Consider the following 174,515-nt stretch of genomic DNA (forward strand, 5'->3'; position numbering starts at 1 on the left):
AGTTTCTGGCTTCACTATTTCACTCTGCCACTCCACGGTCTTCAGGCCTGAGCACACTCAACATTGGCAATATGCACGAATCTACTTGGTTCATCATGGACATTCTCATGTTCATCGGAGGTGGCTCAGGTGGTACAGGTGGCGGGATTAAAGTCACTACCTTCGCAATTCTTTTCCTTGCAATTCTTTCCGAAGCACGCGGCGATCGCGATGTTGAGGTCTTTGGTAAACGTGTTCCTGTAAGTATTTTGCGCCTTGCGATTTCGGTAACGTTCGTCGGTGCTGCTCTTGTGGGTTTCTCTACTTTGGCAATTCTCCAAATCACCGATCTTCCGCTATCAGAGGTGCTTTTTGAAACAATTTCCGCCTTCGCCACAACCGGACTGAGTACGGGAATCACATCTGGTCTTCCTCCCACTGCCCAATGTATCTTGATTGCTCTAATGTATTTTGGCCGCGTTGGCACAATGACGACGGCCGCCGCGCTAGCACTCCGCGATCGCCAGCGAGTAATACGTATGCCTGAGGAACACCCAATGGTTGGTTAAACACGTTGACTATTAACAGGTCATCTGGTTTTCAGTATAGAAATAGCGAAATTGCCTGTGGCGTTATAGTCGGCAACGAAATCCGGCAGGAGGCCCTCGATATGCTTGATAATAATTAGGAATGGAGGCTGTTATGGCTCGTGAAAAACGCTCTGAAGCTGTACTTGTGATTGGTTTAGGTAGATTTGGAGCTTCGATTGCAACGACGTTAACTACCCTGGGGCGTGAAGTCCTTGCCGTTGAATCCGATCCGGCAGTTGCACAACAGTGGGCATCTCATTTTCGTGTAATTGAGGCAGATGCAACCTCCATTGATGCGCTTGAACAGCTCGGTGTCCACGATTTCCCCTTTGCTGTAGTTGCGGTTGGATCGTCAATTGAAGCTTCCGTTTTGATTGCTACCAACTTGGTGGATCTTGGCCTGAAACAAGTTTGGGCAAAAGCTACATCACACGCCCATGGAACGATTCTTTCTCGAATCGGAACACATCACGTCATTTACCCTGAGCATGATGCTGGGGAACGCGTCGCCCACATGGTATCGGGAAAGATGCTTGACTATATCGAAATCGAAGATGATTTCGCAGTAGTAAAGATGTTTGCACCAAGGGACTTACTAAATCGGAGTATCAATATCTCAGATTTGCAGGAAAAATTTGGAATCACGCTAATAGGTATAAAGGAGCCTTCTCGACCGTTCCGCTATGCCACAGGTACTGCAACTTTTAGCGAAGGAGATATTCTTATCGTCTCTGGAGCATCGGATGCGGTTGAGAGCTTCGTAAACCGCATTTAGGAAGAATTTAAAGGACGCTCAATGGCTACTAAATCTAAATCTTTAGGATTCCGCTGTACCGAATGTGGTTGGACCACCGCTAAATGGGTGGGAAGATGCGGCGAATGCCAAGCCTGGGGGACTGTCGTTGAGGCATCCTCATCTGGCGGAACCTCCTTGAGCCAAGTTCCTGTACTCGTTCCTCATTCACCTGCTCAGCCAATTACGGACGTATCTTCTCAAGCCTCAATTAAAACTCCGACTGGCGTTTCCGAGCTTGATCGAGTCCTCGGTGGAGGAATCGTTCCCGGAGTCGTAGTACTTCTCGCAGGTGAACCAGGAGTCGGTAAATCTACCTTACTTCTTGATGTTGCAGCAAAAGCTGCTCAAGAAGCCCAGGTAAATTCACGATCTTCTGTTTTATATGTAACTGGTGAAGAGTCAGCTGCCCAAGTACGAGCACGCGCAGAAAGAATCGGAGCACTTCAGCAAAACCTTTTACTCACCGCTGAAGCAGATCTTTCGCGAATTCTCGGTCACATTGAGTCAAGCAAACCATCTCTTCTTATTGTTGATTCGGTTCAAACAGTTATTGATCCCACGGTCGACGGCGCTGCCGGCGGTGTGGCCCAAGTTCGTGCTGTTACGGCGGGACTTGTGAATATTGCAAAATCAACGAATTTACCGGTTATCGTGGTTGGCCATGTAACAAAAGATGGCTCCATCGCTGGTCCACGAGTATTGGAACACCTCGTAGACGTCGTTTGCCAGTTCGAAGGTGACCGCCACTCACGCTTGCGAATGGTTCGCGCAGTTAAAAACCGCTATGGTCCAACAGACGAAGTGGGTTGTTTTGAATTAATCGATTCCGGAATCCGCGGATTAGCAGATCCTTCCGGTCTTTTCCTATCCGCCCGTAATCTCACTGTACCTGGCACCTGTGTAACAGTAACTCTTGAAGGCCGACGCCCTATGCCCGTTGAAGTACAAGCACTATCTGTAACAGCCGCTGGTCCGCCACGCCGAACTACGGCCGGTGTAGATAGTTCACGAGTGTCAATGATGCTGGCAGTAATTCAATCGCGGCTAGGAGTTGCCTTTGAACGAAATGACATCTTCGTATCCACAGTGGGTGGAGCGCGAGCACAAGAACCTTCAGCTGATTTAGCGATCGCACTATCCCTAATCTCCACGGCAACCAATATGCCTCTTGCCCCTGGAGTCGCCGCCTTTGGAGAAGTGTCCTTAACAGGTGAGTTGCGCCCAATCGTCGGAGTCCAACAACGTTTGAATGAAGCTGCTCGGTTAGGCTTCAAAATCGCGATTGTTCCGCCACTCAATGATGAAATAAAAATCCCCGCCGGGATGGATATTCGCCCAGTTTCCGATGTAGTTGCAGCTGCAAATTCAGTTTTGCCACTTAATGCCATCAGCTAGTAACGGTCCTAGGCAATTGATAAAGTATCTGTTTACCTGAAATTACGGAGCAGTCACATCGCTAGGAGCATCGCTCTTGTATATGTTGGGATCTGCTTTATCTACAGCCGAACCATTCCCATCTACGTCAGACTTAACTGAAGGGTCGGGTGCTGGTTGGACAGTCTTTTCGTTCGGGTGAGGAGCAGTCTGTTGCTCAGCAACCTTTGCATTCTTTCCACTGGGATCCAGAGCAAACCCAAGCTTATTTCCAAATGGGCTATCCCCGATCATGAATTGAGCCTGGTAGGAACCAGTTTTCGCCGGATATTGCTTTACGCAGTTAGCTCCATAAACGTTGCCATCCCAGGTAATGATATGTGAGCTTTCTAGATTTTTATCGAGCAAAAGTACTTTGCTAGCTTCTCCCACACCACAGGCTCGCGAATCCCAAACCTGCTGGTCACCACTCCAGATCTTAATTCCTGCCTGCTTCTTTCCCACATCCACAAAACATGGCCGATCCCCGCGGTCATTCTTCACCTTAATCGTGAAATTTACTGGTTGTCCCGTCCGACCGCCCTCTCGCTCCATCGAAATTTGCAACATTTCCGATGTGCACTTAACAGGGTCGAAATTAGCTTCCGGAGATGGAGCACTGTTACTTTCATCCATCTTCATCAGTGCCTTTGTAAGCACCGAGTAAATTCCAAAGAAAAGCACAAGCGCTACTAGCACCACAACCCCGGTAACAATAAATTTCTTTTGCAAAACAAAAGCTTGAAATCCTCCACGCTTTGTTCTACCTCGTTGCTCCCTGATTGAGCGTGGAAGAGCACCGTGAGATTCAGTCGTATTAGCAACGGAACCTTGCCCACGTTTCAAACTCGTGACCCGAGTCGTCGATGTGCCGGCACCACGGAAATTCTTTGCGGACGCACCCTCGTTACGTGCATTGGCACTCGCGCGTCCAGTGCGAATAGCATCCGCCTGCTTTTCTTTTGATGCCGTTAAGCGAGTTCGAGAACGAGCAGGATCCATTCCCCTCATATTCTTCGGAACTGCTGCTCCACGCGGCGAATCTGCGTTTTGCCGAAGAGAACTTAAACCTTTAACTCGACCAGAAGTTTTTACATTCCTAGTTGGACGCTGAGCCTTTCCAGCTTTCGTACCAGCACCTTCACGTCCAGAGCTTCTTTGAGTATGTTGCGATGAGTCTTGACGACCACCGTGCAAAGTCTTTTTTCCACGTGGTGTGCCTTCACGTCCGGGCTCAACTGCACTACGCAAACGATTAGGCATCAAGCCATTATTGCGCGAGGATTTTCCCGACCGTCGTCTATCATCATGTACCACGTATTAAAGGTAACGTGAAACGGAGCTGAGATGCCATATTCCACGCCGATAAGCACGTTTCAACTCTCCACCCGACCCATGTTTCTGGCAAACTTAAATCAATGAAAAGAAACTATTCCCTCTCACTAGATTTCAGCGATTGGCGATATCTCAATGGCTACCTCTTTAGAAAACCAAGAGCTGAAACCCGAGCTCTTTCACAATGCAATCATCACTTGGTATGAGTTAAGCGCACGTGACTTGCCTTGGCGGCACCCCCAGTCATCTGCCTGGTCGATATTGGTCTGCGAAGTGATGAGCCAGCAAACACCGGTAAATCGAGTTCTACCCGCGTGGGAGCGCTGGATGGAGCGTTGGCCTACTCCCGATAGCCTCGCCCAAGCGTCACCGGCCGAAGTACTGATTGCATGGGACCGCCTAGGTTACCCGCGGCGAGCTCTACGTCTCCAAGAATGCGCAAAAGCTGTCGTTGCCAAATACCACGGCGAACTTCCACGTACACGAGAAGAGCTTTTGACCTTGCCGGGCGTCGGTGAATACACAGCAGACGCAGTCCTTGCCTTTGCCTTCCATCTCCACTCAGTTGTTCTCGATACGAATATCCGTCGCGTCCTTGCCCGGTGGAATGGGCAGGCATTACCGGCCGTTCATCAAACCAAAGCGGAGCGGAGCCACGCGGCGAAATTTGTTCCCAAGGTTCCTGACCGTGCGTGGCTTTGGAATGCCTCAATCATGGAATTTGGTGCTTTGATATGTACTGCACGGGATCCTAAATGCGAACAATGCCCAGTCCAGCAGTCCTGCACATGGTTCCAAACCGGAAAACCCAAAGACTCTTTTGCTCATATGCGAAAGACGCAAAAATTTATTGGTACCCAGCGAGAAGCACGTGGCAAAATCATGGCTCAGTTACGTCTACACCAATCGCTTACCGAATTAGAGTTGCTAGAGTTAAGCACACTTTCGAAGGAGCGCTTCACAGCTGCAGTTGATTCACTGTGCCAAGACGGACTTATTCGCAAAAACAATGACCGCTATTCGCTTTAGCAATACGTCGGTCAGCATTTGCTAGAATTGCCAACGATGACCCCTCTACAACACAAATACCTTGGTGCCGCAATTTTCTTGGCTTTTACCGCACTCGCCATGCTTCTTGTCTCATACGCAATCATATCGATGACCTCCGACGACGCCGTAGCATCAAGCACAATTGCCCTCACCTACCTACCCGTTATCATTGCAGCAATCTTCCTTTTGGTTGGAAGCGCACAGAATTTCATTTCAGCGATAAAAGGTCCAATGGAAGGTTCAAGGCAACGAAACAGAATCATCGCCGTCAGTGCGATGTGTATCGTTATCGCCGCTCTAATTTCAGGAATTGGCTTGCGCAATTTCTTCTTGACCTTTGTTTTCACGCTCATTGCGCTCGAAACACCATTTGCGCTCTACTTTTCGAGTCGGTTCGCTTCAGCACGCTGACTACGTAGTAGTTACGCTGGTTTCCCGCTGTTCACGTTTTCTACCTCGTTGCACCGTGCCGAGTTATCGGAGTTTTTCTTAGACGCAGACGCGTTTTAACGGAGACCACGCACGGATTCATTTTGCTTACTAAGTTCTTGCAATCTTGCAGCGGAATCCTCATCGATAACCAAATCGGTGATAACACCTGCCCTGAGCGCGGCAAGTAGTGGCACTACTTTTTCAACACCAGACACAATACAAATTCGGCGTGGAATCTGGCGCAAGGCATCCGGCGTCGGTCCTGATGCCCGTTGGTTGAGCTCAAGGTCTTCCCACGAGCCGTCAGCACGTAGGAGAACAGTGCAAACGTCTCCAACAACGCCTTCTGCGGCGAGTCCACTCAGCTCTTCAGGTGTGAGATAACCACCCGAATAAACTTGGGACGGAACGGCTCCCACCATTGCTCCAATTCCAAAGATCGCGATATCTGCTTGAGATTGGAGTTTACGAACTGAAGCGATGGAACGTTCCTGCCAGAGTAGGCTACGCGTTTCGGGATAATCAAAGAAGGCTGGAACTGGGAAGTGAGTGACGGCGGCACCATAAGCTTGGCCGAACGCCTCCATGATTTCTCCTGCATAAGGGATTCCGGTGCTGATCTGATTAGCAGCGCCGTTGAGTTGAACCACTACGGAACCCGATGCAGGCTTTGGAATCAGATGATCCATCACTGCAGAGAGCGTATTTCCCCAGGCCACGCCTACCACATTATTAGGCTGAACGGTTTCCGAAATGAGGATTCCTGCCATTGTAGCCACAGCAGTGAGTCGACGGGCATCATTTGCACCAAAAGGTACCGGAACAACGTGGGTGCGAACTCCGAAACGTTGGGAAATTCTTGACCCCAAAGTGTCCACCAATTCCTGAGGTGGGTGGAGTGAAATCTGGACATAGCCAAGTTCGCGAGCTGTTTTGACAAGCCTCGATACGGTCGATCGCGACACTCCTAGCCGGCGCGCAATCGACTCCATGGTTTCTCCCTGAACAAAGTGCATCACCGCAGCTTCATACGCGAGATTAAAACGCTCATCCATGACTGTCCTACCTGTCAAAGTCATTGTACTGAACTAAATTACCATACTTGAACATTCGACCATCACTTCTGGGCGTTCGTGCACATCTGCCCAAGATCATTTCAGATTCCCATTATGTTCGATGTATAGGAACAAAAACGCTTACTCTATATAACTAGAACTTCTCGAAATCGAGAAGCGTAATTATCAACCAACTTCAGAGTGGAAGACGGTTATGCAAAAAATCGAAACAGATGTAGTTGTTATTGGTGGCGGAGCTACCGGTGCTGGAACAGTTCGAGACCTCGCCATGCGTGGGTTCCGAGCTGTTCTAGTTGAGCGCGCTGATCTCGCACAAGGGACCACTGGCCGCTTCCACGGTTTGCTCCACTCGGGCGGTCGTTACGTTGTGTCCGATCCTGGTTCAGCAACCGAGTGTGCGGAAGAAAATGCGATTATTCGCCGTATTCATTCCGACGCCGTTGAAGAAACTGGCGGACTTTTCGTCGTCACCCCTATGGATACCGAAGAACACGCTGATAAGTTCCTTCAAGCCGCCCGAGACACTCGAGTTCCCGCTGCGGAAATCTCGATTGCCGAGGCACTTCGCCGTGAACCTCGACTCAACCCGGGAATTAAACGCGCGTTCGAAGTTGAAGATGGCGCGGTGGACGGTTGGCGTATGACTTGGGGCGCAGCAGAATCAGCTAAGGCACACGGTGCAACGATTCTCAGCTACCACCGCGTTACCAAAATTGTGGTGGAAGACGGCGCTGTTCAAGCTGTACTTTGCCGTGCGGAGAAGACCGGTGAAGACGTACGCATCGACTGCCGCTTTGTGATTAACGCTGGCGGTCCTTGGGCAGGTCAGATCGCGGAAATGGCAGGAGCTCCTGAAGTTGACGTAGTTCCTGGTCGTGGCATCATGGTGGCGATGAACCATCGCCTCGTCAACTCGGTTGTTAACCGATGCATCTACCCTGCCGACGGCGATATCATCGTTCCTGCGCATACCGTCTGTATCATTGGCACAACTGACGAAGCAGCCAAGGATCCTGACTTCCTTGAAATCAAGGACTCCGAAGTCCAACACATGCTTGACTCAGGTGAAGCCTTGATTCCTGGATTCCGTAAAGCGCGAGCCGTGCATGTCTGGGCTGGTGCTCGCCCACTGGTTAAGGATCGTCGCGTTAGCGCGTCCGATACTCGCCACATGTCGCGCGGAATGTCGATTATCGATCACGAATCGCGTGATGGAATCTCCGGCATGTTAACCATCGCCGGTGGAAAGCTCACCACTTACCGTTTGATGGCTAAGAATGTTGTAGACGCAATGTGTGAGCAGCTCGGTGATCCTCGTGAGTGCACAACTGATCAAGAAGCAGTTCCAAGCGCAAAGGGCCACCCAACCCACCGGGTCACAGACCGCCTCAAGGAACGTGAAGCAGATCGTTTGGACGATCAAATCGTTTGTGAATGTGAGCTAGTTACTCGATCTATGATCGAGAAGGAGCTCGAGAAGCAGCCAGATGCTAACCTTGACGACATTCGCCGTCAGTTACGCGTAGGCATGGGACCATGCCAAGGCGGATTCTGCTCTTTGCGCGCGGCAGGGATTATGCACGACTTTGCTCGCAAGAACGTTGAGTCCTCTCCTGTTTTCCAAGGTAAGACTCCTGCAGAGCTAGCTGATCGCACTTCAACGATGCTTCGACTCTTCGTTGGAAACCGCGCTCAAGGCATCCGAAACCTCCTTTATGGTCAGCAGCTTCGCGAAGCCACCTTGGATAAGTGGATTCTTTCGGGTGCACTCGATATTGATCACCTACCTGCACCGCTTGAGGATTCGCGCCGAGCAACCGGAGATCTTGCGCTTCTCCACGGTAGACACGACGGTGTTCGCCCTACTCACCTTGAGCCCGAACTTGCAGCCGTCAGCACTTCCTCGACCACTGTGAAGGAGTCATGAAATGAGCCGAATTCTAATTATTGGCGCAGGTCTTGCGGGACTATCCAGCGCATTGATGCTTCATGAACAAGGGCACACTGTAACTATCGTGAGCCGTGGAATCGGAGGATTGCTCCTTTCCAACGGAACAATCGACATCCTTGGTTGGGAAGAAGGCACAAAAAACACTTCGCCGGTACACAACCTACCGTCTTCGCTGAGTGCATTCATCGCAAACAACCCGAACCACCCGTATGCGAGTATCGGCACTCAAAATGTTTTCGACGGCGTCAAGTGGCTCGTCAACAATGTTGAGCTCTTCAAGTGTACTGATAAGGACCCCGAGTTCTTGAACACAAATGTTTTGATGCCGACGGCGGTTGGCGCAGTTCGCCCAACCGCTGCGGTTCCGCTCTCAATGAAGTCTTCGGTTCTCGAAGATGGCAAGAAGTACCTGGTGGTTGGTCTCAACCGCCTCAAGGACTTCCCAGTCCAGCTCATTGCAGACAACCTTTCACGCTCACCGTTCGTTGATATTTCCGCTCGTGCGATCTCCATTGATCTCCCCATACGTGGAGGAAAAGAACACGATGCGACCGGTACCACCCATGCTCGGTCCTTCGACGAAGGTTTAAATTCGCACGAGCGCTCCGCCTTAATTGAAGCCATTAAACGTGAACTCAAAGACGACGAATGTGTACTTATCCCAGCTATTTTAGGACTCGATCCTCACACCTTTGTTGAGATGGAAGCAGAAATCAGAACCTCAGTTGGGGAAATTCCGCTTCCACCTCCTTCAGTACCGGGCCGACGCATCAACGATATCTTGACAGTCGCATGCCGGGAAGCGCGAATCGATATCCAGCTCAACGCTGTCGCTACCGGTTTCATCTCCGACGGCAATAAAGTCACTGCTGTTAAGGTTCAGCGTGCTGGCCGAGTCTCCGAGGTAAAGGCAGACTTCATTGTTGATGCCGCGGGTGGATACGAATCAGGAAATCTAGCACGTGATTCCTACGGTGTAATCAAGGAATCGATATTCGATCTCCCAATTTTCACCCCCGAAGTTTCGGACAAGGATTTCCACGCTGAAGCTATCTACCGAACCGGTGTTCGCGTCAACGAAACTATGAATCCTGTCGATAGCGAAGGTAACGTGCTTTTTTCCAACCTTTACTGTTTGGGTGACTGCATCGGAGGAGCTCTTCCCTGGGAAGAGAAATCCGGTGAAGGAATCACGCTCGGCTCCGCTTGGGCGGCAACACAGGCAATCAAGACGGGAAATGAGGAACTCTAATGGGTAAGAACCCGATGGAAAATGCCAAGATCTCACTAGCTCGCGTTTCACTTGATTCGTGTGTTAAATGTACGATTTGTGAAACCCAGTGTCCAGTTGCGAAAGCAACTCCGCTCTTCTCCGGTCCAAAGTTTGTTGGTCCGCAAGCAGAGCGCTACCGCAATGGCGCTTCGGTAGACCATTCCTTGGATTACTGTTCAGGCTGTGGTATCTGTACAACCGTCTGTCCACAAGGCGTGAAGATTGCAGAAATGAACGGCCAGGCCCGTGCGGTAATGAAGGCAGATCATATGCCTCTACGCGATCGCCTCATCACTCAAACCGAGCTCGAAGGTCGCCTTATGACTCCGTTCGCTCCTATCGCCAACGTGGCTTTGGCGAATAAGCCAATCCGCAAGGTTGTGGAAAAGGTTGTAGGCGTACACCACGAAGCCCCAGTTCCTAAAGCGAAGTCCCGTACCTTTATGGGATGGTTCCGCAAGCACGAAAAGACTCGCCGTGGTCCGTTCCCTAAGGGGCCAATCGTCTTCTTCCATGGTTGCGCAGGTGGCTACTTTGAAGTAGCAACCTCAATCGCCACGGTCGAAGTTCTTGAGCACCTCGGCTACGAAGTTATCGTTCCAAAGCAGGGTTGCTGCGGTCTAGCCCAGCAATCTAACGGACTTTTCGACGAAGCCGCCAAGGCAGTACGTAAACTCTGTGGTCAACTACGTAGCGCAGGTAAGGAACTAACAATTGTTTCGTCGTCGGGATCCTGTGCGGGTATGTTACGTCACGAGGCACATGAAATCATGGGTATCGACGATCCTGAGCTCATCGACGTCGGCTCACGCATGGTTGAAACCTCCGAATTCATTCTGGAACTTATCGACAACGGTGAATTCCCAGTCGAGGAACTTGGACGCCGCAATGTAACTATCCCTTATCACCAGCCATGCCAGGTGAAGTCACAGGGCATTGGAAAGCCAGCGATCCGGATGATGGAAACGATTCCGGGAGTTAAGGTTATCGAATCCGGCGAGCAGTGCTGCGGTATCGCAGGAACCTACGGCTTGAAGAAGGAAAAGTACGAGGTTGCACAGAAGGTTGGAAAGCCTCTGTTCGATATGGTGAAGCGCACTAACCCTGACCTGGCAGCTTGTGAAACCGAAACTTGCCGTTGGCAGATCCGTAAAGGCTCAGGTGCTGAGGTTATTCACCCAATTCAGCTAGTTCATCACGCGCTTGGATTAGCAGGCACGAGTGAGCTACACGGTATGCCGTGGGAAGAATTGAGCTAAGCTAGAACGCATGTCTATCCCGCTTTCCGATGAAGGTCTTTTTGATTTACCGGACGGCTATCAACGCCGTCCAAATGCACGAGTTATTTTGATAACCGGACCATCGGGAAGCGGGAAGACGCGTTTTGTATCAAGGACCGGTCTGCCCGTCGTCTCCCTTGATGATTTCTATTACGACGGCGATCACCCAGGTCTCCCCCATCGCCACGGTATGGTGGACTGGGACAGCATCAAGACGTGGAACAAACCTGGTGCAATTAATGCGCTAGTGGAGTTATGTACCACCGGCTCTACCACGATTCCGATTTACGATATTCCACTCAATAAACGCATCTCTGACCGCGTTCTTGATATGGATGGTCGACGAATCGTTCTAGCTGAAGGAATCTTCGCAGCCGATATTATCGATGACCTGAAAAAAGAAGGAATTCTTGCTGAGGCGCTGTGTATTAGCCGCCCCCGCGTCCAGACTTTCTGGTTCCGGCTTATGCGAGATTTAGATGAAGCTCGCAAGCCGCTTCCAAACCTTCTTCGACGCGGATTCGCTCATTTCCGCCGTGAACCTAAGATGTACATTGAACTTGAGCAAAAGGGGGCACGGAGAGTTTCTTATTTAGAGGCTCATGAAGTGCTTACACAGATCCTTGCGAAGCAGCGTTGGTAGTCGATAAATTTCGACGTTTCCCACGGTAAAATTGCACGAACGCCCTTAATGTAGATTCCAAAATGCACGTTCGTGCACAAGCCTCCCACAAGTGTCCACGTAACGTAATTTGTGTCATAGTTTTACTAGCCTGAAATTAATGCAATGAAGCACAGTTACTAAGAATTTAGTCATCAATTTCAGAGCACCCTATCCATCCATTAACTTCATAGAGTTATTTATTCGGAAAGCACAGGTCCAAGAATGCCTCTTGCACAAGTCTTTTTATCTGAATTTATCGGCACAACATTCCTTCTTCTCCTTGGCGCGGGCGTAGTAGCAACCAACCTTCTCAAACACTCTAAAGGTCAGGGTGGCGGTTGGCTCCTCATCAACTTTGGATGGGGTTTCGCAGTATTCGTCGGCGTCTACATGGCATACAAGACTGGTGGACACCTTAACCCAGCAGTAACACTCGGCGTTATTGCATCTGGCGCAACAGAGTTCATGCCAGGTATTCCAATCACCGCAGCAACCACGCTCACCTACATAGCAGCACAGTTCCTAGGCGCATTTGTTGGTGCCGTTCTTGCTTGGGCTACCTTCAAACAACACTACGACGCGCACGAAGACCAGGCAGAAATCCTCGGTACGTTCGCAACCGGCCCAGCAATTCGCAACGCATTCTGGAACACCCTCACAGAAATTATCGGAACCTTTGTTCTCGTTTCATGGGTACTCGTATCCGCTGGCACCAAGTCTGGACTTGGACCACTTGGAGTTGCAATCGTCATCGTTGCGATCGGTGCATCGCTCGGTGGACCAACTGGATACGCTATTAACCCTGCTCGTGATCTTGGTCCACGTATCGCACACGCTGTCCTGCCAATCAAGGGCAAGGGCGGCTCGGACTGGGGCTACGCTTGGGTTCCAGTTGTAGGTCCAATCATCGGTGGCGTTCTTGCCGGCCTAATCTTCGGCTCTGGAGCAATGAACATCTTCCAAATGTGATTTTCACGAACCGGAATTTAAACAAATTCCATAACTTCTGAAAGGAAAAACAAAAATGACCGAGAAGAAGTATATTCTTTCCATCGATCAGGGAACCACCTCATCCCGTGCGATTCTCTTTAACCACTCCGGAGAAATCGTTTCCGTTGGTCAGCTCGAGCACGAGCAGATCTTCCCGAAGGCGGGTTGGGTAGAACATGACCCAATCGAAATCCGTGACAACGTTCGTGAAGTCATCGGCCAAGCACTTTCGAAAGCGGACGTAAACCGCCACGAAATCGCAGCTGTGGGCGTTACCAACCAGCGTGAAACCGCTGTAGTTTGGGACAAGAACACCGGCGAACCAGTTTACAACGCAATCGTTTGGCAAGATACCCGTACCGACAAGCTCGTCCGTGAGCTTGCTGGTGACGAAGGAGCAGACAGGTACAAGGACGTTTGTGGACTCCCACTTGCAACCTACTTCTCCGGTCCAAAGATCAAGTGGATTTTGGACAACGTAGAAGGAGCACGCGAGAAGGCTGAAGCTGGAGATCTCATTTTCGGTAATACCGACACCTGGGTAATTTGGAACCTCACCGGTGGTCCAGACGGCGGCGCACACGTTACCGACGTAACCAACGCTTCACGTACCATGCTCATGGACGTTCGCAAGCTCGAGTGGGACGCAGATATCTGCGCAGATATGGGCATCCCAATGTCTATGCTTCCAGAAATCAAGTCCTCCTCCGAAATCTACGGATATGGATCAAAGAACTCGCTTATCATTGACACCCCAATTTCTGGTGACCTTGGTGATCAGCAGGCAGCAACGTTTGGCCAGGCATGTTTCGAAAAGGGAATGGCTAAGAACACCTACGGTACCGGTTGCTTTATGCTCATCAACACCGGAAACGAAGCTGTTAGCTCCGAAAACGGTCTTCTTACCACCGTTTGCTACAAGATCGGCGATCAAGAAGCCGTCTATGCACTCGAAGGTTCGATTGCTGTCACCGGTTCACTCGTCCAGTGGATCCGCGACCAGCTTGGTCTGATCTCCTCCGCCCCAGAGATTGAAACCCTTGCGTCTTCGGTTGAAGATAACGGCGGTGTTTATGTTGTCCCGGCGTTCTCCGGTCTGTTCGCTCCTTACTGGAAGGACGATGCTCGTGGCGCAATCGTTGGACTTACTCGTTACAATAACCGTGGGCACATTGCACGTGCAGTTCTTGAGGCAACCGCTTTCCAGACTGCCGAAGTTCTCGAGGCTATGAATGCCGATTCCGGTGTAGATCTTGCTGAGCTTCGTGTTGACGGTGGAATGACTGCTAACTCTGCACTCATGCAGTTCCAGGCAGATATCTTAGGCGTTCCAGTTGTGAAGCCAAAGGTTGCTGAGACCACCGCACTCGGTGCAGCTTACGCAGCTGGTATCGCAGTCGGCTTCTGGGAAGGCGAGCAGGACGTCATCAACAACTGGCAAGAAGATCAGCGTTGGGAGCCAAAGATGGAAACCGACGAACGAGATCGTCAGATGCGCCTCTGGAAGAAGGCTGTTACACGCACCTTCGACTGGGTTGACGAAGACGTTCTATAACTGCGTCGTGCTGAGTTAACCATAACCGGTTAATTCAGCATCACAAACAGCAAAGTTGGGTGGGGTTGCAAGATTTAATCTTGCAACCCCACCCAACTAGTTGTGAGAACCCTGAGGTGTTCGTATTCGTTCCCCTAAGGTCCCCTTTCAGCTTTAGGAGTTGGTTGGTTTAACGAACGGGAATGCAATAGTTTCCCGAATACCAAGGCCAGTAAGTACCATCAGCAAACGATCGATGCCCATTCCCATACCACCAGACGGCGGGAAGCCTTGCTCCATCGCCTCAATGAAGTCCTCATCAAGTTGCATTGCCTCTGGATCGCCATTTGCAGCCTCGAGTGATTGCTGGGTGAGGCGTTCACGCTGAACAACCGGATCGGCTAACTCTGAGTAAGCGGTAGCCGTTTCCATTCCGCGGATATAGAGATCCCACTTCTCAGTGAGACCGGGCTTAGTGCGGTGGTAACGAGTAAGTGGAGAAGTATCTTCTGGGAAGTCACGAACGAAAGTCGGCTTGTAGAGGTAATTTCCTACCAGTTCTTCCCAGATATATTCAACGATCTTGCCGTTGACGGCGTATTCCTTAACCTTAATATCGTGTTCTTCTGCGATTTCAAGAAGACGCTTGCGCGACGTCTCTACAGTGATTTCTTCGCCGAGCTTTTCGGAAAGCGAGTCATAGAGACAAATCTCGTCCCAGTCGCCGCTAAGATCATATTCGGTACCATCGACAAGCGTAACAACCAAGGTTCCAAACACGTCGCGCGCGGCATTCTGGATAATATCCTTGGTTAGCTGCGCCATAGTGTCATAAGTGCCGTATGCTTCGTAGGCTTCCATAGCCGTGAACTCGGGCGAATGCGATGAATCTGCACCTTCGTTACGGAAGTTCTTTCCGATTTCGTAGATGCGATCTACACCGCCAACCACCGCTTTCTTGAGGTAAAGCTCAGTTGCAATACGAAGGTAAAGATCCTGATCGTAAGCGTTGATATGGGTTATGAATGGGCGTGCAGCAGCGCCTCCGTGAAGCGCTTGCAGAGTCGGTGTTTCGATTTCAATGTACTCACGCTCTTCAAAGGTTTTTCGAATCGAACGCATAACACCCGCGCGAATACGAATCATATCGCGAGCACCCTGGCGAGTAATAAGGTCCAAGTGGCGCTTGCGTACACGAGTTTCCTCATTAAGAGTCATCTCCTCGCCGTCGACATTGGTAAAAGTTTTTGGTAGTGGACGAATTGACTTCGATGCCATAGCCCATGAGTGAGCGAATACCGAGAGTTCTCCACGCTTCGAGGTTCCAACATGACCGTGCACAAAGATATGATCACCAAGATCAACGTCAGCCTTGAGTTGATCAAGTGCTTCTTTGCCTACGTTAGCGAGCGAGAAAATAACTTGGAGGCGTTCGCCGTCGCCAGCTTGGAGCGAAAGGAAAGCGATCTTTCCTGATGGACGCATCAGCATCACGCGTCCCACAATACCGACTTCGTCTTCGAGCTCATCGCCAGGTTCAACATCGGCATAGCTTTCGCGCACCTTGTGGATGGTCGAGGTAATCGGAAGCTCCGCTGGATAAGGATCGCGTCCTTCAGTCATGAGTCGCTCACGCTTCTCCTTGCGGACCTTAATCTGCTCCGGAGTATCGTCTGCAACTGGAACTGGGTTTTGATTCATAGTACTCACCTTAAAAGGTTACAAAATAACGGATAAAGTTTATAGGTATTTTGGCTATTTTCTAGGCTCGCATCACGCGAGTGGGAATATTTAGCGAATTCTTTTGATTGGGATTGGCGGCTATCTAAGGAAATCTAGGACTTAGAGTGAAGAAATTTCGTACTTTAGAACGGTATTCCCGAGGAATGTAATCCATGATCACCGCCCGGTACCTGACCAGGTTGATCGGATAACTCAAGGATTGAATTCTTTTCATCAACGAACACAACTCGAGGATGGGAGCTGCGTGCCTGCTCATCGGGCATCGCCGAATAGCACATGATAATGACCACGTCCCCAGGAGAAACATGGTGTGCTGCAGCCCCGTTGAGGACTATTTCGCCTGCACCAGGTATGCCCGGGATAGTGTAGGTACTGAGCCGCGCTCCATTATTGACGTTCACAACGTCAACCCGCTCTCCCGGCAAAATATCAGCAGCTTCAAGCAACAGTGAATCTACAGTAATGGAGCCGACGTAATTTAAGTCAGCACCAGTCACTGTAGCTCGATGGATTTTTCCCGTGATCATTGTGCGCATCCGCTCAGCCAATGGAAACCTCCATATTGTCAATCAATCGAGTTTGACCAACCCACGCCGCAACCACGAGCAATCCAATACCCTTGAAATCTGGTTGAAGTGGCATAAAGGTCTGTGGGTCTACCAAAGTCAAGTAATCAAGTTTAAGTTTGGGATTTTCCGAAATATCCGCAACGGCAGCTCGAATAATCTCAGGAATCGTCCCATGTTCGTAACCCGCCTCTACTCCATCCTTAAGCGCCTGTGAAAGTGCGAGGGCGTTAGTTCGTTCGATTTCACTCAAGTAAGAGTTGCGCGAGCTGAGAGCTAAACCGGCGGTATCACGCTGGATCGGAACTGAATGGATTTCGACTGGCATATCAAGGTCCGCAACCATCGTGCGGATAAGCGCCAACTGCTGGGCATCTTTCTGCCCAAAGAATGCATAATCGGGGCGAACGAGGTTCAGTACCTTATTAACCACCTGAAGCACACCAGCGAAGTGCCCCGGACGAGTTTTCCCTTCGAGCATCGTCGCAACCGGACCTGGATCGATTCGGACGAGGGGCTCACGCGGGTATATCTCCGCATCCGAAGGTGCAAAGACAGCATCCACTCCCGCTTCCTCTAACAACGCAAGATCAGCATCAAGAGTACGCGGGTAGGCATCGAAGTCCTCATTTGGACCGAATTGAAGAGGATTTACGTAAATCGAGACGATCACCGTATCCGCAGCTTTACGAGCTTCGCGAACTAAAGCCAGATGTCCCTGATGCAACGCACCCATAGTCATCACAAGGCCACGCGATCCCTTTGATTGATTCACATAGGATACTAGTTCAGATTTTTTTTGAAAGACGTGCACACTATTATCCTAATCCGCCATACGCATGGGGCTATAACTGGTTTGCGCGAATCTGGTCACGCATTTGTTTAGCCGTCGCCTCCAAAATAGTACGACGCCGTAGCGCACGTTCCACGGTCGCTTCAGCTATTCCACGGTAGACGGGCGGAAGATCGTCAAGGTTAGTATTGCCCTGCGCTGCCTTATCCACCGAATCGAGGTGTGAAGAAAGAGTCGTTAAATCCCCACGGACAATTGGCCCCGTCAAGAGCGCATCGCCTGAACTTAAGGCCCCTTCTACTGAAGCTTGGACAAGTGCGCGAAGATAGTCACCAGGTTCATCAAAACCAATGCTCTCCAGCAATGCCATTGCCTGAGCAATGACGGTTACAACATGGTTCGCACCGTGGCTGAGCGCCGCATGGTACGCTGGTCTATCTTCTTCAGCAACAATCACCGATTGACCACCCATCTCAGCAACTAAGGCGTGGCCGATTGCTTGGAAAGGTGCCACAGTAGTTACCGCAAATGGGCATCCTTGCAACCTGGCAACATCGAGCGATGTTCCGGTAAACGTCATTGCAGGATGAATCGCAAGACCCAGAACACCTGCATCGATGGCAGGGTGGAGTACCTCAACGCCATATCTACCTGCGGTGTGAACTAGGATTTGACCAGGTTTCCATGCGTTAAGCTTTGCCAACCCCGAAACCAGCCCGGCGAGCTCATCGTCAGGTAGAGCTAATAAAACCATTTCGGATCGATCAACAATAGTTTGGACGTCAAGAGCAGGCACTCCAGGAAGCATTGTTTCGAGTCTGTCAATCGAAGCTTCTGAGGTCGCATATGCGCCAATAATGGAGTGTCCCTGAGATCTCAAAGCACTACCTAAAGCACTTCCAACTTTCCCGGCGGAAATTACACCGATACCCATTCGGCCCGTATTATTCATCGGCAATCTTCCCCTAGCTTCGTTTCCGATCGGAGTCTAAGCCTTACTCAGACCCATTCGATTCTTCCATGACTGCAAGGACTCGGAAACTCCTTCGCTCCTCGCATCGCGAGCTAGTTCAGTCTCCACCACAAGTAGCTTTTCGATGAAGTCACGATCGAAATTCTTAGCTTCTGTACCAACCGAGCCAAGAACAGTATGAACATTCAGCGTAGCTAAATTCTTCTTGCGTTGAATCGGACCAACCTTTGCCATCGTCGACTGGGTGTGGTCTTGCATGATGAAGGAAACTTTACGGGCAAAGCGACCAGAGCGAATGATAACCATCTTCTTCGAGGCATATACACCCCTACCTCTCAAGGTAAATGGGTCGAGCAAACGAGCACTCTTCGGTGCGCCGGTGAAAAATCGACCCGAGTCCAAACCATCAAGGGCTTCCCCTAGTAACGCATGATCGTCATCGGAGCCTAGATCCGGGGCAAGCGTCCAAAGGATACGAAGTACTTCTTCTCGAGTACCTGCAAGAATAAACGTCTTCGAAATGTTTTGAACATCTTTGATCTCCTGGTCGGCGGTAGTTAATACCACTTTCCACCAATCAAAGCGACGCCACAGCAACGGCTGCGAAATCCCAATCGCATGAACACGAGTTGGGGGCACAGTTCGGGTAATGACCTTCGTCAATCCAGCACGACGTCGTAACCCATTTTCAGAAAGGTAAATCTTCGTACCGTAGTCATCAATTAATGATTTAATCACATTCCAGCCGGCCGCAAAGATCGGGAGAACTACCGCAAAGAATGAAATATCCCCGCTTGCGATAAGACCGATCACCGGCATCAGCGTAAAGAAGGCCACCAAAATCACTTGGGTATCGAAAAAATTGGCGACGATCAGTTGTTTCGTGCCGAGCTTGTACACAAGAGCATCGTTTTCGTTGTCATCCGCGTCGAAAATCGGGATGTCATTTTGGTGCGAGTTTGTTGCCATCTCGTTTGACGACGGCACACCCCATACGTCTGTCTGCACAGGAGTTCTAGAGTTAAAAGCATCAGATTCTTTTAGCTCAGAATTATCTTCTACACCCACGGAGTCAGCATGAAGTACCGGAACGAAAGATTGACCCGATCGGACTCGATCAAGTGCCTGCAAAATCTCCTTACGAAGACGCGAACAATCGGCTAAGCGCAAGAGCCCAAGTTCAATATGATCGGCATGCGCGCCCGCAGCGTCAACCTTTACTGAACCAAATCCGAAGATTCGCCCGAATAGACGCTGTTCAATTTCAACACTTTGAATCCGATTCCATGGGATTTGGGAGTGCTTCTTTACAAATACACCCTGCCGATGATGGATACCGTTCGGCGCGAGCGCAAAGGAAGTCTTTTTCCACATCACTGCACTAGCGCCAATCACTAGCACGCTGATTAGAAGCAAGCCACCCAGCACGATCAGCAACAAATACAACGAGGCATATTCACGCGCTCCGTCTATTACAGTATTGATGTCTCTATTTTCTAGACCCTGAGACACAATTGAGAAGATACCCACGAAAATCACGATCCAGAATGAACCGAGTGAGGCAATCGGAGTAACTTTATGGAATTTGCGCCAGAGTTCTGGGGCTACCGCCTCTGATCCAAGCTCTGGCTTCTTACTTTTACGCGTCATTGTGCCTTCGGCTTTATTTTCTACTTCGCTTGGCTCGTCAAAACTATTCATGGATCGAGACTCACAGTCCTTCCATCCGAGCATTACCAAGAGCTGTAAGCACAGTGCGTAGGCGTTCTGCTTCAGTGCGCGAAATCCCTGGAATTGATCCTGCCGACTCTGCCGAAGCAGTAATAAGTGAAACCTTAGCTAGACCATAGCGATTAAGGAACGGTCCAGCTTCAACATTTACCTGTTGCATACGACCATAGGGAATAACGGTTAGCTTATGGAACATGATTCCGCGGCGAATAAGAAGTTCGTCTTCGCATTGAAGGTAACCAATCGCCTTCGCACGGCGCTTGGCAAAGACAAAGGTTATTCCACTAATAATTAACAGCACCGCAAAGAGGATCCACCATATTGCCCCAGGGAAGCCATCACGTCCAAAAATAATCGCCACGATTAGCGGAGGTAGAACTAAGAAAGCCGAAATTAAAAGTGCATTCAGCCTTAGAACCTTAAAATACTGTGGGTCTACGGGAGTGAAATCAAGATCCGAGCCCAGAAGTTTCTTCATCGATGTACCTCTTAATAGTGTTAGTGCAGTTAGTCGTGCGTGATCCTGAACTATTCTTCCACAATAAAAGATCTTGAACCAGCTAAATGTTCTGCTAAATCATGGTGAAATATCCTGCTGAGCGACCTGCTAAATCCCTACACCTGTAGCGCCACCACCAGTGGGCGCGTCGCCGTCGTCGTCAACCATGCACCAGCGTTCAGCGAGAAGTGAAACGGTTACGAGCACAAGCCAAGCCAGTCCCGCGATGGAAAAATTGCGCACTTGTTCGCTTGAAAACGCCGTTGATGCAAGATGAGCATAGGCTCCAGCGATACCGAAGCTCGCACCAGCAAGGATCGCCGCGGCACGCGAACCTGCCTGGGTAAGGATCCAGATTCGGGCAGCTGCCAAGGGTGGAATTACTTTCTTACCCTTTTTATGTGAACGCACTCTCCAGCCCTGCGAGAAAACAAAGAGCGCAAATAACACCGGCAGACCAACTCCCCACAACGGCAAGACCAAGGGCGTTCGTCCGTCTCGTAGCCAAATTTCACTTCCAAAGAAGGAAAATGCCAGCGTAACTAGCCCAAGCGTCGCTACCAGTAGGAACGACGTCGGGCGGAGCGTACCTTCAGAATTGTGGGGTTCGTTCATGGTCAAGTCCTCACGCAATAAAACCTTCGTTTTCCAAAAGGTAGACCTCTTGGTCGCGAACACCCGCGAGCAGTTCGGTAATTTTTTGACCGTTTAGCTCACCATCTGGATCGATGCTTGACCACGGTTCCAAAACAAAACGCCGTTGCGATGCTCGCGGATGCGGAACAACAAGTTCAGGATCCGTACTACAAACACCTTCAATCTCTAGAATATCTAGGTCTAGCGTACGTGCTCCCCAATGCTCGTGACGTTCACGGCCATGCTTCCATTCAATTTTTTGCAACGAATGCAGAACGTCCAATGGAGCTTGTGCACTGTATCCAACGACGACGGCGTTGACGTAGTCGGGCTGAGAACTCTGGTTTTCGGCGAGAATCGGCGTCGTTCCAAACAGCTTCGACGCTGATCGGATCTCAAAGACTTCACTAAGTTCTTCAAGTGCAGAAACAACGTGAGCACGAGGATGCTCAAGGTTGGAACCCAACCCAATAACGTACTTTCGCCATGCTGGATCCAGAATTTCTGAATTGCGATGCGCCGTCACACTTACGTCTTTAAAGCTATGCTCGATCGGAGCCTGGGGCTTGTAAACCGTAACGGAAACTTCGCGTGCGCCAAACTCCAACACGTCGCAGGCAATACGATCTGCCAAAGTTTCTATCAAATCAACGTGCTCACCGCAGACACGCTCAACCACCCGATCTGCAATATCGGCATAGGAGATTGTGTCCGCAATATCGTCGGTTTGCACAGCTTGTTCCGTAACAACTGAGAAAGTGATGTCCACAGAAAATTTTTGTGGTTTTTGATGCTCAAAGTCTAGGACGCCGTGGGCGCCTAGGGCACTTAGACCACTGAGTTTGATCGTATCAACTCGCATTTTCACAATTCCCATCTTCGGTTGCAGAGTAGAAGGCTTGATGGCCTGAAGAGCGAATGATTACCACGCGCCGAGGCTTGATAGCTTTCGATGTACGCCAATTGCTTGGGCACTAGCAGCAACGTTGTGGACGCGAACTACCCACACTCCCGTTTCGCTCAGTAGCCCGGAAATCGTTGCCGTCGCGATGTCACGTTCGAGTGGAGTCGAATCAGGGACGACGGCGGAGAGGAAACGCTTTCTCGACTGCCCAATCAGAATAGGATGACCAAGTTCCAAGAACATGCCAATATCAGCAAGAATTTCCCAGTCTTGTTCGCCAAGTTTTGCGAATCCGAGGCCAGGATCGAGGATTATACGATCACTCGAAATACCTGCTTCAATGGCTGCGTCCCTGCTTTCCACCAGTTCATCGACCACAACTACAGCTACAGGACCTTCATAAACTGCAAGGCTATTCATGGTTTGGCTATTTCCACGCGCGTGTTGAAGGATGTACGAGCAATCCAGATCAGCCACGGTTGCAAACATATTTTTATCACCTGCGCCACCCGTCACATCGTTAACGATATGTGCTCCGGCAGCAACGGCTTTGGCAGCGGTTTGGGCATGATAGGTATCAACCGAAACCGTTGTTTCTTGGGAAAGAACCTCCACAACTTTACAGATACGCTCCCATTCAGTTTCCCAGGTTAAGTGTTCAGCACCTGGGCGAGTTGATTCTCCACCAATATCAAGAATGGTAGCGCCTTGGGTGATAAGTTCTCGCCCGTGTGCAATTGCCGCGTCGACTGAATCCCACTTGCCGCCGTCGGAAAATGAATCGGGTGTCACATTCACAATTCCCATAATTTCCACGGGCACATCACTCCTTGACGTTATTTTGCCATGATAAGGCTCATTGCTTCTGCACGTGTAGTACCATCACGCAAACAGCCACGAACAGCAGAGGTCACCGTTCGCGATCCAGGTTTGCGCACCCCACGCATAGACATACACATGTGTTCTGCTTCAACCACCACCATCACACCGCGCGCATGGAGTCGTTCCATCAGTGCGTCTGCAACATTGGTGGTAATTCGCTCTTGAACTTGGGGACGTCGCGAAAACCCTTCAACCAAGCGAGCTAATTTTGAAAGTCCGGTAACTTTACCATCACTACCTGGGATATAGCCTACGTGAGCTACGCCGTGGAAGGGTAAGAGGTGGTGTTCGCAAACCGAATACATCGGAATATCTCGCACCAAAATCAATTCTTGGTGATCGATATCGAAGGTCGTTTCGAGCACATCACTCGGATCGCCTTCTAACCCAGCAAAGATCTCTCGATATGCCCGCGCCATTCGGTCCGGCGTATCGCGCAAGCCATCGCGAGTTGGGTCTTCACCCACGGCAACTAGCAGATCGTAAATTGCCTTACGAACACCCTCTTCGTTATAAGGCACGTCAGATCTCCTCTACGGAAGCCGACGGAGCGCCATCTTCTATAGGTGGATCGCCGGGTCCTACTTCCAGCCCTGCCGGATGCGAATGCTTACCGCGCAATTGTTCCTTAGGCAACGGGATCGGAGGCACATCTGAAACTGGACGGCTCGCAGAGGACAACCACTGTTCACGAGCAGGAGCTTTAGAAATATCCTTGAAGATCTCTTTTAATTCATTTTCCAGAATTGTTTCTTTCTCAAGGAGCCGCTCAGCCAAAGCATCAAGCACGTGACGGTTCTCGGTAAGGACTTGCCAAGCTTCTTGATTGGCAGTGTCAATGAGCTTCTGAACCTCATCATCAACAACACGAGCGAGATCTTCTGAGTATTCACGTGAGTTTCCTCCACCCATCCGCGTCATCGGATCGGAATCATCAGAAACAAGACGAACCGCGCCCACTCTGGAAGACATACCGTATTCAGTCACCATCTTTCGAGCAATGTTCGTGGCTTTTTGAATATCGTTCGCGGCCCCGGTCGATGGATCGTGGAACACAAGTTCTTCAGCAATACGTCCACCCATTGCGTAAACGAGCTGATCAAGAAGCTCATTTCGGGAGGTGGAGTATTTATCTTCCGTGGGCATCACCATGGTGTATCCAAGTGCTCGTCCGCGCGGTAAGATCGTCACCTTAGTAACTGGATCCGTATGGTTCAACGCCGCGGCAGCAACCGCGTGTCCACCTTCGTGATAAGCCGTCATCCGTTTTTCTTCAGCATTCATGACTCGCGTTCGCCGCTGTGGTCCAGCGATAACGCGATCGATTGCTTCGTCGACGTCGTCTTCAGAAATGACTTCGTGCTCACAACGAGCCGCCAACAAAGCCGCTTCATTCAAGAGATTCGCAAGGTCTGCACCAGAGAAGCCCGGGGTACGTCTAGCAACAGCTTCGAGTTCAACATCATCAGCAAAAGGCTTACCTTCGGCGTGAACTTCGAGAATACGGCGTCTTCCTGGAAGATCCGGAGCGTCAACGGAAATCTGTCGATCGAATCGACCAGGGCGTAAGAGTGCCGCATCGAGAACATCTGGACGGTTCGTTGCAGCGATAACGATCACGTTGGTGTCAGCTTCGAAGCCATCCATTTCGACTAAAAGCTGATTCAGGGTTTGCTCACGTTCATCGTTTCCGCCACCAATACCTGAGCCACGGTTACGTCCAACAGCATCGATTTCATCGACAAAGATAATTGCCGGAGCGGTTTTCTTCGCCTTATTGAAGAGGTCACGGACACGCGAGGCACCAACTCCCACGAACATCTCCACGAATTCTGAGGCAGAAATATGGAAAAACGGCACACCTGCTTCTCCGGCCACTGCCTTGGCTAGGAGTGTCTTTCCAGTTCCGGGAGGTCCATAAAGCAACACGCCCTTCGGGATCTTGGCGCCCATCTTGTAGAACTTTTCTGGGGTATCGATAAACTCCTTGATTTCACGAAGCTCTTCAACGGCTTCGTCAACGCCGGCCACATCGGCAAAGGTGACGTCAGGACGATCGGAATCCAAGCCGTCTTTCTTCACCTTGCCAAACGCCGTCATACCTGATTGCATCTTAGGCAACAGCCACATGAATGCACCAATGATCAGCAACATCGGAAGCATAAGGGTAAGCATTGAACCCAGGAATGACTGCTGCGGAACATAGGAGTTGTAGCCGTTTTTAGGCTTTGCATCGTGAACGAGCTTAGCAATCTCTTCAGCTTCAGCGCTGACGTACTGGAACTGCACCTTCTTAGTCGGACTGAGTTCGTCTCCATCCGTGTCCGTCGGTGTGAAGCTCTTCTTAAGCCACACCTGGACCTGCTGGACACCTTCGGTCATTTGAACAAGTTCAACATCTTGCTTCTGAAGAACTTCCTTTCCTTCGGAAGTCTTGATTGATGTAAAACCACCCGGATCCAGATACCAGATCACGGCAATGGTCGCTAAAACAACGAAAGCGATGATTGAGAAAATGCGACGCCGCAACGGAATTTTACTATCGCCGTCGCCTTGGGAGCCGGGGCGACGCGGCATCGGTTTATGCGAAGACCTACGCGATCCGTGCAAGTTGCGTCCGCGCCGATTGAAATCATCAAGTTGTTTACCGCGCTTAGAGCGACGTCGGTTATTGTTCGAGTCCTCACCGCTCGAATCGCTCTCCATCACAGTATTCTCGTGACCCTTACCAGAAAGTGGGTTCAAAGTCATTTAGCCTCCATAAACATGTGGAGCAAGAGTTCCAACAAATGGCAGATGTCGGTATTTCTCCGCGTAATCTAGCCCATACCCCACCACGAATTCATTTGGAATATCAAAACCTACGTAGTCAACACCAACGTGTACCTTCGCCGCATCTGGTTTTCGGAACATCGTTGCAATACGGATTGACTTCGTACCGCGCGACTCCAAGTTGGACTTCAGCCAAGACAAAGTCAAACCCGAATCGAGAATGTCTTCAACGATAAGTACATTACGCCCCTGCAGGTCTTCGTTAAGATCTTTGATGATTCGAACAACGCCAGACGATTTCGTGCCCGCACCATAAGAAGAAACTGCCATCCAGTCCATTGCTGCTTGAATATGGATCTTGCGTGAAAGGTCAGCCATAACCATAATGGCTCCCTTCAATACGCCGACCAAAAGGAGATCCTTCCCTTCATAATCACGGGAAATCTCGTCACCGAGCTCAACAAGGCGCTGGTTAATCTCTTCTTCTGTGAAGAGCACCTTCTCGATATCGTTTCCGGTGTCCTGAAGTTCCATTTAATCCTCCGTTTGCGAAGCGACATCTGGAATAAATACGAGCTGATTATTGCTTCGCCACGCCTTCATTCCCGGTAAGTCAATGCCACTATTATTATCTCGGCCGACAATCAGCTTATCAAGAGCATCAAGGTGCCAGTAAACGAGATCAGCACCCGATCCTCCACAAGCTGAATAAGCGATCCTCAAAACTCGCGTACGCACCGCCCGATGCTCATTTTTCAGGTGCTCACAAGGTAAAACTAATCCCGTATTCGTTTCACGATTGTGAGAATTATCTTGCTTCACCAGCCGTTCAAAAACTGAAACCGCAATCGAAGTTAAGGCATCGTCGTCGTCACGGAGCATCCGTCCGGTGCGCACCAAAGCACCGACGACGTCGCGCCCAAAAGCCTGCTCAAGTGCGGGAATTACGTTATGCCTCAGTGCCGAGCGACGAAGCGGGCTGCCGTCCGCTGCTGTCCACGGTCCGTCGAGCGCGTTGGATGGATCATCAACAAAGTCGATTCCGAGCTCGCTGCAAACCGTTCGCAATGCATTAGCCTTCATCTGGATGACCGGACGAATAAAAGGAACATCCGTGGTCGTAGGTAAAAATCCACTTTCTGGCATTCCAGACATCGAACGCGCGCCTGCACCCCTGCTCAAGCCAAGCAACACTGTTTCGGCTTGGTCGTCGGCATTATGTCCAAGGAGTACAGGAGCAGGAGCATCGGCCCCAATTTCACGTGCAAACGCGGCAATTGCACGGTACCTGGCTTCGCGAGCGTCACCTTCAGGACCGCTACCAGTGCCAATATCAATTTTCTGCGAATGAGCATCAATACCCATCGCTTTGAGATTTTCTACGACTGCTTGGGCCTCGCAGGAAGATTCTTCTCTGATCCCGTGATCGATTGTGATCGAATAGACCGGATTACCAAGAGCATTCTTTTTATTCTGAGCCTCGTGAATCACCGATGCGGCCAATGCCATTGAATCGGCTCCACCAGATACAGCAAGAACCACCGCAGTACCAGTCGGAAGCTGGGATAGTGCACGGCAAACTGCATGGCGTGCTGCGGAAACGAAACGATGAGGTCCGGACATTGCGACGATCTACTTTCCAAGCTCAGCGATTGCATCATCAATCGCCGGTTTTGCATAGACGCCAGGTACTCGCACTGCGTTGTCAACGATCACGGCGAAGCTTACTGGTCGACCGCCCGACGTATAGGTATATCCAGCTAATGAAGAAACCGTGCTAAGCGAACCGGTCTTGGCTCGGACTTTGCCGAGGACCGTTGTAGCACCAAAGCGATCGTGTAACGTGCCATCCAATCCGGCAACAGGTAGACCCGGTCCGATTCCATGAAGTACACAATCCGTGCAGGTCCAGGCATGGTTAAGGATATTAACCAAAACTCGAGGGGGAATTCGATTTTGCTCTGATAGCCCACTCGAGTCCATCAGTGTGACACCTGCGATTGAAATACCTTGTTTCTCAAGACTCTTACGAACGGCCCGTGCGGCCCCCTCAAAGTTTGGGCTTTCGCCAGATTTAATCGCGACTAGGTGACCTAAAGTTTCTGCCAGTGAATTGTCTGATTCAAGCAACATCCGCGAAACGATGTCTCGCACCGGAGCCGACTGAACTGACGCTACATCTTCGGCACCGTCGTCGGTTTTGTGGTTAGTTACGCTTTTGACGGAAATTCCGTGAGAGTTGAGAGCCTGCGCGAATGCCTGACCTATGTTTCCAACGGGATTGAGAGTAACTTTATTATTTGCGTCAAGATTTCGATTTACGGCGAGCGGTACTACTTCCATCACGTAGCGACGCAAGGATTGATCCCAAGACGAATGGTAGGTTGGTCCACTGAACAAACTGGTATCCAGCACTAGGGAGACCGCAGAAATATTCTTAGCTTGGAGAACTTTCGCCGTTTTTTTAGCTAAATCATCTAGTCCCGCATACCCAACCTCGGAATTTGGGTTTCCCACGCCTGCACCGAGCATAATGTCTCCTCCACCAACTAAGAAGAGCTGGTCACCCTTAACTTTGGTGGTTGTTGGGAGTGTGGTTTCGGGGCCAAGTTCAGTGAGCGCTGCTGCCGCAGTAAGCAGCTTCGTAGTAGATGCCGGAGTACTGGCACGATCGCCGTAGTAATCTCCCAAGATTTTCCCACTGGCAGGATCTGCCACGATAGCCGATACGTTACCTCCGATGCGCGGATCAGATTGAAGTTTGGCGAAGATTTCAGTGATGCGCGCCTGATCAGGAAGATCCCCGCTTTGCTTCGCCTCGGGAGCATCAATTGGCTTTTGTTCTACGGCGGCAACCTTCGGGAAGGGAGCCGCTTCATCAGCGAGTGGTTTGTTTGTGAACACTCCCGGCACTAGATCCCACGCATCTGCAAACGCATAGAGGCATAGACATGCAACAAGGCCAGAAATCACAATACGTTTTTTACTCACATGCAAATTTTCCCACAAATCGAAGTCAAATCAGTTCTTACGTGCACATATAACGTGGCTAATTAACCACAATTCATCCCTCTAGCACAGTAAACTTGGAGAAAATCAAAGTGCTAAATGGGTAACATCGCACCTCGCGAGCGCGTATTTGAGAAGAATCGCAGTTAGAATCGTTGCAGCACTATTTGGCGTCGAAGGAGAGACTCATGGAATTCGATGTAACCATCGAGATCCCCAAGGGCAATCGAAATAAGTACGAGCTAGACCACAAAACTGGTCGCATTCGCTTGGATCGCATGTTGTTCACATCAACACGTTACCCAGACGACTACGGCTTCATTGACGGAACTCTAGGTGAAGACGGCGATCCACTGGACGCACTCGTCATCTTGGAAGAAGCAACTTTCCCAGGTTGTGTTATCCGGTGCCGTGCACTAGGCATGTTCCGTATGTCTGACGAAGCCGGTGGCGACGATAAAGTCTTGTGTGTGCCTGCGGGCGATCAGCGCGCTTCATGGCGTACCGAAATTGAAGACGTATCTGAGTTCCATCGTTTGGAAATTCAGCACTTCTTCGAGGTCTACAAGGATCTTGAACCAGGAAAGTCGGTTGACGGTGCACACTGGGTTGGGCGCGAAGAAGCAGAAGCTGAAATCGAACGTTCATTCAAGCGAGCAGAAGAAACTGGCTACTACGATCAGCACTGATTTCTTCTAAAGCTATGGGTGGGGTTTCATGAAACCCCACCCATTTATTTACCTACGCATGAATAAGTTTGTGGTGTGTTTTTGTAAATTACTGGATATATATCCGGAAGTTTACAAAAACACACCACAAAAAGGATGAGCACCGAAGCGGTGCTCATCCTCAAAACTTAGCGAACGCGTAGGTAAATAGGATTACCCCAGATCGGAGCTTCCGAAGTACCACGAGCCGGGTTATGAGCAGCGATGTGCTTGCCGTGACCCGTGTAGATTCCTACGTGTCCTGGCCACCACATAATGTCACCGGGCTGAGCTTGAGACGCAGGAACTTGACGTCCACCAAACTGGCTGAAGATCTTAGCTGACGAATGTGGAATCGACACGCCAAAGAAACGGAAGACGAATCCAACGAAGCCTGAGCAATCCCAACCTGCTGGTGTTGATCCACCCCATATGTACGGAGTTCCAGAGAACTGACGTGCATAGTTCACCAGAGCCATGCCTGAGGAACCAGCTGGCGGTGGTGGAGGTGTTGGACGCTGTTGAGCTGCTGCCGCAGCAGCTGCAGCGGCAGCTTCTTCCGCACGCTTCTGCGCCGCAGCCGCAGCAGCACGTTCACGAGCTGCTTGGTTAGCAGCTTCCTGTTCCGCCTTTTCGGCAGCGGCACGTTCAGCAGCAATACGCTGTGCCTCGGCCCGCTGACGAGCTTCCTTCTCAGCTTGAGCAACCGCTGCTGCCGCAGCCGCAGCCACATCAGCTTCTTGCTTCTTCTGTGCAGCATACGCAGCCGCATCTTGGGCGGCCTTCTCCTTCAGAGCCTTGATGTCGCCGGAAGCCTGGGAAGCTTCTTGGGCAGCTTGAGTTGCAGAAGCAGATGCAGATTGTGCTGCTGCCGCCTGTGCCTGCGCGTCGGTCTTAGCCTGAACAAGTGCGGCGGATGCTTGATCCGCAGACTTCTTTCCAGCCTTGCGATTAGCTTCGGCAATAACTAGGTTCGCTGCCGCCTGTGCCTTAGCAACTCGAGCATTTTCTAGCTGTTCGAGGCGCTGCCGTTCCAACTCAACGGTAGTACCACGTTGGGACGCCAACTCAACAACAAGTTCACCTCGGCGCGCAGTCGCTTGGGCAAGCTGATCAGATGCTGCTTTAGCAGCTTGGTCAGCTTTGCTGGCCGCAGTTTCTGCTTCCTTAGCAGCTTCACTCTGATCCTTAGCAATCGAATCAGCCTTCTTCTGCATCGTGGTAGCAATCTCTTCAAGCGCCTTATAGTGACGGACGTTGTTGTCCGCACTTGCTGCTAGCGAGTCGAACGCCTTGCTTCGCGATGTTGCAGACTCCATGTCATCTGCACCAAAAAGATAGTGAGCGTTCGTAAGTTGGCCTGCAGAATCTTGGTACATTGCCTGAGCAACGCTACCGAGCGCTTGACGGGCTTTGTCTAGATCTGCTTTAGCCCCATTAGCTTTATCTTGAGCAATAACAGCTTGGTCAATTGCCTGAAGTAACGCCGACTCTGCTTCGATTTGGGCTGCCTTTTGTTGAGCCGCCTTCATTTCGAGCTCGTTGCTCTGAGCCGAGAGCTTTGTAAGCTCTAGCTCAATGCCGGCAATGGACGACGCAGTTTTGTCCTGCTGCCCGTGCGCTGCTTCAATATCGGAATCATCTACCGGATCGGCGTATGATACCGGTGCCATCGTGGCTGTTAGGCCAACGACGCTAGCCGTTACCAGCACGCGCTGAATTCCTCGTTTCACCGATGTTTCCTCCAGGTTCCCTAAAGTTTTTAAATCTTTGACGATTTGCCGTGACTCAGCGTGTCGCCTTGACTTTACAAATTTTGTCACTCGCACTTCTGAGGGTATACCAAAACGTTCAAAAATGAAACATTAGAAACATATTTCACTAAAACAGCACAAGCCACAGCATTTATCAACTGTCACATACTTTACTAAACGATCACAAATAACACCATTCACATTTGTAACATCTCAAGGTCAACGCAGACGGCCTTGGACTCAGCTATGCTCACTTTGCCCTCATTGTTACAGGACCATCTTCGATATTTCTGGCAGAATTAAACCATGGCGGAATCAATTCGGTGGAAGCTCGACATCCTGGGCGAAGGCTTTAAATCTGCACTCATAGACTTAACTCCCCTGCACGGAACTCCTCAGCGCTGTGCGATCACAAAATATATTCCTGAGCTTGACCCCCAGCCCTGCTCGATTTGCAAACCCACTGAAGAAATCTCCCATTTCACGGCCACCCACCGCCAAAAAGAATTTATTCTCATCACGGTCCACGGTTGGAACGACTACTTCTACCACCAGGAATTTGCTCGTTTCATCGGAGCTATTGGTGGTTATCTTTACGCATTAGACCTGCGCCGTTACGGTCGCGCACATAAAGATGACGAGCCCTGGGGCTACACTGATTCCCTTTCAATTTACGACGCCGAAATTCAAGCCGCGTTGGAAATCGCTCGTTCCGAGCACCCACACCTTCCTGTTTTTGTTTACGGTCATTCCACAGGAGGGCTAACCGTCAGCCTTTGGGCGAGTTGCCACCAGCAGAATTTTGACGGCATCATTTTAAACTCGCCATGGTTATTTACAGATTTATCAGGCTTTAAAATGACCCTTGTAAAAGGACTGATAAATATTTTGGCAAAGATACGCCCATTAACGGTTCTCCCAACCAAAGACGACGGCTTTTACCAGCGGATTCTAGGCGGAAACCATCAGCAGCCAATCCCGGGAACAAACCAGCAAATCTCCAGCGCCGACGACGACGTTTTTTCACCACCGGCTGGAAAGCAGACCCTCGTTACCGCCACTACCCTACTTTCCCAGTTCGAGCGGGGTGGTTGAAAGCAATTATGAAAAGTCAAAAGCGCGTTGCTCAAGGATTATCAATTAAGAAGCCGATCCTTGCCCTCACGTCGGCAAGGCATATGACGGCTGCGACGTGGTCGGACGAAATGCTCGAAGTCGATACCGTCCTCGATATTGAAAATACCTGGCCGTTGATCGAAAACTTAGGCAGTGATGTAACACTGGTTAAAATTGACAAAGCTGTACACGACGTCGTCTTTTCACGGAAGAGCGCACGCGAAGAAGCCTACCGTGTTATCGCTGCTTGGATCGACGAACATCTTTCTCGTTAAGCAGTAGTTCAGCAAGGTGAACACCATCGGCCGCGCCCAGTTGCTTCGCCTGAGTTCGACACGAGAATCCATCGGCTAGGAAGACCGCGTCTGGATCAGCATTTCTTAGCGCCGGTAGTAACGAGTTTTCAGCAACCTGTACTGAAACCTCGTAATGCCCCTTTTCCATACCAAAGTTCCCCGCTAGACCACAGCATCCACTCAACACCGTTACTTGTGCACCGCAGGTACGTAGAAGTTGTTCATCAGTATTCCACCCCATCACCGAATAATGGTGGCAGTGTGGTTGTGCCACCACAGTGAGGCCAGAAAGATCAGGAAGGAGATTTTGATCCTCTACCCCGAACTGTGGATGGCTAAGTAGCTCAGCTAGCGTAAAAGTCATTGTGGCTAGAACTTCGACCCGTTTATCCTCCGGCAGCAGATCGCGCGCGTCATCGCGAAGAACGGCGGTGCAGGACGGCTCAACTCCGACGATTGGGATCCCGCTCGCTGCGAAGGGAGCCAGTACTTCAAGCAGTGCACTGAGCTTCTTCTTTGCGACGTCAAGCTGGCCGGTTGTAATCCAGGTCAAGCCACAGCAAGCGTCATGCGGTGGAATTAAAACCGTGTAACCGAGCCGCTGCAATAGCTTGACCATCGCCTGCGCTCCGCGAGTATCGAGCGTCTCAGAGAAAGAATCTGCCCAAAGCATGATGTACTTTTCACCGTGCTTGTTTGCTTCGTTCAGGCTGGGGTGTCGCTCTAACCCCGCAAGGAAAGGAGGAACGACGGTTCCTTCACCAATATCTTTCACACCAGACTTTTCGAGCATTTTCGAAAGTCGCGTGGAAGCAAAGCCAGGCATGTCACGGCGCGAATCGATTCCTGCTACGGAGAACGCTAAATTCTTCAAAAACGGAACTTTAAGAAGACCATTTGCCACCGTAGCCATCCCAGGAACCGCGGTAACGATCCTCGCTAGTACCGGTAGATTCCCTAAGAAATAATGGGTGCGTGGGCGGATCTTTCCACGATATTTTCTAAAGAAAGTCTCCGATCGATAGCGAGCCATATCCACACCGGTAGGGCAATCCGATGAGCATGCTTTACATGCCAAGCAAAGGTCAAGTGCCTCAGACACCGCCGAATCCGCAAAACCTTTAATCAATGAACCGTTGGTTACCTCTTGCAATACTCTCATTCGACCACGAGTAACATCCTTTTCATCGCGGGTCGCTAGATATGAGGGGCACATAAAGAATCCAGCTGCACTACGATCTGCGCGGCAGTTTCCTACACCGGTACAACGATGCAGTGCATTCGTAAGGCTTCCACCGTCGTCGTGAAAGTGAAATCCTCCAGCAAAGTCGATTTCGTGCGCGGAAGGGCGGCGCAGATCGGCATCGAAAGGCACAGGTTCAACTAAAACACCCGGGTTAAGGGTATTTCTGGGATCAAAAATATCTTTTACCTGCCCAAAGAGTTCCAAAGTAGCGTCGTCATACATATGATTAAGCAGATCAGATCGGGCTCGTCCATCACCATGCTCGCCAGAAAGTGAGCCTCCGTAGCGCGCAACCAAGTCAGCAGCTTGGCACATAAAATCGTGAAATACCTGCTCACCGGTAGTATCTTGAAATGGAAAATCGATACGAACGTGCACGCAACCATCACCAAAATGACCATACATCAATCCAGAGAGTTGGAAATCGTTCATAAGATTTTGAAATTCTCGCAGATACTCGCCTAGGTGCTCAGGCGGAACCGCTGAATCTTCCCACCCCGGCCAGGCTTGGGTATCATGTGGAGTTCTTCCTCCAAGGCCAGCACCGTCTGCACGGATTCTCCACAGTTCGGTCGCTTTAGGACCCGCAGGAAGGATCACCACTGCGTCGGTTCCCGCGTCATCTGCCAATGCCTGAGCTCGCGCAGGTACATCAGTAGCATCTTCACCTTCTTGAGCTCCCACTTCTATGAACAGCCAACCACCACCCGGGGGAAGTTCTGGAACTGATCCTTTCGCACGTCGCACTACGTTAACAAGCTCGGCATCGATCCCTTCAATCGCAAGCGGCTTGTGCCGAAGGATAACAGGAACGTGATCTGCCGCCGTCGGCATATCTGGATACCCAAGGACTACCAACATTGGCGCCTCAGCAATTGGAACTAGTCGCAACCTGGCACGTAATACGGTAACAAGGGTGCCTTCACTTCCGACGATCATTCGAGCAAGGTTCTCACCATTTTCAGGAAGCAGATGTTCAAGTGAGTATCCTGATACTTGGCGTGAAAAGGTACCGAAAGTCGTGCGAACCTTTGCTAGGTTTTGTCCAATCAATGCTTGAAGACTCGGGTAAGTTTCTGCCAAAGGTTGTGCGGTGGAAAAGATATGCCCTTGACCATCCACACACTCAAGTTCGACGACGTTATCCGCAGTTCTTCCCCACGCCACCGCGTGTGGACCACACGCATTGTTCCCAATCATTCCGCCGAAGGTAGCACGGTTTTGAGTTGAGGGATCGGGTCCGAAACGCAGTCCGAAACGCGCAGCTTCCTTTTGAAGCTCGCTCATTACGACTCCCGGTTCAACCAAGGCGGTGCGCGTTTCAGGATCGATCTCAAGAATGCGGTTCATGTAGCGCGAAAAATCGATAATGGCACCGGTACCGATCGAGTTACCAGCTACTGAAGTACCTCCACCGCGGGAGGTGATGGGCACTCGATATTTGCGGCAGATCCGCAAAATAGACAAAACGTCCTCCCGCATTTGTGGGAATACTACGAATGCGGGAGGAACGCGGTAATTTGAAGCGTCCGTGGCATATTGTGCTTGGGTAAGAGTAGAAGAATCAACCGTTCCCGAAATCAATTCAGAAATTTCTTCTATTGCCTGCTCAACTAACTTTGGATCAAGTTGCTGTTGCATGCTTTGTTGTGGATACTCCCTGGCTTGCATTTGGCATCCCATCCCTCTTTATAGTTCAATTATCATTCCCAAACACAGGCACAATTGAGCTTTCTGCTTTGACACACAACTATTGTGCCGTCATTTCAATGAGCGCAAGGGGCGCAACCATATAGTGGTCTAACCACAAGTTCACACAAACAAGCAATCGAGATTAAGCGGCATCAAGCCCACGGATCAACCAAGATTCGGATGGGATCACCTTCTTTAGTCTTGACGATATCGATTCCTCGCTCAATTTCACGTAGCGGTACAATTCCTGAAACGGAACGCGATAAATCCAAGCGGCCGGCGTGGAGAAGCTCAGCTAAAAGATAGATATCTACCGCGCGGTAGCCCAGATGCCCGAGTGCTTGGTTACGTTTCAACCCAAACTGCAAGATAGAACCGCCGTCAATTTCTTGTCCAGAAAGTCCAACCAAAACAGCGCGACCTTCAAAGTCCAAAGATGTAATTGCCTGTTTAAATGTGGCTTGGATACCAACCGCATCAAACGCAACATCAATCATACGCCCGCCGGTAGCATCCTTGATTTTTTCCAAAAGGTCAGGGTCATCTGAGTGGAATGCATAGTCGGCACCCAGATCGAGCGCTCGTTCAATGATGGAGTCCTTGACGTCAATTCCAATTACAGGGTATGCACCTGCGAGCTTTGCTAGCTGCACAATGTGGGTACCTACGCCACCAAGTCCCCATACGGCAACAGCATTACCCAACGAAACCTTACCTGTGCGTTTCACAGCCCCAAATGGAGTTGCCACTGCATCGGCAAGGATGGCGGCATGCTCCATGGAAACATTGTCTGGAACACGAGTCATACCTGCCGCATTGACTACGGCATACTGCGCCCAAGCACCGTCATAGGCAAATGCCATAAGTTGAAGATGCTGGCAATCCGCAAAGTTTCCACGACGGCACTGGCGGCACTTAAAACATGGACGCCCCGAAGTTGGAATAACGCGGTCTCCAATGTCCCAACCTACAACACCGGCTCCAAGCTCAACTATTTCACCAGAGCATTCGTGGCCTTGCGTTATAACAGGAAGCTGAGCAGGAAAATTTCCATCAAGCAGAGAAAGATCAGAATGGCAAATGCCGCAGAAAGCCACCTTGATCAACACTTGACCATGACCAGGCTGCGGGATCGGGATTTCCTCCACTTTCATCGTCATCGTATCTGTATACAGACGCTGCGCAAGCATCGTGCCTTCCATTATTCCTCCCAATAATAGCTCCATTGCTACCTAGAGGGCTCTTGCATCGAATACACAAAAGTCCTATAACAAATGTTAGCACCGTCACGATTTTTACAGGGATTGAATTACATTTTGCAAAACACTAATCAAGATGTTTTGGAAGTTTCAAAGGACACCCAGCGCAGGCGATCTGTGCTTCCATCGATAGCGGACTGTTCGACGTTCCGCATGCTCCAAGCCCCGAAGAACACAGGGAAGCAGCCGATTTCGCCAACCCGATTCTTTCCCAATGATCGAGCATTACCTTGACGAATACCTCCGACGTTCCCGTCATACTCGCTACCTGGTTAACCGTTTTCCCTTCGTTGAGCAGGTCAAGAACGCGGTCAGTTACGCTCAAGCCATCCGAAGAATCGGATCGATCGCTAGTTTTTCGTTGCCGAGGGAAACGAAATATGTTCATCCACAGTCCAGTTATCCGATGAAAAGTTTCCCGATTTGGAATACTCCAACTGCCAGCAGCCAAGCCACGACGAGCTGGACTACAACCGCAATTACAGTCAGCTTCCCTCCGATTAGCCGAACCTGTTCACCTACTGTTGCCATGCAAGGCGTGTAGGTCAAAACGAATACTAGGAAAGCGAGCGCACCGAGGGAAGCCAATCCAGGACCAGCACTTTCGGCAAAAGTATCTCCTAAAAGTTTGGGTAGTACACCAAGGTCATCACCATTATCTTCAGCGTCACCCGCGGCTTCAGCATCCATGTTGTAGGAGATGACGATGGACGAAACCACCGTTTCCTTAGCAACGAAGCCAGTCATAAGGGCACCGGTCATGTGCCAGTCTCCAAACCCGGCTGGCTCAAATACTGGCTCAAGACCACGCGCAACGAGCCCGTAGGCCGATTCAGACATCGGCAATTCTGGATCAGCAAAGGAATGCTCGCTCGAGGATGTAGGGATAGCACCGAGGAGCCACACCACCATACCCATAGCAACGATGATTTTTCCCGCACCCTTTACGAAAGTCCAGGTACGCTGGGCAGATATCTTTGCGAGCACGACGACGCGCGGAAGCTGGAAGGACGGCAAGATCAGCATGAGAGGTGCTTGCGTTTGTTCACGGCTGAAGAAAAACTTCAAGACCCACGCCGCAAGAACCACCATGACCACGGAAAGAACATACATTCCGAAAACGACGGTTCCAGTGTTGTTTGGGAAGAAGATTTTTGCGATCATCAGGTAGATCGTTAGGCGCGCAGAACATGAGGTGTAAGGCGTGATGATCGCTGTGATGAGTCGATGGCGAGCTGAAGGAAGCGCACGTGCCGCGGCAAGAGACGGAAGGTTACAGCCGAAACCCATAATAAGAGGAAGGACTACGCGACCATCTAGCCCGATCTTCCGCATGAGACGATCCGCTAGGAAGGCAGCTCTTGCCATGTAACCGGAATCTTCAAGGACGGAAATCGCCACAAAGATTACGAACATGAGCGGCACGAAGGAAGCAACTACACCGAGCCCGGTAACCAAGCCCGTGACCAGGATCGATTCAACCCACGTTCCGGTGAGTCCAAGGTGACCCAAAACCCAAGTTAAACCATTAGCGACGGAGATTGCACCGTCGTCGGTATTGGTGAACCATCCGTCAAAGAGATCTTGAATAGGCGAAACCCATTCCCCTGCCAAGTGGAAGAGTAACCACATCAAGCCGAAGAAAATGATCGAACCTGCAAAAGGATTAAGAAGGATGCGATCAGCTTTATCCGACGGGGAAAGTTTAGTTGGATCTTCGCTACGCTTGAGAACCGCCGCTTCAACTTTATCTACCCACGCGAAAAGCGTTTTTGCCCGATCTAGTTGAGCTTGGGACTCAGAGGCGCTAAGCACTGAGCGCTGATCGGCGTTGAGGTTGAGTGACGAAGCCACTTGATGACCGCACCCACAGGCGGAATTAGCCTCTTTTACGTGAGCGGAAAGTGCTCCCACTTGAGCACAATCCTCACCTGGCGCGAGATCGTTTGAGCAGCCACAAAGTGTTTGACCTAGCAGGTCACGTTCATCCACAGCCGGCTTTTCACAGCACGACGACGAACATCCACAGCTGTTTTCACGCCTTTCAGCCGCAGATGCAGAATATCCCGGCGCGTCCGGATCAGGTGCTAGACCACGCACAAACGTGGGTGTAGCTAGCGCATTGCGCACAAATTCATCGAGCACTGGATATTGCTTCGGTTTACGCGCATCAAAAATCATCACCGGGATGCCAAGCTCTTTCGACAGCGCTGAGGGGTCGATGCCGACGCCGTTACGCTGAGCCACGTCCGCAAGCGAAATCAACGCCGCGATTGGGTATCCCGTTTGCGCCAGCTGACCAAGTAGATAGAGGGAACGTGTAAGTGAACTTCCGTCCAAAATTGCAAGGATCAAATCTGTATGATGACCGAGTTTTGGATCAGTAAGTGTTCCCGGTCGAGCCGCAATCGTTTCCTCAACGACTTCCTCATCAGGGCTGGTGGGAATTAGCGAATAGGTTCCCGGTAAATCAAGGACCCGCACGTCCAGCGTGCGCCAAATGCCAGACATAACTTCAACAGTCGTTCCAGGGGCATTGACCATCGCCTGATGTGCGCCAGTAACTCCATTAAATAGGGTTGACTTTCCAACATTGGTGTTTCCCACCAGCAAAACCGTCTTTTGGGCTTGCTTTGGTTCACCTGTTTTTTCCGCGTTTGCCGCATCGCCCTGGAGGGTATTGAAAGTCTGTGCTTTAAGATTAATCTGCGAACCCATTACTTCACTTCCCACTGATTCCCAGAAATGCTATCTTTCTGGTCCGCCTTATTACTTTGATCCACAATCTGAGCTTCGATCTTCTTCGCCCACTTATGGTCTACCGCGATTCGCGAGCCCGCAATATTCACAATCAACCCACCAAATGCCGCTTTTTGTATAATGACGGCTTCAGCGCCAACTCGTATGCCAATCTCTTGCATACGTAGTACATTTTGGCGTGGCAAAGGAACGCTCGTTAAACGAACGGGTACCCGCACCGGGCAATCCTTGAGAATCATGTGGGAAGGTCTTTCTCAATCGTTGAGGTATGAAGTTATTCAATTACTTTGCAGACTCTGTCGCCCAGAATCAGTTCATTTAATTTCACAATCACGCAAAGCCACAAAGTCATATTTAGGCTACCCTTACCAAATATAATTAGGAAAGCCGAAAGTCCCTTAATTTGGCCGAGATAAACAACGCCCTAGAGTTGACCAGCAAAAATGTGGGTAAATTGGAGTCAATCCAATCTGCCCACATTTTGCTTCTAGGAAGATAAACGCTCAACAACTCAGAGCGTTTGCTACGCGTTTTACAACAACGAACTCAGGCTTCGTCGTCTTTCTTCAAGGACTCACCAAGCTTCGCGGCCGCACCCTTTACGTAGTCTGCAGCTCCCTCTGCCTTCTCAGAAACCTTATTTACGGCTTCTTTGAGCTTGCTAGCATCTTTCTGCGCACGACCCTCACCTTCGAGTCTCTCATCGCCGGTTGCATTACCTACAAATTCCTTTGCAGCACCACCGAATTCATCTGCTTTATTCTTTGCAGTTTCGTCAAAACCCATGATAATTCCCCCTTATGGAAGTTGGCTTATAAAGTCTGCCGATCACAAAGCCTAAAATTGACCTTGCATCTACTTGACTTCGGTTGATAGCTAGTCTGCCTTGGATAATGCCGCTCGGCTAGGCTTTTACACCGATAGCCCAATATTCAGCTTCGAGTGAAGCAAGCTCGAAAAAACAAGAGTCGGTAAATCGAGAGTGTGGGAGGGGTAACCTCATTGGTTGCCCCTCCCACACTCTCGATGGTTGGGTACCCCTTATTCAGCTAGGGCACCCAACCGCTTATCAGCGCACGATGATCATAATGCGAAAGCTTGCTTCATTTCAGGCTGTGGTTGCGCGCTGTGCACCACGCTCGATTGCTGCCGGAGACTCATTAGAGATTGCCGCACGACCAGCTTCAAGACGAGCAACTGGCACGCGGAATGGCGAACAAGAAACGTAGTCCAAACCGATCTCGTGGAAGAAGTGGATCGAGACTGGATCACCTCCATGCTCACCACAAACACCGAGGTGAAGATCTGGGTTAGCTGCACGTCCACGCTTTGCACCCATCTTCACCACGGAACCAACTCCACGCCAATCAATTGACTCGAACGGCGAATCTCCGAATACACCATAATCGAAGTACTCATTGAAGAACGCTGCTTCGACGTCATCACGCGAGAAGCCCCACGTGGTCTGGGTAAGATCGTTCGTTCCGAACGAGAAGAAGTCTGACTCCACCGCAATACGGCCAGCAGTAACAGCTGCACGCGGAAGCTCAATCATATTACCGATTGGTAGATCCAGCTCCACACCAAATTCTTCGGAAACTTCCTTGATGATCTCAAGTGCCATATCGCGCACAATCTGCATTTCGCGAACCGAGCCGATGAGTGGCACCATGATCTCCGGACGTGGATCCTTACCCTGCTTCTTCAGCTCAGCACACGCTTCAGCAATTGCGCGAACCTGCAACTTAATCAAGCCAGGAAGCTTGAGGCCGAGGCGAACGCCACGCAATCCAAGCATTGGGTTCTGCTCATGGTTTGCCTTCACTGCAGCAAGCAGCTTCTTCTCAGCTTCAGTAACCTCTTCGCCCTTTGCTTCCTTAACCGCAAGCTCAACAGAGAGCTCAGTGAGGTCAGGCAAGAACTCGTGCAAAGGAGGATCGATCAGGCGAACAGTAACCGAAAGTCCGTCCATCGCATCAAAGATTCCGATGAAGTCACCCTTCTGAAGTGGCATAAGCGCGTCAAACGCAGCTTGCTGCTCCGCATCCGTCTCAGCAAGGATCACTGCTTCAATCAGCTTGCGGCGATCACCAAGGAACATATGCTCGGTACGGCACAAACCAATACCCTCTGCTCCGAATTCACGTGCGCGTTGTGCGTCTTCTGGGGTGTCGGCATTAGCGCGAACCACCAAGTGACGCTTCTCGTCTGCGCGGGAAAGAATATGATCAACCGCAGTAACAAGTTCCTTGGTGTCTTCATCCGGGGAAGCTGCAAGTCCAGCTTCTAGGCCCTTGGAGATGTAGGTCATTACTGGTGAATCAGTTACAGGAACTTCACCTTCAAAGATTTCACCGGAGGTTCCGTCAATAGCGATAACGTCGCCAGCCTTGTAGGTAGCATCTTGCGACTTCACATATACAGTACCTGCAGCTTCATCAACCAAGAGGTCTTCTGCACCAACAACACAACAACGGCCCATGCCACGAGCAACAACAGCCGCGTGTGAGGTCTTTCCGCCACGAGCTGTCAAAACGCCCGAAGCAACAACCATTCCTTGCAAGTCATCTGGGTTGGTTTCGCGACGAACTAAGATGACGGAGGCGCCTGCTTGGGTACGAGCTACAGCCTGTTCGTTGTTAAGAACAATCTCACCAACTGCTGCACCTGGCGATGCTGGCATACCCTTGGAAATAACCTTCTTTTCAGCAGCCTTGTCGAACTGTGGGAAAAGAAGCGAGGTGAGCTGATCACCGGTAACGCGAGTAACCGCTTCATCGTGTGTAATCAAACGCTCGTTAACGAGCTGCTCAGCGATGCGGAACGCAGCCGAAGCAGTACGCTTTCCAACACGAGTCTGAAGCATCCAAAGCTTTCCTCCCTGAATGGTGAACTCGATATCGCACATATCACGGTAGTGGGTTTCGAGCTTCGTCATGATTGCACGAAGTTCGTCATAGGAGGTCTTATCGATCTTTTCAAGATCGGCAAGCGAAAGGGTGTTACGAATACCCGCAACAACGTCTTCGCCTTGTGCATTCTCAAGGTAGTCGCCGTAAACACCGGAGTGACCGGTTGAAGGGTCACGGGTAAAGCAGACGCCGGTACCAGAGCCTTCGCCCATATTTCCAAACACCATAGTCTGTACGTTAACAGCGGTACCTAAATCGTTTGGAATGTGCTCACGACGGCGGTAGATGCGAGCACGATCAGTGTTCCATGAACGGAATACCGCTTCAACAGCCATATCAAGCTGGAAACGAGGATCTTGTGGGAAATCCTTACCGGTTTCCTTCTTGACGATCTCCTTGTATTCAACAACGAGTCCCTTGAGATCTTCGGTGGTCATGTCAAGATCACCCTTGTATCCCTTGTGCTCTTGCAAACCATGAAGAGCATCAGAGAAAAGATCGCCTTCGATATCCATAACCGTTTTACCGAACATCTGAATGAGGCGACGGTATGAATCCCATGCAAAACGCTCATTTCCTGATTTTTCAGCCAAGCCCTGCACTGACTCATCGTTCAAGCCAATGTTCAGAACAGTTTCCATCATGCCTGGCATAGAGAATTTTGCACCCGAACGAACCGACATCAATAGTGGATCGGATGAATCTCCAAGCTTCTTACCCATCGTCTGCTCAACGCTACGAATAGCAGCAGTTACCTCAACATCCAGAGTTTCTGGAACATTTCCCTGACTTAGGTATGCACGGCAAGCTTCAGTGGTGATGGTAAATCCGGGAGGAACTGGAAGACCAAGGTTGGTCATTTCTGCAAGGTTCGCACCCTTACCACCGAGAAGATCCTTCTGATCCTTATCTCCCTCGGTGAAGTTATATACATACTTCGTCATTGATTTCCCTCCGTTGGGATGGTTATACGTAGCAGCGGATCGTCAACCGCTTTTCTTCATCGCCGAATAATTCGGTCCGCGGTATATATTACCTCACCACATATTTCAGAGGGTAACTGAGTTAACATTTAACGCTGGCACAATTGTGCGGGTTCATGCAAAAATGTGATGACACAACTTTCAACTAGTCTTCGTAGTTAGCGCATCCCCTTGCTTCGCTAGCCACGGTCTATATAAAACCAACGGTAATTAAGATACCTAACTCGCCACCACGAAAGAGGACGGTTCATGACACTCCTTTTAGCCGTCCTTTACGCTGCTTTTATCTCCCTTGGACTTCCCGATGCCGCGATCGGTGCCGCGTGGCCATTCATTGCTCCGAACCTCGGAGCAGACCCAGCGGGCGCGGGTATCATCACCATGATTGTTTGCATTGGTACCATCAGCTCCTCGTTCGCTTCGGTGCATTTACTTGAGAAATTAAGCACCGTCAAGGTTTCCATCATTTCGGTTGCACTTACCGCAATAACACTCTTGGGATATGCGTTTTCGCCGTCGTTCCTGTGGCTATGCATCCTTGCTCTCCCACTCGGACTCGGTGCTGGTGCGATAGATGCAGCCATCAACGCTTTCGTCTCGATCAACTACTCAACTCGTCACAACAACTGGCTTCATGCCTGCTGGGGCGTCGGAGCCTCGTTCGGTCCGTTGATCGTTGGATGGTGGCTCGAATCACGAGGCGAATGGCGTCCTGCTTATATTACTCTTGCCACCTTGCAGTTCTTACTTCTGGTTCTGCTTGTATTTTCGCGTAGCTTATGGACGCAAGCCCCGTCCTCTTCTCACCTCAGCGATAGCGACGACGCCGACGCACCTCGCCTTCCTTGGCACAAGCTCCCGCACATCTGGCCGATTTTGCTTGGATTTTTCCTCTACTGTGCAATAGAACTGAGTGCAGGATTATGGGGTGCTACCTTCTTGGTAGACCATCACAGCATCTCTCCTGGTCTTGCAGCGATGGGAGCCTCCGGGTTCTACCTTGGAATTACTGGTGGTCGCTTCATCGCTGGGATTGCCGCCGAAAGAATGACGAATATCCAGCTTCTCCGAACCGGTTCGGCAATTATGCTTCTTGGAGGGGCGACGACACTCATTTCACCGAGCGCACTCATAGCGGTTACGGGCTTTGTTCTTATCGGCTTCGGTTGCGCTCCAATTTATCCCGTAATCCTGAAGGAGACACCGCGCAGATTGGGCGTTGCCAACACCCAACGCGCTATGGGTCTCCAGATGGGCTTCGCTTACACCGGTCAGTTGTTGATGCCACCAATCGTTGGGCTCTTAATGACGCGGATCGATTCCGTTGTAATGCCTGTATTCGCGCTCACCAGCACAGTGATCATGATAGCGTGCCACGAGCTCGTTGAAATCAAGGTTTCTGAGCGCACTACCGAACAGGGGTGAATACTCCCACGTCCAACGGTTAAGCTATCCCCCAAGCTCTTAGAAGTGCGGCAGTAAGCGCACCTAGAATAACAACCACAAGGAAAGGTGCTCGTAACCACAGTGCCACCCCTGCCACAATTAAAGCCGCAAGGCGCGCATCGATATGAATAGCTTGACCTATAGACAACGCATTTGAGGCAATGAGTGCCACAAGCAAACCGATGGTAACCGCGCCCGCCGCGCGTTCAATTACTGGAGTCGCAAGTACATCGTGGGGAATGAGATAGCCCAATAATTTAGTTGCGAATGCCAGAGTACAAGCCAAAAGAATCCATGCCCACATCAGAACTTCGCTCTTTTCCTTAAAATCCCCCAAAGGGCTGCGAAAGCCGCGGTGACCAAGATCGGAGTTCCTGGAGGTAATACCGGAATCACAGTCGCTGTGAGTAGTCCACACGCAACAGCTAAGGCAACTGATTCTGCTGATCGAAGTCTTGACCAGAGCAATCCGAGGAAAGCTGCGACTGCTGCACCGTCTAATCCTAGGGTTTGTGGATCCCCAAGTCGTTCACCGAGCACTGCCCCGAGCAGAGTAAATAGATTCCAGCAGATGAAAACACCCCAACCTGTGTACCAGAAACCCATTTGTTTTGCCTCGGGATCGACTTGCGATGCGCTTACTGCCGTTGATTCATCGATCGTTAGGTGAGCTGCCAAAAACCGTTGTGAACCGAATGGATTGAGCATGACATTATTTTGCATTCCGTATACAGCATTGCGCACACCTAGGAGAGTAGATGCACCTACAGCAGTACTACCTGCACCACCGGTACCAATCACTCCGATGAAGGCAAACTGTGAACCACCGGTAAACATGAGCAGGGAAAGGGCAACCGTCTGCAACACAGACAATCCAGAGGCAACCGAAAGCGCACCAAAAGAAATACCGTATAAACCGGTTGCTAAAGAAACCGAGGCTGCAATCTTCTTCACAGGATGGGTTAAGAAGGATACTACCTTGCTAAGTCGACCTGACCAGCCAGCACGATGCTTATTCGTGTTCATAGCAGTCCTATTTTGTTCCCAGTACTTCGGCTCGCGCATCCACAAATGCCGCAATGGCCGCATCAAGGTCTTCGCGGCTGAGCTTCGCGTTGAGCTGTGTTCTGATACGCGCCTTGCCGGCTGGTACCACAGGATAGGAGAAGGCGCGCACATATACACCCCGCGCCAATACGGCGTCGGCCATCTTTGCCGCAATAACTGCATCACCAAGCATCACCGGAACAATCGGATGAGTGGACTCAGGGATTTCGAATCCTTCTTCAACCATGCGCTTACGGAAATACTCGGTATTTTCCTTCAACCGCACCAGCAACTCAGAGGACTCTTTAAGAACTTCGATTACCTTTTGGGTTGCACCCACGATAGCGGGTGCAAGGGAGTTAGAAAAGAGGTATGGGCGCGATTTCTGGCGCAAAGTTTCAACGATTTCAGGCCGTGCACAGGTATAGCCACCAGATGCGCCGCCAAGTGCCTTTCCAAGCGTTCCCGTAAGGATATCAATCCGCTCACTGACACCGAAGTATTCTGGGGTTCCGGCACCTGTGTCTCCCATGAAGCCAACGGCATGGGAATCATCGACCATCACTAAAGCGCCGTATTTATCTGCAAGATCGCAAATTTCTGGGAGTGGAGCTAGATAACCGTCCATGGAGAAAACACCATCGGTAGCGATCACAGTAAAGCGAGCCTTCGCCGTCGCCTCTTGAAGCTGAGCTTCGAGGTCAATCATGTCGCGATTCTTGTATCGATAGCGTGCAGCCTTAGATAAACGCACACCGTCGATAATCGAAGCATGGTTTAGCTCATCGGAAATAATCGCATCCTCGGCACTAAATAGGGTTTCAAATAGTCCACCGTTTGCATCGAAGCACGAGGAATAAAGGATCGTATCCCATTCGCCGTCAGCAGCTTCGGGATGAAGGAAGCTAGTTAGGGAACGTTCTAGATCAGTGTGCTGAGTCTGAGTTCCACAAATGAAGCGAACTGAGCTCATTCCAAAACCCCACGAATCCATCGCAGATTTAGCAGCTTCGATGAGCTCAGGAGAATCAGCTAGACCAAGATAATTATTTGCACAAAGATTGAGCACCTCACGACCGTCCTCAACACCGATATGGGTTGACTGAGCTGTGGTAAGGGCTTCTTCCCCCTTATAAAGACCCTGCGAACGCAGATCGTCAAGTTGCTCGCGCAAGAAATCGCGCATCTTCGGATAGGTTTCCTTGCTCATTGTACATCCTCCCAGTTCATAACAACTTTTCCTGATCTTCCATTGGCTGCGATCGCGAAGGCTTCTTCGTATTCGGTGAACGGAACACGATCGGTGATGACGCCCGAGATATCGAGTCCAGAGCTCACAAGTGCCGATGCCGCGTACCACGTTTCAAAGATACGCCGTCCGGTTACTCCTTGAATCGTGAGCATATTGAAAATAACAGTAGTTAGGTCAAGTGAAACTTCAGAAATTGGGGTACCCAGCAATGCCATACGGCCACCGTGAACCATATGGTCAATCATGGCGCGAATAGCAATGGGCGATCCGGACATCTCAAGACCTACATCGAAACCTTCTTTTAGCCCCAACGCGGAGAACAGCGATTTGAGCTCGGTATTGCCAACATTCACAGTGTTCTTGATGCCAAGCCGGTGTGCTAAGGCAAGACGTTCATCAGAAAGGTCGGAAAGAACAACATTTCGAGCACCTTGGAACTGTGCTACAAGCGCTGCCATGATTCCGATTGGACCCGCTCCAGAAACCAAAACGTCCTCTGCTAGGCAAGGGAATTGAAGTGCAGTGTGAACAGCGTTTCCGAAGGGATCAAAGATTGCCGCAACATCGAGATCAATCGATTCAGGGTGCACCCAGACGTTCCCTGCCGGGAAAACGAAATATTCGCACATTGCGCCATCAACGGTATAGCCAATTCCTTTGGTATTAGCACAAACTTCACGTCGCCCAGCCAAGCAAGCACGGCAACGACCACATACGTAGTGCCCCTCACCTGAAACAATTTGCCCGATTTCAAGTCCGGTAACGAGCTCACCTACTTCAACGATTCGCCCGCAGAACTCATGACCGATTATTCGGGGTGTCTGCACTGCTTTTTGCGCCCATGGATCCCATCGTTGGATATGAACATCGGTACCACAAATTCCTGTGCGTAGCACTTTGACTTTTACATCGTTCGGACCGACTTCTGGTTCAGGGATATCGATCAGTTCAAGACCGACTTGCGGTTTGGTTTTCACCAAAGCTTTCATGTGATTCTCCGTTGTTCTTACTCAGATTCAAGCAGTTCTTTAGCCAAATCCACGATCCGGGCACGAAGCTCGTCCCTAATCAGATTCATCCGTTCTTCACCTTCGATACCTCGTAACGACGGCTCGTCTGTGTCCCACCGTTGAATCAGGGATTTTTGCCCAGGAACACCCTCAACCTGAGCCTCCTTGCCGATAATAACGACGGCGTCAGCGTTACGTAACACCTCAACATCGATTGCTTTAGGATACTCACCTTCAAACGTTGCTCCCAGCTCACCCACGCTGGTTTCGGACTCTGAATTCAAAGTCTTACCCGGGGTTGTCCCTGCTGAATAAACGGTGATGGAATCACCGTAGAAATGCCGCATGAGTGCAGCAGCCATCTGGCTCTTGCCGGCATTCTTTACGCAAATAAATAGCACCGAAGGTTTGTCCACGAGCGTCTCCTTGATCTGCTCAGCACAAAAGCATTACGTATGTTTCCTTGTCGAGTGTCATCTTAGTCGATCGACTCAAAAGATAATCATCCATCTGGCAGATTGTTAATTGCGTTGCCTCGGCTAGCGCCGCCGTGGCATCTCACCCCAGAGAAATACGCGAAACGCGGTAAACTAGAGATAGATTTCTAAGGCAACGCCAAAAGGACCGCTGTGGCTACAACTCTCACTCCAGAATTCATCGTTCCCGAATTGGAACTACGTGATTTAGCCCGGAAAATGGGGCGGCTCGAGGCGATGGCATTCGACGTCGACGGAACTCTAGCTAACGCACAATCCTATGTTTCAGATAGAACTATTGCGGCAATCCGCGCACTAAGCGAACGAGGTGTAGAACCAATCATCGTTACTGGGCGACTGTGGGACGCGGCGGCGGAAATCATGCGCCGAGCCGGCCACGAAGGCATTGCCATTGGTTCTAACGGTGCTATTATCGGGCATTCTGATACCGGTGAGATCTTTTATTCACAACCTTTAGATCCAGATGAATCTAAGAAAATTACTGAGATCGGTAGGAAATACCACCTCATCACTACTTTGTTTTCCGAAGACTCTATCTACGTTGAACAACTTGATATGAATAGTGATTTCCTTCAAGGAGCACACAAGGATCTGCCGATTAAGGTGCAGAAATTTGAAACTGTTGACCCAACACACATCTACAAAATGATGTTCGGTCACGTGGATGCGAATTATCTAGATCAGATCTCTCCAGAGTTATCAGAGATCTGCCCTAATGCTCAACGTTCAATCGACAACTTCTTTGACATTGCGTCTCTTGGAGAAGGCAAAGACAAGGCCATGAAGATCGTTTCTGAAAAGACGGGAATCAATCTGGAGCGGGTTGCGGGATTTGGCGACGGCGGAAACGACGTTGACTGGCTGAAACTCGTTGGCTGGCCGATAGCTATGGGAAACGCACGATCCGAAGTGAAGGACATAGCTAGGGCAACGATTGGTCATCACAGTGACGATGCTGTTGCCGCTTTCCTCGAAATTTACGTTGAGGAACTCGATCAAAATTTCGAAGCCTGAAACGAATACTCTTTACGGTTAAGGGGCGCTACCTTCGAGGTAGCGCCCCTTAACTCTGTTCTTATTCCTCAGTCAATAACATCTGCGTTCTGCTGAGCGACTTGCTCACTTGTTTGTTTAGATTCGCCGTCGCCCTCTGGAACCAGAGTGGTTGGTTGCGCGAGCCCGTCAATTTGTTCGCCACCGGCTCCACGCTTAACACCTTCTGGAAGCTGAAAGTCCGAATCATATCCGGCAAAAGTGAAAGTAACCGGATCAGCTTCCTTGTCCACGTCAACCACAATAGTTTGACCAGCGGAGAATTCCCCGAATAGAAGCTTCTCAGATAGAACATCTTCGATATCGCGCTGGATCGCGCGACGCAACGGGCGAGCACCGAGAACTGGATCATAACCACGATCAGCAAGGAGCTGTTTAGCATCCTGTGAGAGCGCGAGCGACATACCTTGGTCGTTCAAGCGCAGATCAAGCTTTCGAACCATCAGATCCACAATCTGAAGAATCTCTGGGCGCTCTAGCTGTGGGAATACAATAATATCGTCCACACGGTTAAGGAATTCCGGACGGAAGTGGTTCTTCAGTTCTTCGTTTACGCGAAGCTTCATACGCTCGTAAGAAGTAGCTACGTCCCCATCAAGCTGGAATCCAGTAGCCACACCCTTAGCGATATCCTTAGCACCAAGGTTGGTGGTCATGATGATGATCGTGTTCTTAAAGTCAACAACTCGACCCTGCGAATCCGTTAAGCGTCCTTCTTCAAGAATTTGGAGTAATGAGTTGAAAAGGTCCTGGTGGGCTTTTTCAATTTCGTCAAACAAAACTACTGAGAACGGCTTACGGCGAACCTTCTCCGTGAGCTGACCACCTTCGTCGTAACCAACGTATCCCGGAGGAGCTCCGAACAGACGCGAAACCGTGTGCTTCTCTTGATATTCAGACATATCGAGGGTAACAAGCGCTTCTTCATCTCCGAACAGGAACTCCGCCAGAGCTTTTGCAAGTTCTGTCTTTCCAACGCCAGTTGGACCAGCAAAGATAAAAGATCCACCTGGACGGTTTGGATCTTTTAGACCCGCACGGGAGCGGCGGATCGCTTGAGAAATCGATTTCACGGCATCATGCTGACCAATAACACGCTTGTGGAGCTCGTCTTCCATGCGTAGGAGCTTGGCAGACTCCGCCTCGGTGAGCTTGAATACCGGAATTCCGGTAGACATAGAGAGTACTTCTGCAATGAGGTCTTCATCTACAACGGAGACGACGTCAAGGTCACCATCCTTCCACGCTTGCTCGCGCTCAGAACGCTGTGTAGACAGCTGTTGTTCTTTATCACGCAAGGCAGCAGCCTTTTCGAAGTCTTGACCATCAATAGCAGCTTCTTTATCAGCACGCACTAAAGCGATTTGCTCATCGAGCTCACGAAGTTCCGGAGGAGCAGTCATCTTTTGGATTGCTAAACGAGCACCGGCTTCGTCAATAAGGTCAATTGCCTTATCCGGCAAGAATCGATCGTTGATGTAGCGATCTGCCATCGTTGCGGCAGCTTCAAGAGCTTCATCTGTAATCGTCACGCGATGGTAAGCCTCGTAGCGGTCACGCAAACCTTCCAAGATCGCAATGGTCTCCTTAACAGAAGGTTGCTCAACCTGAATGGGCTGGAAGCGACGCTCAAGTGCGGCGTCTTTCTCAATGTACTTGCGGTATTCGTCCAGCGTAGTTGCACCGATAACCTGTAGTTCCCCACGGGCCATCATCGGCTTCAACAGTGAAGCAGCGTCAAGAGCACCTTCAGCTGCACCGGCTCCAACGAGGGTGTGAATCTCATCAATGAAAAGAATAATGTCACCACGCGTGTTGATTTCCTTGAGGATCTTCTTCATGCGATCTTCGAAGTCACCACGGTAACGGGAACCTGCCACAAGGGAACCCATATCAAGAGAGTAAAGCTGCTTTTCTTTCAACGTTTCTGGAACATCGCCTGCGGAAATCGCTTGGGCTAGGCCTTCAACCACTGCAGTCTTTCCTACACCTGGCTCACCGATCAGAACAGGATTGTTCTTGGTACGACGTGAAAGGACCTGCATTACACGCTGGGTCTCGTTGTGACGTCCAATTACAGGATCAAGCTTGTTTTCGCGCGCGGACTGCGTAAGGTTACGGCCATACTGGTCCAGAATCGTGGAGCCACTCTTGCCACCGTCACGTTGCGAACCAGCACCGACGCCGACCGCCTCCTTACCCTGATAGCCAGACAGAAGCTGCGTAACCTGGTTACGAACCTTAGGAAGATCTGCACCAAGCTTCACAAGAACCTGGGCAGCTACGCCTTCTTGCTCACGGCATAAACCAAGCAAAAGATGTTCGGTGCCGATATAGGAGTGCCCGAGTTGCAGACCTTCACGCATCGCGTACTCAAGTACCTTCTTAGCACGAGGAGTGAAAGGAATGTGACCCGAAGGTTCCTCTTGACCTTCACCGATAATATCTACGACCTGCTCGTGAACAGCATCAAAAGAAACATCGAGAGCCTCGAGAGCCTTAGCTGCTACGCCTTCGCCCTCTTTAATGAGACCGAGCAAAATATGCTCGGTTCCCAAATAATTATGTTTCAGGTTACGTGCTTCTACCTGAGCCAAAACAATCACTCGGCGAGCTCGGTCTGTAAACCGTTCGAACAATGTGCTCTCCTTGGTTATTAGGAAATTGGAAAGATAATAAGTTGTGACGCGAATACACAATAAAGTGGATCATTGCCAACACAACTTTGACTAACTAACACTTTATTGCGCGTCTACAAGCATTCAAAACCATTTCGCCACTGGCGTGACTTGACAAAACTGGTGAGGATCGTGGATTAACCGGAAATATATCCGGATGGTTCACAATCCTCACCAGTTTTCGAACAATTTCGAAAGCGCGTATTTACACCTCAGCAATTATCGTAAACGGCCCATCATTGACCAGTGATACATCCATCATCGCACCAAACTCGCCCGTTTCCACAGTGAGACCGTAGGCACGAACAGCTGCAACGACGTCGTCAAACAACGGCTCAGCAACTGTGCCGGGCGCGGCTTTGGACCACGAAGGCTTCCGACCTTTCCGCACGTCAGCATATAGCGTGAACTGGGAAACTATAAGAACCGGCGCCCCGCTTTCCTCAGCAGAAATGCGGTCATTCGGTTCATCCGAGCCACCGGGCGAACGCAGCAGTTTCAACTGGGCAATCTTGCGCGCGATCTTCTCAACCTGCTCTGGACCATCATCGTGAGTCACTCCAAGTAGAACACAAAGACCTGCTCCAATAGCTCCAACTTCACACGCTTCACCTGTCGATTCGTCAACTACCTCGACGCTAGCTCGCTTTACTCGTTGAATAACGGCTCGCATTACCGTGCTCCTTTGCGCAAATCAGCGCCAGGTCGTTCCGAAGGTGAAACCGACGACTTACCTTCGGGTGCCACGATCGGTTCTTGGTTCGCTACAAACCCACCTACCGTGAGCTGCTCTTCAATACTGACAGAACGCTTTATCAGTGCCAAACCAACCGGACCGTCTTCACAGTCACGTGCCACCGAAGTCAAAACACCAACCTTGCGCTCCCCTCGGAAAACATCACTTCCAGGTGTTGGGAGATCCCCCTCTGGCCCCTCTAAATACAGATAGGTGAAACGACGTGGCGGCCGGCCAAGGTTAACCAGTTTTGCCACCGTCTCTTGACCACGGTAGCAACCCTTATCCAAGTGAACTGCGGTTCTGATCCAGTCCAGTTCGTGCGGTAGTGGCATATCCGCAGCGTCAAGGCTCGGACGCGGGCGCCAATCAGCTATTCGAGCCGCCTCCCACGCAATAAGACCCGCCGTTCCATAACCATTCTTCAATAGATCAGCAACGACGCAGGAGCTATCGTCGCTATCAAAGGCAAGTAATGTACGGTGTGAGTTTCGAGCCGGGTGTTCGTCATCAGAAATTCCGTAGTCCGCACCTCCGTCAACGGTCCGCGGCCACGGGTCCTCCCACGTGGTCATTGCTCGGGCTACTGCGCCTTCATCCAATTCTCCGAGTGGTGCCATGAACCCAAGAACGATAGCTGGGACACGAGTGATTTCAACGCGCATCATGAATTTCATGGACTCTAGAAAGTCAATAAGTGGTTGCGACTTTCCCTGGTCTGTAAACATCCAAATTTTGGTACCGTCGTCTGTCACCGCCGCAGCATGTTCAATATGTCCATGGGGATCAAGAATCAACATCTCGCGCGACTCACCATCCGCCACATTGTTAAACGGGCACGTAGAGAGGTTATGGAGCCAGTTCTTGCGGTCAGCACCAGAAACTGTAACTACCTCTATTAGCGATAGATCAGTAAATGATTTTCCACGCTTCAGTGCGTCTTCCTCCGCGAAAGGATTGCCAAAATGCGCCGGTACCCCAGCGTCGTCGTCCATCACTGGATTAGGAAGCAAGGAGTACATCAGTTCTCCTCGGACTGTGCGCCGGCTGGACCGGTTTGTGCATCCACCGAATCATCGAATTGGCGAGAGAGCTTACCGGCAAGGTAATTACGCATTTCAAAGCCAAAAGCTTCCATGTCGTAGGCATAAAAGAGGTCCGATGATACGTTTCCAGCGATAATCTTAGCGCCATTAAGCTCTGCACCCGATTCTGATCGCGCGATAGCATCGGTAATGAGCTGAAGGCGTGGGCCATTTACAAGGCCAAACCAAACTTGGCTGGTTCCGGCAGGTGAGGCAAGCATCGCTTCAACTTCTGAAGCGCCGTCTTCACGCTTGGTAACGTTCGGATTAACTCGCAAATAGCCACTGGAGGTGGACCATTGAATATCCTTGGTCAGGCGATTGTAGGTTTCTTGTCCACTGGCCTCTTTATCTACGACTTCTGGAGACTCTTTAGCCAACCAAATGGTGGAATTAAAACGAAGGTAGGGACCGCCGTCGTTGTTATCAATTCGTAGTTCATGGATATAGGCCGACGCCGGAACGTTGTCGTATTCCATTACGCCGCCGCCGTACCAAGAATCGACGAGCCAACCTAAGGGATAGTTTTCAGGAGCTAAATTTTCAGGGAGTCTCATTACCATAGAGACAAGGCTAGTCGAGAATTAGCCCGACCGCTAAGGCGACCATGCCCAAGGCTGAAATCGGCACAAAGATTCGCGCAATATTAGGTAAAATTTTACCCGCTCGGAAGATGTCCGTGACGGCACGCCTCGTGAGCTGGAATGAGGTTGGAACTGCAAAACCTACAAGCACGCCGCTCCACCAAGGAAGAGCGAGAATAAGAGCTGCGGCAATTCCCGCCACAATACCATTCAACAGGGAAACGAACTCCAAGCTTCGCGTCGGGAAGGCATGGATAACAGAGACGACGGCAATGATCAGCGTCATCATAACCGTCACTTTAATGCCATCGGTGAGATACGAGGTATGGATCCACAGCGAAAGTGCCGTCAGGAGCGTAATGCCGAGGTAGGTTCCTGCAATTTGCTCAAGGCGACGAAACGCATTTGCCGGCCTGAGCATTTCAGCGATGAATACGACGACGATCCCGAAGGCAGCTACGAGAGCTGTAAGTACCATTGATCCCCAGATACCCGCGGCTACTAGCAGAAGAAATACGATCCCAAGCGCCGAATGCGCAGTTGAACGGTTAGGAAGGTTGAGGAGCGTTGTCCAGCCAATTATGAGGAGTGAGCCAAAAAGAATTACCACTACGACCATGCCCCACGGCGCGGTAATTGCGCCGATGGCCAACAATGCTGCCGAAAGTATACTTGCTAGAGATCGAATGTAGGAAAAACTGAGTCCAGCAAATTCACCATCGTCAAGATTGTACGAAGCTTCGTCGCGCGGCTCATTGTTGTGGTCAGTCACAGTGAAATTGTGCCACGGAATTACAGAGAGTAGCAATTACCTAGGAAAATTGCCCAGACTCATTAGTAATCTATCCCACAACTCACCCATAATTGAAGTATTTTCGACCGCACGTTTGTGCATTCGTATTCGGATTGACCGGAATACGTGCGGGTTTTCTATCTGGACGGAGTACCTCTTCTGGGTTACAGTTATGGCAAGACACCGGATCGCGAAAGCCCCGGGCTCCAATAATTTGCCGCTACGAGCGGCCTTCGCGCCGACAGGCGCTCTCGGGTTCGGTGTCCTTAACTTTCGGGTGGGAACGGTCCGTTCCCACCCGATTTTCTTGGGAAGAACGTCCCGCCCAGCTCGGTAGTACAGGCAATTTTCGTTACAGCATCACGTGATTATGCACGAGCGGTAAACCCTTAGTGCAAAGTTGTTTTATTCTTAGTTTGTCAATCGTTCACCTTTTGTTTAGGGGAAACTGTGGGACTTCGTAAGTTCTCGGGCGGCCCAACCGTCACTCAACTCATCGCTGACCAGTCCGAACACCTTGTTAGGGCCGCAAATGTACTCGCACAAGTAGCTTCTGCAGAGCCAGAAGCACGTGCAGAGCTAAATAAAACGCTCCATGATATTGAAAATGACGCTGATGAAGCTTGCCATCGAGTTTTACAAAAAGTTAACTCTAGCTTCGTTCTTCCGTACGATCGTGAAGACCTATTCAGTCTTACGTCTCTGATCGATGATTGCGTTGACCTCATTGACGAATCAGGCGACAACATGGTGCTGTACAAGGTTGCTTCACTTCCAACTGAAGCCCATAAGCTTGTTGACATCATTAATGACTGCGCTCGAATCACATTCGATGCACTGTCAAAGGTTGATTCCATCGACGAGCATATGCGCGCGTACTGGGTAGAAATCAACCAGCTCGAGAATCATGGTGACACCGTCTACCGTGGCCTGATCTCTGAAATCTTCTCCTCATCGGAGAATCCAATGGAAGTACTCAAGATGAAGTTTGTGCTTGACAAGCTTGAATCAGCAATCGATCGCTTTGAAACTCTTGCTGCCGTAGTCGAGACAATCGCCATCAAGGAGTCCTAATCGTGGATATCACCTTATTTTTGGTGTCCCTTATCGTTGTCATTGCACTTGTTTTTGATTTCACCAACGGTTTTCACGATGCGGCAAACGCAATTGCCACCTCGGTGGCAACTCGAGCACTGTCTCCACGCGCAGCGCTCGGAATGGCCGCGATCATGAATTTTATCGGCGCCTTATTGGGAACCGGTGTTGCAGAAACAATCGGTTCAGGCATTGTCAGTCCTCCGAAAGACAACGCTGGACTCGTCGTCGTACTTGCTGGCTTGCTCGGAGCTATCGCGTGGAACTTGATCACCTGGTGGTTCGGCCTTCCGTCGTCGTCGTCGCACGCACTTATCGGCGGACTTACCGGCGCAGGACTCGTTGCATCTGTAACCGTGTACTGGGGTGTTATTGGTTCAAAGGTAATCATTCCAATGTTCCTATCCCCCATCGTCGGCTTTGGATTGGCATACGTGCTAATGAAGCTGACGATTGCATTGCTGCAAAAAGCTACCTATCGCAAGACAATGCGTAACTTCCGCCATGCACAAACGGCATCGGCAGCAGCTATGGCACTTGGTCATGGTCTCCAAGACGCACAGAAGACCATGGGCGTTATCGTTCTTGCTCTGGTTGCGGGAGGATACTGGCACGATACCTCGATCCCGACGTCAATCAAGTTGGCTGCAGCTACCGCGATTTCACTCGGTACCTACACCGGTGGTTGGCGCATCATGAAGACGCTGGGTTCCAAGATCATCGATCTTGACCCTGCTCATGGATTCGTCGCCGAAGGTGTTGCAGCGAGCGTACTCTACACAACTGCATTCTTGTGGCATGCGCCAATCTCCACCACCCACACAATCACTTCCGCGATTATGGGTGTTGGCGCTACTAAGCGTCGTTCAGCTGTGCGTTGGGGTGTTGCTGGAAACATCGTGGGAGCATGGTTCTTAACAATGCCAGCGGCTGCTCTCTTTGCAGCGATCTTCTACTCCATATTCCAAGTATTCATCTAAAGCTCGTTGGTTCCTCTTCCTTGAGCCGATTTTGACCGTTGCCAACTAGGAGCTCGACTGTTAACAACACCGTAATAAACTAAAGCTGAGGGGGATGTTAGTTGCCAATTATCCGGCAACTAACATCCCCCTCAGCTTTAAGCTCACTGGCTCAAAATCACCCAAATCGACCAGAAACGTAATCTTCAGTTTCCTTCTTTGACGGATTTGAGAACATCTTTTCGGTGTCGTCGTATTCAACGAGATGGCCGGGTTTTCCGGTTCCTTCGATATTAAAGAATCCAGTCTTGTTGGAAACGCGTGCCGCCTGCTGCATATTGTGGGTAACGATTACGATCGTATAGTCTTTCTGCAACTCCTGCATAAGATCTTCGATCGCAAGAGTAGAAATTGGATCAAGGGCCGAACAAGGTTCATCCATCAGAAGAACATTTGGCTTTACTGCAATTGCGCGGGCAATACACAAACGCTGCTGCTGTCCACCTGAAAGCGATGAGCCTGGACGATCAAGACGGTCCTTAACTTCGTCCCAAAGATTAGCCCCACGCAAGGACTCCTCGACCACCTGCTCCGCATCTGACTTGGAAATCTTACGGTTATTAAGCTTCAACCCGGCTAGAACGTTATCCGCAATAGACATAGTTGGGAACGGGTTGGGACGCTGGAAAACCATACCAACATGCTCGCGAACCCGAACCGGATCCACGCCTTCGGCGTAGATGTCTTCACCGTCAATAATCACTGAGCCTTTGGAATATGCTCCTGGGATGACTTCGTGCATGCGGTTAAGTGAACGCAGGAACGTTGACTTTCCACAACCCGATGGGCCGATAAGCGCGGTAATGGAACGTGGCTCAATGCCCACATTAACATTCTCCACGGCAAGAAAATCGCCATAGTAGATATTAAGGTTTGAGACCTGAATTCCTTCTTGCACGTATATATCCTTTCTGCGCGGCACAAGCCGCATTTGTTATGCGGTTGGAGCCTCTCATTCACCCTTTGGAGCGAACTGCTTTGCGATCCAACGGGCAGCAAGATTGAGAAGTAGAACGATCAAAATAAGGAGTAGTGCACCCGCCCAAGCCGTAACTTGGTGTCCCTTGGTGTATTCGTTGTACACGTACACGGGGAGGGTGAGCATCTGTCCTTGGAACATATTCATATTGTAAACATCTGTGGTACCTGCAGTGATCAAAAGCGGAGCTGATTCCCCAATAACACGAGCTACTGCGATAACAATGCCAGAAACGATTCCGGATAGTGACGTGCGAAGAACAATCTTCACAATAGTCCCCGCCTTTGACACACCTAGTGCATAAGAAGCTTCGCGCAGATCTTTAGATACTAGGCGCAACATTTCTTCAGTATTTCGAACCACGATCGGCGTCATCAGCACGACGAGCGCAACAGAACCCATGAAGCCCGATTTAAACTGGGTATCACCAAACAGCTGGAGATTGATCATCGGGATCATGGCAGCAGCGAACAAGCCGGCAACAATCGACGGAATTCCCGTCATAACATCCACCAAGAATGTAATAACCTTTGCAAATGGACCACGGCCATATTCAACAAGGTAAACCGCGGTGAGGACACCGAGTGGGATGGAGATAAGAGCGGTGACGCCAGTGATTAGTAGAGTTCCAACGATGGCATGCCCTGCGCCGACGATCGTGCTTGGATCGGAAGAACCGAAAGTGGTTGCGGTGAAATATCCACCTTCAGTCAAGCGTGCCCAACCATTAACAATAACGGTGTAGAGCAAGGATACAAGTGGAATAACCGCCATAACGAAAGCACCGATAATGACGTTGGTCGCAAAGCGATCGTTGCCGTAGCGCCGTCCCTCAACTACGTAGCCTGCGATACCGGCGATAATGAGAAAGACGAGCGCTGCAATTATGCCAGCACCAACGTAGTCTGGCTCCTTTTGCCCAAAGACGAAGAAAGTTGCGGCGAATCCAATGGCAACTGCACCGGCAGCAAAATTAAACCAAGTTGGAAGGTAGCGCTGTTTGCGAGCCATTTCTGAACGCGTACGTGCGTTTGAATTATTCGATTGCGGCGATACAGGCGCAGGCGATGGAGAAGAAACTGTGGTACTCATGCATTTGCTCCAGAGAATTCTGCGTAACGGCTAACGATCGCACGCGCAATGAAGTTCACTACGAAAGTGATAACGAAAAGAATGAAACCTAGCGCGATTAGGAAGTCTGATTCTAGGCCTGAAGCTTCAGGGAATCGCAATGCGATCTGGGAGGCGATCGTCGAGTGCTGCCCCGGTGAAAGAATCTTGAAATTCACCATGAGACCCGGCGATAGCACCATAAGCAAAGCCATCGTCTCACCGAGCGCACGTCCCAAGCCTAGCATCGAAGCAGAAACGATTCCCGAGCGTCCGTGAGGAAGCACAACCATCTTGATCATTTCAAAACGAGTGGCTCCCAAAGCAAGAGAGGCTTCTTCTTGGAGGCGTGGAGTTTGCAAGAATACTTCACGGCAGAGCGAGGTAATAATCGGCAAGATCATCACAGCTAGGATGACTCCACCCATGAGGATATTACGAGCTGGCGGGGTAAACGCAAGCACATCGGGATGTAGTGGCCACCAGTCATAATTCTGTGCCATGGTGCTGAAACCGGGAAGTCCGCCATGCCATATTTCTTTGCCGTCAACCATCTCTTTTGAACCGGAAATAAATTCAAGGACAGGCGTGAAAGTTTGTGAAATCCAATGAAAAATTTGACGCATAAGCGGCTCAAGTGCCCACATACCCCAGATTCCGAAGACGACGGATGGGATAGCTGCAAGTAGGTCAATAATGTAGCCGAACAGAGATGCCATTCTTCGAGGCGCATAGTGCGAGATAAATAGAGCAATACAAACCGCGAACGGAACCGCGATGATTAGTGCGATAAATGAAGCAAGTAAAGTTCCAAATAGTGCCGCACCGGCAAAATGCCAAAAACTTTCGCCTCTTGCAAAGCCAACCTCTGAGGCAATCGTTTCAGTCGATGCGAAAAGCGCATTCTTCGATGAGAGTAGCAAGAAGATAGCAACTGCAGCCAAAAGCAACAGAATTAATGCGCCAGCGCCGGAAGAAAACCACCGGAATACCTGGTCAGCTCGGCTACCCTTAGCGACTGGTGACCAAATCGCATGAGGTTTTTGCTCGTCGTATTTTTTCTGTTCCAAATTCACATCTGCGCGTTTCTGTGTGCCTGTAGCGTCTATTCGCAATGACGTCCCCGATCCTTTTTAAGATCCTCTTCGCGTCTACAAGATATTCATTATCTTGCAGACACGATTCTGTGGACCAACCTGATCAAGGTTGGTCCACAGAATCTTTAAATCAGCCCTTGATCTGGTTGATCGCTGCTTCTACCTTAGTACGAAGCTGATCGGAGATCGGAGCGTTTCCGCCCTTAGACTTCGAAGCTGCCTCTTGGCCTTCCTTCGAAGCAATGTAGGAGAAGTAGGACTTAACGTTTGTTGCGTCCTTGGCATCCTTGTAGGTGGTACAACCGATGAGGTAGGAAACCATCACGATTGGGTAAGCACCCTTAACTGAACCGTCGCGCTTAAGGTCAACAGTGAGACGACGCTCGCTCGCATCCTTGGTAGATGCAGATCCGTCAACGATCTTTGCAGCAGCTTCTGGCGAGTACTTCAAGAACTCACCGGAAACTTCAACAGCGGCTGCACCAAGTTCGCCGATCTGAGAAGCATCAGCGTAGGTGATTGCGCCAGGCGTGGATTTTACAAGGTTAACAACACCCGAGGTCTTTTCAGCGGACTGGGTTCCCGTACGTGGCCATACACCAGATGGCTTATAGGTCCATGCACCATTCGATGCTGCGGCCAAGTAGTGCTGGAAGTTCTCGGTGGTTCCCGAATCGTCTGCACGGTTCACTGGAATGATGTCAAGTTCAGGAAGCTTTGCGTCCTTGTTGAGATCTGCAATAGCTGCATCGTTCCATTTGGTGATCTTGCCGTCGAAGATCTTCGCAATTACTTCTGCAGAAAGGTTAAGTGACTTAATTCCATCAAGATTGAAAGCAACCGCGATTGGAGAAATGTATAGAGGGAGCTCGAGTGGCTCTTGACCCTGGCAACGTTCGGTAGCTTTGGTGATTTCTTCTGGTTTTAACATTGAATCCGAACCAGCGAATGCAACCTTGCCAGCGATAAACTGATCACGACCAGTTCCAGAACCAGTTGGATCATAGTTAACGACAACGCCCGAGTCCTTTGTGAAATTATCGCGCCAAGCCTGCTGTGCGTTTACCTGTGAAGATGCTCCTGAACCATTGAGGGTTCCGGTGGATTTGCTTGTAGACGATGACTTCGCATCGTCTGAATTCTTCGTATCAGCTGATGAGCATGCTGCAAGTCCAAGAGTAAGAACTGACAGAGAGGCAATTGCTGCGTATCCACGTTTGATATTCACTATTTGTTCCTTCGTGTACGGGAGCGGAGGGAAACCCCCTCAACCACCTCAACTGTAAAGAAGGAAAATTAACTAAAATCCGCATTTGGGTTAACGTTTGGTAAACGTTTTAGTTCACGTGTTTACCTCATTGACTCAATCAAAATTACTCATTCAAAATCACTGGTTACAAGCTCTACCGCCACAATCTTCGCCTCACCTACGGCAGAGTGTGCGATATGAGCCACAAAGATTTCACCAGGTTTTAACCATGGATCTTCTTTTGGAAATAGATTAATGTCACGTTTAGATGTGTATTTTTCAAGCGCCGAAAACACCACAGGAAGAGTTGGGCGATGTAAGCAAACAACTCTTGTATGCTTCATTCGTTTGAGTACCTTCGTAATCTCTCGCGAAAACGCCTCGGGGTCAGCCAGATATCCTCGCTCAGTCAACTCCAATTGATTCTTGATACCAACGCCGATACCTTCGGCATAACCTTTGACCGTATCCTTGCACCGTTTCCACGGCGAGGTCTGCACCCGCGTCACTCCGTAGGAAGACAGCTCAACTTTGAGTTGCTCCGCCCTTTTCTTTCCCGACGCCGAAAGCGCCCGAGTATATTCAGGTCCCTCTCCGTGTTTCCATCGTTCCCTCTTTACTGCCTTCGCATGACGAAGCAAGAGCAGAGGAGTAGTGTCAAGAGTGTCGGCTTTAAACAACTTATGGGTCTTTACTAAAAGTGAACGGTCGTCGTCGGAACTCAACAAACGTAGTCCCTGTGCGTAACTAATCCAGCGTCTTTCGTCAATCTCAGTGAGCTCGGCAATCTTGGCACGTGGGCGAACCTGTAATGGTCTAAAATTATCGGAAACTACCTGAGCGCTCCAAAAATGTACCGCCTTAGATTTAACCCCACCGACGATGTAGCGTTGCCAGCCAAGCGGGCGTCCGATGACGACGTGCACCCCACCTTCTTCATAAAGCTCACGCAAACAACAGGCGCGTAACGTCTCCCCCGGTTTCACCTTTCCTTTCGGAAAGGACCAGTCTTTCCAGTGGGGTCGATGCACAATGAGTACTTGAAACTCTCCGCGGTGTACTCGCCAAACCACAGCGCCAGCGGCATAGATATCCACGCGATCAGAGTGATTTTCAGTCACTTAGCGCCTCGACAATCCACGATGCAAACATTCGTAGACACACTTATCAACCATCACTTTTCAGCTACGCGCGAGCGCGCACGCTGCATTAACAGATCCTGCACGTTGGTCAATCGATTTCCAGCGTCGTCATGGGTGACATGGAACCAACCTTCTGGTCCAAGATGCCAAGACTGTGTTTGGTCCGAACACGCGATCTTCACCAAATCGATCAAATAGTCTTTCATCTCTTGATCGGTAATGCTGATCAACGCTTCGATCCGTCGATCCAAATTGCGGTGCATCAGGTCAGCCGAACCGATGAATACCTCGGGATCGTCGTCATTGCAGAAGGCGTAAATTCGCGAGTGCTCGAGGAAGCGACCTAAGATCGACCGAACCTTAATATTTTCGGACAGACCCACAATCCCAGCCCGCAAACAACAAATACCGCGAACCTGGACCTCAATCTCCACACCCGCTTGCGAGGCTCGGTATAGAGCGTCAATGACTTTCTCGTCAACCAGTGAGTTACTCTTAAATCGAATCCATGCAGATTTACCTTGGCGTTTATTCTCGATCTCGCGTTCGATACGCTCAATCAATCCGTCTCGGATTCCAAGCGGTGCCACGAGGAGTCGATGGAACTTAGCCTTTGGCGAATAACCAGAAAGCTGGTTAAAGAGCCTAGTCAAATCCTGCCCTACGTTCCGATCGCAGGTAAATAAACCGATGTCTTCATATCCACGTGCGGTTTTCGGGTTGTAGTTTCCCGTTCCCACATGGCAGTAGCGACGCAGACCATCTTCTTCCTGTCGAACTACAAGACATAACTTGCAGTGCGTCTTCAAACCGACGATACCGTAGACAACGTGCACCCCGGCTTCTTCAAGCTTACGTGCCCAATCGATGTTGTTCTGTTCATCGAATCGAGCTTTGATTTCGACGACGGCAAGCACCTGTTTTCCCGCGTATGCAGCTTTAATTAACGCATCAACGATAGGTGAATCTCCAGAAGTGCGGTAAAGCGTTTGCTTGATCGCCAACACTTTCGGGTCTTCGGCAGCTTGACGGATAAAGTGCTGAACCGAAGTCGAAAAAGAATCGTAAGGATGCTGAACCAAGATATCGCTACGTCGAATCGCCTCGAATACATCTGCAGCGCGTGAGCTCTCTACCGCGGCAAAGCCACGAGCCGTAACCGGCACAAATTTCTTATATTTCAGCTGTGGCCGATCGAGGTCATGGATAGCATCTAATCCGGTGAGGTCAAGCGGAGCAGGTAAATGGAAAACATCTTCTTCACGGATACCCATTTCACGCATAAGCATTGCCAACACGTGATGGGACATATCTTCGGCAACTTCGAGCCTAACCACCGGTCCAAACCTGCGACGTAAGAGCTCTTTCTCCAAAGCTTTCAGAAGGTTTTCAGCATCGTCCTCTTCCACTTCGAGGTCTTCGTTACGGGTAATACGGAACGTCGAGTACTCAACAACTTCCATCCCCGGAAAAAGCGTGCTCAAATGGGCACCGATAACTTCTTCGAGGGGAATATAGAAAGTTCGACCATCAGAGTTAAGAGGCACGTCTTCGGGACGGTACGGGATGCCGTCGGAATCCACCGCGATAAAACGTGGAAGCAACGGTGGCACCTTGACTCGCGCAAAGAGCTCTTTGCCGGTGTGAGGGTTGCGCACAATCACAGCTAGATTCAGCGAAAGTCCAGAGATATACGGGAATGGGTGGGCAGGGTCAACCGCTAACGGTGTTAGTACAGGGAAGATCTCTTTGCGGTAGAACTTACGGAGCCGCTCCTGTTCTGGCTCCCCAATATCTTTCCAATGAAGAATATCGATACCTTCTTGGGCGAGCTTCGGTTGGATATCGTCTGCAAAGACCTTGGCATGTCGTTTCATCAGGTCTTGGGCGCGCTTATTGATTCCGTCGAGGACTTCGCGCGGACTCAAACCAGAGGCTTTAGTGACTGCCATACCCGTAGCGATTCGCCGCTTCAGACCTGCAACTCGAACCATATAGAATTCATCGAGGTTCGAAGCAAAGATAGATAAAAACCATGCTCGTTCGAGGATATGAAGATCTTGATCTTCTGCCTGTTCAAGGACTCGTTCATTAAAAGAAAGCCAAGACAGTTCTCGGTCTGCAAAACGCCCTTCGGGAAGTGATAATTTTTCGACGTCACGGTCACTCCGCACGGCCTGTGCCCATACTTCGCGCACCATTCCGTTAAGGGTCCCGTCAGGGACGGGAGATCCGAGTCGGTCAAGGGTATCTGGGGTTCCTGGAACGTCGTCATTGTGATGGGGGAAAGACTCTTCGTTCATACTTCGATCATTCCAGATTTATCCTTAAAATTGCACTGGAAAATGAAAATACTTTAGAGCTGATAACAAGTGTGCACCTCAGTGACGTTAAATCCAGTTTTTTCATACGAATGAACAGCGGGGAAATTTGATCGGTCAACGTAGAGCCTAACCAGATTAAAACCGCATTCATGTACTTTAGCCTTCATCCAGTTCAATGCGACTTTCGCAATCCCGCGACCTTGAAAATCGGGATGGACGCCGAGTACATAGAGTTCAACGTCCGCCAGCGATTCGGGCTTAAGCCAAATAAATCCGACTTTCTGTTGATTATCCGTTCGTACAATAAAATTGAGAAGGTTTGGATCGAACCAGGGCTGGGAAAAACGCTCGCGGAAATCGTCATGGGTAAGTATTCCCTGTTCAGGGTGAGAAGCGAAAGCCTGCGAGTTAAGAGTTACTAAAGCATCAACATCGTCGCTGTTAGATACATCCAAAGGAACGAAATCCAGTGAGATAACCTCTCCTTTCGGTGGTACCGACCCGTTCTTTTGGACAAAACCAAGTTCATGCTCCATGACTAGCAGTTCTCGAGCCGGCTTGAGCGAAAATCTGCCTGCTAGTGACTGGGCTCCTAAAAGAGTCCCGTGTGCCCAAACATATCCCAACCAGTCACTCGGCTTACGAGTAATAACTTCATCAAGAAGGCTAGAACCGATGCCTTGACGTCGATATTCCGGGTCGACGCCGAGGTCACAGGTTCCATTTCCAAGGTTCAGTATCGTAGCGCCAAGAAGCATCGATTGAGAATCCTCAGCAAGAATGAACAGGCTACGATCAGACTTGTTGAGGTTAAGGAGAGTTTGCTCGTCGAAGGCATTGAATCCATCGTAGTTGGCGATTTTCTGTGCGAGTAAGCGAACGTCGTCTACCTGCATCGTCGTTAATGACGGCGTAACGCGAACACGCCAGTCATTTTGGCTGACTCGCGTCGTCACGTCATCACTCAAGGTTACCCTTAAGCAGGAGCTCTCCGGCCCGAACGAACTCACGGGAAGTACGAGTCATCGCAGTATCACGCCTAGTGACGACTGTTGCAAGTGGATGAGCATCGTCGTCAATCCACTCGGGATCAACACTAGCGAGGAAATTAGTTAGGCGAGCGGAGTTCCGAAGAACGTCTTCGAAGTCGCCACGGAAGTCGCCACGGAAAACCATATTCCATTGTTCTAGAAGATCTTCCAGCGAAGGAACTAATTCAAAATTAGTCTTGAGCTCGTCGTTCTCACTTTCTTCAGCGAAGAGCCGAGCTGCAGCAAGACGTTCACGCACCACGTCTGGGAAACGGCGAATCCACTCACGCAGCAGATATCCACGCCAAAGGATGCCCGGGAGGGAGTCTTGAGGGGAATTCGCCCACGCTTCGGCGATTACGTCAACTCCTTCGGAAACGATCAGCGTTTTAACTCGGACGATAACGTCTGGGTCTGCCATAACATGACCACTTAAAGGGACAATCGCTTGGGCTGACGTGTGAGCAAGCTCAGAATTTGCAGCAGTGTCCGCATTACCTTCAATTAGTTCAACCTGCTCTGGCTTGAGCTGAGCAGGACGTCGTGGTTTGTAGGTAGACATTGGATCCTCCTTTGCTTTCCCCTATTCTCCCCTAAATTTAAAGCTTATGTAGGGTATTCGAGCAAATTTCACCACGAGCACGATTTACAGTGACTTAGAACAACTTTTCACGCTCTCCATTTCCTAAATTTAAAAATCACGGATAGAATTGTTTATCGTTCCACGGAATGTTTACGTTCTACGGAAGTGCGGGCCTCTAGCTCAATGGTAGAGCTCCGGACTTTTAATCCGTAGGTTGCGGGTTCGAGTCCCGCGGGGCCTACCGCACGAAGCTCCCCCACCAACATGGTGGGGGAGCTTCCTTTTTACTCAGTATCACGAATGTGCGTTATGACTCGATAGTTGAGCACATCATTTCACTTATTTGACCAAGCCATTTCACGTAGTTTTGCAATTGAAAGCTGATCTACAGGCAAAGGATCACACGTACTTTGACCACCAGCAAAAACTACAACACTGTCTGAAACTTCTAAGATTTCTTCCTCTTCAGAGGAAACTACAATCAGTGAGATTCCTTCTTGAGCCATCGTACGTAACAGAGCATGTATCTCCGCTTTCACTCCGATATCAACGCCTTTGGTAGGCTCATCAAGAAGCAAAATTTTCGGGTTTTGTGCCAATGTACGAGCAATCAATACTTTTTGTTGATTTCCGCCCGAAAGCTCCTCAATTGGACCAGAAACATCACCTTTGACGCGAAGTTTCTTCACAAAATCCGACGTCATTCCTTTGAGTCTCCCTGACTGAAGAAATCCCTTCCGGGAAAAATTCTTTAGCACAGGCAAAGCAACATTTTGTGGGCTGGACATCCGCGGAACGATGCCGTCGATCTTACGTTCCTCGGTGAGATAGGCAAAGCCATGTTTCATTGCATCGGTAGGATTCTTCGGACGATATTCCTTACCAAAAACACGAAGCTCACCTTCTTCTAGCGGCTCAACTCCAATTAAGGTTCGTAAAAATTCAGTTCTTCCTGCACCTACAAGCCCATAGAGGCCAACGACTTCTCCAACGTGTGTTGTTAAATGAACACCATTTAGGTTTGGGCCACGTAAACATTTTACTTCAAGTGCCACTTCAGCATCGGTAAAGTCTTTGGCAACACGAGTGGCTTGTTCTTGGATCGCTACTTCGGCAGCATCATTGCCCACGATGGCTCGAACAACATCTTCGTGGTTAATTCCTTTGGCATCAGCATCCAAAATGACTTTGCCGTCCACAAGTGCCACGATTCGATCAGCAACGTCATATAATTCGTCAAGTTTATGATCGACAAGCAAAATGCCAACGTTCTTTTTTTGAACCAATCGTTTGATATACGTTAAGAGGTGACCAATTTGTTCACCTTCAAGCGAAGTAGTTGGCTCATCCAAAAGCAAATAACGCGTATTCTTCGACGTAGCAATCGCTATCTCGAGCAATTGGCGTGTTGCCACCGAATAGGTTTCAAGCTTTTTCTCTAAATCAAGATCCAAACCAAATTCATCAAGAAGCGCCTGCGCCTGCTCCGCCATGTCAGCTTTACGCAGACCACGAGCACCAATAAGTTCATGCCCAAGCCACATATTTTCAAGAACAGTTAAGTTTGGAAGCAAAGATAGTTCCTGATAAACCGTTGCTACTCCGTGGGCGAGCGCTTCGGAAGGATTAGAGAAGTTCACCGCTTCGCCGTCAAGATAGAGCTCACCACCGTCGTACCTATGTGCCCCCGCTAGTGTTTTCAGTAGTGTTGACTTGCCTGCACCGTTGTGTCCAACAAGTCCAACAACCTCTCCTGGTCGCAACGCGAAAGAGATGCCCGAGAGCGCCGGAACTCCCGCAAAATGCTTCGTAATGTTCACAGCCCGGAATCCGGCATCTGCACCGGGCATCTCCGTCGTCGTCATACTAATCAGCCAACCTCACCTGGGGCAGGAGTTTGTCCCTTTGTAAATTGTTTAAGTGGACGAAGAATCTGCTTCTCTACGTTCTCTCCACCGATGTAGCTCTTGACCTGGTCAACTACACGTTTGCCATAGTCTTCAGGCTCCTGAGCAACACAGCTCAAATACGTGTTATCTAGGGCAAGCTCAGGTGCACAGAAACCGTAAACTTTCACATCACGTCCTGATGCCTTTACTGCTTCAAGTGCTCCTTGGGTAGCTGGACCAGTCGATGCAAAAATCACATTCATATTTGGATTGCCTTGCAGCATGTCCGAAGTGACCTTGAGCGAGGTATCGAGTTGCACCTTCCCATCGACTGTTGCATCAAACTTAGCTTTGCTATTTGCTCCTACAGCCTTCTTGAATGCGTCATCACGCTCAACCACAATCGTCTGATCAGGTGCGGTGACGAATCCAATATGGAGCTCAGCATCTTTACCAAGATCCTTCAGTACCTGTTCGCCCATTACCACACCGCCACCAGCATTATCAGCGCCGAGGTATTGCACAACTGAAGCACCTTGGCTCTTCATACCCGCCTCAGAAACACCAACGTTAACGTTAAACACTGGGATACCTGCTTCATTTGCAGCGTGAACGATTGCTGCCGAAGGCTCTGAATTCACGGGGTTCAATGCGATTGCACAAGGCTTGTCTTGAATAAGTGCCTGCGCCTGAGCAAGCTGATTTGCGTCGTCGTCGTTCGCAATTGAAACTTTAACCTTAAACCCTTGCTTCTCGCCCTGGGATTCAAAACCTTTTTGCATCGCCACATAGTAAGGATTGGTCAAGTTGGGGAGCAAGACTCCAAGCAATGGATTATTACCCTTGCAGCTTTCTGGGATCGTGGTTCCACTGCCCTTGTCTTTTGTATCTTTAGATGCGCCGGTATCAACAGCACCACAGGCGCTAAGCCCGAGTGCCAATGCCGCGGCTGCGGCTAAGACGGTAACTCTGCGTTTCATGAGTGTTTCCCTTTCATCGTTGAAGGAGGACGGAGTTGTCTTTATATATTTGGATTTTTATTTATTTGGTTCTTGCGATTGAACCAAAGATTGTTTGGTTACTGAGGGTTCTGGTTTCTTCACATTCTTAAATAATGAGGTCAAAGAGATATTTTGACGGTTGGTATCAATAAGGACACCAAGCAAAATAATGACGCCGATGACGAGCGGCTGCCAATATGCATTGACACCGATAACGTTCATTCCATTCGAGACTTCGGCAATGAGAATGGCACCGAAGAATGCGCCGAGGATAGTTCCTACTCCACCAAAGAGCGAGACTCCACCAACGACGGCAGAGGCAATAGAGTAGAACTGTTCGGTACCAGAACCAGCGGTTGGGTATCCAACCATGAGCCTTGAGGCAGTGATAATTCCGCCGATTGCAGCACAAACACCCGAAACCGTATAAACCAAAAGGGTAGTTTTTCGGACATTAACGCCGGCTAAACGTGCCGTTTCTTTGTTTCCCCCGACGGCGTAGATATGTATACCCGTGGCGGTTCGTTTCAAGAACAATGCGCAGAGGATGGAAGCGATAAGAACAATAATGACTGGAATCGGAATACCAAAAATAGAACCTCGACCAAAAATCGCGAACATCTGATCAGTGATCGGTACGGACCCTCCGTTTGTGAGGATTTTTGGAATTGATGCTGAAATACCAAAAGTTGCAAATGTAACGATAAATGGTGGCATCTTTCCCCAATGAACCATCGCTCCATTAAAGAGTCCCACAATTACACCAACACCGATTGCAACTAACGCGGCACTCCACCAAGGCATTCCTGATTGCATCACTAATGCAGCTATTACACCAGTGAGTGCAATATTTGACCCACTGAAAGGTCAATTCCACCAGTGAGCAAAACAAACGATTGCCCCAGTGCAAGAATTAGCACCACTGTACCGTTTAAGAGAAGAACCATAAGGTTATCTACTGTGCGGAATGCAGGAGCCGTGAGGGAAAGTACGAGTCCCACAACGATCACAACCGCAATGATTCCAACCTCTTGAGGTATTTGCCGTTTTTTCATGATTGATCCTTTGTACTTACTTTTCCCTCAGTTGACGGGAAGAAACTAGATGTGAAATGTCGTGATATCTCTGCTCGATGAAGTTCTGATGAGCTCCGATAAATTCAGAAGACAGTCTCGGCGTCCATTTTGGGGGAGTTTCGCCTCCTTGGAGAGCCCATGCTGCTTGAAGTGCTGCGCCGTCAGCAACATATTCACCACGCTCCGGCACATATACGGGTAGTCCAAGAATTGTTGGAGCAATTCGACGTACCGCTTCAGACCTTGCCCCACCTCCAATCAACATGACACTCGAAATATCAACACCGAGCCTACGAACCGCATGAATCCCCTCACTAACCCCACATAGCATCCCTTCTACGGCAGCACGTGCAACGTTTGCGGGACTGAGATTATTGTTCTGGATTCCGTGTAAAGCTCCAGTTGCATCTGGAAGATTTGGAGTTCGTTCCCCCTCAAGATAAGGGATACAGACCAGCCCCTCTGCACCTGGAGGAGCGCTTAGTGCAAGTTTAGAAAACTTTTCATGATCGACACCAAGAAGGTTCGCAAAGGTATCAAGAACTCGCGATGCGTTGAGCGTTGCCACGAGTGGAAGAAAATTTCCCGTCGCATCAGCAAAACCTGCAACGTACCCAGTCTCGTCTGCAATCGGTTGCGAAGACACAAGAGAAACGACACCAGACGTTCCAATTGACAAAACTACTTGTCCAGGATTTAACGACAACCCCAATGCCGCACCAGCGTTGTCGCCACATCCAGCACCGAGAACAATGTTGTGCCCGTTTATTCTTGTTTCACCAGCAATTTCATTCGATGCCACAATTTTCGGAAGGATAATTTCCTTCCCAGAATTGTTCATCGCCTGTTTGACTAAATCCATGTCGTAACGATTAGTTTCCGAATTAAAGTAACCTGTACCTGAGGCATCTGAGCGATCAGAAGTAAGTTCGTCAATCCGATCGGTTCCATTCAATTTCCAGGTAAGCCAATCGTGAGGCAAGCATACGGCAGCAGTCTTCTTTAGGTTTTCGGGTTCTTTACGTGCCATCCATCGAATCTTCGTAACAGTAAATGAAGCCACGGGAACTAACCCTGTACGCTCAGCCCATACCTTTTTTCCTACGTTTTCCTCACCATCCCCCATTTCATTAATGAGATCTTCAGCGTCGGGTGCTGAACGGGTATCATTCCATAGGATTGAGTTTCGAACTACTTTTCCAAATTCATCTAGAGGTACCATGCCATGTTGTTGACCTGCTATCGATAACGCCTTAACGTCTTTAAGTCCACCGGCTTGTTTAATGGCCTCGTGTAAAGCTCTTTCCCAGACCGCCGGATTAACTTCAGTTCCCGTTGCATGATGAGCTACTCCAGACCGCGCCAAAGCACCCGAGTCAGCATCATGAATCATCACTTTGCATGACTGCGTGGAAGAATCTATTCCGGCGACCAGACTTCGCATTACAACCTCCATTAGTTGCGCTGTGCAACAAATATACTAAAGCTAGATCACATTTTCAATCGCTTATCCAATAAAAGTCACTACAAAATCTTGCTAAGTGCAGAAATAACAAAAAATTTCACGCAAAATTCGAATGAATAAAGTGCATTCTGCAATTAAAATAGGGTGCATTAAACTCAATGTGGAGGAAAAATGGGAGATTCGAAACAATCAAGCACTCAGAGTCGTTCAAGCGGCTCACGCTTAGAAGCCGTGCGTAACCACAACCTCGCTCTCATTGCCCGCTCAGTGGTGACCTCACCGCAACCGTTGTCACGAGCAGATCTAGCTGCCCTCACAGGGTTAAACCGTTCCACAGTCACTCGTTTAGTCGACTCACTTATTAATTTTGGAATAGTCACTGAGTTGGCAACCGAAAAGTCTCCAGGCAGTGGCCGCCCTTCTATCCCACTTGTTCCTGCTCCTCATACACATGTTTCGATTGGTGCCGAGATTTCAGATACTGCAATCAGAACCAGAGTTCTTGATTTAGCCGGCAATGTGCTCGCGGAGCATTTCCAAGAACTAAATTCCAGCACAGAACCTGCCGAAGTTCTCAGCTTTCTACGTACAAGCGTTCAACGCCACGAGAAACAGATCGCCCAAAGTCAAATGCATATTGTTGGACTAGCTTGCGCAATTCCAGGATTGATCATCCAAGCAAGTGGACTCTTACATTCGGCACCAATCTTAGGGTGGAAGAACGTCGATATCGCAAATCATTTAAGTCCAGACGATTCAGAATCACCATATCCGATTATTTTTGAAAATTCGATCAAGTTAGCTGCGTTTAATGAGCTTATTGAAACGAAAAAGATCGGAGCTCCGCTCAACGATTTCTTATTCATTTCCGGCTCATCAGGAATAGGTTCTGCTATCGTCCGACATGGCGCAATTGAATCAGGTAGCCATGGCTGGGCAGGCGAAATTGGCCATATTCCAGTTTCGGAGTCCAAAGAACTATGCTCATGTGGTCAAACCGGTTGTTTAGAGACTCAGATAGGTCGAGCTTCCCTATTAGAAAAAGCCGGCTTCGATAGAACCGCACCTATCGGGAATCTGTTCGCTGCTCTCTACCGTCACGATCGTGATGCGCTCAAAGCCGTCGATGAGACAGGTAAAATTCTTGGACAAACAGTTGCGGGATGTCTAAACTTGCTTGATTTACCTGCTATCCGCTTAGGAGGAATATTCGCAGAGATATTTACCTATATGGAAAAGCCAATTCAAGCCGAGCTAAAGGATCGAGTTCTTTTCTACGACCGGGCTCCCGTTACTATCTCTGCCTCAACGCTTGGCGAACAATCATCAACTGACGGCGCCGCTTGGACGATGATTCTCAGATTCTTAGACTCTCCCGAAACATGGACGGTTCCGTCGGATTATTCACTTGAGTACTACGATGTCAATTCCACACCGGAGATCGTAATCGAGGACTAAACTCGCTTCGCACAAAATCCTATTGCTTTCGCTCACAGTGGCGGTTCAGCGTTGAAAGCTCTAAACCCTTTCATTTCCGGGACGTGTAGCTAGTGCCACTGCAATCGAAATGAACACCAGGCCCAACACTTCGCCCACAGTCGGAATTTGACGCAAGATAGCCATCCCTACAAGGAGCGATGTGGCTGGATAAAGCGAGGTGAGCAAAGCATAAGTAGCCGTTGGTATTCGTCCCATTACCTTCAGCTCCAACGCATAGGGGATAACCGTGGAGAAAACAGCAACTCCAAGCATAAAAAGCAGCAAACGCCAATCCATTACAACCGGTTTAAAGTTCGGGATTGCCAACGGAAGAAAGACGACGGTCCCTGTTACGCATCCGATCGCGAGCGCATTTGAGCCGGCACCATTCCAGGCTACGCGTTTTCCTAAAATAATGTAGAGCGCCCAGAAAATTCCCGCTAAAAGAGCAAATATTACACCGAGCTTCACATCACGATCGGCAATATCAACCCCGATCCACGAGATCAGGAAGACGCCGGTGAGAGCGAAAACCACACCTACGCGCACTCTCCATCCGCGTCCCGTCACAGCGGAAAGAATCACGGGACCTAAAAATTCCAGCGCCACTGCGGTACCTAACGGGATGCGACTAATCGCCATGTAGAACACAACGTTCATACTGGTCAAGGCCAAACCGAAGAGAATTGGTACCCATAGTTGTTTCAGTACTACGCGCGGCCGCTTCCAAATCATCAGGATTACGCCAGCAAATGCGAATCTTCCCCACGCAACAGCTCCCGCAGATACCTGTTCAAAGAGCGATACCGCAAATGACGCTCCGAGGTATTGAATAACTGCCGCCGTCATAAGAGTAAGAGGCGCCCCTAGCGGACTAGACGCAATTATCGAAGGTTGTTTTACCATTGTTACAGCGAAATATCCACGATCAAGGCACGGTGATCCGAAATTGAAAACTCTTTGGTTGAGGTATCGATTACGTTTAGATCATTGCCAAGCAGAAAATCGATCTGTTTTTCCGGAGATCGGCGCGGATAAGTTAATTCGCTTGCCAACGAACGCAACGAAAAATCACTCTCCCCTTCATCGGCAAGGACTTCTTCAACCTCATCTGCTCCAAGGTTGAAATCTCCACCTAATACATATCGTGAATCACCTAAATTGTTTCGTTCACTCAAAACATCAAAACCTCGCATCGCAACCGAAAGTTGATTGCGGGCAGCAGCATTATTAGTCGACAGGTGGGTATTTCCAAACACAAGGCTTGGTTTACCTGGTATATCGAGGACGGCATAGGCACACGCCCGAGGCTCAGTTACATGCAGATACCAACCTTGAACACCTCGTGAAGAGTTGGAAGACTTGCGGAAAAACTCTGTTTTCTCAGGTAAAGCAAGTTTGAGGCAACCAGACATTGGGAATCGTGAAAGAATTGCCATTCCATAGGCCCCTCGACCACGCCACGGCAGATAGGACGACGCCGGGGCACCGAAAACATTTCGTTCCACGGGAATGAAATATCGGTCCATGTCTAGCAAATCCGCTAGCAAATCTGCCTGCGGGATAAGAGTAGAACGCATCCGTACGTCGTCTACCTCTTGCAGCAAAACTACATCCGCGTCGAGCTGCGCTAATTCAGCAGCAAAGATTTCAAGACCATCACGACTCGGCATCCCTGCAAGAAAACCCTGGATTAATCCACTACCACGAGCGCCGTTAGACGAAGCATTAGCATCAAGGTTAACTTCGCCTTCTGCCGGCTTGCCAAATTGCATATTAAACGTGCAGATACGCAGAAAATCACGGCTATCTTCTTGTTGTGACGTATCCATGAATAATCCTCCCTATCCGAAACGTAGATATTTCAGTCCTGATCAGGCACAAATGTGAGCGCAACCGAGTTCATGCAGTAGCGATTTCCGGTTGGTGTTTGTGGAGCATCTGGGAACACGTGACCCAAATGCGACTCGCATTGGGCGCAGCGAACCTCGGTACGTTCGTAGCCAAGCAAAGTATCCGTACGGTAAATAACCGCGTTTTTCTCATCTGGATCGAAGAACGATGGCCACCCACAGTGGGAATCGAACTTAGTCTTAGACGAAAATAGCTCGGCACCACAAGCTTTACATAGGTACTTGCCTGAGCGCTTCTCGTTAAGCAACTTGCCTGTACCTGGCCGCTCGGTTCCCGCTTGACGCAACACCAAGTACTCCTGGGGATTAAGGATCTTCTTCCATTCTTCCTCAGACTTCACAATGCTAGGTCGCTCTGCCATCTCACACCCCATTTTCGTTTATTAGCCCGGTAAGGAAACTTCGCAGTGATTTGTGTTTTGTATTTTATGCTCTACGCTTGGCGAAAATCCTATTCACCACCGGCATCTCCACTATCAGCGGATTCTGCAACATGCGAGTCAGAATTACTCTCCATCGATTTTTTGGCATGGTTCGACTTCTTTTCTTCGCCCGTTACTTTTTGCGAAGTCTCCATTCCCTCAGGTTCCTTCTTCTCAGAATCCTCGGCATCAACTTCTTTGGCTGCATCTTCTTCAATCTTTCGGTTACGCTCAGCGAATGCATCATCACCAGGTCCGGAAAAATTCTTCTTCCGAATCTCCGCACTTGGAGAGCCACTAAACAAAGATGCTTCGTGACCAGAGCGAACATCGGTGCTAGTTAACTCATTAGTCGAGGTGAGCTCGTCATCATGGTTCTCAGCTTCCACGACGGCGGTCGTTTTGCGTGGATCTTCCATATCCTCAGTAATTGGCTTCATCACAATAGTCTCAGCCGGCGAAGACTCAGGCAGGGGCGGAACCTCGTTCCACCGCTTGATATCTTCAACTGACATAACCGTAGTCTTCTGTTCATCTTGAACACTAGCAGGTACCCGCGAACTTTCCGGCCATGCCTCAGGAAAATACTGCGCAGGCTCTTCACGCTCAAGTCGGTCCTCTACCTGGTCATTCGTTTTCACCGCAGCTTCGATGATGTTCACCGGGTCGTTAAGGTAGCGACGCTGACGCGGAATCGCTTGAGGAGCTTCCGTCTGAATCCAGTAAATCATTTGTTCACGTAAGTAGTTCTTGAGGTCGACCAAGGTTGCGGAATCCTTTGCCGAAATCACCGCACGCATCTGAAGAGTTCCGGCAGAGGCATTGCTGATCTGCAGCACTCCCGTTTCACCATCCCACAGGTCAGTGTTACGCAACAGGAACTCAAGTTGCTTTCGTGCCGCAGTGAGCGGAAGCGCCCAGTCAACGTCCCACGTAACGTCACCCAGCATCTCAGGTGCGCGACGCGTCCAGTTTTCGAACGATTCCGTCGTCATCAACGACGACGGAACAATAATTCTTCTTCCATCCCAAACGGCGAGCACAACATAAGTCAAAGTGATTTCTTCAACCGTGGTGTAGTTGTTCTTATAGAAGACGATATCTCCCACGCGAATAGAATCCGAGAATGCAAGCTGAAGACCAGCGAATACATTCCCAAGAGTGGTCTGTGCAGCAAGACCGGCAACAACGGAAACTAGACCAGCTGAGGCAAAGAGCGATGCACCCGCGGTTCGTGCCGACGGGAATGTGAGGAGTACACCTCCAATTCCAAGAATCCAAATGACGACGACGATAACCCGGTTAAGAATCTGCGTTTGAGTTTGAACACGTTTTGCGCGACGTTCAGATGACTCTCGCATTTTGTTATGGATGACTCCCATTGTGCCGTTGACGATACCAACAGCAAGCCATGTTCCCGCGATAATGACGAGCACTAAGAAAAAGTGGTCAACATTTTGGAGCCAGGCTGGTGCAGTTGCCGTATTTACGCGCGCATCGGAGAAGGTGAAACCGATCCACGCTCCCACCAGCATCAATTCGACTACTGCTGGACGTGAAATAGCACTCATGAAGGGCTGGAGTTGATTTCGTTTACGAACAATCATTCGGCCAACGGCTATCAGGAAGAGCCCTATAACAAAGCCGCCGACCAACCCGAGCGCTACTCCAAGTATTACTTGCAAGACGTCAAACGTTGCTTCAACCGTCTCTGACGTCGTTCCATCATCACCTGTTGCCATCCATAGATTCATAGTAATAAGGCTAGGCTAGTACTCTGAAAAACGCTCGTTTCTCTTATGTTTCCTTGCCATTAGCCAAACGTGACCAAGGACACGTACCCTGCAATTTTGCATTTACACCCATTTACCCCTTAAGCTAATACCTGTTCCACCAACGAGGAACCGACAGAAAGAACGAAAGTTCTTCCGCCCCTATCGTCTAGTGGCCTAGGACACTGGCCTTTCACGCCGGCAACACGGGTTCGAATCCCGTTGGGGGTACTGCTTCTTGAAGAGATTTAAGAAGTTGACACAAAAGTGTCGCCATGCAAATGGCCCTGTAGCGCAGTTGGTTAGCGCGCCGCCCTGTCACGGCGGAGGTCGCGGGTTCAAGTCCCGTCAGGGTCGCTGAGGAACCCCGGGAAACCGGGTGTTTTTCTATCTGGCTCTGTAGCTCAGTTGGTAGAGCGTTCGACTGAAAATCGAAAGGTCACCGGATCGACGCCGGTCGGAGCCACAAGTCAAAAGCCCTGTTTTACAGGGCTTTTCTTGCACCTTGGCAGAGCTTTAGATTGCTCTCACCTTCGTTCCTTTATGACTATCGCATCTAACGCAATGTAAACTTCAAGTTATGCGCCAATCGCCCCGACACAATCCCCGCCACGCTTCAGGCGACGCACCTCTATTTCCACGTCGTCGCCCTCGTGTGTTAAAGAATCAGCAACATCTAGCAAACCTTGGAGCAAATTCGGCAACTACACGGCAACAAACCCAAGGTGATCCACAGGCGAAAACTAGCGGTCCGTCGTCGGGATTCGTACCACCTACCTCAGCATCCGATCAGGAATCCTTCGAACAAAATCTCAATACCGCAACGAAAGATGCAGGGCAATCTTCGCCAAGCGTGGCACGTTCGTCGTTCATTATGTTCTTAGGAACATTCACGTCGCGTATTCTTGGCTTGGTCCGCTCCCCTATTTTGCTTGGTGCAGTTTTGGGGCTAACGTCTCCGGTGGCGAACTCTTTTGACATCGCCAATCGGCTACCAACCCTGATCTACATGATCATCGCGGGTGGTTTGGTTAACGCAGTGCTCGTACCAGCGATCGTGCGCGCCTCACAGAATACGGACGACGACGGCGAAGCCTTTATCAATAAGCTCCTGACCATAACGATTGTGGTGCTTGGAATTATCACAGCGGTTCTAACAGTTTGTTCACCGTTGATCGTCAAGGCTTTCGCAGCAACACTTGACCCCCAGTGGTATCACCTTACCGTCATCTTCGCCTACTGGTGCATGCCTCAGATTTTTTTCTATGGGCTCTACACCGTGCTTGGTCAGATCCTCAACGCAAAAGAGAACTTCGGGCCGTTCATGTGGGCGCCAGCGTTAAATAACGTAGTGGCGATCGCCGGACTCCTCATTATTTTAGGAATTTACGGCGGTGCCAACCCTGCATCTCCAGATACCGCCCAAAGCTGGATGGGAATGAACGGGATGCTTCTAGGCGGATTCTCAACGCTAGGAATTGCTGCTCAAGCCTTAATTTTGGTTCTCCCCCTTCGAAAAATCGGAATACGATTCCGTTTCGATTTTGCATGGCGAAATTCTGGGCTCGGCAACGCTGGAAAAGCCTCCGGCTGGATGCTGGCACTTATGGTGCTTTCGATTCTCCCAACCGCACTTCTTTCCAATGTTGCCGCGAATGCCACTCAGCGTGCCCTGGATAATGGCGAAGGTGTGGTTGGTGTTGCAGGAAACTCTGTTTACACCGCCGCCTACACTCTATATTCACTGCCAACTTCACTGATCACGGTATCTATTGCAACCGCAATCTTTACTCAGCTCGCCAAGTCCGCGGCCAAGAAGGACTACCGCTCTGTGCAAGCGGATACCTCGTTAACGCTTCGCACCGTATCCACCTTTAACTTCCTGGCGATTTCAGGGATCTTGGTTCTCGCTGTTCCAGCATCGCGACTCCTGGGCTTCTTCGTTTCAGCGGCTGAAGTTCGCGCTCTTGCTCCGGTGCTCATGGTGATGTCACTCGGGTTGCTCGGGGTGGGTTTCCAAACTGTTCTCAATCGCGTCTACTTCGCCTTCGAAAACACTCGTGCGGTATTTCTTATCAACGTACCGATCAACCTCTTTTTAGCCATCGGATACGTAGCCGCCGGCTTTTTACCACCTCACTACGTTGTGGTTGGTATCGCTGGCATCATGGCGTTTACGAATACTGCGGCAGGCTGTATCATGTACCTTCACCTGCGCCACACGCTCGGCGGACTAGACGAAAAGAACGTGCTGGCAACCCACGCGAAGCTAGTTGCGATTTCGATCGCAACCGTCGCCGTCGGCGAAGGAATGATCTTCATCTTCGGCGGGTCCGCACGTCTTGCTAGTAGTCAGATTCTTTCATTCATCGCGATTACGGTGGTTGGAATCGCCATGGTTGGAGTATTCTTCGGACTCATGTTCGCCCTAAAAATGGGTGAAACCGCTCCGATCCGCAAGAGCGCTCAAAAAGCAATCTCGAAATTCAAGCGTTAAAGCCACCTAACCGGATCCTCATTGCACGGGCACGAGCCCAAACAACATCGGATTATGAATCAGATTGCAGCAAGTGCCGATTCGTAGTCAGGTTCCGCAGTGATTTCGGGTACCAACTCCGTGTAGATCACTTTACCTTCGGGAGAAATGACAACGACGGCGCGCGCCAGTAACCCATGAAGTGGCCCATCCGCTTGAAGTACCCCATATGTATCAGGGAATTCTGAGCGGAAAGCCGATGCAGTAACCACGTTTTCCAACCCATCAGCAGCACAGAAACGCTCCATTGCGAATGGAAGATCCATCGACACACACAATACAGACGTGTTGGACAACTTTGCAGCACGTTCATTGAATTCACGGACCGATTTAGCACAAACGCCAGTATCAACGGATGGGAAGATGTTAAGCACGATGGTGCGACCCAAGTAGTCCTCAAGCTTCACATCCCCCAGATCCGCTCCAGTGAGAACAAATCCGGGAGCTTGAGCACCGACTTCTGGTAGGTTTCCGCTAGTTTTAACTTCGTTTCCTTGAAAATGTGTAGTAGCCATACTGCGATTGTAGTTACTCACCAACACGTAGCCGACCGTTCGGGTGGTTATTTTCCATCAGCTTAATAGAAACAAAATTTCAGCATTGTTTAGCTTTATTGCGTACAATAATTTCAACTGCGCCGGTTGTAGTTACTTTTCTATAACTACGCTGCGATAAGTAAACGCTGGTCGTATAGCGGCCGTGAAGGAGACTAATTGTGAGCACTACCAATCACTTGCATGAAGAGCACAAGGTAGATCCAAGCCCCATGCCTAAATCCGCAATGAAGAATGGCGCACCAACGATTGGTGAGCTTGTTGCCAAAATTACGGCACAGTTCTCCGCTTTGATTCGCGACGAAATCAAGTACGCCGCCGCACAGGCCAAAACGAAAGCAACCAAACTTGGCACGGCAGGCGCGCTCTTTGCCGTTGCCGGAATCTTGGCACTTTACATGCTAGGCATATTGCTCCTTGCTGCTGGCTTTGGGCTGGCAAATGTGGTTAGCACTTGGCTAGCTTTCCTGATCGTCGCCGGCGGACTCCTAGTCATTATCTTGATTCTTGCGTTGGTTGCAATGTCAAAGATAAAGTCCTCCAAGCAAAATATCGTTGACCCCAAGGCCGGCATTAATAAAGATGTCGACGCCGTTAAGAAGGGAATGAACAAGTGACTCAGAGTACGCACCCAATGAATCCACACGTCGTAGCTGAGGCACGTCTTGCAGCTAGCGTTAAGAAAGCTGCAGATTACGATGCTCCTGAAGGTAAAGACGAGCGTACAGTTGAGCAGATCGAATCCGATCTTCAGCGGGTTCGTCTTGAGCTTATAGCAACGGTAGATGAACTAGCCGCTCGTCTAGATCCGACAAATCTCCGTGAAGAGGCTAAGACCAAAGCTCAGGAAACATTCAAGAACACCTCGGTTCAGGCTCGTAACTTTCTAGACGCCCTCTCGAACGGTGATCCAAAAGCACTGAAGATTTTCGGTGGTCTTGTTGGTGCCTTGATTGCGCTGGTTATCCTCAAGATCGTTAAGCGTTAATATCTTTCATAAGTGTGGGTGTGGGGTCGAAAACCTTAATCGGTTTTCGACCCCACACCCACACTTATGACACTTTGCGCAAGCTAGTGATTGCCGGTATAGAGAGTATTCAGCCTTCTACGTCGTGCGTATTAGCATTAAGGATTCGTTCAATATCTTCCCGGCGGAATCTACGATGACCGCCTAAAGTACGAATTGAGGGAATCTTTCCTGAATTCGCCCAACGTGCAACGGTTTTTGGATCCACGCGAAAGAGCAATGCTACTTCAGCTGGAGTCATCAGTTCACCGTTAATGGTTTCCTCGGCCATTTATCCTCCTAAAAGCATACTTTCTATTCCAGTATGGTTAGTAAAGAAAGCACACACAAACAAGTTCCACACTTTGTACCTCTCAACACTTGTTGAGAATCTACTTTTGCATCCCTTGATACTTTGGGTATCCCTAAATTCGAATACTGCTTCAATTTCTAGCACATATTCTTAATACTAAAATTATTGTAATTTATAGGTGGTATTTTCCACAAATCGCTATTATTGGAAACACAACAACAGAATTTTATGGATCACATGGAGTTCCATCCCGTTTCAGGGTATCGTATGTTCACGTAGAATAATTTGCAAGCAGTTGGGTGCGTTTCCACGCATCCTCATTCGATGATTGAGGGGGGTCGACCCTATGGGGCGCGGCCGTCAAAGAGCCAAACAGCGAAAAGTCGCACGTAACCTGAAGTATTTCAGTCCTGAAACGGATTACGCTGCTCTCGAGCGCGAATTAACATCCTATGGCAGTGAGCCTAAGGCTGAGTACGACGACGATTATGAAGACGACTACGACGCGTATGCGGAGTACGCCGCTAAATATGACATTCCGGAAGATGACGAATCTGAAGATTGGGAATCACCTGAACGTCATTGACAGCAATACATCGTCAAGCGAATTTATGTGGGTTGTGACAGTCATTATTGGCTGTCACAACCCACATTCACATCTGCTAAGTAAGGGGTTCAGCTCCAGATACGGTCCGAAAATAGCTCTTTCCTTTAACCAAGTCCACTTGGTCAAGCACTACTGAAATTTTCTCCCCTAACGGTAGATTCTCACCATAAACAGTCGCTTCCAAGGCTGGCTCACCCAACATAATTTTGCCCCGTTGCAGACTTTCTTCCTCTGCGCTCTGCGTAACCTTTCCCTTTTGGCCCTTTTGCTCGTATTTATCCTTGAGCTCAATAACCGTCGCGGTAAATTCCTCACCCTCACGACCTTGCAAAATCAGTCCCTCAACGGCGCCTAAAGCACGCTTTTCTAGGGTATTGACTCGTCGATTAGATTCATTCATGATCAGCGGGAGTTGTGGCAACATTTCTGTTACCCACTCAGGAATGGGGTCTCCCTCGCACAAGCACCGGCACACCTCAAGTCCATAGCGGTCAGCTAAGCGCCGAAGAGGAGCCGTAACATGTGCGTATTCGGCCGCAATTGCTCCATGAACACGCCTATCAGGCTCACCCTTAGTATCTTCCCGCTCAGGCAAGGAAAGATAGCCTGCACCACGAAATAGACCTGCAGCTTGATCGAGAAAAACAAGGGCTGCACCATCACGAGGGTCAAGCGTATGGAGAAATTCCGGATATGACGTCCGTTGACCCCAATGCAACCCCAAGGCGTTCGCTACGCGACGTAAGCGTTCGACGTCGGCATCGTGCGCAGGAGGAAGGATCCTGAGCAGCCCTACGTTACCTTTCGTCATCATCGCGGCAGCAGCCATTCCTGTTAGCAAAGAAATTTGGGCGTTCCAGTTCTCTACGGCAGTGAGCTCGCGAAAAACGAGTTTGAAGCCCTCATCTGTGGACTCAATACGTTGCTCAGGAAGGTCTAAGGAAATTCCACCTCTTTCGATCTCTGCCCGCATCCGTAATTCACCAATTGTTTTGAGGAGATATACAAGGGAGTGCGGAGCTTCAGGCGGAAGCTTATCGGATCCATCGACTATTGCCTGCACCTGAGTATACGAAAGTTGGGCGCGGGATCGAACTCTGCCAAGCCTAATTTGACTGCGAAGAAGCTGCCCAGATCGGTCTAGTTCATGAGTCCAAACATACGCTGGGCGATCGACAGCAGGTAATAACGACGCCGCGTCTTCTGAGATTTCGCGAGGATGGAGTGGAATCGTCCCATCCGGAAGATATACAGACTGGCCACGCTCACGCAGTTCTTTATCGAGCGCACCGTTTGGCTTGACGAAAAGATGGAGAGCGGCAATTGCATAATAAACCGTGAATCCATCAGTAGTTTCTTCTAAGAAGACCGCTTGGTCAAGGTCACGCGACCCTTCCGGGTCAAGCGTCACGAATGGGATATCGGTATAATCACGCAAAGTGCGTATATCGATGTGGGTCGCTTCAGAGGCTTCTGCGAGCGCTTGGGGCGAGAATTCAATGGGAATGCCTAAATTAGCTTTCAATACTGAAATTGCATCAGACACTGCCAACCGAGTAGCTTCGTTAGCTCTTAAGGCAATCTTAGGCACATTTAAACACTACCGGTTTTATAGCCCCAGCACATTCGGAAGCGGAAAGTAACTACTAAGGTCCGCACGCGAGCCTGAAGAGCTGACGTTCCCTCCCCCGGTTTCCCCTGTTAGAACAAGGTTCAGCCAGGTTTTTCCATCAAGTTCGACGACGTTCGGAGGCGTTCCACGTTTATGGCTCGGTCCTTCAATCGCTTGGATTGCACCGATCCAAGGGACTCGGATTTCAACGCTCCTACCTGGATAACGATCAGCAAATTCTTCCAGAGTGTAGCGCACGGCATCATTAATAGTTGCTACCTCAAATGCTTCACCCGAGCCAAAGCTCTCTACATATGCACACAGGGCTGCCTGCCCTTTCGCTATGTCTATTTTGCGTTTCATCATTATCATTCTATCTAGCTGACTTTCCGGTGCAAACAAGGTAGGGCTCGACTTAGTCGAGCCCTCCCCATATCTGGCTTCTTAGCAGCTAGTAAACTACAAAGCCAGCTTTGTGATTAGTACTAGTTCTTGCGGCGGCGACTTACCACACCGGTCAAAGCTAGACCGCCAAGCACCAAAGCTACCGACCATCCGATGAGAGCTTCGCTCTGTGAACCCGTCTTAGCAAGGCCTGGAGTGGTTGCTACGCCAGGAGCCGTTACAGTTGTAGGCACTTCACCCACCTGAACTCGGACAATGCGGAAGGTACGATCAGGAGTTTGCGCAACTGCATAGTGGATACCGGTAGCAATATCCATCGGCAGTGTGTATGAAACCGAAAGGGTACCATCCATTGCAACCGTATTAGTTGCGATTAGCTTTGCAGCTGAATAGAAGTACACATCAGCTTTTGCCTGTGCTGGCAATCCCTTGAATGTAAGGTTAATCGTCTGTCCAGGAAGAGCTGCGATTGTATCAATCTTCAATCCGGTCGCATCAAGATGCGCCTTCACTGCTGCATCATCAGCAAAAATCGGACCAGATACAACCGGTGGAGCAGGCGTAGCAGCCTTGATCACGATCGGCTTCGTAACTTCAGAAAGAGTTCCATCTGGAAGCTTTGCCGAAACCTTTAACGTGTAGTTTCCGGCTGGTGTGCTTGCTGGAACATCAATCAAAGCTTCGCCCTTACCGGTTTCGTCTTGTTTCGCGGTAATTTTGTTGTCCAAGGTTACCTTTTGGGTTCCAACACCTTCGATCGACACTAGGGCTTCTGTCGCCTTTGGCTCAGTAGCAGTCATTGAAAGAGAAGAAACCGTGATTTTTGCGTGCTTACCAGCAACTATCTGCGCAGGAAGGGTAATTCCAAAGGAGCGCTGCGAGTAATCAACCTTGTAATCACCCTTTTTGGCATTGTAGTCCTTTAAAAAGGCATTGAAGGCATCGTTATCCTTCATTCCGGTGTCGACAAAACCGGTACCTTCTTTAAGAACCGCGAATCCGTCCCCACCCTCAAGCAAGAAGGTGTTTGAAGCTAAGGTGTACTTCTTGGTAGCATCCTTCGCAACCGGAGCGCCGTCGACGTAAAGTTCAGTAACCTTGGAGCCTACCGGCGCCACTGGATCGTAAACATACTTGACGTTGGAAGACAAACCAAGGCGAAGCGTTGGGTGCGAAGCCTTAGGATCCGTCCTCCACTGTTGCTCGAGCAGAGTATAGAGCTGAGCGCCGGTTAGATCCTTCGTTCCAAAAACGTTACCAAATGGCTGTACCGTGTACGACTCACCCTTGGTGATCTCGCCAGCAGCAAGGTCCGCGCGAACACCACCTGGATTCATAATTCCTAGCTGAGCTGGCTTCCCGAAATTCTTCGAGTACTGGTAGAAAGCTTCAGCGAGCAAGTTTCCAGCCGAAGATTCGGTACCGCGATTTCCACCAATACCAATATCTTCAGGCTTGGTAGGGTCAGCACTTGGAGCAGCACCACGGAAGGCATCGTTAGCCAGATTGCCTACCTTCTCAGCACCAAGAACGTCTGATTTTGCCTTAGCTGCTTCGTAGAGGCTCTTAATATCGGCGCTCTCACCGTCAGCAACGTTGATCGGCGCCAAGGAGCAACTCGCAGTAACCGTCCTATGATCTGCGCTAACAATGATCTGGCCCTTTGCAAAATCGCCACCGGCATTCACTGTTTGGCAGGTTGGTGCGTTCGATGCCGTCTTACCGGTTTGCGAAATATGCGAATGTCCAGCGAAAGCAATATCGACCTGCGAGCCAAGTTGGTTAGCTGCAGCAATATCCTTGTGGATAAGCGCGACGACGACGTCCGCTTCACCGTTTGTGGTGTCACCGTCTTTAAGCTGGGCAGCAACTGCGTTCGTGGCTGCTACCGGATCAGAAAACGTTAGACCTTGAATTGCGCTTGCCGAAACCAAAGTTGGCATTTCATCAGTCACGGTGCCAACATAGGCAACCTTGACACCGCTGATTTCCTCAATGTAGTACGGCTCTAAGTCCTTAGCACCTTGGAGATTTGCCGAAAGAATTGGGATTCCCAATGCGGGCTTAATTCTAGTAACAAGGTCTTGGTAGCCTTTGTCGAATTCGTGGTTTCCTGCCGCCGTCACTGAAAGCTGCATTGCTTTAAGAATGTTGAGCGTAGGAGTGTCGTTATCGATCGACGAAACGTATGCCGAACCACCTACTGAATCGCCAACCGAGACGAATCGAGTATTTGGGTTTGCAGTGCGCATAGCGTCAATCTGATAATCGAGTGCAGCAGCCTTATCGATCTGACCATGGAAGTCAGAGATCACTGCTAGATCAATTGTTATATCACCAGTTGCCGCGTAAGAAATCCCGGTGGAAAGTCCGAGCATTCCGAGAGTTAGCGCGGAAACCGCCCCCATCGCCTTCGTAGCGAAGGAGGTATGTTGCGTTGATTTCACATTGTTCCCCTTTGAAATACGTAATCACGTGCAGTTTTATAATACGTGATCAGTATCTACAGTGTGGGGAAAATCAAAAAAAGTTCAACGAACGTTAATGCTATCGAAAGTTTCCGAGCAGTCCGCCGTCGACGCATGCGTAGATATAGTCCTTGATTTCATCGCGACTCATCTGCGCAACCAAACGATCAGCCTCATCGAGTTCGAATCCTGGATAATCCTGTGGACGATCCAAAATACGCTTGGAGAAGAGCCAAGATTCAGCTACAGCACGAATTACCGAGACGAGCGCTACCGAACCAATATGGCTCCGCACGAGCTTCTGCATCCGATCACCCTCTTCACCAGCACCGAAGTTGATCTTTCCAGCCCCCTCAGGAACGTTTGCTCCTAGGCGAGACCCGTGAACATGATCGAGTTGATCGTCAACCGCGGTGCCAACCGCAGTCGCTAAAAATACTTCATCGAAGTTCAGTAGCTTTGAGGTACCAGGTTCGCCCTCTAAATCACCAATACGCACAAAAATGTAAAGATCAAGATCACGTATCATGAAGTCAAGGTAGACGTCGATTGCGGACTTAATCATCATTTCCGGTGAGGATTCCTCAACCATTGCTGCTTTAATCTGCTCGACCAAGTCTCCAACGATGTATGCACCTACGGTGTACTGAAGGCTCACCTTGTCCGGGAAATAGCGGTACAGGATAGATTTGGAAGTCTTCGCATACTCAGCAATCTGATCCATTGATACCTGATAGCCGTATTTACGCACTACATCACAAGTAATCTCCACAAATTTCCGCGTCCGCTCTTCACGATGGCGAACCCACCGTAGCGCGCGACCATCTTGCTTCTCAGCAGCCTGTCGAATATTTGTAGACATCCGTCTCCCCGTTGAGTGATGTTGCAGGTCAAAATGACCTTGTCTGATATTTTATAATCACAAGTGATCTATTTAAACATAGCACTGAAATGCAGGTAATAAGAAAAATCTGTGCGTGATCTTTGTCTGTTATTTTAATCCATTTGTACCGGTGAGCGTCGTAACAACCTTGAGATACGCATCGCGAGTCCGCTGGACAATCTCACGTGGCAACTGTGGAGGCAATTCGAAGGACAACGGCGTCCACTCAGTTTCTTGGGATATCACCCAGTCACGCACCAATTGCTTATCAAAAGACGGCTGTGGCTTTCCTGGTTCGTATTGGGTTTCATACCAAAACCGCGAAGAATCGGGGGTAAGTAGTTCATCCCCTAAGACAACGTCGTCTTCCCCGTTATCAAACGGCAACCCAAACTCAAGTTTAGTGTCAGCTAGAATTAAGCCTTTCTCGTGGGAAACCTTTTTCGCCTCGGCATAGATTGCCAAAGAGCGCTCACGCATCACTTCAGCATAGTTCTTTCCAACGATTTCGATAACATCAGCGAAACTGATATTTTCATCGTGACTTCCGCGGCTTGCCTTAGTTGAGGGGACGAAGATTGGTTCGACGAGTTCTTCAGACTCTGAAATACCAGCGGGAAGTTTCTGCCCTGCTACTGCTCCCGTTTCAAGGTACTCTGCCCAGCTAGCGCCAGCCAAGAATCCTTTAACGGTGCACTCAACCGGAAACATTTTCAACCTGTGTGCAATTACAGCGCGTCCCTGTACCTCAGCAGGAACCGCACACTCCACCAAATGATTGGGTACTACATGCGCGAGCTCCTTAAACCACCATTGGGAAAGGTATGTCAAAAACTTTCCTTTATCGGGGATAATCGAGGGCAAAACAAAGTCAAAGGCGCTAATGCGATCAGAAGAAACCATCATGATGGTTTCCATTCCAAACATTGAATCAGCACCAGTTGGCACGAAAAGGTCTCGCACTTTACCACTATAGGTGTGCGACCATCCTGGGATAAACGGAATTCCCATCGATGAATTTTCCATTCCTGCCTCCTCTACATTGAAGCTGCTAGTGCAAGCGTACTGATATTGAGCAAGAAGCGATAGAGCAAATCAGGGTTCGTTGCTCTAAAGCTGATAGAAAGGTGGGCTGGAGTTGTCACTCCAGCCCACCTAAAAGCTACCGAACTAGTTCAGCTCACTTAGCATCTTCGATGCGAGCACGAAGCTTATCGAGCTCTGCTGAGATTGCTTCAGGAAGCTTATCTCCGAACTGCTCGAAGTACTTCGCTGAATCCTCTGCTTCTGTTGCCCAAGCTTCAGGATCGGTGGCGTAGAGCTTTGCCCAATCCTGAGCGGAGAGGTCAAGACCCTCAACGTTGAAGTCTTCGAACTTCGGGTAACGTCCGGTCATGCCTTCAATAGCATCTACTTCGCCGGCGCAACGACGAACTACCCAATCAAGAACGCGAGCGTTGTCGCCATATCCTGGCCACATGAACTTGCCATTCTCATCCTTGCGGAACCAGTTAACCTGGAAGATCTTCGGGAACTTGTCGCCGAGCTTCTCGCCCATCTCGAGCCAGTGACCCCAGTAATCAGCCATGTTGTAGCCACAGAATGGGAGCATTGCGAATGGATCGTGACGGAGGGAGCCAACTGAACCTTCTGCTGCAGCAGTCTGCTCCGATGCAACGGTTGCACCAACAAATACACCGTGGGTCTGGTCGAAGGACTCAGCAACGAGTGGAACGTTGGTTGCACGACGTCCGCCGAAAAGGATTGCGTCGATTGGAACACCAGACGGTGCTTCCCAATCTGGGCAAACAATCGGGCACTGAGCTGCTGGAGCAGTGAAACGTGAGTTAGGATGTGCCGCCTTCTTGCCAGCTTCTGTATCAGCCTTCGAGAAGTCATTACCTTGCCAGTCAATGAGGTGTTCTGGCTGTTCGGCGTCGATACCTTCCCACCAAACGTCACCGTCGTCGGTCAATGCAACGTTAGTGAAAATAACGTTTTCCTTCATGGACTCCATTGCCATTGGGTTGGTGTCATAAGAGGTACCCGGTGCAACACCGAAGAAGCCTGCTTCTGGGTTAATTGCGTAAAGACGTCCATCTGGGCCTGGACGCATCCAAGCGATATCGTCTCCAACCGTCTCGACCTTGTAGCCATCGATGGTTGGTTGGAGCATGGCGAGGTTCGTCTTGCCACAAGCTGATGGGAATGCTGCAGTTACGTGGTACTGCTTGTTCGTCTTCTCATCGGTTAGGCGAAGGATAAGCATGTGCTCAGCCATCCAGCCGTCACGGCGAGCCATCGTCGAAGCAATACGTAGAGCGAAGCACTTCTTTCCGAGAAGAGCGTTCCCGCCGTAACCAGAACCGAAGGACCAGATTTCGTTGGTCTCCGGGAAATGGGTGATGTATTTTTCATCGTTGCATGGCCATGCAACATCAGTTTCGCCTTCAGCAAGTGGTTTACCAACTGAGTGTACTGCTGGAACCCAAGCGCCGCCTTCACCAATAAGTTTCAGTGCTTCTGCACCCATACGAGTCATGATGCGCATGTTTACAACAACATATGGGGAGTCTGTGAGCTCAACACCGAGCTGTGAAATAGGACCGCCGAGTGGACCCATTGAGAATGGAACAACGTACATCGTGCGACCAGCCATTGCACCACGGAATACACCGTTTTCGCCGATGAGGGTTTCCTTCATTTCTTTAGGATCTGCCCAGTTGTTGGTTGGACCGGCATCTTCTTCCTTTTCGGAACAGATGTAGGTGCGCGACTCAACACGAGCAACGTCAGATGGAAGGGAACGAGCCAAGAAAGAGTTCGGACGCTTCTCAGGGTTCAGACGGGTAAACATTCCGCTGTTAACCATAAGCGTTGTGAGACGATCCCATTCTTCTTGGGAACCATCGGCCCATTCGATCTTCGCTGGCTGGGTGAGGTTTGCAACCTTAGCAACCCATTCAATGAGATCAGCTGGAGCGATGGAAGGTGCACCTTCGCGTACTTCGTCAACTGTGTAGGTCTTGTCTGTCATCGCATTTCCTCCTAGAGATTCGGCGATGTTGTACTGGATTACTTCCAATAACCATTATTCACTGAAGTACCGCCGTTTTGGTGGGACTATCGGCTCGCGATTACCGCTGGCAAAAAGCCAAACACCTGCACGGATACTTCCCTTATATTCTCGGGGGTTTACAGCAAATTCTCCACTTGTGAGTGGAACAAACCCAGCTTGGGTCACTACGCCGGCAAGGTAAACAGTCCCATTTTAGTATTCGACTTCTTTTGTATTTAAAACAAGTTCGGATACATGTTTGGTACGGTTTTTTATTCAGATATAATTGATTTTGAAATTAAAATACGGAGATCAATCCAAGGGAGAAAATCCATGTCTCGCTCCGCACAAAAATCACGCAGATTTAAAATAGCTGCACTGCTATTACCCGCCACGCTTTTCCTCGCAGCATGCGAATCCACTAACTCTATGGTGGTTGAAGAATCGGGGAAAATTAACTTTACAGCTCACTTCAAGGATGATTCTGGAATGGCCACTGGATCTGGAATCAAGTGCGAGGACATCAAGAAAGAGATGGAACTATCCAAATTTGAATCCGCAATGGTTCAAGTTCAAGATTCCTCATCGGGCAATACACTTGAATGCTCATTCAACGTTTCCGCTCCAGGAAGTGATATCTTAACCGAAACCGAAAACACTTTCATTGTAAAATTAGGAGACACTCAGGATCCCGCCTTCAACTCCGAAGATCTTGAAACGTTCAAACAGCTTGGTGTTAATTTCGCTCTCAATATTCAGATGCCTGGTGACATCGTTCGCGCAGACGGTGCCACAATCAACGGAAATACCGCTTCTTACACAGATCCTTCCGTCCTTGGAAGCCAAATCACGGTCGAAGGAATGAAGCGCGCCGGTGCCAAGGTTGGAGATACCGCCAATGCAGAGGAAAAGGCGTCTGATTCAAAGTCTGAAAGCGCTGACACTGAACCCGCAAAAGACACCGATACCGAAGTGTCTGACAACGAATCAAATCCCGTACCATGGATCCTTGGCGGCTTGATCCTGCTCGGCCTTATCGGGGTGGGAGTATTCTTCCTAACCCGCAAGAAACCTAACAACAACCCTGCTCAGGGATATGGAATGAATGGACAAGCACCATTCGGACAGGCACCTTACGGTCAGCAGCCATACGATCAAAATGCAAATGGGCAAGCCCCTTACATGCAGCAGCCATATTATCAAGCAACGCAACAGCCATATTCGAGCAACCCATCAATGCCATCGCAGAATAACTCACGATTCTCTTACGCGGAAGCACCTGCACCAACTCAGCCGATGTCGGTACCGCCTGTACAGCCTCCATACACAGGCAAACAACCACAAACTCAAACCTATCAAACCTATTCATCAGCACCTCAATCCTTCCCACAAGGAGGAGCAGGTCTTGAAAATGCACCTCAGGATCACAACGACGGGTCGCAAAATCCTGGACCGCAGACTTCAGAATCACACGATCTTGATGAGGGTTCGCAAAATCCAGGTCCACAACAGTGACTAATTTGAAGTAACGCTCGCTTTTGGGTGGGGTGGCACCGTCTTCGCCACCCCACCCAAAACCCGAGTGAGGATTGAAGAAGGGCTGGTGGGCGAACATCTTTCCAGATGTTCGCCCACCAGCCCTTCAATTAAGCACTTCGCTATTCCCACCCATAGATCAGTCGAGAAGTGGCACTCGCACAATCGTCTGATCACGGTCCGGACCAACACCGATTGAAGAAATTCGACAACCAGAAAGCTCTTCTAGCTTCTTCACATAGTCTTGCGCAGCCGCTGGAAGCTCTTCAAACGTCTGGCACTGCGAAATATCTTCGGTCCAACCTGGGAAGTACTCATAAATTGGCTTAGCGTGATGCATAGCCGTCTGAGAATCCGGCAGATCTTCAACCCGCACACCATCTACCTCGTATGCAACACAAACCGGAATCTGCTCGATACCGGTAAGTACATCAAGCTTCGTTAAAACGATATCGGTCAGCGAGTTAACTTGGCTGGCGTAACGTGCCACGACAGCGTCATACCAGCCACAACGGCGAGGGCGACCCGTCGTCGTACCATATTCACCACCAACTTCACGCAAACGCTCTCCCCACTCATCGTGGAGTTCGGTTGGGAACGGGCCTTCACCAACACGGGTGATGTAGGCTTTCGCAACACCTACAACGCGGTCGATTCGACGTGGTCCAACACCCGAACCGGTACAAGCACCAGCAGCAGTACACGACGAAGACGTAACGAATGGATAGGTACCATGATCGATGTCAAGCATAACTGCCTGGCCACCCTCAAAAACGAGTGTTTCACCGCGGTCAAGTGCGTGGTTCAGCTCAGCAGTAACGTTCATAAGCATTGGCTTCACACGATCCGCGTAAGATAGCAACTCGTCGGTTACAGCATCAACGTCAAAACCTTCTTCGCCGTAAACCTTCTCAAGTAAACCATTCTTCTGGTCAAGGGCACCTTCAACCTTCTGACGAAGAATCGACGGATCATAGAGATCCTGGATGCGCAAACCGATTCGATTCATTTTATCTGCATAGGTTGGTCCAATACCACGACCAGTGGTTCCCAACTTACGCTTTCCAAGCATGCGCTCATTCATCGCATCCATGGTTTTGTTATACGAAGGAATGATGTGAGCATTATTCGAAATACGAAGCTTGGAGGTATCGATTCCACGCGCATTGAGCTCTTCGATCTCAGAGAACAGCACTTCAAGGTCAACCACAACACCGTTACCAATGACAGGGGTACAACCCGCCGTTAGGATACCTGCCGGCAACAGGTGCAATGCGAACTTTTCCCCATTAACGACGACGGTATGACCCGCATTATTGCCACCGTTGTACTTAACAACATAGTCGACTTGGGTACCAAGCTGATCCGAAGCCTTACCTTTACCTTCGTCGCCCCATTGAGCACCCACAATAATTACTGCTGGCATCTGCCTTCACGTCCTTCACGTTCACTGATTAGCAATAAGCTTAGTCGTAAAACGCTACTTGGGCGGATTTCTTCCACAGCACGCTTTACTAAGTAATGCTACCGATCCAAAAAATGAAAAGAAATATTCTTTCACAATGTGAGAGGTTGAATATCAAATTACGAAATTCCAGCTGCGGTTAAATAGGTGAGAACAGCTCTAACGCGCCGATTTTCCTCTCCTGGATGCAATCCAAGTTTGAGAAATACATTGGCAACATGCTTCGATACCGCCGCATGAGAAAGGAAAAGATAGTCTGCAATTTGCGAATTTGACATCCCCTGTGCCATCAACTCAAGCACCTCACGCTCCCTCGCAGTAAGAGCATCAAGTGCACTCCCTTTTCCTCGAATTAGTCCAGCCGCAACCTCCGGATCGATAACAATACCTCCAGCTGCAATGATTCCAAGCGAACGCATAAAGTCCGCAACGTCCGAGATTCGATCCTTAAGCAAATATCCAAGTCCACCAGTCTTATAGGAAACTTTTGAGCGGATATGGTCACCACCCATCGGTGTCATCTCCCCAAAACCTCCAAATCCAGATACTGCTTGACCTTCTGGCGCGAACAGAGCGCTCGCGTACGACGGTGCAACATACTGGGAAAGCACCAGTACCGACAGCTCAGGAAGTTCTTCACGAAGGTCGACGGTGGCGCGCAAACCATCATCGGTTAAGGTCGGTGGCATTCTCACATCGGTGATGAGAACGTCTATGCCAGAACTCTGAGGATCCATTAGTAGCTCACGAACTCGCTCCAACATTTCCGGAGCAGTAGTAGCAGTTCCCACAACTTCATGCCCACTGCGGTCTAAAATTCCTGCAAGCCCTTCACGGATCAAGGCAGCATCGTCAGCAAGGAAAATTTTCATTCGACGAACCCCATCTCAGACGTGTTGATTCCAGATTCTCCACGAAACAAAAGTAATGGTAATGAAGCAGAAACCGTCGTTGGACCTTCACTCGGGGAGGATACTTCGAGGGTTCCGCCAAAAGCAGCGAGGCGTTCACGCAAACCTGCTAGCCCGCCGCCTTCAACAATTTTTGCCCCACCCCGACCTGTGTCTACCACCGAGATACGGAGCGAATCACTCACGGTAAGTAACACACTTGCCTCGGCTTCAGGTTCATGCTTAGCCACATTTGTGAGGGCTTCCGTCACCAAAAAATAGGCTGCCGCAATTACGCCTTCTGGTAGCCTTGGGAGAGGATGCGGCACAACCACATTGACTGGAACTGGAGTTCGTTCCGCTACGTCACGAACCGCTGCCTCTAGGCCGCGATCGCTAAGAATTTTTGGATGAATACCATTCACAGTCGCACGCAGAGCTTTCAAACCCAATTGCGAGGAATTTTTTGCACGCTCCAAAATACCAGGCAGATCAGCCAACTCAGGTGGGAGATTCGTAGTGCTATCGAGGACTAGTTGAGCTTCACCGATCGCCATTCCAGACGCCACGATATATTGCTGCGCTCCATCGTGCAGATCACGTTCAATTCGTCGGCGTTCGATCTCGAAAGCATCAACAATTTCACGCCGCGAACGTGACAATTCTTCAATCTGCGAAGCCAGAGCATGAGCATTTACACGCCTCTTTTTTCGCCACTTCATGGCAACCTCCTCTCTCCTCAGAAAAGGCTACCAGCCCCAATCAGCTAGAAGGTAGAGCTAGCTCTACCGTAAAGTCGGGATTGAGCACCATTTCCTTGGCACGTCACGGTAGGTTTAATTACTGATATGAGCACAAACGCAATACATACACAAGCAAATATCTATCAATCAAAAACCGCGCCAGCCCTACTCGAAACAAATGCCGTCGTTAAGGCATACGGAGACGTCCATGCACTCGCCGGTATCGACGTAACAATCAATTCCGGTGAAATCGTTGCCATCATGGGCCCATCCGGATCGGGTAAATCAACTCTTCTCCACGTCCTTTCGGGAATCCTTTTACCCGATTCAGGATCGGTTCGGCTCGGTGGCGATGAGCTCACGTCATTGTCCGACGCCGACCGCTCACGTTTACGACGTACGCATTTCGGTTTCGTTTTCCAAGATGGTCAACTCGTTCCCGAACTCACTGCACGCGAAAACGTTGCACTTCCCCTCCTTCTCAATGGAGCTTCCCGAAATAAGGCAATTGCTCAGGCAGAAGAATGGCTGACTCGAATGGGTGTAGGAGACCAGGCCAAAAAGCGCCCCGGTCAAATGTCCGGCGGTCAAGCACAACGAGTTGCTATTGCCCGTGCACTAGTTCACGAACCTGACGTGGTTTTTGCCGACGAACCAACCGGCGCACTTGACCAAGCTACCGGGCATGAAACCATGCAGGTATTGACCAGCACCTGCGCCAAACGCGGCATGACGCTCGTCGTCATCACCCACGATGTTAAGGTAGCTGGTTGGTGCCGTCGGCTCATCGAAATTCGGGATGGATTGATCCACACAGATCGCTCCATCAGTACTCCTGAAAACCGCTGAGGAGAGCTTCATGAACACCTTAAGCATCGCTCTTTCGCTCTCCCGAGCACGCCTCAAGTCCTCAAAAAACGCCGGCTTCCTTGATGCCATGATGCTACTCGCCTTCACGGTTTCATCGTGGCTAACTATCACAACCTTTGCCGGCGTATGGATGTTCATCCAGCGTCAAGACACCGTAGGAGTTGATCTGTCCCTAATCTACGACGTCGACCCTGAAGTTTTCGAAGGTATAGGAGCCATCTACGTTGGTCTTTCAGTACTTGCGCTTTCTCTCCTTATCTTCCCCCTTCTATCGCTCGGAATCGCCGCCACTCAACTCGGGGCCAACGGACGCTCTCACAGACTCGCATCAATTCGTTTAATTGGTATGACGGCAGGGCAGGTCACCTTAATGACGATTTTTGAAACTCTTGTTTTATCCACTATCGGATATTTCCTTGGCGTCATTCTTTACTTCATCTCTATCCCCTTCTGGCAAAAACTTAGCTTTCAAAGTCTTCGGGTACTACCCACCGAAATGATGCTTCCATGGTGGGGATTTGTTGGAATCTTCTTCCTTATATCGGTTCTCGCCATGCTTGCATCAATCTTTGGACTGCGTAAGGTGTCAATTTCTCCACTCGGAGTTGCTAAACGAGAGGCTGCTGCATCGGTGAAAATTTGGCGCGTAGTAATCCTTGTTATTGGCTTCGGAGTAATTGTCTTCGCTACCTCAAGATTCTCTCCTCTCGATGCTTCAACCACCCAATATCTGTCCATGGCAATAGTGATTCTTGCATTCTTCGGAGGAACCTCACTGGCTGGCCCGTTCTTCATCCAGACGCTGGCGCGTCCTCTAACCCGAACAGGACGCACAGCCCAGCTCATCGCAGCTCGCCGAATTATCGATAATCCGAAGACGACGTGGCGAAACGTTGCCGCAGTATCACTAATGGCGTTGATGGTTTCATTCGTGGTGTTCAACGTTAGCTTCTCATTCGAAGGACGACCAAATAAAACCCGTGAACAACAGATTCAGCTTTTAACCCAACAGGTTATGTTGGAGGACATCATCCAAGGAACAATCATTGCTTTCGGCATCGCCTTGATTATCAGTTGTATCTCTACCTTGATTCACCAGGCATCAGATGTAATCGATCGCAAAGACGAAACTCAGGCACTTGTACATCTAGGAATGCCACTTGGAACACTTACCAAAGCCCGGCTGATTCAGGTGATTGCACCAATGCTTTTGATGCTTGTTATCGCTACCGGTCTGGGTATTTCCCCTGGACTACTCAATGGAGTTCGCCCACCGGCACACAACATCGCACTGATGTCTGCGCTCCTCGGAATCGGTCTACTGGCAAGTATCTTGTCCGTTGTTTTCACCGCACCGATTCAAAATGCGTTGGTAAAGACCCACCACCGCCGAAACGACTAATCGATTCCCTGATAAGAGACTCTTAAAATGGAAAAGCAAGGGGAGGGCTTCATTCATATGAATGAAGCCCTCCCCTTGCTTATTTTGGGCAAAATCAAGAACCGATTACATGATCCCCAATCTTAAAAACCAGTGAGAAACACTAGGTTCTGAATCCAAAATTACTTAAGCTTAGTTCCCACCGAGCCGAGGCGCTCACATGCTTCAAGAACACGTGCAGCCATACCAGCTTCAGCAACCTTGCCCCAAGCGCGTGGATCGTACTGCTTCTTGTTTCCAACTTCGCCGTCAATCTTCAGAACGCCGTCGTAGTTCTTGAACATCCAATCAGCAACTGGACGGGAGAATGCATACTGGGTGTCAGTGTCAACATTCATCTTGATAACGCCGTTAGCAACTGCAGTTGCAATTTCTTCTGCGGTTGAACCGGAACCACCATGCATAACGAGATCGAATGGACGATCGCCGGCGTTGAACTTCGCACCTACTGCCTCCTGGATCTCACCGAGGATCTCTGGACGGAGCTTAACTGCACCTGGCTTGTAAACACCGTGAACGTTTCCAAAGGTAAGAGCGGTGATGTAACGGCCCTTCTCGCCTAGACCAAGAGCCTCAACGGTCTTGATGCCATCTTCAGCGGTGGTGTAAAGCTTCTCGTTGATTTCTGCCTTTACGCCGTCTTCTTCTCCACCAACAACACCAATCTCGATTTCGAGGATTGTATGAGCAGCCTGGGAAAGCTCAAGAAGCTCTTGTGCAATAACGAGGTTTTCGTCGAGCGGAACAGCCGAGCCATCCCACATGTGCGACTGGAAGAATGGATCACGTCCAGCCTTAACTTCCTCCGCTTCGAGCTCCATAATTGGACGAATCCAGGAGTCAATGTTCTGCTTCGCGCAGTGATCGGTGTGGAGAGCAACGGTAACTGGGTAGTTCTTTGCAACTTCACGTGCATATGCAGCCATAGCGAGCGAACCAGCAACGCGGTCCTTGATCGTTGATCCTGCCCAGTACTCAGCTCCACCTACAGATACCTGGATAATTCCATCGGATTCAGCTTCGGCGAAACCCTGCAATGCCGCCGTAAGGGTTTGCGATGAGGTTACGTTGATTGCTGGATATGCAAACTTTTCGCGCTTAGCGCGGTCAAGCATTTCTGCATAAACTTCTGGGGTTGCGATTGCCACGAAAAACTCCTTCGTAAGTGGAATGAGAACACCTTAAGTATTCCACTTAAAGCGCTTCAGTAATAGGTACATAGACCCTAACTAGATCCTAGCACTTCATCTAAATATCAACGTATTGCTACACATAACTCCACCTGATTCCTCAAGCAGCGCATCAATGTTCCCTTCTAATTCAAAAAGCATTGACTTTCCGATACGCTAACGTTGTTACCGATGAGACGAAAGAATTGCAATGACTCAACCTACCAACCAAGAGCCAGACTTTGACGTAATTGTTATCGGTGCCGGCATCGCTGGATGCGTTGCCGCCTACGAACTGGCAAACGCTGGCCACTCAGTTGCCCTGATTGAGCGCGGGGACGCACCTGGCTCGAAGAACCTCTCTGGCGGCGTTCTTTATTCGCGAGTCATGGAAGAAATCTTCCCAAACTTCCTAAAAGACGCTCCAATCGAACGCATAATTACTCGCAATGTTCTTTCTTTCCTTAACACTCGGTCGCACGTCAACATTGACTATTGGGATGCTCGATTGGGAGATCCAGTCAATGCCGTCACCGTTTTGCGTGCCAAACTCGACGCATGGCTCGCGGACCAAGCCGAAGAAGCAGGGGCAACGGTTCTTCCCGGAGTCAAAGTCGATGCGTTACTTCGCGAGGATGATCAAGTAGTTGGAATTCGCGCTGGCGACGAAGACCTTCGAGCAAACATCGTTATCGCTGCCGACGGCGTTAACTCCTTTATCGCCCGGGAGGTAGGCTTACGTAAGAAAGAGCCATCTAAGCACCTCGCCGTCGGAGTAAAATCCGTGATCGGTCTGCCCAGTACAGTTATTGAAGATCGCTTCAACCTTGGTAGAGCAGTCCTTACCAAAGCCGATGACGCAAACACCACAAAATCTGAGCTTAAAGATGGCGTCGCTTTCGCCGTCGTCGGAGATGCTACCCAAGGTGTTGCAGGCGGAGGCTTTATCTACACCAACGAAGATTCCGTCTCGATCGGGGTGGTTCTACGCCTAGATGACCTTGTTGACAAGGGGCTAAGCTCAACCGAAATTCACGATGCGTTCTTAGCACATCCAGCCGTCGCACCCTATATTCGCGACGGAAAACTGCTCGAATATGGTTGCCACATGACCATCGAAGACGGTCCTGCCATGGCGAAGCACGATTTAACCTTGCCTGGTCTGATGGTCATTGGGGACGCCGCTGGATTTACCCTCAACACTGGAATGACTATTCGTGGCATGGACTTGGCCGCGCAATCCGCTCGCTCTGCTGCTCGTGCTGCCAGCGAAGCACTTGAAAAGAAGGACTTTTCCTTGGAGTCCATGAATCTATATCTAGCTTTCGCCAATGATTCTTGGCTTGGTAAAGATATGTCCACTTATCAGGGAGCTCCGGCATTCTTAGAAAATCCGCGACTTTACAAGGATTACGGCCCATTCCTCGCCAATATTTTCCACGAGCTCTACAACATCAACCTTCAGCCCCGGAAGAAAGTGAAGAAAGTTGTTCAGTCGGTATTTAAAAAATCAGGCTTGAAAGTAAAGACTGTCGTTAAAGACGCACTTGCCGCTATTCGAGCACTGTGAGAGCGCTGGTCACTTACCAAATAGATTTCCGAAAGCGTAAAGGACACAACCGATGGAAAATCGACTCGCACAAACCCACTTTGAGCTCGACGATGAATATGGACATATCGAAGTCAATCAAGAAGCCGTTCGCGAAGCAGGGATTGGTGACGCACTTATTAACGTCTGCCCGGCCAACGTGTATTCGCGTATGGCAAACGGAGATATCGACGCAGAATATGCGGCTTGCCTAGAATGTGGATCGTGCCGGCAGATCACCCCAGAAGGCACGCTCACCTGGCATTATCCGCGCGGTGGCTTCGGGGTACGCTTCCTTCAAGGCTAGGCAGAAACTTTTTGTTAGTTGAGTACATCGCTAACCAACTTCGCGGCACACAAGATCATTTTTGCGAACCGCAAAGTAATCAAGCTCGGTACTGAGCAATCCACCAATGCATTGCAATCGCCGCGGCAGCCGCAACGTTCATCGAACGAGTCGAGCCAAATTGCGGGATAAATACGGCTTTTTCACAACGGTCAAGCAATTCGGGCGAAATACCATTCGACTCCTGACCGAAAACCAGCAAGCAACGCTGTGGCAACTCGGTTTTCTCAATCTGAGTTGAGCCTTCCATATTATCTACGGCAACAACTTCATAACCGTTTTCCACTGCCCACGCAAATAGATCAGCTGGATCTGGGTGATGATGAACATGCATATAACGGTCTGTCACCATCGCACCGCGGCGATTCCATTTCTTCTTGCCGACCACGTGCACAGCACCAACATTAAAAGCGTTTCCCGTTCGCACAATTGAGCCGATGTTAAGGTCATGCTCTAGGTTTTCAATCGCAATATGGAGCTCAGATCGTGAAGTATCGAGATCTTCCTTAATTGCCTCGAGTGTCCAGTAGCGGTATTTATCGACCACGTTGCGTCGATCTCCGCTCTCGAGGAGTTCGGGATCAAATTTCGGATCGCTCGGCCACTCACCCTCCCACGGCCCGACGCCTGGAGACTGCGTCTGGTAGTTAGGGTCGTTCTGGTCAATTCGTAGTTTTTCTTTCGATACCTCTGGAGCATTCGTAGCTTGGTCGAGGTGTTCGACAGCGTCTTTGGTGACGGGAGATGGCGTCGTCATCATAGCCTTCCAGACATCTTCGGACCAGCAAACCTACGTACCAAAGTACGCGGCGCAAACTTAAGTAAACCGTACGTAGCCTTGTACATCGCCGTCGGTACAACGATTACTTGACCACGACGTGCGGCATCAAGCGCAACATTGGCAACGTACTGCGGATCCATAAACATAAATTCTTGCCATTGTCCTGCGTCAACTTTGACTCGCTGATGAAATTCTGTGTGCATGAGCCCAGGAAGAACCGCTGTAATGTTGACGCCAGTGCCCTCGAGATCTGTTGCAACGCCTTCGGTAAATACCTTGACCCAAGCTTTATGTGCAGAATAAGTTCCCTGAACAGTCATAGAAGTAATCGATGATACGTTGATAATCGTTCCGCGACCGCGCGGAACCATCGTGTTCACAGCGGCGTGCGTGAGCACAAGCACCGCGTTGACCATAACGTTAATTGCGTTGAGCTCACGGGTGATGTCACCACCGACAAAGTCTTGGCCTAATCCCATTCCTGCATTGTTAATAAGGAGTGTGACGGGTTGGTTTACTGCCTGAATACGTTTGGCTACGGAATCAACACCATCAACGGAGTTCAAATCCGCTGGGAGAACTTCTACTCCAACATTAGCTTTTTGACGCAATTCATCGGCGAGCTTGTTGAGGCGATCGCTGTCACGCGCCACGAGAACCAGATCATTTCCTTCAGCTGCAAGGGCCCACGCAAATTCGCGTCCCAGACCCGAGCTCGCTCCTGTGATAAGTGCTCTTCCCATAACGACAAGCGTACCTCGTTATGCGCATACAGTGTAATGATGTGAACCGGATGGAGCAGCAAGACGGTCACGGCGATGCTTCGTGGTGTGTTTTTGCAAACTTCCGGATATATATCCACAGAATTGCGATATACCACCAGTTGTTACCCACATGCGTGCCTCTTGCAAGGCTTATCGACAGGACCAAAGAAAATCTAGCTAACAATACGAAAAATCTTTGTAATGGCGGTATGTATTTAGATTCGCAATTTCTTGGAGTTTTTAATCGTTCTGCCCTCGCACAGATAGGAATAATCAATGACCGACAGCTTAAGAAGTCAATCAGCGCTGGAGAACTCAACAGAATTGCCCGTAACTGGTTTGCGTTGAAGAATGCCAACCCACGAGTAGTTGCCGCGATTCATATTGGAGCAAGGGTGGGCTGTCTTACTGGTTGTAGCCTCTTCGGAATCTGGGTTCCTAGAAACACCGGAATACATTATGTTTTGCCTGTATCTCGGTCCAGACCAGCTGTAACGTATCGGGATAACGCTTGCTTACATAGAGTGCGCCGTCTAATACAAGATCCAATTTATTCTCTTGACGAATGCATTAAACAAGTATTGCAATTTCACGATCGTGAAACCGGTTTTATTATCCTAGAATCTGCTATCAATCAAGGTCTGATCTCGCTTGAGAACTCCCGTAGATACCTCGAAAGTCAAACCCAGAAGAAAGCGGCATTGAGCAAGTATCTATGTGCCACTTCCGAATCAGGAAGCGAGTCAAGAGTGCGACTCTTTTTCCTCCTAAAACGTACACATGTCCAATCACAAGTCCAGATAGATGGAATTGGGCGAGTGGATATTCTGGTTGGCAGGTCACTCATCATTGAATGCGATAGCGCAGCTTATCACAGCGAATATAAACGGTACATCTACGATCGTCAACGTGATCTTGCCGCGCTTTCTCTTGGATATAAAGTTATACGACTAAGCTACGAACAAATCTGGAGTTCTTGGGAGCACACGCAGGGTATCCTATCTAAGGCTTTGCAGGCACGAATCCATCGAAAATTCACTTATATCAGACGTGCATGACCTTCGGCGCTATAGCAAATGGTGCACCGGTTAGTAGTGGAAAAGGTTCTTAGGGATAAGTTTGGTGGTGTGTTTTTGCAAACTTCTGAACATATATCCAGATGTATACGAATCCTCACCAATTTTCATGTGTGTTCCTGCCCGCGGCGCAACAAACGTCGTTCTCCCGCTAGAATCGGTATATGAAACTTGCTACGTGGAATATCAATTCAGCCCGAGCACGAGCGGATCGTGTCCTTGATGTGCTTCAGCGCCACGACCTTGACGTTCTCGCCCTCCAAGAGATTAAATGCAAACCGGAGCAGTTTCCCCGCGAACAGATCGAAGCAGCCGGATATAAGGTCATAGCCCACGGATTCAACCAATGGAATGGAGTGGCATTGATTTCGCGGCTCAATATGGCCGATGTGCGCACAAGTTTCCCTGGGCAGCCAGGCTTCATCAAAGGAAGCCCCACCAGCGACTCCCTTTTCCTTAGATCCCCAGACCCCGAAGCGCGCGCACTCGGTGCGCTCATCAACGGGGTTGAGATTTGGAGCCTCTATATCCCCAACGGTCGCGCAGTCGGCGACCCGCACTATCATTACAAGTTGGAGTTTTTAGACCAGCTCAACAGTTACGCACAGTCAACGTTAAATACTAACCCCGAGGCGAAGATCGCCTTCGTCGGGGACTGGAACGTTATCCCTTATGACGACGACGTCTGGGATCCTTCCGCAATGGAGGACGGACTCTATCTCAGCGAACCGGAGCGTGAAGCGTTTTTCGCCTTAGAACAAACTGGGATGTGCGAAGTTACCCGAAACCTGGTTACAAATTACACCTACTGGGACTACCAGCAACTTCGCTTCCCTAAAAACCAAGGAATGCGCATTGACTATATCTATGCCTCACCTGCACTCGCCTCTTTGACAAAAACAGCGCAGATTGATCGCGACGAACGTAAAGGTAAAGGGGCTTCGGATCACGTACCAGTAATTGCGACCTTTACCACCGAACACTCAAGCGCAGAAGATATATAATTCCTGCATGCAACCATTCGTCGCCATTGATTTTGAGACCGCCAATTCTAACCGGGCTTCTGCTTGTTCCGTTGGCTTAGTTCGTTTTGACGACGACGGCGTTGCATCCGATTCGCTTTATACCTTGATTCGTCCTCACAGTTCTATGAGTGATTTCCACTGGGGAAATGTGCGCATTCATGGGATTCATGCCCAAGACGTAGCCCATTCACAAGAATGGGCTAGCCTTTATCCTTCGATACAAAACTTCATCGGGGATCTGCCATTAGTTGCCCATAATATGGCGTTCGACGGTTATGTGTTGAGCGATCTCAACCGGCTCTATGGTTTGGCCCCGCTGGAAAACCCTCGCGCTTGTACTCTACGGCTTTCGCGAGCGTTGCTCAAACACGAGCTACCGAAGAAGAATCTGGACGCCGTGTTCCAGCATTATTTCCCCGACGAGCAGTTCCTTCACCATCGCGCGATTGACGATGCCTACGCCGCGGGCAAGATTTTCGCCCAATTCCAGCATGAATACGGCTACGATCATCTGTGTAGCATTTGCCCGCCTATAGTGGGGTATTCCGATGCCGCGCGCCAGCGTAGCAGGTCACGCACGTTAGGCACGTCGGGAACTCGGCAGCAGGGCGCGGGCGGAGCTTCGATGACTCCCGCGCAGCTCGAGGCGTTCAAGCACGCTTGTATTGGTAGCGGTATTCTTGCAGGTGAACGCGTATGCGTGACGGGCACAGTTCCTGGATTTTCGCGCGCCGAGTTCAAGGCTATCGTTCAAGCAGCAGGTGCGAGCGTGGCTGGTTCGGTCGGGCCTTCGACGACGATCGTGGTGGTAGGTGGAGACGACGCCGTTCCTTTGCGCGAGCGCCCAAATCCGTCTAGCAAACTACGCGAGGCGTTGCGCTTCGAGAGTCTAGGAATCCCCATCAAGATTTTGACGGCAAAGGAATTCTTCGGGTTGTTTGGGTGAGTAGAAAGTAGGGTCGGACCTTGTAGTTATAACCCTGCAATCACCCTACAACCCACGCATCTCATCCGTTAGCCCAGGCCAATACCTAATGTGCTCCTTGCCAAAATTCTGTGCGCCTAAAAATAATCCTGCTTTGTTAACCTGAGGATCCACCCAAATAAAAGATCCTGATTGTCCAAAATGGCCGAATGTTGCTGGGGAGAAATCTCCGCCCAGCCAGTGCGGAGATTTCTCCCCGCGTAGTTCGAATCCTAAACCCCAGCAGTTATCACTTTGCCGACCATAGCCGGGCACGATACCTGCAATACCGCCGAATTGCACCCGCACAGCTTCCTCAAACAGCTCACGCGAAATCAGCTGCGGGTTCATCAACTCCAGCAAAAAGCGAGCCAAGGAATCAGCACTCGCCCGTCCCGAATAAGCAATGCTCCCCTCAATCTCCGCTGTGTCCATCTCCAGCGGTAGCAACACTGATTCGCGAATCCACTGCTGAATAGGCATTCTAACTAACGGCTCCATCGCCTGTGCCAATACGTCAAAACCATAATTTGAATAAATCCTGCGCTGGCCCGGTTGTGCTATCGGCTTCCCTGCCTCGGCAGGCAAACCGGAAGCATGCGCCAACAGATGCCGCACTGTGCTACCCGCTGGCCCGGCGTCGGCATCCAAATCCACCAAACCACGCTCCACCGCAACCAAAACGGCATAGGCGGCAATCGGCTTCGTTACCGATGCCAACGGAAAAACTTCATCAGGATCGCCAACCAACAACGTACACTCAGTCTCGGACACTCCAATACCGCCACCAGCATCGTCAGCCGCTCCCCAAGCATTCTCACCCGAAAATGCCATATACACGTGGTCAAAGGAAAAGCCGTCAGAGTTTAAGACTGAATTACGCATACCTATAGCCTACGCTTCTTTAAACTCCCGTCTCACTTTGAACCAGCGCAATTGCAGTAGCTTCATCAGTCACGAAAGTGTTGACATACCCACCTTTTAACGCCGCACGCAAAGCCGAAATCTTCTCATTTCCCCATGCAACAGCCACCACTTGCGGGATGGTGCGCAATTTCTCCACATCCATTGCGATAATTCTTTTACATAGAGGTGTCTCAATATGGTTACCGGCACTGTCTAAGTGGTGAGCACAAATATGTCCCACCGCTCCTTGCTGGGCAATTCTCCGATCTATATCGGCTGGATACCAACCTTGAAAAATCTGCCCAGGCACATTTGCTACCAGCGCCCCCACGCCAACCAGAGCTAAATCGGCTCGTGCAGCGAGCTCTAGAACTGCCGCAACTTGGCCATCTTTTCGTAAATATTTTGCCGTTGCCGGCGAATCCAATACTAACGGGGCAGGCAAAATACGGTAAGTACCACCAAGTTTTGCTGCCATCCTGCGGCAAATCTCAGGCGAATCTTCCAATGGATTCGATCTGCCAAGCGATCCAAGCATTTGCACAACGCAAGAATTACTGCGGTGTTGCTGCGGCAAAGCATCGACGGTCGCTGAAATAGAACTTCCATTCGATACCGCGATCAAACCATCTCGAGGCGTTTGGGATGCCACAAATTCCGCAGCTAGTTGAGGAGGCCCTATCGGACCACTGTGCTGCGAAACCAAAGTTTTCTCTACCTGGAACATCGCACAGATCTGCTCTTCCAGACGTTCTAAGCGCTCGAGCGGATGAGAAATTTTAATAGTCACTAATCCTAAATCTTTGGCTTCTTGCAACATCCGAGACACTGTAGGGCGCGAATACCCAATCCTGCGCGAAATCTCCGCTTGAGATTGGCCATCGTCGTAATATGCACGAGCTACATCTATAAGAAGATGTAAACGCTTTCGATCACTTTCGCCATTGCACATATGTTCATTCTTTCATATTTTCAAAATAATGGAATAGCTATTGATTGCGAATTTCCATTCTTTCTTCGAAGTCCCTTTTTCCACAAGTGAACATATGTTCAAAATTTTCCTTGGCAAGCCCCCTTCTACGTGTGATTCTGATCCTGAGCGCACCTATTAGCGCGGAACAAATTGGCGATTGCGTCCATGAAACCCACGAACTCATAGTTCTCAGCTTCAACACGATCGCCACCTCAAATCAAAGGAGATCACAATGAGTTTCGCACGCACAATCCTTGGAGACGTCAATCCAGCCGAACTTGGCGTCGTCAACGCACACGACCACCTCATCCGTACCGGTGCAGGTGAAGTTTTCATCGATTCCGACCATCTTCTCGCAGACGTCGATAAGGCAGTTTACGAAGCTCGCCTTTTCGTTGACGCCTCAAAGAACTGGGCAAACACCGGCACAGTGGTAGACATGTGCCCAGCCAACTCCGGTCGAGATATGGATAAGCTTGTAGAAGTCAACAAGCGAGTCAAAGATCTCCATATCATCGCCACCACCGGCTTCCACCGTGAGAAGGTCTACCTCGAAACCCGCTCCCACTGGGTAACGCGCTACAGCGTTGATCAAATCACCGAGCTCCTCATCGCAGATATCAACGAAGGCATTGATCACCATGATTACTCCGGCCCAATCGTCGATCGCACCGACGTTAAAGCAGGTTGCATTAAAGTTGCTACCTCGTACGGCATGATTACCGATTTCGAGCGCAAATGTATGCAAGCCTGTGCAAATGCCTCCATTGAAACAGGTGCTCCTATCAATACCCACACCACTTTTGGCACCTGCGGTCTCGAACAAGCTCAAGAACTTATTAAAATGGGTGTTCCCGCCGATCAAATCGCTATCGGACACATCCAGCGCAACGCCGATGTTTACTACCTCCAGCAGATCCTGGACACCGGCGCATACCTCGAGATTGACGGCACGAATCGCATCAAGTACCAGCCGGATTCTAACCGCATCATGGAACTTCGCGAACTTGGCGAAAAAGGCTATGGCAAACGCATCCTACTCGGCACTGATTCCGGCAAGGCTTCCTACCAGAAAGCCTATGGTTCGGTAACCGGAGTCGATTACAACCCAGCCGTGGACGGTCCACGTATGATCGCTGAAGGCTTCGAACCCGAATATGTACGCGACCTGCTCATTAACAACGCCCGCACCTTCTTCACGATGCGCAAGGAAGCCTGACATGACTCCCCGCCTGCAAATCGCCCTCGATACCCGCACGTTGGAGGACGCGCTCAGTGCATTGAGTCGCGGTGGAAGCGACGCAGAGGTGATCGAATGTGGCACAATCTTGATTCTCAACGAAGGCTTGCGCGCAGTACGTGCTATTCGCGCAGCGTATCCCGATAAAACGATCCTCGCCGACGTGCGCATTGCAGAAGCCGGTTCCATCATCGCCCGCGATTGTTTCGCAGCCGGTGCGAACTGGGTATCCTGCGTAGCAGGCGCGTCATTAACCACCATCCGCCAGGTGGTGGAAGTGGCACGGGAGTGCGACGCCGAAGTACAAGTCGAGCTCAGCGCTGAACACTTCTCTCTTGACCGAGCGAAAGAATGGCGAGCTATCGGCGTCGAACACGTGATTGTAAAACGCTCACGCGATCTCGAAGCCGCAGGAACACTCACGTGGGGCGAAAAGGAGTTTGAGCAGATTGACGCTCTGCACGAACTCGGCTTCACCGTGTCCGTGACGGGCGGCATTAAAGTCGATGAGCTCGATACTTTTGCAGGTAAACCGGTAGGTGTGGTGATCGCTGGTCGCACCATCGTAGGCGCTGAGGACCCACGTAGCGCTACCGCCCAGATGCACGAAGCGATGCGCAGGATATGGCCATGAGATCCACGGTTACCCTAGGTATTTATGAGAAGGCGTTGAGGAGTCCCGACGACGATTGGGCGCGTTTTTTCGCCGACGTTACCGAAGCTAGATTTAGTTTCTGCGACCTCTCAGTGGATGAAACGCACCAGCGCGCCGCCCGCCTCGACTGGACCGAACAAACCTGCCGGAAAGTGCGCAATGCCGCAGCCAATCAAGGTACACAGATTGGCGGGATCTGCCTGTCTCTGCATCGTAAAGTGATGCCAGGCTCCGCCGATCCCAGAATCCGAAATCAGGCACTCGATGTCTATCGAAAAGGGATTGATTTATGCCATAACCTCGGAGTAAGCGTATGCCAAGTTGCTGGTTATTTTGCCTACTACGAAGCCCCTGATCCCGATGCCAGACGCCGCTACCTCGACTGCCTCGAAGCCGCTCTGCCTTATGCTGCGCAAGCAGGCGTCATGCTGGGTATCGAGAATGTGGACGGCCACGATATTTCCTCGATCCCAGACGCGGTTGAAGTGGTAGAACACTTTAATAACCCTTGGTTACAGACCTATCCAGACATCGGCAATATTGCTGAACACGGAGGCGACGAAACCACGGAGTTGCGCGCCGGCGTCGGGAAAATGCTCGCAATCCACGTTAAAGACACTCGCCCTGGCGAACCTCGCCGCGTTCCATTCGGCACCGGAAACGTCAAATGGAACGACGCGTTTACCGAGCTAGCTCGCCAAAAGTGGAGCGGCAGGATCATGCTTGAAATGTGGAACGACGATTCGCCAGACTCGGTGACTATCTGCGCCAATGCTCGGCAAACCGTGAGCGAATGGCTAAACAATGCCGGAATATCAGTGATTCAAGCACAACGTACCGATACATGCGCATAAATACGCGCATCCAAATTACAGAAAATCAGCATTTCGTTTATACACGAAAAACGAAGGAGTTAAAGAATGCTGAATGAACTCAAAAATAGAGTGTGCGAAGGGAACCTTGAACTTCAACGGCACGGACTCGTAGCCTGGACCGGTGGGAATCTTTCAGCACTAGACTCAGATACTGGATACATCGTGATTAAACCCTCTGGCGTGCGCTATGAGGAAATGACACCCGAAAAAATGGTGGTTGTTGATGCCAATGGAAAGGTTGTGGAGGGAGACTTGGGACCGTCGTCGGACACCGCTTCCCACCTCGCTCTATACGCAGCCCGTCCGGAATTACGTTCAATTATTCATACCCACTCTCGCTACGCGACAGCCTTCGCGGCGGTCGGCAAGAATATTCCCTGCTGCCTTACTGCCATAGCAGATGAATTTGGCGGACCCATCCCTTGTGCGCGTTATGCACCTATTGGAGGGGTTGATATCGCAAACGCTATATTAGAATGTGGTGGGCATTCACCTGCAGTACTACTCAAACAACACGGAGTATTTACCATGGGCACATCCATCCCTAAGGCGCTACAAGCTGCTGTTATGGTCGAAGATGTAGCAAAAACCGTAGCAGTAGCTATGAGTCTAGGGAATATCGAAGAACTCTCCCAAGCAGAGATCGAATCAAACTTCGATCGCTACTCCAACCGATATGGAACCATCAACGCATCTTTAGGAGTGAGTAAGTGATGTTTGACTTGACTACAATTGGTGAAGGCCAGATCCGACTCACGGTCCCGCGTGGAGAACGATTAGTAAACGCAGTGAGCTTGCGCATGTCTGCTGCCTGTTCAGAAGCGAATGTGGCCGGTCTACTTTCGCAACTTGGGCGTTCAACATCGTGGTGCTCCAAGATGCCACGTGGCGAACTTGCCACGCGCGTGTTGCAAGAGTTCCGTTCAGTTGGCGTAGATATGTCTAATATGGTCCGAGTTGACGACGGTCGCGTTGCCCTTTATTTCATGGAACCAGGCGACTACCCAATGCCATCGAAGGTTATTTACGATCGCCTCCATACTCCATTCCGTGACATTGAGATTGACGATGTCAATTGGGAATCGATGCTCGACACAAGGCTCGTTTTCGTCACAGGTATCACCGCAGCACTTTCGCCAAATACTGCGAAGATAGTCCGTCACTTCTGCGAACAGGCTCACGAGCGTGGAATTGATATTGCACTTGATGTTAATTACAGATCCTTATTATGGGATGCCGACCAAGCTCGAAGTGTACTCGAACCCATTGCTCGCATGTCCACCTTGGTATTTGCCTCTCGTAAAGATGCTCAAACAGTATTTGGAATGCCCGACTTGAGTGGCGTGGAAGTCTGTAAGAAGACCCGTGAATTCCTTGGAGTTTCAACCGTCGTTTCCACTGATTCCACCCATGGCGTATATCTTTCCGACGAACACGGCGAGGAGCAGTTCAACGTTGACGTTGTGCCTGTTATTGATCGCCCAGGCGCCGGAGACTCGTTTGTAGCAGGAACTATACATGGATTCTTGCAAGGCGACGTTCGCGCGGGTGTGGGTTATGGGCAACGAGTTTCAACGTTCGCACTTACTCACCACGGCGACCTTACCCACATTTCGGCGATGGAACTAGACCTTCCGAAAACAACCGACATTATTCGGTAATCGCTGCTGATATTTTCTCTTGTACCTCTAGGGTTGACGGTACAGCTATACATAAATTGAGGAACACTATGTCAAAAACTGCAATGGAGCAGATTGATTCCCTGCCATTAACTCGAAATCAAAAATCACTCATTGGGCTCACAATTGTGGGCAATATTTCCGAATTCTTCGACCTTTTTCTTATAGGATTCGTTATTCATCTGTTAATGAAGACGCCCGGATGGGAACTCACTGGATTTGAAGCCGGAATCATCGGTGCAGCATCAGGCATTGGAACTGTGCTTGGTGCCGTACTTTGGGGACGCCTTGCGGATAGCATCGGCAGGAAAAAGGCGTTTATTTGGTGTATCGCCGTACTAGTCTTTTTCACCGCGGTTACACTCACCATTCAGCCAGGTCAGTGGCAGCTTCTTAGTTTATACCGAGTTGGTGTTTGTATCGGTGTAGGCGGATTAAATATCACCTCAATCCCGTTTGTGCAGGAATTCGTTCCTGCACAACAACGCGGTCTGCTATCTGGATTGACATCGGTATTTATTCCATTAGGTATTTTCCTTGGATCACTTGCAACAAAAGTACTCGGTGAACCATTTGGCTGGAAGGGACTCATTGCCCTTGGCTGTATTCCTGTTGTGCTTATCGCTTGGGCAGCAATCGTACCTGAATCTCCACGATTCTTAATTTCTCATGGCCAAATTGATGAGGCGCGTAAGGCATACGCATGGGCAATGCGCATACCAGAAGGGAATGTGGGAGAACTTCCTGTTATTCCTTCCGAAAATAGTTCTGAGAAAGTGGCTAAAGTTTCGTACGGACACGTACTTCACAAATACCCAAAGCAACTTGTTATTATTTCACTCGGCTCATTTTGCTTCATCTTAGGGGCCTTTACAGTACAGTCATGGGGGCAAAGCATCCTTGGGGAGAGCTTCAAATTTGACGTTTCCACTGTTGCCTACATGTTTATGGGTGTCTCATTAGCCGATTTGCTTGGCCGGCTCGGTTCAGCATGGATTTCAGATCGGATTGGACGGCGTCGCACAATGTTTATCTGGGGTCTGTTCGGCGCAGTAGGGTGCGTTATTGCAGCAATCTCAGCAAAGGTTGCTTCTGGAACATTTAGTGGCACTGGAGCAGAATCTTCGAGCACGGTTCATACTGCAGGAATCGTCTTCTTTATTGGTATCGTCGTTGCAATGGCTTTTGGCGACGGCGCTTTCGGGATTCTCAACGCTTTTGGTGCCGAGCAATTTCCGAATGATGTTCGCTCCACGGGTGTTGGTTTAGGATACGGAATTGGGGCAATAGCAAAGGTTGTTGGTCCATACTTCGTAGGCGCATTGATTGGTGGGGGTAAGCCAACTCCTGACGTGGTGTTCTTACCGTTTATCGTGTTCGCTGTTCTCCTTGTTGCCGGTGGTTTCATCTACCTCCAAGCTGATGAAACTGCAGGAAAGCAACTAGAACAAATCAAGTAATTTCCAGTTCCCAGCCAATAGCAATTTATTAGGTCGGCTTGGGTGCTACATTGCCGCAATGTAACACCTAAGCCAACTCGTTTTTCTACTACACTACCGCCTCGCAAAATGCACAACGGTATTCATTGGTTTTATCGCTGACCCGCTGAATTAGCGGCTCTACTACGCCACGTTCCACATTTGTAATACATCGAGCATTAGAACAATGGTCACCATTACGCATATAGTGGCCATTTGCTAATGGGCCGATGTCCGTCATTCCCCAATTCTCATTGAGAAGTGCATTAATTAGTGCCATACGGATGAATTTTCCATTCAAAGCCTGTTCAAAGTAACAGGCACGTGGATCCTCATCCACATCCACTGCAATCTCATTAACCCGTGGCAGTGGATGCAAAATGCACATATCAGACTTTGCTGTTTTTAATTTCTCACGCCGAAGAATATAGCTATCCTTCAGCCGAAGATACTCAGCCGGGTCATCAAAACGCTCCTGCTGAATCCGTGTCATGTATAAAACATCGAGTTCAGGCATAGCGTCTTCCAAAGATTGCGTTTCTACCACCTCAACACCACATTTAGCCAGCTCATTAGCACCAATATAATCAGGTATCCGCAGTTCCGTTGGCGAAATGAACACCATCTTCACTCCCTCATATCTTGCCAATGCTCGAACTAAAGAATGTACAGTCCGCCCATATTTGAGATCACCGCAAAACCCAACCGTTAGCCCATCAAAACCACCCTTTTTCCGATAAATGGTTAGCAGGTCGGTGAGCGTCTGAGTAGGATGGTTGTGTCCGCCGTCGCCCGCATTAATAACCGGTACAGTTGCATTTAATGAGGCCAGCAGTGGCGCTCCTTCAAGCGGATGCCTCATCGCAATCACATCTGCATAGCAGGAAATTATCCGTGCAGTATCTGCAACGCTTTCCCCTTTTACCACTGAAGAACTAGAGGCTTCTGAAAAACCCAGTACGTTTCCGCCCAATCCATACATTGCGGCTTCGAAACTTAATCGGGTTCGAGTAGATGGCTCATAGAACAAAGTTGCCAGTTTCTTTCCTCTGCAAGCGTGAGCATATTTACTAGGATTATTCGCTATATCTACGCCCGTCAAAATAAGGTTGTCTATCTCATCAGTTCTATAATCAAGGATATCGATCAAACTTCGCGTACGGGCTCCACAAGCATTTTCCTTGTCCTGTATTTGTGCTTCATCCACATACATTTTCTTTGCACTCCATCCATGATTCATTACTTGGGTCGTCCCTAAATTCCAAGAGTTTTGCCACGTCAGTAGGTTTAATGAAGCCAACATCTGCTGCAACCTGCACAATGTCATCGAAAAGAACTAAGGATCGTGCAACCAGCTCTGCTTCTTCAAACCTCCGTTGTGCTTCTTTCATTCCATAAGAGAAGATACTGGCCACCCCAATAACATCAGCACCCACATCTTTCAGGGTGTTTACTGCATCAAGTACCGAGCCCGCCGTCGAAATTAGATCTTCAACTACTACAATTTTGGCTTCAGCTTCCAGCTTTCCCTCGATCTGGTTTTTTCTACCGTGGTCCTTATTGCTAGACCGCACATACCCCATCGGTATTCCCAACCGATCTGCGATAAGCGCTGCGTGTGCGATTCCTGCTGTAGCCGTCCCCATGATTACCTCTGCTTCAGGGAAAGCCCTTTCAACCAATAACGTAAGTGCATCCTCAACCAGATCACGTAATTTAGGAGAGCTAAGAATCAGCCGATTATCACAATAGACTGGACTCTTAATGCCACTCGCCCATATGAAAGGATCATCGGGCCGAAAAAATACGGCTCCAATATCAAGCAGCCCTCGGGCAATCTGAGAAGTTTGGTCATCCATTAGTGTTGTCCTATCTGTTGCTGTTGACTTATTAAACGGATGGAAAGCCTTTAATCGTTACCTAAAAATTCCTCTATGCAATATTCATATGCAGCCACTGGATCGCTAGCTGCTGTGATTGGGCGTCCCACCACGATGTAGTCTGAACCAGCTTCACAAGCAGCCCGTGGCGTCATCACTCGGCGTTGATCGCCAGCCTCGCCGTGGGCAAGTCGGATACCAGGAGTAACGGTCAAGAACTCCGCTCCACAGGATTTGTGCACTTCTCTAGCTTCTAGCGGAGAACAAACAACACCGTCAAGGCCCGCATTTTGAGCATTCTTCGCATAGGAAGAAACCACGTTCGCAAGCGGTTCCTTAATCAAAAGGTCACGTTCCATTGTTTCTTGATCGGTACTGGTCAACTGGGTTATTGCAATCAGAACTGGACGTGAGTCATTAGTACTAGAGCAGCCCTCCAGCGCGGCTCGCATCATCGGACCAGAACCCATCGCATGAACGTTACACATATCAACATTTAGGTCTGATAACACACGCATCGTTCGTTCAACCGTATTCGGGATGTCGTGGAGTTTGAGGTCTAGGAAAACTTGGTGACCACGCCTTTTAAGGGCACGTACGATCTGTGGCCCCTCAGAGTAAAAAAGCTCCATTCCGATTTTCACATAGGGTTTATAGCCACTTGAACCGAAAAGATCTAAAAATTCAAAAACTCTTTCTTTTGACGGAAAGTCGCAGGCGACAATAACGTCCTTTGCCATAATGGTGTCCTATCTCTGTTTATCTCTATCTATCTGTTCTTTGTTTCAGTTCGCTTAATCTGCGTATCCCGTATCGATCCATCGCTTTGGGCAAATCTGCGATCAGTCGTGGGCACACAAAGGGGTCGATCAGGTTTGCGGTTCCTACCTGAACTGCAGTTGCGCCAGCCATCATCATTTCCAATACTTGGTCAACGGTATGGATTCCTCCAATGCCGATAACTGGCACGTCTATCTCCTTTGTAATTTGGTAAACCATCCGTAGCGCTATCGCGAAGATCCCTGGTCCCGAATACCCTCCAATATGATTGGCAATCACCGGCTTACGAGTTTTCATATCAATACGCATTCCCACCAGGGTGTTAATCACGCTTAACCCATCCGCGCCAGCGTCAACACAAGCCCGCGCGATTTCGACGACGTCGGTCACGTTGGGTGAGAGTTTCACGATCACCGGTTTGCAGGTCACTTCGCGTACAGCATGTGTCACTTCCGCGGCAGCCTGCGGGACGCTACCGAAATTCATGCCGTCTGCGTGGACGTTCGGGCAACTGATATTAACCTCGAACCATCCGATATTTGGTTCCTCATTGAGTGCACTTACCACGTAACAGTATTCATTGAGCGAAAACCCGCTCACATTTGCCATCACGGGTTTGGCAAAGTACTCGCGCAACCGCGGAAGTTCTTCCTTCTTCACCCACTCCACCCCAGGATTTTGCAGACCCACAGCATTAATCATCCCCGTTTCACATTCAGCTATTCGAGGGGTTGGATTTCCTAACCTGGCTTCTTGAGTGGTTCCTTTGAAGGAGAAGGTACCTAGCATATTAAGGTCATAGAGCTGGGCAAAATCGTGTCCGAATCCGAAAGTGCCCGACGCCGGGATAATTGGGTTATCAAGTTCTATCCCGCATAAATCTACTTTGAGCCGATCATCGGTCGGTATAGTTGCGGTACCTACACCCCGTACACCTGCGTTCTTCACTTGGGTCACCACACCAGCTCCTCTTTTCCTATCACGGGACCTTCCACGCAAATCCGTTTATATCCACCATCCGCAGTTGGCTTCACGCATCCCATACAGGCCCCAAAGCCACACCCCATACGCTCTTCAAAACTGAACTCACCGGGCAGATCGCTTGCCTTAGCAATTGCGGCCAGCATCGGATTCGGACCGCATGCATAGATGTACGTACCTTCAAATTCTGGCAACGGCGTCGTCACCAATCCCCGCACCCCAGACGAACCGTCAGCGGTTGTAACAACCACCTCACAGCCAAGCTCGCGGAATTCATCTTCGTAGAAAATTTCATCGGCACTGTTGAATCCCATAATTACGGTGGGGTCGTTTCCTGCTTCAATTAAGGTGCGCGCGAGCAAAAATAATGGCGGGGCTCCAACGCCACCGCCAATTAATAAAGGATGCTTCCCCGAACGTTTCGGATTGAATCCCGTCCCCAGTCCGATCAAGCAATCTATTTTTTCACCAACTCCGATTCGAGCCAAAGCTCGAGTTCCATCGCCCACTATTTTATAAATCAGAGTGACGACGCCGGTACCACGATCATCTTCAACGCTTAGGTCACAAATCGAGAGCGGACGTCTAGTCATAAATCCAGGAATCTTGAGATTGAGGAATTGACCAGGTCGCTGAATAGTACAAACGTCTCCGCGAAGGCAGATCTCAAAGGTATTTGCCGCAATAAGGCGGTTACTAACAACTGTTAATTCGTCTTGTTTCATCAGTGCGTTCTTTCGCTCTTGCACGTCCGCGCTTTGGTCTCTTGAAGTGCCTTCTCATCAAGGTAGACCGTTTTTCCATTGTGTACCGTCAGTAGGCAGCGTCCACTCAGAATGCGTCCGGCGAACGGAGTTGCTCGCCCTTTTGATAAGAATTCTGAAGGGCGAACCGGAGCAGTATCCTCCAGATTCCAGATCGAAAAATCATTTCCCAGAGCGATACCAAAACGTTCTCGCGGCCGGTAAACAAACAGTTCCATCACACGTTCGAGGCTGATAATTCCGGTTTGAACTAGATAGGTATAGATCGCAGGGAATGAGGTTTCCAAACCCACAATCCCAAATGCGGATCCAGCAAGACCGCGTGATTTCTCTGATTCGCTGTGTGGGGCGTGATCGGTTGCGATCATATCGACGGTTCCGTCGGCAACTGCCTCAATCATTGCCAAACGATCTGCCTGGGCACGCAAGGGCGGATTCATTTTGAACCTACCGTCTTCTTCCAACATGGCGTCGTCGAAAACCAAATAGTGTGGTGCTGTTTCGCAGCTAACATCGATCCCATCGATTTTCGCTACTCTTATCAGCTCAATACTCTCTCGGCAAGACACATGACAGATGTGGAGAGCTACGCCTGTGTCCTTAGCCAGCTCAAGATCTCGCTCAAGTTCACGCCATTCACTTTCAGCGGGAATCCCACGATGTCCATGCTCACGAGCATATTCACCATCGTTGATGTATCCATCGTCTTTGAGTTTTTCGTCCTCGCAGTGAACCGCAATAATTTTCCCAACTTCTTTGGCGAGCACCATTGCTTCACGCATAAGCTCGCGTGATTGGACGCCCATACCGTCGTCGGAAAATGCGATTACCCTTGATGCCATTCCCTTCAGGTCCGCGAGCTGTTCGCCCTTTTCCGCCTCGGTGATTGAGCCATAGGGGAAGACGGCGATAGAAGAGTCGCGATCAATCACTGCCTGGGCAAGACCGATATTTTCTACCGAATCAGGAACCGGATCAAGGTTAGGCATTGTTGCCACCGCCGTGAAACCACCGCGTGTTGCAGCTTGGCACCCTGAAGAAATGGTCTCTTTATAAGAAAACCCCGGCTCTCGAAAGTGAACATGCACATCGCAGAAGCCGGGGAAAATGGAAAACCCATCGGAATTTAATAATTCCAAAAGCGGATTTTCATCGAAAACAGTGGGTGGATTAGGTATTGCTCCACAGAGTTCTGTGGTTTTTGGCGCATCAAAAACAAGCATTGCTGTTTGCTGACCTCTCACGGTTTAATCGCAACGAGCCACTCTGATAGTGACCTTCGCCGAATGATTCTGAATTAGAATAAGCGCCTCGAGATCCAAAGTCAACGTTTCGCCCAAAATTTGGAACAAGAATACGTCACATCCCGGACGCCGATTTTATGTCAAAATGCGAATATTGGGATTTGCCACTTTTCGGGTACAGTGGGAATTATGGAGGACAAGACGCAGAAGTCCGAACTTAATTCCGTTTTCAGTGCGGCTCCCGATCCGCTACTTGACCTACGTGCCGACGACGTAGATGTGAATATCTACGAACCTGGCTCACTATTTTCGCGGCAAAATTCACCAGATGCTAGCGTTTCAGCCAAAGAAAAATTCACCCAGACGAATCCTGATTTCGATTCGGCTTGGAAAGCACATCCTTCTCAATTTGGCAGGAAACAACCAACCACTCCGCTTGCCCAAACCTCCCCACACTCCGAGCCACGCTCCACAGCCTTCAGCCTCCCGGCAAAGCGGTCTGGAAAATCACGTGGTACTGCGATAGCACTCGGTCTATTCTTCGGTTTCCAAGGCGCACATAATTTTTATTGGGGCGAGCCACGTCGAGGCATCATTGATCTTGTACTTTGGATACTTTGCCTCTTTGCTTTTACTTTTTCTGCAAATATCTTCCTCATGCTTCCAGCCGTCGCCTACGTATGTGTTGAACTGGTTTTTCTTGGTATGGGTCGGGGAATTTACCACCAGGAAGTTTAGCTATTTTCCTCTCTGAGCTAATGCAAATTTGTTAAGACAATTGATAAATTCACACCATCGTGGAAAGATCGAAATGTTAGGACATTTATGTCCATACGAAGCTCGGCTGTTTTAGCAGCGAAACAAGGAGAATATATGAGCAAGATTCGCGTAGGCATTGTTGGCGTTGGAAACTGCGCTAGCTCCCTAGTGCAAGGCGTCCACTTTTACCGCGACGCAAACCCATCCGACACCATCCCCGGATTGATGCACGTTAATTTCGGTGGTTACCACGTTAAGGACGTGGAATTCGTAGTAGCATTCGACGTTGATGCTGACAAAGTAGGAAAAGACCTTTCCGAAGCAATTTGGTCTGGCCAGAACAATACGTTCAAATTCACCGACGTCCCAGAAATTGGGGTTAAGGTTAGCCGTGGCAAGACCCTCGACGGTCTGGGCGAATACTACCGCGCAACCATTGATGAATCCGATGCTCCCGAAGTAGACGTTGTTCAGACTCTCAAAGATGCACAGGTTGACGTGCTGGTTTCCTATCTCCCAGTTGGATCTGAGGAAGCCGATAAGTTTTATGCTCAGTGCGCTATCGACGCCGGTGTAGCATTCGTTAACTGCCTCCCGGTTTTTATTGCCTCAAACCCGCAATGGGCGGCAAAGTTCGAAGCCGCTGGTGTGCCGATCGTTGGCGACGACATCAAGTCTCAGTACGGTGCAACAATTTCGCATCGCGACATCATCCGCCTCATGGAAGAACGCGGAGTTCGCATTGATCGCACTTACCAGCTCAACGTTGGTGGAAACATGGACTTCAAGAATATGCTTCAGCGTAACCGCCTCGAGTCCAAGAAGATTTCGAAGACTCAGGCCGTCACCTCGAACATGACTGGTCCAGTCAACGATCACGACATTCACGTTGGACCTTCGGATTACGTTCCGTGGCTCGATGACCGCAAGTTTGCATTCGTTCGAATTGAAGGAACAACCTTCGGCGAAGTTCCAATTCAGATGGAATACAAGCTCGAAGTTTGGGACTCACCAAACTCCGCAGGAATCGTCATTGACGCAATCCGCGCCGCAAAAATCGCCCTTGATCGCGGGGTCGGCGGACCAATTCTTTCCGCAGCCTCTTACCTCATGAAGTCGCCACCAGAGCAGCGTCGCGATAACATCGCCCGCGAATCAGTTGAGGCGTTTATTCGTGGAGAAGTAGAGCGCTAAAGCTAAAATTCGTTAGGCGAAACAAATCCAGGCGGTTGTGGGAAAATTCCCCGCGAAAGCGGGCACCCCACAACCGCCTGTCAATTACTCCCAGCCGACCGGCATTTCACCGATATATCCTTCGGGGATGTAAACGCATGAGGGATCTGCCGCCAGCGGATCTCGCGTAAGTGCGTAAGCTGTGGACCTTGACCCACCACAGAAGTGGTTGTATTCGCACACTCCACATTTTCCACCGAAATGGGATGGCGTACGCAACTCACGCATCACGGGAGAGTCAGAATATAGCTCGGCAAGTGGCTTTTCTTTAACGGACCCAACATGAATCGGTAGGAATCCAGACGGATAAACATCACCAACATGGTCGATAAAAACGAATCCCGAACCTGAATTAACTGCTAGTGGTGTGCGCGGAATACGAGTCTTTTCTGGCGTTACCCCGAGTAAACGTGCCGTCTCCGCTGTTAGCCAGTAGTACAGTTCTCCATGCTCGACTTCTTGGCCGGTTTCCACAGCTTTCGCACGTTGAAATGCGATGCGTCGATACTGCGGCGCTTCCGTCGTCTTAATCGCAATTCGATCAGAAACATCATGCAACCACTGAAGCGTATCCTCACGCTCCTGCGGCGAAAGCATATTTAGGTTCGCTCCACGGCCTGTTGGCACCAGCATAAAGACGTACCACATAAATGCTTCGAGCTCGATTGCTTTAGCAAGCATTGCGGGTGCTTCCCTGATATTTCCGCGTGTAAGCGTCGAGTTAATCTGGAGACGAAATCCTACTTCATTGATGATTTTCGTGGCTTCCACAGTTTTGTCGAAAGTGCCCTTGATGCCACGGAAAGCGTCGTGCGTTTCTGCCGTAGCACCGTCCATTGACACCGACATCGCTTTCCCGCCAGCCTCCCGCAAGGCCACTAAACGCTCCTTTGTAAACAAAGGAGTTACCGACGGCGAAATCGAGACCGAAAGTCCAAGGTCCGTTCCGTATTTCACAAGCTCAACTAAATCTTCACGTTCGAAACAGTCCCCTCCAGTGAAGACGACGAGGGGGTAAGGTCGCGAATAACCAGCGAGCTGACGCAGTAAGTCTTTACCTTCTTCAGTGCTGAGTTGCCCCGGAGCGGCCTTCCGCTGAGCTTCAGCACGGCAATGCGCACACACCAAACCACAAGCGCGAGTCACTTCCCAAATCGCGATAAATGGTTTTTCATTCAGGTCGTGGCGAATTTCGCGCACAACCGGGTGATGACGATGCTCCATATAGCTCAGCTCCTTAAAAGTCTCTCCCATCATAAACTCTGACGGGAGAGACTCCTAGGACTTTAGCGACACCTAATTTTCAAGCTCCTTTAACCGATAGCTTCAACCGCGAATGACCTTGACTTTCCCGATTCTTACCTAACGAAACAGCCTCAAAATCACTCGTATCAAAATCAGCGGCATCAACGATCACTTCATCCCCGTCTTCTACGGTCCCGGCAAGTAACATTTTTGCCAGCTGATCCCCAATCTCACGCTGAATAAGGCGACGTAAAGGACGCGCACCGAACGCGGCATCGTAACCATCGACCGTGAGCACATCTTTTGCAGCAGGTAAAACGTCAAGGGTGATTCTACGAGCCACAAGCCGGTTCGCGAGTTGCGCAACTTGAAGATCAACAATCGATCCTAGCTGCTCAATCGTCAGCGGATCAAACATAATGACGTCGTCAAGTCGGTTGAGGAACTCTGGCTTGAAATGACCACGAACCGCAGTCATCACCGCAGCGTTCTTATCCTCATCCGCAAGCTGCGGATCACTAAGGAACTGCGAACCGATATTCGAGGTCAAAATAAGAATCGTATTACGGAAATCAACCGTGCGTCCCTGTCCGTCCGTAAGACGTCCGTCGTCGAGAACCTGAAGCAGGATATCGAATACTTCCGGATGCGCCTTTTCAACCTCGTCTAAGAGCACGACGCCATAGGGACGACGCCGAACGGCTTCGGTTAGTTGCCCGCCCTCTTCGTATCCCACGTATCCTGGAGGAGCACCGACTAGTCGCGCCACCGAATGTTTCTCACCATATTCGGACATATCGATTCGAACCATGGCACGCTCGTCGTCGAAAAGGAAATCGGCCAGAGACTTCGCCAGTTCGGTCTTTCCAACTCCGGTTGGTCCCAAGAACAGGAAGGATCCGGTTGGCCGGTTAGGATCAGAAACACCTGCTCGCGAGCGCCGAACCGCATCAGAAACCGACTTCACCGCTTGGGTTTGGCCAATAATGCGCTTACCTAGATAACTCTCCATCTCGAGGAGCTTCTCGGTTTCTCCCTGCATAAGTCGACCCACTGGGATTCCCGTCCATGCGGCAATAACTTCAGCAATGCCTTCAGCATCGACTCGTTCTGCAATCATTGGGGCAACATCCGTTACCTGTGACTCTTCGGATTCACCATCAGCAATTTGACGCTCCACATTCGGGATGTCTCCGTTTTGAATCCGCCCTGCGTCCTCGTATCTACCTTCTCGAATAGCTTTCTCGAGTTCGGTACGAAGTTCATCAAGCTTAACGCGCAGGTCGCCAACCTTGTTCCGGCCCGCTTTCTCCGCTTGCCAACGCGCATTCAAGCCTGCCAACTCTTCGGACTTATCTGCGAGTTCCGCTTCGAGACGTTCGAGGCGATCGGCGGCACCGGCGTCATCATCCGTTTCGGTATCTTCAAGATAGGCTTTTTCCATCTTAAGTCGATCCACCTGGCGTTGAAGCACGTCAATTTCTTCTGGCGATGAATCGAGTTCCATCCGCAGCCTCGAAGCAGCCTCATCAACAAGATCAATTGCCTTGTCCGGAAGCTGACGCCCCGAAATATAGCGATCAGACAGCGTCGCCGCGGCAACTAGCGCTCCGTCCGAAATCGTCACCTTATGGTGAGCTTCGTATTTCGGTGCGATTCCACGCAAAATAGCAATAGTATCCTCCACCGAGGGCTCACCAACAAACACCTGTTGGAAACGGCGTTCAAGTGCCGGATCTTTCTCTATATGTTCGCGATACTCATCAAGAGTAGTTGCACCAACCAAGCGGAGCTCGCCGCGAGCAAGCATTGGTTTGAGCATATTGCCCGCATCCATTGCCCCGTCTGCTCCACCACCAGCACCGACGACGGTGTGGAGTTCGTCGATAAAGGTGACGACTTCGCCGTCGGAATCCTTGATCTCTTGAAGAACGGCTTTTAGGCGCTCTTCAAACTCACCGCGGTACTTTGCGCCCGCAACCATTCCCGCAATATCCAAGGAAATAAGGCGCTTTCCACGAAGAGATTCTGGAACATCACCATCAACAATGCGCTGAGCAAGCCCTTCAACTACCGCAGTTTTTCCAACTCCAGGCTCACCGATCAACACCGGGTTATTTTTGGTACGACGCGAAAGCACTTGGACCACGCGTCGGATCTCCGAATCTCGGCCGATTACGGGGTCTAGCTTACCTTCACGCGCGGCTTGAGTAAGGTCTGTTCCGTATTTCTCAAGCGCTTTAAAGGTACCTTCAGGATCTGCCGAAGTTACTTTCGCAGAGCCGCGCACAGATGGCAAAGCCGCAAAAAGCTGATCGCGTGTTACCCCAGCGGCACGTAAAATATCGCCAGCCGCACTTTGTGAATTAGCAATCGTCAAAAGGAGATGTTCGGTCGAGATAAAAGAATCGCCAAGCGCGGTTGCCTCTTTACCGGCATCGGTAAGCACAGCAGATAAAGATCTAGAAGCTTGAGGCTGCGCCACATTGGAACCAGAAGCTCCTGGCAGCGTTGCGAGGTGTGCTCGGGTACGTTCGGCAATCGCGCCACGATCGGCACCGACCGCGTCAAGCAAAGCAACCGCTACCCCACCCGATTGCTCGAGTAAAGAAGCAAGCAGATGTACCGGCTCCAACTGAGGATTTCCAGCAGCGGAGGCACTCTGGATCGCTTGCGCGAGCGCCTCCTGAGATTTAGTTGTGAGTTTGTCCATGACATTCCTCCGTTGTAGGTAATATTACGTACATTTTTCGAATCAGTTTCGCTCGTTTTCAAACATTTACTGGTTGATTCCGAAGCAGCCACCATTCAATTGATTGGGACGTAATAAGATTTAACATTCACTATCTGTAACGCAACTATAGTTGAGTCTATTCCACTCAACTTTAATATTTCTATGAGCTCCATAACAGGAAGATCACCCCACCCTCAACACGCGCTAGATTGGACATATGCCAGAAGGTCACTCTATCCACCGTCTATCCAACGCCATTACCGAACTATTTGGCGGAAAAGTCATCAAAGCGTCCTCGCCTCAAGGCAGATTCACCCCCGGGGCCGAGTTAATCAACGATTCTCTTATCCTCGGGGCACAAGCTTGGGGAAAACACCTCTTCATCCCATTCATTCCAGCAAGCGGTTCTGCAACAATCACAGATTCTTGGACGGAAATACCACTTCACAACAACCCAATCTTAGAAAACGATGCGGTTCACTGGATTCATATTCACCTAGGGCTCTATGGTTCATGGACGTTCCAAGGCATCCCTGGTTTTTCGGATTTCCATGCGATCGGTGCTCCACGTCTTGCCACTACAACTAAGCAGCGACGAATCGGCGAAGGCGACGACTTGGTTTCACCATTAATCAACAACAATCCGGTGACACCACTCGAGGAGTACAATTGGATCGCGCCTCCCCCACGCGAAACGGTTCGCCTCAGACTTGCTCTCCCCTACGGAGTCGCCGATCTAACCGGACCCAATCAGTGCGAGATTTTAGAAGGGTACGAGGTCCAAGCACAGTTGACCCGACTAGGTCCCGATCCGCTTCGCAATGAGCCCGGTATGCGCGAGGACTTCATCACGCGCGTCCGCAAGCGCAAGATCCCGATCGGCGGCTTAGTCATGGATCAAAAGACTATTGCAGGACCAGGCAATATTTATCGTGCGGAGTGCCTCTTCCGGATCGGCATCCATCCGTACCGCACAGGAGCTCAAGTTTCAGAGCGGCGGATAGGTTATCTTTGGGACGACCTAGTTTCCACGATGAACGACGGAGTTCGCACCGGTAAGATTTGGACCGTACCCGATGCACTTGCGCCAGTTAATCCTATTGAGGGAGACCCCGAAGCCTCACGTTTTGCCGTCTATCACCGCACTGGACGGCCATGTTTGCGGTGCGGTTCGGTAGTTAAGGAAGCCGAAATGCAAGGTCGACGGCTCTTTTGGTGTAGCGGGTGCCAACGATAGGAAGGGAGACAGGAAAAGATGGCACGTAAAAAGAAATCCACCCATTTGGGCACACCTGCGCTCCGTGCGCTCAATGACGCAGGCGTTGAATATGAACTATTTGAGTATGAACATTCGCCGGTAATGGATCACGGCTATGCACTCGACACTTCAGCAGTGCTGGGAATCGAGCCACAATATATCTTCAAAACTCTTCTCACTGAGTGCGACGGCGAATCAGTAGTTGCGGTGGTTCCAGCGTCGTCCCAGCTCAACTTAAAAGCCTTAGCGAAAGCAGCTGACGCGAAGGCGGCATCGATGATGGATCCTTCAAAAGCCGAAAAAATTACGGGATACGTGACGGGTGGAATTTCACCACTCGGGCAACGTTCCACCTTGCGCACATTTATCGACGAATCAGCATTGGAACTCGATATGATTTTGGTTTCAGGCGGAAAACGAAACCTTTCAGTACGGCTAGGTGCACAAGATCTTGCAGAAGCAATCAACGCCCAATTTGCAATTATTCAAACTGGTCAGAATCGAAAATCCACGGCTCTAAATTGAGCTTATTTGGGTTGAACACACCTAGAAATTCCGACGCCGAACGTACCGGTTCCATTCCGAGGGATAAAGCCATCATTTCCACCACGTCCGCCGTGCTCACTCCTAACTCACGAAGCCGAGGCAGAGTAACGGCACCGTCTCGTTTAGCGAGCCGAACGCCGTCGGGATTAAGAACAAGTGGCACGTGGGCATATTCAGGTGCGTCAAAACCGAGCACACGCTGCAAATAAATCTGGCGCGGCGTGGACGCGAGGAGATCATTTCCACGCACGATTTGCGTCACTGAAGGGATACGACGGCGATTGGTAGAGTCATTGAGTTGCGCAATAAATTGCGTGGGATCTGAGTTGTACCCTAAGAGGTCATCGACTACCGCAACGAAATTATAAGAATAGACTCCGTCTCCACGGCGAAGGACGATATCGTCCACTGCGCCGGTATGGTTGCCAAAATTTTTGTCCGTGAATTCGATAAGGGTTAGGTCGGATTTGAGACGGATTGCTGGAACACGCCCCTGCAACCTTTGGCAACGTTCGTCTCTTTCGGCTTCGTTGATGTTTCTACATGTTCCCGGATAGAATCCAGGCTCAGTGTGAGGAGCGCTTGCAGCTTGAGCTAAGTCCTTTCGCGAGCAATAGCATTCGAAGGTTTGCCCAACGTTCTGGAGAGCTTCAACGATCGTCGCGTAAGTTTCAAGGCGCTGGGACTGCCGAATGACTTCACCGTCCCAATCTATCCCAAGCTCTTCAAGGTCGCGAAGCTGAGCAGTTTCAAATTCCGGCCGAGACCTCCCATCGAGATCTTCGATTCGCAGTTGGAATCCGCGACCACTAGAGCGCGCAAACGCCCACGCCAGTAAAGCTGTTCGGAGATTCCCGATATGAAGAATGCCCGATGGAGATGGTGCATACCTACCAAAACCTAGGGACAAAACTGGCTCCGATGACGCATCCATCAGCGAATATACCCCGTGAGCTCGGCACAACTTGGGTTCGAGGTGATTTTCCCAGTTTTCTGAAAACCGTGAGCGTTGAGAATCTGGAGCACTACAGGAGAAGTTTGTGCAGGTAGCTCAACGGTGGCTGGCATATCTCCCAGCGACATCTCCAAGAGCCGCATAGCTGCAACGATGACGTCACTCGAATCTAAGTCTCTATCTATCAATAACCAATCTAAGCCAACGAGCCGTGGTTGATTTGGACCTAATGCACGAGCAGCTACAAATCCCACAACCAAAGCGTCTTCAACTACCACGCCTGACCTTCCATGAGAGTTGGAGCTTTTGCATTCAGGATCACTGTTGAGATCGTGGCCTTGACCGTCAAGCAAGGCAACCCAATAAGCAGAAGAATCTGGGAATGCTAAGGCGGAACCCAATTCATTTTCGTCAAATTTCACTCCGAAAGAATGGGCAAGTATAGCGATTGCTTCCGCATCAGATGGCTGCGCTGGGCGTATCTTGATCGTTTTGGTCATAGTGCAATTATGCCTGTTTCGCAAGCATTATTCTCATTAAGATCTTGCCTTAAAAACATCCCTTTTCGTTATTATTTCGATAGCTTGAAAGGGATCCAGAAAAACTTTGAAACGTTGCCCATCTCGATCAAAAAGATCAGTAACGTTGACTAGTAAGGAGAAGAAATGACGATCCGTCCAGAACATTCCACCGCTAAATCCGAACAATCTGGCACTCAAATGTATAACGGAGCCCCCGCAGAGTCTGATCGAAATTCGCTTTCCTTGGGAGACCTTGGCCCGCTGCTTCTACACGACGTTCATTTAGTAGATAACCTCGCACACTTCAATCGCGAATCTGTACCAGAACGTCGCCCTCATGCCAAAGGATCAGGAGCATTCGGCATCTTTCGTGTAACAAATGACGTATCCGCATACACGAAAGCCGATCTTTTCCAACCGGGCCAAGAGACTAAAATGCTTGCTCGTTTCTCAACCGTGGCAGGAGAACTCGGATCCCCAGACACCTGGCGCGACGTGCGTGGATTTGCTTTACGTTTCTACACCAACGACGGAAACTTCGACATCGTCGGAAACAATACCCCAATTTTCTTTGTCCGCGATCCGATGAAATTCCCTCACTTCATCCATTCACAGAAGCGCACCGCGGATTCATGACTACGATCGGAAGATATGCAGTGGGATTTCTGGACGAATAATCCAGAATCCGCCCACCAAGTCACCTAGCTCATGGGTCCACGCGGTCTGCCTCGCTCTTGGCGTCATATGAACGGATACGGTTCACACACCTATATGTGGATTAACGACGCCGGTGTGAAGTTCTGGGTGAAGTACCACTTCCACACCCAGCAAGGCGTGGAAAATCTAACGAATAAAGAAGCTCAAGAACTTGCTGGTTCGGATGCTGATTTTCACCGCTGTGATCTTTTCGAAGCGATCAAGCGGGGCGATTTCCCACGATGGAAGTTCTCCGTGCAGATTATGCCATACGAAGAAGCTAAGACGTACCACGTTAACCCCTTTGATCTTACGAAGACGTGGTCTCATCGCGACTACCCGCTGATCCAGGTCGGCGAATTTGAACTCAACGAAAATCCGGAAAACTATCACGCTCAGATCGAACAGGCAGCTTTCGCACCGTCGAACTATGTTCCTGGAACCGGTTTCTCCCCAGATAAGATGTTGCTCGGCGCCGACGTATGCACCGAACTCCTACGGCAAGCCTTATTCGGATTTCGAAGGTACGGTTGAAGATTCTTGGGAAGCTGACGGCGAAATGATTCGCGCCGCGTACACGCTTCGAGTGGACGACGACGATTTCACACAGCCGGGGATCTTGATCAGGAGTGTCTACACTCCGGAGCAAGTTGATGCCTTGGTAGGTACAGTTACGGGGATGCTTGTAAAGTGCTCAGCACAGGTTCGCGAGCGCGCTTATGTGTATTGGAAGAACATCGATGCTCCGACTGGTCAGAGAATCGAAGACGCCGTACATGCACAGCTTTCTAAACGGTGACGTACCTTTTACATAGATAGTACCGTTGCGTTATATCTTTGCGTGAGTATCTTAAGTGGTGTGGGGAGAGAAGTATATCGGCTTCTCTCCCCACACCACTTAACCCAGCAGAAAAAGGATTACTTCTTTCGCCTTGCTAGCCCAACGCCATTTACTAAGCCAGCTCCGAGCAACAGCGTAGCGATGCCACCGAGTACAATCAACAAAGTTTGCGAACCGGTGTTGGCAAGGTTTGTGCCTTGCGTAGAGGCAACACTACCTTTTCCAACATTTCCTCCAGCTACTCCAACTCCTGAAACATCAGTTCCTGGGGTTGTAGTCGATTCACTATTGATTGCCAACTCAGCCTCAACCAATACCTGCATTGCAGCTACAGACTGATCTGCTTCCGAGTAAGCAACTACGTAGTGCAAGCCAGGCTCGGAACCTTGTGGAATTGCGAAGTCATAGGCAAGTTCGCCATTCGCCGTCGTTACTGTTTCACCAAGTAGCTTAGCATCGGTGTAGAAGTAGAGCTTCGCCTTAGTATTTGGTGTAAACCCGCAGAATCGAACAGCAACTTTGCTGTTTTTCTTTACTTTCTTCATTCCAAACTTATGGTTCGGATGGTTCTTGCTCCAAGCTTCAATCGCCCTGGTGTTTGCGAATACCTTATCAACTCGATCAATCTTCTGAACACACTGATCGGCGTCGTTGCCACCAGGGACTCCCCCCGGTCTCCCAAGCTTCAAAGCGAACTTGATCGGATCATGATCGGAGGAACGGTAAGGGGTTGTATCGTAAAGATCATTTACCTTCACGTTCATGTTGTAGTTCGAGTATTCGAAAGCCACCGGCTCCATAGCATTAACATTCCAAACATCGGCACCAACCAGCATCTTTTCAGCCTGAGCATTGGCAAATCCGTGATCGAGCGAACCGATAATTCCACTGAACTGGTAGGAGTGGTTCTTCACCTTATACTTCTTTGCGATGCTTATATATCCCTTGTTCTCGATCACGCGAAGCGGATCTTCTTCAGTGTAGGAGTTCATATCGCCCAAGATAAACACAGGCTTGTGAGCAAAATTCTGCTCAACCCATGCGGTCATGGCCTTTGCCTGCTCCACACGAAGCAAGTTGTTATTTCCTTGGCCCTTATCAGAATCGTTTGGAATCTTCGTCGATAGGGATCCTTTCGACTTCAAGTGATTCACAACGGTCACGAAGGATTCGCCGAACGCTTCGCCCTTGGCATTTACACCTTGCCACTCTTGCGCAAGCGGTTCGCGAGCATATCCACTGATGTACTCATTACCAATCAGAATCTTTGACTCACCCAATGGCTTCACATGCTTTGCCTGGTAAATATAGGCAAGGCGAATAACATCTTCCGAATCGGGCACCTTGGCTGGAGAAGGAACAAACGTCCACTTATTAAAACCAGCAGCCTTATTCAAAGCTTGAACCAGATTTGAAAGCGCAGTGTCACGAGGCTTGCTGTATTTCGCCGAGTTCTCGATTTCTTCTAGACCAATGATCGTTGAATCAAGCTTGTTAATAGCCGCGACGATCTTAGTCTGCTGACGCTGCATAGCAGCCGCAGAGTATGCACCTCGCACCGAGCAACGCTTAGTTGTAACTAATTCGCCCTTGCGATCAGGCCATCCCTGGCACCTATCCTCATCTTGCCCCAGAGAAATAAAGTAATTCAGCACGTTAAACGAGGAAATCGTAACATCTCCGCCAAAGTCTCCAGGAGCAACCGGACGTTTGTTATTAGTGATCGAGATCCAGTCCTGGGAGTTGTCTACGTAGGAATCGGGTGTATCAGCCCCTTGAACATTCACGGGCTCAGTCGGCTGGTAATTCCACTGGAATCGGTAATCCAAGATCATCGGCTTCTTAAACGAAACGTGCGCTCCAACTCGAATCGGATCCTTGACATTCAGATACGGAACTGGGATCAAATCATTGGCGATCTTTCCACCGTAGTATTGCCAGCTTGATCCGTCATCGAGAGTAATCTTCCGGCGTGAATTCTGATCGCTTAGGGTCTGATATCCCGTCGGGTTCTCATTCGGGTTAAAAAACTCGGTTGGCTGCATAATCGGTTCAGTACCGATCGCCAATCCAACTTGACCGTATCGGTTAGTGTCATAGTTATTGGTTACCGTGTGAATACCAGTCACGCTAATAAGCATGCCTTCCAAGGATTCCCGCTTAGCCTCTTCAGCAGGTGCAGCGTCAATTGTCACTGGCTTCGGATCGACGATGTCTTTGCTCTTGTTGATTTTCGTCCACGCCGATGCTTTCACCTGGGTAAGCTCTTTGTACTCAGTCGCTTCACCAGTCACTTCGTAGTATTCACCGATCTTTGCAACCTTCGCCATTTCCGGAGAGTAAACGAAGACTCCATCAGAAATACCGTCGTCGTTATTGCCCCCGGTTCCAGGAGTCTGGATATACAAGCCGTTGAAACCACCTGTCGGGTAGACGGCGGTAACTATACCTTTCGTCTTAACAATCTGCCCCATCAGCGGCGTGCTCGGTCCAGAGCCCTGAATTTCAGCAATCGTCACTTCTTTGGCTGGCGCGGACGGATCAGGTGCCGGAGTAGTTCCAGCACTGCCGGCTTCTCCTCCGCTAAATTGCGGAGTCGCGGGCTGTACCACAAAATCGGCCGCGTTATCGTTGGAGTCAACGCCAAGCTTTGCGCGCTGATAAGAATCTCCTCCGCTCGTCTGAGCTGATTGCGGAGTCTTTTCAAAGGTTTTGGTTGATCCCCAACCGAAGATATCGACGACGTCGGTGCTGGAACTTTGGTCACCATCGGGAAGAGTCACCGCGCTCGTTCCCTTCACAAGAGCGAGCGAAGCAGCTGTTGCCGATGCGTTGAATGTGCCTTCAACGTCAAACTTCAAGGGTGACTCGGTGGCAGTAGTGCTCAGTGGCTTGCCACCCACCAAAAAGTAACCGCGCGGAGCGATCGTTCCCTTAAGAGCGAGTTGGCTACTGCTTGTCAACTTGTCTTTAGTGAAATATTGAATCGACATTCCGTCCAGCGAAACTGCCTTATCGCTTGGATTGTAGAGCTCTACAAAATCACGGTATTTACCGTCTACATTCCCACCGCGAACATAGATTTCGTTGATTACAACACTGCCGGTAGCACTTGCGGTATTCTCCGGAGCAGCCCCCGACGGAGTGGCATAAATAGGAAGCACCAGCGCGGTCACCGCAGCTAAAGCTATTGCACGAGGCAATTTTTTACGCATAGTTATCCCCTCAGAAAAATGCGTGGTCTATCCGATTTCTCAGATTTGTGCATCATTGCACCACTTAAGGTTATATACATACAGATGGAAGTTAAAGTGAATCCCAATATTACCTAAAATGAATGTTTGATTAACGTAAAGAAGTGAACATTCAAAGTCCCTACATATGAGACGATTTTAGAACAGTATTTGGACTCTATCCATTTTTAGAAAATCACTCGCAAAAATAGAACCATGACTTCAACTCAGTCGATCTATCCACTTTCCCTTCCGCAACGCGTCCTGCTTCTTGGTAGCGGTGAACTAGGTAAAGAGCTCACAATTTCCCTTCAACGCTTCGGTTGCGAGGTCATTGCGTGCGATACATACGACCGTGCACCCGCCATGAGCGTAGCGTCTTCCTCCGTCGTCATCGACATGACCAACGAAACCTCGGTGAGCGCGGTGATCGCCAAAACGAATCCAGACCTGATTATCCCTGAAGTGGAAAAACTTGCGGTCGAAGCGCTGATTGCCGCAGCACAAAACGGGAAGCGAGTTACGCCGTCAGCAACGATTGTGAAGCTAACTTTCGATCGCCAAGGAATCCGCACACTAGCTGCCGAAAAGGCGAATGTGCCTACCAGCAAATTTGCCTTCGCCGATTCGATTGAAACGTTGAAGGAAGAAGCAGGAAAAATCGGATTCCCATGTTTTGTGAAACCAACGATGTCGTCTTCCGGGCACGGCCAATCTCGCGTAATATCGGCAGACCAATTAGATCAAGCTTGGGAAAATGCCTCGGCAGGAGCAAGAGCGTCTACAGGAAAAGTTATAATCGAAGAAAATATCGATTTCGATTACGAAATAACCCTCCTTACTGTCCGTCATTTGGTTGATGGACAGGTACAAACCAGTTTCTGCGAGCCAATCGGACATCGTCAACAAGATGGCGACTACGTGGAATCGTGGCAGCCACAGGCAATGAGCGTAAACGCTCTGGCTAGGGCAAAGGAAATCGCAAAGTCAGTTACGGATATACTCGCCGAGGAATCAGGAAATGAGAACCACCCTGTGCTCGGACTTTTTGGAGTTGAGCTCTTCGTTAGGGGCGACGAAGTGTTCTTTTCCGAACTATCACCACGCCCACACGATACCGGAATGGTCACCATTGCCTCTCAAGTGCAAAACGAATTCGATCTTCATGCTCGCGCGATTCTGGGTCTGCCACTCAATACCTCGCTCCTCAATCCAGCGGCGTCCGCCCCGCTCAAAGCACCAACCGAAAATGCCAATCCCCGCTATTTTGGCTTAGATGAAGCCCTAGCTGATCCGCAAGTTTCGATTCGTATTTTCGGAAAACCAGAGGCTCACAAAGGGCGACGCATGGCCGTTGCGGTTGCTCGCCATGAAAACGTAGATGAAGCTCGGCGAGTAGCGCAAGCGGCAATTGGAAAATTAACTATTAAATAGCAATTCCCAATCAAGTATTATCACTACATGTATCAATTTTCCCGGATCGTTGTAGTCGGCTCAGGCTATGAAGGCACAGCTCTAGCGAACCACATCCGCGACTGTGGGTTCGAAGTCCTTCTCTCTGGACGCCGCTCTCAAGCTGAGCTTCAACACGATGCCGACTCAATAATCCCTGGATCGTCCGCTATTTCTATGCGCCAGATCGTTAAACTTGATAACACCACTACGCTGGTCATCATCGCAATTCCACTTAGCGGCGTGCCACGTTTGAATCCCTGTGATTTCGCTGGAAAAGTCGTGATTGACGTGATGAACTTCTGGCCAAAACTAGATACGTCTATCACGGAACTTTCACAAGCTCCTCGCGATACCTCCCTGTTCGTACAAAAACACCTTAGCCAGTCGATCGTCGTCAAAACTCTTAACCACCTGTCACATCTGGATATTGGTTTCGACGCGCGCCCACAAACCGAACCTCGCCGCCGCGCGCTTGGCATAGCTAGCGACGAGGAAACGGCCAGAAGCGCCGTTGCCACATTTATTGATAAAGTTGGGTATACACCGGTCGACGTAGGCGAACTTCGCAACGGACGATTTCTTGCACCCGGAACCGAAATTTTCCAAGGCGGATGGAGATCTCCCGAACAAATGATTCGTATCCTCACGAAGCGCTCTGGTTACCCTTCCCGCATGTTTTCAATCGAGGACACTATGAACCACACCTCTGAAACCCACAGCGCTAAGCAAGCGATTGTTCTGATCAACACGAAAAGATCTGCCAACGTACCCTCGATAAATGTTATTGAACAAGACCTCAAAGCACTCGGTACACCAGTTGAGTTAGTTCAGGTTGCAGATGACGCGGAGCTACTTGACGCCATTTCACGAGCTGGAGATTCTGTGATTTTTGTATCGGGATATGAAGCGCTGGCCACACCCGAACTCGCCCGCCGTTTGAAAGCTGAGTCACAACAGGTTATCGCCGTATCCACTGATTCCGATCATTTAGACGACGCCACTGCCACCGCGCTACGAGGAATCATTGCGATCAATTCATCGGCGTCAAAGGAGCTCTCTGCTTTTGCTACATCTTCCGATACGTGGATTGTTGACTTTACATTCAACTCTCCGAGCACGATCATCTTGCCCGGTGGAAAATCTGAAACCGTTGGAACTTTCGAACACGAAACCGTCAATTGCGATGGTGTTAACGAAGCATTTATTGCGGGACTTCTCAATGGTTTGACCGCTGATTGGGAGTTGCCAAAAGCAGTTCGTTTCGGAACCTATGTAGCAAGTGGCGTAGCTGAACAGGAAGGTGCTTCGCTGGCTTAGGTTGCTTCGCTAGCGTCGGGTATTTCGTTAGGATTAAGCGCGCGGCTCGGGTTATCCAAAATATTTTTGAGGGACCCGAATTAAGCGCTTGCTATCCCAGGGTAATTCCCAACCAGCAAGTTTAAGCAAAGCGCTGGTAATTTCTGCCGTCAGCCCCCAGATAAAAGTATCTCCAATCACGAATCCCGGACCGTTTACCCACGATGGTCGTCCTTCGTGTTCATCTTCGATATACCACATACAGCGATTCTCAGGGTTTGCAAGGTCATCAATAGAAATAAGGTGGATCTTCGCAACCTCGTCTGGGTTCGGCACACAGGAACTTATATCTCCGTCCCACCGTGCAAGCACCGGAACTACATGAAACAGGTTGTTTCGCAGTACCGCGTCTGGCAAGCGCCCTTGAATTTGGACTTGAGATGGATGGATTCCAACTTCTTCAAAGCACTCACGAGTAGCTGTTTCTTCCGGTGTTTCTTGTCCGTCCCGCGACCCACCCGGGAATGATATTTGACCTGCTTGAAACCTCATTTGAGCAGCCCGTTCGGTAAACAAAATGCTCGGCTCACTCTCAGCACTGGAGAGCAAGACGAGCACTGCGGCAAGACGCGGAGGAGAATCTGCATTATCGATACTTTTGACCTGTTCCGACTGACTCTCCAAGCGCATTTTTGTTTCACCTAGCCTTATTCATCGGGCAGTAGGACGATATCTCGAGGATTCCAAATCACGACGTCTTGGTTGCTTCGGCTTGTTGCTTGGTGACGCAACGCGCGGCGTAGCAGATCCATTCTTTCGGCCATCGTTACATCGCCGGATGCAGAAGCCGCAAAGACTCGACGATCACGCCTGCTCTGAGCTTCGAGCTCATCTCGCATAAACTCACCGAGTTGACGAACGCGATCGAGTTGTTTCTCGAGCCGAATTCGCTGCTCGTTTAGACGTTCAACTTCGGCCTGCAACTGCAAGATCCTAGATATCCCCGATAAATTAATCCCCTCGTCTTGAGAAAGACGCTGGATTTCAATTAATTTATCGACGTCGTTCAAGGAGTAACGACGCCCGCCTCCGCGAGTGCGACCAGCGACGACCAAGCCCAACCTGTCATACTGACGAACCGTTTGGGGATGCATTCCCGCTAACTCAGCTGCAACCGATACCGTCAAAATCGGTGCACTTCGCGAAATTTTAGCCATCGTTACCTCCTCTCATTTTCTTCTGGGCAAACACTGTTGAGGCCAGCCCAAGTTCTCTTCCTAAAAACGCTTCGTTTTACACTCTAGCCATTTTTTCAAATTCTGCACGTGGATCTGCACCTTCCGATGCCGCTCGGAAAGCTTCAACCGCTGCGCGTGTTTCGTCCGACATCTTCTTCGGCACAACGACCTTGAGTCGGACATAGAGATCACCGGCATCACCCTTAGACGGCTTCATACCACGTCCGCGAACGCGCATGGTTTTGTCGGTTGACGATCCTGCTGGAACCTTGACGTGAACGACATCGCCATAGATCGTTGGCACATCGATAGTCGCACCTAGGGTTGCCTCGTCAAAGGCAACGGGAACGTTCACGTAGACGTCTTTCCCGCGTAACTCATAGACGGGATGCGGCTCAACCAAAACCTTGATAAGGATATCTCCTGGCTCTCCGCCGTTAATTCCAGGCTGACCTTTGCCTTTAATTCGGATCTTCTGACCCTCGGTTACACCTGCTGGAATGCGCGCCGTCACCTTTCCTACTCCAGTAGTCACAGATACGGTCGTGCCCTCAACAGCGTCACGCAGTGGAATCGAAACGGTGGTAGATACGTCTTCTCCACGTTCGCGGCGTCGTGATCCGAAACCACCAAATCCCCCGAAACCTCCATGAGAATCTGCCTTCGGCGCACCGGCTCCAAACATCTGCGAAAGAATATCGTCAAACCCTGGGGCTTGACCGCTAGCGCCGGTGTTAAAGCGGACGTTTCCGCCTCCCCCAAACATAGAAGAAAATACGTCCTCAAAGCCACCAGCTCCACCTGAGCCTGGGGCAAAGCGAGCACCACCGCCAGACATCGTACGAATCGCATCGTACTGTTTACGGTCTTGCTCGTTGGAGAGAACTTGGAAGGCTTCCGAGACCTCTTTGAATTTGTTCTCAGCAGCCTTATCACCCGGATTTTGATCTGGGTGATACTTCCGCGCTAACTTCCGATAAGCCTTTTTAATTTCATCTTGAGAGGCAGCCTTCTCCACCCCCAAGGTGGAATAGAAATCTTTACTCATCCAGTCTTGACTTGCCATCACGCCTCACCTCCTACCGAGACGGCGCATAAATCTTTGCTCTGACCTTTTACTAAAAAGGAACAGAATCTAAAAAATACTTGGTTCACTAGCTGTTTCACTAAACTGCCAGTTCACTCAGGGGAAACCACACCTACCCGAGCCGGACGCAAAATCTTTTCTCCCTGCCGATATCCAGGCTGAATCAAGTGCGCTACATGCTCAGATTCTGCGTCGGCAGAGGTTTGATGCATTAGAGCTTCGTGAATTTCTGGATCGAAATCTTCACCCACTTCACCAAAACGCTTTAACTCAAAGTTGCGCTCCAAGGTAGACTCAAGTTCGGCAACAATCACGCCTGCGGGTCCTTCTAAGTCACCGTGCTGGCGAGCAAGTTCGGCATTATCAAGAACTCCCATAAGCGCTTCGAGAACCTTTCCTACTCCAAGAGCACGCTGGTTAACGGCATCGGCCTTAGCTCGCTTAACGTAACCGTTATACTCCTGTTGCAGGTTATAAAGATCAGCCTTGCGGCGAGCAAGCTCATCCTCCAGCTCCGTAATCTTCAGCAACGCCTGATCAAGTTCAGATAGTTCAAATCCCGCTTCACCTTCACCGTCTTGGGTTTGAGTTTCCTGATCCGCACCTCCTTGAGCATTTACGCCCTGAGAATTAGTGCCAGCCTTCGCATCCGCACCTAGATCCTCTTTCACGGAACCAAGATTTTCTTCTACGTTCTCAACTGGCTCGCGGTGATCCTGCGAATTTTCTTCTGTCATGTCAGCTTCCTTCCGTTTCGCCACATCCGCTTAATCTTTCTTTGTTGTGGCTAGTGGCGCACCACCGTCTGGCCGTGCGCCACTAGCAGAGTCACTCACAAGATTTCTCTTGCGCGCTCACAATCGTCCAAAGATCAAGCTTTTACGCTTGCTTTCAGTGCTTCTTCTCGTCGTCATCTACGATTTCAGCATCAACGACGTCGTCTTCGGAAGCGTTCTTAGCAGCCTTAGCGGCGTCGGTCCATCCTTCGCTACCAGGGGTTGCTCCTGCAGCACCTTCAGCTTGTGCCTGGGCATAGAGAGCTTCACCAATCTTCTGAGCCTTGGTGCTGAGATCTTCTTGAGCCTTCTTGATCGCCTCAAGGTCATCACCTTCAAGAGCCTTGCGAAGGGCGTCGTTTGCTTCCTTAACCTCGGTAGTCACGGCGTCATCGAGCTTATCCCCATTATCGGCAATCAACTTGTCGATCGAGTAGACCTGTTGCTCAGCTCCGTTACGAACCTCTGCTTCTTCCTTGCGCTTTTCGTCTTCAGCTGCGTGCTCTTCGGCTTCCTTGACCATGCGCTCGATGTCTTCCTTCGAAAGTCCCGAACCGCCGGTAATGGTTACCGACTGTTCTTGACCGGTTCCACGGTCCTTAGCAGCCACATGAACAATTCCGTTTGCGTCAATATCGAAGGTAACTTCGATCTGAGGCATACCACGAGGAGCGGGAGCAATGCCAGAAAGTTCAAAGGTTCCAAGGAGTTTATTATCGCGAGCAAAGGAGCGCTCACCTTGGTAGACCTGGATCAAAACGCTTGGCTGGTTATCTTCTGCAGTAGAGAAGACTTCCGAGCGCTTGGTTGGGATAGCGGTGTTTCGCTCGATGAGTTTCGTCATCACGCCACCCTTAGTTTCGATTCCAAGGGAAAGTGGGGTGACGTCAATGAGCAAGACGTCGGTACGATCACCAGAGATAACGCCAGCTTGAAGAGCTGCACCAACAGCCACAACTTCGTCTGGATTCACGCCCTTGTTTGGCTCGCGTCCACCGGTAAGTTCCTTAACAACTTCGGTCACGGCTGGCATACGGGTCGAACCGCCCACAAGCACCACGTGATCGATCTCGGAAAGCTTGATACCGGCGTCGTCAATAACCTTCTGGAAAGGAATCTTGGTGCGCTCAAGCAGATCCTTCGTCATCTCTTCGAACTTGGCTCGAGTAAGCTTCTCGTCCAAATGAATTGGACCGTTTTCAGACATCGAGAGGTACTGAAGGGTGATGTTAGTAGAGGTTGCTGAGGAAAGTTCCTTCTTGGCCTGCTCAGCAGCTTCCTTCAAACGCTGTAGAGCAATCTTATCCTTCGAAAGATCTGCACCGTAGTTATTCTTTACCTGCTCAACGAGCCAGTTAACGATGCGCTGATCCCAGTCATCACCACCAAGTTCGTTATCACCTGAGGTTGCACGAACCTGAATGGTTGAGAAGTCGTCCTCAGCATCCTTGCTGACCTCAAGGAGAGAAACGTCGAAGGTTCCGCCACCAAGGTCAAATACGAGGATCAATTCATCTTCTTTACCCTTTTCAAGGCCGTAGGCCAAAGCTGCAGCGGTAGGCTCGTTAACGATGCGCTGAACGTTCAGGCCAGCGATCTGACCAGCATCCTTCGTTGCCTGACGCTGAGCGTCGTTGAAGTAAGCAGGAACCGTGATAACTGCATCGGTTACTGGCTCACCAAGGTATGCTTCAGCGTCTTTCTTCAGCTTCTGAAGAATGAATGCGGAAATCTGCTGCGCGTTGTAAGACTTCTCGTCGATCTGGACGTTCCAAGAGTTATCGCCCATGTGACGCTTCACAGAGGAAATCGTGCGATCAACGTTGGTTACAGCCTGACGCTTTGCAATTTCACCCACGAGAACTTCACCAGTCTTGGAGAAGCCAACGACGGATGGTGTGGTACGAGCGCCTTCAGCATTCGCAATAACAGTTGGCTCGCCACCTTCAAGGACGGTGACGACGGAGTTGGTAGTTCCAAGGTCGATACCTACCGCACGTGCCATAAGTTGTCTCCTTATTCGGTTCGGGCACTCGTGTTGCTTTGTGCCCGATAGTTTACATTTTGTTCTTGGTCTCAAGTCTTACACTCGACTGAAGTTATGTCCAATCGACTTATCAATTCTTGAGTCTATTACACTCAACTTTGGAAGTCGTATTTTTATTCCCGAAATCCCAAAGATAAAATTCAGAGCAGCGTGGGCAAGCTTCCACCACCCCCACCACCCCGCCGCAAAGGTCCCAATTCAAGGTCAAAATATTGCCATTTCGATTTACGCAAGCTAAGCATAATTAATTCTTGACCTGCGAAAACACTCTATTTTGACGTTATTTCAAGCATTTTGGGACTGTTTTCCTAAACGACAGGTGTCGTTGAGATTAGTCTTTACGGTAAAGAGCAATATGTTCTCTCATATTTCTGCTCCTTGAGTGGAACATTAATTTAGATGGAACACTCAACAGACGCTAGTTAGGAAAAGTAGGTTAACAATGGATCACACCATTTCGAGTACCGAAGAACTTGGTACTCCCGCCGCGCAGCGCGGGCCGTCCCGCCGCACATTCCTAAAGTGGTCAGGTGTAGCAGCTGGCGCTGTTGGACTTGTTGCCACCACCACCAACCTCGGCATGCCCACAAAGGCAACCGCAGCTGAAGTTGAAGGAATGGAAGACGCCGATAAGACCGTTTGGTCCGCATGTACAGTCAACTGTGGCTCCCGTTGCCCACTGCGTCTACAAGTGAAAGACGGCACAGTTGTACGTGTACTCCCAGATAACACCGGAGACGATACCCTCGGAAACCAGCAGGTTCGCGCCTGTGTTCGTGGTCGCTCGATCCGTCACCGTATTTACAACCCTGATCGCTTAAAGAAGCCGATGAAGCGTAAGCCCGGCACCAAGCGCGGCGAGGAAAAGTGGGAAGAGATCTCTTGGGATCAGGCTCTCACCGAGATCGCCGATAAGATGAAGGAAATCAAGTCTAAGTACGGAAATGAAGCCTTCTACATCCAGTATGGAACCGGCGTACTCGGCTCCATCATGGCATGCTCCTGGCCACCAGAGGCATCGCCAACTGCACGTCTTCTTAAGTCTTTCGGTGGATACCTCGATCACTACTCGGATTACTCCACCACAAACATCACCCAAGCTTACCCATACTTCTACGGAAGCTGGGTTGGGTCGAACTCCTTCGACGACGCAAAGAATGCTAAGTTGCAGGTCATGTTCGGTAATAATCCTCTCGAGACTCGCATGTCCGGTGGAGGACACACCTTCGTTACCCAAGAGACTAAGCGCAAGGCTGGCGTTCGTACGATCATCGTCGACCCACGTTACTCGGAAACCTCAGTCGCACTTGGTGACGACTGGATAGCACTACGCCCAGGAACGGACGCCGCACTTATCGCCGGAATGATCCACGTCATGCTCAAGGAAAACCTGCACGACCAAGCCTTCCTCGATAAGTACACCATCGGCTTCGACGAAGCCCATATGCCTGCCGGAGCTCAGCCAAATAGCTCCTACCGTGCATACATTGACGGTACCGGATACGACAAGGTTGAGAAGACCCCTGAGTGGGCAGCCGAAATCACCGGCGTTCCAGCTAACCGCATTCGCCAGCTCGCACGCGAAATCGCAACTGCAAAGCCATGTGCAATCACCCAGGGTTGGGGACCTCAGCGTCACGCCAATGGTGAAAACACCTCGCGCGCCATCTTCCTACTGTCGGCTGTAACCGGAAACATCGGCGTCGTCGGTGGAGGAACCGGAGCTCGTGAGGCTGCCGCCGGATTCGGAATTAAGCGTCCATTCGTTTCTGAAATGAAGAACGATTCAAACAAGATTATTTCCTGTTTCACCTGGCTCGATGCTGTTGACCATGGTCCAGAAATGAATACCTTCAATGCCGGTGTTGGTGTTAAGCCTGAAGACGGTTCACGCTCCCTGAAGGTTCCAGTTGATGCAAATATGCAGCCTGAAAACACCAAGCTCGACGTTCCAATCAAGGCTGTTTTCCAGTATGGTTCAAACTCACTCGTTAACCAGACCGGAGATAACAACACCTCGGTTGACATCTTGCAAGACGAATCCAAAGCAGAGCTCATCGTCACCTGTGACATCATGTACACGGTTTCCGCTCGTTACTCCGATTACCTACTACCAGGCACCTCAACCGCGGAAGAATTCGACTTCCACGGTGGCGAAAATGGCGGACCGATGGCTTACGGCATTGTTTCCGAGCAGGCAATTGACCCAATGTACGAGTGTAAGTCGATGTTCGATATCTGTACCGAACTTGCAGATAAACTCGGTGTAAAGGAAAAGTTCACCGGTGGCAAGACTCGCGAAGAGTGGCTTCGTGCAACGATTGACGCTTCGCGCGCAAAGTCTCCATCTCTTCCAACCTACGATGAGTGGAAGAAGATGGGAATCTACCGTGAGAACAAGGGTTCGGTTATTCCGCTTAAGGATTTCCGTACTGATCCAGCAGCTAACCCGTTGACTACCCCGTCTGGGAAAATCGAAATCTACTCACAACGTCTGGCGAACCTCGCCCAGAAATGGGAGTACGGCGTCTTCCGCCCACGTCTCGAAGGTGACCACCTCGCTCCTATTCCAGAATTCACCGCAACTTGGGAAGGTGCGTTGGAAGCACGCGAAAACAAGAAGTTCCCGTTGCAGGTAATCGGCCACCACTTCAAAGGACGTACACATTCATCCTATGGAAACGTTGACTGGCTAAAGGAAGCTCACATCCAGACGGCATGGATTAATCCAATTGACGCCCAGGAGCGTGGAATCAAGAACGACGACGTCGTATTCGTTTACAACGAGCGTGGCACCGTTCAGCTCCAAGCTAAGGTCACTGAGCGCATCGCACCGGGAGTTATGTCGATTCCACAGGGCGCTTGGTACAAACCACTTCCAAGCGCAGAGTTCGACCTTCCAAAGGATGCTAATCCAAAGAAGCCTGTCGATATTTCTGGCTCGGTAAACACACTGACGTCGCTTCACCCAACTCCGTTGGCACGCGGTCTCGTCAGCCATACAGTATTGGCAAACGTCGCAAAGGCAGGGAAGTAAACAATGGTTGAGAAAGCAACTGTTGCTGGCGCAGACTACGGATTCTTCTTCGATCAGGAGATTTGTACCGGATGTAAGGCATGCCAGATTGCATGTAAAGATAAGCACGATTTGCCTGTTGGTGTGAACTGGCGTCGAGTCGTTGAATACACCGGTGGAACGTGGTCTGAAAATGACGATACTTTCTCACCGAGCGTGTTCACCTACTATACGTCGGTTTCGTGTAATCACTGTGAAAACCCGGTGTGTATGCAGGTATGCCCAACCACAGCAATGACCCAACGCGAAGACGGAACCGTCTATGTTGACCAAGACAAATGCGTGGGCTGCCGCTACTGCGAATGGGCCTGCCCCTACTCAGCACCACAATTCAACGCAGAAACCGGACACATGTCCAAATGCGACCTATGCTACGACTACCGCTCAACCGGACAAAACCCCGCATGCGTTGAGGCATGCCCTTCACGCGCTCTAGATTGGGGCCCAATCAAGGATCTTCGCGAGAAATACGGCGATACCGATGCCGTAGCTCCACTTCCAGATCCTTCCATTACTCATCCGCATTTGGTCATCAAGCCACATCGTGACGCTCAGTCTTGGGACTCAGCCACTGGCTCGATTGTTAACCCGAAGGAGATCTGAGAATGAATGTACATGAGTTACCAATGATCCTCTTCACGGTGATCGCTCAAATGTGTGTAGGAGCATTCATCATCCTAGGCATCATGCAACTACGCCTTGCTTCTAAACACAACACCACTACCGTAGAACGCCTAACACTACCCGTGTTATACGTACTAGGACCGATCATGATCGCTGGTCTAGCAGTATCCATGCTCCACATGAACGACCCCTTCCACGTCCTAAACGTCCTACGCCACTTCAACTCCTCATGGCTCACCCGCGAAATCCTCTTCGGTACCGGCTTCGCCGGCCTAGGCTTCGTTTTCGCTATCACACAATGGTTTAACCTCGGTAGCCAAAAACTCCGCACCATCATCGCCATCCTCGCAGCACTGGTAGGCACCGGCCTAATCATCTGCATGGGCATGATCTACATGAGCCTAAAAGCTGTACCAGCATGGAACACCCCCATCGTGATGATCCACTTCTTCGCTACCGCTATCATCCTCGGAGCCCTAGCAGTAGCAGCCGCCCTCATGGCAACAGCCCTGATCCGCCTACACAAAAACAAGAACACTGCCCCCGTAGCCGTACCAGAAAAACCAGTAGCCACTGACGGTAAAGACACGTTGGGATGGAAGCGTAACGCAACCGCGATCAACGCCCCAACCACACAAACCGAATGGACCATCACAGCGAACGTGGTACGTGCTTTAGCTGTTACTGCCGCTATCACAGGAATGCTGATCGTCATCACCTACGCGATCCATATTTCCAACCTAGCTAACGGTAACGCTACCGCCCAAGCATCAGCAGCCGTGTTCAGTGGAGGATTCTTCATCACCCGACTCGCCCTGTTAGGTATCGCATCCGTAGTCCTAGCCATCGCAACCTACAAAATCGCTGGCCAAACACTACACACCAACCCCGCCCCACTCGCCTGGATCGTGATCGCAACCTTCGCCATCACCCTCACCACCGAACTCATGGGACGATCCCTCCACTACGACTCCATGATGAGAATCGGAATCTAACAACAACTGGTACTCCCAGAACAAAGCAAAGGTGCCTGGCATTCAATAAATGCCAGGCACCTTTTATTAGAATAATCAGCCACGACCAGTTGCAGGCGCTGGAGGCGCTGCAAGCTCAGCCTTAACCATCGAAATAATTTCGTTGTAGTAGGTGAAGTTAGCGTGATCGGTGTTTAAATTCGGATAAACGTTTTGAACTTGGATGTTACGAACATTTGCTTCGTTGATAAATGAATTTGTAAACGGTGTAACCGTCTGATCTGTGCTCGAAGCGATAACGGTATATGCAACACCTGCCTGCGCCACCGGACCATGCTCGTAGTATAGGTCTTGGATAAATGAACCTGAAGAAATCTGTTGAGGCAGTCCCTGAGCGTTCCAGTCACGCAAAATTCCATTAGTCATTGCGTCCGCTTGCTCACGGGTTGTGTTCTGAAACGACCTATTCATCGTCGTCCCATGGTTACTCGGAGCTAAACCAATGAGATGTGAGACTTTAGCTGCTCCACCAAGTCGGTTAAGATAGTAAACAGGTAGTGCTCCGCCACCTTGAGAATGCCCAATAAGAGTCACTTTGCTCTTGCCTGTAGCCGCAAGAACTCGGTCAACAAAAACGCCAAGAACAAACGCCGAATCGCGAATATCGCCAGAGAATTGCTTGGAATTGTATACAACGCCTGCTACCTTAGCCGGATTATGGTTAAAACCAAAAACACAATATCCATCTTTTACGAGCTCAGGACCCATCTTTGCCCAGTCATCATAAAAATTTGATGACGTTCCTGCAATAAGAACGATCGGATTCTTGTCTGACTTACAACTCCAGTTGTTCGTCCCTACCGGAGTGTAGCGATAGTTAGACGCAACCATATTCGCTTCAGTATGCGAATTCTTGATTGGTTTTTCGCCACCGGTTGGTGCCCCAAGATCAGTATAGTCAGAAACGACTCCTGGAAGATCATTATTGGTAATTGCTTGCGCAGGCGTCATTACTCCGATCGCAAGCGCACATACAGCCGCTGATGATGCGACTAGCGCACTTAATTTTTTCATTTGTTCCTCTTTACTGTAGTGAGATGCCACTCTAGATCATGGCCCAGTATCTAGAACTATATGGCTTATATAACAGAACTATCAAGGACTCAAATAAAAATAATGGGTTAACGTTTCGTGCTTTCAAGAAACCGTAAAGAACGTCCCAAGAAAGTTTTTCCATCAGAATCAAAGCGGGCAAGCTGCCATGGAGGAGCCAACGAAAGATAGGTGTTCACAACCATGATTGGATCCTCTGCGCAATCGTGACGGCACCACGCACCCACTACCGCTAGGAAATTATGCACCTGCTGTGTTACTGCCATTTCCTTCCACAGCGGGGTGATGTCATTAGCAACGTGCTGTTCGAAAAGCTGGACGTAGTCTTCATAGAACCCAGACAGATAGCTGATTACGTAACCAAGTATTCCCGATGCCGCTCCTTGCGAAAACATCGGAACATAGATTTCTTTGTTTTCTTTGAGCGCGATAAGAATATCCGCGTATACATCGCGCCAATGTACCAAGTAATCCGACGTCGGTTCGGCCATGATCGCACTCATCTTATTAAGGTGAGGTTCGAGCTCTTCGATGATTATTTCAGAAATAAATTGGGCCGGGCTGGAACCGTGCTTATAGAACGTAGTGCGCGAAATTCCCGCTTCGCGGGTTAATTCCGCAACTGTAATCTCCTCCACCGGTTTCTCCAAAGCCAGTTTGAAGACGGCGAGACGCAGGTTCTCGCGCACGCGCAAAAAACGCGGATCCGTGTTATGAAGCATCACTCCCCATTTCTTCCTATTTAAGGATACCGAGGTTCTCCTCCAACCTAGAAGAAAGCTCATAAACTTCTTAAAAATCCACACTTAAGTCCTATTTGGGATGTCGTTTAATACTTTCGTATTTTTCGCGAGTTTTCAACGAATCAGAATTGCCGGCGCCGTCCGAAATAATTACGCAACCAAAGTCGCACAAATTCTTGACCTGCAGAAACATTCTAAAATTGCGTATTTTTGGACAATACTAGCAAATCAACTAAACGACACGTGTCGCCATAATTAGTATTGATAAAGAAGGGCTTGACCTGCGCAATCCTCATGGACGTGGATTTGTGTGACGCTGTTTGACTACATCATATGAAGTGTCAATCAGCGCCTAGGTCTTCAGCGTAAAAATACATTGGAGGTATTAATGGAAACGACGATTAACAACGTCTCCCAACACACGGCCGCCACCAGTTCTGCACAACCTGAGGGGATACCGTCGGGCCCGACGCGTCGCACCTTTCTGAAATGGTCAGGCGTTGCAGCAGGTGCAGCCGGCTTAGTAGCGACCACTACGAATCTTGGCACGCCAAAGCCCGCGCAGGCAGCAACCGTTGGAATGAAAGGCGTGGACAAGACTGTATGGTCCGCTTGCGTCGTCAACTGTGGTTCACGCTGCCCACTGCGTCTGCAGGTGAAAGACGGCACGGTTGTGCGTGTACTGCCAGATAACACTGGCGATAACACCCTCATGAATCGCAATATTCTTGCGTGCCCGCGTGGTCGTAATATGCGCGAACGTATCTATAACCCTGACCGCATCAAGACTCCAATGCTTCGTGTCGGTGATAAACGCTCAGATTCGAAATTTAAGTCGATCAGCTGGGACGAAGCCCTAGACCTAATCGCCGAAAAGCTTCAATACACAATTAAGAAGTACGGCAACCAGGCAATCTACAAGAATTACGGTTCAGGCGTTTGGAATGCCCACCTCGCCTACTCTGGCGGCTGGCATCGCCTCTTCAACCTCCTTGGTGGCCACCTCGGATACTACGGGAACTACTCATACCTCCAGATCACGCAGTGTACGAAGTACGTTTACGGCACCGACGACGAGCAGATCTCGAACTCTTTCGAAGATTCGATGCAAAACTCGAAGCTCCTCGTTCTGTGGGGCAATAACCCACAAGAAACCCGCATGTCCGGTGGCGGCCTTGCCTACACCTCTAAGCTTGCGAAGAAGTCTGGCTTGAAGGTCATTGTAGTTGATCCGCGTTACTCCGATTCAGCCGCAACTCTTGCCGATCAATGGATCGCTATTCGCCCTGGTACCGACTCGGCACTTATTGCCGGAATGGTTCACGTCATGCTCAAGGAGAACCTGCATGATCAAGCTTTCCTTGATAAGTACACCGTCGGCTTCGACGAAGCCCATATGCCTGCTGGAGCACCTGCAAATTCTTCGTACCGCTCCTACATCGAGGGTACCGGATACGACAAGGTTGAGAAGACCCCTGAGTGGGCAGCCGCGATCACCGGCGTTCCTGCACAAACCATCCGTCAATTTGCACGCGAACTCGCTCAAGCAAAGCCAGCAAATATCTGCCAAGGTTGGGGACCTCAGCGCCACGCCAACGGTGAAAACCAGGCTAACGCCTTGCACATCTTGGCTGCAATCACTGGAAACGTTGGACTTCCTGGTGGCGGAACCGGCGGACGTGAAGGTTACTTCTGGCCGGAGTCACTGTGGCTTCCAAACGGAGACAACCCTCAGCCAGCGAAGATTTCTTGCTACAAGTGGACCGATGCCATCGATCACGGTGAAGAAATGACAGCACTTAAGGACGGTGTTCGCGGCGTCGACAAGCTCAGCACCGGAATCAAGTTCATGGTTGTTTACGGTTCGAATATGCTTGCTTCCCAGCACGGTGATATCAACCGTATCCGCGAAATTCTTGACGATGATTCCAAGTGTGAATTCATCGTGGGTATGGACAACCAGATGACTCCATCGATGAAGCTCTGTGATCTGGTGCTACCTGATACCACGACGGCGGAGCGTTGGGATCTTGTTCCTTCCGAATACACGGGTGACGTTGCGTACGAAATCATGATCGAACAAGCTATCGATCCACTTTACGAATCCCGCTCAGCACTTGAGGTTTGTTCCGATCTTGCTCACCGCCTCGGCGTCGGTGATAAGTTCGACGAAGGGAATAAGGGAACCGAAGCGTGGGCGCGTCATCTTCAGGATATGAACCGTGCAAAGCATCCACACTTCCCAACTTTCGATGAATTGAAAGAGAAGGGAGTTTACCGTTACACGAGTCCAGATGGGCTAACTGTTCCACTCAAAGATTTTCGTGCCGATCCAGTAGCTCATCCGTTGAAGACGCCGTCTGGAAAGATCGAAATCTATTCCACCCGTCTTGCTGAGCTCGCCGCAACGTGGCAATTCCCAGACGCTCTTCCCGGAGACGAAATCACCCCGATTCCTATGTGGGTTGATCATCGCGAAAGTGCGCTCGAAGCCAAGAAGAACGATAAGTATCCATTGCAGTGTATCGGCCACCATTACAAGAGCCGTACTCACTCAACCTACGGAAACCTTTCGAAGAATATCGAGGCGCACCCTCAGAAGATCTGGATTAACACGCTCGATGCACAAAAACGCGGTGTTGAAAACGGTGACGTGATCAAGGTTTACAACGATCGTGGCACGATTACCTCGCCTGCTTTTGTTACCCCACGTATCGCACCGGGAGTTATCTCAGTGCCCCAAGGCGCCTGGATCAAGATTAATAAAGACGGCGTAGATGAAGGCGGAGCAATGAATATGCTTACGTCACAGCATCCAACCCCACTATCAAAGGGTAACGGCCAGCACACGAACCTCGTTCAGGTTGAGAAGGCGTAAGGAGTAAGCAATCATGACTGAAAATGCAACTGTTGCCGGAGCAAAATACGGCTTCTACTTCGATCAAACTTCATGTAATGGCTGCAAAACATGCCAGATTGCATGTAAAGATAAGCACGATTTGCCTGTTGGTGTGAACTGGCGTCGAGTCGTTGAATACACCGGTGGAACGTGGTCTGAAAATGACGATACTTTCTCACCGAGCGTGTTCACCTACTATACGTCGGTTTCGTGTAATCACTGTGAAAACCCGGTGTGTATGCAGGTATGCCCAACCACAGCAATGACCCAACGCGAAGACGGAACCGTCTATGTTGACCAAGACAAATGCGTGGGCTGCCGCTACTGCGAATGGGCCTGCCCCTACTCAGCACCACAATTCAACGCAGAAACCGGACACATGTCCAAATGCGACCTATGCTACGACTACCGCTCAACCGGACAAAACCCCGCATGTGTTGAGGCATGCCCTTCACGCGCTCTAGATTGGGGCCCAATCAAGGATCTTCGCGAGAAATACGGCGATACCGATGCCGTAGCTCCACTTCCAGATCCTTCCATTACTCATCCGCATTTGGTCATCAAGCCACATCGTGACGCTCAGTCTTGGGACTCAGCCACTGGCTCGATTGTTAACCCGAAGGAGATCTGAGAATGAATGTACATGAGTTACCAATGATCCTCTTCACGGTGATCGCTCAAATGTGTGTAGGAGCATTCATCATCCTAGGCATCATGCAACTACGCCTTGCTTCTAAACACAACACCACTACCGTAGAACGCCTAACACTACCCGTGTTATACGTACTAGGACCGATCATGATCGCTGGTCTAGCAGTATCCATGCTCCACATGAACGACCCCTTCCACGTCCTAAACGTCCTACGCCACTTCAACTCCTCATGGCTCACCCGCGAAATCCTCTTCGGTACCGGCTTCGCCGGCCTAGGCTTCGTTTTCGCTATCACACAATGGTTTAACCTCGGTAGCCAAAAACTCCGCACCATCATCGCCATCCTCGCAGCACTGGTAGGCACCGGCCTAATCATCTGCATGGGCATGATCTACATGAGCCTAAAAGCTGTACCAGCATGGAACACCCCCATCGTGATGATCCACTTCTTCGCTACCGCTATCATCCTCGGAGCCCTAGCAGTAGCAGCCGCCCTCATGGCAACAGCCCTGATCCGCCTACACAAAAACAAGAACACTGCCCCCGTAGCCGTACCAGAAAAACCAGTAGCCACTGACGGTAAAGACACGTTGGGATGGAAGCGTAACGCAACCGCGATCAACGCCCCAACCACACAAACCGAATGGACCATCACAGCGAACGTGGTACGTGCTTTAGCTGTTACTGCCGCTATCACAGGAATGCTGATCGTCATCACCTACGCGATCCATATTTCCAACCTAGCTAACGGTAACGCTACCGCCCAAGCATCAGCAGCCGTGTTCAGTGGAGGATTCTTCATCACCCGACTCGCCCTGTTAGGTATCGCATCCGTAGTCCTAGCCATCGCAACCTACAAAATCGCTGGCCAAACACTACACACCAACCCCGCCCCACTCGCCTGGATCGTGATCGCAACCTTCGCCATCACCCTCACCACCGAACTCATGGGACGATCCCTCCACTACGACTCCATGATGAGAATCGGAATCTAACAACAACTAAACAACCGGGCTAGTCCCAATGTTGATCATCGGATGGGGTTAACCCTAGTAGGCTAACCCCATCCGGTATCCATCTCTTAGGCGTATTTACATTNACACTACACACCAACCCCGCCCCACTCGCCTGGATCGTGATCGCAACCTTCGCCATCACCCTCACCACCGAACTCATGGGACGATCCCTCCACTACGACTCCATGATGAGAATCGGAATCTAACAACAACTAAACAACCGGGCTAGTCCCAATGTTGATCATCGGATGGGGTTAACCCTAGTAGGCTAACCCCATCCGGTATCCATCTCTTAGGCGTATTTACATTGCTTACCAAGTCTTTCCAATTGCGAAAAGTGAGTTTCCTCAGGTAAGCAATTAGAATTAAGATAGCCAACGATTCAAATCCGAATCCCTATCAACAGAATTGAGTTTCTTGTGAATCACGTCCACCTTGAAGCCCTCGCCACATCGTTTTCAACGCTCGCCCGCCTTCACCTCACTGCACCTACACCGGAAATTTTGGAGGAGCTAAAGACTTTATACACACAGTGGCCACTTCAAGAAGAATTTACTGGAAAATCAACCCTTCCCGAAACGATCACAGGCCTTTCCGAATGGAATAAATCCTTTGAAAATTCTGAAGATGCTGGCGATATTGCCGATGATCTAAACCTTCTCTATGGACGTACTGCAACCGCCAAGATTGCACCGTATGAATCAGTACACCGCGGTCAAGACGGTCTTGTTTTCGATGTTCAGACCCTCGAAGTGCGCGATCTCTACCGCGAGCTCAACCTCCAGGCACCGAACCTTAACCGCGAACCAGACGATCACATTGGTCTCGAGTTTGATTTCATCGCCCAGGTACTCACTTTTTGGTTGACGGCGCTAGACAACAACGCCCCTTCCGACGCTGAACGTTACCGCAACGCCGTCGTCACCTTCTATAAAGATCATGCCAGCCTCTGGATTCCGACCTTCTTGACGGAAGCTCACGAGCTTGCGGACTCCCTATTTATTCGCGGATTGCTTTCGATCTCGCTCGGTGCTGTCAAGGAGCTCGAATCGGGACTTATGGAATCGTAATAAATACATCTTTCGTGTAAGAATATCCTCATGACACTAACAATCGGCGTTGATGTTGGTGGCACGAAAATTGCAGCAGGAGTAGTCAATGAAGACGGCGAAATCCTGGCAATTTCTCGAAAGCCAACCCCCGCTCGCGACGCAGCAAAATCCGTTCAGACCGTTATTGATGTAGTCAATACACTCAAAGATTCCTACGACGTTAGTGCCGTCGGAATCGGCGCACCCGGTTTTATCGATAATGCTCGGTCATCGATTATCTTGGCGCCAAATGTTTCGTGGCAGAACGAGCCGCTGGCAATGAAGGTGGCCCAAGCGGTTAGCCTTCCTGTTTTCCTTGAAAACGACGCTAATGCGGCAGCATGGGGTGAATATCGCTTTGGTGCCGCCAAAGGAAGATCGTCCGCAATCACGGTAACTGTTGGAACGGGCATTGGCGGTGGCGTGATCATCGAAGGAAACCTACTACGTGGTTCATACGGTTTTGCCGCCGAAATCGGGCATATGAATATGGTCCCAGAAGGATTGCTCTGCGGTTGCGGCGAAAATGGTTGCTGGGAAATGTATGCATCCGGCAATGCGCTGGTTCGCGTGGCTCGCGAGCGTGCAACAAAATCACCGAAGCTTGCATCTCGTATGCTAGAGCTATGCGAGGGAAAAATCGACCAACTCAATGGATATATGGTTACCCAGGCTGCCAACGACGGCGATCCAGCGGCACGCACCTGTTTCCAAGATCTAGGGCGCTGGCTCGGGCAAGGTATTGCTGATCTAGCTGCAATCTTCGATCCTGAGGTATTTGTTTTATCCGGTGGGGTTTCCGAAGCTGGGGATTTACTCCTTGGACCCGTACGCAACGAATTCGAAATGCGGCTGACGGCTCGTACACTGCGGCCACTTCCATCGATTGTATTAGCAAAACTAGGGAATTATGCAGGTTTGATTGGTGCAGCGAACCTAGCATTGCAATAGTCTAAATTCTACTAGGCTAAAACTTATGCTGGAGTTACCTGTTAGCGGAACGAAAACTGGAACGACTCTCTAGTCAAGAATTCCAGGGCACGTTTGCATTGTAAATATATGCAAGAAGGGGTTGCTGATTATCCAGCAACCCCTTCTCCTTGTGTATTGGATGGCTCAGTTGTCTAAACCCTGAGCCATCTAATGCATCGTTCTATGCTTTGGCTTCTTTACGACGGCGGGTAGCGAGAACCAAACCTGCACTCACCATCACCATCGCACCAAACACTGATCCAAGGATCTGCGAACCGGTATGGGCCAGACCCTTTGCTGGAGTCTCAGCTGCCGGCTGCTCTGGTTCCAGAACTGGCGTCGGAGCCACAGGCACAGGCGTTGGATTTACCGGGGTCGGCGTCGGATCAACCGGAGCTGGTGGCACTGGTACTGGCTTGAATCCAGCGTCTACGTTCACAAACTTCGCACCGGAGATCACGCTCAGCCCAGCCAACGGCCCGTCTGAGTCAATCGCAGTATCGGTTCCAGCATGAACTGGAACGCTCACCCAACCATCAGGGGTCTTGAACTCCAGCGTGTATTCGCCTGGGCGCGGAATAGTGAGCGTGTAGCTACCATCTGCACCGCTGATTACGCTCACTGGATTACCAGAAGCGTCGAGTACCGGCTTGCCAGTACCGTCGAGGAGGGTGATCGTCACGCCCGCGAAAATTTCTTCGCTTGCGTCACGGATGCCGTCGCCGTTCGCATCTTTCCAGACGACGCCGCTCACGTTACCAGGCTTGTAAATGCCCGTATCGAATGAGCTTTCTACCTGGCCATTCGCCACTTTCACATCGAATGCGGTGCCGTCAGAATCAGCCGCCGTGTCGGTGCCCTGCTTGGTGCTAGAAGCAACCATATTGGTAGGCACAACAACTGCTACATGGTAGTCACCAGCAGGCAGGTTAGCAAAACTGTAGTTACCGTCCGCATCTGTAACAGCCGTCAATACAGGGTTGCCGTTCACGTCCGTAACGGCCTGGCCGTCCTTGGTGAGCTGAACTTCCACGCCAGCCAAACCAGGCTCGCCTGCATCTTGGATGCCGTTGCCGTTCAGATCATCCCAGATCGTGTTGGCGATCGTGGCGCCGCGCAGGAGTTCGAACTTCGCCTGTGCCACAACTGCTGTTGTGACGAGGTTCGACGTTGCCTGAACGTCGTTGGTCCAGTTCACTACATCAATGCCGGTGGTGGTCAGCGCACTGATCGTACCCGTCACCGTGAACTCTACCTGGCTACCAGCTGGCAAGGAAGCAATATCCCAGGTGAGGACTTCGCGTCCATCTGCACCGGCGGCTACTGTTGCAGGAGCTGGCGTACTTGCCCCACCCGCAGCCACGACGGCCACGTTCTTCATGGTCACATTGCCCACGCCAGTCTTACCTGGGAGGGTATCGACCACGTGCACGTTGGTCTGATCCACAGACGAGGTGTTAGAAACAACGACCTTCCATACAACGTCCGCACCAGCAGCGCCAGTGAATCCACGCGAGATCATCGCAGGCGTCTTTACTACGCCCAGATCGGTGCCTACCAGCGTATATGCGGTCGGTTGCGAGTCGGAAATATTCAATCCCGACGGCGTGATCGCAGTTACTGAGGTAACCATCGTTCCTTGTGCCTCAGCGTTCGTCGATGGCGTCGCATCGAATACGAAGCGCAACGAGGAACCAGCTGGCATAGACGCGAGCTGTGGGAACGTGAGCGTCTGCGTAGCCGCATCATAGACCGGCGTCACCGGAGTGAGCGTTGGTGTATCACCTGGGTTCATTACCTGCGAAACCATGTAGGATCCCGCAACCGGAGTCCAGCCGGACGGCAATTTCACTGTAGGCACCACGTTACTCAAGGCTGACTGGTTCGCTACTGTAATCGGTGAACACCAGTGCATGGTCTGGTTTGGAGCACCAATCGCCACTGGGTTGTCACACTGAGCACCGGTGTTGGTTGCAATAGCCACGCCTGGCGCAGCGATCTTCACCGTGGTGGTTTGCGTGCCAACGGTCGAGCCTGGGTAAATCCGGGTACCGGTTGGGTACGGGGCAGGCTGCGAGGCGAAGTCCCCTAGCTGTACTGTGTTCGTCAGGTGATCCACAATGGATGCTGACTGATCGATCGTGGTGGACACCGTACCGTGGTACTTCACGGTAAGCGTCTGACCTGGATCAATGACTGGCACCCGCAGTTCCATCCACGGAGCAGCTGCCGTCCAGCCCTTGCGCAGCACCATGCCGCCAAGATCGTCTACCCAAACATTGACGAGGTTCTGATCGGCCTTGTCGGTCAACGCAACACCGTATGCAGGTGCGGTGCCATTGTTGGTCACTGTGACTACATAGTCAATGCGTCCGCCGAGCGCTACCGGTTGTGGAGTCGGAGTGGACTTTGTGATTGCCAACTTCGGTTCGCCGACTACAGTCACGCCATTCGAAACGGCTGGCGGGAAGTAGGTGGACGACGGCGGTGTGGTAGGTATCGTCGTAGGTGGCGTTACTGTGTCCTTAGTTGTAATAGGCGCTGGCGTATTCGCACCGAAGCCTGATGGCAGGAGTCCTCCACCTGTGGTGAGTGAGCCGAGCAAGTTTGCCGCAACTTCTGCGGTGCCCGTGCCGGTGGCAGCGTCCGTGTCTGAATAGACGGTGGCTTTCACAGGGAGTTGATCTCCTGCTACCACGGATGGGGTGCCATCTGGATTCGTGGTGTGGAGCTTGAACGTATTGCTCAAGGTACGCACGTCACCAGAAGCACCGATATCACCGAGCCAGTAGCCGTAGGTGGTGGTGCCATCTACGTTCTTCACCGGATCCCACAGTTTGACCTGCTTAGCGAGATCGGCGCAGTAGTTGGCGCCTGGTTCACACACACCAATCTTCGCATCTGTTACTTCCACTCGAGCGGGCACTGTGAAGAGTACGTAGGCACTTGACCAGGCCAGGTTTGCTGGCAGAGCCAATGGACCTGACACCGTGTAGGTGCCACCTGGTGCCACCGTTGGATCAACTTTCATAGTGATCACTGGAGGTGCCGATGGGTTATGCACAATAAGCGAACCCACATCAGTCTTGGTGATTTCCCGGAATGGCATCATTGAATAGGTGTAAGCCTGTGAGGGCTGGTCTCCAATCAAAAGTGCATAACCGGGCTTCATCTGGTCGAGACCGTACGTTTGCCCATGGAATTCTTGAGATGTTACTTGGGCAGTATTGGTCACCTTGGTACCTTCAGGCGTAGAAGCCGGAATCTCCACTGGGATTCTGATTTTCACGGTTGATGGTAGCACTGTTGCCTTTGGCGCAGTATTGCCGTTGAATGCGTTTTCTGCACCGATACCTTGATAGGTACGAATATTTCCATCCGCGGTGCCCTTGATCGTCCATTTCACTACAGTTTGGGCAGTGGTTTGAGAAATAATTTCTTCGGCAAGTGCCACCACCGTGCCTTTGGCATCGATAGCGGTTGCCGTGCCTGGTTTGTAATTAGCAGCACCATCAATCGTATCGATAATCGTTAAATCTGGAGAAATACCGCCAGCTGAATAAGAGGTAGTGACTTCAAAGGCAGCCGTAGTTGAACCAGCTTTCACAGGGGCATCATCTGGGCCAGAATTCACATTGAGTGGATCAGAAATCGTCACGTTATCCGTATCTGTGGCGATCATTGGGTCACCAGGGCGATCCAGCAACTCCAAGGAGCCATTCGCCTCTGCAGTGAAGGCAGTTAAACGTAATTTGATGTGAGAACGATCTAGTCCACTTGGGTCACTATTTGTAGAAACCATATATTCATCTATGTCATTCCAATGATCAAACATGTACGAATTGCTGTTCACACAGTCTGCCAACGCGGTAGCCGGCATTACGTCATAGATAATAACTTTGGATGAACTACCTAGGGAATTGCTTAACCAAGATTTATTCGGATCCATAATCAAGTCGGCTGGGCTTAACTGCCAGCTCAAGGTTTCCCCACCGGTATTCACTGGTGCTAGATCACGCGGATCGGTACGGTCAGTCACACACGTGGTATTGATAGCAGCTTTAACCATCGGGTCCTTATACGAAGGAATTACCTCAGCAGTGTCTCCGTACACGAACTGTCCATTTGTGTTTTTCTGGTAAGAGCCAGTACCTGAGTATGTTCTCCAGCCGTCAACAAGGTGTGCTGATCCTGGAACATAAGTAAAGCCGGCAGGTAGTTTAGTAGTTAGGTTCACTGAGTTAATTAACGAAGCACCCGCCATGTCAATTTTGGTAGCCATAGTAAATGCTTTACCAGGTGTAACCATCATTGCTTCCGGTTCAAGAGCAGGAACGTAACTATTATTTCCATTAACATTTCCTGGATATCCATATGGATACTGACTAAATTCTTGGGATGCATCCGAGAAATGATGGTCGCGCCGGTCTACATAGAACAAATATTTACTAGATTCTGGACGTTGTGGATCAATACTATATGGCATAATTGCGCCTTGCTGGATACTAAAGCTTGGCACCGCAAAGTTGATTACCGGTTGCACATTATTCGCCGATTGATCCCAAGTGCGGCTGATCGCATATTGCCCAAGTAAGGAACCGGGGGAATACAGCACCCAATCGGTCACTCGCACGTCTACTGTAGCAGGCTGATATACCTTGTTTCCATAGTAATCAACGGGTTGCGCTTGAGAAATACCGTCAACGATGTATTTCACTGTGTAGCTGCGCGACTCTCCTGGTTTGAGTGGAGTCACATCGTTCCAGCGCACGGTAGCATCCGATCCTGCCGTGCCGGTGCCGGCGTCCATAACTTTCCAACCGATGGCGGACTGAGCACCTGGGTACTGTTTCAAACTTTGCTCACGCGGGTCCGCAACCAAGGTATACGAGTTAATGGTTGCTTTATTAGATGGGTTCGTCACAGTATAGGTACAGGCGACGTTTGGAGCACCACCAGCTTGTACTGGCCCAACCATTGATGGGCTACACTGCGCAGCGACCACAGGCTCAGCGGCATCTGACTCGATGTTTGCCCCTGCATACGACTGAGAGTTTAACGTGCCAGCAACGTAATGACCCGCCCATGAATTAAAACTTCCGTTATGTAGGCTCCAACCATTTGCCACCAAGTTAGGATCGCGTGAAACGTAGTCGTAACTCAATTTGAATACGCGTTCCATATCAGTAATTGGAATATTGTTAAAAATAATTCTCGTGTATAGCGGTCCGATGGATCCGGGGGCTTTTACTATCGTGGCAGATGAGTCCGCGTACCACGAAAGGCTCCGTGGTAAGTTCGGAATATCGCTACAGTTACTCACGCACTCCAAAGTGGGTGTTCCTGCCTGGAAATAATCACCAACTGTGCTCACATTCCAATCTACATTCGTGAGCTTGTCCACTGCGGGCACGGTGAGGACAACTTCTGCTTTAGCAGGTTGCCCAGCGATCACCGCGTTTGGCGTGATATTTCCCTCGAGCTTAATACTCTTCGGATCAAGAATATACAGCGCATTTTGCCCACGCAGTGTGCCATCGGTCCAGAATTGCTTCATGGAATCGTAGTACACACTCATATTGTTATAAACAGTGTTTGCTACTTTCGCATCAGCATCAACAACAGCATTTACAGCTATTGTGATAGCAGATTTCTCTGGTAGATCGGGCAGAATTTTCCAGGTTACAACCTGGTATGTATCGGCACCACTACCAACGGTAGTGATCGTTTCGGTCACGTCAGTACCGATCACTAAGGCCTTTCCAGTGCTCGTATTCACCAAGCTCGCAGAACCTGGCACATAAGTAACATCAGCAGGGAAAGTATCGACGACTGTACCGTTACCAGACACATTAAACATATTGCTCATGAAGGTACCGTTGAACGTGACAGTAGCTCCCGGCTTCACAGTCTGTGGACCATACGTAGTATTGAGGTTTGGCATGGACTTGTAGCACGACGACCAACCGTCCATTACGTACGCCACAGAAGTTCCTATGTTTGCACCATAGTTGACGGAACCCAAAGAATCTTTCCAGGTGAGGTGGAAGCTCGCCTGTTCAAAACCATAAGCCGTAATATCCTTAGCTGCAACACCAGCAACCTGGATACTTACATTGGCATTTGTTTGCACATCACCTAATGGAATCTTCAAGGTCTGCTTAGTAGTGGAACCATCACCAGATACCAGCACATCTGCCACCTGAAACGTCTTATTCAATGGTGACCCAACATATACCGAGGTAACGGAAATACCGATCGGGATTTGTAAAGTCATCACCGAATCGTAGGCTGTACCCTGCTGCGGTGACATCGATGCACCAAAGTTATGATTTCCCACCGTTGTAGAGAAACGCAAGCTTGCAGCTTGACCCTTGGTAAGACCAGATTGGCACTGATCAATATTTACGTTGTAGCCCCAGTAATACGGTGCGCGCACGTAGGTGGTTACACTCGCAGTGATTGGGTTCGTCCACGCTTGCGCCATATTTGGAGCGGTGAACGAATCGATCGTCACCTGGTTCACTACCTTCGCATGAACTGGACTGCCATTAATATAAGTTGCCTTGAGGTCACCCGATACCGGCATTTTCGCTGTGTATACCAGCGTGAGCGTACCACCGGCAGGAATCGAATCAGCAGCGATGGAAATCTTTCCGTTTGCTACCGTAGCGGTACCACCAGTGACCGACGCAACTGCTACGTCAGTGAGCTTGTAACCTGTACCTGAACCACTACCGAGATCATCGTGGGCAAGCACATTCGTTGCCGCCAGATCGCCCTTATTTGTGATCTTCACGGTGAACGTAGCAGTATCGCCTGGATCCCATACCTGCGCATCAACCGTCTTAGTTACAGTCAAATCAGGGGAATCAACATTCACTTTTGCAACCGCAAACTCGCTGCGCCCAGTGTAACCAGCAAGGTTAGCCACTTCTGGTGCAGCAGCTGGTGCCGTGAATGCCGAATCGCTTGACCACCACATACCAGCAGAGTTCACAAGATTTCCACCGAGTTTATCGAGGGAAAGTTCCGTGACGATCGTTCCCGTTGGCGGCGTTAGTAGCTTTGAGCTGCCCGTATAGTATTTATCTACCTGAACGGTGTACGTGCCACGTAATAGCGTATCTATAGGAGCATTAGCCTCCCAGGTGCCAAGCTTCCAGCCAATAGTGCTGATGCCATTCACAGCGTTATCGGTTGTGGTCATCTTCTGTGCCACAACTTGCGCACCAGCTACCACAGAGAGATCACTTTGAGATACGAGCTTCACTCCACGCGGCAACTTATCGATAAACGATAGCCCATACTGCGTTTCAGTTTGCCCAGCAGGCAAAGTTATATCCACTGTATAAGTGATGGTATCGCCTGGGATCACATACGTTTTATCCGCCGTCTTTACCACTGATGGTCGCACCACAAAGGGCATCACATCGAGGTAGCCAGTCACCGTCTGTGGAGCATCGTAAGCAGATTTAACAATCGAATTCGAAGCAGCAACCTCATTAGGAGTAGGAGTGCTTCCATCATGTTGAACTGGGATCGTCAACGTAACTGAAGTACCAGCAGGAATAGAGGAAATCAGCCAGTCTTTCGCAGTTGTTGATCCACTAATAACTGAAATATTCGGTGTAGCAGAGGTACCGCGCACACTCACCTGTGGTACGCCGCCCGCCATGAGGTTTTCTGCATACGTCAAATGTGCCGGCAAAGAATCAGAAATGCTCACATTCGTTGCATCTACTGTGCCGGAATTTCGAATCGTCAACGCATATTCGGAAGTTTTACCAGACACAATCGTGCCATGATTAGTATCAGTAGGAAGTTTGGAAGCTACTAAAGTGACCTTGTCAATCGTTCCTGAAAGAGAATCCTTACCCGTCAACCAATACTGGCTTGTGTTCCCAATGTAACGGGCTCCGAAGCTATCAGCTGCGTTCACATCGGCATCGAGAGTCCAGCCACCTGGAACGAAAGTATTATTGCCAACGAGATCCGTTACAGTGAGCGTCTCGCCTGGACCAATCCTTACCCCATTAAATTTAACCGACATCGGATTACCAACACCGTTATACGTGATATAGCCTGGTACAGTGGTGCCATTAGGCAACTTAGCAGTAATGGAGTGGTTTTGACCCCAGTCACCTGCCGTTCCCGTCCACTTGAGGTTGATTACCGGATCGAACATCGAAGCATCGCCAGGGTTCGTCACGAAATAGGTGAACGTGGGGTGGTCGATGGTGGCAAAGGTGGAGCTACCCTCAATTTGAGCATCAAATGTGAGCTTTGGATAGCTAATTGTTACTGCTTCTTTTGAGAAAATCTTCTGGTTCGGCAAAGTATCATAAAGCCACATAGCCTGACCATTGGCACTCGCATAATATGGCTCTAGCCAGAAGTTCACCGGATTCTTATCCTCATGCCTAATATAAGTGCTGTTGATAGGCGCATCAAGATTACGCTCAATCGTGACCGTCTCACCCGGAGCCAGAGAATCTATCACGTAGAACCAAGCCGACGAACCGGTAATATACTGTTCCTTAACCCGCGGGTTTGGAACAAGAGTCCCACCTGTAGTGCTATCACTTGTAAGTCTAATAAACGGTTCCGCATCGGCGCTTCGCCGCAAAGAAACCTGGGTTACTGGCAATGTTCCTTTGTTCGTTACCTTGAATGCGATCTTCTTCGGTGTAGCAGGATTACGATCAGGAGTCCACGTTGTAGTAGCCTCAACCGGTACCGACTCAATAATAATTGAACCAATCGTTACCGGATCGCTGGCCTTAGCATTAAAAGTATAGTCAGGCCACGCGCGCGGATCTGGCTTAGCCTGACCCAAAATCGGAGCAGGATTCGCACCCAAAGCTACAGGCAACACAACTTGGTCGCCTGCATTTCCATATACGTCCAACGCGACTTTGATCTGGATATGCCGATCAGTCGACGCCGGCGCAATCGGAGCAGCAAAATACCATCCAGTGTTTTTCACCGAACCCACGTCAACCATGCCCAACTGTTCATAACTCAGCGGAGTTTGTGTAGTTCCGTCACCAATAGTCACCGAACGCGTCCACACATGCCATTTACCAATAGCTTGGGTACCTTGCGGCAGTGCTGCCATCACCGTAGTTTCATTCAACGTGGTACCAGCAGGAACAAGTACGTCAATGGTGTAATCGACGTCTTCCCCAAGGTGAACCAAATCAGTAGCCGAGGATACCGAAATGCTTGGCTGTTTACCTGCAACCGTCACACTCGATTGTGCGCTCACACTACCCAAAGCAACCCGAGACACACCGGCGACCTCAGGAGCAGCGTAACCAGACACCGTCGCCTTATTCGTCAAAACTCCAGAAGCGCTATCGCCAACTTTCACAGAATACGTAACCTGACGCGAACTACCCGAAGAGATATTTCCCGCGTCGAACGTGAGAGAATTCGATGCAGAATCAAACGTGCCACCACCTGCGTTAGCAACAGTTACGCTGGCAGGCAGAACATCAACAACCTTCACACCAAAAGCAGATCCACCAGTGGAAGAAACATTGACGCTGTAGGTCACTACAGCACCCGGAGCTACCGAATCAGTAGGAGTAGCGGACTTTGTAATGGCAAGCTTAGGATTAGCCACACCTACCTTGCCAACTTCAGGAGAAGCTACAAAAGTCTCTGAGCCAGAAGCATAACCAGCAACAACTTGCGAAACATCAATCACGCTACCCGGCTTCGCACCTACCGGCACCACACCAGAAACAGCGAACTTCACCGTGCCACCAGCTTCCAGACCAGCCACATTGCCTAGCGGAGCGTACGCTACATAATTCGGATCAACGTCCGTACCAACATTTTGTATAACCCAGCTCGAAGCATTCCACGGGTGCACCGCTGAACCAGCAGCAGTAGAGGCCGCAGGATCAGCCATCACCGATGGTACAGGCTTATCGTTGACGAACAGTTGCAGATTCTGCCAGTTCTCGAGACCAGACACGTCAAGGCGTACAAACGTGGTGGTATCAAATGAACCATCAGGCCGCACAAACTCACGCTGTTCAACCGGCTTTGGAAAAGACGCAACCGCCGAAACCTCAACTAGCTCACCCTGCCCCACAGCTTGGGCGCCACCCACAACTTCTTTCGTGGAGGTGCCTGCAGGCTTCACGCCAGCAAGGAGGTCAATAGCACCATTCGTGCCCACACCCTGCGCCATCGAAATAGGAAACAATAATAACAATGATACAATCAGGGCTAAAAGCTTACTAGAAACCGGCCCGACCACTCGCTTGAACATACAATCCCTCTCACAGGACTTATTGCAGACACCTACGTTAGTTGATGCTACAAATTAGCTAGTGTGCTTCTATCCACCCTCAATCAGTCACAAACAATCCAAAAACAACACAACATACAAGCACAAATATCAATTTCAATATACCAATAAAGAAATTAAATAATTAATAAATAACGGTTATTTATTGAATGTTGAGATATGTTCCACAAAGAATTTACTATTTTCCACAAAAAATTCCCTCTACAGTCTCCGCAAGATCTGTAGAGGGAATTGCCGAACATTAATTCGGAATAATGAGGCTTTCAGTCTTCGTTAGGATCGTTCTTAGCGTCTTGTGCTGTTTCATGAACAGTTCCAGGTACATGATCCGGTGAAGCATAAATCGTGTAGAGCTTCAATGGCACATCACCGATATTTGTAACATTGTGCCATGTACCTGCAGGCACAAAAATGGCATCGTCGTCTTTTACCTCAACTTCAAAGTTGAGGTCATCTTCAGCAGGACCCATCTGGGTGAGTCCCTTACCCTGTTCAATTCTTAGGAATTGATCGATACCATGATGGATTTCCAAGCCAATCTCTCCACCCACAGGAATACTCATCACAGTCATTTGGAGTTTTTCACCAGTCCACATGGTTGTGCGGAAATTGTTGTTATCGAGAGTTTCCTTCTCCACGTCAATAACCCAAGGCTTCTTACCTTGGTCGTCATATTGATGATCGTAAGCCATATCCGATGCCTCTTTCCTTGTTTCGCGTCATCTAAGTGTTCCGTATCTGCAAAGAGATCACACATCACGTGGATGACTACTCACATGCTCTATTCTACTTCACTTGCGGTTTTATTTCCTTTGCCAATACTACCCACACAAGCGCCGCAATAAGGAGCATCGTCCCCGCTACCGCATAGGCGGTTGTAAAGCCGTAAAAGTCAATAAGAAAACCAGAAACAATTGGACCAATGATCTGCCCAAGGTCAGCCGACTGCTGGAAAAAGGAAACAACCCGACCACCCGAGCGATTTCCAATTACATCCGCCACTGCACCTTGTTGCGAAGGCTGAACGAATCCTGAGCCGACGCCGGCAACAATACTAATGATCAGAAGCGCAGTTGGGTTCGTTGTTGCACCCATAGCCAGTGTGAATACCCCAGAGAGAACCAAGCCTGCGATCACGATTGGACGGCGCCCATAAATATCAGACCATCGACCCGAGCGAATAAGCGCAAGTCCATTTCCAACAGCAAATCCCCCAAGCAGAGCACCCGGTAGCCAAGTTGGAGCCGCAATTATTGACTGCGCAAGCAACGGAACAACGGACATTCGCACACCCATATTTGTCCATCCCTGAGCGAAGGCAGTTAAAAGAGCAACTCTGAACTGCGGGATTTGGAGGGCTTCCGATACCGTCATGACGTTTCGAGGAACACGACGACGCCGTGGTCGCATTTCCTTCGAATGCCCACTTCCCTTGCTGGCTAAGTCTTCGGTGACATGCTCATGGTCTGGATCCACCAATGGCGCAGATACGTCGTCGGCGACGCTCACCTTATCGGCACCCGAAGCCGCCTCGGTAACTGAACTCGCGCTAGATGCCTGTGCTTGCGCGTCTGCATTCTTCAACTTAGATTTAGGTGCGACGTTACCGGAGTCGGATTCCTTGGGTAACGCAACTGCCTCAACAGGAATCTCAAACTTAACGATCAATCCTGCAACTACAAGCATCACGGCATAGATAATGAACGGTCCGCGATACCCGAGCACACTCAACAATGCTCCAACAACTGGACCAATAATGTTTCCGATTAGGAACCCAGAACCGTAAGCTGCGGAAGCTCTACCTCGCGCGTGAGGCGGAGCTAATCTAAAGATAAGAGACATCGCCGCAACAGTGAACGTTACCGAACCAATTCCGCCTAAAGCTCGGAAAACCAGTAGCTGCCAGTAGCTCTGAGCAAATGCCGACGTGAAAGAAGAAAGCGCCACGATGCTGATTCCGATTAGATACATCCGTCGTTCACCGAAGGCACCGGAAAGCCATCCGGAGGCGGGAGCAAAAACTAGACGCATCAGAGCGAAAGCAGAGACAACGAATGTCGCCATCACATTCGTAACTTCGAAACTCTTTGCATACTGTGGCAAAACAGGAGCAACGATGCCAAAACCGAGGGCGATACACACCGCCGCTGATACCAAAACCCAGATTTCACGAGGAAGGCGCACTTTTTCATTCACATAACCGGTTTATCAACAAAAACCCTACATTTCGAATTGACATCAGCGAAGCGAGGTGTCCGTCTTATCACTTTCGGCAAAACGATCGTTATACCTGCACCTTGAGATGTTGTGAGCCTTAGCACCACGTTCACCTTTTGATATGGACCCTTGACCTTCATCTCACAAGCTTTGAACTCGTTAGAGATTTTCCGCGTAAGTAAGGATAAAGTTGGAGTTATGGGAAATGCATTTAGACCACCATTGACGAGGATGGCTGATGGAACGATCAAACAGATCAATCCATTTTCGGAGACAGAAGTGTGGACCGTTCCAGGCCGCGCTCACCGTCCACTTGGGATTAATATCCCTGACCCTCAGCCGATCAACCAGGACGCTCTAGGTCACCACTGTGCATTTTGTACCCAACGCATTCTTGAAACTCCACCAGAAAAGGCGCGTCTTGTTCGTAAGCGCGACGACGCCGTGATTTACCGGTCCACCGGAGTCGACATGCTCACGCGCGAGTGGGATTTTAGGCGTATTCCTAACCTTTTCGAAATTGTTTCTTTCCACTACTGGGAAAAGAACTACGGTCACCAGCTTTCGCGGGAAGCCGAACAACGCATGGATGCCTACCTTGCCGATCCAGCTGGGCGAGCACACGTCATGGAAATTTTGGATACCAAACTTCGATCCTCAATGGATCCCGACGATGTTGCCCTGATGACCGATAACGAAAAGCTTGAGGAAGCCAAGTCTTTCTTTGGCTCCGGTCACGACTTGATCATCGCTCGTCGCCATTTTGTTGACGGCGCCGCCAACGATTCTGAGCTGGCAGGTTCGGGCACACTCACCCCACAAGAGCACGAATGGTACATTCGCCTAACGGTTGACTCTATGGAAGATCTCTATGCCTCGAACCGATACGTTAAATACGTGCAGGTCTTCCAAAACTGGTTGAAACCAGCCGGTGCTTCATTCGACCATCTTCATAAGCAACTGGTTTCCATCGATCAGCGCTCGGTTAATGGGCAGTTGGAAGTGGAGAAAGCACGCGAAAATCCAAATATTTATAATGAAGCAGCAGTTGATTACGCAGGTTTCCATAACTTGGTTTTGGCCGAGAACAAACACGCTGTTGCAATCGCTGGATTTGGCCACCGCTACCCCACCCTGGAGATTTGGTCGAAGTCCGAGCACTGCCAGCCGTGGGAGCATAGCCCGGAAGAACTTCGCGGAATGTCTGATCTAATCCATGCGATGCACGCCGCCACCGGCACATTGGTTCCTACCAACGAAGAATGGCATTGCAAGCCGATTGATGCCGACGTCGCAATTCCTTGGAAAGTGCTTATTAAGTGGCGTGTTTCCACTCTTGCCGGATTCGAAGGCGGAACGAAGATCTACGTCAACACGATTGACCCATGGGATTTACGTGATCGCGTGGTTCCGAAGCTTTTGGAATTGCGTGCTGAAGGAAAAATTGCAAACAATATTAATATTGCGAGTGAGTGTAGCTGCCGCATAAATTCACTCAAATATAATCCAGCACTTCAATAATGGTGAAAGAGGATATGGAGCACGCAGATTTGCCAAGGGTAATTGGTCAATCAAAGTATTTTGAAGGTCCATTGCCTCCTCGTTTTGATGCCCATTTTCGCGAGCGCGTCATCGCGCATCGTGGCTCCAGTGGACTCTACCCCGAGAACACAAAGATGGCTTTCCAACATGCTTGGGATAATGGTTGCCGCGTGTTCGAAACCGATGTTCAGGTAACGTCCGACGGCGTCGTCGTCTGCTTCCACGATTCCACACTTGACCGGATCACAAATCTCAACGGTCCAATTACTGGTTATTCTTGGGAGATCCTCAAGTCAACCGCGGTTGTTCACGGCCCACACGGCTGGCGTGATTCGATTCTACGGCTCGATGATCTGCTTCTCGCTTTTCCGTATGCGCAGTTCATTATCGATATTAAAACGCCTACGGCAATCCAACCTTTAATCGAAGTGATCAATCGTACTCGGTCCGCGGGACGGATTTGCGTTTCACATTCGTGGAGCGCTTATTTGGAAGAAGTCCGCGCTGCAACTTCTCCGCTTTTGCAACGTACTTTGGGGTGGGAAAATCTTTCGGAGCTAATTCGTTGTGCTAGAACCGGAACCACACCAGATCCGCGGATCAAGGTGGCAAATTGGGTTCATATTCCTTACGATGGATTAATCTCTCCATTGATGCGTAATCCAGTATTTGCCCAGCGTTTTATGTCTATGGCACACGATTTCGGCATCGGCGTAAGAGTTTGGTCCGTTAACTCTTTCACCGCGATGAATCAGTTCTGGAACATGGGTATCGATGCCGTCACCACCGATTATCCCGAACGTGCCATCGAATTGATGTTTAATCGCGTGGCTCAGTCCAAACGCGGTGAGCTTTTAGTTCCACACTCAATTACCGCCGAGTCCAGTTCGGATCCAAAACCAGCAACACCTTCAGGAACGACGCCGAGCACTCCAGTTTCGGGAGCACCTACAGCTCATTCTGCTCAGACTAGTAGCAATGCCAGCTCTGGGAACGGGATCCTAAAGCGTCCAAGCCGACGTGAGCTTCGCCTAGCAGGTCACTATCGCCACCCCCGCCGTTAATAAGGTTGCTTTCAGATCCAGCGAAGTCATTAGACTAAGCAGCCGTCTTCCATCGTCACAACGCGGTCCGCTACCGTGAGTGCTTCGTCTTCATCGTGGGTGACGAAAACACTAGTCGTTGACGTCGTTTTTATAATCTCGCGAAGCTGAATAGCAAGTGTCTCGCGTAGTTTTCGGTCCAATGCCGATAGTGGTTCGTCGAGCAGTAAGATTTCGGGGTTCGGTGCAAGGGAACGAGCGAGAGCAACTCGCTGAGCTTGACCCCCAGAAAGCGTCGTTACTGGACGCTGGGCAAAATCCGTTAAATCCACGAGCTTGAGTAATTCTTTTACGCGAGCATCACGTTCAACTGCGCGAACTTTGCGTATTTCGAGCCCATAAGCGATATTTCGAAATACGTTGCGGTGTGGGAACAGCTGACCATCTTGAAAAACCATCCCTGTATTACGTAGATGAACAGGAACATCGCTAATATCGCTACCGTTGATGTAAATCGCTCCGGTGCTTACACACTCTAAACCAGCGATTGCTCGCAAGAGTGTCGATTTTCCTGACCCCGATGCACCTAGCAGTGCCAAGATTTCTCCTTTTTGCACCGCGAGGTTTGCGCATTTGACAGCGGTGAAACCATTGGGATAAGTCACGTCAACAGAGTCAAGAACAAGAGCATTACTGTGCTCGCTGGTATTCGTAGCATTATTGTTCAGCATTTCATGCCTTCCTTCCGAACGTGTTGATAGCTTCGGGCACCAGCTGAGTTCGCTGTTTGCCTGTGAGCTTGGATCTCACATTATCCGCTACTTCTTTTCGCTGGTTAGCTGTTAGATCCGTGCGTAGGTTCAACATTTCAGCTGTGATCATTGCCGATGCCGTTGCGATTGCCAGGATCACCGCACCTGCAAGTGCCATACCATAATTAAATTCCCCTGGCCTCGAAAGGAGTTTTACGATCACTACTGGCAGAGTCTGGTACGACGGATTTGCTAGGAAAGACGTTGCACCAAATTCACCGAGGGAAACGGCAAATGCAAAGCCAACGGCTAAACCCATGCCACGAACGAGAAACGGAAAATCAATCGTGCACAAGATTTGGCTCGGACGCGCTCCCAACGTAGCTGCAGCTTCGCGCATCCGAGGATCGATTGCTCGAAGTAACGGAAGCAAGGCTCGAACAACCAGTGGTAAAGCCACAATTGCTTGAGCCAACGGCACTAGCAATGGCGATCTTCCTAGGTCCATGCGACCAAACGTAATGAGGAATCCGAAACCAACCGTAACGCTCGATATTCCCAGCGGAAGGAGTACGAAACCGTCAAGAAATTGCTGAAGGCGAGCCAGAGTCCCCGTAACTTTTCGCGAAAGAACCAGCGCCAATGGAATTGCGACGACGAGCGCGATAATCGTCGCGTCCGTAGCAATCTTTACCGAGTGGGAGATACCCTCCATGACGGTAGCTCCACCAGTGAATCCGGCGCCGGGGGTATGTAAGCGGCGGTAGTTATCTATTGACCATTCGCCATGTACTAGGAATGATCTGACTACCAGAGACACCATTGGTGCCAGGATGAACGCAACTGAAAACGCTGTTACTACTAGAGCGCCGGCGTCGGACTTGCGTGGGCGATGCGAGGAATCGGTGCGAACCCGCAGGGCAACCTCCGTCTTTTTAGTAAGCGTTGTTGTTACTACAAGAGCAAGCGCAACGATTACAAATTGTAAAACACTGAATATAGCTGCCCTATCAAGGTTAAAGAAAGTAACCGTTTGGAGATAGATCTCCATTTCAATGGTTCCATAGCCAGGGTTTCCCAAGGTGGTGACGATGCCGTAGGCGGTAGAGCAGTAGAGGAACACGAGGCCAGAACCAGCAGCAACGGCGGGTGCGAGCTGCGGTAAGGTGACGGTGAGGAACGCCCGAAGCGGCGAAGCACCAAGTGTGCGGGCGGCTTCTGTAGTGCGGTTGTCAATCCCCGACCACATCGTGCCAACTGTACGTACGATTACTGAGAAATTGAAAAATACCATTGCCATCACCACGGCAACCGTGGAGTTAGCAAAGCCAAGAAAAGCTAGTGGACCTTCAAGAAGTGAGCGGAAGGCGATGCCGACTACCACGGTAGGGAGTACGAAAGGCATCGATACGATTCCCCGCACGAGACGCTTACCAGGGAAATCTAGGCAATAGAGTACATAAGCGCCAGGTATACCAAGCAGCACTGAAAAAAGTGTGCCAGCCGCTGCCATCCACAGCGTCTGCCAGATTATTTGCCAGGTGTGTTCTTCGGCAAACACTCCGATGAATCCAGCAAGGGAACCTGAGGAGGCATCTGAATCAGCACCAAAGAAGCCCCGGACCAGCATCGCGCCAACCGGCCAGGCGAAGAATATACAGATGAAGACTAGGGGCAGCGCCACTGCGCTGCCCCAGCCAAGTTTGCTTCGCAGACTCACTGAGCTTCGGTCACTTTGCCGGCTTCATTTTTTGATAGAGCTCCGACCAGTCCTTTAACCATGATTCACGGTTCTTTGCGATCGTTTTAAGGTCAGCTTCAATTGGATCTTTTGGCATCTGTGCAAACTTCTGCCAGTCCTCTGGGAGTTTTACTGATTCCAGGATCGGATACATATACATTGATTCTGGAATGTTCTTCTGAACGGTTTCAGAAACAAGGAACTTGATGAATGCTTGAGCGCCCTCTGGGTTCTTTGCTCCTTCAGTCACACCTGCATATTCAACCTGCTCAATGCACGTAGCGTCTACAGATCCGGTCTTTCCCTGGGAATAGGCTGGCGACGACGAATAGCTCAGTACAATCGGGTAGGAACCTTTACCCTCACCACCGGAAAAATCAGTGTAGTAGGCAGAAGACCATCCGTCGTCGATCTTGGCACCATTGCTAAGGAGCTTCGTCCAGTAGTCTTTCCAGCCGTCTTCGTACTTGGCAACTGTAGCTGCCAGGAATGCGAAGCCAGGGGTTGACGTAAGAGGGTCGGTGAGAACTGTGAGGTTCTTAAATTCAGGCTTGAGGAGGTCGTCGAAAGTAGCAGGAGTTGCTTGGTTATGCGCTTTGAACCATTCATTATCAACGTTAAGGCATACATGACCGCGATCAATCGGAGTTAGTTTATCGTCCACGATATAAGCGGACTTGAATCCCTCAGGCACATATTTAGCGGCCAGATCTGCGTTGACTACATCTTTAGCGTTAAAAGAATCAACGCCAAAGAAACCATCGACGGTCGGGTTGTCTTTATTAAGCTTCAGCTGGTTCAGAACTGTACCGTCACCAGTGGAGACGGTTTTGAGCTTAAACCCGGAATCTTTTTCAAACTGTGCTACCGCTTCTTTGCTAAGGTTAAACGAATCATGGGTCAAGATCGTTACAGTTTTTCCAGAGCCAGAATCAGCTTGCTTTTGATCTGCGGCTGAACAACCAGCCGTAATAAATGCTACAGCGGCAATGGAAGCTGCTGCTTTTCGAAAAGAAAACACTTTTCCTCCAAATTGGTTTGGAGGGCGATCCTATGTGTGAGCATAAAATCGGAGAGAACTCGACTTCCTTCGCCGGCATGATCCGGAATCAGGTTCGAGGGTCTGCATACATGCACTCTCAGCATCAAAACGATGCTCCCCTGTCGGTAATTCTCAGTATATAAGGTAGGCCCATACGCTCGCTACTTAGATCTGGTTGATCTACTAACGTCCGTATTGCGCAGATACCTGGTGGTAACCTTGATCGCTCGAAACAATCTGTTTTCCGAAAGGGAAACAGGTGACGGGAATAAGCTTGATATTTGCTATAGCTAGAGGAATACCAATGATCGTCAACGCCAAGCCCAGAGCCGTTACAAGATGCGTAATCGCCAATGGTAACCCTGCAACAACGAACCATACGAGGTTCATAAGTGTAGACCCTACCCCGGCGCCAGGAGTAGGTACTACTCGGCGGCCAAATGGCCAAAGTACATAGAAAGCAATTCTAAAACACGCTACACCGGCCGGAATTGTGACGATAAATAAGCAAGCAATCGCACCGAAGATTATGTAAGACCAAAACAGCCAAAAACCGCTGAATACCAACCAGATAAGATTGAGTAAAAACCGCACTGCGCCTACTTCCGCCGAACTTGCGTGTTGAATTTACCTAGAAGAATACCACTACGCTTAGGACTGGTTTGTGTGTTGTGTATGTGTGTGGAGGGCTTAACCTTTAACGGGTTAAGCCCTCCACACATTCATGTTTAGATGACGGCGGTGTCCTACTCTCCCACACCCTCCCGAGTGCAGTACCATCGGCGCTGGTAGG

General features: G+C 50.0%; 146 protein-coding genes, 4 tRNA genes, 1 pseudogene and 1 riboswitch (1 of these 152 cut by a window edge). Of the genes and pseudogenes, 59 read left to right on the forward strand and 92 right to left on the reverse strand.

The genetic code is table 11. The features are described 5' to 3' along the window. The 3 genes from EIH22_RS08115 to radA form a co-directional block, all read left to right on the forward strand. On the forward strand, nt 1–548 hold the 3' portion of the coding sequence (locus tag EIH22_RS08115) for a TrkH family potassium uptake protein (RefSeq protein WP_124055455.1). Its footprint begins 814 nt before the window's first position; the window shows 548 of its 1,362 coding nt (coding positions 815–1,362); the start codon falls outside the window, past its left edge; the stop codon is at nt 546–548. A 133-nt stretch (nt 549–681) separates the two neighbouring features. Further along, nucleotides 682–1,344: a potassium channel family protein gene (locus EIH22_RS08120; protein WP_124055308.1), complete on the forward strand. Its 663-nt coding sequence runs from the start codon at nt 682–684 to the stop codon at nt 1,342–1,344. A gap of 21 nt (nt 1,345–1,365) precedes the next feature. Then, the gene (gene radA, locus EIH22_RS08125) at nt 1,366–2,760 is read left to right on the forward strand and encodes a DNA repair protein RadA (protein WP_124055309.1); all 1,395 of its coding nucleotides are present in this window, start codon (nt 1,366–1,368) and stop codon (nt 2,758–2,760) included. A gap of 42 nt (nt 2,761–2,802) precedes the next feature. Here the strand turns inward: radA and EIH22_RS08130 are convergent, their stop codons facing one another. Next, nucleotides 2,803–4,041 (reverse strand): hypothetical protein, encoded by a 1,239-nt coding sequence (locus tag EIH22_RS08130; RefSeq protein WP_124055310.1) that lies wholly within the window; start codon nt 4,039–4,041, stop codon nt 2,803–2,805. Nucleotides 4,042–4,248: 207 nt separating this feature from the next. Here EIH22_RS08130 and EIH22_RS08135 point away from each other — a divergent pair, with 207 nt between their 5' ends. Beyond that, complete coding sequence (locus EIH22_RS08135; protein WP_124055311.1) at nt 4,249–5,142, forward strand: HhH-GPD family protein; 894 nt, start codon at nt 4,249–4,251, stop codon at nt 5,140–5,142. Nucleotides 5,143–5,178: 36 nt separating this feature from the next. Next, complete coding sequence (locus EIH22_RS08140) at nt 5,179–5,574, forward strand: hypothetical protein (RefSeq protein ID WP_124055312.1); 396 nt, start codon at nt 5,179–5,181, stop codon at nt 5,572–5,574. A 95-nt stretch (nt 5,575–5,669) separates the two neighbouring features. Here the strand turns inward: EIH22_RS08140 and EIH22_RS08145 are convergent, their stop codons facing one another. Beyond that, entirely contained in the window at nt 5,670–6,650 is a 981-nt protein-coding gene (locus EIH22_RS08145; RefSeq protein WP_124055313.1) for a sugar-binding transcriptional regulator, read from the reverse strand. A gap of 214 nt (nt 6,651–6,864) precedes the next feature. Between EIH22_RS08145 and glpA the strand changes: the two genes are divergently transcribed. From glpA to glpK, 6 genes are all read left to right on the forward strand, one after another. Then, nucleotides 6,865–8,598 carry an anaerobic glycerol-3-phosphate dehydrogenase subunit GlpA gene (glpA, locus tag EIH22_RS08150; RefSeq protein WP_124055314.1) on the forward strand — a complete coding sequence of 578 codons (1,734 nt, stop codon included), beginning with the start codon at nt 6,865–6,867 and terminating at the stop codon, nt 8,596–8,598. A 1-nt stretch (nt 8,599) separates the two neighbouring features. Further along, entirely contained in the window at nt 8,600–9,874 is a 1,275-nt protein-coding gene (glpB, locus tag EIH22_RS08155; protein WP_124055315.1) for a glycerol-3-phosphate dehydrogenase subunit GlpB, read from the forward strand. Continuing rightward, the gene (locus EIH22_RS08160) at nt 9,874–11,154 is read left to right on the forward strand and encodes an anaerobic glycerol-3-phosphate dehydrogenase subunit C (protein WP_124055316.1); all 1,281 of its coding nucleotides are present in this window, start codon (nt 9,874–9,876) and stop codon (nt 11,152–11,154) included. Before glpB ends, EIH22_RS08160 begins: the two co-directional genes overlap by 1 nt. Before the next feature lie 10 nt (nt 11,155–11,164). Next, nucleotides 11,165–11,818, forward strand: a complete 654-nt coding sequence (locus EIH22_RS08165; RefSeq protein ID WP_124055317.1) for a uridine kinase family protein — start codon at nt 11,165–11,167, stop codon at nt 11,816–11,818. A gap of 243 nt (nt 11,819–12,061) precedes the next feature. After that, the gene (locus EIH22_RS08170; protein WP_124055318.1) at nt 12,062–12,808 is read left to right on the forward strand and encodes an MIP/aquaporin family protein; all 747 of its coding nucleotides are present in this window, start codon (nt 12,062–12,064) and stop codon (nt 12,806–12,808) included. 55 nt (nt 12,809–12,863) lie between these two features. Beyond that, entirely contained in the window at nt 12,864–14,384 is a 1,521-nt protein-coding gene (gene glpK, locus EIH22_RS08175) for a glycerol kinase GlpK (protein ID WP_124055319.1), read from the forward strand. A 153-nt stretch (nt 14,385–14,537) separates the two neighbouring features. Here glpK and lysS read toward each other — a convergent pair whose 3' ends face one another. The 14 genes from lysS to dacB form a co-directional block, all read right to left on the reverse strand. Then, nucleotides 14,538–16,064, reverse strand: coding sequence for a lysine--tRNA ligase (gene lysS, locus EIH22_RS08180; protein ID WP_124055320.1), 1,527 nt, complete (start codon nt 16,062–16,064; stop codon nt 14,538–14,540). A 164-nt stretch (nt 16,065–16,228) separates the two neighbouring features. Continuing rightward, on the reverse strand, nt 16,229–16,654 hold the full coding sequence (gene panD, locus EIH22_RS08185) for an aspartate 1-decarboxylase (protein ID WP_124055321.1): 426 nt from the start codon (nt 16,652–16,654) through the stop codon (nt 16,229–16,231). Further along, nucleotides 16,647–17,486 (reverse strand): pantoate--beta-alanine ligase, encoded by an 840-nt coding sequence (panC, locus tag EIH22_RS08190; RefSeq protein ID WP_124055322.1) that lies wholly within the window; start codon nt 17,484–17,486, stop codon nt 16,647–16,649. Before panC ends, panD begins: the two co-directional genes overlap by 8 nt. A 31-nt stretch (nt 17,487–17,517) precedes the next feature. Continuing rightward, a complete protein-coding gene (locus EIH22_RS08195) occupies nt 17,518–18,417 on the reverse strand; it encodes a Rossmann-like and DUF2520 domain-containing protein (RefSeq protein ID WP_124055323.1) in 900 nt (299 codons plus the stop codon). A gap of 36 nt (nt 18,418–18,453) precedes the next feature. Continuing rightward, entirely contained in the window at nt 18,454–20,139 is a 1,686-nt protein-coding gene (locus EIH22_RS08200) for a PH domain-containing protein (RefSeq protein WP_160149058.1), read from the reverse strand. Between the two features lie 10 nt (nt 20,140–20,149). Then, nucleotides 20,150–20,647 carry a PH domain-containing protein gene (locus EIH22_RS08205; RefSeq protein ID WP_124055325.1) on the reverse strand — a complete coding sequence of 166 codons (498 nt, stop codon included), beginning with the start codon at nt 20,645–20,647 and terminating at the stop codon, nt 20,150–20,152. A 129-nt stretch (nt 20,648–20,776) separates the two neighbouring features. Further along, the gene (locus EIH22_RS08210; protein ID WP_124055326.1) at nt 20,777–21,283 is read right to left on the reverse strand and encodes a DUF3180 domain-containing protein; all 507 of its coding nucleotides are present in this window, start codon (nt 21,281–21,283) and stop codon (nt 20,777–20,779) included. A 10-nt stretch (nt 21,284–21,293) separates the two neighbouring features. Then, a complete protein-coding gene (folK, locus tag EIH22_RS08215; RefSeq protein WP_160149059.1) occupies nt 21,294–22,166 on the reverse strand; it encodes a 2-amino-4-hydroxy-6-hydroxymethyldihydropteridine diphosphokinase in 873 nt (290 codons plus the stop codon). 60 nt (nt 22,167–22,226) lie between these two features. Further along, nucleotides 22,227–23,030, reverse strand: coding sequence for a dihydropteroate synthase (gene folP / locus EIH22_RS08220; protein ID WP_235001833.1), 804 nt, complete (start codon nt 23,028–23,030; stop codon nt 22,227–22,229). A 14-nt stretch (nt 23,031–23,044) separates the two neighbouring features. Beyond that, nucleotides 23,045–23,611, reverse strand: a complete 567-nt coding sequence (folE, locus tag EIH22_RS08225) for a GTP cyclohydrolase I FolE (RefSeq protein ID WP_124055328.1) — start codon at nt 23,609–23,611, stop codon at nt 23,045–23,047. Between the two features lies 1 nt (nt 23,612). Then, complete coding sequence (gene ftsH / locus EIH22_RS08230; protein WP_200829237.1) at nt 23,613–25,667, reverse strand: ATP-dependent zinc metalloprotease FtsH; 2,055 nt, start codon at nt 25,665–25,667, stop codon at nt 23,613–23,615. Nucleotides 25,668–25,841: 174 nt separating this feature from the next. After that, nucleotides 25,842–26,396, reverse strand: coding sequence for a hypoxanthine phosphoribosyltransferase (gene hpt, locus EIH22_RS08235; protein ID WP_124055329.1), 555 nt, complete (start codon nt 26,394–26,396; stop codon nt 25,842–25,844). Then, nucleotides 26,397–27,485: a tRNA lysidine(34) synthetase TilS gene (gene tilS / locus EIH22_RS08240; RefSeq protein ID WP_124055330.1), complete on the reverse strand. Its 1,089-nt coding sequence runs from the start codon at nt 27,483–27,485 to the stop codon at nt 26,397–26,399. Nucleotides 27,486–27,494: 9 nt separating this feature from the next. Continuing rightward, the gene (gene dacB, locus EIH22_RS08245) at nt 27,495–28,853 is read right to left on the reverse strand and encodes a D-alanyl-D-alanine carboxypeptidase/D-alanyl-D-alanine endopeptidase (RefSeq protein ID WP_160149060.1); all 1,359 of its coding nucleotides are present in this window, start codon (nt 28,851–28,853) and stop codon (nt 27,495–27,497) included. 206 nt (nt 28,854–29,059) lie between these two features. Here dacB and EIH22_RS08250 point away from each other — a divergent pair, with 206 nt between their 5' ends. Then, nucleotides 29,060–29,560 carry an inorganic diphosphatase gene (locus tag EIH22_RS08250; protein WP_124055332.1) on the forward strand — a complete coding sequence of 167 codons (501 nt, stop codon included), beginning with the start codon at nt 29,060–29,062 and terminating at the stop codon, nt 29,558–29,560. 167 nt (nt 29,561–29,727) lie between these two features. Here the strand turns inward: EIH22_RS08250 and EIH22_RS08255 are convergent, their stop codons facing one another. Continuing rightward, nucleotides 29,728–31,311, reverse strand: a complete 1,584-nt coding sequence (locus EIH22_RS08255) for a C40 family peptidase (protein WP_124055333.1) — start codon at nt 31,309–31,311, stop codon at nt 29,728–29,730. Nucleotides 31,312–31,638: 327 nt separating this feature from the next. Here EIH22_RS08255 and EIH22_RS08260 point away from each other — a divergent pair, with 327 nt between their 5' ends. Together EIH22_RS08260 and EIH22_RS08265 are read left to right on the forward strand one after the other, a co-directional pair. After that, a complete protein-coding gene (locus EIH22_RS08260) occupies nt 31,639–32,427 on the forward strand; it encodes an alpha/beta hydrolase (protein WP_124055334.1) in 789 nt (262 codons plus the stop codon). An 8-nt stretch (nt 32,428–32,435) separates the two neighbouring features. Continuing rightward, a complete protein-coding gene (locus EIH22_RS08265) occupies nt 32,436–32,723 on the forward strand; it encodes an alpha/beta fold hydrolase (protein ID WP_124055335.1) in 288 nt (95 codons plus the stop codon). On the opposite strand, the gene EIH22_RS08270 is transcribed toward EIH22_RS08265, so the two are convergent. From EIH22_RS08270 to ppdK, 7 genes are all read right to left on the reverse strand, one after another. Beyond that, nucleotides 32,686–35,631 (reverse strand): FAD-binding and (Fe-S)-binding domain-containing protein, encoded by a 2,946-nt coding sequence (locus EIH22_RS08270; RefSeq protein ID WP_124055336.1) that lies wholly within the window; start codon nt 35,629–35,631, stop codon nt 32,686–32,688. The genes EIH22_RS08265 and EIH22_RS08270 overlap by 38 nt on opposite strands. A 203-nt stretch (nt 35,632–35,834) precedes the next feature. After that, nucleotides 35,835–36,884 carry a zinc-binding dehydrogenase gene (locus tag EIH22_RS08275; RefSeq protein ID WP_124055337.1) on the reverse strand — a complete coding sequence of 350 codons (1,050 nt, stop codon included), beginning with the start codon at nt 36,882–36,884 and terminating at the stop codon, nt 35,835–35,837. 124 nt (nt 36,885–37,008) lie between these two features. Next, nucleotides 37,009–37,329 carry a hypothetical protein gene (locus tag EIH22_RS08280; RefSeq protein WP_124055338.1) on the reverse strand — a complete coding sequence of 107 codons (321 nt, stop codon included), beginning with the start codon at nt 37,327–37,329 and terminating at the stop codon, nt 37,009–37,011. Between the two features lie 11 nt (nt 37,330–37,340). Next, on the reverse strand, nt 37,341–39,659 hold the full coding sequence (gene feoB, locus EIH22_RS08285) for a ferrous iron transport protein B (protein ID WP_124055339.1): 2,319 nt from the start codon (nt 39,657–39,659) through the stop codon (nt 37,341–37,343). Beyond that, nucleotides 39,659–39,940, reverse strand: a complete 282-nt coding sequence (locus EIH22_RS08290; protein ID WP_124055340.1) for a FeoA family protein — start codon at nt 39,938–39,940, stop codon at nt 39,659–39,661. The genes feoB and EIH22_RS08290 overlap by 1 nt, the downstream gene beginning before the upstream one ends. Nucleotides 39,941–40,247: 307 nt before the next feature. After that, complete coding sequence (locus tag EIH22_RS08295; protein WP_124055341.1) at nt 40,248–40,487, reverse strand: CsbD family protein; 240 nt, start codon at nt 40,485–40,487, stop codon at nt 40,248–40,250. Between the two features lie 322 nt (nt 40,488–40,809). Further along, on the reverse strand, nt 40,810–43,557 hold the full coding sequence (ppdK, locus tag EIH22_RS08300) for a pyruvate, phosphate dikinase (protein WP_124055342.1): 2,748 nt from the start codon (nt 43,555–43,557) through the stop codon (nt 40,810–40,812). A 288-nt stretch (nt 43,558–43,845) separates the two neighbouring features. Here ppdK and EIH22_RS08305 point away from each other — a divergent pair, with 288 nt between their 5' ends. Continuing rightward, the gene (locus tag EIH22_RS08305) at nt 43,846–45,021 is read left to right on the forward strand and encodes an MFS transporter (RefSeq protein WP_124055343.1); all 1,176 of its coding nucleotides are present in this window, start codon (nt 43,846–43,848) and stop codon (nt 45,019–45,021) included. A gap of 19 nt (nt 45,022–45,040) precedes the next feature. Here EIH22_RS08305 and EIH22_RS08310 read toward each other — a convergent pair whose 3' ends face one another. From EIH22_RS08310 to EIH22_RS08330, 5 genes are read right to left on the reverse strand one after another with little or no spacing between them, the layout of a single operon-like run. Beyond that, nucleotides 45,041–45,346, reverse strand: coding sequence for an AzlD domain-containing protein (locus EIH22_RS08310; protein WP_124055344.1), 306 nt, complete (start codon nt 45,344–45,346; stop codon nt 45,041–45,043). Next, nucleotides 45,346–46,068, reverse strand: coding sequence for an AzlC family ABC transporter permease (locus EIH22_RS08315; RefSeq protein WP_124055345.1), 723 nt, complete (start codon nt 46,066–46,068; stop codon nt 45,346–45,348). The genes EIH22_RS08310 and EIH22_RS08315 overlap by 1 nt, the downstream gene beginning before the upstream one ends. A gap of 7 nt (nt 46,069–46,075) precedes the next feature. After that, nucleotides 46,076–47,299, reverse strand: a complete 1,224-nt coding sequence (locus EIH22_RS08320) for a glycine C-acetyltransferase (protein WP_235001834.1) — start codon at nt 47,297–47,299, stop codon at nt 46,076–46,078. Next, entirely contained in the window at nt 47,296–48,330 is a 1,035-nt protein-coding gene (gene tdh / locus EIH22_RS08325) for an L-threonine 3-dehydrogenase (protein ID WP_124055346.1), read from the reverse strand. The genes EIH22_RS08320 and tdh overlap by 4 nt, the downstream gene beginning before the upstream one ends. Before the next feature lie 17 nt (nt 48,331–48,347). Continuing rightward, nucleotides 48,348–48,767, reverse strand: coding sequence for an arsenate-mycothiol transferase ArsC (locus tag EIH22_RS08330; protein WP_200829224.1), 420 nt, complete (start codon nt 48,765–48,767; stop codon nt 48,348–48,350). Between the two features lie 213 nt (nt 48,768–48,980). On the opposite strand from EIH22_RS08330, the gene EIH22_RS08335 reads away from it, so the two are divergent. Then, nucleotides 48,981–49,862 carry an HAD family hydrolase gene (locus EIH22_RS08335; protein WP_124055348.1) on the forward strand — a complete coding sequence of 294 codons (882 nt, stop codon included), beginning with the start codon at nt 48,981–48,983 and terminating at the stop codon, nt 49,860–49,862. A gap of 68 nt (nt 49,863–49,930) precedes the next feature. Here the strand turns inward: EIH22_RS08335 and EIH22_RS08340 are convergent, their stop codons facing one another. The 5 genes from EIH22_RS08340 to EIH22_RS08360 all read right to left on the reverse strand — a co-directional run bounded on the left by EIH22_RS08340 (nt 49,931) and on the right by EIH22_RS08360 (nt 55,756). Further along, nucleotides 49,931–52,540, reverse strand: a complete 2,610-nt coding sequence (locus tag EIH22_RS08340) for an ATP-dependent Clp protease ATP-binding subunit (protein WP_124055349.1) — start codon at nt 52,538–52,540, stop codon at nt 49,931–49,933. A gap of 244 nt (nt 52,541–52,784) precedes the next feature. After that, on the reverse strand, nt 52,785–53,252 hold the full coding sequence (gene dtd, locus EIH22_RS08345) for a D-aminoacyl-tRNA deacylase (protein WP_124055350.1): 468 nt from the start codon (nt 53,250–53,252) through the stop codon (nt 52,785–52,787). Beyond that, a complete protein-coding gene (ygfZ, locus tag EIH22_RS08350; RefSeq protein WP_124055351.1) occupies nt 53,252–54,337 on the reverse strand; it encodes a CAF17-like 4Fe-4S cluster assembly/insertion protein YgfZ in 1,086 nt (361 codons plus the stop codon). The genes dtd and ygfZ overlap by 1 nt, the downstream gene beginning before the upstream one ends. Further along, entirely contained in the window at nt 54,337–54,963 is a 627-nt protein-coding gene (locus tag EIH22_RS08355; protein ID WP_124055352.1) for an FABP family protein, read from the reverse strand. The genes ygfZ and EIH22_RS08355 overlap by 1 nt, the downstream gene beginning before the upstream one ends. 10 nt (nt 54,964–54,973) lie before the next feature. Further along, nucleotides 54,974–55,756, reverse strand: coding sequence for a hypothetical protein (locus tag EIH22_RS08360; protein WP_124055353.1), 783 nt, complete (start codon nt 55,754–55,756; stop codon nt 54,974–54,976). 471 nt (nt 55,757–56,227) lie between these two features. Here EIH22_RS08360 and EIH22_RS08365 point away from each other — a divergent pair, with 471 nt between their 5' ends. Continuing rightward, nucleotides 56,228–56,851 carry a DUF47 domain-containing protein gene (locus EIH22_RS08365; protein WP_124055354.1) on the forward strand — a complete coding sequence of 208 codons (624 nt, stop codon included), beginning with the start codon at nt 56,228–56,230 and terminating at the stop codon, nt 56,849–56,851. Nucleotides 56,852–56,853: 2 nt separating this feature from the next. Further along, on the forward strand, nt 56,854–57,852 hold the full coding sequence (locus EIH22_RS08370) for an inorganic phosphate transporter (protein ID WP_124055355.1): 999 nt from the start codon (nt 56,854–56,856) through the stop codon (nt 57,850–57,852). Between the two features lie 157 nt (nt 57,853–58,009). Here the strand turns inward: EIH22_RS08370 and pstB are convergent, their stop codons facing one another. The 8 genes from pstB to EIH22_RS08410 form a co-directional block, all read right to left on the reverse strand. Further along, a complete protein-coding gene (gene pstB / locus EIH22_RS08375) occupies nt 58,010–58,789 on the reverse strand; it encodes a phosphate ABC transporter ATP-binding protein PstB (protein ID WP_124055356.1) in 780 nt (259 codons plus the stop codon). A 54-nt stretch (nt 58,790–58,843) separates the two neighbouring features. Beyond that, the gene (gene pstA, locus EIH22_RS08380) at nt 58,844–59,962 is read right to left on the reverse strand and encodes a phosphate ABC transporter permease PstA (RefSeq protein WP_124055357.1); all 1,119 of its coding nucleotides are present in this window, start codon (nt 59,960–59,962) and stop codon (nt 58,844–58,846) included. Continuing rightward, a complete protein-coding gene (gene pstC, locus EIH22_RS08385; RefSeq protein ID WP_124055459.1) occupies nt 59,959–61,056 on the reverse strand; it encodes a phosphate ABC transporter permease subunit PstC in 1,098 nt (365 codons plus the stop codon). The genes pstA and pstC overlap by 4 nt, the downstream gene beginning before the upstream one ends. 151 nt (nt 61,057–61,207) lie before the next feature. After that, nucleotides 61,208–62,305, reverse strand: a complete 1,098-nt coding sequence (gene pstS / locus EIH22_RS08390; RefSeq protein WP_124055358.1) for a phosphate ABC transporter substrate-binding protein PstS — start codon at nt 62,303–62,305, stop codon at nt 61,208–61,210. 149 nt (nt 62,306–62,454) lie between these two features. Next, a complete protein-coding gene (locus tag EIH22_RS08395) occupies nt 62,455–63,447 on the reverse strand; it encodes an NUDIX hydrolase (protein WP_124055359.1) in 993 nt (330 codons plus the stop codon). Nucleotides 63,448–63,500: 53 nt separating this feature from the next. Further along, on the reverse strand, nt 63,501–65,771 hold the full coding sequence (locus tag EIH22_RS08400) for an RNA degradosome polyphosphate kinase (protein WP_268808225.1): 2,271 nt from the start codon (nt 65,769–65,771) through the stop codon (nt 63,501–63,503). Between the two features lie 53 nt (nt 65,772–65,824). Next, complete coding sequence (gene mshD, locus EIH22_RS08405) at nt 65,825–66,760, reverse strand: mycothiol synthase (RefSeq protein ID WP_124055360.1); 936 nt, start codon at nt 66,758–66,760, stop codon at nt 65,825–65,827. After that, nucleotides 66,753–67,385, reverse strand: a complete 633-nt coding sequence (locus EIH22_RS08410) for a hypothetical protein (protein WP_124055361.1) — start codon at nt 67,383–67,385, stop codon at nt 66,753–66,755. Before EIH22_RS08410 ends, mshD begins: the two co-directional genes overlap by 8 nt. 190 nt (nt 67,386–67,575) lie before the next feature. On the opposite strand from EIH22_RS08410, the gene EIH22_RS08415 reads away from it, so the two are divergent. After that, nucleotides 67,576–67,647 (forward strand) — tRNA-Lys (locus EIH22_RS08415). A 94-nt stretch (nt 67,648–67,741) separates the two neighbouring features. On the opposite strand, the gene EIH22_RS08420 is transcribed toward EIH22_RS08415, so the two are convergent. The 5 genes from EIH22_RS08420 to xylB are packed head-to-tail and all read right to left on the reverse strand — an operon-like array spanning nt 67,742 to nt 72,816. Beyond that, complete coding sequence (locus tag EIH22_RS08420) at nt 67,742–69,271, reverse strand: sugar ABC transporter ATP-binding protein (protein ID WP_124055362.1); 1,530 nt, start codon at nt 69,269–69,271, stop codon at nt 67,742–67,744. Nucleotides 69,272–69,276: 5 nt separating this feature from the next. Beyond that, nucleotides 69,277–70,275 (reverse strand): substrate-binding domain-containing protein, encoded by a 999-nt coding sequence (locus EIH22_RS08425; RefSeq protein ID WP_124055363.1) that lies wholly within the window; start codon nt 70,273–70,275, stop codon nt 69,277–69,279. Nucleotides 70,276–70,332: 57 nt separating this feature from the next. Then, on the reverse strand, nt 70,333–71,112 hold the full coding sequence (locus EIH22_RS08430) for an ABC transporter permease (RefSeq protein WP_235001848.1): 780 nt from the start codon (nt 71,110–71,112) through the stop codon (nt 70,333–70,335). A 14-nt stretch (nt 71,113–71,126) separates the two neighbouring features. Continuing rightward, entirely contained in the window at nt 71,127–71,351 is a 225-nt protein-coding gene (locus EIH22_RS09025) for a hypothetical protein (RefSeq protein ID WP_235001835.1), read from the reverse strand. Between the two features lie 16 nt (nt 71,352–71,367). Further along, complete coding sequence (xylB, locus tag EIH22_RS08435) at nt 71,368–72,816, reverse strand: xylulokinase (RefSeq protein ID WP_124055364.1); 1,449 nt, start codon at nt 72,814–72,816, stop codon at nt 71,368–71,370. A gap of 192 nt (nt 72,817–73,008) precedes the next feature. On the opposite strand from xylB, the gene EIH22_RS08440 reads away from it, so the two are divergent. After that, on the forward strand, nt 73,009–74,295 hold the full coding sequence (locus EIH22_RS08440) for an ROK family transcriptional regulator (protein WP_124055365.1): 1,287 nt from the start codon (nt 73,009–73,011) through the stop codon (nt 74,293–74,295). 60 nt (nt 74,296–74,355) lie between these two features. Here EIH22_RS08440 and EIH22_RS08445 read toward each other — a convergent pair whose 3' ends face one another. From EIH22_RS08445 to EIH22_RS08460, 4 genes are all read right to left on the reverse strand, one after another. Next, a complete protein-coding gene (locus EIH22_RS08445) occupies nt 74,356–75,222 on the reverse strand; it encodes an EamA family transporter (RefSeq protein WP_124055366.1) in 867 nt (288 codons plus the stop codon). Nucleotides 75,223–75,224: 2 nt separating this feature from the next. Beyond that, on the reverse strand, nt 75,225–76,148 hold the full coding sequence (locus EIH22_RS08450; protein ID WP_124055367.1) for an endonuclease/exonuclease/phosphatase family protein: 924 nt from the start codon (nt 76,146–76,148) through the stop codon (nt 75,225–75,227). Nucleotides 76,149–76,180: 32 nt separating this feature from the next. Beyond that, nucleotides 76,181–76,591 (reverse strand): peptide-methionine (R)-S-oxide reductase MsrB, encoded by a 411-nt coding sequence (gene msrB, locus EIH22_RS08455; protein ID WP_124055368.1) that lies wholly within the window; start codon nt 76,589–76,591, stop codon nt 76,181–76,183. Nucleotides 76,592–76,680: 89 nt separating this feature from the next. Beyond that, nucleotides 76,681–78,405 carry a mechanosensitive ion channel family protein gene (locus tag EIH22_RS08460; protein WP_124055369.1) on the reverse strand — a complete coding sequence of 575 codons (1,725 nt, stop codon included), beginning with the start codon at nt 78,403–78,405 and terminating at the stop codon, nt 76,681–76,683. A 176-nt stretch (nt 78,406–78,581) separates the two neighbouring features. Between EIH22_RS08460 and EIH22_RS08465 the strand changes: the two genes are divergently transcribed. From EIH22_RS08465 to murJ, 4 genes are all read left to right on the forward strand, one after another. Then, nucleotides 78,582–78,654 (forward strand) — tRNA-Glu (locus EIH22_RS08465). Between the two features lie 52 nt (nt 78,655–78,706). Beyond that, a tRNA-Asp gene (locus tag EIH22_RS08470) sits at nt 78,707–78,780 on the forward strand. Nucleotides 78,781–78,816: 36 nt separating this feature from the next. Further along, nucleotides 78,817–78,889, forward strand: a tRNA-Phe gene (locus EIH22_RS08475). A gap of 114 nt (nt 78,890–79,003) precedes the next feature. Continuing rightward, on the forward strand, nt 79,004–80,920 hold the full coding sequence (gene murJ, locus EIH22_RS08480) for a murein biosynthesis integral membrane protein MurJ (RefSeq protein ID WP_124055370.1): 1,917 nt from the start codon (nt 79,004–79,006) through the stop codon (nt 80,918–80,920). A 59-nt stretch (nt 80,921–80,979) separates the two neighbouring features. Here the strand turns inward: murJ and tpx are convergent, their stop codons facing one another. After that, the gene (tpx, locus tag EIH22_RS08485; RefSeq protein ID WP_124055371.1) at nt 80,980–81,474 is read right to left on the reverse strand and encodes a thiol peroxidase; all 495 of its coding nucleotides are present in this window, start codon (nt 81,472–81,474) and stop codon (nt 80,980–80,982) included. Between the two features lie 200 nt (nt 81,475–81,674). Here tpx and EIH22_RS08490 point away from each other — a divergent pair, with 200 nt between their 5' ends. Then, nucleotides 81,675–82,130: a phage holin family protein gene (locus EIH22_RS08490; RefSeq protein ID WP_124055372.1), complete on the forward strand. Its 456-nt coding sequence runs from the start codon at nt 81,675–81,677 to the stop codon at nt 82,128–82,130. After that, complete coding sequence (locus EIH22_RS08495) at nt 82,127–82,501, forward strand: DUF3618 domain-containing protein (protein WP_200829226.1); 375 nt, start codon at nt 82,127–82,129, stop codon at nt 82,499–82,501. The genes EIH22_RS08490 and EIH22_RS08495 overlap by 4 nt, the downstream gene beginning before the upstream one ends. A gap of 109 nt (nt 82,502–82,610) precedes the next feature. Here the strand turns inward: EIH22_RS08495 and EIH22_RS08500 are convergent, their stop codons facing one another. Further along, nucleotides 82,611–82,811, reverse strand: coding sequence for a BldC family transcriptional regulator (locus EIH22_RS08500; protein ID WP_124055373.1), 201 nt, complete (start codon nt 82,809–82,811; stop codon nt 82,611–82,613). Nucleotides 82,812–83,178: 367 nt separating this feature from the next. Here EIH22_RS08500 and EIH22_RS08505 point away from each other — a divergent pair, with 367 nt between their 5' ends. Further along, nucleotides 83,179–83,418: a DUF3073 domain-containing protein gene (locus tag EIH22_RS08505; protein WP_124055374.1), complete on the forward strand. Its 240-nt coding sequence runs from the start codon at nt 83,179–83,181 to the stop codon at nt 83,416–83,418. A gap of 76 nt (nt 83,419–83,494) precedes the next feature. Here EIH22_RS08505 and EIH22_RS08510 read toward each other — a convergent pair whose 3' ends face one another. From EIH22_RS08510 to EIH22_RS08535, 6 genes are all read right to left on the reverse strand, one after another. Continuing rightward, a complete protein-coding gene (locus EIH22_RS08510; RefSeq protein ID WP_124055375.1) occupies nt 83,495–85,030 on the reverse strand; it encodes an RNB domain-containing ribonuclease in 1,536 nt (511 codons plus the stop codon). A gap of 18 nt (nt 85,031–85,048) precedes the next feature. Further along, the gene (locus tag EIH22_RS08515) at nt 85,049–85,414 is read right to left on the reverse strand and encodes a sterol carrier family protein (RefSeq protein WP_235001836.1); all 366 of its coding nucleotides are present in this window, start codon (nt 85,412–85,414) and stop codon (nt 85,049–85,051) included. 122 nt (nt 85,415–85,536) lie between these two features. After that, nucleotides 85,537–87,903: a bifunctional metallophosphatase/5'-nucleotidase gene (locus EIH22_RS08520; RefSeq protein ID WP_124055377.1), complete on the reverse strand. Its 2,367-nt coding sequence runs from the start codon at nt 87,901–87,903 to the stop codon at nt 85,537–85,539. A 100-nt stretch (nt 87,904–88,003) separates the two neighbouring features. After that, complete coding sequence (locus EIH22_RS08525) at nt 88,004–88,786, reverse strand: TetR/AcrR family transcriptional regulator (protein WP_124055378.1); 783 nt, start codon at nt 88,784–88,786, stop codon at nt 88,004–88,006. A 129-nt stretch (nt 88,787–88,915) separates the two neighbouring features. Continuing rightward, the gene (locus EIH22_RS08530) at nt 88,916–89,833 is read right to left on the reverse strand and encodes a phosphoribosylaminoimidazolesuccinocarboxamide synthase (protein ID WP_124055379.1); all 918 of its coding nucleotides are present in this window, start codon (nt 89,831–89,833) and stop codon (nt 88,916–88,918) included. A 154-nt stretch (nt 89,834–89,987) separates the two neighbouring features. Next, nucleotides 89,988–91,844: a phosphoenolpyruvate carboxykinase (GTP) gene (locus tag EIH22_RS08535; protein ID WP_124055380.1), complete on the reverse strand. Its 1,857-nt coding sequence runs from the start codon at nt 91,842–91,844 to the stop codon at nt 89,988–89,990. A gap of 354 nt (nt 91,845–92,198) precedes the next feature. On the opposite strand from EIH22_RS08535, the gene EIH22_RS08540 reads away from it, so the two are divergent. Then, nucleotides 92,199–93,380: a hypothetical protein gene (locus EIH22_RS08540; protein WP_124055381.1), complete on the forward strand. Its 1,182-nt coding sequence runs from the start codon at nt 92,199–92,201 to the stop codon at nt 93,378–93,380. Nucleotides 93,381–93,540: 160 nt separating this feature from the next. Here the strand turns inward: EIH22_RS08540 and EIH22_RS08545 are convergent, their stop codons facing one another. The 3 genes from EIH22_RS08545 to EIH22_RS08555 form a co-directional block, all read right to left on the reverse strand. Then, a complete protein-coding gene (locus tag EIH22_RS08545) occupies nt 93,541–94,827 on the reverse strand; it encodes an adenylosuccinate synthase (protein ID WP_124055382.1) in 1,287 nt (428 codons plus the stop codon). Nucleotides 94,828–94,985: 158 nt separating this feature from the next. Next, the gene (locus EIH22_RS08550) at nt 94,986–95,738 is read right to left on the reverse strand and encodes a response regulator transcription factor (RefSeq protein WP_124055383.1); all 753 of its coding nucleotides are present in this window, start codon (nt 95,736–95,738) and stop codon (nt 94,986–94,988) included. Continuing rightward, nucleotides 95,735–96,478, reverse strand: a complete 744-nt coding sequence (locus tag EIH22_RS08555) for a sensor histidine kinase (RefSeq protein WP_124055384.1) — start codon at nt 96,476–96,478, stop codon at nt 95,735–95,737. Before EIH22_RS08555 ends, EIH22_RS08550 begins: the two co-directional genes overlap by 4 nt. Nucleotides 96,479–96,604: 126 nt before the next feature. Between EIH22_RS08555 and EIH22_RS08560 the strand changes: the two genes are divergently transcribed. Together EIH22_RS08560 and EIH22_RS08565 are read left to right on the forward strand one after the other, a co-directional pair. Beyond that, complete coding sequence (locus EIH22_RS08560) at nt 96,605–97,348, forward strand: ABC transporter ATP-binding protein (RefSeq protein WP_124055385.1); 744 nt, start codon at nt 96,605–96,607, stop codon at nt 97,346–97,348. 10 nt (nt 97,349–97,358) lie between these two features. Then, nucleotides 97,359–98,771 (forward strand): FtsX-like permease family protein, encoded by a 1,413-nt coding sequence (locus EIH22_RS08565; RefSeq protein WP_124055386.1) that lies wholly within the window; start codon nt 97,359–97,361, stop codon nt 98,769–98,771. A 161-nt stretch (nt 98,772–98,932) separates the two neighbouring features. Here EIH22_RS08565 and fbaA read toward each other — a convergent pair whose 3' ends face one another. Further along, on the reverse strand, nt 98,933–99,958 hold the full coding sequence (fbaA, locus tag EIH22_RS08570) for a class II fructose-bisphosphate aldolase (RefSeq protein ID WP_124055387.1): 1,026 nt from the start codon (nt 99,956–99,958) through the stop codon (nt 98,933–98,935). A gap of 232 nt (nt 99,959–100,190) precedes the next feature. Here fbaA and EIH22_RS08575 point away from each other — a divergent pair, with 232 nt between their 5' ends. Next, nucleotides 100,191–101,549, forward strand: a complete 1,359-nt coding sequence (locus EIH22_RS08575; protein ID WP_124055388.1) for an FAD-dependent oxidoreductase — start codon at nt 100,191–100,193, stop codon at nt 101,547–101,549. Nucleotides 101,550–101,601: 52 nt separating this feature from the next. Beyond that, complete coding sequence (locus EIH22_RS08580) at nt 101,602–101,874, forward strand: ferredoxin family protein (RefSeq protein WP_124055389.1); 273 nt, start codon at nt 101,602–101,604, stop codon at nt 101,872–101,874. Nucleotides 101,875–101,953: 79 nt separating this feature from the next. On the opposite strand, the gene EIH22_RS08585 is transcribed toward EIH22_RS08580, so the two are convergent. Together EIH22_RS08585 and EIH22_RS08590 are read right to left on the reverse strand one after the other, a co-directional pair. Continuing rightward, entirely contained in the window at nt 101,954–102,670 is a 717-nt protein-coding gene (locus EIH22_RS08585) for a TrmH family RNA methyltransferase (RefSeq protein WP_124055462.1), read from the reverse strand. Further along, nucleotides 102,670–103,437, reverse strand: a complete 768-nt coding sequence (locus tag EIH22_RS08590; protein WP_124055390.1) for an SDR family NAD(P)-dependent oxidoreductase — start codon at nt 103,435–103,437, stop codon at nt 102,670–102,672. Before EIH22_RS08590 ends, EIH22_RS08585 begins: the two co-directional genes overlap by 1 nt. A gap of 50 nt (nt 103,438–103,487) precedes the next feature. On the opposite strand from EIH22_RS08590, the gene EIH22_RS08595 reads away from it, so the two are divergent. From EIH22_RS08595 to EIH22_RS08605, 3 genes are all read left to right on the forward strand, one after another. Beyond that, nucleotides 103,488–104,516 (forward strand): endonuclease domain-containing protein, encoded by a 1,029-nt coding sequence (locus EIH22_RS08595; protein WP_124055391.1) that lies wholly within the window; start codon nt 103,488–103,490, stop codon nt 104,514–104,516. Between the two features lie 182 nt (nt 104,517–104,698). Beyond that, nucleotides 104,699–105,538: an exodeoxyribonuclease III gene (locus EIH22_RS08600; protein WP_124055392.1), complete on the forward strand. Its 840-nt coding sequence runs from the start codon at nt 104,699–104,701 to the stop codon at nt 105,536–105,538. A gap of 7 nt (nt 105,539–105,545) precedes the next feature. Beyond that, complete coding sequence (locus tag EIH22_RS08605) at nt 105,546–106,505, forward strand: exonuclease domain-containing protein (RefSeq protein ID WP_124055393.1); 960 nt, start codon at nt 105,546–105,548, stop codon at nt 106,503–106,505. Nucleotides 106,506–106,550: 45 nt separating this feature from the next. Here the strand turns inward: EIH22_RS08605 and EIH22_RS08610 are convergent, their stop codons facing one another. Continuing rightward, a complete protein-coding gene (locus tag EIH22_RS08610) occupies nt 106,551–107,408 on the reverse strand; it encodes a serine hydrolase domain-containing protein (RefSeq protein ID WP_235001837.1) in 858 nt (285 codons plus the stop codon). Between the two features lie 19 nt (nt 107,409–107,427). Beyond that, entirely contained in the window at nt 107,428–108,381 is a 954-nt protein-coding gene (locus EIH22_RS08615; RefSeq protein WP_124055394.1) for a sugar-binding transcriptional regulator, read from the reverse strand. Nucleotides 108,382–108,634: 253 nt separating this feature from the next. On the opposite strand from EIH22_RS08615, the gene EIH22_RS08620 reads away from it, so the two are divergent. The 6 genes from EIH22_RS08620 (at nt 108,635) to EIH22_RS08645 (ending at nt 114,311) form a co-directional block, all read left to right on the forward strand. Further along, nucleotides 108,635–109,621: a phosphotriesterase family protein gene (locus tag EIH22_RS08620; RefSeq protein WP_124055395.1), complete on the forward strand. Its 987-nt coding sequence runs from the start codon at nt 108,635–108,637 to the stop codon at nt 109,619–109,621. Between the two features lies 1 nt (nt 109,622). After that, nucleotides 109,623–110,276 (forward strand): orotidine 5'-phosphate decarboxylase / HUMPS family protein, encoded by a 654-nt coding sequence (locus EIH22_RS08625; RefSeq protein ID WP_124055396.1) that lies wholly within the window; start codon nt 109,623–109,625, stop codon nt 110,274–110,276. After that, entirely contained in the window at nt 110,273–111,151 is an 879-nt protein-coding gene (locus EIH22_RS08630) for an L-ribulose-5-phosphate 3-epimerase (RefSeq protein WP_124055397.1), read from the forward strand. Before EIH22_RS08625 ends, EIH22_RS08630 begins: the two co-directional genes overlap by 4 nt. A 66-nt stretch (nt 111,152–111,217) precedes the next feature. Beyond that, a complete protein-coding gene (locus EIH22_RS08635; RefSeq protein WP_124055398.1) occupies nt 111,218–111,886 on the forward strand; it encodes an L-ribulose-5-phosphate 4-epimerase in 669 nt (222 codons plus the stop codon). Continuing rightward, nucleotides 111,886–112,833 carry a sugar kinase gene (locus EIH22_RS08640; RefSeq protein WP_235001838.1) on the forward strand — a complete coding sequence of 316 codons (948 nt, stop codon included), beginning with the start codon at nt 111,886–111,888 and terminating at the stop codon, nt 112,831–112,833. Before EIH22_RS08635 ends, EIH22_RS08640 begins: the two co-directional genes overlap by 1 nt. Before the next feature lie 68 nt (nt 112,834–112,901). Then, nucleotides 112,902–114,311: an MFS transporter gene (locus EIH22_RS08645; protein WP_160149062.1), complete on the forward strand. Its 1,410-nt coding sequence runs from the start codon at nt 112,902–112,904 to the stop codon at nt 114,309–114,311. Nucleotides 114,312–114,399: 88 nt separating this feature from the next. Here the strand turns inward: EIH22_RS08645 and pyrB are convergent, their stop codons facing one another. Genes pyrB through EIH22_RS08675 form a run of 6 tightly spaced genes read right to left on the reverse strand, consistent with a single transcriptional unit; the run spans nt 114,400 to nt 119,957 of the window. Next, nucleotides 114,400–115,536 carry an aspartate carbamoyltransferase gene (gene pyrB, locus EIH22_RS08650; RefSeq protein ID WP_200829230.1) on the reverse strand — a complete coding sequence of 379 codons (1,137 nt, stop codon included), beginning with the start codon at nt 115,534–115,536 and terminating at the stop codon, nt 114,400–114,402. Further along, nucleotides 115,529–116,188, reverse strand: a complete 660-nt coding sequence (gene pyrE / locus EIH22_RS08655; protein ID WP_124055401.1) for an orotate phosphoribosyltransferase — start codon at nt 116,186–116,188, stop codon at nt 115,529–115,531. Before pyrE ends, pyrB begins: the two co-directional genes overlap by 8 nt. A gap of 50 nt (nt 116,189–116,238) precedes the next feature. After that, nucleotides 116,239–116,949: an orotidine-5'-phosphate decarboxylase gene (gene pyrF, locus EIH22_RS08660; protein WP_124055402.1), complete on the reverse strand. Its 711-nt coding sequence runs from the start codon at nt 116,947–116,949 to the stop codon at nt 116,239–116,241. A gap of 25 nt (nt 116,950–116,974) precedes the next feature. Continuing rightward, nucleotides 116,975–117,946, reverse strand: coding sequence for a dihydroorotate dehydrogenase (locus EIH22_RS08665; protein WP_235001839.1), 972 nt, complete (start codon nt 117,944–117,946; stop codon nt 116,975–116,977). Next, the gene (locus EIH22_RS08670; protein WP_200829231.1) at nt 117,943–118,695 is read right to left on the reverse strand and encodes a dihydroorotate dehydrogenase electron transfer subunit; all 753 of its coding nucleotides are present in this window, start codon (nt 118,693–118,695) and stop codon (nt 117,943–117,945) included. The genes EIH22_RS08665 and EIH22_RS08670 overlap by 4 nt, the downstream gene beginning before the upstream one ends. Then, nucleotides 118,695–119,957 (reverse strand): dihydroorotase, encoded by a 1,263-nt coding sequence (locus EIH22_RS08675; protein WP_124055403.1) that lies wholly within the window; start codon nt 119,955–119,957, stop codon nt 118,695–118,697. The genes EIH22_RS08670 and EIH22_RS08675 overlap by 1 nt, the downstream gene beginning before the upstream one ends. 210 nt (nt 119,958–120,167) lie before the next feature. Here EIH22_RS08675 and EIH22_RS08680 point away from each other — a divergent pair, with 210 nt between their 5' ends. Together EIH22_RS08680 and EIH22_RS08685 are read left to right on the forward strand one after the other, a co-directional pair. Next, nucleotides 120,168–120,716 (forward strand): TM2 domain-containing protein, encoded by a 549-nt coding sequence (locus EIH22_RS08680; protein WP_124055404.1) that lies wholly within the window; start codon nt 120,168–120,170, stop codon nt 120,714–120,716. 135 nt (nt 120,717–120,851) lie between these two features. Then, on the forward strand, nt 120,852–121,931 hold the full coding sequence (locus tag EIH22_RS08685) for an inositol-3-phosphate synthase (protein ID WP_124055405.1): 1,080 nt from the start codon (nt 120,852–120,854) through the stop codon (nt 121,929–121,931). An 84-nt stretch (nt 121,932–122,015) separates the two neighbouring features. Here EIH22_RS08685 and EIH22_RS08690 read toward each other — a convergent pair whose 3' ends face one another. Next, nucleotides 122,016–123,194, reverse strand: a complete 1,179-nt coding sequence (locus tag EIH22_RS08690; protein WP_235001840.1) for a TIGR04053 family radical SAM/SPASM domain-containing protein — start codon at nt 123,192–123,194, stop codon at nt 122,016–122,018. A 79-nt stretch (nt 123,195–123,273) separates the two neighbouring features. Beyond that, on the reverse strand, nt 123,274–125,928 hold the full coding sequence (gene clpB, locus EIH22_RS08695) for an ATP-dependent chaperone ClpB (RefSeq protein ID WP_124055407.1): 2,655 nt from the start codon (nt 125,926–125,928) through the stop codon (nt 123,274–123,276). A gap of 238 nt (nt 125,929–126,166) precedes the next feature. Between clpB and EIH22_RS08700 the strand changes: the two genes are divergently transcribed. Together EIH22_RS08700 and ybaK are read left to right on the forward strand one after the other, a co-directional pair. Further along, nucleotides 126,167–127,186: an Fpg/Nei family DNA glycosylase gene (locus tag EIH22_RS08700; protein WP_124055408.1), complete on the forward strand. Its 1,020-nt coding sequence runs from the start codon at nt 126,167–126,169 to the stop codon at nt 127,184–127,186. A gap of 18 nt (nt 127,187–127,204) precedes the next feature. Continuing rightward, on the forward strand, nt 127,205–127,732 hold the full coding sequence (ybaK, locus tag EIH22_RS08705) for a Cys-tRNA(Pro) deacylase (protein WP_124055409.1): 528 nt from the start codon (nt 127,205–127,207) through the stop codon (nt 127,730–127,732). Here ybaK and EIH22_RS08710 read toward each other — a convergent pair. Both EIH22_RS08710 and EIH22_RS08715 read right to left on the reverse strand, forming a co-directional pair. Beyond that, nucleotides 127,689–128,687, reverse strand: coding sequence for a glutamyl-Q tRNA(Asp) synthetase (locus EIH22_RS08710; protein WP_124055410.1), 999 nt, complete (start codon nt 128,685–128,687; stop codon nt 127,689–127,691). The two genes, ybaK and EIH22_RS08710, sit on opposite strands and share 44 nt — an antisense overlap. Beyond that, nucleotides 128,687–129,208 carry a hypothetical protein gene (locus tag EIH22_RS08715; protein WP_124055411.1) on the reverse strand — a complete coding sequence of 174 codons (522 nt, stop codon included), beginning with the start codon at nt 129,206–129,208 and terminating at the stop codon, nt 128,687–128,689. Before EIH22_RS08715 ends, EIH22_RS08710 begins: the two co-directional genes overlap by 1 nt. A 219-nt stretch (nt 129,209–129,427) precedes the next feature. Here EIH22_RS08715 and EIH22_RS08720 point away from each other — a divergent pair. Together EIH22_RS08720 and EIH22_RS09030 are read left to right on the forward strand one after the other, a co-directional pair. Beyond that, a pseudogene (locus EIH22_RS08720) lies at nt 129,428–130,459 on the forward strand (catalase). 25 nt (nt 130,460–130,484) lie between these two features. Continuing rightward, a complete protein-coding gene (locus tag EIH22_RS09030) occupies nt 130,485–130,724 on the forward strand; it encodes a catalase-related domain-containing protein (protein WP_235001841.1) in 240 nt (79 codons plus the stop codon). A 119-nt stretch (nt 130,725–130,843) separates the two neighbouring features. Here the strand turns inward: EIH22_RS09030 and EIH22_RS08725 are convergent, their stop codons facing one another. Beyond that, entirely contained in the window at nt 130,844–133,981 is a 3,138-nt protein-coding gene (locus EIH22_RS08725; RefSeq protein WP_124055412.1) for an ExeM/NucH family extracellular endonuclease, read from the reverse strand. 234 nt (nt 133,982–134,215) lie between these two features. On the opposite strand from EIH22_RS08725, the gene purT reads away from it, so the two are divergent. Together purT and EIH22_RS08735 are read left to right on the forward strand one after the other, a co-directional pair. Further along, a complete protein-coding gene (gene purT / locus EIH22_RS08730) occupies nt 134,216–135,433 on the forward strand; it encodes a formate-dependent phosphoribosylglycinamide formyltransferase (RefSeq protein WP_124055413.1) in 1,218 nt (405 codons plus the stop codon). Between the two features lie 27 nt (nt 135,434–135,460). After that, the gene (locus EIH22_RS08735) at nt 135,461–136,771 is read left to right on the forward strand and encodes an NAD(P)-binding domain-containing protein (RefSeq protein ID WP_124055414.1); all 1,311 of its coding nucleotides are present in this window, start codon (nt 135,461–135,463) and stop codon (nt 136,769–136,771) included. 51 nt (nt 136,772–136,822) lie between these two features. Here the strand turns inward: EIH22_RS08735 and EIH22_RS08740 are convergent, their stop codons facing one another. The 5 genes from EIH22_RS08740 to dnaK form a co-directional block, all read right to left on the reverse strand. Further along, nucleotides 136,823–137,434, reverse strand: a complete 612-nt coding sequence (locus EIH22_RS08740; RefSeq protein ID WP_235001842.1) for an NUDIX hydrolase — start codon at nt 137,432–137,434, stop codon at nt 136,823–136,825. A 23-nt stretch (nt 137,435–137,457) separates the two neighbouring features. Then, on the reverse strand, nt 137,458–137,967 hold the full coding sequence (locus EIH22_RS08745; RefSeq protein ID WP_124055416.1) for a heat shock protein transcriptional repressor HspR: 510 nt from the start codon (nt 137,965–137,967) through the stop codon (nt 137,458–137,460). A gap of 76 nt (nt 137,968–138,043) precedes the next feature. After that, entirely contained in the window at nt 138,044–139,054 is a 1,011-nt protein-coding gene (locus EIH22_RS08750; RefSeq protein ID WP_124055417.1) for a DnaJ C-terminal domain-containing protein, read from the reverse strand. Nucleotides 139,055–139,167: 113 nt separating this feature from the next. Next, nucleotides 139,168–139,812: a nucleotide exchange factor GrpE gene (locus EIH22_RS08755; RefSeq protein ID WP_124055418.1), complete on the reverse strand. Its 645-nt coding sequence runs from the start codon at nt 139,810–139,812 to the stop codon at nt 139,168–139,170. Between the two features lie 154 nt (nt 139,813–139,966). Continuing rightward, the gene (dnaK, locus tag EIH22_RS08760; RefSeq protein WP_124055419.1) at nt 139,967–141,856 is read right to left on the reverse strand and encodes a molecular chaperone DnaK; all 1,890 of its coding nucleotides are present in this window, start codon (nt 141,854–141,856) and stop codon (nt 139,967–139,969) included. A 484-nt stretch (nt 141,857–142,340) separates the two neighbouring features. On the opposite strand from dnaK, the gene EIH22_RS08765 reads away from it, so the two are divergent. From EIH22_RS08765 to EIH22_RS08775, 3 genes are read left to right on the forward strand one after another with little or no spacing between them, the layout of a single operon-like run. Beyond that, the gene (locus EIH22_RS08765) at nt 142,341–144,935 is read left to right on the forward strand and encodes a DMSO/selenate family reductase complex A subunit (RefSeq protein WP_124055420.1); all 2,595 of its coding nucleotides are present in this window, start codon (nt 142,341–142,343) and stop codon (nt 144,933–144,935) included. Nucleotides 144,936–144,938: 3 nt separating this feature from the next. Then, on the forward strand, nt 144,939–145,577 hold the full coding sequence (locus EIH22_RS08770; protein WP_124055421.1) for a DMSO/selenate family reductase complex B subunit: 639 nt from the start codon (nt 144,939–144,941) through the stop codon (nt 145,575–145,577). Between the two features lie 2 nt (nt 145,578–145,579). Then, complete coding sequence (locus EIH22_RS08775; protein WP_124055422.1) at nt 145,580–146,593, forward strand: dimethyl sulfoxide reductase anchor subunit family protein; 1,014 nt, start codon at nt 145,580–145,582, stop codon at nt 146,591–146,593. 75 nt (nt 146,594–146,668) lie between these two features. Here EIH22_RS08775 and EIH22_RS08780 read toward each other — a convergent pair whose 3' ends face one another. Then, the gene (locus EIH22_RS08780; protein WP_124055423.1) at nt 146,669–147,646 is read right to left on the reverse strand and encodes an esterase/lipase family protein; all 978 of its coding nucleotides are present in this window, start codon (nt 147,644–147,646) and stop codon (nt 146,669–146,671) included. 107 nt (nt 147,647–147,753) lie between these two features. Beyond that, nucleotides 147,754–148,407, reverse strand: a complete 654-nt coding sequence (locus EIH22_RS08785; protein WP_124055424.1) for a TetR/AcrR family transcriptional regulator — start codon at nt 148,405–148,407, stop codon at nt 147,754–147,756. 409 nt (nt 148,408–148,816) lie between these two features. On the opposite strand from EIH22_RS08785, the gene EIH22_RS08790 reads away from it, so the two are divergent. The 5 genes from EIH22_RS08790 (at nt 148,817) to EIH22_RS08810 (ending at nt 155,037) form a co-directional block, all read left to right on the forward strand. Beyond that, complete coding sequence (locus tag EIH22_RS08790) at nt 148,817–151,306, forward strand: DMSO/selenate family reductase complex A subunit (RefSeq protein ID WP_124055425.1); 2,490 nt, start codon at nt 148,817–148,819, stop codon at nt 151,304–151,306. A 13-nt stretch (nt 151,307–151,319) separates the two neighbouring features. Further along, nucleotides 151,320–151,958, forward strand: coding sequence for a DMSO/selenate family reductase complex B subunit (locus EIH22_RS08795; protein ID WP_124055426.1), 639 nt, complete (start codon nt 151,320–151,322; stop codon nt 151,956–151,958). A gap of 2 nt (nt 151,959–151,960) precedes the next feature. Beyond that, entirely contained in the window at nt 151,961–152,974 is a 1,014-nt protein-coding gene (locus EIH22_RS08800; protein WP_124055422.1) for a dimethyl sulfoxide reductase anchor subunit family protein, read from the forward strand. Between the two features lie 440 nt (nt 152,975–153,414). Further along, entirely contained in the window at nt 153,415–154,065 is a 651-nt protein-coding gene (locus EIH22_RS08805) for a TorD/DmsD family molecular chaperone (protein WP_160149064.1), read from the forward strand. 30 nt (nt 154,066–154,095) lie between these two features. Further along, nucleotides 154,096–155,037, forward strand: a complete 942-nt coding sequence (locus EIH22_RS08810; RefSeq protein ID WP_124055428.1) for an ROK family glucokinase — start codon at nt 154,096–154,098, stop codon at nt 155,035–155,037. Between the two features lie 202 nt (nt 155,038–155,239). Here the strand turns inward: EIH22_RS08810 and EIH22_RS08815 are convergent, their stop codons facing one another. The 3 genes from EIH22_RS08815 to EIH22_RS08825 all read right to left on the reverse strand — a co-directional run bounded on the left by EIH22_RS08815 (nt 155,240) and on the right by EIH22_RS08825 (nt 167,581). Further along, nucleotides 155,240–165,265, reverse strand: coding sequence for an SdrD B-like domain-containing protein (locus EIH22_RS08815; protein WP_235001844.1), 10,026 nt, complete (start codon nt 165,263–165,265; stop codon nt 155,240–155,242). A 383-nt stretch (nt 165,266–165,648) separates the two neighbouring features. Beyond that, nucleotides 165,649–166,077, reverse strand: a complete 429-nt coding sequence (locus tag EIH22_RS08820) for a cupin domain-containing protein (RefSeq protein WP_124055430.1) — start codon at nt 166,075–166,077, stop codon at nt 165,649–165,651. Nucleotides 166,078–166,171: 94 nt separating this feature from the next. Continuing rightward, nucleotides 166,172–167,581 carry an MFS transporter gene (locus tag EIH22_RS08825; RefSeq protein ID WP_124055431.1) on the reverse strand — a complete coding sequence of 470 codons (1,410 nt, stop codon included), beginning with the start codon at nt 167,579–167,581 and terminating at the stop codon, nt 166,172–166,174. 252 nt (nt 167,582–167,833) lie between these two features. Between EIH22_RS08825 and EIH22_RS08830 the strand changes: the two genes are divergently transcribed. Together EIH22_RS08830 and EIH22_RS08835 are read left to right on the forward strand one after the other, a co-directional pair. Then, nucleotides 167,834–169,123, forward strand: a complete 1,290-nt coding sequence (locus EIH22_RS08830) for a DUF4921 family protein (protein ID WP_235001845.1) — start codon at nt 167,834–167,836, stop codon at nt 169,121–169,123. Then, nucleotides 169,123–170,208: a glycerophosphodiester phosphodiesterase gene (locus tag EIH22_RS08835; protein ID WP_124055433.1), complete on the forward strand. Its 1,086-nt coding sequence runs from the start codon at nt 169,123–169,125 to the stop codon at nt 170,206–170,208. Before EIH22_RS08830 ends, EIH22_RS08835 begins: the two co-directional genes overlap by 1 nt. A 29-nt stretch (nt 170,209–170,237) precedes the next feature. Here the strand turns inward: EIH22_RS08835 and EIH22_RS08840 are convergent, their stop codons facing one another. The 4 genes from EIH22_RS08840 to EIH22_RS08855 all read right to left on the reverse strand — a co-directional run bounded on the left by EIH22_RS08840 (nt 170,238) and on the right by EIH22_RS08855 (nt 174,316). Continuing rightward, nucleotides 170,238–170,918: an ABC transporter ATP-binding protein gene (locus tag EIH22_RS08840; protein WP_124055434.1), complete on the reverse strand. Its 681-nt coding sequence runs from the start codon at nt 170,916–170,918 to the stop codon at nt 170,238–170,240. A gap of 1 nt (nt 170,919) precedes the next feature. Further along, a complete protein-coding gene (locus tag EIH22_RS08845) occupies nt 170,920–172,659 on the reverse strand; it encodes an ABC transporter permease (RefSeq protein ID WP_200829232.1) in 1,740 nt (579 codons plus the stop codon). A 10-nt stretch (nt 172,660–172,669) separates the two neighbouring features. Then, nucleotides 172,670–173,701 carry a thiamine ABC transporter substrate-binding protein gene (locus EIH22_RS08850; RefSeq protein WP_124055435.1) on the reverse strand — a complete coding sequence of 344 codons (1,032 nt, stop codon included), beginning with the start codon at nt 173,699–173,701 and terminating at the stop codon, nt 172,670–172,672. A gap of 47 nt (nt 173,702–173,748) precedes the next feature. Then, nucleotides 173,749–173,853, reverse strand: a riboswitch (TPP riboswitch). Between the two features lie 52 nt (nt 173,854–173,905). Then, nucleotides 173,906–174,316, reverse strand: coding sequence for a YccF domain-containing protein (locus EIH22_RS08855; protein WP_124055436.1), 411 nt, complete (start codon nt 174,314–174,316; stop codon nt 173,906–173,908). Nucleotides 174,317–174,515 lie beyond the last annotated feature (199 nt).

It is taken from the genome of Arcanobacterium ihumii (assembly GCF_900604515.1).
Taxonomy (GTDB): Bacteria; Actinomycetota; Actinomycetes; order Actinomycetales; family Actinomycetaceae; genus Arcanobacterium_A; species Arcanobacterium_A ihumii.

What these genes read in the sequence shown, in the direction of transcription:
- EIH22_RS08120 (WP_124055308.1), top strand. Translation starts at nt 682, where the DNA reads ATGGCTCGTGAAAAACGCTCTGAAGCTGTACTTGTGATTGGTTTAGGT.
- radA (WP_124055309.1), top strand. Translation starts at nt 1,366, where the DNA reads ATGGCTACTAAATCTAAATCTTTAGGATTCCGCTGTACCGAATGTGGT.
- EIH22_RS08130 (WP_124055310.1), bottom strand. Translation starts at nt 4,041, where the DNA reads ATGCCTAATCGTTTGCGTAGTGCAGTTGAGCCCGGACGTGAAGGCACA.
- EIH22_RS08135 (WP_124055311.1), top strand. Translation starts at nt 4,249, where the DNA reads ATGGCTACCTCTTTAGAAAACCAAGAGCTGAAACCCGAGCTCTTTCAC.
- EIH22_RS08140 (WP_124055312.1), top strand. Translation starts at nt 5,179, where the DNA reads ATGACCCCTCTACAACACAAATACCTTGGTGCCGCAATTTTCTTGGCT.
- EIH22_RS08145 (WP_124055313.1), bottom strand. Translation starts at nt 6,650, where the DNA reads ATGGATGAGCGTTTTAATCTCGCGTATGAAGCTGCGGTGATGCACTTT.
- glpA (WP_124055314.1), top strand. Translation starts at nt 6,865, where the DNA reads ATGCAAAAAATCGAAACAGATGTAGTTGTTATTGGTGGCGGAGCTACC.
- glpB (WP_124055315.1), top strand. Translation starts at nt 8,600, where the DNA reads ATGAGCCGAATTCTAATTATTGGCGCAGGTCTTGCGGGACTATCCAGC.
- EIH22_RS08160 (WP_124055316.1), top strand. Translation starts at nt 9,874, where the DNA reads ATGGGTAAGAACCCGATGGAAAATGCCAAGATCTCACTAGCTCGCGTT.
- EIH22_RS08165 (WP_124055317.1), top strand. Translation starts at nt 11,165, where the DNA reads ATGTCTATCCCGCTTTCCGATGAAGGTCTTTTTGATTTACCGGACGGC.
- EIH22_RS08170 (WP_124055318.1), top strand. Translation starts at nt 12,062, where the DNA reads ATGCCTCTTGCACAAGTCTTTTTATCTGAATTTATCGGCACAACATTC.
- glpK (WP_124055319.1), top strand. Translation starts at nt 12,864, where the DNA reads ATGACCGAGAAGAAGTATATTCTTTCCATCGATCAGGGAACCACCTCA.
- lysS (WP_124055320.1), bottom strand. Translation starts at nt 16,064, where the DNA reads ATGAATCAAAACCCAGTTCCAGTTGCAGACGATACTCCGGAGCAGATT.
- EIH22_RS08195 (WP_124055323.1), bottom strand. Translation starts at nt 18,417, where the DNA reads ATGAATAATACGGGCCGAATGGGTATCGGTGTAATTTCCGCCGGGAAA.
- EIH22_RS08200 (WP_160149058.1), bottom strand. Translation starts at nt 20,139, where the DNA reads ATGAATAGTTTTGACGAGCCAAGCGAAGTAGAAAATAAAGCCGAAGGC.
- EIH22_RS08205 (WP_124055325.1), bottom strand. Translation starts at nt 20,647, where the DNA reads ATGAAGAAACTTCTGGGCTCGGATCTTGATTTCACTCCCGTAGACCCA.
- EIH22_RS08210 (WP_124055326.1), bottom strand. Translation starts at nt 21,283, where the DNA reads ATGAACGAACCCCACAATTCTGAAGGTACGCTCCGCCCGACGTCGTTC.
- folK (WP_160149059.1), bottom strand. Translation starts at nt 22,166, where the DNA reads ATGCGAGTTGATACGATCAAACTCAGTGGTCTAAGTGCCCTAGGCGCC.
- ftsH (WP_200829237.1), bottom strand. Translation starts at nt 25,667, where the DNA reads ATGCCGCGTCGCCCCGGCTCCCAAGGCGACGGCGATAGTAAAATTCCG.
- hpt (WP_124055329.1), bottom strand. Translation starts at nt 26,396, where the DNA reads ATGGAACTTCAGGACACCGGAAACGATATCGAGAAGGTGCTCTTCACA.
- tilS (WP_124055330.1), bottom strand. Translation starts at nt 27,485, where the DNA reads ATGTCCGGACCTCATCGTTTCGTTTCCGCAGCACGCCATGCAGTTTGC.
- EIH22_RS08250 (WP_124055332.1), top strand. Translation starts at nt 29,060, where the DNA reads ATGGAATTCGATGTAACCATCGAGATCCCCAAGGGCAATCGAAATAAG.
- EIH22_RS08260 (WP_124055334.1), top strand. Translation starts at nt 31,639, where the DNA reads ATGGCGGAATCAATTCGGTGGAAGCTCGACATCCTGGGCGAAGGCTTT.
- EIH22_RS08265 (WP_124055335.1), top strand. Translation starts at nt 32,436, where the DNA reads ATGAAAAGTCAAAAGCGCGTTGCTCAAGGATTATCAATTAAGAAGCCG.
- EIH22_RS08270 (WP_124055336.1), bottom strand. Translation starts at nt 35,631, where the DNA reads ATGCAACAGCAACTTGATCCAAAGTTAGTTGAGCAGGCAATAGAAGAA.
- EIH22_RS08275 (WP_124055337.1), bottom strand. Translation starts at nt 36,884, where the DNA reads ATGGAAGGCACGATGCTTGCGCAGCGTCTGTATACAGATACGATGACG.
- EIH22_RS08280 (WP_124055338.1), bottom strand. Translation starts at nt 37,329, where the DNA reads ATGAACATATTTCGTTTCCCTCGGCAACGAAAAACTAGCGATCGATCC.
- feoB (WP_124055339.1), bottom strand. Translation starts at nt 39,659, where the DNA reads ATGGGTTCGCAGATTAATCTTAAAGCACAGACTTTCAATACCCTCCAG.
- EIH22_RS08290 (WP_124055340.1), bottom strand. Translation starts at nt 39,940, where the DNA reads ATGATTCTCAAGGATTGCCCGGTGCGGGTACCCGTTCGTTTAACGAGC.
- EIH22_RS08295 (WP_124055341.1), bottom strand. Translation starts at nt 40,487, where the DNA reads ATGGGTTTTGACGAAACTGCAAAGAATAAAGCAGATGAATTCGGTGGT.
- ppdK (WP_124055342.1), bottom strand. Translation starts at nt 43,557, where the DNA reads ATGACGAAGTATGTATATAACTTCACCGAGGGAGATAAGGATCAGAAG.
- EIH22_RS08305 (WP_124055343.1), top strand. Translation starts at nt 43,846, where the DNA reads ATGACACTCCTTTTAGCCGTCCTTTACGCTGCTTTTATCTCCCTTGGA.
- EIH22_RS08310 (WP_124055344.1), bottom strand. Translation starts at nt 45,346, where the DNA reads ATGTGGGCATGGATTCTTTTGGCTTGTACTCTGGCATTCGCAACTAAA.
- EIH22_RS08315 (WP_124055345.1), bottom strand. Translation starts at nt 46,068, where the DNA reads ATGAACACGAATAAGCATCGTGCTGGCTGGTCAGGTCGACTTAGCAAG.
- EIH22_RS08320 (WP_235001834.1), bottom strand. Translation starts at nt 47,299, where the DNA reads ATGAGCAAGGAAACCTATCCGAAGATGCGCGATTTCTTGCGCGAGCAA.
- tdh (WP_124055346.1), bottom strand. Translation starts at nt 48,330, where the DNA reads ATGAAAGCTTTGGTGAAAACCAAACCGCAAGTCGGTCTTGAACTGATC.
- dtd (WP_124055350.1), bottom strand. Translation starts at nt 53,252, where the DNA reads ATGCGAGCCGTTATTCAACGAGTAAAGCGAGCTAGCGTCGAGGTAGTT.
- ygfZ (WP_124055351.1), bottom strand. Translation starts at nt 54,337, where the DNA reads ATGTACTCCTTGCTTCCTAATCCAGTGATGGACGACGACGCTGGGGTA.
- EIH22_RS08355 (WP_124055352.1), bottom strand. Translation starts at nt 54,963, where the DNA reads ATGGTAATGAGACTCCCTGAAAATTTAGCTCCTGAAAACTATCCCTTA.
- pstA (WP_124055357.1), bottom strand. Translation starts at nt 59,962, where the DNA reads ATGAGTACCACAGTTTCTTCTCCATCGCCTGCGCCTGTATCGCCGCAA.
- EIH22_RS08400 (WP_268808225.1), bottom strand. Translation starts at nt 65,771, where the DNA reads ATGAACGAAGAGTCTTTCCCCCATCACAATGACGACGTTCCAGGAACC.
- EIH22_RS08410 (WP_124055361.1), bottom strand. Translation starts at nt 67,385, where the DNA reads ATGTCTACCTACAAACCACGACGTCCTGCTCAGCTCAAGCCAGAGCAG.
- EIH22_RS08420 (WP_124055362.1), bottom strand. Translation starts at nt 69,271, where the DNA reads ATGACGACGACGGAGATGCCCGGTGCAGATGCCGGATTCCGGGCTGTG.
- EIH22_RS08425 (WP_124055363.1), bottom strand. Translation starts at nt 70,275, where the DNA reads ATGAAACGCAGAGTTACCGTCTTAGCCGCAGCCGCGGCATTGGCACTC.
- EIH22_RS08430 (WP_235001848.1), bottom strand. Translation starts at nt 71,112, where the DNA reads ATGCAATCAGGAATGCCTTGGTGGAGTGCCGCGTTAGTTGCAATCGGT.
- EIH22_RS09025 (WP_235001835.1), bottom strand. Translation starts at nt 71,351, where the DNA reads ATGAAAAAACGGCAAATACCTCAAGAGGTTGGAATCATTGCGGTTGTG.
- xylB (WP_124055364.1), bottom strand. Translation starts at nt 72,816, where the DNA reads ATGCGAAGTCTGGTCGCCGGAATAGATTCTTCCACGCAGTCATGCAAA.
- EIH22_RS08440 (WP_124055365.1), top strand. Translation starts at nt 73,009, where the DNA reads ATGGGAGATTCGAAACAATCAAGCACTCAGAGTCGTTCAAGCGGCTCA.
- EIH22_RS08445 (WP_124055366.1), bottom strand. Translation starts at nt 75,222, where the DNA reads ATGGTAAAACAACCTTCGATAATTGCGTCTAGTCCGCTAGGGGCGCCT.
- EIH22_RS08450 (WP_124055367.1), bottom strand. Translation starts at nt 76,148, where the DNA reads ATGGATACGTCACAACAAGAAGATAGCCGTGATTTTCTGCGTATCTGC.
- msrB (WP_124055368.1), bottom strand. Translation starts at nt 76,591, where the DNA reads ATGGCAGAGCGACCTAGCATTGTGAAGTCTGAGGAAGAATGGAAGAAG.
- EIH22_RS08460 (WP_124055369.1), bottom strand. Translation starts at nt 78,405, where the DNA reads ATGAATCTATGGATGGCAACAGGTGATGATGGAACGACGTCAGAGACG.
- murJ (WP_124055370.1), top strand. Translation starts at nt 79,004, where the DNA reads ATGCGCCAATCGCCCCGACACAATCCCCGCCACGCTTCAGGCGACGCA.
- tpx (WP_124055371.1), bottom strand. Translation starts at nt 81,474, where the DNA reads ATGGCTACTACACATTTTCAAGGAAACGAAGTTAAAACTAGCGGAAAC.
- EIH22_RS08500 (WP_124055373.1), bottom strand. Translation starts at nt 82,811, where the DNA reads ATGGCCGAGGAAACCATTAACGGTGAACTGATGACTCCAGCTGAAGTA.
- EIH22_RS08505 (WP_124055374.1), top strand. Translation starts at nt 83,179, where the DNA reads ATGGGGCGCGGCCGTCAAAGAGCCAAACAGCGAAAAGTCGCACGTAAC.
- EIH22_RS08515 (WP_235001836.1), bottom strand. Translation starts at nt 85,414, where the DNA reads ATGAAACGCAAAATAGACATAGCGAAAGGGCAGGCAGCCCTGTGTGCA.
- EIH22_RS08525 (WP_124055378.1), bottom strand. Translation starts at nt 88,786, where the DNA reads ATGTCTACAAATATTCGACAGGCTGCTGAGAAGCAAGATGGTCGCGCG.
- EIH22_RS08530 (WP_124055379.1), bottom strand. Translation starts at nt 89,833, where the DNA reads ATGGAAAATTCATCGATGGGAATTCCGTTTATCCCAGGATGGTCGCAC.
- EIH22_RS08535 (WP_124055380.1), bottom strand. Translation starts at nt 91,844, where the DNA reads ATGACAGACAAGACCTACACAGTTGACGAAGTACGCGAAGGTGCACCT.
- EIH22_RS08540 (WP_124055381.1), top strand. Translation starts at nt 92,199, where the DNA reads ATGTCTCGCTCCGCACAAAAATCACGCAGATTTAAAATAGCTGCACTG.
- EIH22_RS08545 (WP_124055382.1), bottom strand. Translation starts at nt 94,827, where the DNA reads ATGCCAGCAGTAATTATTGTGGGTGCTCAATGGGGCGACGAAGGTAAA.
- EIH22_RS08550 (WP_124055383.1), bottom strand. Translation starts at nt 95,738, where the DNA reads ATGAAAATTTTCCTTGCTGACGATGCTGCCTTGATCCGTGAAGGGCTT.
- EIH22_RS08555 (WP_124055384.1), bottom strand. Translation starts at nt 96,478, where the DNA reads ATGAAGTGGCGAAAAAAGAGGCGTGTAAATGCTCATGCTCTGGCTTCG.
- EIH22_RS08560 (WP_124055385.1), top strand. Translation starts at nt 96,605, where the DNA reads ATGAGCACAAACGCAATACATACACAAGCAAATATCTATCAATCAAAA.
- EIH22_RS08565 (WP_124055386.1), top strand. Translation starts at nt 97,359, where the DNA reads ATGAACACCTTAAGCATCGCTCTTTCGCTCTCCCGAGCACGCCTCAAG.
- EIH22_RS08575 (WP_124055388.1), top strand. Translation starts at nt 100,191, where the DNA reads ATGACTCAACCTACCAACCAAGAGCCAGACTTTGACGTAATTGTTATC.
- EIH22_RS08580 (WP_124055389.1), top strand. Translation starts at nt 101,602, where the DNA reads ATGGAAAATCGACTCGCACAAACCCACTTTGAGCTCGACGATGAATAT.
- EIH22_RS08585 (WP_124055462.1), bottom strand. Translation starts at nt 102,670, where the DNA reads ATGACGACGCCATCTCCCGTCACCAAAGACGCTGTCGAACACCTCGAC.
- EIH22_RS08590 (WP_124055390.1), bottom strand. Translation starts at nt 103,437, where the DNA reads ATGGGAAGAGCACTTATCACAGGAGCGAGCTCGGGTCTGGGACGCGAA.
- EIH22_RS08595 (WP_124055391.1), top strand. Translation starts at nt 103,488, where the DNA reads ATGGAGCAGCAAGACGGTCACGGCGATGCTTCGTGGTGTGTTTTTGCA.
- EIH22_RS08600 (WP_124055392.1), top strand. Translation starts at nt 104,699, where the DNA reads ATGAAACTTGCTACGTGGAATATCAATTCAGCCCGAGCACGAGCGGAT.
- EIH22_RS08605 (WP_124055393.1), top strand. Translation starts at nt 105,546, where the DNA reads ATGCAACCATTCGTCGCCATTGATTTTGAGACCGCCAATTCTAACCGG.
- EIH22_RS08610 (WP_235001837.1), bottom strand. Translation starts at nt 107,408, where the DNA reads ATGCGTAATTCAGTCTTAAACTCTGACGGCTTTTCCTTTGACCACGTG.
- EIH22_RS08615 (WP_124055394.1), bottom strand. Translation starts at nt 108,381, where the DNA reads ATGTGCAATGGCGAAAGTGATCGAAAGCGTTTACATCTTCTTATAGAT.
- EIH22_RS08620 (WP_124055395.1), top strand. Translation starts at nt 108,635, where the DNA reads ATGAGTTTCGCACGCACAATCCTTGGAGACGTCAATCCAGCCGAACTT.
- EIH22_RS08625 (WP_124055396.1), top strand. Translation starts at nt 109,623, where the DNA reads ATGACTCCCCGCCTGCAAATCGCCCTCGATACCCGCACGTTGGAGGAC.
- EIH22_RS08630 (WP_124055397.1), top strand. Translation starts at nt 110,273, where the DNA reads ATGAGATCCACGGTTACCCTAGGTATTTATGAGAAGGCGTTGAGGAGT.
- EIH22_RS08635 (WP_124055398.1), top strand. Translation starts at nt 111,218, where the DNA reads ATGCTGAATGAACTCAAAAATAGAGTGTGCGAAGGGAACCTTGAACTT.
- EIH22_RS08640 (WP_235001838.1), top strand. Translation starts at nt 111,886, where the DNA reads ATGTTTGACTTGACTACAATTGGTGAAGGCCAGATCCGACTCACGGTC.
- EIH22_RS08645 (WP_160149062.1), top strand. Translation starts at nt 112,902, where the DNA reads ATGTCAAAAACTGCAATGGAGCAGATTGATTCCCTGCCATTAACTCGA.
- pyrE (WP_124055401.1), bottom strand. Translation starts at nt 116,188, where the DNA reads ATGGATGACCAAACTTCTCAGATTGCCCGAGGGCTGCTTGATATTGGA.
- pyrF (WP_124055402.1), bottom strand. Translation starts at nt 116,949, where the DNA reads ATGGCAAAGGACGTTATTGTCGCCTGCGACTTTCCGTCAAAAGAAAGA.
- EIH22_RS08670 (WP_200829231.1), bottom strand. Translation starts at nt 118,695, where the DNA reads ATGAAACAAGACGAATTAACAGTTGTTAGTAACCGCCTTATTGCGGCA.
- EIH22_RS08675 (WP_124055403.1), bottom strand. Translation starts at nt 119,957, where the DNA reads ATGCTTGTTTTTGATGCGCCAAAAACCACAGAACTCTGTGGAGCAATA.
- EIH22_RS08680 (WP_124055404.1), top strand. Translation starts at nt 120,168, where the DNA reads ATGGAGGACAAGACGCAGAAGTCCGAACTTAATTCCGTTTTCAGTGCG.
- EIH22_RS08685 (WP_124055405.1), top strand. Translation starts at nt 120,852, where the DNA reads ATGAGCAAGATTCGCGTAGGCATTGTTGGCGTTGGAAACTGCGCTAGC.
- EIH22_RS08690 (WP_235001840.1), bottom strand. Translation starts at nt 123,194, where the DNA reads ATGGAGCATCGTCATCACCCGGTTGTGCGCGAAATTCGCCACGACCTG.
- clpB (WP_124055407.1), bottom strand. Translation starts at nt 125,928, where the DNA reads ATGGACAAACTCACAACTAAATCTCAGGAGGCGCTCGCGCAAGCGATC.
- EIH22_RS08700 (WP_124055408.1), top strand. Translation starts at nt 126,167, where the DNA reads ATGCCAGAAGGTCACTCTATCCACCGTCTATCCAACGCCATTACCGAA.
- ybaK (WP_124055409.1), top strand. Translation starts at nt 127,205, where the DNA reads ATGGCACGTAAAAAGAAATCCACCCATTTGGGCACACCTGCGCTCCGT.
- EIH22_RS08710 (WP_124055410.1), bottom strand. Translation starts at nt 128,687, where the DNA reads ATGGATGCGTCATCGGAGCCAGTTTTGTCCCTAGGTTTTGGTAGGTAT.
- EIH22_RS08715 (WP_124055411.1), bottom strand. Translation starts at nt 129,208, where the DNA reads ATGACCAAAACGATCAAGATACGCCCAGCGCAGCCATCTGATGCGGAA.
- EIH22_RS09030 (WP_235001841.1), top strand. Translation starts at nt 130,485, where the DNA reads ATGATTCGCGCCGCGTACACGCTTCGAGTGGACGACGACGATTTCACA.
- EIH22_RS08725 (WP_124055412.1), bottom strand. Translation starts at nt 133,981, where the DNA reads ATGCGTAAAAAATTGCCTCGTGCAATAGCTTTAGCTGCGGTGACCGCG.
- purT (WP_124055413.1), top strand. Translation starts at nt 134,216, where the DNA reads ATGACTTCAACTCAGTCGATCTATCCACTTTCCCTTCCGCAACGCGTC.
- EIH22_RS08735 (WP_124055414.1), top strand. Translation starts at nt 135,461, where the DNA reads ATGTATCAATTTTCCCGGATCGTTGTAGTCGGCTCAGGCTATGAAGGC.
- EIH22_RS08745 (WP_124055416.1), bottom strand. Translation starts at nt 137,967, where the DNA reads ATGGCTAAAATTTCGCGAAGTGCACCGATTTTGACGGTATCGGTTGCA.
- EIH22_RS08750 (WP_124055417.1), bottom strand. Translation starts at nt 139,054, where the DNA reads ATGGCAAGTCAAGACTGGATGAGTAAAGATTTCTATTCCACCTTGGGG.
- EIH22_RS08755 (WP_124055418.1), bottom strand. Translation starts at nt 139,812, where the DNA reads ATGACAGAAGAAAATTCGCAGGATCACCGCGAGCCAGTTGAGAACGTA.
- dnaK (WP_124055419.1), bottom strand. Translation starts at nt 141,856, where the DNA reads ATGGCACGTGCGGTAGGTATCGACCTTGGAACTACCAACTCCGTCGTC.
- EIH22_RS08765 (WP_124055420.1), top strand. Translation starts at nt 142,341, where the DNA reads ATGGATCACACCATTTCGAGTACCGAAGAACTTGGTACTCCCGCCGCG.
- EIH22_RS08770 (WP_124055421.1), top strand. Translation starts at nt 144,939, where the DNA reads ATGGTTGAGAAAGCAACTGTTGCTGGCGCAGACTACGGATTCTTCTTC.
- EIH22_RS08775 (WP_124055422.1), top strand. Translation starts at nt 145,580, where the DNA reads ATGAATGTACATGAGTTACCAATGATCCTCTTCACGGTGATCGCTCAA.
- EIH22_RS08780 (WP_124055423.1), bottom strand. Translation starts at nt 147,646, where the DNA reads ATGAAAAAATTAAGTGCGCTAGTCGCATCATCAGCGGCTGTATGTGCG.
- EIH22_RS08785 (WP_124055424.1), bottom strand. Translation starts at nt 148,407, where the DNA reads ATGCTTCATAACACGGATCCGCGTTTTTTGCGCGTGCGCGAGAACCTG.
- EIH22_RS08790 (WP_124055425.1), top strand. Translation starts at nt 148,817, where the DNA reads ATGGAAACGACGATTAACAACGTCTCCCAACACACGGCCGCCACCAGT.
- EIH22_RS08795 (WP_124055426.1), top strand. Translation starts at nt 151,320, where the DNA reads ATGACTGAAAATGCAACTGTTGCCGGAGCAAAATACGGCTTCTACTTC.
- EIH22_RS08800 (WP_124055422.1), top strand. Translation starts at nt 151,961, where the DNA reads ATGAATGTACATGAGTTACCAATGATCCTCTTCACGGTGATCGCTCAA.
- EIH22_RS08810 (WP_124055428.1), top strand. Translation starts at nt 154,096, where the DNA reads ATGACACTAACAATCGGCGTTGATGTTGGTGGCACGAAAATTGCAGCA.
- EIH22_RS08815 (WP_235001844.1), bottom strand. Translation starts at nt 165,265, where the DNA reads ATGGCGCAGGGTGTGGGCACGAATGGTGCTATTGACCTCCTTGCTGGC.
- EIH22_RS08820 (WP_124055430.1), bottom strand. Translation starts at nt 166,077, where the DNA reads ATGGCTTACGATCATCAATATGACGACCAAGGTAAGAAGCCTTGGGTT.
- EIH22_RS08830 (WP_235001845.1), top strand. Translation starts at nt 167,834, where the DNA reads ATGGCTGATGGAACGATCAAACAGATCAATCCATTTTCGGAGACAGAA.
- EIH22_RS08835 (WP_124055433.1), top strand. Translation starts at nt 169,123, where the DNA reads ATGGTGAAAGAGGATATGGAGCACGCAGATTTGCCAAGGGTAATTGGT.
- EIH22_RS08840 (WP_124055434.1), bottom strand. Translation starts at nt 170,918, where the DNA reads ATGCTGAACAATAATGCTACGAATACCAGCGAGCACAGTAATGCTCTT.